Here is a 181,282-nt window from a genome sequence, read left to right as displayed (position 1 = left end):
CGCGTCGGTGCCGCCGCCCTGGGCGACGTCGTCACGCCCACCGCCGCCTCCGCCGAGCACACCGGCGGCGCGCTTCGCGAGCGCACCCGCCTTCGCACCGGCACTGCGCGCAGCCTCGTTCGTGGCGACGACGACGACGGGGCGACCGTTGACGACCGCACCGAGCGCGACGACCGCGGGATCGGAACCCAGCCGGTCGCGCACGCCGTTGACGAGCTCGCGGACATCGTCCGCGGAGGCCACATCGCCCAGCGTCTGCGCCGCCACGCGGAAGTCTCCGACGCGCGTCGCGGCCTCGGCGATGGCGGGAATGCGCCCCGCCCGCTCCTTCGCCTCGAACTGCGCGATGCGCTTCTCCGCGGCCTTGAGGCTTGCGGCGAGATCGGCGATCCGCTCAGGGAGCTGCTCGCGCGGGGTCTTCAGGGAGGCGGTGAGCTGCGACACGAGAGCCCGCTCCGCCGCGAGCTCACGGAACGCATCCGCGCCGACGAGAGCCTCGATCCGGCGGTTGGAAGCGCCGACCGACGACTCCCCCACCACGCTGACCAGGCCGATCTCCGCGCTGGTCGACACGTGCGTGCCGGCGCAGAGCTCGCGCGACCACGGGCCGCCGATGTCGACCATCCGCACGACGTCGCCGTACTTCTCGCCGAAGAGCGCCATGGCGCCGGCTTCCTTGGCCTCGTCGAGCGTCACGATGCGGGTGGTCACCTCGAGGGCGTCCTGCACGGCGCGGTTCGTGATCTCCTCGATCTCCGTGCGGGTGTCCGTCGACAGCGCCTGCGACCAGGCGAAGTCGAATCGCATGTACCCGGCGCGGTTGAGCGACCCGGACTGCGTGGCCGTCGGACCGAGCGTGTCGCGGAGGGCGGCGTGCACGAGGTGGGTGGCGGAATGCGCCTGGCGGGCGGCGCGGCGGTTGGCGGCGTCGACGATCGTCGTCGCGATGTCGTCGACCGCGACCGTGCCGCGGGAGACCTCGACCGTGTGGCTGATCAGCCCGGGGACCGGACGCTGCACGTCGAGCACCTCGAGCTCGTAGCCCGGGCCCACGATGGTGCCCTTGTCGGCGACCTGGCCGCCGGACTCGGCGTACAGCGTCGTCTCGGCGAGCACCACCTCGGCGATCTGGCCCTCGGCGGCGCTGCGCACCGGCGCGCCGTCGACGAGCAGGCCGAGCACACGCGACTCCACCTCGAGGGCCGTGTAGCCGTCGAAGCCCGTCTCGCCCAGCGCGCGCAGGTCGCGGTACACCGAGACATCCGCGAGCTGGCGCTTGCGGTTGCGGGCGTCGTCCTTCGCGCGCTGACGCTGCTCCTGCATGAGGGAGTCGAACGCGGCGCGGTCCACATCCAGCCCGGCCTCTTCGGCGACCTCCAGGGTGAGGTCGATCGGGAAGCCGTAGGTGTCGTGCAGCAGGAACGCCTCGGAACCGCTGAGGGTCTTCCCGCCGCCCTTCTTCGTCTCGTCGAGCGCGAGGTCGAGGATGGTCGATCCCTGCGCCAGGGTGCGCCGGAAGGTCTCCTCCTCGGCGAAGGCCGCCGAGGAGAGCACGGACCAGTCCCGCTCCAGCTCCGGGTACGCCGACTTCATCGCGTCGCGGGAGGCGGCGAACAGCTCGGGGAACGCGGGGTCGTCGACACCGAGGAGCCGCATGGCGCGCACGGTCCGGCGCATGAGGCGCCGCAGGATGTAGCCGCGGCCCTCGTTCGACGGACGCACGCCATCGGAGAGGAGCATGAGCGAGGAGCGCACGTGATCCGCGATCACCCGGAAGCGGACGTCGTCCTCGTGGACCGCCCCATAGCGGCGGCCGGAGAGCTCGACGGCGCGGTCGAGCACCGGACGCACCTGGTCGGTCTCGTACATGTTCTCGACGCCCTGCTTGAGGAACGCGACGCGCTCCAGTCCCATGCCGGTGTCGATGTTCTTCATCGGCAGCTCACCGACGATGTCGAACTCGGTCTTGCCGCGGATGTTCTCGATGAAGTCCTGCATGAACACGAGGTTCCAGATCTCCAGGAACCGCGAGTCGTCGACAGCGGGGCCGCCGTCCTTGCCGTAGGCCGGGCCGCGGTCGAAGAAGATCTCTGAGTCAGGGCCACCGGGACCGGGCTGGCCGGTGTTCCAGTAGTTGTCCGCGCGGCCGAGGCGCTGGATGCGCTCCGGCTTGAGTCCGATGATGTCGCGCCAGATCGCCTCGGCCTCGTCGTCGGTCTCGTAGACGGTGACCCAGAGATCCTTCTCGTCGAAGCCGAGGCCGCCGTCGGCCTCCGAGCTCGTGAGCAGCTCCCAGGCGTAGCGGATCGCGCCTTCCTTGAAGTAGTCGCCGAACGACCAGTTGCCGAGCATCTGGAAGAACGTGCCGTGACGCGCGGTGCGCCCGACCTCCTCGATGTCGTTGGTCCGGATGCACTTCTGCAGGTCGGCGATGCGCGGATGCGGCGCCGGGACCACGCCCGTGAGGTACGGGATCATCGGGACCATGCCGGCGACCGTGAACAGCAGCGAGGGGTCGTCGCTGACCAGGGATGCCGAGGGGACGATGAGGTGGTCGTTCTTCTCGAAGTAGGAGAGGTAGCGCTGCGCGATTTCCGCAGTTTTCATAGGAGTGCCGGATGTCCTTGCGTGAGGGGGCGCGCCGAGGCGCAGATGCGGGGGGTCAGTTCTCGCCCGGCTCGGTCAGCCGAGCCTCCTGCGCGCGATACGCGTCGCTGAGGATCGCGGCGAGGCCGTTGAGGCGGGCGTCGACGTCGGCCAGGATGTCGTGGCCCCGCGGGTCCTTGTTCATGAAGTGAGCCGCGACGAAGCCGCCGATCACGCCGATCAGGAACCACAGCACATTCTTCATGTCGTCATCCTTGCCCTAGAGCCGCGAAGGCGCGGTCTCTCCATCGTAGGCGGAAACGACAGGAGGCGTCGGGAACCCCGACGCCTCCTGCCTGATGCTCTTCCGCTGGATCAGCGGGCCGCGTAGTACTCGACGACGAGCTGCACTTCACAGGTCACGGGGACCTCGGCGCGCTTCGGACGACGGACCAGACGGGCCTGGAGCTTGTCGAGCTCGACCTCGAGGTAACCCGGAACGGCCGGCAGGACCTCGGCGTGACCGCCGGCGGCCGCCACCTGGAAGGGCTCGAGGCCCTCGCTCTTGGGCTTGACGTGGATGAGCTGACCCGGCTTCACGCGGAACGACGGGCGGTCGACGAGCTGGCCGTCGACGAGGATGTGACGGTGCACGACGAGCTGGCGCGCCTGTGCCGTGGTGCGGGCGAAGCCCGAACGCAGGACGAGGGCGTCGAGACGCATCTCGAGGAGCTCGACGAGGTTCTCACCGGTCAGGCCGTCCTGACGACGGGCCTCGTTGAACGCGATGCGCAGCTGCTTCTCGCGGATGCCGTACTGCTCGCGCAGACGCTGCTTCTCACGCAGACGGACGGCGTAGTCGCTGTCGGCCTTGCGCTTGGTGCGGCCGTGCTCACCCGGAGCGTAGGGACGCTTCTCGAGGTAGCGGGCGGCCTTGGGGGTGAGGGCCACGCCGAGGGCGCGGCTGAGACGCACCTTGCGGCGGTCCTGGGACTTCGTGACCACGAAGTTATCCTTCCGATGACGTGGACGTGGATTTCACGTCCGACGGACGTATCACCGCGTTCTGCCTCGGGGCGCACGCCGGGGTGCCGTCGAGGTGGGGTGTGAACGAGGAGATGCCCGAAAACTCGGTTTCGAGCCGCTCAAGTCTAACAGACGGCGGCAGACGCCCGAGGTCGTCGGCTCACCGGTCGCCGAGGATGCGCCGGATGCGCTCCAGCCGTGCGCTGATGTCGCGCTCCGCGCCGAGGTTCTTCGGCTCGTAGTAGTGCCGCCCGTCGAGCTCGTCCGGCAGGTACTGCTGCGGCACGATCCCGAACTCGCTGTCGTGCGCGTAGCGGTAGCCACGGCCGTGCCCGAGGCGCTTCGCCCCGGGGTAGTGCGCGTCGCGGAGGTGAAGGGGCACGCGCCCGAATCCCCCCGCGCGGATGTCGGCGATGGCGGCGTCGATGCCGACGTAGGCCGCGTTCGACTTCGCGGTCGTCGCCAGATACACGGTGGCCTCGGCGAGCGGGATGCGCCCCTCCGGCATCCCGATGAAGGCCACCGCGTCGGCCGCGGCCACGGCGATGCCGAGGGCCTGGGGGTCGGCGAGCCCCACGTCTTCGGAGGCGGAGATGACGAGCCGACGGGCGATGAACCGCGGGTCCTCCCCTGCCTCGATCATGCGGGCGAGGTAGTGCAGCGCGGCGTCCGGGTCGGAACCGCGGATCGACTTGATGAAGGCGCTGATGACGTCGTAGTGCTCGTCGCCCTGGCGGTCGTAACGGAGCAGGGCCTTGTCGACGGCCTGTGCCACGTCGTCGGCGGTGACCTCCGGGACGGCCGTCTCCCGGTCTTCGCCGTCGTCGTCGGCCTCGGAGGCGGCGGCGTGCGAGAGCGCCACGGCAGCGGCGGCCTCCAGTCCGGTGAGGGCACGACGGGCGTCCCCCGACGCGAGGCGGATGAGCGCCGACCGCGCCTCATCGCTGAGCGCGACCGTACCGGAGAGTCCGCGGGCATCCGACACCGCGCGGTCCACGAGCACCCCGATGTCGTCATCGGTGAGCGGCTGCAGCGTGAGCAGCAGCGACCGGGACAGCAGCGGCGAGATCACCGAGAACGAGGGGTTCTCCGTAGTCGCGGCGATGAGGATGACCCACCCGTTCTCCACGCCGGGCAGCAGCGCGTCCTGCTGGGCCTTGGTGAAGCGGTGGATCTCATCGAGGAAGAGGATCGTCGTCTGCCCGTAGAGATCGCGCTGGGTGATCGCCTCCTGCATGACCTCCCGCACATCCTTGACGCCGGCGGTGATGGCCGAGAGCTCGACGAACCGGCGGCCGGACGAGCGGGCGATGGCCTGCGCGAGCGTGGTCTTCCCGGTGCCCGGCGGACCCCAGAGGATGATCGACACCGCGCCGGGCGAGCTGGCCTCCGGGTCGGCGAGAGCCACGATGGGCGACCCGGCCCGCAGCAGGTGGCGCTGCCCCGCGACCTCGTCCAGCGACACCGGGCGCATGCGCACGGCGAGCGGTGTCTGCCCGGAGAGCAGGGCGGAGGGAGAGGACATTCCTCCAGGCTAACGGCGGCCGGGGACACGAGGCGAGGCCGGGCCCCCGGTAGGCTCTCAGGCGACGTCGTGGACCGGCGTCGGACGGGAGAGACAGGGCATGGCCGCACGCGGTTCCAAGAAGGCGCAGGCACGCACCGAGGCGGAGCGCGCTCGGCTGCACACCGCCCGCACCCGCTGGCACCAGGATCAGATCCGCCGTCGCACCCGCGACAACGCCATCGCGATCACGGTCGGCGCCCTCATCGTCGTGGGCGCGATCGTCAGCCAGGTCGTGCATGCGCAGGTGACCGCTCCGGAACCGACGCCCACGCCGTCGCCGACCTCGTCGATCGCTCCCTCCCCGACCCCGAGCGATGCGCCCAGCCCGGTGCCGACGGCTTCCGAGACACCGACGGAGTGAGGCCCTCCGGCGTGGTCAGTCCTCGTCGAGGACGGCGAGCCGGTACCCGCGCTTGACCACGGTCTGCACGAGGTCCCCGTCGCCGAGGGCGTCCCGCAACCGCGCCACCGCGACCTCGACCGCACGGGCGCTGCGTCGACCGCCGGGCAGCACCTGGCCGATCTCCGCCCTGGTGAGCACGCGCCCGTCGGCGATGAACAGGGCCTCGAGGATGCTGACCGCGCCGCGGGAGAGCGGGACGAAGCCTCCGTCGATCAGCGCACCTCCGCTGCGCACCGCCAGGCGCCCCACCGCCGTCCGTCGCTCGAGGGCCCCATACGTGAGCGGGGCGAGAGCGCTCCGGGCGAGGTCGTCCGCGGTGGGCCCGCACGACGTCGATGCGGGCAGGCCGCTCTCCGCCAATCGCGCGGTCGCGGCGGCGTCGGTCGTGGCGAGCAGCAGGCGGGACGTGCGCGACCGTTCGCGGATGGCGTCGAGCATGCCCAGTCGTTCCACGGTGGCGAGCCACCCGGGCAGGGCCTCCGCCACGGGGAACAGCACCGCGTCCACCTGACCGGACGCGATCCGGTACAGCGTCCGCTTGGTGCCGGCCGGGATCGCGTGGTCCGCCCGGGGCGGGGTGATCCGGACGACATCCGAGCCGGTCGCAGCGAGGATCCGCAGAAGAGTGTCGACGTCGACCGGCTCCGGGCGCACCGGCCGCGGCACCTCGACCACCACGACGCGGCAGCCGACGAGCGCCGGAGCAGGACGCGGGGGCGCACTCATGCGGAGCCCTCCGCCGACCTCGCAGTACCGGCGCGTCGCCGTGTCCGTGGCGGGTGCCGGACGACGCCGATCGGGCCTCCGGGCCGCGCGAGGTCCGCCCCGCCGATCAGGGTCTCCGGAACGACGGCGCCGGCGCTCCGCAGGTCCGCGAGTGCGTCCGGTATGTCCTCCGCCCGGAGCCCGCTGACGGCGAGGAGCCCTCGATCGATCCGTACCGTCGCCTTGCGTCGTGCCGCGAGACGACCCACGACGAGGAGCAGCGTCCCGTCGGACTCGGCGCCGACGCGCACCTCCAGGACGGGAGCCGCCGTCGTCCCGCGGAGACGCACCTCGGAGCGAAGGCTTCCGCGGTCGCCGGGCCGTACGCCGACGTTCACCTCGGCGCGCCCCTGCAGCGCGAGCGCGAGACGGCGGAGGCAGGGGCCGCAGCCGCGGCTCTCGACCGCACCGTCCAGAGCCTCCGCGACGGTTCGGATTCCGCGGTCCGCGAGCTCCGCTGTCAGCACCTCCAGCGGCGAGCACCGCAGCCCATGTGCGCAGGCCTCCGCACCGTCCGCGGCCACGGCGGCGGCCAGGAGCGCCCGCGCCGCCCCCTGACCGTCGAGCGACCCGGGCGCGAGACCAGCGAGCGAGGCATCCGCCGACGCGCCGATGACCGTCACGCGATGCACCACGCGGGCATCCTCGGAGAGCACGACCTCCCCGAACACGCGGTCTCCCCCGCTCGGAAGAGGGATGTCGACGGTCGGCCCGTCACCGTCCGGGAGACGCAGGGTCACGACCTCGATACCGCCGGGACTCCCGCGCCATCCGTTTCCCGCGGGGCTCGCGATCCGAGCGCCGAGCAGGGCGGCCGCCGCTCGATCCGCGGACGCCAGGGCCGCCTCCGTGCCGCCGGATGCCGGGTCCGCGGCGACGTCGCCGATCGCGAGGACGCGCGGGTCGGACGTCCGCCCGTCCGCGTCCACGAGGACACCGCCGCCCGGCCGCGTGGGGAGCCCGGCGTTCCGTGCCAGCTCATCCCGTGCCCGCGCACCCGTCGTCAGGATGAGGTCGGTCCGTGCGAACGTGCCGTCCTGGAACTCCACGGCCGTCACCGCGCCCGTCGCGTCGGGGTCGACGCGGGTCACCCGCGTCCGCGTCCGGACCGCGATACCGCGCGCCTCGACGATCCCGCGGAGTGCGCTCGCCCCGGGAACCGTGAGGTGTGCGGGCAGCAGGCGGTCCGCGGTGTCCACGATCGTCGTCTGCACCCCGGCGTCGTGCAGCGCGCATGCGGCGTCCACTCCGCTCTCGTCGCCGCCGACGACGACCGCGCGCAGCGCCCGCGGCATCTCCGTCGCACGGACGGCGAGGAACGCACGCAGCATGTGCGCGTCCTCCATCGTGCGCAGGACGAACGACCCCCGGGCACGGATCCCCGGCACGTCGAGCCGCTGGGCGTGGGTGCCGGTCGCGAGGACGAGCGCGTCGTAGTCGTACCACCGGTGCGACCGCGTCCGCACGCGGTGCCCTCCCCTGTCGATCCGCAGGACCCGGTCGTCGTCGATGAGGCGGACGCGGTCGTCACGGAACGGCGCGCGATCGAGCTCGCCCGCCGGCGCCGGAGTGCCGCCGCCGATGCGCGCCACGACGGAGCGGTCGTAGGGCAGGCGCCCCTCGTCTCCGAACACGGTGATCCGCACGGCACGGTCCGGGTCCTCCAGCATCCGTGCGACGAAGCGGTGCGTCGCAGCCCCCGCCCCCACGACGACGATCTCCGCTGTGCGCGCTGCGTTGTCGTCCATGGAACTCCTGTCGACCTGGGGACTGTCGTGGTCGCGACGATAGGAGCGCCGTGTTACCCGCAGATGACGCGCAGTGTGTCCTGCATCGAACGTTCTGCTCACGAAACGGTAACGTCCCTCCCCGCGAGACCCCGCCTCGTCGCCGAGACCCCGCCTCGTTCGCGCACGAATCGCGGGGTCTCGGCGGGAAGACGGGGTCTCGCGGATCAGAGAGGGCGTACTAGGCTGAGCCTCGTCCTTTCCGCCTCCCGCGGCGTGACCGCGCAAGGAGAATCACCGTGTCTGCCAACGAGCCCGCGAAGCCGACCCCGCCCGTTCCCACCCCGCCCGCCGTGCCGATGCCGCGGAAGACGCCGACTCCGGCCGCCGTCGCCCCGGCCGCCGCGAAGCCGACTCCGGTCTCGTCCGCCGGCGAATGGGGCCGTGTCTCCGAAGACGGCACCGTCGAGGTGCGCGAGGGTGAGTCCTGGCGCGTCGTCGGTCAGTACCCGGACGGCACCCCCGACGAGGCCCTGGCCTACTTCGTCCGCAAGTACGACGACATCGCCTTCAAGGTCGTCGCCCTGGAGCAGCGCCACCAGGCCGGCGGCGCCTCCGCGAGCGACCTGTCGAAGCAGGCCGCGCACCTCATCGACGAGGCCACGGACGCCGCGGCCGTCGGCGACCTCGCCGGTCTCCGTGATCGTCTCACCGCGCTGACCGCGTCGCTGTCCGAGGCCACGGCCCAGGAGGCACAGCAGGCGAAGGAGCTCGTCGAGCAGGCCGTCGCCGAGCGCACCGCCCTCGTCGAGCGTGCCGAGGCCATCGCCGCCCGCGACCTGAGCAAGGTGCAGTGGAAGCAGGTCACCGCCGAGCTCAACGAGCTGTTCGAGGCCTGGCAGGCGCAGCAGCAGAACGGTCCGCGCCTGTCCAAGGGCGTCTCGCAGCAGCTCTGGAAGCGGTTCCGCGACGCCAGGGCCGTCGTCGACAAGCACCGCCGGGCGTTCTACTCCGAGCTCGACGATGCGCACAAGGCCGCGCGCGACGCGAAGTCCCGACTGGTCGAACGGGCCGAGGCCCTGGCGCCGCGCGGCGTCGACGGCATCCCCGCCTACCGCTCCCTCCTCGACGAGTGGAAGACGGCCGGACGCGCCGGACGCAAGGCCGACGACGCCCTCTGGGCACGGTTCAAGGCCGCCGGCGACGCGCTCTACGCCGCCCGCGCCGAGCAGGCCGCCGCCGAGGAGGCCGACTCCGCTCCCAAGATCGAGGCCCGGCAGGCGCTGCTCGAGCAGGCGAAGGCGGTCGCCGACGAGCCGAACATCAAGCGCGCCCGCGCCCTGCTCACGCGCATCCAGCGGGAGTGGGACGAGGTCGGCCGCATCTTCCCGCGCGACAAGGAGCGTGCGCTCGACGACAAGCTCCGCGTCATCGAGCAGGCGCTCAAGGCCCGCGAGGACGTCGACTGGAAGAAGAACAACCCGGAGACCAAGGCGCGAGCGAACGACATGAGCTCGCAGCTGCACGAAGCCATTGAGAAGCTGGAGGCCGAACTGGCCGCCGCCGAGAAGGCCGGTGACAGCAAGGCCGCCAAGGAGGCCGCGGACGCCCTCGAGGCCCGTCGCGCCTGGCTCAACGCCCTCGGCGGCTGAGCTCTCCACAGGTCCGGCCATCTCCGTCTGAGCGGGGTGCGCGACGCCACACTGGCGTCATGCACCCCGCTCTGCTCTATCTCCCCGGTTCGCGCCTCAGCCGGCCGGAACTCTGCGCCGCCCGTCTGGACGGTCATGTCGTCGAGATCGGCGACGCCTACATCCCCGCGGACCTGCCGGAGTCCGCCGACGTGCGGGCGAGCAGCATCGCCACGCTCATCCAGGACGGCGCTGCCGCCTGCGGGCCCAGTGCCGCCTGGATCCACGGCGCCCGCGACGAGCCGCCGGCCGTCCATCACGCGCGGCGCTGCGTCGAGCGGCGGGTGCGTCCGCGCGTGCACGCCAGAGTCGTCTTCCACGACACCAGACTTCCTCGGACGGACGTGCAGCTGCTCGGGGGGATCGCCGTCTCCACGCCCGTCCGGACGATGTGTGACCTGGCCACGAGTCTGCACCGGGACCCGCGGGTCCTCCCGTGGATGCAGGCGCTCGCTCAGGCCCACCCGGAAGCGCTCGACGACGCCATCGGCAGCCTGCGGACCCGGTCGCGCGTTCCGGGCAGCGTCAGCGGCCTCGCCGCACTGGAGCGGCTGGTCAGGAGGAGGTGACGCGGTACACGTCGTAGACCGCGTCGATCCGGCGCACCGCGTTCAGGACGCGGTCCAGGTGCACGGCGTCGCCCATCTCGAACACGAAGCGGCTCAGCGCCAGGCGCTCGTCGGTCGTCGACACGGTCGCCGAGAGGATGTTCACGTGATGCTCGCTGAGAACCCGCGTGACGTCCGAGAGGAGGCCGGAACGATCGAGGGCCTCGACCTGGATCTGCACCCGGAAGACGCTCTTCTTCGTCGGCGCCCAAGAGACCTCGACGAAGCGGTCCTGCTCGCCGCTGAGGGCCTTCACGTTCACGCAGTCCGCCCGGTGCACGGAGACGCCGCTCCCCCGGGTGACGAACCCGACGATGGGGTCGCCGGGGACGGGCGTGCAGCACTTCGCCAGCTTCACCAGGATGTCGTTCGCGCCGCGCACGAGCACGCCCGAGTCGCCACCCCGGGTCTCTCGGGTCTGGACGCTTCCCGGCAGGTCGATCGCCCCGGTGGTGGGCTCGTCGGTGGCGACGAGCGCGGTGACCTTCTCGAGCACCGACTGCGTCGAGACGTGCCCCTCGCCGACGGCGGCGTAGAGACCCGAGACGTCCTCGTAGTGCATCTGGTGGGCGACCTCGGTGAACGAGTCCTGGCTCATCAGACGCTGCAGCGGCAGGTTCTGCCGGCGCATCGCGCGCGCGATCGCCTCCTTGCCCTGCTCGATGGCCTCCTCGCGGCGCTCCTTCGTGAACCAGCCGCGGATCTTGTTCCTGGCTCGCGTGCTCTTGACGAAGCCGAGCCAATCCTGGCTGGGCCCCGCGTCCGGGTTCTTCGAGGTGAAGACCTCGACGACGTCGCCGCTCTTCAGCTCCGACTCCAGCGGCACCAGGCGTCCGTTGACCTTGGCGCCCATGGTGCGGTGCCCGATCTCGGTGTGCACGGCATAGGCGAAGTCGACCGGGGTGGCGCCGGCCGGGAGGCCGATCACCCGCCCCTTCGGCGTGAAGACGTAGACCTCCTTGGCGCCGATCTCGAACCGCAGGGAGTCGAGGAACTCCCCGGGGTCCGCGGTCTCGGCCTGCCAATCGGAGATGTGCGCCAGCCACGCCATGTCGGTGTCGGAGGCGCGGACCTCGGCCTTGCCGCCGCCGTTCATCCGCTCCTTGTACATCCAGTGCGCGGCGACGCCGTACTCCGCCTGGTGATGCATCTCGTGCGTGCGGATCTGGATCTCGACCGTCCGTCCGGCCGGGCCGATCACGGTCGTGTGCAGCGACTGGTAGAGGTTGAACTTCGGGGTGGCGATGTAGTCCTTGAACCGGCCGGGCAGCGGCGTCCAGCGGGCGTGGATGGCGCCGAGCACGGCGTAGCAGTCGCGCACGGAGGACACGAGGACCCGGATGCCGATCAGGTCGTAGATGTCGTCGAACTCGCGGCCGCGGATGACCATCTTCTGGTACACCGAGTACAGCTGCTTGGGCCGGCCGACGACCTTGCCGCGGATGCGCAGGTCGCGGAGGTCCTCGTCGATCTCCTCGATGACCTGGCTCAGGTACTTCTCCCGCTGCGGGGTGCGCTGGGCGATGAGGCTGTGGATCTCGTTGTAGATCTTCGGGTGGAGGACGGCGAAGGAGAGGTCTTCGAGCTCCGACTTGATCGCCTGGATACCGAGGCGATTGGCCAGCGGCGCGTAGATCTCGAGCGTCTCCTTGGCCTTCTTCGCCGCCTTCTCCGGCGGGACGAAGCCCCAGGTGCGGGCGTTGTGCAGCCGGTCGGCGAGCTTGATGAGCAGCACGCGGATGTCCTTCGACATCGCGACGATCATCTTGCGCACGGTCTCGGCCTGTGCGCTCTCGCCGTACTTGACCTTGTCGAGCTTGGTCACGCCGTCCACGAGCATCGCGACCTCGTCGCCGAACTCGGCGGTGAGATCGGTGAGCGCGTAGCCCGTGTCCTCGACGGTGTCGTGCAGCAGGGCGGCCGCGATCGCCCGCGGGCCGAGCCCGAGCTCCGCGAGGATCTGGGCGACGGCGAGCGGATGCGTGATGTACGGCTCGCCGCTCTGCCGCTTCTGTCCCTCGTGCTTCTCCTTCGCCACGGCATAGGCGCGGGAGATGACCGCGAAGTCGCCCTTGGGGTGGTTCGCCCTGACGGTGCGGATCAGGTTGTCGAGATCGTTGATCCGGGACGCACGCGAGAAGATGCGGGGCACCAGCCGTCGCAGACTCGAACCCTGCGATGCCGTCTGCGGCTCCGCCATCCACTCACCTCCGAATCAGACAATCCTACGCGCGCTGAGCGGGGGTCGGCCCCGCGGCGGGGGCGTCAGGCGTCGACAGCCGCTTTGCTCCGTGCCGCGCGGATACGCGCGTCGCGCTCCTTGATCTGCGGCTCGTTCTCGCGGAAGAGCGAGTACAGCGGCGCGGCCACGAAGAGCGTCGAGTACGTCGCCACGAGGATGCCCACGAAGATCGACAGCGAGATGTCGGTCAGCGTCTCCGCCCCGAGCCAGAAGGCGCCGATGAAGAGGATCGCACCGACTGGCAGCGCGGCCACCACGGACGTGTTGATCGAGCGGATGAGGGTCTGGTTCACCGCGAGGTTGACCGATTCCCCGAACAGCCGCGACGTCTTCTCCCCGTCCTCCGTCGTGTTCTCCCTGATCTTGTCGAACACCACGGTGGTGTCGTACAGGGAGTACGCGAGGATCGTCAGGAAGCCGATGACGGCCGCCGGCGAGATCTCGAATCCGGCGAGGGCGTACACGCCGACCGTGATCACGAGCACGTCGAGGAGACCGATGATCGCGGCCGCCGACATCTTCCACGTGCGGAAGTAGATCGCGAGGATCAGGAAGGTCAGTGCGAGGAAGATCGCCAGGCCCCAGAGCGACTGCCGGGTCACGCTCTCGCCCCAGGCCGGGCCGATGAACGAGGAGGCGACGGCGTCCGGCTCGACACCGTAGGCGTCGGCGAGGGCGCGCGCCACCTGCTGCGTCTCGCCCTCGGTCATCTGGTCGGTCTGCACGCGGACGTCCTGGTCGTTGACGATGACGACCTTGGTCGCCGCGCCGGGGACGACCGACTGCACCGCTTCGGTCGCGGTGTCCTGATCCGTGGTGTCCGGTGCGGTCACCGTGAACTGCGAGCCGCCGGTGAACTCGATCGAGAACTGGATCGGGCGGAACAGCGGCACGAGCGCGGAGCCGACGACCAGGGCGATCGCGATGATGAACCAGAGGCGGCGGCGCCCCACGAACGGGAAGGAGGTCTTGCCCGTGTAGAGATTGTTGCCGAACTCATTCATGGAAGGCATCAGTTGTCTCCCTCCCTTCCGGCCGTGGTCTGTCTCTCGGCGGCGAGGGCCTCCGCCCGCTTGCGCTCGGCGATGGTCTGCCGGCGGTCCGCCTCTCCGCGCGAACGCGCGTTCTTCGCCCCTCGCCCCGCGGACGCCGTGGCGACCTCGCGGTATTGCGAGCGGCTCCGGTACACGGCGCCCAGGGCCTCCGGATCCAGACCGGAGAGCTTGTGCCCGCCGCCGAAGAACCGCGTACGAGCGAGCAGCTGCATCACCGGGTGGGTGAAGATCACGAAGATCAGCACGTCGATCACGGTGGTGAGGCCGAGCGTGAACGCGAAGCCCTTCACCGTCGAGTCGGCGAGGATGTACAGCACCACCGCGGCCAGGACGTTGATCGACTTGGAGATGTAGATCGTCCGCTTCGCCCGACCCCAGCCGTCCTCGACGGCACCCGTGATCGACTTGCCGTCGCGCAGCTCATCGCGGATGCGCTCGAAGTAGACGATGAAGGAGTCGGCGGTGAAGCCGATGGACACGATCAGGCCCGCGACGCCGGCGAGCGACAGGCGGAAGCCGATCCGCCACGCCAGGATGCAGATGACGATGTAGGTCAGCACCGCCATCACCGCGATGGACGCGATGATCACCGTCCCGAGCGCCCGGTACGACAGCAGCGAGTACACCGCCACGAGCGCGAGGCCGATGAGGCCCGCGATGAGACCGATCTGGAGCTGCTGAGTGCCGAGGGTCGCGGAGATCGTGTCCGAGCTCTGCACCTCGAAGCTGAGCGGGAGAGCTCCGAACTTGAGCTGATCGGCCAGCGTCGTCGCGCTCTCCTGCGTGAAGCTGCCGGAGATGCTGGGGCGGCCGTCGAGGATGACGCCGTTCATGCGTGGCGCGCTGATGACCTCGCCGTCGAGCACGAAGGCGAACTGGTCGCGCGGCGACAGCCCGTCGATGCGGTTCTGGTTGAGCCGGGTGCTCACCTGGCCGAAGGCGTCCGCGCCGTCGCCGTTCATGGTGAGCTGCACGATCCAGGCGCCCGAGCGCGGGTCGCGTCCCGTCGTCGCGTCGGTGATCGCGCGGCCGTCGAGCTCCGCCGGGCCGAGGATGAACTTCGCGGTGTCGTCGGGCGAGCAGGCGATCACCGGCTCGTCCTTCGGCGCCTTGGACGGGTCGTTGGACGGGTTGGCGCAGTCGTACGCCTGGAACTCCGCCGCGAGCTTGTCCGTGACCCACGACAGGTCGCTGGCGTCGGTGGGCTCGGCCGTGGGCTCGGCGTTCAGCGAGGGGTCAGGGCTCGGGTACGGGGTGGAGTTGCCGTCCTCTCCGACGAACTCCGTGCTCGCGGCCGTGGTGTAGAGCACCGGACGGAACTCGAGCTGGGCGCTGGACTGGATCCGCTGCCGCGTCTGCTCGTCCGCCTCACCGGGGATCTGGACGACGATGTTGCGTCCGCCCTCGGTGGTGATGTCGGCCTCGGCCACACCGGAGGCGTCGACGCGCTGGCGGATGATCGCAGCGGCCTGGTCGAGCTGCTCCTGCGTCGGCGCTGCTCCGTCCTCCGTCTCGGCACTCAGGATGATCTGGGTGCCGCCCTGCAGGTCGAGCGCGAGCTCGGGTGTCCACGAGCTCTGCTTGAAGACGTACACACCCAGCGCGTTGATGCCGAAGAGCACGCCCGTCACGAGGAGCAGGCCGAGGAGGACCCGCCAGGCGTGACGGACAGGAGAGGATGAAGCCACGTGTGTTCAGCTTTCTGGAAGGACGGTGATCCGGGAGGCCGCGACGGCCTTCGTCTTACTTGTCGTCGGCGTCCCGCTCGAGGCGGGCGCGGGTCTCCTCGGGCGTCTCGACCGCGGGGGCGGCGGTCTCGTCGACGCTGTGATCGTCCACGCCGTCGACGGGCGCGTCGACGATGGCGTCCTTGGGCTCCACGATGCGGAGGATCGCCTGGCTGTGCACCTCGATCACGGTGCCGGGCGCGATCTCCACCAGGGCCGGGGAGTCGAGGTCTTCGGCGTCGTACGCGACGATGGTGCCGTAGATGCCGCCCTGCAGCAGGACCTTGGCGCCGGGAACCGTCTTGGTCGCCTTCTCCTCCTGCTCGGCCTTCATCTGCCGGGTGCGCTTGCGCGTGTTGAAGATCATGAAGATCAGCAGGACGGCGAGGAGTCCGAAGAGGACAAATTCCATGGGCATGGGGATGGCGCCTTTCTCAGGTGCACGCACCAGCCTTTGGGCGCACAGCGGTATCGGGGAAGTCTTCAGCGATTATAGGTCATCCAACTTCAGCATCCCGTCCGGGTGCGCCACGCCGAGGTGGGCATACGCCTCCGGCGTCGCGACCCGCCCGCGGGGGGTGCGACCGAGGAAGCCGATCCGCACGAGATAGGGCTCGACCACGCTCTCCACCGTCTCCGGCTCCTCTCCCACCGCCACCGCGAGGGTGCTGAGGCCGACCGGTCCGCCGCGGAAGCGCCGCACCAGGGCGTCCAGCACCGCGCGGTCCAGTCGGTCCAGGCCGATCGCGTCGACGTCGTAGAGGTCCAGCGCGGCCTGGACGCCGCGCAGGGTCGCCGCACCCCCGCCATGGACGAGCGCGTAGTCGCGGACGCGACGCAGCAGGCGGTTGGCGATGCGCGGGGTCCCGCGGGAGCGTCGCGCGATCTCGGAGAGCGAGTCCGTCGGGAGGTCGACGCCGAGCACGGAGGCGGAGCGTCCGATGACCTGCTCCAGCTCGCCCTCGTCGTAGAACTCGAGGTGACCGGTGAAGCCGAAGCGGTCGCGGAGCGGATTGGGCAGCAGTCCGGAACGCGTGGTGGCGCCGACGAGCGTGAACGGGGAGAGCTCCAGCGGGATGCTGGTCGCCCCCGCGCCCTTGCCGACCATGATGTCGATCCGGTAGTCCTCCATCGCGAGGTACAGCATCTCCTCCGCCGACCGGGCCATGCGATGGATCTCGTCGATGAAGAGCACCTCGCCGGGCACGAGGCTCGACAGCAGCGCCGCGAGGTCGCCGGCGTGCTGGATCGCGGGGCCGCTGGACATGCGCAGCGGACGATCGCTCTCGTGGGCGACGATCATCGCCAGCGTGGTCTTGCCCAGGCCGGGGGGACCGGCGAGCAGGATGTGGTCTGCGGGCCGGGACTGGATGCGGGCCGCCTCCAGGAGGAGCTGCAGCTGCCCGCGCACCTTCTGCTGTCCGACGAACTCGCCGAGGCTCGACGGGCGGAGAGCGCCCTCGATGGCGAGTTCGGACTCGTCGGTCGGCTCGGTCGGATCGAGGGCGTCAGCCACGGCCCTGGCCTCCCTGCGCCGGGCCGAGCAGCGCGAGCGTGCGCCGCAGCAGCAGGGCCACGGAGGCTCGCTCGGCATCCGTGGCGTCCGTCGCCGTCTGGGTCGCCGCCTCCGCCGCGACCTTCTCGGACCACCCGAGGCCGACCAGAGCCACCGTCACCTGGGCGACGACATCGTCCCCTCCCGAGGCGGCGGGCGCCGACGGGGCGGCCACGGCCTGGACCTTGCCGGCGAGCTGCACGACGATGAGCTTCGCGGTCTTCGGTCCGATGCCGGAGACCCGCCGGAACGGTGCATCGTCCTCTGCGGTCACGGCCTCCGCGATCTGGTCGGCGGTGAGGTGCGACAGCACCCCGAGCGCCGACTTCGGGCCGACGCCGGTGACGCTGAGCAGCAGGGTGAAGATCTCCAGCTCGCCGCGGTCGGCGAAGCCGAACAGCGAGAGCGAGTCCTCCCGCACGATGAGGCTCGTGTGCAGGAGGAGCTTCTCCCCCACCGTCGCGGTGTGGGCGACATCGGCGGGGACGGCGACCGCGAAGCCCACGCCCCCGACGTCGATGATGACCTGGTCCGGCGTCGTGTGCAGCACGGTGCCGTGCAGAGAGAAGATCATTCCGTCAGTCTAGGAGCCGGCTCGTAGATATGTTCGAGCGACACGCTCCGCGTCGGCCCAGGCACGCTGCGCGGGAGTGAGGCCACCCTCCGTCCGACTCGTCGAGGGAGCGCCGCGGCGCCAGGCGTGACACAGGGCGATCGCCAGGGCGTCTGCCGCGTCCGCGGGCTGCGGAGGCGCGTCCAGCCGCAGGATCCGGGCGATCATCGCCTGGACCTGGCGCTTGTCTGCGGACCCGTACCCGGTCACCGCGGCCTTCACCTCGCTGGGCGTATGGGTCGCCGCCGGCAGGCCGGCCTCGGCCGCGATCAGGAGGGCGACCCCGCTCGCCTGCGCCGTGCCCATCACCGTGTGCGTGTTCTGCTGGGCGAACACCCGCTCGACCGCGACGGCATCGGGCCGGTGCTCGGCGATCGCGGCGCGGATCCCCGCAGCGATGATCGCGAGCCGGTCGCCGATCTCCGCATCCGGGGCGGAGCGGATGACCCCCACGTGCACCAACGTGCCGCGGCGGGCGCGATCGACGTCGACGATGCCGACACCGCACCGGGTGAGTCCGGGGTCGATGCCGAGCACGCGCAACGAAGTGGTCACCTGACCAGGCTAGGCCGCGCGCCGCGTCGCCGGCTCGCGCCGCGCCTACGCGTCGTCGTTCTCGAGCTCTGCCTGGACCTCGGGCGACAGATCGAAGTTGCTGAAGACGTTCTGCACGTCCTCGCTGTCCTCGAGCGCATCGATGAGGCGGAACACCTTGCGGGCGGTCTCGGCGTCGATCTCGACCTTGAGGTTCGGCACGAACTCGACGTCGGCCGACTCGTACTCGATCCCGGCGTCCTGCAGCGCGGAGCGGACGGCCACGAGGTCGCTCGCCTCGGTGATGACCTCGAAGCCCTCGGCGTGCGGCTCGATCTCCTCGGCGCCGGCCTCCAGCGCCGCCATCATGACGTCGTCCTCGGTCGTGCCCTCGGAACCGAGGACTATGACGCCCTTGCGGCTGAAGTTGTACGCCACGCTGCCCGGGTCGGCGAGGGTGCCGCCGTTGCGGCTGAGCGCGGTGCGCACCTCGGCCGCGGCGCGGTTCTTGTTGTCGGTCAGACACTCGATCATGAGGGCGACGCCGTTGGGCCCGTAGCCCTCGTACATGATCGAGGTGTACTCGACGGCCTCACCGCCGATGCCGGCGCCGCGCTTGATGGCGCGATCGATGTTGTCCTTGGGGACCGAGGTCTTCTTCGCCTTGAGCACCGCGTCGAAGAGCGTCGGGTTGCCCTGCAGGTCGGCGCCGCCCAGCTTGGCCGCGACCTCGATGTTCTTGATGAGCTTGGCCCAGGACTTCGCACGGCGCGCGTCGATGACGGCCTTCTTGTGCTTGGTCGTGGCCCACTTGGAATGCCCGGACATAAGTCTCCGCTCGTCGTCTGCGCCCCGGAACGCCGCCCAGGGCGTCGTCCAGTCTATCGAACCGTGCCGCGGCACCGCTGTTGTCCCGCTCGCGCAGGCGTTCGCGCGAGTTCAGGCACCTGCGCGCGGACGCGCCTGATCTCGCGCGCGGGCCTGAACCCACGACACCGTCAGCGGCGGGAGACCCGGTCGAGGAAGCGGCGGTGGAACCGCGTCTCGTTGGTGATCTCCGGGTGGAAGCTGAGTCCGAGCAATCCGTCCTGCTCCACTCCGACCACGCGACCGTCGGGCAGGGTCGCGAGTACCGAGGCCTGCGGCCCGACCGCCTCCACGACGGGTCCGCGGATGAAGGCGGCCGTCACCGGCTCGTCGAACGCGGGCACGGTCAGCTCGGCCTCGAACGATTCGGCCTGACGCCCGAACGCGTTGCGCCGCACGACCGCATCGAGTCCGCCGAAACTCTGCTGTCCGTCGATCGCGTCGACGACCTCATCGGCCAGCAGGATCAGCCCCGCGCAGGTGCCGAGCACCGGCATCCCGTCCGCGATCGCGTCGCGGATCGGCTGCTGCAAACCGAACAGCCGGGCGAGCTTGTCGATCACGGTCGATTCGCCGCCCGGGATCACCAGTCCGTCGACCAGGGCGAGCTCCTCGGGCCGACGGACCAGCGCCACATCGGCGCCGAGCGCCTCGAGGAGCGCGGCATGCTCTCGCACGTCCCCCTGAAGCGCGAGGACGCCGACGCGCGGGCTACCAGCCACGCTCGGCGAGGCGGTGCGGCGCAGGCAGGTCGCTGACGTTGATGCCGACCATCGCCTCGCCCAGGCCGCGCGAGACCTCGGCGATCACCTTCGGGTCGTCGAAGAACGTGGTGGCCTTGACGATGGCCTTCGCCCGCTCCGCGGGGTTGCCGGACTTGAAGATGCCGGAGCCGACGAAGACGCCGTCGGCTCCGAGCTGCATCATCATCGCCGCGTCGGCCGGGGTCGCGACGCCACCGGCGACGAAGAGCACCACGGGGAGCTTCCCGGTCTCGGCGATCTCCGCGACGAGCTCGTACGGTGCCTGCAGCTCCTTCGCGGCGACGAACAGCTCATCCTTCGGCAGCGCGGTCAGCGCGGCGATCTCTCCCCGGATCTTCCGGATGTGCTTCATCGCCTCGGAGACGTCACCCGTGCCGGCCTCACCCTTGGAGCGGATCATCGCGGCGCCCTCGTTGATACGACGCAGCGCCTCCCCCAGGTTCGTGGCTCCGCAGACGAACGGCACGGTGAAGCCGAACTTGTCGATGTGGTTCACGTAGTCGGCGGGCGAGAGCACCTCGGACTCGTCGATGTAGTCGACGCCGAGCTCCTGCAGCACCTGCGCCTCGACGAAGTGCCCGATCCGCGCCTTCGCCATGACGGGGATGGACACCGCGTCGATGATGCTGTCGATCATGTCCGGGTCGCTCATCCGCGAGACCCCGCCCTGCGCACGGATGTCCGCGGGGACACGCTCCAGCGCCATCACGGCGACGGCACCGGCGTCCTCGGCGATCTTCGCCTGCTCGGCGGTGACGACGTCCATGATGACGCCCCCCTTGAGCATCTCGGCGAGACCGCGCTTCACGCGTGCGGATCCGGTGGTGGGCTGCTCGGTCATGGGGGTCTCCTGTCGGATGATCCGAAATCGGTTTTGATCTAGATCAAAGGTAGCACTGTCCGATCCACCTAGAATCTCGGAGGAGGATCATGAGCGAGCAGATCAGGGGAACCACCGCGGCGGAGATAGCGGACAGCGTGCGCGCCCTCCGGGATCGCGGCACGCTCCGTCCCGGCGAGGTCCTCCCTCCCGTGCGCGAGCTCGCGGCGACGCTCGGCGTCAACCGCAACACCGCCGTCGCCGCCTATCGCCAGCTCGCCCAAGCGGGACTCGTGCACTCGCGCGGGCGCGCGGGCACGGTCGTCGCCGGCGTCGACGTCGTGCCGCAGGAAGGCTACGCGCCGGACACCGTGCTCCGCGACATCGGCACCGGCAACCCCGACCCGGCGCGCATCCCCGACCCGTCGCAGGCGCTCGGCACGATCGGTCGTCGTCCCGTGCTCTACGGGGAGCCGGTGATCGACCGCGGTCTCGAAGCGTGGGCGCGGGAGTGGATGGGCGCCGACCTCCCCGGTCACGACTTCCGGGTCACCGTGACCAGCGGTGCGGTGGATGCCGTGGAACGTCTGCTCGCGCAGGCGCTCATGCGTGACGACGCCGTGGCGCTCGAGGACCCCTGCTTCCTCGCGAGCATCCACACCGTGCGGCTGGGCGGATACCGGGCCATCACGGTGCCGGTGGACGAGGAGGGGATGACCGTCGACGGTCTCCGCGCCGCTCTGGACGCGGGCGTCCGCGCCGTCATCTGCACCCCGCGCGCGCAGAATCCGACGGGGGTGAGCCTCTCCCCCGCCCGCGCCGAGGCGCTGCGGGGCGTGCTCGCCGACCACCCCTATGTGCTCGTCATCGAGGACGACCACTTCTCTCTGCTCTCCCAGCGTCCCTACGAATCGCTGATCGGACCCGAGCACCGGCGATTCGCCCTGGTCCGCTCGGTGTCGAAGTTCCTCGGCCCTGACATGTGTCTCGCGCTCGCGGCGACCGACCCGGAGACGGCGGAGCGCCTCGCGATGCGGCTCAGCCCCGGTACCACGTGGGTCAGTCACCTGCTGCAGCGCCTCACGCTCGCCCAGCTCACCGACCCCGACGTCCGCGAGGAGATCGCGGAGGCGGGCCGGCACTACGCCGCGCGGAACGCCGCGTTCGCGGGACGCCTGCGCGCGGAGGGGATCGACGCGCCCGACCCCGACGGCCTGAGCCTGTGGGTCGGATTCGAGAAGCCCGCGCGCACCGTCGCCGACCACCTCATGCGGCGCGGCTGGCTCGCGCGCACCGGTGACGACTTCGCGCTCGACGAGCGCGCCGAGCCCTCGCATCACCTCCGACTCACCGTGCACGACCTCTCCGAGGACGACACGGAGACCCTCATCGCCGACCTCGTCGCCGCCGGACGATGATCACCCGACGCGGGCACCGCCCCGCCCAGAATGAAAGGGACCGGGTATGAAGATCCTGTCCATCCAGTCCGCCGTCGCGTACGGTCACGTCGGCAACTCCGCCGCCGTCTTCCCGCTGCAGCGCATCGGCGTCGAGGTGCTGCCGGTCTACACCGTGACGTTCTCGAACCACACCGGCTACGGCGCCTGGCGCGGCCCGCTGATCGACCCGACCGACGTCGGCGAGGTCATCACCGGCATCGAGGAACGCGGCGTGTTCGGTTCCATCGACGCCGTGCTCAGCGGCTACCAGGGCAGCGAGGGCATCGGCGACGTCATCATCGACGCGGTCTCCCGGGTGAAGGCGGCCAACCCGAATGCGCTGTACGCGTGCGACCCGGTCATGGGCAACGCCAAGTCCGGCTGCTTCGTGGCTCCGGCCATCCCGATCCTGCTCCGCGAACGCGTGGTTCCCGTGGCCGACATCATCACGCCGAACCAGTTCGAGCTCGGCTTCCTCACCGAGACCGAACCGGACACGCTCGAGTCGACCCTCGCCTCGGTCGACCTCGCGCGGGCGATGGGGCCGCGTACGGTGCTCGTCACGAGCGTCGAGCGGCCCGACCGCGAAGAGGGCACCATCGAGATGCTCGCCGTCGACGACGCGGGCGCCTGGCTCGTGCAGACGCCGCACCTGCCGATGAAGGCCAACGGCTCCGGAGACGTGACGGCCGCGCTGTTCACCGCGCACTACGTCGCCACCGGAAGCGCGCAGACCGCTCTGGAGCGCACCGCCTCGAGCGTCTACGACCTGCTTCAGGCCACGCTCGACTCGGGCGAGCGCGAGCTGCAGCTCGTCGAGGCGCAGGAGTTCTACGCGAACCCGCGGATGCAGTTCACCGCCCGCCAGGTGCGCTGACTCCTCCCCGACGCCGAGTCCCTGAGCGGGCCCGCGCTGGGTCCCTGAGCCTGCCGAAGGGCCTGAGCCTGTCGAAGGTGGGTCCCTGAGCCTGTCGAAGGGCCGGGTCACGACGCTTCGACAGGCTCAGCGACCCAGAGGCGGCTCAGCGACGCGACGGCTCAACGATCGGCGGCGGGCCAGGCCTCCGCGACGGCCTCCCGCACCTCACCGAGGAGCTGCGGGAGCGCCTTCGTCTTGGCGATGATCGGGAAGAAGTTCGCGTCCGAGCGCCACCGCGGCACCACGTGCTGATGCAGATGCGCGTCCACGCCCGCTCCGGCCACCGCTCCCTGGTTCATCCCGAGGTTGAAGCCGTCGCAGCCCGAGACCTCGCGGAGCACGCGCATCGCGGTCTGCGTGAGCGCACCGATCTCCGCGACCTCCTCGGGCGTCGCCTGGTCGTAGGTGGCGATGTGCCGGTACGGGCACACGAGCAGGTGCCCCGAGTTGTACGGGAACAGGTTCAGCAGCACGTAGGCGGTCTCCCCACGCGCCACGATGAGCCGCTCGGCATCCGGGTACTTCGGCGCCTCGCAGAACGGGCATTCCTCGCGCAGTGGTTCCGGCCCGGCCTGGATGTACGCCATCCGATGCGGGGTCCACAGCCGCTGGAACTCGTCGGGCACCCCGACGAGACGGGAGGCGTCCTCGAGGTCCGCCTCACCGCCCGTCATGCGAGGTCACCCGCCTTCAACACCAGCGCGTGCGAGGCGATGGCGGCGCTGATACGGCGCACCGCGTCGGCCACCGGCACGCCGTTCTCCTGCGTGCCGTCGCGGAAGCGGAACGACACCGTGCCGGCGGCGCGGTCCTGCTCCCCCACGATGAGGATGACCGGGACCTTCGCCGTGGTGTGATTCCGGATCTTCTTCTGCATGCGGTCGTCGGAGTGGTCGACGTCGGCCCGCACGCCCGCCGCGCGCAGCTGCGCGATGACGTCGTCCAGGTACTCGCCGTACTGCTCGGCCACCGGCACACCCACCACCTGGCTCGGCGCGAGCCAGAGCGGGAAGTCGCCGGCGTAGTGCTCGAGGAGGATCGCGAAGAAGCGCTCGACGGAGCCGAGGAGCGCCCGGTGGATCATCACAGGCCGGTGCTTCTGCCCGTCGGGACCGGTGTACTCCAGCTCGAAGCGGTCGGGCTGGTTGAAGTCGAGCTGGATCGTCGACATCTGCCACGTGCGGCCGATGGCGTCGCGGGCCTGCACCGAGATCTTCGGGCCGTAGAAGGCGGCGCCGCCCGGGTCGGCCACGAGCTCGAGACCGGACTCGATCGCGACCTCGCGCAGCGTGTCGATCGCCGTCGACCACTGCTCGGGCTCGCCGAGGAACTTCGGGTTGCCCTCTTCGTTCGTCGAGAGCTCGAGGTAGAAGTCGTTGAGGCCGTAGTCGCGGAGCAGGTCGAGGACGAGGTTCAGGTTGGTGGTGAGCTCCTCCTTGACCTGCTCCTGGGCGACGTAGATGTGCGCGTCGTCCTGGGTCAGGCCGCGCACCCGGGTCAGCCCCGAGAGCGTTCCGCTCTTCTCGTAGCGGTAGACCGTGCCGAACTCGGCCAGACGCAGCGGCAGCTCCCGGTAGGAGCGCCCGCGCGAACGGAAGATGAGGTTGTGGAACGGGCAGTTCATCGGCTTGAGGTAGTAGTCCTGGCCCTGGCGGGTGACGTTGCCCTCGTCGTCGACGACCTCGTCGAGGTGCATCGGGGGGAACATGCCGTCCGCGTAGGTCTGCAGGTGCCCCGACGTCATGAAGAGATCCTTCTTCGTGATGTGCGGGCTGTTGACGAGGTCGTAGCCGTTGCGCAGCAGGTGCTTGCGCAGGTTCTCCTCGATCTCGTAGCGGATGATGCCGCCCTTGGGATGGAAGACCGCCAGCCCCGAGCCGATCTCGTCCGGGAAGGAGAAGAGGTCCATCTCGGCGCCGAGCTTGCGGTGGTCGCGACGCTCGGCCTCGGCGATGCGCTCCTGGTAGGCGCGCAGCTCGTCCTTCGTCGGCCATGCGGTGCCGTAGATGCGCTGGAGCTGCGGGTTCTTCTCGCTCCCCCGCCAGTATGCGGCGGCGATGCGGGTGAGGTCCCAGCCGTTGCCGATCATGCGCGTGTTGGGCAGGTGCGGACCGCGGCAGAGGTCCTTCCAGACGACCTCGCCGTCACGGGTGGTGTTGTCGTAGATCGTGAGCTCGCCCTCACCCACCTCGACGGAGGCCCCCTCGGCGATCTCGGCAGCACCCTGGGTCCCTGAGCCTGTCGAGGGGCCCTTGAGCCCGATGAGCTCGAGCTTGAACGGCTCGTCCGCGAGCTCCGCACGAGCCTCCTCGTCCGTCACGACACGACGGACGAAGCGCTGGCCCTCGCGGACGATGCGCTGCATCTCCTTGGAGATCGCCCTGATGTCCTCCGGCGTGAACGGGGTGTCGACGCCGAAGTCGTAGTAGAAGCCGTCCGTGATGGGCGGACCGATGCCGAGGTTCGCCTGCGGGTTGATCCGCTGCACCGCCTGGGCGAGGACGTGCGCGGTCGAGTGACGCAGGATGTTCAGGCCGTCGGGGCTGTCGATCGTGACGGGCTCGACGTCGTCGGTCTCGGTGACCGTCGCGGCGAGGTCCTTGAGGACGCCGCCGACGCGCATGGCGACGACGTTTCGGTCAGAGAACAGGGCGAAGCCGTCGGTCGGCTGGGCGTTTTCAGGCACTGATCACTCCATCTGGGTCTGCATCTAGGCTACTCGTCCGCTCGCGGGTCGCCGACCGTCACGCAGCGGTCTCCGACGGCGAATCCGTCGCCGTCGGCGCGAAGATGATGATCGCCGCCCCGGCCAGCGCCACCACGGAGCCGATGACGTCCCACGAGGTGGGGCGGAATCCGTCGACGATGACGCCCCAGGCGAGGGAGCCGGCGATGAAGATCCCGCCGTACGCGGCCAGGACGCGACCGAAGTTCGCATCCGGCTGGAGAGCCGCGATGAATCCGTAGGCACCGAGCGCCATGACCCCGAGGACCGCGAACAACCAGCCTCTCTCCTCCTTCACCGCCTGCCAGATGAGCCAGGCGCCGCCGATCTCGGCGATGGCGGCGAGGAGGAAGAGGACGGTGATGCGCAGCACGGTCATCGCCTCAGTGTGGCAGGCACGGCGTCCGACGGGGACGGTAGCGTGGGCGCATGACACGGACGATCGCCCGCTGGCTCCTCGCTCTCGCCCTCGGCGCGATGGGCGTGCTGCACTTCACGCAGACACGCGGGTTCCGGGTCGTCGTGCCGGACTGGGCGACGCGCCTCACCCGGATGGACAAGGACGCGATCGTCCTGGCGTCCGGTGCGGCCGAGGTCGCGCTCGCGGCGGGGCTGGTGGCGCTGCCCCGCGAGCGCCGACGGGTGGGAGTGGCGACGGCGGGTTTCTTCGCCGCGGTCTTCCCCGGCAACTGGCATCAGTGGCGCACCGGGCGATCGACGCCGGGGCTCGACACGGACCGGCGTCGGTTCGGCCGCCTGTTCCTGCAGCCGCTGCTGGTCGCCTGGGCGCTGTGGGCGACCCGATGACGTCGCCCTCGATCGTCTGGTTCCGCGACGATCTCCGCCTGGCCGACAACCCCGCGCTGCGCGCCGCCGTCGAGCGCGACGAACCGATCATCGCCCTCTTCGTCCTCGACGAGGAGTCCCCCGGCGTCCGTCCGCTGGGCGGCGCGGCGCGCTGGTGGCTGCACCATTCGCTGGCCTCGCTCGCCGAGCGGCTGCAGGAGAAGGGGGCGACGCTGGTGCTACGGCACGGGCCCGCCGACCGGATCGTCCGGGAGCTGGTCGCCGAGTCGGGCGCCGGAGCGGTCTTCTGGAACCGCCGCTACGGGGCGGCCGGGCGCGAGATCGACGCGGGGCTGAAGGCGACGCTGCGCGACGACGGCCTCCAGGTCGCGTCTTTCGCGGGGTCGCTCCTGCACGAGCCGTGGACGGTCACCACCGGGAGCGGCACGCACTATTCCGTCTTCACGCCGTTCTGGCGGGCCTGTCTGGCCCTTCCGGCCCCGCGCGCCCCGCTCCCCGAGCCCCGCGAGCTTCGCCGCGCCGGCCGGCGGCTCCGCTCCGATCCGCTCGACGACTGGGGCCTGCTGCCGACCGCCCCGGACTGGGCGGGCGGACTCCGCGAGACGTGGGAGCCCGGCGAGCCCGCCGCACGCCGCCGGCTGCGGCACTTCCTCGCCGAAGACCTCCGCACGTACGATCGCGCTCGCGACGCCCCGGCCGCCGGTGCCACCTCACGGCTGTCTCCGCGACTGCGCTGGGGCGAGCTCAGCCCCTTCACCGTGTGGCACGAGGCGATCGACGTCGACGGGGCCGGCGGATTCCTCTCGGAGATCGGCTGGCGCGAGTTCGCCTGGCACACGCTGTTCCACTTCCCGGATCTCGCGACGAAGAACCTGCGGCGCGAGTTCGACGCGTTCCCGTGGCCTCCCCTGGACCCCGCGCGGCTGGAACTCTGGCAGCACGGCGAGACCGGAGTCCCCCTCGTCGACGCGGGCATGCGCGAGCTCTGGCACACCGGGTACATGCACAACCGGGTGCGGATGGTCACGGCATCGTTCCTCGTCAAGAACCTCCTCATCGACTGGCGGCTCGGCGAGGAGTGGTTCTGGGACACGCTGGTGGACGCCGACGACGCGAGCAACCCCTTCAACTGGCAGTGGGTCGCGGGTTCCGGCGCGGACGCCGCCCCGTACTTCCGCGTGTTCAACCCGGAGCTGCAGGCCAAGAAGTTCGACGGCGAGGGGCAGTACGTGGGGCGCTGGGCCGCAGACGCCCCCGCCGAGCCGATCGTCGACCTCGGCGAGACCCGCAAGGCAGCGCTCGCGGCCTACGACGTCGTGAAGCGCTCCGGCGCACCGCGGAGCTGACGCCCGGCTCACGCCCGCGGCGACCGCCGCCGCATGGCAGACTGGTGCCCGTGAGCCCGTCCCGCAAGCCCGCCGTCGTGCGGGGCTTCGCGACCTCGTCGCTCGCGATCTTCGTGGCTCTCGCCGGTCACGTGAGCGGCGGCGGAGAGATGCCGGGTCCTCTGGGCATCCTGGTGCCCTGGCTGTTCGCCTTCATGGTCAGCGTGCTCCTCGCCGGGCGGACGCTCTCCCTCACCCGGCTCACCCTCTCGGTGGCCGTGAGCCAGTTCCTCTTCCACGTGCTCTTCGTGCTCGGCACGGTCAGCGCGTCCGGCGTGGCTGTCCGTCACGTGCACGGCGCTCCGCTCGTGCTCCCCGCGGCCGAGGGCACGGCCGTCGTCGCGACCGCCGACGCCTCGATGTGGCTCGGGCACATCCTCGCCGCCCTCCTCACCGTGACGGCGCTCCACCGCGGGGAGCGGCTGCTCCTCACCCTGCGCGCTCTCGCCGTCCGAATGGTCCGCTGGGTGCGTCGGCGTGCGGATGCGACGCTCGCCCCGCGCGCCGCTGCTTCTCCGTTCCGCCTCGCCGGGCTCTTCCTCGTGCCGGCGGGCCGTGGTCTTCGCCTCCTCACTCCGCTTCTCGGGCGCGCCCCGCCCTCTCTCCCCGCGCTCTGATCCGCGCCCGCGGCCTCCCGCCGTGCGGTGCGTCCTCGCGCCGTCCCCGATGACGCGCGCGTCCGAACGCAGGTACCCGCGTCGCTCGGCGACGTCTGAAGAGAGGCTCTTCCATGTCCCCTGTCCGCAGATTCGCGGTCGGGGCGGTGCTGGCGGCTGTCGCGATCCTCGCGACGGCGGCGCCGGCGACCGCCCATGACCAACTCATCGAGAGCAGCCCCGCCGACGGGGAACGGCTCGACACCGCGCCCGTCAGCGTCACGATGACGTTCTCGGGCGAGCTCCTCGTCCTCGACGAGTCGACCGCCGGGGCCGTCGTCCTCGTCGTCGACGCGGAGGGCGAGGACTGGGCGACGGGCGAGGTGGAGGTGCGCGGACGGAACGTCACCGCTGCCCTCCTGCCCGACATGCCGGACGGCGGGTACCAGGTGCGCTGGCAGGTCGTCTCCGAGGACGGGCACCCGATCGCGGGGGTCATCCCCTTCGCCGTCGGAGACGCCGTTCCGCTGGAGTCGACAGGGAACCCGGAGCCGACCGCGTCCGCCACGGGCGGATCGTCGACCGCATCGGATCAGAACGCAGACGAGACGGGCGGCCCGGTCCGGGTCATGCTCGTCGGCGGGGCGGGCGCGGCACTCGCCGTCGCCGCCTTCGCCGTCCTCCTCATCCTCCGCCGCCGTCGCGCGGCCGCCGTGCCGCCGGAATCCGGCGACGACACGGCAGAGAACTCCTGAAAGGCATCATCGTGAACACTCGCACTTCCCTCCCCCGCCTCGGCGCGGCGATCGTCCTCGCGCTCGTCGCGCTCACCGGGTGCACCGCGCCCACGGCAGAGACGCCGACCAGTGCCCCCGCCGGTGACGATCTCCGGATCGACGACGCCTGGGTCAAGGCCGCCGACGACGGCATGTCCGCGGCTTTCGGCGTGCTCGTCAACGAGGGCGAGGAGGACGTGACGGTGACATCGGTCGCCTCCGCCGCCTCGCCGATGATCGAGCTGCACGAGACCGTGGAGAACGAGGCCGGGGAGATGGTCATGCGGGAGATCGCCGGGGGCTTCGTCGTCCCCGCCGGCGGCAGCCTCGCCCTCGAGCCCGGGGGGAATCACATCATGATGATGGACCTCTCCGAGCCTCTGGAAGCCGGTGACGAGGTCGCTTTCACCGTCACCCTGTCGGACGACTCCACGTTCGAGTTCGCCGCGCCGGTGAAGGACTACTCCGGCGCGAACGAGAACTACGACGGCGCCGACGACCACGAGGGCATGGACCACTGATGTCCGCGCGCGTCTCGGGCGCGCGCACCGGCCGCACCGGCTCGACCCGGCGGCAGTTCCTCCTCGGAGGGGCTGTCGCCGGTGTCGGCGCCGCCGTCGCGGTCGGGGCCGACCTCGCCCTCACGCGAGCGGACACGGAGGCTCCCGCGGCCCCCGCTCCGCTCAACGGCTCCCTCACCGTCCCGTTCCACGGTGTCCATCAGGCCGGGATCGACACCCCTGCCCAGGCGCACGGCTCGTTCGTGGCGCTCGACCTCCGGCCGGAGGTCGACCGCGACGGACTCCGCCGGCTCCTGCGTATCCTCACGGACGACGCGGCGCGGCTCACCCAGGGACGATCGGCGCTCGCGGACTCGGAGCCGGAGCTCGCACTCGCCCCGGCCCGGTTGACCGTCACGTTCGGCTTCGGCCCGACTCTCGTGGCACGGGCCGGCGGCAGCAGTCCGTCCTGGCTCGCTCCGCTGCCCGCCTTCCGCGTGGACCGCCTGCAGCCGGAGTTCTCGGATGGGGACCTGCTCCTCCAGCTCGCCGCCGACGACCCTCTGACCGTCGCGCACGCGCAGCGCATGCTCCTGAAGGACGCGCGCGGCTTCGCGACCGTGCGATGGATCCAGCAGGGCTTCCGCCGGGCCCACGGCACCGAGCGCCCGGGCACGACCATGCGCAATCTCTTCGGCCAGGTCGACGGCACGAGCAATCCGCAGCCGGGGACCGACGACTTCGACCGGGTGGTCTGGAGTGGGGACGGCTGGCTGGCCGGCGGCACGGGCATGGTCCTGCGCCGCATCCGCATGGACCTCGACACCTGGGACCGCCTGGATCGCGGAGGCCGCGAGGCCTCGGTGGGGCGGACGCTCCGCGACGGTGCGCCGCTCACGGGGACGTCGGAGTTCGACGAGCCGGACTTCGACGCGACGACGGCCATCGGGTTCCCGGTCATCCCGGCGTTCGCGCACATCCGGCGCGCTCGCGGGGACGGGACGGAGCGCATCTTCCGCCGGGCGTACAACTACGACGAGCGCCCGGCCGGAGACGGCGTCTCCGAATCCGGGCTGCTCTTCGCCGCGTTCCAGGCCGACGTCGCGCGGCAGTTCGTCCCCATGCAGCAACGGCTCGACGAGCTCGACCTGCTCAACGAGTGGACGGTCCCGATCGGATCCGCCGTGTTCGCGATGCCCCCGGGGTGCGCGGAGGGCGGCTACATCGGAGAGACGCTGCTCGACTGAGGTGCGGGGTCAGTGGGGTCCGCGTCGCCGGGCGGCGGCGACCGCGGGCCCCACGCCGTCCAGCACGGGTTCTCCGTGGCACGTCAGGACGACTCGCGCGCTCGTCCGTGCCAGGGTGTCCAGCGACTCCATCGCCTCCGTGGTGTCGGCCGTGGCCGCCCTGGCGACGATCTGAGGCCCCGTCTCGCCGGTGTACGGGTCGAGCGTCACGAGGGCGTCGCCGGCGATGAGCACCCCGGACTCCTCGAACAGGTATGCGCAGTGCCCTTCCGTGTGCCCGGGAGTCCACAGCGCGATCGGGGTCCCAGGGGCGTCGATCGGATGCTCGTGCCTCACGCGCGGCTGCGCCTCGACGCCGCGGACGTTCAGGGCTCCGGCGAGTGCCATCCGGGTGATCGTCGGGATCCCCCGCGGATGGGTGAGCACGTAGGGGACGCGCGGTGAGGCCGGACGGTAGCTGTACGGGTGACGGGCCAGCTGTGCGTCGCGAGGGTGGACGAACACGGAGACCCCCTCCTCGTGCAGCCGGCACGCGACACCGACGTGGTCGAAGTGCCCGTGCGTCAGGACGACCGCATCGATGTCTGTCTCTTTCGCCCCGAGGTGACCGAGCAGGTCGCGCAGCACGCCTCTGCTGCGCGGCAGTCCCGCATCGAACAGCGTCAGCCCGTCCGCGGTCTGCACGAGGTAGCAGTTGACGTCCGCCACGCTGATGCTGAAGAAGCCGGGAACGACCTCCGTCCACTGCCGCCCTCTGCTCATCCCCGGTCCTCCTCGTCGTCGGCGGGTCCGCGCCCGGCATCGAAGTTGCGCTCGTACCGCTCCCTGGCCTCGAGCAGCACGTGTGCGCCGATCACGGCGATCGGCTCCACATCCGTCAGCAGCGGCTCGCAGTCCGGGCCGCGGCCGCAGTGCTCGCCCCGGAGGACCCAGGCGATGCGCTGCGGATCCTGCTCGGCGAGGTGCCGGTACTGGCAGAGTTGGCGCGCCAGCCAGTCCTCCAGGGGACGTGTCCACCACCGCTCGGCGTCGAGAGGATTGACGGAGAGCCCGGGGAGCTCCAGTCCGCTCTCGGTGTCGACGCTGGAGCGGCGGGCGTCCGCGTCCGGTCCCTCGGAGTAGCGGACGTGCAGACCGGGGCATGCGCGGACGACCGCGGCCAGCTGCGCCAGGTGGTCGATGCGTCGCAACCCGATCGCGGCGTCGCGATCGGGAGCCGGGACGGGCCCGCAGGTGCGGTCGAGAGCAGCATCGGTCATGGCCCGAGCGTAAGAAGCGGCCGTGACGACGCCGAGGGGGATTGACAATCCGGGCTTGGAGCTCATCATCGCCGGAGCGGCCGCGGACGCGCGAGAAGTTACCGCGCCGCTTCCGCCGCGTCAATGCCCTCTCAGCCCGCGCCCCGGGGTTCTACCTTCGGGCAACCGCACCCACCTTGGAGGGGATCATGAGCGACACCACCCGCACCACCCGCTACGCCGAGACACCGATCCAGAAGACGGCGCTGACCGTCGGCATCGTCTTCCTCATCGTCGGCATCGCCGGCTTCATCCCGGGCCTGACCCACTCGGCCGAACACCTGCACGGTGCCGGAGCAGCATCGGAGGCCCTGCTCCTCGGCCTCTTCCAGGTCTCGGTCCTGCACAACGTCGTGCACCTGCTGTTCGCCGTCGCGGGCATCGCGCTCGCCGCCTCGCCGCGCGCCTCCCGCCTCTACCTCATCATCGGCGGGCTCGCGTACCTCGTCGTCTGGCTGTACGGCCTCATCGCGGTCGGCAACGAGCAGCTGAACTTCCTGCCGGTGAACAACGCCGACAACTGGCTCCACCTCGGTCTCGCGATCGGCATGGTGCTGCTGGGCATCTTCGTCAGTCGAGAGCCGCGCGTCCCGCGGAACGGCGCAGGCACCGCGCGCGTCTGACCCCCGCACCCCCAGACGGGACGCCTCCTCCTCGCCTCGCGGAGGGGGCGTCCCGTCTGTCGTCGCGCCCTACGCCGCGTCGAGGGTGCCGGTGACCGCGCTGCCTGCCGGCTCCGGCACGAGATACAGGCCGCTCGGCGAGTTTGCCGTGTATGCCAGCGCGTCAACCCAGGCCCGGTTGACCTCCGGCTGGCGGCTGCCCACGTACTTGAACACCATGGAGCTCCCGGCATGGATCCAGACGGTGATCCGTCCGCCCCCGATGCTGGCGTCCTCCTTCCAGGTGTACGGGAAGGGCTCGCCCCGCCGGAGCTTCGCGGTCATCACGAGCTGCAGATGTCGCAGTGCGCGATCCTCGACCTCGATCTTGGCGCTTCCTTCGTAGATGAATCTGCCCATGTCCGCCCTCCTGAGATGATCGCCACGGAATCTCGTCCCACGGAGGTGCGATCGTCGATCGCCGGTGGTGATGTCCGTCCACCCTGTCAGCGGCACCGCCTCGGGCAGACCGAAGACACCGATGTGCGGACGGGAAACGAACAGATCGTGCGAGCGGTGTCCACTCTCGCGGTCACCCCTCCGCCGGCTGCACCGCGTTCCCCCAGACCCAGCAGCGATACGTGCGCTCGCCGGCACGGAACTCGATGCCCGCCGCGAGCGGAGTGGAGCGGACGACCTTGGCCTCCACGCGGATCGCCTCCGGGCCGAATCGCACCCACGCCCGCACCCGCCGCTGGAGCGCGTGCGGATAGACGGTGATGGCGGACTCGCGCAAGGCGAGTTCGCGATCGGACAGGGACTGCAGGGGGCCGCGGCGTGCGGCGGCCTCGATGGCCTGATGCTGCGACCGCATGTCGTTGTACGCGGAGAGCGCGCGACCCGAGTTCCCCACACCGGCTCCTTCCTCCGGCCTCCTCCAGGATACCGATATTCGAACACATCTTCGAACTCGATTCCCGCGGCACCGACACGCAGATCAGCACCGATGTCGCAGAGCTCTGCCGTGAGGCTGCGACCTCGCGCGGATCTGCGACCCCACGCGGGGGAAGGATGACCCGCGGCCAAGAAAAAACCCCCGGCAGAACCGGGGGTTTCAGGTGGTGCGCGATACTGGGATCGAACCAGTGACCTCTTCCGTGTCAGGGAAGCGCGCTACCGCTGCGCCAATCGCGCCCGTTGGGGCTATTCAGTTTTCCCGTGAGGTGGCGACGGGATTCGAACCCGTGTAAACGGCTTTGCAGGCCGGTGCCTAGCCGCTCGGCCACGCCACCGTGTGGATTGACCCCACGTGCCGCCGATCTTCGAGAAGATCTACTGCACTCGAGCGGATGACGAGACTCGAACTCGCGACCCCAACCTTGGCAAGGTTGTGCGCTACCAACTGCGCTACATCCGCATTTCGTTCCCGGTTGTCCCGGGCACTTATGAAACATTAGCCGATGATCCGCGCTCCGCCAAACCCGTGGCGAATCTCGCGCGTGTCTCCCCGACTGGTCATCGAGGCGCTCGCGGGTCGGGTAGTATCGGTTGACGTACCCCGCGGGTATGGGCGATTGGCGCAGTTGGTAGCGCGCTTCCTTCACACGGAAGAGGTCATCGGTTCGAGTCCGGTATCGCCCACAGAATCCCTCCGAAGGCCCCGATCATCCGGGGCCTTCGGTGTTTCCACCGGTCACAGGACCCTGCCGTCCCCCGGTCGCGAGACCCGCAGCCACCGATAGCCGTACGCGGGAAGCTCCAGCTCCACCCCGCCGTCGTCGTCGAGGGGCACGCGCCGCGCGTCGAGGAGGTCGACCAGGGTCGTGCCCGCGGGCTCCTCCCCCAGTCGGAACCGCGTCGTCGCCGGCCGTTCCGCGAAGTTGTGGACGGCGATCGTGCGCCCGACATCCGCCTCCAGGGAGTGCACCAGCAGGGCGTCCTGCGGCTGGTCGATGACGCGGAACATCCCCCACCCGAGCTCGGGCGACACCCGGTAGCGCGCGGTCAGGTCGCGGATGAAGTGCAGCAACGATCCCCGGTCCTCGAGCTGCGCGGCGGCGTTCACGTGCGTGGGCGCGTACCCGTCCGTCGGCACCGGCGCGACCAGCCGGGAGGGGCGCGCGTCGGAGAAGCCGCCGTTGCGATCCGCCGACCACTGCATCGGGGTGCGCACGGCCTGCCGCCCCTCGATGGCGATGTTCTCGCCCATCCCGATCTCCTCGCCGTAGAACAGCACCGGGGTTCCGGGGAGGGTGAAGAGCAGGCTGTAGGCCATCCGGATCCTCCGGGGATCGCCTTCCAGCATCGGCGGGAGGCGCCGGGTGACCCCGCGCCCGAACACCCGCTGCCGCTCGTCCGGAGCGAAGGCCTCGAAGACCTCCTCGCGCTCGGCGTCGCTCAGCTTGTCGAGGGTGAGCTCGTCGTGGTTCCGGAGGAAGTTCGCCCATTGCACCTCGGGCCCGAGGACCGGGCGGGCCGTGAGCGCCTCAACGAGTGGCGCGGGATCGCGGCGGGCGAGCGACAGATAGAGCGCCTGCATCGCCACGAAGTCGAACTGCATGGTCAGCTCATCGCCGTGCGCACCCCCGAAGTACGCCCGCTGCTCCTCGTACGGCAGGTTGACCTCGCCCAGCAGGATCGCCTCACTGGACCGCCGCTGCAGGAAGCGCCGCATGTCGCGCAGCAGCTCGTGCGGGTCGGGGAGGTCGGACGTCTTCGGGACCTCGAGGAGGAACGGCACCGCATCGACCCGGAACCCCGAGATGCCGAGCTGCAGCCAGAACCCGATCACCTTCGCGATCTCATCTCGGACCACGGGGTTGGCGATGTTGAGGTCGGGCTGGTGCTCGTAGAAGCTGTGCTGGTACCACTGCCCCGACTTGTCGTCCTTCGTCCAGATCCCGTCGGCCTGCCCGGGGAACACCGTGTTCTTCTCGCCCTTCGGCGGTGCATCGTCCCGCCACACGTAGTAGTCGCGATAGGGCGAGTCGACGCTGCGGAGCGCCGCGCGGAACCACGGGTGACGGTCGGAGGTGTGGTTGACGACGAGGTCGACGATCACGCGGATGCCGCGGTCGCGGGCGGTGCGGATCACCTCCACGAGGTCGCCGTGGGTGCCCAGACGAGGGTCCACGCCGTAGAAGTCGCTGACGTCGTAGCCGTCGTCGAGGTCGGGCGAGGGATAGAACGGCATGAGCCACAGGCACGTCACACCGAGCTGCGACAGGTAGTCGATCCGCTGCGCGAGGCCGCGGAGGTCGCCGACGCCGTCGCCGTCCGCGTCCAGGAAGGTCTCCACGTCGAGGCAGTAGACGACGGCCGTCTTCCACCAGAGGTCGCTCGTGTCGGTGATCTTCATGTGCGCTCCCTCAGGGCGGGCAGGATCTCGGAGGCGGCCGCCTTCAGGAACCCGGTCTGCTCGCGGCCCACGTGGTGCAGGTAGATCCGGTCGAAGCCGATGCCGACGAGCTCCGCCAGTCGTCCCGCGAGGGAACGGGCGTCATGATCGACGAGGACCGCCTTGCGCAGCCCCGCTTCGTCGACCTCGCCCACCGCGGCGTCGAAGTCCTCCGGCTGCTCGATGTTCCACGCGAGCGGCGGGGTGACCACTCCCTGCCGCCACTGCTCCTTCGCGGTCGCGTACGCCTCGGCATCGTCGGCACCCCAGCTCACGTGCGTCTGCAGGATGCACGGCCCCTGTCCCCCGGCCGAGCGGTAGGCCTCGACCACCCTCCGGAGCGCGGACGGCTCCTGGGCGACGGTCGCGAGCCCGTCCGCCCACCCGGCCGCCCACTCCGCGGTCTCCGCGCTGACCGCGGTGGCGAAGAGGGGTGGCGGCTGCGCCGGCCGGGTCCAGATCCGCGCGCGGTGCACGCGCACGAGACCGTCATGGTCGACCTCCTCTCCGGCCAGCAGCCGGCGGATCACGTCCACGCTCTCGCGCAACCGCGCGTTCCGGACGTCCTTGGCGGGCCAGACGTCGCCGGTCACGTGCTCGTTCATGGCTTCCCCGCTGCCGAGCGCGGCCCAGAATCGTCCGGGGAACATCTCCTCCAGCGTCCCGAAGGCCTGAGCGACGATCGCCGGGTGGTATCGCTGTCCCGGCGCGTTGACCATGCCGATCGGGAAGCGGGTGCGGGCCAGCGCCGCGGCGATCCAGCTGAACGCGAATCCCGACTCCCCCTGCTCGGGCAGCCACGGGGCCAGGTGATCGGAGCACATCGCCCCGTCGAAGCCGGCCCACTCCGCGCTGACGACCGCGTCGAGCAAGGCGCCGGGCGGGATCTGCTCATGGGAGGCGTGGAATCCGATGAAGACCATAGGCCGAGTCTGGCAAGCGACGACGCCCCACGGCAGTGGTTGACAGAAGCGCCGGGTACTGGCAGGTACGGCCGATGTCCGAGGGCGGACGTAGGCTGCACCGGTGCCGAAACCCCGCCTTCTCCCCGGACCCTGCCCGCTCTGCGGCGGTCTCACCGGGCTGCGGACGGACGATGCCTGGCATTGCGCGCTCTGCGGCTGGCGCTATGGGGACTCCCCCGACCCCGACCTGCCGTTCCCGCGGATCGACGTCGTGTACTACCTCCGGTACGACCGCAGGGTGAAGATCGGCACGAGCAGGCAGCCACGGCGCAGACTCGCGAGCATCCGTCATGACGAGCTCCTCGCCTTCGAACGGGGCGACCGGGTGCGCGAACAGCAGCGTCACCGCGAGTTCGCCTCCGCGCGCGAAGGCGGCGAGTGGTTCACCCTGACGCCCGAGATCCGCGCTCACATCGCCCGCTTGCAGCAGGACGGCGACCCCTGGCACCAGTACGCCCGCTGGCTCAGCGCCGCTCTCCGGGGCTGAGCCGCCTATCACCACGCGCCGGATCGCACCAGGGGATCCCGTCCTTCGCGGACGGCAGGCAGACTCGCCGATGAACGGGCGCACCCGGCGCCCCGCGTGAGAGGATCGGACATGAACGGACGAGAGAACATCCCCGCCGACGACGTCAGCGCGCAGGATCCGCTCGCCGGCGACGGGAGCGGCGACCCGAACAGCGACCGCCAGTTCCTGCAGGATCTGCCTCCCGCCCAGGTCGACACCGAGCAGCAGCAGGAGCATCAGGCCGAGGCCGACGACGAGGAGTAGTCCTCGCGACGACGAGGGGCGACCGGATCGGCATCCGGTCGCCCCTCGTCGTGTCCGGCGTCAGGCAGTCGCGGCGCGTCCGCGGGTGCTCTGCGGCTGCGGCTGGGAGAACAGCACGACGACGATGACGGCGGCACCGACGACGACGTGCGGGAGCCAGACGTTCAGCGCCTCGCCCGCGAAGCCGAACAGCCACGGCGACAGGGCGAGGAAGAGGCTCGCGACGATGTCGAAGACGAGGTGCACGGGCATGGGGATCAGACCGAACGGACCCCACTCGTACTTCGTGAAGAGGCTGTAGACGATGAGGCCGACGCCGAGGACGATCGGGATGACGACGGGGGCTCCGCCCATGCCGGCGAAGCCGAAGAGCCAGGGCGCGGCGATCAGAGCGACTCCGACGACGTAGTCGAGAACTCCATGGACCTTGGTGGGGATGAAACGCATGATTCCTCCTTGGGTGCCGCCGGCGGCGACTCACAGGAAGGTTCGGAGCCCTGCCCCCATCGGATGGGAACGCGGCATCCGCCTCAGCTCTGTGCCCACCCGTATCGCCGCTGGAGCGCCGCAGCGACCCGGGCGTACCGGGTACGGTCCAGGGCCGCTGCCTCCCGGCGGAGACCACGCTCGTGGACGCTGTAGAGCTGTTCGATGTCGACCCAGGACTCGCGGCCCTGCCCGTCCCACTCCCCGCTCCCGATCGAGAGGTAGTCGCGGTCGCCGTCGTGCGGCCGGCTGGTCATCCGCACCGCGTACACCCGTTCGGAGGACTGCCGCCCGATCACCAGCACCGGTCGGTCCTTGCCTCGGCCGTCGTTCTCCTCGTACGGCACCCAGGTCCAGACGACCTCGCCCGCATCCGGGGCCCCGTCCCGCTGCGGCGCGTAGGACACGCGGACGGCCGGCATGCGCCCGGCATCGAGCCGCACGGTCTCGGTCCCGCGGGCGCGTCCCGGCTCGACGCCGGCATCCGATGCCGACCGCCGCTCGCGCTCCTCGGCCGTCCGCAGACGCGCGTCCGGGCGCCGCGGACCGGGAGAGGTCCGCGACGCCCGGGGGGAGCCCACTGCTCGGCGCAGGAGATCCGCGAGTGTCTTCAGGATGCCGTTGCTGGTCGTGCCCACACGGTCACCCTAACCGTCGTCACGCGTTCGCGAGAGCGTAGCCCTCCTCGCCGTGGACGACCTGGTCGACACCGGCGATCTCGTCCTCGTTCGTGATGCGGAACCCGATCGTCTTCTGGATCACGAAGCCGATCACCCAGGCGACCACGAAGGAGTAGATCAGCACGCCGGCGGCGGCGATCACCTGGACGGCGAGCTGGCGGGCGTCGCCGCCGACGAACAGGCCGGTGCCGGTCGCGAAGAAGCCGAGGTACACGGTGCCGATGAGACCGCCGACGAGGTGGATGCCGACCACGTCGAGCGAGTCGTCGAAGCCGAGGCGGAACTTCAGCTCCACTGCGAGGGCGCAGACGATGCCGGCGACCGCGCCGAGCAGGAGGGACCACCCGGGAGTGAGGTTGGCGCACGCCGGGGTGATCGCCACGAGACCCGCCACCGCACCGGAGGCGGCTCCGACGGAGGTGGGCTTGCCGTCCTTGATGCGCTCGATGAGGATCCAGCCGAGGATCGCCGCCGCCGTCGCGCCGAGCGTGTTCAGGCCGATGAGGCCGACGCCGCCCATGTCCTCGGCGAGCCACTCCGCACCGGCGTTGAAGCCGAACCAGCCGAACCACAGCAGGGCGGCGCCCAGCAGCGTCAGCGGCACGTTGTGCGGCTTGAGGATGCCCTTCTGGAAGCCGATGCGCTTGCCGAGCACCAGGGCGAGGGCCAGCGCCGCGGCGCCCGCGTTGATGTGCACCGCGGTGCCGCCGGCGTAGTCGATCACGCCGATGCCGCTGTCCTCGCCGAACAGGGTGGTGCCGAGGTTCATGATCCAGCCACCGCCCCAGACCCAGGCGGCGACCGGGAAGTAGCCGACCGTGGCGAAGACGCCCGCGAAGATCAGCCAGCTGCCGAACTTCGCCCGATCGGCGATCGCCCCGGAGATGAGGGCGACGGTGATGATCGCGAAGGTGGCGCCGTACGCGACGCTGAGGAGGGCGACGTTCGACCCCTCACCCGAGGCGAGGCTGGACAGGCCGATGTCCGCGAACGGGTTGCCCGCGAAGGCCGTCGGGCTGTCCACGGCGCTCATCGAGAAGCCGAAGAGAATCCACAGCACGGCGACGAGTCCGATCGAGCCGAAGCTCATCATCATCATGCTGACGACGCTCTTCGCCTTGACGAGACCGCCGTAGAAGAACGCGACGCCGGGCGTCATGAGCAGCACCAGTGCCGTCGCGGTGATCGCCCACGAGATGTTGCCGGGAGCATCCATAGGAAAACCTCACATCCGAAGTAGTTGAGAGCTTCAGTGTGACCACGGGCGATTTCGCCCATGCGTGAGGTTTGTTTCCCCGCGGTTACAGCCCGGCTCCGCGTGTGAACATCGCGTTACGCGGGCCTGCGGGCTTACGCAGAATGCGTGAGCGCGTTGAGCCGGGAGATGGCGCGCAGGTACTTCTTGCGGTAGCCGCCGGCGAGCATCTCGTCGGAGAACACGGCGTCGAGCCCGAGGCCCGTCGCGAGGATCGGGATCTGGGCGTCGTAGACGCGGTCGACGAAGGCGACGAACCGCAGGGCCTCGGACTGGTCGGTGAGCTGGCGCACGCCCCGCAGCCCCACCCGGTGCAGGCCGTCGATGAGCCGGATGTAGCGCGAGGGGTGCACCTGCGCCAGGTGCCGGATGAGGTCGTCGAACGCGTCGTCAGAGACGGCGCCGTCCGCCGCGGCGGCGTCCACGGCGGCGCTGTAGGCGGCATCGTCCAGCGCCACGGCGTGACCGTCGATCGCGCGCTGCCGGAAGTCGACGCCGTCGATGCGCAGGGTCTGGAAGCTGTCCGACATCGCGTGGATCTCGCGGAGGAAGTCCTCCGCGGCGAAGCGCCCCTCGCCGAGCGCGTTCGGCGGCGTGTTGGACGTGGCCGCGAGCCGGGTGCCGGTGGGCACGAGCTCCCCCAGCAGGCGCGTCATGACCATGGTGTCGCCCGGGTCGTCGAGCTCGAACTCGTCGATGCAGAGCAGATCGGCGCCCTTCAGGAGGTCCACGGTGTTCTTGTAGCCGAGGGCACCCACCAGGGCGGTGTACTCGATGAACGAGCCGAAGTACTTCCGTCGCGCCGGCATCGCGTGGTAGATCGAGGCGAGCAGATGGGTCTTGCCCACGCCGAAGCCGCCGTCGAGGTAGACGCCGGGCTTGAGCTCCGGCTCCTTCTTGGCCCGGCTGAACAGACCGCCGCGCTTGACGGGAGCGCCGCGTCCTGCGAAGCGGAGCAGCGTCTGCTTCGCCTCCTCCTGGGACGGGTACGCGGGGTCCGCCCGATAGCTGTCGAACGTGGCGTCGTCGAACTGCGGCGGCGGCACGAGGCTCGCGAGCATCTCGGGTCCGCTGACCGTCGGCGTGCGCTCGGTGAGGTGGACGGTTCCGGTGCGGGTGGTCGGGTCGGTCATCACGGTCCTGAATCAGGCAACGGCCTGGGTCGAAGTCTTACGGATCGGGTCCCGGGGGCGCGCGGAGGATCTATCGTCGAAGGGACGGATCCACACTACGCCGTCCGCACCGCCCGCTCGCCCGCTCACCGCTACGGAGACCCCATGGCCATCGAGTTCGACTCCTCCTCCCCCAAGTTCGCCGAGTACGCCGAGCCCGGCCGCCTGGTGACGACCGAGTGGCTCGCCGCCCACCTGGGAGAGCCCGGCCTCGTGGTCGTCGAGTCGGACGAGGACGTCCTCCTCTACGAGACGGGCCACATTCCCGGAGCGGTGAAGGTGGACTGGCACACCGAGCTGAACGACCCGGTGGTGCGGGACTACGTCGACGGCGAGGGCTTCGCCGAGCTGCTCAGCCGCAAGGGCATCGCCCGCGACGACACGGTCGTGATCTACGGCGACAAGAACAACTGGTGGGCCGCCTACGCGCTCTGGGTGTTCTCCCTCTTCGGCCACGAGGACGTGCGCCTCCTCGACGGCGGTCGTGACCGCTGGATCGCGGAGGGCCGCGAGCTCACCCGCGAGGCGACGAACCGCCCCGCCACGGAGTACCCGGTGGTGGAGCGGGACGACACGGCCATCCGCGCCTACAAGGAGGACGTGCTCGCCCATCTCGGCAACCCGCTCATCGACGTGCGCTCGCCGGAGGAGTACAGCGGCGAGCGGACCACGGCGCCCGCCTATCCGGAGGAGGGGACGCTGCGGGCCGGCCACATCCCCACCGCGCAGAGCGTGCCGTGGGCGAAGGCGGTCGCCGAGGACGGCGGCTTCAAGAGCCGTGCGGAACTCGACGCCATCTACCGGGACGGCGCCGGGCTGCAGGACGGCGACGACGTCGTGGCCTACTGCCGCATCGGGGAGCGCTCGAGCCACACGTGGTTCGTGCTGAAGCACCTCCTCGGCTTCGAGAACGTCCGCAACTACGACGGCTCGTGGACCGAGTGGGGCAGCGCGGTGCGCGTCCCGATCGTCACGGGTACCGAGCCCGGCACCGTCTGAGGTGGGAGAATGGCGGGGATGAACGCCTCCGCCCTGCCCGAGACCCTCGCCGAGATCCGCGACGGATTCCTGGAGACCCCGGAATCGGACCGCCTGCTGCTGCTCCTGGAGTACGCGGACGAGCTGCCCGCCGTCTCCGACGAGGTGGCGGCGCATCCGGAGATGTGCGAGCGCGTCGCGGAGTGCCAGTCGCCGGTCTACATCTACGTCGAAGTCCACGACGACGTCGTGACCATGCACGCCACGGCTCCGGAAGAGGCGCCGACGACCCGGGGCTTCGCGAGCATCCTCGTGCAGGGGCTCACCGGGCTGACGGCGGACAAGGTGCTGGCGATCCCCGAGGACTACCCGCAGTCGATCGGGCTCACCAAGGCCGTGTCACCGCTGCGGATCGGCGGCATGACCGGCATGCTGATGCGCGCCAAGAACCAGGTCAGGCAGAAGCGCTGAGCCCCTGCGCCGCGAGCCACTCCGTGATCGCGGTGGTCCAGCCCTTCTCGTCGTAGTTCCAGAGCTTGGTGTGCCTCGCGACCGTGAAGCGCGGCATGGTGACGAGGTCCGGCCGCGCCTCCTGCAGGGCGTGCGAGGCGTCCGCGGGAACGAAGCCGTCGTCGTCGCTGTGCAGGATGAGGATCGGCGCGTGCAGTTCGTCGGCACGGGCGACCATGTCCAGGCGGTCGAACAGGATGGGTTCGTCCGCACCGCTGAGCTTCGCCGTGAGCGGCAGCTGCAGCGCCCCCATGGCGAGGGCGGGTAGGGGCTCGCGCACTCGGGCGACCCGCGCCTGGAAGCGCAGCACGGTGCGCCAGTCCACGACCGGCGACTCGAGGATGATGCCCGCGATGCGATCGCGATGGCCGGAGTTGACCGCAGCCTGCAGGGACACCGCCCCGCCCATGGACCAGCCCATCAGCACGACCCGCTCGGCGCCGTGACGCAGCGCGTAGGCGATCCCGGCGTCCACGTCGCGCCACTCCGACGCCCCGAGGGCATAGGCGCCCGCTCTGGTGCGCGGGGCCTCGCCGTCGTTGCGGTAGGACACGACGAGAGTGGGCAGCCCCGCCGCGTGCATCACCGGCACGGCACGGAGGCATTCGGCCCTGCTCGTGCCCCGACCGTGCACCTGGATGACCCAGGTCGAGGAGTCCCCGGGGAAGAACCATGCGGGGCACGGCCCGGCCGGAGAGCCGATGAGCACGTTCTCCCAGCGCAGGTGCAGCTCGCTCGGCGACGTGTAGTAGCTGCCGCTGAAGGACGCACCTCGGTCCACCCTGGCGCCGGGTTCGATCTTCGTGAGGAGCTTGCGCCGCACCGTCGTGCCGTCGGCGCTGAGGACGGCACCGAGCTTGACGTAGCCGTAGGTGCCCGTCGTGAACAGGCCGTATCGCCCCGGGAGCTCGGTGTCGAGCGTGCGGCGGAGCTCGATCGTCTGAGCGCCGGTGTCGATCGCGAGGATCTCGGTGTCCTGGATGCGGCTTCGCAACGGGGTGACGACCCGGCGCGCCACCGCGATCACGAGGACCCCGACGGCGGCGCCCACAGCGAGGAGCGCGGGGACAACGATCGCAACGGCGTGCCTGAGACTCTTCATCGCCTTCCGACTCTAGCCTGTTGCCGTGACCGCACACCCCGAGGCCGGGACGCCCTTCGACGCCGCCGTCGCCGAACTGCGCGCGACCGCGTTCCGCGACGACATCGCGGTCCGTGAGATCCCCACGCCCCAGAATCTGGCCCCCTTCGCGATCGCCCTGTCCGCCGACGTCCGCCCGGGCGAGGACGGCGACTCCGTGTACGGGACCGGACGGTTCATCCTGCTGCACGATCCGGACGAGCCGGATGCCTGGGGCGGCGCCTGGCGCATCGTGATCTTCGCCCAGGCGCCACTCGAGACCGAGATCGGCACCGACCCCCTGCTCGCCGACGTCACCTGGTCGTGGCTCGTGGACGCGCTGGATTCCCGGGACGCGATCTACCACTCCCCGTCCGGCACGTCGACGAAGACGCTGTCGAAGGGATTCGGGGGCCTCGCCGACGAGGGCGACGGCGCACAGATAGAATTGCGGGCGTCCTGGACTCCGGAGGGCCCGTTCCGACCGCACGTCGAAGCATGGGCCGAGCTGGTCGGAATGCTGGCGGGGCTTCCGCCGGGTTCCGAGGGCATCGCCGTGATCGGCGCGCGAAAGGCTGTACGTGACTGAATACTCCGTGATCTCCGAAACCGAGGAGTTCCGTGCCGCCTGCGCTGCGCTCGCCGCAGGCACCGGGCCGGTCGCCGTCGATGTCGAGCGGGCGTCCGGCTTCCGCTACTCGCAGCGGGCCTATCTGGTCCAGGTGTTCCGGCGCGAGGCCGGGGTGTTCCTGTTCGACCCGCCCGCGATCGGCGACTTCGCTCCCCTGCAGGAGGCCATCGGCGACGTCGAGTGGGTGCTCCACGCGGCCAGCCAGGACCTCCCGTCGCTGCGCGAGCTGCACTTGGAGCCGAAGGAGATCTTCGACACCGAGCTGGCGTCCCGTCTGCTCGGTCACGACCGGGTGGGTCTGGCCGCCGTCGTCGAGGACACGCTCGGCATCACCCTGAAGAAGGAGCACTCGGCGGCCGACTGGTCCACCCGTCCGCTGCCCGACTCTTGGCTGGACTATGCCGCGCTCGACGTGCTGCACCTCGTCGACGTCCGCGACGCCCTCGTCGCCGAGCTCGAGGAACAGGGCAAGACCGCGTTCGCCGCGCAGGAGTTCGCCGCCACCCTGGCGCGCGCCCCGAAGGCCCCGCGCGAAGACCCCTGGCGGCGGCTGAGCGGGCTCCACCAGGTGCGCGGCGCCCGCAACCTCGCCGTCGCCCGCGCCCTGTGGGAGGCGCGCGAGATGTACGCGCAGCAGCAGGACATCTCGCCCGGGCGCCTCGTTCCCGACCGCTCCCTCGTCGCCGCGGTCCTCGCCAACCCCGCCTCCAAGCAGGCTCTCGCGGGAGTCAAGGAGTTCCAGGGTCGCGCGAGCCGCACCCAGCTCGACCGGTGGTGGCAGGCGATCGTCGACGGCCGTGCCGCCGAGACGCTGCCGCGTGAGCGTGTGCCCAGCGACGCACTCCCGCCGCCCCGCGCCTGGGGCGACCGCAACCCGGAGGCGGACGCCCGCCTGAAGGCCGCCCGTCCCGCCGTCGAGGCCGTCGCGGAGGAGCTGGGCATGCCCACCGAGAACCTCCTCACGCCCGAGTACCTGCGCCGGGTCGCGTGGGACGGCCCTGGGACGACGGCGGAGGAGATCGGCGCCGCGCTCTCCGCGCTCGGAGCCCGCCCCTGGCAGGTTGAACAGACTGCACAGAAGATCGCCGACGCCTTTGTAGAGGCGGCGCAATCGCCGGACACCACGTCCGCGACCGCTTCGTAGGTTCGATCCAACCGATTCCTCCCGGTTTCCGGCCGTTCATAGACTGAGGCCACCGCACTAACTTGGAGGCAGAGTGGCCGAGATCTCGGACGTCTTCTTCGTCGATGGAGTGCGCACCCCCTTCGGGCGCGCCGGCGAAAAGGGCATGTACTGGAACACCCGCGCGGATGACCTCGCCGTGAAGGCGACCATCGGCCTGATGGAGCGCAACGCGGCCGTACCGGCGGACCGCATCGACGATGTCGCCATCGCCGCGACGAGCCAGACCGGCGACCAGGGGCTCACCCTCGGGCGGTCGGTGGCGATCCTCGCCGGACTCCCCCAGACCGTCCCCGGACTCGCGGTGGAGCGCATGTGCGCCGGCGCGATGACGAGCGTGACGACCATGGGCGCCTCGATCGGCGTGGGCATGTACGACCTCGCCCTGGCGGGCGGTGTCGAGCACATGGGGCACCACCCGATCGGCGCGAACGCCGACCCCAACCCGCGTTTCGTGGCGGAGAAGATGGTCGACCCCGGAGCCCTCAACATGGGCGTCACCGCGGAGCGCATCTTCGACCGCTTCCCGCACCTCACCAAGGAGCGCTCCGACCGCTACGGCATGCGCAGCCAGCAGAAGGTGCAGGCCGCCTATGACGCCGGCAAGATCCAGCCGGATCTCGTGCCGGTCGCGATCAAGGGCGCCGACGGCGCCTGGGGCCTGGCCACCGAGGACGAGGGCCGCCGTCCGCAGACCACGATGGAGGACCTCGCCGGCCTCAAGACGCCGTTCCGTCCGCACGGCCGCGTCACCGCCGGAACGTCTTCGCCGCTCACCGACGGCGCGACGATGTCGCTGCTCGCCGGCGGCAGCGCCGTCAAGGAGCTCGGCCTCGCGCCGAAGATGCGGATGATCTCGTTCGCCTTCGCCGGCGTGCAGCCGGAGATCATGGGCATCGGCCCGATCCCGTCGACCGAGAAGGCGCTCAAGAAGGCCGGCCTCGACATCTCCGACATCGGTCTGTTCGAGCTCAACGAGGCGTTCGCCATCCAGGTCATCTCCCTCCTCGATCACTTCGGCATCGACGACGACGACCCCCGGGTGAATCCGTGGGGCGGCGCGATCGCGGTCGGCCACCCGCTGGCCGCTTCCGGCGTCCGGCTCATGATCCAGCTCGCGGCGCAGTTCGCGGAGCGCCCCGACGTGCGCTACGGCCTGACGGCGATGTGCGTCGGTCTCGGCCAGGGTGGCTCGGTCATCTGGGAGAACCCGCACTACGACGGAAAGAAGAAGAAGTGAGCTACGACGACGTCGACTTCTCGCCCATCCAGGCGCTCACCGAGGGAGAGGTCGTCACGCACTCCCCCGTGCGCGACATCCGCCTCGCATCGGGCAAGGTCCTCGCCCTGATCACGCTGGACAACGGTCGTGACCACACCCGTCCGAACACCCTGGGTCCGGCCACCCTCACCGAACTCGGCGCGACGCTGGACGGCCTCAGTGCCCGCGCGGCGGCCGGCGAGATCCAGGCGGTCGGCATCACCGGCAAGCAGTACATCATGGCCGCCGGCGCCGACCTCTCCGACATCAGCAAGGTCGGTTCGCGTGACAACGCGCGGCTGATCGCCCAGCTCGGCCACAAGGTGCTCGGGAAGCTGAGCGAGCTCGGCGTGCCGTCGTTCGCGTTCGTGAACGGCCTGGCGCTCGGCGGCGGGCTGGAGATCGCCCTGAACTCCACGTACCGCACGGTCGACGCCTCGGCCGCGGCCGTGGCACTGCCCGAGGTCTTCCTCGGCATCATCCCCGGGTGGGGCGGCGCCTACCTCCTGCCGAACCTCATCGGCATCGAGAACGCCCTCGAGGTGGTCATCTCCAACCCGCTCAAGCAGAACCGCATGCTGAAGCCGCAGCAGGCCTTCGACCTGGGCATCTTCGACGCCATCTTCCCCGCGGCGAACTACCTCGAGAACTCGCTCGCCTGGGCGGACGCGGTCCTCGGCGGCACGAAGGTCGTGCGCAAGAACGAGCCGGGCAAGATCGAGCGCCTCACCAAGTGGCCGATCGCCATCAAGATGGCGCGGGGCATGCTGGAGTCCAAGATCGGCACCGTGCCGAAGTCGCCGTACGCGGCTCTCGAGCTGCTCGACAAGGCGAAGAGCGGCACCAAGGCGGAGGGCTTCGCCCGCGAAGACGAGGCCCTGGCGGAACTGGTGACCGGCGATCAGTTCGCCGCGTCGATGTACGCATTCGACCTCGTGCAGAAGCGCGCGAAGCGCCCGGTCGGCGCCCCTGACAAGGAGCTCGCGAAGAAGGTCACCAAGGTCGGCATCATCGGTGCGGGTCTCATGGCCAGCCAGTTCGCGCTGCTGTTCGTGCGCAAGCTCCAGGTGCCCGTGCTGATCACCGACCTCGACCAGGCGCGCGTCGACAAGGGCGTCGCCTACATCCACGAGGAGATCGGCAAGCTGGAGGCCAAGGGCCGCGTGGACGCGGACACCGCGAACAAGCTGCGCGGTCTCGTCACGGGCACGACCGACAAGACCCTCTACGCGGACTGCGACTTCGTCATCGAGGCGGTCTTCGAAGAGGTCGGCGTCAAGCAGCAGGTCTTCGGCGAGATCGAGAAGATCATCGCGGAGGACGCGGTGCTCGCCACGAACACCTCGTCGCTCTCGGTCGAGGAGATCGGCGCGAAGCTCTCCCACCCGGAGCGGCTCGTCGGCTTCCACTTCTTCAACCCGGTCGCGGTCATGCCGCTGATCGAGATCGTGAAGACGCCGGCGACCGCCGACACCGCCCTGTCGACGGCGTTCGTCGTCGCCAAGAACCTCGGCAAGAACGCGGTCCTCACCGCCGACGCCCCGGGCTTCGTGGTGAACCGTCTGCTCGCGAAGGTCATGGGCGAGGCGGCGCGCGCCGTCTACGAGGGCACCCCCATCGCCGACGTCGAGAAGGCGTTCGCGCCGCTCGGCCTGCCGATGGGCCCCTTCCAGCTCATCGACCTCGTCGGCTGGAAGGTCGCCGCGCACGTGCAGGACACGATGGTGCGCGCGTTCCCGGACCGCTTCTACGCGAACGAGAACTTCCACGCCCTGGCCGAGCTCGACCAGGTCGTCGAGAAGGACAAGGGCGGCCGTGTGGTCGGCTGGACGAAGCAGGCCGAGAAGGTCCTGGCGCCCGCCGTCGGCAAGAGCCCGGCGTCGGCGGCCACGATCCTGCAGCGCGTGCAGGACGGTCTCGCGACCGAGATCAAGCTGATGCTCGACGAGGGCGTGGTGCCGGAGGTCGAGGACATCGACCTGTGCCTCATCCTCGGCGCCGGCTGGCCGTTCATCGATGGTGGGGCGTCGCCGTACCTCGACCGCGAGGGGGCCTCCGAGCGCGCATTCGGCGGCTCGTTCCACACCCCGCAGATCCGCGGCATCCAGAACCGCTGATCAGCTCTCCGCAGGGGGTCGCGCCGTGGGCGTGGCCCCCTGTGTCGTCCGCGGCGTCGGACGGGTATCCGGCTCGCCGTTGCGCGGCCAGTGCGACAGCGCGTGCTCCGCGAGGGCGGTGATGGTCAGGGACGGGTTCACCCCCGGATTCGCGGGCACAGCGGCGCCGTCGACGACGTGCAGCCCGGGGTGCCCCCAGACGCGCTGATACTCGTCCACGACACCCTCCTCCGGCGCACCGGAGATCACCGCTCCCCCGAGGAAGTGCGCGGTGAGCGGGATCCCGAAGACCTCGGGCCAGGAGCCGCGCGCCGCCGTGGGCACCCCGCCCTCACGCTGCAGACGCGCGGCGATGGCTCGGGCGGCGCGATGCGCCTCGGGCAGGTGGCTGGGGTTCGGCGCGCCATGCCCCTGGGCACTCGTGAGCCGCGTCCGCCCGAGGCGACGCCGCAGGGACAGGGTGAGCGAGTTGTCGGCGGTCTGCATGACGAGCGCGATGATCCCCCGTTCGCTCCAGCGCCGGAGGGAGGCGAGGCGGAGGGCCTGCACGGGTCGGCGCAGCACCTGCCCCGCGAGTGCGGCGAGGCGGCCCGGCAGGGCGCGGTCGCCGGGGACCAGCACGGTGGCGAGAGCGCCCATGAGGTTGGATCCCGGACCGTAGCGGACGTTCTCGACATGGGTGCGGTCGTCCACGTGGAAAGAGGTGGTGATCGCCACGCCCCGCGCCAGCTCCACCCGCTCCGGCACCCGGACGGCGACGGCGCCGTCCAAGGCCTCCGAGTTCGTCCGGGTGAGCCGGCCCACGGCGTCGGAGATCCGCGGAAGCGCGCCCGACGCCTTCATCCGATGGAGGAGCTGCTGGGTGCCCCAGGTCCCCGCCGCCAGCACGACCTCTCGCGCGGTGACGGTCTGCTCACGCCGCCGGAACCAGGCACCACTGCGTCGTGTCCTGACGGAGAAGCCGCCGCCCGGCAGCTCGCGCACCTCGGTGACGGTGCGCAGCGGCTCGATGACCGCCCCGCGGCGCTCGGCCAGGGCGAGGTAGTTCTTCACGAGGGTGTTCTTCGCGCCGACGCGGCAGCCGACCATGCAGTTCCCGCAGAGCGTGCAGCCCGTGCGCTCGGGCCCCTCGCCGCCGAAGAACGGATCGGCGACCCGCTTCCCCGGTTCCCCGAACCACACGCCCACGGGTGCGCGGCGGAACGTCGCGCCCACCCCGAGGTCCTCGGCGGCTCCGGCCATGATCCGCTCGACCGGTCCGTCGTGCGGATAGCGGTCCACCACGCCGAGCATGCGCCGGGCTGTGGCATAGTGCGGGGCGAGCGCGGTGCGCCAGTCCCGGATCGATGCCCACTGCGGGTCGGCGAAGAACGCCGCGCCCGGTTCGTACAGCGTGTTGGCGTAGTTGAGCGACCCCCCGCCCACTCCCGCACCGGCGAGGATCATGACGTGCGGCAGCCGATGGATGCGCTGCACCCCGAAGCACCCGAGCGCCGGGGCCCAGAGGTAGCGACGCACGTCCCAGCTGGTCTTCGCGAAGTCCTCGTCGGCGAATCGCCGCCCGGCCTCGAACACGCGGACCCGGTAGCCCTTCTCCGTGAGCCGGAGGGCCGCGACGGAGCCGCCGAAGCCCGAACCGACGATGACGACGTCCTCATCGAACATGCGCGTCCTTCCGCTCCGCCCGGGTCATGACGATCAGTGCCCCCGCGCGGATCGAGATCGTGCAGGTCTCCTCGCCGACACGCTCGCCGTCCGCGTAGGCCACGAGTCCCGGGGCGGCGACGGTGACCGTGCGGGCCCGGACGTGCCGCACCTCCCGGCGCGCCAGGTGCGTCCCGCGCAGGAGGAGCGGGAACAGTCGCACCAGGCGGAGGCGGCCGAGCGGACCCACGGCGACGATGTCGAGGGCGCCGTCGTCCGGGGCGGCGCCGATGCACACCGGCATCCCCCCGCCGTAGCTCGCGGTGTTCCCGACCGCGACGAGCGTGCCGGGGGCCGCCGTCTCCGGGCCGTCATCGACGCGGATCGTGAAGTCGAACGGACGCAGCCGGATGAGCTCGATCAGCAGTGCGAGGTAATACCGCAGCGCGCCGGAGGGCCAGCGGAGGCGGTTGGTGCGGTCGCTCACTCGCGCATCGAAGCCCAGCGCCGCGACGGTGAGGAAGAGGGAGGTGCCCGTCGCGGTCCGCACCTCGCCGATGTCGATGGCACGGGGCACGCCGGTCAGCGCGAGCTCCACGGCCTCCGACACGTCCGCGCGCGGCAGCCCGAGGGCGCGCGCCAGGTCGTTCCCGGTCCCGGCGGGAACCACCGTCACCGGGACACCCGCCGCACACACGACCTCGAGGATGCCCGAGAGGGTGCCGTCGCCGCCCACGACGACGAGTCCGTCCGGTCCCGCGTCCAGGGCCACTGCGGCCAGCCGCCTCGTGTCGGCAGCCGAACGCCCGGCGTACACGCGCACGTCCGCCCCGCGCCGTCGGAGGTGAGCGAGCGCGTCGTCCGCGACCCGCTGCCCGCGGCCCTTGCCGGACAGCGGGTTCGACAGCACCGCGATGTGCCCCATCTCAGACGGTCGTCCCGGTCGGGACATCGGCGAGGACGGCGCCCGGGTTCATGATGCCGCGGGGATCGAGCTCCCGCTTCACGGCGGTGAGGATCCGCATGCCGGTGTCCCCGATCTCCTCCGCGAGCCACGGGGCGTGATCGCGACCCACGGCGTGATGGTGGCTGATGGTCCCGCCGTTCGCGAGGATCGCGTCGTTCACTTTCCCCTTCACGAGCGCCCACGCGCCGAGGGGGTCCCGTCGCAACCCGGCGAGGACCGTGAAGTAGAGGGAGGCGCCCGTCGGATACACGTGGGAGACATGACACATGATGTATGAGCGGGCATCCGCGGCGTCGAAGCCGTCCCGCAGGGCCGCCTCGACCGCTTCCTTCAGAGTGCGCAGGTTCGACCAGGTCGTCGCGGTCTCCAGCGTCTCGCAGAACACCCCGGCGTCGAGCAGAGCGTCGCGCAGGTACGGACCGTCGAATCGTCCCGCCGCCCACTCCTCCGCGTCGCCGGTGCCGGCACTGCGGCCGCCTGCCGCAGCGAGGATCGCGGCGGTCCGGTCCCGGCGGCCGGAGGCGTCCTCGCCCTCGAACACCGTCACGACGCCGGCTCCCTTCGCGAGAGCCTTCCCGATCCGGCCGACCTGGGCGAGGCTCACCGCGGTCTCGGCTTCGTCGGAGAGGCGGATGACCGTGGGACCCGCACCGTGCTGCACCACCCGCCGGAGCGCATCGGCGCCGCGGTCGAAGTCCGGGAAGGTCCACGACTCGAAGATCCGGTCCGTCGGCACCGGATGCACCCGGACCCGGACCTCGGTGATCACGCCGAAGATCCCCTCAGAGCCCAGGAAGAGGCGGACGAGGTCGGGGCCGGCAGCCGATCCCGGTGCGCGGCCGAGGTCGAGGTCCCCCGTGGGCGTCGCGACCCGGATCCCCGTCACCATCGCATCGAAACGCCCGTTGCCCGCGGAGTTCTGTCCGGAGGATCGGGCAGCGGCGAAACCGCCGATCGTGGCGTACCGGAAGCTCTGCGGGAAGTGCCCGAGCTCGAACCCCTGGGCGCCGAGCAGCGCTTCGGCCTCCGGTCCCGTCGTGCCCGCCGCGAGAGTCGCCTGACCACTGAGCGGGTCGAGGTGGAGCAGCCCGGAGAGTCGACGCAGGTCCAGGCTGACGACGGCACGATGCCGGCCGGTCTCCGGATCCAGCGCACCGACCACGCTCGTTCCTCCGCCGAACGGGATGACGGCGATCCCGCGCTCCCCCGCCAGAGCGAGGCAGGCGCGCACGGCGTCGTGGTCCGCAGGGAACGCCACGGCGTCGGGCGCATCCTGCTCGGGATGCCGTCGTCGCAGAAGGTCGGGGGTGGAGCGTCCTCCGGCGTGCCGGAGGCGCACCGACGTCGTGACGTCCACCGCATCGGGGCCGACCACCGCCGCCAGCGCGTCGCGATCATCCGCGGTCAGTCGCGAGGGCCGCACCCGCACGTCATCCAGCGCCGGCGCACGGGGCGGACGGGGAACACGACCCAGCAGCAGGGGCAGCAGGCCGCGCACCGCGAGCGGAAGGTCTTTCGCCCGGTCCGGATCGCCCCAGCCGTTCCAGCGCATCTCGGGCCTGTCGGCCCCTCTGCCGTTCGCCTGCTCCATGGGTTACAGTGTGACACATCATGGAAGAACGTCAACCGCTCGCCGTGCGCTCGGAGATCCTCGCGCCGACCTGGGACGCCACGCAACGCCGGGTGCTCGACGCCGCCGACGAGCTGCTCGTCCGCGCCGGCGTCCACGGGGTGACGATCGCCGCCCTCGCGCGTCGTTCCGGTCTCAGCCGGCCCACCATCTACCGGACGTGGCGGGATGCCGACGACGTCGTCCGATCCGCGCTCCTCCGGCGGGTCGCCGACCTCCTCAGCCGGTTCCCCGCGACGACCGGCTCCCGGGACGCGCTCGTCGCGGACGTGCTGCGGTTCACCTCCCTGTTCCGGGCCGACCCCGTGTACGGCCACCTCCTCGACGAGGAACCCGAGGCGTTCACGCGCTACACCCTGCACCGGGTGGGGTCCAGCCAGCGGCTCATCCTCCAGTGGCTCGCCGACGCGATCGCGGCGGCGCAGGCCCAGGGCTCGGTTCGCGCGGGTGACCCCGGCGAGATCGCCGTCATGCTGCTCCTGATCGCCCAGTCCGCCGTGCTGTCGCACGGCACGGTGGCCGACCTCATCGACGAGAAGGCGTGGGAACGCGAGCTCCGCGCCGCGCTGGACGGCCACCTCCGGCCATGACCCCCGCCCCGACCGCCCTCCACGCGGCCCGCCGCCGAAGCGATCTCGCCGCGGCGGCAGACGGCACCTGCGACGTCCTCGTGGTCGGCGGCGGGATCACCGGGACGGGCGTTGCCCTGGACGCCGCGTCGCGCGGTCTCCGGGTGACCCTCATCGAGGCGGAGGACCTCGCCTTCGGGACGAGCCGGTTCAGCTCGAAGCTCGTCCACGGCGGCCTGCGGTACCTCGCGACGGGCGACGTGGCGACGGCGCGCGAGAGTGCGCGGGAGCGGCATCTCCTGATGTCGGTGATCGCGCCCCACCTCATCCGTCCGCTCGGACAGCTGCTCCCGTTCGCCCCCGGCGTGAGCGGCCGCCAGCGGGGGGCCGGGGCGGCGGGGATGGCCATGGGCGACCTCCTCCGGCTGCAGGCGCGCACGAGCGCGAAGACCCTCCCCGGGCCGCATCCCGTCGGGACCGCGAGGGCACTGCGCCTGTTCCCCGCCCTGAACCCCCGCGGACTGCGCGGCGGCATGGTCACGTACGACGGCCAGCTGTCCGATGACGCCGCCCTCGTCGTCGCGGTCGCGCGTACGGCGGCCGGTCTCGGCGCGCGGATCCTCACCAGGGTCCGCGCCGAGCGGCTGCACGCGGACGGCGCTGCAGCGACGGACACGCTCACCGGGGAACGCATCGATATCCGGGCGCGGACGGTCATCAACGCCACCGGGGTGTGGGCGGCGACCCTCGACGACGGCCTCACCCTGCGCCCGAGCCGCGGCACCCACATCGTCCTGGACGCCGCGGATCTCGGCGATCCGGCCGCGGCGCTGACCATCCCGCTGGAAGGTTCTGTCAGCCGCTACGTGTTCGCCCTGCCACAGCGCGGCGGGCGTGTCCTCGTCGGTCTCACCGATGTCGACGCGCCGGGTCCCATCCCCTCCGTCGCCGAGCCCACCGAGGCCGAGATCGGCTTCCTCCTGGAGACACTGAACCGCCTGCTCGCGGTGCCGGTGGCGCGGGACCGCGTCCGCGGAGCCTTCGCCGGCCTCCGTCCGCTCGTCGACACCGGAGCGGCCGAGACCGCAGACGTCTCCCGTCGGCATCTCGTGCGCGCCTCCGCCTCGGGGGTGATCTCCGTTCTCGGCGGCAAGCTGACGACCTACCGGCGGATGGCCGAGGACGCCGTGGACCTGGCGGTGCGGCAGTACGGCCTCCGTGCCGGCCCCAGTGGCACCGCGACCCTGCGCCTGATCGACGATTCCGCACCGGGCGATGTCGTCGAGGGCGGCGCACTCTCCCGCGCCGCCGTCGAGCACGCTGTGCGTTCGCAAGGCGCGATGACCGCAGCCGATGTGCTCGACCGCCGCACGCGGATCGGGCTCGTCTCCGACGACCGCGCCCGAGCCATTCCGGCGGTGGAGCGGATCGTCGCCGAGACCCTCGCCGACCTGCCCTGACGGGCAGCGGACGCCGGGGGATCCTCCGTCAGTGACGCTCGTGGAGCGGGAGCTCGATCGCGCCGGTCTCACCGGCGTGGCGGGCCTTCGGGATGCGGGTGCCCAGCACCTGCGCCACGACGTCCTGGGCGATCTTCGAGGCGGTGAGACCGGCGTCGGCGAGGATCTGATCGCGCGACGCGTGATCGATGAACTCGTCGGGAAGGCCCAGCTCGTCCACCGCCGTGTCGATCCCCGCCTCGCGGAGCACCTGCCGCACGCGGGTGCCGATGCCACCCACGCGGATGCCGTCCTCCAGCGTGATCACCAGGCGATGCCGCGCCGCCAGCTCGACCACCGAGGGCTGCACCGGGATCGCCCACCGCGGGTCGATCACGGTGGCGCCGATGCCCTGGGCGCGCAGCCGGTCGGCCACGTCGAGAGCCAGAGCGGCGAACGGGCCGATGGCGACGATGAGGACGTCTTCGCCCTCGCCGCGCGCCAGCACGTCCACGCCGTCCGCGAGGCGCTCGAGCGCCGGCAGATCGGCCGAGACGTCGCCCTTCGGGAAGCGGATGACGGTCGGAGCGTCCTCGACGGCGACCGCTTCGTCCAGCGCCTCGGTCAGACGCGCACCGTCACGGGGCGCCGCGATGCGGATGTGCGGGACGATCTGCAGCATGGCCAGATCCCACATGCCGTGGTGACTCGGGCCGTCGGGACCCGTGACGCCGGCCCGATCGAGCACGAAGGTCACGCCCGCGCGGTGCAGCGCGACGTCCATGAGCACCTGGTCGAACGCCCGTCCCATGAACGTGGCGTACACGGCGACGACCGGGTGCAGGCCGCCGTACGCGAGTCCGGCGGCCGAGGCCACCGCGTGCTGCTCGGCGATGCCGACGTCGTAGACACGGTCGGGGAAGCGCTCCGCGAAGGGGGCGAGGCCGGTGGGCCGGAGCATCGCCGCGGTGATGGCGATCACGTCCGAGCGGCGCTCGCCGACCTTCACGAGGGCGTCGGAGAAGACGTCGGTCCACCCGCGGCCGCCCGAGGACAGCGTCTCCCCCGTCGTCGGGTCGATCTTGCCGACCGCGTGGAACTGGTCGGCCTCATCGTCGCGGGCCGGCTGATACCCGCGGCCCTTCTCGGTGATCGCGTGCACGATGACGGGTGCGCCGTAGGACTTCGCCAGCTCCAGGGTCTCCAGCAGCGCCGGAAGATCGTGGCCGTCGACGGGACCGAGGTACTTGATGTCGAGGTTGGAGTACAGGGCCTCGTTGTTGGTGAACCGCGAGAGGAATCCGTGGGTGCCGCCGCGCACTCCGCGGAACACCGCTCGACCCACCGGCCCGAACGCGCGGAAGAGGCGATCGGACTTGTGGTGGAGGTCCTTGTACGCCGCCGCAGTGCGGACCCGGTTCAGGAAGCGGGACATGCCGCCGATGGTCGGCGCGTAGGAGCGGCCGTTGTCGTTGACGACGATCACGAGGTTGCGGTCGTTGTCGTCGGAGATGTTGTTCAGCGCCTCCCACGTCATGCCGCCGGTCAGCGCGCCGTCGCCGACGACCGCGACGACGTGTCGGTCCGCGCGGCCGGTCGCGGTGAGTGCTCGGGATACGCCGTCGGCCCAGCTCAGCGAGCTGGAGGCGTGAGAGGACTCGACGACGTCGTGCGGGCTCTCCGCACGCTGCGGGTAGCCCGCGAGCCCCTCCCGGACGCGCAGCTTCGAGAAGTCCTGGCGGCCGGTGAGTATCTTGTGGACATAGGACTGGTGGCCGGTGTCGAAGATGAAGGGGTCGTCCGGCGAGGAGAACACACGGTGCAGGGCGATCGTGAGCTCCACGACACCGAGGTTGGGACCGAGGTGCCCACCCGTCTGCGAGACGTTCTCGACGAGGAAAGCCCGGATCTCCGCAGCGAGTTCTTCCAGTTGCTCCGGCGAGAGCCGATCAAGATCGCGCGGTCCAGAGATGCTCGGAAGAATGGGCATCTGCGCCTCCTCACAGGCCTCGGCAGAGCGTCCGAACGGGTGCGGACGTCTTCCCGATCCTACCGCTCGGAGCCGGGAATCCCCCGAGGGCGGGAGACCCTTGACACGCCGAAGGGGCCCGTGTCCGTGGACACGAGCCCCTTCGTCGTCGCGGCTCAGACGAGCGAGCGCAGCACGTACTGCAGGATGCCGCCGTTGCGGTAGTAGTCCGCCTCACCGGGGGTGTCGATGCGGACGACCGCGTCGAACTCGACGGTCTGCTTGCCCTCGGGCGAGTGCTCGCTCGGGGTGGCGGTGACCTTGACCGTCTTCGGGGTGACGCCGTTGTTGAGCTCCTCGAGTCCCGTGATCGAGACGATCTCGGTGCCGTCGAGACCCAGCGACTCCCAGCTCTCGCCGGCGGGGAACTGCAGCGGGACGACGCCCATGCCGATGAGGTTGGAGCGGTGGATGCGCTCGAAGCTCTCCGTGATCACGGCCTTGACGCCCAGGAGGCTCGTGCCCTTGGCCGCCCAGTCGCGGGACGAGCCGGAGCCGTACTCCTTGCCGCCGAAGACGACGAGCGGGGTGCCCTGCTCGGCGTAGTTCATGCACGCGTCGTAGATGTACGACTGCGGGCCGCCCGGCTGCGTGAAGTCGCGGGTGTAGCCACCCTCGACGACCTGTCCGTCGTTCACGGCCGAGACCATGAGGTTCTTCAGGCGGATGTTCGCGAAGGTACCGCGGATCATGACCTCGTGGTTGCCGCGGCGCGAGCCGAAGGAGTTGAAGTCCTTGCGGTCGACGCCGTGCTCCGTGAGGTACTGGGCCGCGGGGGTACCCGGCTTGATGTTGCCGGCCGGCGAGATGTGGTCGGTGGTGACCGAGTCGCCGAGCGTCGCCATGACGCGCGCACCTTCGATGTCCTTCACCGGGGTGAGCTCCATCGTCATGCCGTCGAAGTACGGGGCCTTGCGCACGTACGTCGAGTTCTCGTCCCACTGGAACGTGTCGTCGTCCGGCGTCGGCAGGTTGCGCCAGCGCTCGTCACCGTCGAACACGGTGGCGTACTGCTTGATGAACTGGTCGCGCGAGATCGACGAGTCGACGATCTCCTGGACCTCGTCCGGCGAGGGCCAGATGTCCTTGAGGAACACGTCGTTGCCGTCCGCGTCCTTGCCGAGCGCGTCGGTCTCGAAGTCGAAATGCATCGAGCCGGCGAGGGCGTACGCGATGACCAGCGGCGGGCTGGCCAGGTAGTTCATCTTCACGTCCGGGCTGATGCGGCCCTCGAAGTTGCGGTTGCCCGAGAGGACGGCCGTGACCGCGAGGTCGTGCGAGTTGATCGCCTCGGAGACCTCTTCGATGAGCGGTCCCGAGTTTCCGATGCAGATGGTGCAGCCGTAGCCGACCGTGTAGAAGCCGAGGCCCTCGAGGTCCTTGTCCAGACCCGACTTCTCGTAGTAGTCGGTGACGACCTTCGAGCCGGGGCCGAGCGTGGTCTTCACCCACGGCTTCTGCTTGAGGCCCTTCTCCCGCGCCTTGCGGGCGAGGAGGCCGGCGGCGATCATCACCGACGGGTTGGACGTGTTGGTGCACGACGTGATGGCTGCCAGGGTGACGGCGCCGTTGTCGAGGATGTACTTCTCGCCCTCGGGAGTCGTGACCGGGATCGGGTTCGACACGTTGGCCGGCGCACCGCTGCTGATGTGCACGGGACGCGTGGTCGGCTCCTCCTCGCCGGGGACCTGACCGGGGTCGGACGCCGGGAAGGAGTGCTTGGACTCGAGGTCGACGATGTCGTCGCTGGTCGAGGCCGTGGCGTAGTTCAGGATGTCCTGCTCGAACTGCGTCTTCGCCTCGGAGAGGAGGATGCGGTCCTGCGGGCGCTTCGGGCCGGCGATGGACGGGACGACCGTGCCGAGGTCGAGCTCCATGTACTCGCTGAAGACCGGCTCGTGGGAGGCGTCGTGCCAGAGCTTCTGCTCCTTGGCGTAGGCCTCGACGAGCGCGACGGCCTCCTCGCTGCGCCCGGTGAGGCGCAGGTAGTCGAGGGTGACGTCGTCGATCGGGAAGATCGCGGCGGTCGAGCCGAACTCGGGCGACATGTTGCCGATCGTCGCGCGGTTGGCCAGCGGCACCGAGGCGACGCCCTCGCCGTAGAACTCGACGAACTTGCCGACGACGCCGTGCTTGCGCAGCATGTCGGTGATGGTCAGCACCACGTCGGTCGCGGTCACGCCGGCGGGGATCTCACCCGAGAGCTTGAAGCCGACGACGCGCGGGATGAGCATCGACACGGGCTGGCCGAGCATCGCGGCCTCGGCCTCGATGCCGCCGACGCCCCAGCCGAGCACGCCCAGTCCGTTGACCATCGTGGTGTGCGAGTCGGTGCCGACACAGGTGTCGGGGTAGGCCTGGAGGACGCCGCCGTTGGTGCGGTCGTAGATGACCTTCGCCAGGTGCTCGATGTTCACCTGGTGGACGATGCCGGTGCCGGGGGGCACGACCTTGAAGTCCTGGAACGCGGTCTGGCCCCAGCGGAGGAACTGGTACCGCTCGCCGTTGCGCTCGTACTCGATCTCGACGTTGCGCTCGAGGGCGTTCTCGGTGCCGAAGAGGTCGGCGATGACGGAGTGGTCGATGACCATCTCGGCCGGCGAGAGCGGGTTGATCTTGTTCGGGTCGCCGCCGAGCGCCGTGACGGCCTCACGCATCGTGGCGAGGTCGACGATGCAGGGCACGCCGGTGAAGTCCTGCATGACCACGCGCGCCGGCGTGAACTGGATCTCCGTGTTGGGCTCCGCGTTGGCGTCCCACGACCCGAGCGCCTCGATCTGCGCCTTCGTGACGTTCGCGCCGTCCTCGGTGCGAAGCAGGTTCTCCAGGAGGACCTTGAGGCTGAAGGGGAGCTTGTCGAAACCGGGCACCGTGTCGATGCGGAAGATCTCGTAGTCGGTGCTGCCGACCGTCAGGGTGCTCTTGGCACCGAAGCTGTTCACCGTGGACACGAATCCGTCTCCTTCTATTCGGATGGGAGCGACAGGCGCCTCCATCTTGCTCGCCGGTGCGGCCGCGCGGCTAGCAAGGGGGACCTAACCAGTCTGCTCCGCGCTGGTCACCGGCGAAAGCCCGTGATTTATCTTGATGTCGAGATAAATCTATCACGCCGCCGCGGGGTCGTCGTGCGACGACGCGCGGGGATAGAGCGCACGGACGACCAGCCAGGTCACCGCGATCAGGGGCGCGAACAACGGCAGTCCCATCACGAGCTTGAGGGTCCCGAGAGCGGTGACGTCGCCGGCCAGGTACAGCGGGAACTGCACGATCAGTCGGGCGAAGAACAGCGCGGCCCAGGCGATGCCCAACCAGAAGAAGGCCCGCCGCTTGCGACGGTCCGCACGCCAGGCGGTTCCCTCCCCCATGAGGAAGCCGACCGCGAGACCGATGACGGACCAGCCGATGAGCGCCGAGACGAGGATCGCCGACCCGTAGACCGCGTTCGTGATGAGGCCGGGGACGAAGTTGTCCTCGCCGCGGCCCGTCCACAGGGCCAGACCGGCGGCGGCCACGGCCGCGATCAGTCCGCCGAGGGCGGCCGACGGCGGAGACTTCTGCACCAGCCGGACGACGGTGAACACGGCGGCCAGACCGACGGACACTCCGAGGGGCAGCAGCAAGGGCTCAGGCCGAAGGGTGAACAGGATCACGAACGCGAGGCTCGGGAGCACCGACTCGAGGATCCCGCGCCAGCCGCCCATGGCCGACCAGACGACCTTGTGCGTGCTCGCGCTCTCGGACGGGTCGAGCCCGGCCTTGCGCGCGGCGCCGCCGAGTGCTGCTCCGAGGATCTCCGACGCGCTCTGCGTGCGCGGCTCCTCGGCGTCCGGCGTGGTCACGCGGAGCCCGGCGTCGCCGGCATCTTCAGCGGGATGAGGTCGCGCGGCGGCATGGGCGTTCCCCCGCGGACGACGACGATCGAGCGGAAGAGGTCCTCGACCTTCGCCGCCGCCTCCGGGTCGGACGCCGCCGCGCCGCCGATCACACCACGCAGGAACCAGCGGGGCCCGTCGATGCCGATGAAGCGCGCGAGGCGCAGGCCGGAGCCTTCACTGGCGGTCGCGGGCACCTCCGCGAGCAGCTCCTTGCCGAGCGGCCCCTCCCGCTCCTCGACGCGACCGCCCTGCGCCTTGACCTGGTCGCGCAGCTGGACGCGCGTCTCGTCCCACAGACCGCCGCTGCGCGGAGCCGCGAACGGCTGCACCTGGAGCGACGACTCGGCGTAGTCGAGCCCGACCGCCACGATGCGCTTGCTCTGCTCCTCCACCTCGAGCCGCAGGTTCAGTCCCTCGCGCGGCAGAATCTTGATCCCGCCGAGGTCGATGTACGGGCGGACGGGGTTCGCCTCGGAGTCGTCGAACGGGCCCTCGGTGGCGCGGTTCTCCGGCGCCGACTTGGAAGGAGTCTCGTTGCTGTCGGTCATTTCGCCTGTCCTGCTTCGTTCTCGGGGGTCTGTGCCTGGTAGCCGGTCGAGCCGAATCCGCCGGCGCCGCGAACGCTGTCCGGCAGCTCGTCGACCGGGAGGAACCGGGCACGGGCGACGGGCATCACGATGAGCTGTGCGATGCGATCGCCGACGGCGACATCGTACGCGCTGTGGATGTCCGTGTTGATCAGACTGACCTTGATCTCGCCCCGGTAGCCGGCGTCGACGGTGCCGGGAGAGTTCACGATCGAGATGCCGTGCTTCGCCGCGAGACCGCTGCGGGGCACCACGAAGGCCGCATAGCCGTCCGGCAGCGCGATGCGCACGCCCGTGGGGACGAGAGCGCGCTCCCCCGGCTCCAGCCGCACGGCCTCGGCGGCGACGAGATCGGCTCCGGCGTCACCCGGATGCGCATAGCCGGGGACCGCTGCGGCGATAATGGGGACATCAACGGAATCGGTCACCCCATGAGGCTAATGCAGAACCCCGCAACGGACGCACGTCCCCGCTACCACGAACGCCTGGCCCCCAGCCTGTGGCTGCTGGTCACGATCGCCCTGGCGGGACCGATGGTGTCCCTGATCTTCGTGCCGGTCGGCTCGACCTTCGCGCTGCTGCTCGGCGGAGCGGTGTCCGCGCTGCTCGTGGTGGCGGCCATCGCCCTGGCTCCGGTCGTCTCGGTGCAGGACGGCGTGCTCCGCGCCGGACCCGCCCACATCGACGTGCGCCACCTCGGCGAGCCGGTGGCGCTGACCGGCGACGAGGCACGGGCCGCACGAGGACCGGAGCTCCCGGCTCGCGGGTGGCACCTCATCCGCGGCGGCATCGACGGTGTCGTCGTGGTGCCGAACATCGACGAGGCAGACCCCGTCATCGCGTGGACGATCTCGACCAGGACGCCCGATCGGCTCGCCGCGGCCATCCGCGCGGCGCAGGGCTGACCGCCCTCCGGAGAAACGACAGCGCGCCCCTGACCGGATGGTCGGGGGCGCGTGAGGCGTCGCGCAGAGGGCTGCTCAGGCAGCGCACTCCTTGCAGATGGGGCCATCGGGTCCCTCGTGGTCGAGCTGCGAGCGGTGCTTCACGAGGAAGCAGCTCATGCAGGTGAACTCGTCCTGCTGCGCGGGCAGCACGACGACATCCAGCTCGAGATCGGAGAGGTCCGCGCCCGGGAGATCGAAGTTCGACGGGTTGTCGGAGTCCTCGTCTCCGGTCGTGCCGGACAGCTTGTCCGGCACACGCTCCTTGAGGGCTTCGATCGACTCGGAGTCGTCTTCACTCTTTCGGGGAGCGTCGTAATCGGTTGCCATGCGGTGAATCTCCACTTTCATGGTGCGAGTGGGCGGGTGCGCCGTCGGGTAATCGGCGGCCATAGTTTGCATGACCGGCGGGCGTTTCGCAAATGCCCTCCCATGCGACAGGGCAAACTCACGGCACGCCCGCCGTATTCCCTCTCCCGACGCGTCTCCCGTGACACCATGAACGCACACCCATCAGAGGGGCATTCGCATGGAAAACGTCACCATCGTCGGCACAGAAGCAGGAGTGCTCGTCCTCGCGACCGAGGCGGGCGAGCGGTTCGCGCTGCCCATCGACGCCGTGCTGCAGCGGGAGATCCGCCGCGCGACCCGCCAGGCCGAGCCGGCGGCGCAGAAGCTCGCCGCGAGTCCGCGGGACATCCAGGCCCAGATCCGCGCCGGTCTCACCGCCGCAGAGGTCGCGGAGCTCCTCGGGATCAGCGTCGACGACGTCGCGCGCTTCGAGGGTCCCGTCCTCGCCGAGCGGGAGCACATCATCGGGCAGGCGCTCGCCGTCCCCGTCCTCATCGGCAGCGAGGTCGAGCCCGACGCGCAGCCGACGTTCGGCGCCGCGGTGCGCGCCAAGCTGGCCGAGGTGGGCGCGTCGTCCGAGCGCTGGGCGAGCTGGAAGGAGGAGTCCGGCTGGATCATCAAGCTGGAGTTCTCCGCCAACGACGTCGAGCACGACGCGCGTTGGAGCTTCGACCCTCGGCGGAGCGCCCTCTCGCCGCTGAACGCCGACGCCACGCAGCTCTCGCGACAGGGGTCCCTGCCGGAGGGCCTGATCCCGCGTCTGCGAGCCGTGGAGGCCGACCGCGCCGCCTCGCCCTACAAGGACGACAGCCGCTTCGACTCCGGCGCCTTCGGACCGCGCCTCGTCCCGGCTCCCGCGGCCGAGGCAGAGGAGCCGGCGCAGCCCGAGCGCTCGGCGCCGGCGGTCCAGGACGCCGCGATCAACCGCGCCCCCGACGCCGCCTCGACGAGCCCCGAGACCGCCGATCTCCTCGAGGCCCTGCGCCGTCGCCGCGGCCAGCGCGAGGCGGCGCCGATCGAGCACGAGATCGAGGACGTTCAGGACGACACCGATCCGATCGCCCTCTTCGCCGCATTGGAGGAGCCGGACGACGAGCCCGCGGCCCCGGAGCCCACGCCTCGTCAGCCGTCCTCGAACGACGCCGGCGACAGCGGCGGCCGTCGGCGGCGCCGCAACGCCATGCCGTCGTGGGACGAGATCGTCTTCGGAGCACGCACCGACGAATGACCGCGGTCGCTCGCGTCAGGAGGCGAAGGCGCCGAGCCGCAGGAACGGCACCCTGGTCTCCTCCGGGGTGAGTGCGCCGTGCTGCCCGATCATGCCGCGGTTGCGCTGGTCCTCGGCCGTGCCGTCGTAGAGAGCGCGCACACCCGTGGCGGCGATCAGCACGTCACCGATCCGGGACCGGGCGTCGTCGCTGACGACGGGGCCGAAGAGACCGGCCCGCAGCGCCTCCTCCCGGGTGGCGACCTCGGCCACCCCCTCCAGATCGCGGCGCAGACGCGTAGCCAGCACCGCGGTGTCGGAGTCCGGCTCCCGGTACAGGTGCAGCATGCGGGGCTCGCCCCCGACGTGCCGGATGCCGACGAGATGCTCCTCCTCGAGCACGACCTGCCGATGGGACGGTACGTCGACCATGCCGTGATCCGAGGTCACCACCACGCCCACGCGCGGCGGGACGCGGACCGAGAGCGCGCCGTCGATCCGCTCCAGCGCGGTGACCCATTCCGCGGAGGCCACCCCGTGCTTGTGCCCCGCCTTGTCGACCTCGGGCAGGTAGCAGTAGACGAGGGAGCCCGGGTTCTCCGCGGCCAGCGCGTAGGAGGCCTCGACCCGTTCCTCCGGCGTCGCCGCGGGGACGAATGTCGCGCCGCGGAGGGTCGCACGTGTGAAGCCGCTGTGCGCGTACGCCGCCAGCCCCACGGCGAAGGCCGGCCGGCCCGTCGCCGCCATGCGCTCGAACACCGTGGGGGCGGCCTGCCAGGTGAGCGGGTCCAGACCGTCCGTCTCCCACCCGCTGAGCTGATTCACGAGGACATCCCGCTCCGGATCCCGGACGCGATAGCCGACGAGACCGTGCTGCCCCGGCCAGACCCCGGTGGTGAGACTCGTGAGGGCGGCCGCCGTCGTCGTCGGGAAGACCGTCTGCGCGATGTCCTTCTTCGTCATCGTCGCGGTGAGCGAGCGGGCGTGACCGGCGTGCCCGCGGAGGCTGATCGCCCCGAGGCCGTCGATCACCACGAGCAGGGTCGAATCGACGCGCGGCAGCGTGGCGGATTCGCCGCGGAGAGCGGCGCACAGGTCGTCCGCCACCCCGACGACGCTCCGGGCGCCCGGCGGCGCGGACGGTAGCATGAAGGACATCCGAGCCAGTCTGACACAGGCTCCCGTACGCCCTCAGGAAGTCCATGCCGAAAACCCCGCCGCCCGAGCCTGTCGAGGAACGCATCCAGGACATCGATCTCTCTCACGAGATGCAGGGCTCCTTTCTGGAGTACGCGTACTCCGTCATCTATTCGCGGGCACTCCCGGACGCCAGAGACGGCCTCAAGCCGGTGCAGCGCCGCATCCTGTTCCAGATGGCCGAGATGGGCCTGCGCCCGGACCGCGGCCATGTGAAGAGCGCCCGGGTCGTCGGCGAGGTCATGGGAAAACTGCACCCCCATGGCGACTCGGCGATCTATGACGCGCTCGTCCGCCTCGCGCAGGAGTGGGCCCTCCGGGTGCCGCTCGTCGACGGTCACGGCAACTTCGGATCCCTGGACGACGGCCCCGCCGCCGCGCGGTACACCGAGGCGCGTCTCGCCGCCCCCGCGCTCTCGCTCACCGAGAACCTCGACGAGGACGTCGTCGACTTCATCCCGAACTACGACGGCCAGTTCCAGCAGCCGGCCGTGCTGCCCGCGGCGTTCCCCAACCTGCTCGTCAACGGTGCCAGCGGCATCGCGGTGGGCATGGCGACCAACATGGCGCCGCACAACCTCATCGAGGTCGTCGCCGCGGCGACCCACCTGCTCGAGAACCCGGACGCCACCACCGAGGACCTCATGGAGTACGTCCCCGGTCCCGACTTCCCGTCGGGCGGGATCCTCATGGGGCTCGACGGCGTCAAGGACGCCTACACGACCGGGCGCGGTGCCCTCAAGGTCCGCGGGCGGACGTCGATCGAGCCGCTGGGCCCCCGGCGCACGGGCATCATCGTGTCGGAGCTGCCCTACATGGTCGGTCCGGAGCGTCTCATCGAGAAGATCCGCGACGCGGTGCAGGCGAAGAAGCTGCAGGGCATCAGCGACGTCACCGATCTCACCGACCGCAACCACGGCCTCCGCGTCGCCATCGGGATCAAGACCGGTTTCGATCCGAACGCCGTGCTGGAGCAGCTCTACCGGCTCACCCCGCTGGAGGACTCCTTCAGCATCAACAACGTCGCCCTCGTCGACGGCCAGCCCCGCACCCTCGGGCTCAAGGAGATGCTCAGCGTCTACGTCGGCCACCGCATCGAGGTCATCACCCGCCGCAGCCGGTACCGTCTCGCCCGCCGGGAGGAGCGCCTGCACCTGGTGGAGGGTCTGCTCATCGCGATCCTCGACATCGACGAGGTCATCCAGGTCATCCGGTCGTCGGACGACACCGAGCAGGCCCGCACCCGGCTCCGGTCCGTGTTCGACCTCAGCGAGCCGCAGGCCGAGTACATCCTCGAGCTGCGGCTGCGACGTCTGACCAAGTTCTCGCGCATCGAGCTCGAGGCGGAACGCGACGCCCTCCTCGCGGAGATCGCGTCGCTGCGCGAGCTGCTCGCCAGCCCGGCCCTGCTGCGCGCGGCCGTCGCCCGGGAGCTGGACGCCGTGGCCGAGGCGTACGGGACGCCGCGGCGCACCCTGCTGATGAACGCGGCCCCGCCGAAGCCCCGTGCGACGAAGGGCGCCGTCGACCTGCAGATCGCCGACGCGCCGACCACCGTCGTCCTCTCGACGACGGGCCGCGCCGTGCGCGTGGACCTCGGCGAAGGACAGGACTTGACGGCTCCGGCCCGGCGGAGCAAGCACGATGCCATCCTCGCGACGGTCGAGACGACGGTCCGCGGCGAGGTCGGGGCGCTCACCAGCACGGGACGCGTCGTCCGCTTCTCCCCCGTGGACCTGCCCTCGGTGCCGGGCACCTCGGTGCAGCTCGCCGCGGGGACTCCGCTGCGCGACTACCTGGGGATCACGACCAAGAGTGAGCGCATCCTCGGGTTCGTCCGTTTCGACAGTGAGACCCCCGTCGCGCTCGGCACCGCCCAGGGCATCGTGAAGCGCATCGTGCCGTCGACCCTGCCCGTGCGGCCCGACCTGGAGGTCATCGGCCTCAAGACCGGAGACTCCGTGGTCGGTGTGGCCGACGCGGCGGATGACGCCGACCTCGTGTTCCTGACGACGGATGCGCAGCTGCTGCGGTTCTCGGCCTCGACGGTCCGCCCCCAGGGCGCGCCGGCCGGCGGCATGGCGGGCATCAAGCTCGGCTCGGGCGCCTCCGTCCTCTTCTTCGGCGCCGTCCGCCCGGACACCGATGCCGTCGTCGCCACGGTGTCGGGCGCGGAGAGCATCCTGCCCGGCACCGATCCCGGCCGCGCGAAGGTCTCGGCCTTCACGGAATACCCGTCGAAGGGCCGCGCGACCGGCGGCGTCCGCGCCCACGCCTTCCTGAAGGGCGAGGACCGCCTCACCGTCGCCTGGGTCGGCCCGAACCCGGCTCTGGCCGTCGACCCCACCGGCGCGGTGCGCAAGCTGCCGGACGTGGGGGCACGACGCGACGCCTCCGGCCAGCCGATCGACGGGGTCATCGGCAGCATCGGCCGCACGCTCGTCTGATCCGTTCCACGAAAGAAGGGGACCCGGCCTCGCCGGGTCCCCTTCGTCGTTGCGTCTTCCGTCAGGCGTCGATGGACTCGCGCGAGAGCTGGTCGGCGGAGTCGATGATGAACTCCCGCCGAGGGGCGACCTCGTTGCCCATGAGCAGTTCGAAGACACGGCCCGCCGCCTCCGCGTCCTCCATCCGGACACGGCGGAGCAGCCGACCGGAGCGGTCCATCGTCGTGTTCGCGAGCTGCTCGGCATCCATCTCGCCGAGACCCTTGTAGCGCTGAATCGGCTCATGCCAGCGCTTGCCGGCCTTGCGGAGCTTGGCGAGCAGCGCGTGCAGCTCCTGCTCGCTGTACGTGTAGATGGTCTCGTTCGGCTTGGATCCCGGGTTGATGACGATGATCCGGTGCAGCGGCGGCACAGCCGCGAAGACCCGCCCGTGCTCGATGAGCGGCCGCATGTAGCGGAAGAAGAGCGTGAGCAGCAGGGTGCGGATGTGCGCGCCGTCGACGTCGGCGTCGCTCATGAGGATGATCTTCCCGTAGCGCGCGGCATCGATGTCGAAGGTCCGGCCGGAGCCGGCCCCGATCACCTGGATGATCGACGCGCACTCGGCGTTGGACAGCATGTCGCCGACCGACGCCTTCTGCACGTTGAGGATCTTCCCGCGGATCGGCAGCAGCGCCTGGAACTCGCTGTTGCGCGCGTTCTTCGCCGTGCCGAGGGCCGAGTCGCCCTCGACGATGAAGAGCTCGCTGCGCTCCACGTCGTTCGTCCGGCAGTCGACGAGCTTGGTCGGCAGGGTGGACGACTCGAGCGCGTTCTTCCGGCGCTGCGTCTCCTTGTGTGCCCGTGCCGACACGCGGGCCTTCATCTCGGAGACGATCTTGTCGAGCAGCTGCGTGGCCTGGCTCTTGTCGTCGCGTTTGGTGGAGGTGAACCGCTGCTGGAGGTCCTTCCGCATCACCTGGGCCACGATCTGGCGCACGGCGGGCGTGCCGAGCACCTCCTTCGTCTGCCCCTCGAACTGCGGCTCCGGCACGTTGACCGTGAGGACCGCGGTGAGGCCGGCGAGGACGTCGTCCTTCTCGAGCTTGTCGTTGCCGACCTTGAGTCGGCGGGCGTTCTGCTCGACCTGGCTGCGGAGCACCTTCAACAACTCCTGCTCGAAACCCTGCTGATGCGTGCCGCCCTTCGGGGTGGAGATGATGTTCACGAAGGAGCGGATGCGGGTGTCGTAGCCGGTGCCCCAGCGCAGGGCGATGTCGACGGCGCAGACGCGCTCGACCTCGGTCGCCACCATGTGCCCGTCCGGCTGCAGGACCGGGACGGTCTCGGTGAACGTGCCCTCCCCCTGGATGCGCCAGGTGTCGGTCACCGGCGGGTCGACCGCGAGGTAGTCCACGAACTCGGAGATGCCGCCCTCGTAGAGGTACGACGTCTCCACGGGGCCGGTCGGCGCACCGTCCTCCCCCACCCCGGCGCTCGCGGGGCGCTCGTCGCGCACCACGATCTCGAGCCCGGGGACCAGGAAGGCCGTCTGACGCGCCCGCGTCTCGAGCTCGGCGAGCTGGAACGCGGCGTCCTTGGTGAAGATCTGGCGGTCGGCCCAGTACCGCACCCGGGTGCCGGTGACGCCGCGCGGCGCCTTGCCGACGACGCGCAGCTCGCTGTTCTCCTCGAACGGGGTGAACGGCGCATCGGGCCGCTTCTCCCCCGAGTCCTGGAAGATGCCGGGCTCACCGCGGTGGAAGGACATCGCGTAGGTCTTGCCGCCGCGGTCGACCTCGACGTCGAGGCGCTCGGAGAGGGCGTTCACGACCGAGGCGCCGACGCCGTGCAGGCCTCCCGATGCCGCATAGGAGCCACCGCCGAACTTCCCTCCGGCGTGCAGCTTCGTGTAGACGACCTCGACGCCGGTCAGACCGGTTCGCGGCTCGACGTCGACGGGGATGCCGCGACCGCGGTCGTGCACCTCGACGCTGCCGTCGTCGTGGAGGATGACGTCGATACGCGAGCCGTTGCCGGCCACCGCCTCGTCGACGGAGTTGTCGATGATCTCCCAGAGGCAGTGCATGAGCCCGGGCGAACCGTTCGAGCCGATGTACATGCCGGGGCGCTTGCGGACCGCTTCGAGTCCTTCGAGCACCTGGAGATGATGGGCGGAGTACTCGGCATTCACAATCTCCGAGTCTATTCGCGGGACGGAGCCGCCCCTCGCAGACACTCCCCGGGTCGCCGCGTTCGCGGGTGCGCGCGTACGCGCTGAGCGAAACACGCCGTCGACCGGGCATGCCCCCAGGTGCAGCGTGGTTGTATTGAGCACGACCAACAAGGACGCCGACACCCGAGGAGGCCCCGAGATGAATGCAACGACCGAACGTGAGACCTCCGCTGTCGAGTACCGCCTGACCGCGATGGACCGCTGCGACTCGTGTGGAGCGCAGGCCTACATCGCCGCCGAGGTCAACGGTTCCGAGCTGCTCTTCTGCGCCCACCACGGCCGCAAGTACGAAGAGAAGCTGCGCAGCGTGGCCACGAGCTGGCACGACGAGACCGCTCGTCTCATCGAGACGGTCTGATCAGCACCTGAGCCGGCCGAACCGGTTCAGTCCACGACCCTCCGCCGAATCCGCGGACCGAGGCGGGTGAGGATCTCCTCGCCCACCGTATCGATCCGCTCGGCGAGGGTCGTTGCTGTCTCCTCCCCCTGTGCGCCGGGGCCGAAGATCGTCACCTCGTCGCCGACCGCCATCCCCGGCCAGCCGTCGACCGTCATCGTGGCGACATCGATGGTCGAGACCGCACGCGAGCCGGCGGGGGTGCCCACCGTCATCCCGGTCAGCGTGGAGGGGACGCCGTCCAGGCTCCCGACGGCGACGATCGCGCTCTCGCCCTCCACCCGCACGACCGGCGCGACGAGACGCGCCGCGGGACGGACCCCGTCGAGGTCCGGACCGTCCGCCGAGCGGATGCCGTAGCAGAACGCGCCGATCCGCGACACGGTCCCGCGCAACTCGGGTCGCCACCAGGACGCGGCCGAGGCCGTGAGGTGTACAGACCCCGGCTGCGGCCCGGTCAGGCCGACCTGCCGGACGGCGTCGAGGAACACGGCCTGCGCCTCGTCGTCCTCGGCATCGCTCGCCTCGGCGATGTGGCTCCAGACGCCGACGAGGGCGAGTGCGCCGGAGCGCTCGGCGTCTCGGGCTTCGGCGACCGCGGCCGCCCAGTCCTCCGGGCGCACGCCGTTGCGATGCAGCCCGGTGTCGATCTTGAGGTGGATCCGTGCGCGCACGCCGAGGACCTCCGCCCGCGCGGCGATGCGCCGGAGATACTCGACCGTGCCGACGCCGAGCTCGATGTCCTGCAGGAGCGCCTCGTCGATCTCCTCATCGGTCGAGGTCGCCCAGGCGAACACCGTCACCTCTCCGCCCGCGATGCGCCGGACCTCGACGCCTCCGCGCACGTCATAGCTGCCGAACGAGGTCACCCCGGCCTCGAGGGCCGTCTCGACCGCCCAGCGGAGCCCGTGGCCGTAGGCGTCGTCCTTGAGGACCAGCATCAGCGTGGAGTCGCCGAGGCGGTCACGGACCGCCGCGATGTTCGCGCGGAAGACGGCACTGTCCAGACGCAGTTCGGGGCGCATCGGGCCTCCCATCATGCCTCCCATCCGCGCACGGCGTGCGCTCCCGGGACCGCGACGAGCTCGGCCGGGGTCATCCGGGTCAGCTCCGCCCAGCGCGCGATAGCGCCGGAGGCGGGTCCGGTCCCTCCGAAATAGGTCACCGCGTCGCCCACCTCCGCGAGAGCGCCCTGGAGGTCGATGACGCAGACGTCCATCGCGACACGCCCGACGATAGGGTGCAGTGCGCCGTCGATCTCCACGTCCGCGTGGTTGCCCAGGGCCCGGACGACGCCCTGAGCGTAGCCGCCCGTCACGAGCGCGACCGTGGTGTCCGCCGCCGCCCGGAAGGTGTAGCCGTACGAGACGGCCTCTCCCGCCCGCAGGCGCTTGGTGGACATGACACGGCCAACCAGACGCATGACCGGAGGCGTCGTCGGGAGGCCCTCCGCGGATGGCAGCCCATAGAGGAGACGGGGATCGAGGTCCGGCTCTCCAGTGGTCGTGGCGGTGATGCCTTCGAGACGGAGCGCCTCGACCTCTCCGGGAGAGTCCACGATGACCTCCTCCGCTCCCGCCGCGGTCACCGCCTGGGCGACGGCGAGCAGACCGTGACCCCACGCATCGCGCCGGAGGTCGGCCCGGCGACCCCCCGCCCGGATCGCCGCGGACGCGCCGGCAGCGAGGGCCGAACGCGAGATCATCGCCTGCGGAAGCGCACTCGAACTCGTCTCACACACGTGCTCCAGCCTAGCTTCCGCGCTCCCAGGAGCCTGGGGGCTCCCCGCGTAGACTGGGACGTCGATCCCTAGACCCGGAGCTTCATGTCTCGTCTTTCTCTCGCGCCCCGCATCCGCTACCTCCTCGGCCGTGCCCGCCGCATCGACGTCGGTTCCGTCTTCGAACGTGCCAAGGAGGCCTCGGCCCAGCATCACCGGCCCGTGCCCACGATCGTCGCCGACATGCTCTGGTCGGCGGCCCGTCACAACGTCGGCTTCCAGGACTACATCGACTACGACTTCGCGATGCTGAACCGCGCCGAGCGCGAGACGTACATGACGCACCCCGTGTCCAACCAGCTCTCGCAGAAGTACGACCACCCCGACTTCCGCTGGATCTTCCAGGACAAGATCGAGTTCAACCGCAAGTTCTCCGCGCACCTGCACCGCGAGTGGATGGTGGTCGAGGAGGGGAACGCCGACGAGGTCCGCGCCCTCACGGAGCGCCTCGGCACGATCGTCACGAAGGAGCCGGTCGGTCAGGCCGGCACCGGTGTGCACCGGTATCACGCGGCCGACATCACGGACTGGACCGAGTTCCACCGCGGCCTCCTCGATCGCGGCGAACTGCTGATCGAAGAGGTCATCCGCCAGCACGACGACCTGGCGGCCGTGTGCCCCGGGACCGTGAACACCACGCGCATCACCGCGTTCTTCGACGGCGAGAAGGCGCACATCCTCGCGATGGCCCAGAAGTTCGGCCGCGGCGCGGTGAGCGATCAGATGACCTTCGGCGGCTTCTACACGATGCTCGACGAGAACGGGCACGCGGTGGGCGCCGGCTACGACTCGCACGGCCACGTCCACGAGACGCACCCCGACTCCGGGTTCCGCATCGCCGACTTCCAGCTGCCGTACATCGACGAGGTGCGCGCGTTCATCGATCAGGTTGCCCGCGTCGTGCCGCAGGTGCAGTACGTCGGCTGGGACGTCGTCGTGACCCCGGACGGCCCCGTGCTCGTCGAGGGCAACTGGGGCGCAGGCGTGTACGAGAACAAGCCCAGCGTCACCGGGATCCGGACCGGGCACAAGCCGCGCTACCGCGAGGTCATCGGCTTCTGACCCTGTCGAAGCGTCGACCCGGCCCCTTACGCGCAAACCGGCCCCTTGCGTTCGCATGCAAGGGGCCGGTTCGTTCGTAAAGGGGTGGGTCGACCTGCTCAGACCGCGCGGACGATGCCGAGCGGGGTGGACTCGAGGCCCTGGCCGAGCGGGTTGTCACCCAGGATCTTCACCAGCCGCAGCTCCCCCGCCTTGTCCAGCGTGGAGCCGAGGATGTTGCCGCCGAGATCGTTGATGTCGACCACTGCTACCTCGGCCCGGCCGCCGATCAGCGTCTTCAGGTGCGCGGCGACGCCATCCGGATCCTTGGGGCCGAGCACGACCGCCTCGTTGTACGGCGGGATGGTGTGCTTCGTCGGGCCGTCGATCGCGCGCGCCTTGTCCCCCGCGATGCGGTAGAAGTCGCCCTTGCGCCCGAAGGCCTTGGTGACCGCCGAGACGGCCGCCGCGAAGAGGATGCGCGGTGTACCGCACTCGCGCAGCGCCATCTCCATCGTCTCCGGCATGCCGAGACCGATGCCGTACGGCGTGCGGGTGACGTACTTCGACAGGAACAGCGCGAGCTTGCGCGGCTTGATCTCGTCCAGGCGGTAGGACCGCCCCTGCGTGATCGCGACGATCTTCTCGGTCACGAAGAGGAGGTCGCCCGGCTGGACGGCATCCTTGGCGTACTCCGTGATGATGGCGTCGAGATCGTCGTCCGGCATCACGACACGGGTGCGCAGCGGAATCCGCGCGTAGCTCTTTCCGTCGACGCTCGTCTCGAGCGCCTTGCCCTCGTTCGCCTGCATCACTCGAGGTAGTCCCGCAGCGACTGCGAGCGGCTCGGGTGGCGCAGCTTGGCCATCGTCTTGGACTCGATCTGGCGGATGCGCTCACGCGTCACCCCGAACGTGTCACCGATCTGGTCGAGCGTCTTCGGCTGACCGTCGCCCAGGCCGAAGCGCATTCGGATCACGCCAGCCTCGCGCTCCGAGAGCGAGTCGAGGAGCTGCTCGAGCTGACGCTGCAGCATCGTGAAGCCCACGGCATCGGCGGGGACCACGGCCTCGGTGTCCTCGATGAGGTCACCGAACTCGCTGTCGCCGTCTTCGCCGAGCGGCGTGTGCAGGGAGATCGGCTCGCGACCGTACTTCTGCACCTCCACGACCTTCTCCGGAGTCATGTCGAGCTCGCGGCTCAGCTCTTCCGGAGTGGGTTCGCGACCGAGGTCCTGCAGCATCTGGCGCTGCACGCGGGCGAGCTTGTTGATGACTTCGACCATGTGCACCGGGATGCGGATCGTGCGGGCCTGGTCGGCCATGGCGCGGGTGATGGCCTGACGGATCCACCAGGTGGCGTAGGTCGAGAACTTGAAGCCCTTGGTGTAGTCGAACTTCTCGACCGCGCGGATGAGACCGAGGTTGCCCTCCTGGATCAGATCCAGGAACTGCATGCCGCGACCGGTGTAGCGCTTGGCGAGGGAGACGACGAGACGGAGGTTCGCGCCGAGGAGGTGGCTCTTCGCGCGCTGACCGTCACGGGCGACCCACTGCAGGTCGAGTCCGAGCTGGCTCGTCTTCTCGGCGGGAGACATCGCGGAGAGCTTCTCCTCCGCGAACAGACCCGCCTCGATGCGCATCGCGAGCTCGACCTCTTCGGCCGCGTTCAGCAGCGCGACCTTTCCGATCTGCTTCAGGTAGTCCTTGACCGGGTCGGCGGTCGCGCCGGTGATCTGGGTCGAGTAGACCGGGACCTCTTCGTCGTCCTTGGAGGAGATGACGATCGCACCGGTCGGCAGCGGCTCGGTGAAGGCCGGCTTCGCGTCGTCCTCCTCCTCGTCGCCCGCGGCGTCTTCGGAGCCCTCGGCCGCAGCGGCGTCGTCTTCCTCGACGACGTCGTCCGACTTCTTCTTCTTCACGGGGGCGCGCTTGGCCGCGGCGCGCTTGGGCGCGGGAGCCGCTTCGGTCGCTTCGACGTCCTCGACCTCGGGATCCGCGGTGATCTGATCGGCCTTCTTCGTCCGCGTGTTCTTCGTCGTGGCAGGAGTCACGTTTCGCCTTTCACGGGGCCGCTGGGAGACCCCGGGACATTTCGGACACTAGTAAGACCCTTGTCAAGTCCAGCGCTCGAAAACACTGATTGACAACGGGTCGGACTCCTAGTATCGCACACGTATGGCGATGAGGACGCATTCGCGCCCGATCCGCACGGACGGATTCAGCCGCGGCCCGGCTTGTCGTCGTCGCCCGACGGACGGGTGGCGAGGTAGCGCTCGAGCTCGGCCGCGAGCTCATCGGCGCTGGGCAGGTCGCGTTCGCTGAATCCGCCTTCGTCGTACGAGTCGTCCTCGGGGTCACGGCCGGCCATGTAGGCGTCGTAGCGACGTTCCAGGTTGTGCACCATCTGCTGCAGCTCGTCGTTCGCCGCGACCTGCTCGTCGACCCGGGCGATGTAGTCCGCGCGCCGCTCCTGCACGGCGTCCAGCATGAGCACGAGACCGGTCGACGCCATGAGCTTCTCCGCCGCCGCGCTGACCGCCTCGGGGTTCTCGGTCTCGGCGAGGTAGTGCGGCACGAGGAGGACGAAGCCGACGACGCGTTCCCCGCGCTCCGCGAACCGGTACTCGAGCAGGTGACCGGCAGTGGCGGGCACCTGCGTGCGCGGACGCCACACGGAGTGCGACACGACGAGGTCGCGCCGGTTCCCGCTCACCGTCGTCCCGATGGGACGCGTGTGCGGCACGGGCATGGCGATGGAGTGCACCCAGTGCAGTCCCGACGCCTCGAACTCCGCTGCGAGGTCCAGCACCGTCTCCGCGAAGGCGTTCCAGGCGAAGTCGGGCTCGTAGCCCGTGAGGAGGAGGAACGGACGACCGAGCGCGTCCGTGGCGAGGGAGAGCTCGAGTCGGGGCGGGCGGAACTCGGCGAGGTGGTCCTGGTCGAACGAGATCACGGGGCGACGCGCGCGGTAGTCGAGGAGCACGTCGTTGTCGAAGATCGCGAGCGGCTGCGGCGACGTCGTCTCCCTCATGTGATCGATGAGCCCCGACACCGCACTGCCCGCGTCGGTGAATCCGGTGAGCAGCATCACGAGAGGCAGGCCGTGGGGCACCGTGGGAGCGTTCGCGACGCGTTCGTGGATCTCTCCGGAGAAGGGCATGTCTCCATGCTACGAGCCGCACCCGGACCCGGGCTCTGACCTGTCTCGCTGAGAGCGAACACACCCCGCCGGGCGGGCCGACGACCCCGGGGCGGAGATCCTAGGATGGAGACCATGACGCTTCCCGCGCTCTCGCACACCACCGATCAGTTCCCCGGAAGCGCTGCCGATGCCGCAGTGCTCGTCGTCCCCGATCTCTCCGAGTCGGCCGAGCCCCTGGCGGCTCACCCCGGTCTCGCCGACGTCCTCGCGGGCATCGGCTTCACCGGCGCCGCCGGAGCGTTCGCGCGGGTCTACGCCCCCGAGGTGACGACGCTCCCCTTCGCGGTCGTCGGCGTCGGCTCCACCATCGACGACGCGTCCGTGCGCAGCGCTGCCGGAACGGCTCTCCGCTCCTTCACCGGCTTCGACACCGTCTCGCTCGGCCTCGCCTCCGGACTCGAGGCGCACGCGGCCGCGGCGGCGGAAGGCGCCGTCCTCGGCGGCTACCGCTTCGACGACTATCGCGCCGAGAACGGCAGGAAGAAGCGGGCGACGGCGGTCGTCGTCCACGCCCCGCTCGACGACGCGACGATCGCCCGTGCCCACGCGACGGGCGAGGCCGTCGCCCTCATCAAGGACCTCGTGAACGTGCCCGCCGAGTGGCAGAGCCCTGCGCAGCTCGCGCAGAGCGCCGCCGACAGCGTCGCCGACCTCGACGTCACCGTGCAGATCCTCGACGAAACCGCTCTCGCGGAACAGGGCTTCGGCGGCATCCTCGGCGTCGGCCAGGGCTCCGACCGGCCGCCGCGTCTCGTCCGCCTCGACTACGCGCCGGCGGACGCGCAGCGCCACATCGCCCTCGTCGGCAAGGGCATCACCTTCGACACCGGCGGCCTGTCGCTGAAGCCCGCGGCCTCGATGGTCGGCATGAAGTTCGACATGGCCGGTGCCGCGACCTCCCTCGCCGCCCTCCGCGCCATCGCCGCCCTCCGCCTCCCCGTGCACGTGACCGCCTGGCTCTGCATCACCGACAACATGCCGTCCGGCCGCGCCCTCCGCCCCGGCGACGTCATCCGCATCCTCGACGGCACCACCGTCGAGGTGCTGAACACCGACGCGGAAGGGCGCCTCGTCCTCGCCGACGGTCTGGTCGCCGCGAGCCGCGAGAACCCCGACGTCATCATCGACGTCGCGACGCTGACCGGCGCGATCGTCGCGGCCCTCGGCCACCGTCACACCGGCGTCTTCGGCGACGACGAGACGGTCGCGGAGTTCCTCGCCGCCGCCGCGCGCACGGGGGAGCCGGCGTGGCACATGCCTCTGCCCGCCTACATGGAGGAGACGCTCGACTCCCCCATCGCCGACATGATCAACGCCAACATGGGAGATCGGATGGGCGGCGCGTCCTTCGCCGGCCTCTTCCTGCGGCGCTTCGTCGGCCGCACCTCGGACGCGGACGACGCGCCGCGCATCCCCTGGGTGCACCTGGACATCGCGGGCTCCGGTGAACACGCCGGCGCCCCCTACGGCTTCACCGAGAAGGGCCCCACGGGGGCGATGGTCCGATCGATCATCGCCTTCGCCGAAGCAGCATCCCACCCGGAGGCATGACACCCATGACAACCCACACCTTCGACATCGTCGTCCTGGGCGGCGGCAGCGGCGGGTACGCCGCGGCACTGCGAGCGAGCGAGCTCGGCAAGTCCGTCGCACTGATCGAGAAGGACAAGGTGGGAGGCACATGCCTCCACCGCGGGTGCATCCCCACGAAGGCGCTGCTGCACGCCGCCGAGGTGGCGGACCACGTGCGTGACGCCTCCTCCGTGGGAGTCACGGCCTCGTTCGGCGGGATCGACGTCGCCGGGGTGCGCGCCTATCGCGAGGGCATCGTCGCCAAGAAGTACAAGGGTCTCGAGGGGCTCGTGAAGGCGCGCGGGATCACGACGGTCACCGGGCTCGGTCGCCTGAACGCGGACCGGAGCGTGAGCGTCGGCGACGACGTCTACGTCGGCACGGACGTGATCCTCGCCACGGGCTCCTACAGCCGCTCGCTGCCGGGGCTCGAGATCGGCGGCCGGATCCTGACCAGCGAGCAGGCCCTCGCCCTGGACGTCATCCCCGAGCGCGTGCTCATCCTGGGCGGCGGCGTGATCGGCGTCGAGTTCGCGAGCGTGTGGCGCTCCTTCGGCGCCGAGGTGACGATCGTGGAGGCCCTGCCCCACCTCGTCCCGAACGAAGACATCGCGATGAGCAAGGGACTCGAGCGCGCGTTCCGCCGCCGCGGCATCCAGTACTCCCTCGGCGTGCGCTTCCAGAGCGCCACGCAGGACGACTCGTCCGTGACCGTCACGCTGGAGGACGGCACGGAGTTCACCGCCGACTACCTCCTCGTCGCCGTCGGCCGCGGCCCCGCCACCGCCGACCTGGGCTTCGAGGAAGCCGGCGTGCGTCTGGACCGCGGGTTCGTGACCGTGGACGGCGACCTCCGCACCGATGTCCCCGGCGTGTGGGCGGTCGGCGACATCGTCCCGGGTCTCCAGCTCGCCCACCGCGGGTTCCAGCAGGGCATCGCGGTCGCCGAGCGCATCGCGGGTCTCTCCCCCGTGAACGTGCCCGACGTGCAGATCCCGAAGGTCACCTACTCCAGCCCCGAGGTCGCCTCGGTCGGTCTGACGGAGGAGGCGGCGGTCGCCGCGCACGGTCCCGACGCCGTCCACTCCTACGAGTACAACCTCGCGGGGAACGGGAAGAGCGAGATCATCGGCACGGGTGGCCTCGTCAAGGTCGTCCGCCTCAAGGACGGACCCGTCCTCGGTGTGCACCTCCTCGGCGACCGCGTCGGGGAGCTCATCACCGAAGGGCAGCTCGCGGTCGCGTGGGAAGCCCACCCGGAGGACATCGCGCCGCTCATCCACGCCCACCCGACCCAGAGCGAGGCCCTCGGCGAAGCCTTCCTCGCACTGGCCGGAAAGCCCCTGCACGCCCTCTGAGCACCAACCGGTGCCCGAGTCACTAAGCTAGACAAGCGTCATACAACTTCTGAAGGAGACTCAGTCATGAGCACATCCGTGGTCCTCCCCGCTCTCGGTGAGAGCGTCACAGAGGGTACGGTCACCCGCTGGCTCAAGCAGGTGGGAGACACCGTCCAGGCGGACGAGGGCCTGCTCGAGATCTCGACCGACAAGGTCGACACCGAGATCCCCTCCCCCGTCACCGGCGTGATCGAGGAGATCCTCGTGGCCGAGGACGAGACCGTCGAGGTCGGCGCCGTGCTGGCACGTGTCGGTTCCGGTGCTGCTCCCGCGGCTCAGCCCGAGGCTCCTGCCGCTCCGCAGGCCGAGGCTCCCGCCGCGCCGGCCCCGCAGGCCGAGACTCCGGCTGCACAGCCCGAGACTCCGGCTGCTCCCGCTCCGCAGGCCGAGGCCCCCGCCGCGCCGGCCCAGCCCGCTGCTCCCGCACAGCCCGCTGCTCCGGCACAGCCCGCGCAGACCGAGGCTCCCAAGCTGTCGCTGCCGACCGAGAGCGACAACCTCTACGTGACCCCGCTCGTCCGCCGTCTGGCTGCGCAGCAGGGCGTGGATCTGGCCACGGTCAAGGGCACCGGCGTCGGAGGCCGTATCCGCAAGGAGGATGTCCTCAAGGCGGCCGAGACGGCGACCGCCGCACCGGCCGCCGCCGCGGCACCGGCTCCGGCACCGCTCGAGGTGTCGCCGCTGCGCGGAACCACTCAGCCGATGTCGCGCCTGCGCAAGGTCCTCGCCAAGCGCGCGGTCGAGTCGATGCAGCAGACCGCTCAGCTCACCACCGTGGTCGAGGTCGACGTCACCGCTCTCGCCGAGTACCGCGACAGCGTCAAGGCGTCCTTCCTCGAGAAGACGGGCGACAAGCTCTCCTTCCTCCCTTTCTTCGCGCTGGCGGCGGCGGAGGCCCTGCAGGCCTTCCCGATCATCAACGCGACGGTCGACGGCGAGCAGATCGTCTACCCGGCCTCCGAGAACGTCTCGATCGCGGTCGACACCGAGCGCGGTCTGCTCACGCCGGTGCTCCGCGACGCGGCCTCGAAGAACATCGCCGAGATCGCCCATGAGATCGCCGACCTCGCGGCGCGCACGCGCGACAACAAGCTGAAGCCGGACGAGCTCGCCGGCGGCACGTTCACGCTGACCAACACCGGTTCGCGCGGCGCGCTGTTCGACACCCCCGTGGTGTTCCTGCCGCAGTCGGCGATCCTCGGCACCGGCACGGTCGTCAAGCGCCCGGGTCTGGTCAAGGTCGGCGGCACCGACGCGATCGCGGTCCGCTCCTACGTGTACCTGGCTCTGTCGTACGACCACCGCATCATCGACGGTGCCGACGCGGCCCGCTTCCTCGGTGCGGTGAAGGCCCGCCTCGAGGCTGCGCAGTTCAGCGGTCAGCTCGGAGCCTGATCCGGCGGCTTCGCCCTCACCTCGGCTGGTCCGCGACGCGATACGCGTCGCGGACCAGCCATTTCTCGTCCGCCCACACCAGTACGACGATCATCGCCCCCGCGCCTGAGCCCTCTCGACCCGCGGACGACGACACCAGCTCCAGCACGGCGATGTCTCCGTAGCGATCCACCAGCACGGGGTCCTCACCGCCGATGAGCTCTGCCGCGACCGCCCTGATCGCCGGCGCTCCCCCCGCGATCGCCGTCGCGCACACCGGATCCTCTCGCGACTCGCACTCCGCGATCCGCGTCATCACGTCCGGCAGGGCGGCCAGCGGATCATCGACCGCCGGTGGCGTGGCGCCCGCGGTGAGCGACGGCATCGGCGACCGCGCGGGTTCCCGCGAGGTCTCGTCCGCGGGATCCGACGTCGACGGACGCGCGGTCGTCGCCGTACCCGCATCGGGGCTTCCGGCCGCAGACCCCTCTCCTCCGCTGGGCCATAACGACCCGGCGACGAGCACAGCCGCCGCGCAGACTCCGGCGACGACGAAGATCCGCCCCCGGCGGGGCCGTGTGCTCCGCCGCTCCGTCCCTCTGGGCGCTTCGACCTCGCTCGGGCGGACGAGGGCGCGCGCTCGGCCGGCGAGGTGGTCGAGGAAGGCGCGAAGGGCGGCGGCGACCGTCGCTCGCTCGCGCACGCGGGGACGGTCCCGCGGCAGGCCGGTCTCCCGCTCCCGAGTGCGCGTGGCGGAGTCGGCTCGGAGGCGCCGGAGCGCCGTGGCGGCGCCGACGGAGGCACCCACCTGATCCTCGGTCGCGGACTCCAGCGGCCGCGGCGCCGCGATCTCCAGCAGCTCCCGCTCCCCTTCTTCGAGCAGCCGTCGCGGTACACGGCGTTGCGCGGCAGCCGTGCGGAGATGCTCCCGGAGGCGATCGAGGACGCGGATCAGCGCCTTGTCCGTGCAGTCCGCGTGCAGGCGATCCAGGACTGCCAGGACCGCCGACGCCGCGTCCTGGCCCGCTCCCAGCACGAAGACAGGACGGCCGCGTTCGGTGAGCCACCAGGCCCCCGGCACCTCGGCGGCCGGCATCGGCCCCAGCTCGCTCAGCCCGCGCAGCATGCTCACGACGACCGTGCTGATCTCCCCCGAGGACAGCCCTCCCCGCGCTCGACCGGCCCGCTCCAGGAAGACGTGCAGAGTCTCCGTGCACCACGGAAGCAGCACGTCGTGTCCGCGCGCGCGACGGACGACGTCGAGAGGGGCGGCGACGTGCTGCGACCCCGCGTACCGCCACCCCGCCCATCCGGTGAGGCCCTCCGCATCGCGGCGCACGACCGGACCATCCGGCGAGGCGACGAGAGCGCCCTCCAGGGGTCCCTCCCCAGGATCCAGGAGCCGGATCGTGCGATGAGCCTGCGGCAGTACGGCCTGGTCGAAGGGCGGATTCTCACGCTCATCTGTCATGCGACCCATCCCAACCGATCGCCACGGTCCCGTCCGCGCATTCATCCGCTCCGGGACGGGATCCGGAACCGGGCCGGACTGTGCAGAAGAGATCAGGCGCCCTCCTCTCCGCTGCACGCGAACGGCGGCATCGCAAGGCTCTCGGACTCGGTAGGCTGGTCTCCATGGCAAAGCGTGCTCCCGAACCCGAGAAGCGTCCTGGGTTCTTCTCCCAGATCAAGTCCCTCTTCCGGTTCACGCGCGAGGCCTACCCCTGGCTCCCCTGGGCGCAGGCCGCGATCCTCATCGGCGGTGTGCTCCTCGGTCTCCTGGCCGGCTACCTGATCCCGCCGTTCCAGGTGTGGACCCTCGTCCTGTGGGCCATCACCGGCCTCATGCTCGGCGTCCTCGGCGCCCTCTTCCTCATGACCAGGCTCTCGACCTCGGCCATGTACACGAAGATCGACGGCATGCCCGGTGCGACGGGTCACGTGCTCAGCACCAGCCTGGGTCGTCAGTGGCAGGCCTCCGAGACACCGGTGGGCATCAACCCGAAGACGCAGGAGGCCGTGTACCGGACGGTCGGCCGCGGCGGCATCGTCGTCGTCGGCGAGGGCGCCCGCGGACGCCTCACGCGACTGGTGAACGAGGAGCGCAGCCGGGCGCAGCGCGTCGCCCACGGCGTGCCGATCACGGTGCTCTACGTCGGGCACGGCGAGGACGAGGTGCCGATCGCCGACCTCGCGAAGACCATCAAGAAGCTTCCGAAGGCCATCGACAAGGCCACCATGGCGGCCGTCATCCGCCGCATCGACTCGGTGTCGCAGTCGCTGTCGTCGCTTCCCATCCCGAAGGGGATCGACCCGACGAAGGTGCGGGCGCAGCGTCCGCGCTGACCCGCTCCCCGGAACCGCGAAGCGCGGCCGTCCTCATCGAGGGCGGCCGCGCTTCTCTCATTCCGAGAGCGGCTGCTTGGGGAGGCGGCGCACCTTCGCCCGCCGGCGACGACGCTCGGGAATCATCGAGCGCATCTCATCGAGCTTGCCGAAGCAGAACAGGCGGTCGTCGGCCTCGAGGACCACGTGCTTGCGCGGGTTCGGGATGACGCTGACCCCGCGGTGCAGCGTGAGCACCGTGATGTCGCGTTCCCACAGGCCCGCCTCCCCCAGCGTCTTGCCGACGAGGTCCGCGGCGCCGTGGACCATGAGCTCGGCGACGCCGTAGCCCGTGGAGACCGTGAGGCGCTGCCGCACGTCGATCTCCGGGAAGGCGACCTGACCGGCGATGTAGTCGATGATCGCTCCCGCGACGTCGAGCTTGGTCGCGGTCTCGATGCCCTGCAGGCCCGGGGAGGAGTTGACCTCCATCACCAGGGGTCCCTCGTCCCCCTCCAGCATGTCCACGCCGGCGACACGGAGGCCCATGATCTGGGCCGAGCGCACCGCGGCCCGCTCGTAGACGGGGTCGAGCTCGATCGCCTCGACCGAGCCGCCACGATGCACGTTGGAGCGGAACTCGTCTCCGGCCGCCGAGCGGCGCATGGCCGCGACCACGCGGTCCCCGACGACGAGCGCGCGGATGTCCCGCCCCCGGCTCTCAGCGATGAACTTCTGGATGAGCACGTTCTGCTTGGTGGAGTGGAGCGTCTCGATGATGGCCTCGGCCACCTTCACCTGAGGCGCGAGGATGACGCCGATGCCCTGGGTGCCCTCGAGCAGCTTGATCACCACGGGAGCGCCGCCGACGCGCTCGATCGCCGGTCGCACGTCGGCGCGGTTGCGCACGAAGGCGGTCGGCGGCATCGCGATGTTGTGCCGGGAAAGGATCTGGTTCGCCCGCAGCTTGTCGCGCGCGCTCGAGATGCCGTTCGCCGTGTTGGGGGTGTAGACGTCCATCTGCTCGAACTGCCGCACCACGGCGGTGCCGAAGTACGTGATCGAGTTGCCGATGCGGGGCAGGATCGCGTCGTAGTCGCTGAGCTGCCGGCCCCGGTAGTGCAGGTCGGGCTCATCGGAGGTGAGGTCGATCGCGAAGCGCAGCGTGTTGAGCACCTTCACGTTGTGGCCCCGCTGCAGTGCGGCCGCGCGGAGGCGTTGGGTGGAGTACGCCTGCGGCGCACGGGACAGCACTGCGATCTTCACGGGGGATTTCCTGCCAGGATGTATCAGGTGAGTAGGTCTACCCATTCAAACACCCTTACGGGGTGGCGCGAGTGGGTGAGCCTGCCCGATCTCGGCGTCGACTGGATCAAAGCCAAGATCGACACCGGCGCCCGCACCTCCTCCCTGCACGCGTTCGACATCCAGGAGTTCGAGCGCGACGGCGAGGCCTGGGTGCGTTTCCGAGTGAAGCCCTGGCAGGACAGCCAGGAGGACGCCGTCGTCGTGGAGTCCCCCATCCACGATCGCCGGGCCGTCCGGAGTTCGTCCGGGCACGCGCAGGAGCGTCTCGTCGTGCAGTTGATGATCCGGCTCGTCGACCGCGAGGTGATGGCCGAGGTCACGTTGAGCAACCGGGACGAGATGGGATTCCGCATGCTGATCGGCCGCGAAGCGCTGCGCCGCGGCTACGTCGTCGATCCGGCGCGTTCCTTCCTCGGCGGCCGCGCACCCCGTGAGGCACGCCGGCGCAACCGCGGCCGCGCCTGAGCGTCAGGCGCGGATGAGGACCGTTCCCACGGCCTTGTCGTGCAGACCGCGCTGGTCCGGGTCCCACACCACGGCCGGGATCACGATCAGGAGCAGCAGCGTGCGCGCGATCGGGCGCCACAGACCGACCCATCCGCCGTCGAGACGGACGACACGCATACCGAGGATGCGGTGCCCGGGGCTGCCGCCCGCGGTCGGGATGAAGAGGATCTGCACGACCCCGAAGATGAGCAGCGTGGCGAACGGGTCGTACTGGAAGAACGCAACGGAGAGGATGACAGCTGCCGTCCAGTCGATCGCGAGGGCCCCGATCCGACGTCCGGGGCGACCGATGCTCCCCGGCCCGGACTCCGGGAGTCCGAGTCGCTCACCGGGGTACGTGTTCACAGCATCCGTCACCCCTCCAGCCTACCGAGGCTGTGGATGCCCTCTGATCCTGCTCACGCTGTAACACGGACGAAACAAAGCGGATACCGTGGAGAAATCCCCCGTCCGTACTGTGCAGAGTGGCCCCGAAGCCATCGATCCGCATCACAGGAGTCGTACATGTTCAAAGATTCGTCCGAGGTACTGGCCTACATCAAGGAGAACGACGTCAAATTCCTTGACATCCGTTTCACCGACCTCCCTGGTGTGCAGCAGCACTTCAACATCCCTGCGGCGACGGTCGACGAGGCCTTCTTCACGGACGGACAGCTGTTCGACGGCTCGTCCATCCGCGGCTTCGCCAGCATCCACGAGTCGGACATGCAGCTCATCCCGGATGTGACGACGGCGTACATCGACCCCTTCCGCGAGGCGAGCACCCTCGTGATGATCTTCGACATCTACAACCCGCGCACCGGCGAGATCTACTCGAAGGACCCGCGTCAGGTCGCGAAGAAGGCGGAGAAGTACCTCACCTCCACCGGCATCGCCGACACCGCGTTCTTCGCCCCCGAGGCCGAGTTCTACATCTTCGACGACGTGCGCTACTCCGTGACCGCCGGCGAGAGCTTCTACAAGGTCGACTCCGAGGAGGCCGCGTGGAACACCGGCCGCGAGGAGGAGGGCGGAAACCTCGCCAACAAGACCCCCTACAAGGGCGGCTACTTCCCCGTCAGCCCGGTCGACAAGACGGCCGACCTGCGCGACGACATCACCCTCAAGCTCATCGATGCGGGCTTCATCCTCGAGCGCTCCCACCACGAGGTGGGAACGGCCGGCCAGCAGGAGATCAACTACCGCTTCGACACCATGGTGCACGCGGCGGACGACATCCTGAAGTTCAAGTACATCGTCAAGAACACCGCCGAGGAGTGGGGCAAGGTCGCCACCTTCATGCCGAAGCCGCTGTACGGCGACAACGGCTCGGGTATGCACACCCACCAGTCGCTGTGGAACGACGGCAAGCCGCTGTTCTACGACGAGGCCGGCTACGGTCAGCTCAGCGACATCGCGCGGTGGTACATCGGCGGCATCCTGGCGCACGCGCCGGCACTGCTCGCCTTCACCAACCCGACGCTGAACAGCTACCACCGTCTGGTTAAGGGCTTCGAGGCTCCGGTCAACCTGGTCTACTCGGCCGGCAACCGCTCCGCCGCGATCCGCATCCCGATCACGGGCTCGAACCCGAAGGCCAAGCGCATCGAGTTCCGCGCCCCCGACGCCTCGGGCAACCCGTACCTCGCCTTCGCCGCGCAGCTCATGGCGGGCCTCGACGGCATCAAGAACCGCATCGAGCCGCACGAGCCCGTCGACAAGGACCTCTACGAGCTTCCGCCCGAGGAGGCCAAGAACATCCCGCAGGTGCCGAACTCCCTGCTGGACTCCCTCGAGGCGCTCCGCGCCGACCACCAGTTCCTCCTCGAGGGCGGCGTGTTCACCGAGGAGCTCATCGAGACCTGGATCTCCTACAAGTACGAGAACGAGATCCTGCCGATCGCTCAGCGCCCGCACCCGTTCGAGTACGAGCTGTACTTCGGCGTCTGAGCCGACCGCGGATCGCGAGAGAGCCCGTCCCCATCTGGGGGCGGGCTCTTTCGCCGTCCGGGGGCCGGGAGATGACGGCAGTCCTACCCCTCCGTACTCATTCGAGGTTATTTCATTCACGTATCCAGACATATCGCTGTCTTCTGACTCCGTCTTCGCCCATGCTCGATCCCGCAGCCGGGGGGCTCGCAGGAAGAGGGCGGCATGTCGCAGGACTATGAGGTCGACACGGACGTGTTGCGGACGATGGCGGCGAAGACGCGGCGCATCGTCGCAGACATCGGGGCGACCGACCTCACCCCGCCGACGAGCGCCGGCCACGAGTGGGTGGTCGCAGCCTCTGAGCGGTTCGCCGAAGCCTGGTCTGCGGGCCTCGCAGCCCGGGTGACGGACTCCGACGAGTTCACCGAGCGTTTGGCGACGACGGCCCGGGTCTTCGACGAGGGGACGGATGCCGCGAAGGCCGAGGTCGACGCGATGATCTGGGAAGAATGATGGAGCTCGGGCAGAACCGCTCCGCCACCGCCCTCATCCCCGGCTCCCCCGGCGAGGTCAGGGCGACGGCCGAGGCATGGAAGGCACACGGCGTGGCTGCGGCACGGGTGCACGACCAGCTCGCGACGCTCGACGATGAGGGCACCTGGACGGGCGAGGCCTACGACGCCTACCTGACGCGCTTCGATCGTCAGCTGTTGCATTGGTCGAACGCCGGCGACGGGCTCCGCGAGGGCGCTCACGCCCTGTTCACCTGGGCGGATGCGCTGGAGTGGGCGCAGGAGGAAGCCGCGCGCGCCATCACCCTGTGGGACGAGGCCGAGCAGCAGGCCGCCACGGCACTGGCCGCGCACCGCGCATACGTCCGTGAGCTTCGGGTCGGGCAGGGCCTACGGCACCCGGAGGTGAAGGTGCCGTTCGTCGACCCGTCCGGTCCGGCGCATGAGCAGGCCAGAGAGGTACTGTTCAACGCCCGGGCGACACTGGAGGTCTTCGCCCGGGACTGCGCAGTCCGGTTGGACCAGGCTGCAGAGGCCGCGCGCATGCCGCTCACCGCGGCTGAGGCCGCGACCGCAGCCCAGCATGCCGTCACCGAGGCGGTGTTCACCCTTGCTGTCGTGCAGCCGTTCCAGGCCACGATGGACATGCTCGCCGTCTCCGCGCAGACGCTCTGGGAGCACCCGGACATCATCCTCGAACTCCTCGGCGGGGCTGCGACCTTCATCGGAGGCGCCGCACTCGCTGTCGGCGGCGCAGGCCTGACGGTGACCGGCGTCGGTGCCCTCGCCGGCGCTCCCGCCATCGCCGCAGCAGGCATCGGCGTCGCCGGCGTCGGTGCAGGACTCATCGGCGATGCAACCGGGCGGTCGTTCCGCGAAACCGACCGAGCCTCCGACTCCCGCAAGGGTGTCGATCGCGGGGATGGGCGCGACACCGGTGGGCGCTATGCGAATGGCCAGGAGATCAGGCCCTGGGTCGACAAGGAGAAAGTCGGACTCGACGAGTATGCCTCTGAGGCAGGGGTCGACGTGATTCGAAGGAAAGTTCACGTCACCTATGAGGGCGCCCCGCAAGCGAGCCGCTCGTACGACGGGTTGGTCAAGAATAATGACGGGTCGAACACCTATACCGGAATCGAGGTCAAGTCCGGCTCGGCTATCGATGAGTATGGCAGGGCATCGAGCACCCAGCGCCAGTTCGACGATGCCGTAAACGCAGGTACGCCCGCGCGCGGCAAACTAGACGGTGATGACATCATCATCACGCGAGTAGAGAGCAGGGATGTCCCATGAGAGCGCCATTTACGCATGGCGAAGAAACACCCAGCGGGCAGCGCGGCTGGATCACGGACAGCTTCCGCCCCATTCCCGCGCATCTGAGGCTCATGCTGGGCCACCTGGACGGCGAGCGAAAGCTGACCTACATAATCTGGCCCGGATCCGATCCCTCCAGCACCGTGGGCTTCCGCGAGCCTGCCGGGGATACCTTCATGCAGGCGGCAGGCTCTGCCGACGCAATGACGGTGGAGGTGAAACTGCCTGGACCTGACGGTGAGAGCCACTTGTATACGGTCGGGCGTGCCGAGCCCGTCGACGGGACGACGACGCTGATCCCGATCAGTCAGACCCGTGCGGTGCGCGTGTTCTCGAACGAGGTGTTCACAGCCGACGAAGCCGCGGTCATCTTCTACACGTACTACCTCACCGACGCCGTCGCTCAGCCGTACGTCCTCCGCGAGCTCGACCTCAGCCAGGAGCTGTCGGAGGAACGATGAGAGTCGCGGTCCGCCACGACGCCATTAGCGACACGGTCGCGCGTCTCGCTCTCACCGTCCGGCGATTCGAAGACGCGCTCGATGGCCTCGACGCGGAGGCCACCCTGCTGCGATCCTCATGGTCCGGTGAGGCCCATGCCGCATACGACCGCGCCCACCACGACTGGGACACCGCCATCCGCGGCATGAAGGCCGCCCTCGCCGAAGCCAATCGACGACTCATCACCGCCAACGCCATCTCCATGGAGACCGCCAGCACCGCCGCCCGCCTCTGAAAGTGACGCTCATACGGTTCGGGATGGAACCCCCGCCCGCGCCAAACCGGACGGCGAAGACATCGTCGTCACACGAGTAGAAACGCAGGTTGTGCCTTGACGTTCAAGCCCACCCACGCCTCGGCCTCTCCCTCGGGACTCTACGGATTCGTCACGGACGCGTACCGTCCCATCCCTGACGAGCTCTGCTTCATGTTGGGACGCCTCGACGGGGAAACGAAGTTCACGTGCAGCATCTGGCGAGCCGAGAACCCTGAGAAGGGATTCGTCACGCCGGAAGACCTGACCGGCTCCTTCATCCAGGCGGCGGGATCAGCCGATGGCATTACTGTCGAAGTCCGACTTCTTGGACCTGACGGCAAGAGCCACCTCTATACGATCGGGCGCCCTGAGCCCGTCGACGGGACGACGACGCTGATCCCGATCAGTCAGACCCGTGCGGTGCGTGTATTCCCGAACGAGGTGTTCACAGCAGACGAAGCCGCGGTCATCTTCTACACGTACTACCTCACGGACACCGTCGCTCAGCCGTACGTCCTCCGCGAGCTCGACCTCAGCCAAGAGCTGTCGGAGCAACGATGAGAGTCTTGGAGACCGCCAGCACGCCGCCCGCCTCTGGCGGTAACGGCGCTCCGGGCAGGGCCCGCGTCAGCGCTCCTCGGCGACGATCTCGGCCTTGAAGCCCGCGGAGTTCTCCAGCCATCCGGCGTAGTGATCCGGCCCACCGGCGTGCGGGTAGCGCTCCGCGTACAAAGGCCGCCAGCCGTGCTCGGGCGCCGCCGCCATGATCGCGTCCACTCGGTCCCGCGGGCCCGCAGCGAAGGCGAGATGGTTCACGCCCGGGGCACGACGATCGTGTTCACTGCCGCTGAGGTTCGGGGATGTCGTGAGGGTGACATACGCGCCACCCGCCTCCCAGGACTCGCCCTCGGGCCACGCGCTGGCGCGGACGAAACCCACCGCACCGAGCAGCCACCCCCACTCCGCTCGCGACGACACGAGGTCGGCGACCCAGACCTCCACGTGGTGAATCCCTGCCATCCGTCCAGTCTCTCAGCTCCCCGTGGATCCTCCATGGCAGGTGTCGGGCTCTACGTCAACCCCAACGCGTCGCTTTTTTTGCGCGGATACGGTGAAGACATCGTCGGGATACCCGGTCCCGCCAGTGGAGGACGCCGTGATCACCCAGGAAGCCCCGCCCACCGCCGCGCTTCTGGACGGCCGCTACCGCCTGGCGGAGGCCGTCGGCATGGGCGGGATGGCGACCGTGTACCGCGCGGAGGACATCGCGCTCGAACGCACCGTCGCGGTGAAGATGTTCCGCGAGTCCGACGATGCCGTACTGTCCGTGGAGCGGGTGCATTCGGAGAAGGCGCTCCTCGCGGGCCTCAACCACCCGGGCCTGGTCACACTCCTCGACGCGCACCTCGAGCCCGGACGACCGAAGTACCTCGTGATGGAGTACGTGCCGGGACCGACGCTGAGCAAGCGCATGGCCCGCGCGACGGTCCCACCGCGGGAGATCGCCACGATCGGTGCGGACATCGCCTCCGCCCTCCACGCCGTGCACAGCGCCGGCATCGTGCATCGCGACATCAAGCCCTCGAACGTCCTGCTCACCCCACCTCTCGACACGAACGGCCGCTGGAGCGCGAAGCTGGCCGACTTCGGGATCGCCTGCGCCATCGACATGTCCCGCGTCACCACTCCCGGCATCGTCCTCGGGACGCTGACCTACATGGCGCCCGAGCAGCTGCGGAACGGCGATATCCGTCCCGCGGTCGACATCTACGCGCTCGGTCTCGTCCTGTTGGAGGCCCTCACCGGCAAGCCCGGCTTCGCCCCCACCCTCAGCGTCGAATCCGCCCTCGCCCGTCTCCACATCGCGCCGGAGATCCCGGCGGAACTGGGTTCGGAGTGGGCCGCACTGCTCAGCGCGATGACGGCGATCGACCCCGACGCACGACCGCACGCTCTGGAGGTCGAGAGCGAACTGCGCCGGCTGATCGATCTCCCCGGCACCGAAGAGGTGGCAACAGACGTCACCGTGCCGCTTCCCGCGCCGACCGCAAGCACCCTCCCCCGGACGCGCGCCGAGGCTCGCGCCCGCCGTCGCGCCGCCTCGGCGCACCCCGCGGCGTCCCCGGCACGGCGTACGCGCCGTCGTCGCGAGTCTCTCCTCATCGCCGCGGTGGTCGTGCTCGGCGCGGTGACCACCGGCTCCGCGGCACTGCTCGGACACGGCGAGCAGGCTCTCGCCAGCTCGGGCGCCGTCTCCGATGGCGCGTCGAGGATCGTCGAGGGCGTCGAGGACCTCGTGCCGGTCGAGCCGGCTCCCGCGGACACCCTCGTCGACTCGGAGCCGACAGAGACCGTCGCCGTCGAGCCGGTGGCCGCGACCCCGGTGGCACCGACCGCATCGGTCACCGAGTCGGTCGCCGAGGAGAGCCTGCCCGAGAACGCCGCACCGCAGGCGCAGGAGAACCGAGGCAAGAGCCCCGGCCGCGACGGCAACAACGGCAAGGGCAAAAGCGCCGGTAACAGCGGCAAGGGCAACAGCAGCCACTGATCCGACGCTCCCGACGCCCGCCGAGCCGGCGGGTGTCGCTGAGCAGCGCGCGGGACCGGGTGGAGGATGATCGAGTGTCGAGTATCGACAGAGGGAGGGGACCATGCGTCGCAGGAAGTTGATCGCACCGCCGGATCAGGCACCCAGCGTGTCCGCGCAGCGACGGTCGCCGTCGAGCGTGGTCGCTGGCGCCAGGGCGAACCCGTTCATGTTCGGTCTCCTCGGTGCCCTCGGGGTTCTCGTCGCGCTCATGATCGGCGGCATCGTCGGCCAGCTCGCCACCGTGCTGGTCTACATCGGCGTCGCGCTCTTCCTGGCGCTCGGCCTCGATCCGATCGTGCGGTTCATCGAGCGCAAGCTCCCCCGTCCGGCGGCGGTCGCCGTAGTCGTGATCGGGGTTCTCCTCGCCTTCGCCGGGATCATCCTCGCCATCGTCCCCACCCTCGCGGAGCAGATCGGGAACCTGATCAAAGACGGTCCGAAGATGATCGAGGACTTCACGAACAGCGCCTGGTTCCAGGACGTCAGCGGACAGTTCGGCGGCACGATCAAGGACGCCGTCGACGGCGTGGTCGGCTTCGTGCAGAACCCGGACAACTTCCTCGACATCGGCGGCGGTGTCTTCGCCGTCGGCGCCGGAATCGCCGGCGGCCTGACGGGCATCACGATCGTGGTCATCCTCACGCTCTACTTCATGGCGTCGCTGCGCAGCATGAAGCGGGTGGCTGCCCGGTTCGTCCCGGCGTACCAGCGCGACACGTTCAGCGAGCTCCTGGAGGACGTCTCCAGTGCCGTCGGGCGCTACGTCATCGGTCAGGCGAGCCTCGCGCTCACCAACGGCATCCTGAGCCTCATCTTCCTGACCATCATCGGAGCGCCGGTGCCGGCGCTGCTCGCACTGATCGCCTTCATCGGCTCGATGATCCCGCTCGTCGGAACCCTCTCGGCGTCGATCATCATCTCGCTCATCTGCCTGTTCGTCTCGCCGACGACCGCGCTGATCGCGATCATCTACTACCTGATCTACATGCAGATCGAGGCGTACGTGCTCTCTCCGCGGATCATGAACAAGGCCGTCGACGTCCCGGGCGCACTGGTCGTCATCGCCGCAGTGGCCGGTGGCGCGCTCGGCGGGATCCTGGGTGCGCTCGTCGCGATCCCGGTGGCCGCGAGCATCATCATCATCGTGCAGAAGGTCGTCTTCCCCAACCAGGACAGGAAGAAGACGCCGCCCGCGGTGACCGTCGCCTGATCAGCGGACGAGGACGGCGCCCGGCTGCACGCGCACGGTGAAGGCGTCGATCTCGCCGACCTCCTCGCCGTCGATCTCGAACATCTGCGGCGTGGCGAGCTGCACGCGGATCCGCTCCGCCGACACGTGGGTGGTGGAGTCCGTGCTGACCGCCTGATCGACGTTCCCGATCATGCGACGGATGCCGTTGTCCCAGACGACCGAGCGGACGGTGTCGAGCCACTGCAGCGCGCCGTCGGAGCTGATGAGCAGCATGTCGAGGAGGCCGTCGTCGAGGACGGCGTCCGGAAGCAGGCGGATGCCGCCCTGGAGCATGCCGCAGTTGCCGACGAGCAGCGTGTGCCCGCGCACCCCCTCCGGCTCGTGGTCGTCGAGCTGCAGCGTGATGTCCGTCATCTCGGTGCCGGCCAGTGCGCGCCCCATCGCCTCGACGTAGGCGAGCCAGCCGGCGCGATCCTTGAGGTCGTCGTTGGTCTCCACGAGCATCTGCGCGTCGACCCCGAAGCCGACCATGACGGAGAAGGCATGCTCCTCACCGTCGAACTCCACCCAGCCGAGGTCGATGCGGTGCGGCTCGGAGTCGCGGATGTGCTCGAGTGCCGGCAGCACGCCCTCCAGCGGCACACCGAGGTTGCGCGCGAGCAGATTGCCCGTGCCCTGCGGCACGATCCCGAGAGCGACATCGGTGCCGACCAGAGCTTCCGCGACGGCGCGGATCGTGCCGTCGCCGCCGACCGCGATGACGAGAGCGCAGCCCTCCTCCACGGCCTTCGCCGCGACGCCGCGACCGGGGTCGTCCGGGGTGGTCTCCCCCCAGCGCACATCGGCTTCCTCGCCGAACACGAGGGTCACCGCTTCCCCGAGGACATCCCGGTCGGACTTCGTCGGGTTCCAGATCACGCCGATGCGAGGAGAGGTCATACGCTCACTCTGAGCGACGGAGGACGATCGTGCAACTCGACCGGCCGTCTAGCCGTAGAAGAGCTGCTCGAAGGTCCGCCGGGCGCGCCGCGTGACCGCCAGGTAGTCCTCCTCGAGTGGTGTCGCCGACCGGGGCGGATAGCCCAGCAGACGGGCCAGGGCATCCAGCTGACGGCGGTCGGCAGGCAGGACGTCGCTCGTCTGCCCCGTGAGCAGGGTGATGCCCGAACGGAGCCGGCTCGACAGCAGCCAGGCCGCCCGCAAGCGCTCGGCGTCGTCCTCCTCGACGAGCCCGGCTGCGACCGCGGCGTCGAGCGCGTGCAGCGTGGACGTGGTGCGGAGACCCGGGACGTCGGTCGCATGCTGCAGCTGGAGGAGCTGCACGAGCCACTCCACGTCGCTGAGAGTCCCCGGCCCGAGCTTGAGGTGACGACGGGGGTCGGTGCCCTGCGGCAGCCGCTCCCCCTCGACGCGCGCCTTGATCCGCTTGATCTCCCTGAGGCCCTGGAGGTCGACCGTCTCCGGGTACCGGATGCTGTCCGCGAGCTCCATGAACCGCCCGATGAGCTTGGTGCTCCCGGCGACACCGCGCGCCCGCAGGAGCGCTTGCGCCTCCCAGGACAGCGACCAGCGGCGGTAGTAGGCCGCGTAGGCGTCGAGGGACCGCACGATCGGACCGTTGCGCCCCTCGGGCCGCAGACCCGCGTCGAGGTCAAGGGGCAGGCGATGATCCGTCAGATGCTCGCGGAGCCCGGCCACGATCCGCGTCGCGAGCTTCTCTGCTCGGCCCGGGTCGACGCCGTTCGCGTCGTACACGTACAGGACGTCGGCATCGGAGCCGAAGCCGAGCTCGGCACCGCCGAACCTCCCCATGCCGATGACCGCGAAGTCGAGCGCCGCGTCCTCGGGAGGCACGACCTCGCGGAGGACGGCGCGGAGGCCCGCCTGGATCGTCGCGTCCGTGATGTCGGTGAGCGCGGTGGCCACCTCCTCGATGGTGACGACGTCGAGGACGGCCGCCATCGCCGTGCGCAGGAGCTCGCGACGCCGCAGGGCCCGGACGGCCCGCAACGCGTCGGCGACCGTCTCATGGCGCGTCTGGATCGCTCGGGCCTCGTCGTCGAGCGCCTGCGCGCTCCGCGGACGCAGTCGCTCGGCGCTGTCCAGCCACGCCACCGACTCCGGGATCCACTCCAGCAGCTCGCCGATGTACCGCGAGGACGACAGCAGTCGGGTGAGGCTCTCCGCCGCGCCGGAGGAGTCCCGCAGCATGCGCAGGAACCACGAGGTATCCCCCAGCCGCTCGCTGATGCGGCGGAACGCGAGGAGGCCGTAGTCGGGGTCGCTGCCGTCCGCGAACCAGCGCACCATGACGGGCATGAGGTGCCGCTGGATCGTCGCCTTGCGGCTGAGTCCGCGTGTCAGCGCGCCGATGTGGCGCAGCGCTCCCGCCGGGTCGCGGAACCCGATCGCGGCGAGCCGGTCGTGAGCCTGCTCCGCGGAGAGGGTGCGCTCCTCCTCGGGCAGTCCGGCCACGGCGCTCAGCAGCGGCCGGTAGAAGAGGCGGGTGTGGATGTCGCGCACCTCGCGGCGGACGCTCTCCCAGCGCGCCCAGACGCCCTCCCCCGTCTCAGCCAGCCTCGTGCTGCGCGCCAGGATGCGCAGGCCGGCCGGCGTCTTGGGCATGAGGTGGGTGCGGCTGAGGTCGCGCAACTGCAGACGGTGCTCCATGAGCCGCAGCACCCGATAGTCGTCCGCGAAGGTGCCCGCATCCGCCCGGCCGATGTAGCCGCCGGCGACCAGGGCGTCCAGGCTCTCCAGCGTGCCACGCGTGCGCAGCGACTCGTCGGTGAGACCGTGTACGAGCTGCAGGAGCTGCACCGTGAACTCGATGTCGCGCAGCCCGCCCGCGCCGAGCTTGAGCTGGTACGGGGCGTCCTCCGGGTCGATGTGCTCCATGACCCGCTCGCGCATGCGCTGGACGCTCTCGACGAACTCCTCCCTGGCGGCACTCGACCACACGCGCGGCTGCACCGCGTCGATGTAGGCAGCGCCCAGGTCGGGGTCGCCGGCCAGCGGACGAGCCTTCAGCAGAGCCTGGAACTCCCAGCTCTTCGCCCACCGGTCGTAGTACGCGACGTGCGACGCGAGGGAGCGCACGAGGGCGCCCTGCTTGCCCTCCGGGCGCAGCGCCGCGTCGACCTCCCAGAGCGGCGGCTCGACCTCGATGGCGCTGAGGTTGCGCATGGTGTCCCTGGCCAGGCGCGTGGCGATGTCGATCGCCTGCGGCTCGGAAAGCGCCTCTTCATCCGCCGTGCCGCCGACGAAGATGACGTCGACGTCGCTGACGTAGTTGAGCTCCCTCGCGCCGGCCTTCCCCATGCCGATCACGGCCAGCTGAGTGGCAGCGACGGCGTCCCGACCGGCGGACGGCGCCTGGTGGGTGCGGGCGATCGCGAGCGAGGCCTCGAGGGCGGCGCCGGCGAGATCCGCAAGGGAAGCGGCGACCGCGGCGACGACCTCTTCGGGGCGCGAGTGACCGAGATCGAAGGCGGCGATCTCCGCGAGGTTCCGCCGATACGCGACGCGGAGCGCCACGACCGTCCCGTCGTCCGCCGCGTCGGCGAACCCGTCCTCCGCCCCGACGGCGGCGAGGAGGCGATCGCGCCACACGTCCGCCGTGGGGAGCACGTCGATCGGTGCGGCCAGCACGTCCAGCTCGTCGGGATGCCGCAGGAAGAACTCCGCCAGTCCTACAGAGGCACCGAAGACGCGCCAGACGCGCCGGCGCGTCTCCTCGTCGTCCGCGAGCGCCCGCAGCGGGGCAGGGTCTCGTCGAGCGACCCGCAGCATCCCGCGAACCGCCGCATCCGGGTCCGCCGCGACGGCCGCCTCGAGCAGCATCGCGCGCGGCACGCCGAGCAGGCTCTCGAGCTCCGCCAGCGACGCCGCGGCCTCGCTCAGCTCAGCGAACCCGAGCCGGGCGAGGGCCGAGAGCGAGACGGAGGCGTCGGGGCGAGCCATGCCGCGCTCAGAGGAGCTCGAGGTTGTTCTTCAGCTCCAGCGGCGTGACCTGGCCGCGGTACGCCTCCCACTCCTTGCGCTTGTTGAGCAGCACGTAGTTGAACACCTGCTCCCCCAGCGTCTCCGCGACGAGCTCGGAGGCCTCCATGTACTCCAGGGCGTGGTCGAGGCTGGCGGGCAGGGCGGAGTAGCCCAGCGCCCGGCGCTCGGCGTCGCTCAGCGCCCAGACGTTGTCCTCCGCCTCCGGCGGAAGCTCGTACTCCTCCTCGATGCCCTTGAGACCGGCGGCGAGCATGAGCGCGTACGCGAGATACGGGTTCGCCGCGGAATCGAGCGCGCGGTACTCGACGCGCGAGGACTGCCCCTTGTTCGGCTTGTACATCGGGACGCGGACGAGAGCGGACCGGTTGTTGTGGCCCCACGTGATGAAGCTCGGGGCCTCGTCGCCGCCCCAGAGCCTCTTGTACGAGTTGACGAACTGATTCGTCACGGCGGAGATCTCGTTGGCGTGCTTGAGCAGGCCCGCGATGAAGTGACGGCCCGTCTTGGAGAGCTGGTACTTCGCGCCCTCCTCGTAGAACGCGTTCTGATCGCCCTCGAACAGCGACATGTGCGTGTGCATGCCGCTGCCGGGCTGGCCGCTGAGCGGCTTCGGCATGAACGTGGCGTACACGCCCTGCTCGATCGCGACCTCCTTGATGACCGTGCGGAAGGTCATCACGTTGTCTGCGGTGGTGAGGGCGTCGGCGTAGCGGAGGTCGATCTCGTTCTGGCCGGGGCCGCCCTCGTGATGGCTGAACTCCACGGAGATGCCGAGGTCTTCCAGCATGCGGACCGAACGACGACGGAAGTCGTGCGCCGTGCCCCCGGGGACGTTGTCGAAGTAGCCGGCGGAGTCGACGGGGACGGGCCCCTCAGGACCGAACGACGACGACTTGAGCAGGTAGAACTCGATCTCCGGGTGCGTGTAGAACGTGAAGCCCGCATCGGCGGCCTTCGCGAGCGTCCGCTTCAGCACGTGACGGGGATCCGCCACCGCGGGCTGTCCGTCGGGCGTGGTGAGGTCGCAGAACATGCGCGCGGTCGGGTCGATCTCCCCGCGCCACGGCAGCGTCTGGAAGGTCGTCGGGTCGGGCTGGGCGAGCAGATCGGACTCGTACGTGCGGGTCAGCCCCTCGATCGCGGAGCCGTCGAACCCGATGCCCTCGGCGAAGGCGCCCTCGACCTCGGCCGGCGCGATGGCGACGGACTTGAGCGTGCCGATCACGTCGGTGAACCACAGGCGCACGAACTTGACGCCGCGCTCCTCGATCGTCCGGAGGACGAAGTCCCTCTGCTTGTCCATGGCTACTCTGCGCCCTGGCCCTTCTCCGCACCGAAGCCGCTGGACGGCTTCGCGTCCCAGCCCTGCTCCGCGGCCTCTTCCTCGGCCCAGGCACGCGACCGCTCCTTGAGCACCTCGGGGGCGCGACGCGCCTCGGCCTCGGTGTCGAACGGGCCGATGCGGTCGATGGACGGCGACAGCATGCCGAACTCGACCTCGCCCGTGACGGAGTTGTACCAGTACTTGTGATCGCCGTCGGTCATGGCTGCTCCTTCTTCCCGCGAGCGGTTGGGGTGATGTCATCGATCCTACTGGCGTGCACCGTGGTCGCTAAGCTATCGGCCATGGCAAAAGCGATCGGCGTCGACATCGGCGGCACGGGCATCAAAGCGGGAATCGTCGACCTCGAACACGGCACCATGGCCTCGGATCGGGTGCGCGTGCCCACCCCGGCCGGCGCGGCACCGGAAGACGTCCTCGTCGCGGTGCAGACGGTCCTGAAGACGCTCGACGTCCACGAGTCGACCCTGCCGCTCGGCGTGGCGTTCCCCGCGATCGTCAAGCGCGGCAAGACCCTGTCCGCGGCGAACGTCTCGAAGGAGTGGATCGACTTCGACGCCGAGCGCTTCTTCCGCGACGGCCTCGGCCGCAACATCGTCTTCGTGAACGACGCCGACGCCGCCGGTGTCGCGGAGGCCCGCCACGGAGCCGCCCGCGACGTGCTCGGCTTCACGCTGCTGACCACGCTCGGCACCGGGATCGGCTCCGCGTTCCTGTACGACGGCGTGCTGCTTCCGAACACGGAGCTCGGCCACCTGAACTTCCGCGAGTACGAGTCCGTCGAGACCTATGCGGCCACCTCGGCGCGCGAGCGCGAGGGCCTGAGCTGGGAGGAGTGGGCCGAGCGCCTGCAGGCGTTCTACTCCCACATCGAGTTCCTGTTCAGCCCCGACCTGTTCGTGGTCGGCGGCGGCGTGTCGAAGAACGCGGGCGATTTCCTGCCCCTGCTCGACCTGAAGACGCCGATCGTCCCCGCAATCCACCGCAACAACTCGGGCATCATCGGCGCGGCCTCGCTCGCCGGCGACTGACCCTTCGACAGGCTCAGGGCCCTTCGACAGGCTCAGGGACCCAAACGAGGGAGGCCCCGATGACGGGAGTCATCGGGGCCTTCGGCGTTCGAGGCGAATGGGCCGACCTGTACGCCGGGTTCTGTTCCGGGGTTCTTCGCCCCTTCGACGGCCATCTCTCTCGGCGACACGTTGCCGTGCCGCTCCAGCGGTCTACCCGAGGACTCGGCGGGCCGCGTCATCATCCTCTGTCTGACCTTGCTCCGGGCGAGGTTTACCTGGCGGGCCGTGTCACCACGGCCCCCGGTGGTCTCTTACACCACCCTTTCACCCTTACCCCTCGCGGGGCGGTCTGCTCTCTGTGGCACTGTCTCGCGGATCACTCCGGGTGGGTGTTACCCACCGCCCTGCCCTGTGGAGCCCGGACGTTCCTCGGTGCGGTTGCCCGCCACGCGACCGTCCAGTCGACCCATTCGCCCCTCCAGTCTACGGGGCCTCACTTCTCGGCGGAGTCCGCGATGCGCAGGTCGAGCGGAACGTCGATCGGAAAGGTACCGAACAGGCGGGTGGTGGCGACGGCAGCGGCCTCGCGGACGGCGTCGGCCGCGGCCTCCGCGTGCTCCTGCGGCGTTTGCAGGATGACCTCGTCGTGCAGGAAGAACGCCAAGTGCGGCTCCCGGGCGAACGGCCCCGATGCCTCGGCCGCGCCGAAGACCTCGGGAAGCTGTGCCAGGCGGTGACGGATCTCGGCGAGCCAGATGAGCGACCACTCCGCCGCGGTGCCCTGGACGACGAAATTCCGGGTGAAGCGCCCCCACTCCCGTGCGCGGCGGCGGGCGAGGGCAACCACGGCGGCGTCAGCATCGGCGCCCGTGGCATCGGCCTGCAGTCGCATCCACTCCGTGGACGGACGCGGCGAGGAGCGACCGAGCCAGGTCGAGACGATGCCGCCGTCCTCCCCGACCCGCGCCGCGTCGTCGACGAGCGCCATGGCGCGGGGATAGACCTTCCGCAGCCGGGGAACGAGTCGCCCGCTGTCGCCGCTGGTGGCGCCGTACATCGCACCAAGCACCGCGTACTTCGCCTCCTCGCGGGTCGCGACGGCACCCGACGCGACGACCCCCGCGTAGAGATCGCCGCCACGCGCCGCGGCCGCCATCGCCTCGTCGGCCGCCATGGCCGCGAGCATCCGCGGCTCGAGCTGGGCGACGTCCGCGACGACGAGAGCCCAGCCCGGATCCGCACGTACCGCGGGGCGGAGGTTGCGCGGCAGTTGCAGCGCGCCGCCGCCGGCCGATGCCCACCGTCCGGTCACGACGCCCCCGGGGATGTACACCGGGCGGAAGCGGCCGTCCTGCACCCATTCCGACAGCCAGGTCCAGCCGTTCGCGCTGAGCAGTCGAGACAGCTTCTTGTAGGCGAGGAGCGGCTCGATCACGGGGTGATCGTGCGCGGACAGCTCCCACTTGCTCGTGGACTCCACCGACACGCCCACGCGGTGCAGCGCCCGCAGCAGCTTCGGCTGGCTGTCCAGGTGCAGCGTGGGGTCGTCGAGCAGGGCCCGCACCTCGTCGCCGCGCTCCACCATCCGTCGGGGCAGCCCGCCCGCGGCCGGACGAGCCCCCAAGGTCTCGGTGAGGATCGCGTCGTGCACCCCGGCGTCCCACGGGAGCCCCGCGACGCGCATCTCCTCGGCGATCAGCCCGCCGGCCGACTCTGCGGCGCACAGCAGCGTCAGGCGTCCATCGGCCGCCTCCGCCATCACGGTCCGCTGCGCGCGGTACTGCTCGAGTGCCGCGGCGATCGCGTCCTCGCCGGACTCCTCGTCGAGGACGTCGAACAGGGAGGGGGTGGTGTCGACCGGGTCGCGGCGCTCCCACGCCGCGGCGGGTGCCAGCGGCGTGGACACCATGGCCGTGTCGCGCAGGATCGCGTGACAGAGGACGAGGTCGTGGCTGCGCGTGATTCTGACGCCTTCGCTCAGGAGCAGCGCGTAGATCTCGGCCGCGCTGCGGATGATCCACCGCGGGGCGTCGGCGGCTTCGACCGCGGCCACCCATCCCGCGAGTTCCGCCGCGGGCAGGAGCGTGCGCTGCTGCTCCTCGTCGTGCTCGTCCAGCTCGATCGCGGCGTACTCCCCCGCACCGAGGCCGACCAGCGCGAGGCGTCGCTCCGGGCCCGACGCCGGCGCCGTCACGGGCGGTGCAGGCCGGATGCGCTCATGACGAGAGTCCCGACTCCTCGGTGCGCACGAGGATGCAGCCGCACTCGGGGCAGGAGACGACCTCGTCCTCGGGCGCGCGACGGATCTCGTTGAGATCGGTGCCGGGCAGCATCATGCGGCAGCCTTCGCAGGTTCCGCGGGTGAGGAGCGCGGCTCCGGCGCTGTTCGCGGCGCGGCGATCGTACTCCGCGAGAAGCGGCGCGGGAACGGTGGCGGCGACCGCCTCCCGGTCGCGGGCGAGCTGGGCGCCGAGCTCAGTCGCCGCGGCGACGTCGGCCTTGCCCTGCGCGGTGAGGGCACTCCCCTCCGCGGTCGTCGCGTCCAGCAGCGCCTGCTGGGCGGCCACGGCGGCGTCGGCTTCCTCGACTCGGCCCATGACGTCGAGCTCCGCGTCCTCCAGGTCGTTCAGACGCTTGGCGAGGCTGGCGAGCTCGTGCTCCAGAGCCTGCGCCTCCTTCGGGTTGGTTGCCGCCGCGAGGCGCTGGGCGTCGCGGTCGCGCCGCTGCTCGGCCAGCGCGACGTCCGACTCCAGCCGCGAGAGCTCGGTGCGGGCGTCGTCCCTGGCGCCGGTCAGGACCGTGAGCTCGCGGAGCTGCTCCTGACGGATGGCGACGAGCTCAGCGATCCGGCCCGCCTGGCTCGGCTGCGTGCGGGCGCGCTCCGCCTGCGCGATGCGCCGGTCGAGGTCCGCGATGTCGAGCAGGGTGCGCTGGTTCTCCGGGGTGGCGTTCACGCTCTCAAATCTACTCGCTGCCGGGCCGAGGGCCGCATCACCGGATGTCGCCGTCCACGTAGAACCACGTCCGGTTCACACGGACGAAGCGACTGCGCTCGTGCAGCGATCCGCGCGTGCCGCCCTGCCGCCAGAACGCCTCGAACTCGACCACGCCCTCCGTGTCGAACGGGCCGCCCGCCACGCGGTCCACGATCAGCAGACGCCGCCACTCCAGGTCCGCCTCGAAGGTGATCGTCTCCGGTCGCGTCTCCGGGTGCCAGGTGCGGAGCAGGTACGCCCCGTCCTCCCGCACGAAAGCGGTGTACCGGGAGCGCATCAGCCGCTCGGCGGTCGGGGCAGGAGCGCCGTCGAGGAGGGGGCCGCAGCACGCGGCGACGGTGTCCCCCGAAGCGCAGGGGCAGCGGGTGGGCTCCGTCATGAGAGCGCGACGATCAGGGTCATGCCTGCCAGCATCGCGCGGAGGACCGTGTCGCGCCAACTCGCCCTACGCTGGAGGCACGCCAACGCCAGGAGCACCGATGACCACTGTCCCCACCTTCCGCGCCCACAACGGCTTCGCCCTGCCGGCACTCGGCCTCGGCACGTATCGGCTGAACGGCGACGCCGGAGCCGACGCGGTCGCCCAGGCCCTCCGTGCGGGATACCGCCTCGTGGACTCCGCGTTCAATTACGAGAACGAAGGCTCCGTCGGGCGCGGCGTCGCGGCCTCCGGCGTCCCCCGCTCCGAGGTCATCGTGACGACGAAGCTCCCCGGACGGCACCATGCCCGCGCGACGGCGACCGCCAGCATCGAGGAGAGCCGTTCCCGCCTCGGCCTCGACGCGACCGACCTGCACCTCATCCACTGGCCGAACCCGAGCCAGGACGAGTACGTCGAGGCGTGGGAGGCGCTCGTGGACGCCCAGGCGCGGGGCGTCGTTCGCCAGATCGGCGTCTCGAACTTCCTCCCCGAGCATCTCGAGCGCATCGAACGGGAGACCGGGGTCCGGCCGGTCGTGAACCAGATCGAGGTGCACCCGTACTTCCCGCAGGAGGAGCAGCTGGCCTACCACCGGGAGCACGGCATCCTCACCGAGGCCTGGAGCCCGCTGGGGCGTGCGCAGGCCCTCCTCGACGAGGACGTCGTCCGCGAGGTGGCCGCCGCTCACGACATCACGCCCGCGCAGACCGTCCTCGCCTGGCACGTGGCCAGGGAGACGGTCGCGATCCCGAAGGCGTCGTCCGCGGAGCACCAGGCCGCGAACCTCGCCGCCGCCGCCGTCGTGCTCGACGACGCGGAGGTCGCCGCGATCACCGCACTCGGACGCGCGGACGGGCGCCTGTTCGACGGCGATCCCGCGGTGCACGAGGAGTCCTGAGCGGGGAGGGCTCAGACGCTCTGCGTGCCGAGCACGCGCAGGAACTCCAGCTTCCCGGCCGCCTCGCTCCCCGGCTGCGCCGTCAGGACGATGAGCGCCTGCGACTCGTCCTCGGTGAACAGCGCCTGGCAGTCCACCTCGATCTCCCCGAGCTCCGGATGCACGATCACCTTGTGCTGCTCGAAGCGACGGGCGACCTCGTGGGCCGCCCAGAGCCGCACGAACTCGGGACTCCGTTCCGACAGATCCGCCACGATCTCCCCCGCCCGCGACCGCGCGCCCATGGTGCCGTACGCCGCGCGCAACGCCGCCACCAGCGCCCGTGACTGCCGGGGGTGATCGACCTCCCGGTACCGACGCCGTTCCTCCTCCGGTCGCGCGAACCAGCGATGGATGCCGCTCCGGTCGAGCCCGGTCAGACCGCTCGCGTCTCCGATCAGCGCGCGTGAGGCGTCGTTCTGCACCAGCACCTCGTCGAGAGCCGAGACCACGAACGCCGGGGTGTCGTGCAGACGGTCGAGCACGCGGAGGATGCCGGGACGGACGTAGTCGGTGATCACCGCGCGATCGGGAGCGCTGAGCCCGCTGAGCCGGTAGAGGTAGTCGCGCTCGTCCGAGGACAGCCGCAGCGCACGGGCGAGGGCGGCGAGGATCTGCGCGCTCGGCTGCGGGCCGCGACGCTGCTCGAGACGCGTGTAGTAGTCCGTCGACATGGTCGCGAGCTGTGCGACCTCCTCGCGGCGCAGTCCGGCCGTCCGTCGCCGAGTCCCCTCGGGCAGGCCCACGTCGGCAGGACGCAGCGCCTCCCGACGGCGCAGGAGGAAGTCGGCCAGGGCGTCACGATCCATCCGTGCAGTATCCCCCGGACGCGTGAGGGGATCCAGGGACCGCCGATCCCCCGATCAGCCGTCTCTGGAACGGCGCGGGCGCAGCGCCGAGGCTGGGGCCATGGACATCACCGGAAACACCATCTTCATCCCCGGCGCGACGAGCGGGATCGGTCTGGCGCTGGCCCTCCGGCTGCAGGCGCGCGGCAACACCGTGATCGTCGGGGGACGCCGAGAGGACCGGCTGGTCGCGATCGCTGCCGCGCATCCCGAACTCCACACGATCCGCATCGACACGGCCGACCCGGCGAGCATCGACGAGGCCGCGGCCGCGGTGCTCGCCGCGCATCCGACGCTGAACGTGCTGGTCACGATGGCCGGCATCATGCGGGCGGAGGACTGGACCGCGCCGGCCGGCTTCCTGTCCACCGCCGAGGAGACCGTCACGACGAACATCCTCGGCCCGATCCGCCTCATCGCGGCCTTCATCGAGCACCTGCAGGCCCAGCCCTCGGCGACCATCATGACCGTCTCCTCCGGTCTCGCCTTCGCACCCCTGAAGGTCACGCCCACGTACAACGCGAGCAAGGCGGCGATCCACATGCTCAGCGAGTCGCTGCGGCTGCAGCTCGCGGGCACGACTGTCGCGGTGCAGGAGCTCGAGCCGCCCGCCGTGCGCACGGACCTCATGCCCGGGCATGCGGAGAACGAGGCCGCACTGCCCCTCGACGCGTTCATCGACGAGGTCATGACGCTCATCGAGACCCAGCCCGACGCGACCGAGATCCAGGTCGAGCGGGTGAAGTTCCTCCGCTACGGCGAGGCGCGGGGCGACTACGACGAGGTCGTGGCGGTGCTCAACCGCACGGATCCGCACGGCCGGTGAACCCCGGTGGGGCGGTCCGCCGCCCCACCCGCCGTCACTCCTGCAGGGACTCCGCGACCGCGGTGAGCGCCTCGGCGGACTGCCGCAGCAGGTCGAGCTCGCGATCCGAGAACGCCGTCGTGCGGATCGGGAGGGCCCCGGCGGCGCTGACGATCGACGGCACGGACAGGGCGACGCCGTCGATCCCGTGGAAGTCGCGGAGAACCGTGCTCACGGGCATCACCGCATGCTCGTCCCGGAGGATCGCCTCCACGATGCGCGCGCTGGAGAGCCCGATCGCGTAGTTCGTGGCGCCCTTGCCCTGGATCACCTTGTAGGCGGCGTCGCGGACGTCGACGGCGATCTCGTCCAGCTCCTCCAGAGTGAAGCGCGGGTGCCCCGGGGTCTCCCAGTCGAGGATCGGGACCGTGCCGATCGTCGCCCGCGACCAGAGCGGGAACTCGGTGTCGCCGTGCTCTCCGATGATGTGGGCGTGCACGCTGGCCGTGGACACGCCCGCCCGCTCCCCCAGCTTCCAGCGCAGCCGAGACGTGTCGAGCACGGTTCCCGAGGCGAAGATGCGCTCCGGCGGCAGTCCTGTCTCCTGCTGCGCGATGACCGTCAGCACATCGCACGGGTTCGTGACGATGACGTAGACCGCATTGGGCGCGACCGACAGCAGCTCCGGCATCATGCGCCGGATGATGCCGGCGTTCACCCCGGCGAGCTCGGTGCGGGTCTGTCCCGGATTCTGCTTCGCTCCCGCCGTGATGACCACGACATGGGACCCGGCCGCCACCGAGATGTCGCTGCCGCCGATGATGTCGCTGCTACCGGTGAACTGCGTGCCGTGCGCGAGGTCGAGCACCTCCGCCTCGACCTTCTCCGTCGCGATGTCGTACAGGGCGACGTGGCGGGCCGAACCGCGGATCAGAGCCGCATAGGCCACGCTCGATCCGACGCTTCCGGCGCCGACGACGGTGAGCTTCGAGTTCTCGATGATCTCCATGCGCCCATCCTGACAGCGCGGGCGCCGCGACGGCAGGGGTCTCGCCGGGAGAATCGCGTCGTCGTCAGACCGCCGCGGCCACCGCATCCGCAGCGGTGCGATGGGTGAAGCGGAAGCCGGACTGCTGCAGAGCCTCAGGCCGCACGTCCGCATCCGGAAGCAGCAACGATTCGGCGGCGTCGCCGAGAGCGAGGCGTAGGGCCCACCGGGGAGCGGGCACCCAGAACGGCCGACGCATCTGCTGCGCGAGCGCGCGACCGATGTCGTTCGCGGACGCTCGGGTGGGCCCGGTGAGGTTGACCGGCCCCGCGAGCTTCTCGTCGAGGACATGGCGGATGCCGCGCACCTCGTCGTCCAGGGAGATCCACGGCCAGATCTGCGTGCCCGGCCCCAGCGGGCCGGCGAGGCCGAGCTTCGTCAGCGTGATCATGGGGCGGAGCACACCCCGGCGGTGGATCACCGGTGCCGTCCGCAGCAGGGCGACCCGCGTGTGGTCCTCCGCTCGTCGCGCGGCCGTCTCCCAGCGCACGGTGAGGTCGGCGAGGAAGGTGCTCCCGGGGCCGGAGTGCTCGGTGAGCACCTCGCCGGGCGCCGATCCGTAGTAGCCCACAGCGGAGGCGGAGAGGAAGCCGGGCGCGTCGGTGCGCAGAGCGCGCAGCGCCGTGGTCAGGGTGTTCGTCGCGTCGAGCCGCGACTCGACGAGCTGACGGCGATATCCGCGGGTCCACGGGAGCCGGCCGACGCTCGCGCCTCCGAGGGCGACGACGGCCTCCGCTCCCGCGAGCGCATCCGGGTCGAGCGCGGTGTCCCCCGGCGACCATTCGATCTCGCCCTCCGCCTGCGGAGGACGTCGCACGAGGGTGCTCACCTCGATGCCGTCCGCCCGCAGGGAGGCGGCGAGGGCGGAACCGATGAGGCCTGATGCCCCGCTGATGACGATGCGTCGCGCCATTGCCGCTCCCCGCTGCAATCGATACGGGTGGGCCCTGCCGGGATCGAACCGACGACATCCACGGTGTAAACGTGGCGCTCTACCAGCTGAGCTAAAGGCCCTGGTGCGCTCAGTCTATCCGGGCGCGGATGCGCACCCGTGTCGTGGAAGAGGGATAGGCTGAGGTCGGCGCGCGTTGTGCACGGCCGACAAGGCTGCCCGTGTCGCTTCCCGTTTCCTTGGCATGACCTGCCAGCTTGACGAAAGGTTCCCCCGTGACCGTCCACGACCAGGATCCGTACTCTCAGGGCCCCCTCGACAGCGATCCGGAAGAGACCGGTGAGTGGCAGCAGTCGCTCGACGAGCTGGTGGACGCCAAGGGCCACGGCCGCGGGCGCGAGATCATGCTCAGCCTGCTCAAGCGCTCCAAGGAACTGCACCTGAACGTGCCGATGGTTCCGACCACCGACTACATCAACACCATCGCCCCGGAGAACGAGCCTGAGTTCCCCGGCGACGAGGAGATCGAGCGGCGCTACCGCGCCTGGATCCGCTGGAACGCCGCCATCACGGTGCACCGCGCCCAGCGCCCCGGCATCGGCGTCGGCGGCCACATCTCCACCTACGCGTCCTCGGCGGCGCTGTACGAGGTGGGCTTCAACCACTTCTTCAAGGGCGCGGACCACCCCGGTGGCGCCGACCAGATCTTCATTCAGGGCCACGCCTCCCCCGGCACCTACGCCCGCTCCTTCCTCGAGGGTCGCCTCAGCGAGGACCAGCTCGACGGCTTCCGCCAGGAGAAGTCGCACGCGCCGAACGGCATCCCGTCGTACCCGCACCCGCGCCTGATGCCGGAGTACTGGCAGTTCCCGACCGTGTCGATGGGTCTCGGCCCGATCAACGCGATCTACCAGGCGATGTCGAACAAGTATCTCGAGAACCGCGGCATCAAGGACACCTCGCAGTCGCACGTCTGGGCCTTCCTCGGCGACGGCGAGATGGACGAGGTTGAGAGCCGCGGTCAGCTGCAGGTCGCCGCCAACGAGGGCCTCGACAACCTCACCTTCGTCGTCAACTGCAACCTGCAGCGTCTCGACGGCCCGGTGCGCGGCAACGGCAAGATCGTCCAGGAGCTCGAGTCGTTCTTCCGCGGCGCGGGCTGGAACGTCATCAAGGTGATCTGGGGCCGCGAGTGGGACGACCTGCTCGCCCGCGACACCGAGGGCGCACTGCTCAACCTCATGAACGTCACCCCCGACGGCGACTACCAGACGTACAAGGCGGAGTCCGGCGCGTACATCCGGGAGCACTTCTTCGGTCGCGACGAGCGCGCCGCCGCGCTGGTCAAGGACTACTCCGACGACGACATCTGGAACCTCAAGCGCGGTGGCCACGACTACCGCAAGGTCTACGCCGCTTTCAAGGCCGCGATCGAGCACAAGGGCAAGCCGACGGTCATCCTCGCGAAGACCGTCAAGGGCTACGGGCTGGGCCCGCAGTTCGAGGGCCGCAACGCGACCCACCAGATGAAGAAGATGACGCTGGACAACCTCAAGACGTTCCGCGACGCGATGCACATCCCGATCACGGACGCGCAGCTCGAGGAGAACCCGTATCTGCCCCCGTACTACAACCCGGGACCGCAGGACGAGACGATCCAGTACATGCTCGAGCGCCGCAAGGCCCTCGGCGGCTTCCTCCCGGAGCGCCGCTCGACGCACGTCGGCCTGTCCCTTCCCGAGGAGAACGCCTACGCGCTCCCGAAGAAGGGCTCCGGCACGCAGGAGATCGCCACGACCATGGCGTTCGTCCGTCTGCTGAAGGACCTGCTGCGCTCGAAGGAGTTCGGCCACCGCATCGTGCCGATCATCCCCGACGAGGCGCGCACGTTCGGCATGGACGCGTACTTCCCGACCGCGAAGATCTACAACCCCAACGGCCAGCACTACACGTCGGTCGACCGGGAGCTGCTGCTCGCCTACAAGGAGAGCCCGCAGGGACAGATCGTCCACGTCGGCATCAACGAGGCCGGTGCTCTCGCGGCGTTCACCGCCGCGGGCACGTCGTACGCGACGCACGGCGAGCCGCTGATCCCGATCTACATCTTCTACTCGATGTTCGGCTTCCAGCGCACCGGTGACGCCCAGTGGGCCGCCGGCGACCAGATGGCCCGCGGCTTCATCATCGGCGCCACCGCCGGACGCACCACCCTCACGGGTGAGGGCCTCCAGCACGCCGACGGACACTCGCACCTGCTCGCCTCGACCAACCCGGCGACGGTCTCCTACGATCCCGCGTACGGCTACGAGATCGCGCACATCATGCGTTCCGGTCTCGAGCGGATGTACGGCGGGCAGCACGAAGACCCGAACGTCATGTACTACCTCACGGTGTACAACGAGCCGATGGTCCAGCCCGCGGAGCCGGCCGACGTGGATGTGGACGGCATCGTCCGCGGCATCCACCGCGTCTCCGTCGGCGAGGGCGACGGCCCCCGTGCCCAGCTCTTCGCCTCCGGCGTCGGCCTGCCGTGGGCGCTCGAGGCCCAGGAGCTGCTGAAGAAGGACTGGGGTGTCGTCGCCGACGTGTGGTCGGTCACCTCGTGGACCGAGCTGCGCCGCGACGGCCTCGCCGCCGACGAGCACAACTTCCTCCACCCGGACCAGGAGCCGCGCACCGCCTACCTCACGCAGAAGCTCCAGGGCGCCGAGGGTCCCGTCGTCGCGGTCAGCGACTTCATGCACGCCGTGCAGGACCAGATCCGCCCGTGGGTCCCGAACCGCTTCGCCACGCTCGGCGCCGACGGCTTCGGCTTCTCGGACACCCGTGCCGCGGCCCGCCGCTTCTTCAAGATCGACGGACCGTCGATCGTCGTGCGCACGCTGCAGGCGCTGGCCGAGGAGGGCAAGGTCGACCGCGGCCTCTCCGCCCAGGCCATCGAGAAGTACCGCCTGCACGACGTGAACGCCGGCACGAGCGGCAACGCAGGCGGCGAAAGCTGAGCCCTCGGTGACAGCTGCCTCCGCCGCCGGCATGGACAAGGCCGCCACGCTCACCTGGCTGCGCCGGATCTCCGGCGACATCGCCACGGTGACGATCAAGCGGCTGGAGGACACCCTCCCCTGGTACGCCGACATGCCACCGGCCCGCCGCTCCGCGGTCGGGCTGGTGGCGCAGGCGGGCATCACCTCGTTCATCCAGTGGTACGACGACCCGACGTCCACCCCGTGGATCGCCGCGGACATCTTCGCCGCCGCTCCCCGTGAGCTGCTGCGGAGCGTGAGTCTGCAGCAGACCCTCCAGCTCATCCGCGTCACGGTCGAGGTGACCGAGGAACGGGTGGCGGGCAAGGGCGAGCACCTTCGCGAGGCCATCCTGCTCTACTCGCGGGACGTGGCGTTCGCCGCCGCCGACGTTTACGCGCGCGCCGCCGAGGCCCGCGGCCTCTGGGACGCGCGGCTCGAGGCGCTCGTCGTCGACTCGATCCTCACGGGCGAGGCCGACGAGGAGCTGCCCAGCCGGATCGCCGCTCTCGGGTGGCACGGCCACGGAGAGGTCGCGGTCCTCGTGGGCACCACGCCTCCGCAGTTCGACGTCGACCTCGTGCGTCGCACGGCGCGGAAGCTCGCGGTCGACGTCCTCATCGGCGTGCAGGGCTCGCGCCTCGTGCTCGTGCTCGGACGCGCGCGCGTCGAGGGCCAGGAGGGCGAGGACGAGGAGCTCGGGTTCCAGGAGATCGCGGCTCGTCTGGAGCCGTCGTTCGGCCCGGGGTTCGTCGTGCTGGGGCCGGCTGTCGCTGCCCTCGTCGACGCCAGCCAGAGCGCGCGTGCGGCGCTGGCCGGATTCGCGGTGGCTCGCGCCTGGCGGAGCGCACCGCGGCCCGTCGAAGCCGACGATCTGCTCCCGGAGCGCGCCCTCGCCGGCGACCCTCTCGCGAAGCAGACCCTGATCGAGCGCATCTACCGCCCGCTGCAGGCGCACTCGACCGACCTCGTCACGACGCTCTGGAGCTATCTCGACAACGGCCGTTCCCTCGAGGCGACGGCCCGCGAGCTCTTCGTGCATCCGAACACCGTCCGCTACCGCCTGAAGCGGGTGAGCGAGGTCATCGGGTGGGACGCGACCGGGCCCCGCGAGGCGCTCATCCTGCAGACGGCGCTCATCCTCGGCTCCATCGGGGCCGCGGAGCAGGTACGCCGCCGTCCGCCGCTGCGCCGCCCTCCGCGCTGACCCACCCGGTGCATTCTGTGCGCCACACACAAGGGTTCCGCGCAATCTTGTGATGGATCATCCACCGTTCTGCCGCGATCGTTGGCAGACTGGGTGGGTGATTGTCGTCGTCTGCCCTGGACAGGGCTCGCAGACCCCCGGATTCCTCGCCCCCTGGCTCGAGCTCGACGGAGTGGAGGAGCGTCTCGCCACCTACTCCGAGGCCGCGCAGGTCGATCTCCGCACGCACGGCACCGAGTCGGACGCGGACACCATCCGCGACACCCGGGTCGCCCAGCCGCTGATCGTGGCCGCCTCCCTCGTCGCCGGTGATGCTCTCGTGGCCGCCGCCGGTCGCCGCGCGGACGGCATCGCCGGGCACTCCGTCGGGGAGATCGCGGCGCTCGTCGGCAGCGGCGTGCTGGACGCCGCGACGGGCATGCGCCTCGTCGGCATCCGGGGGCGGGCGATGGCCGATGCCGCCGCCCAGACCCCGACGGGGATGAGCGCGGTCCTCGGCGGCGATGAGGAGACGCTCCTCGCCCGCCTCGCCGAGCTCGGCCTCGCGCCGGCGAACTTCAACGGCGGCGGGCAGATCGTCGTCGCCGGTCCTCTCCCGGCCCTGGCAGCTCTCGCCGAGGAGCCGGTCAAGGGCACCCGCGTGGTGCCGCTCCAGGTCGCCGGAGCGTTCCACACCGACTACATGGCCTCCGCCGTCTCGGCGCTCCGCGACGCGGTCGCCGACGTGCAGCCGTCCGACCCCGAGATCACGCTCTGGACCAACCGCGACGGCTCGGTCGTGACCGACGGAGCGACGGCGCTCGACTACCTCGTCGATCAGGTCTCCTCCCCCGTTCGGTGGGACCTCTGCATGACCTCCTTCGCCGACGCCGGGGTGACCGGCGTCATCGAGCTCGCCCCCGCGGGCGCCCTCGTCGGTCTCGCCAAGCGCGGCCTGCGCGGCGTGCCGACGGTCGCCGTGAAGACCCCCGAAGACCTCGAAGCCGCCGTCGCGCTGCTGAACGGAGAAGCCGCATGACCGCCTCCCTCGCCCAGATCGCCGGGCCCGCCTACACCCGCATCTACGCGTTCGGCGCGGCTCGCGGCGAGAACGCGGTGCCCAACGAAGACCTCATCGGGCCGATCGACTCCAGCGACGAGTGGATCCGTCAGCGCACCGGCATCGTCACGCGCGTCCGGGCGGACAAGGAGACGGACGCCATCGACCTCGCGACCGCGGCGGCAGCCGAGGCCATCGAGAAGTCGGGTGTCCCCGCCGACCAGGTCGATCTCGTCATCGTCGCGACCATCAGCAACCCGAAGCAGACGCCGTCGGTCTCGGCCATCGTCGCCGACCGCGTCGGGGCCAACCCGGCCGCGGCGTATGACATCAACGCGGCCTGCGCCGGCTACGCCTATGCGGTCGCGCAGGCGGACGCGCTCATCAAGGCCGGAGCCGCCCGCCACGCCCTCGTGATCGGCACGGAGAAGCTCTCCGACGTCGTCGACCCGACCGACCGCAGCATCTCGTTCCTCCTCGGCGACGGCGCCGGCGCCGCGCTCATCGGCCCCAGCGACACGCCGGGCATCGCCCCCGCGGTCTGGGGCAGCGACGGTTCCAAGGCCGACGCCGTCGGTATGAACGGCACCCTCACCGACTTCCGCGACGGCGTGGTGCCGTGGCCGACACTCCGCCAGGAGGGCCCGACGGTCTTCCGCTGGGCCGTGTGGGAGATGGCCAAGGTCGCCCGGGAGGCGCTGGACAAGGCCGGGATCGAGGCCTCCGACCTCGCCGCCTTCATCCCGCACCAGGCCAACATGCGCATCATCGACGAGTTCGCCAAGCAGCTCGGTCTGCCGGAGACCACCGTCATCGCCCGCGACATCGAGACCACCGGCAACACGTCGGCCGCCTCGATCCCGCTCGCCAGCCACCGCCTCATGGCCGAGCACCCGGAGCTCTCCGGCGGCCTCGCCCTGCAGATCGGCTTCGGCGCCGGCCTCGTCTTCGCAGCCCAGGTCGTCGTCCTCCCCTGAAGACGCGTCGACCTTCCCTAGACTGTTCCACGGTTCCGAATACAACCCGCAAGAAAGAGGAAGACCACCATGGCTTTCACCAACGATGAGGTCCTCGCCGGCCTCGCAGAGCTGATCACCGACGAGACCGGCATCAACGCCAGCGAGGTCGCCCTGGAGAAGTCGTTCACGGACGACCTCGACATCGACTCGATCTCGATGATGACGATCGTCGTCAACGCCGAGGAGAAGTTCGGCGTCACCATCCCGGACGACGAGGTCAAGAACCTGAAGACCGTCGGCGACGCCGTCAACTTCATCGTCGCGGGCCAGGAGTAATCCCGGCAGGATGCCACCCTCGCCCCGCGCGGGGCGTGGCATCCTCCGGCCCTGCCCATCCCCCGCACGAACTCGTTTCGACAAGGAACCACACCTCATGACCAAGCGCATCGTCGTCACCGGCATCGGCGCCACCTCCGCCATCGGCGGGACGGCCCCGGAGAACTGGGACAACCTTCTCGCCGGTGCCTCCGGCGCCCGCACGATCGAGCACGACTGGGTGCAGGAGTACGACCTGCCCGTCACGTTCGCCGCCTCCGCGAGCGTCCGCCCGGAAGAGGTGCTGCCCCGCCACGAGGCGAAGCGTCTCGACCCCTCTTCGCAGTTCGCGCTCATCGCGGCGCGCGAGGCCTGGGAGGACGCGGGCTCGCCCGAGGTCGCTCCCGAGCGCCTCGGCGTCGACTTCGCGACCGGGATCGGCGGCCTCTGGACGCTGCTCGACGCCTGGGACACGCTGCGCGAGAAGGGCCCCCGCCGGGTCATGCCGCTGACCGTGCCGATGCTGATGCCGAACGCGGCCGCCGGCAACCTGTCGCTGCAGTTCGAGGCCCGCGCCTATGCGCAGACCGTCGTCAGCGCGTGCGCCTCCAGCACCGAGTCGATCATCCACGCCTTCCACCACCTGCAGGAGGGGCTGGCCGACGTCGTCATCGCCGGCGGCACCGAGTCGGCGATCCACCCGATCACGATGGCCGCGTTCGCGTCCGCGCAGGCGCTGTCGCGCCGCAACGACGACCCGGCCCACGCCTCCCGACCCGGCGCGATCGACCGCGACGGCTTCGTGATGGGCGAGGGCGCCGCGGCCCTCATCCTCGAGACCGAGGAGCACGCCAAGGCCCGCGGCGCGAAGATCTACGGCTACGTCCTCGGCGGTGGCGTGACCGCCGATGCGTACCACATCACCGGCAACGACCCGGAGGGCAAGGGGGCGGCGCGTGCCGTGATCCAGGCACTCGAGGAGGCCGGCATCACGCCCGACCAGGTGACGCACATCAACGCCCACGCGACCTCGACCCCGGTCGGCGACCCCAACGAGTACGTCGCGCTGAAGAACGTCTTCGGCGACCGGATCGACGAGATCCCGGTGTCGGCCACCAAGGCGTCGACCGGGCACCTCCTGGGCGGGACCGGCGCGCTGGAGGCGATCTTCTCCCTCCTCGCGCTGCGGGACCGCGTGGCTCCGCCGACGATCAACATGACCGAGCCGGACCCGGAGGTGCCGTTCCGTCTGTCCGGAGAGGCGGCTCCGCTCGGCGACGGCCCGCAGATCGCCATCAGCAACTCGTTCGGCTTCGGCGGACACAACGCCGTGCTCGTGCTGGGCGGCGTCGACTGACCGTTTCCGCGTCCACGATGAAGGCCCCCGGGATGTGATCCCGGGGGCCTTCATCATGCGCGGTCCGCTCTGCCCCTTCGACGGGCTCAAGGGCCCAGGGGCGCGCTGGCCCCGACGGCGAGGCGCTGCGAACGCTCCCGGCGGCGGCGCTCGATCCGCGGGAGGAACCAGCCGATCAACGGGCCGACGCCGAAGGCGAACAGCACGGTGCCGACGCCCACCGGACCGCCGAGCAGGAAGCCGATCAGCAGCACGGACCCCTCGATGACCGTCCGCGCCAGCCAGACCGGCCATCGGGTCACCCGGACGAGCCCCGTCATGAGTCCGTCGCGCGGTCCGGGGCCGAAGTCCGCCGCGATGTAGAGCCCGGTCGCGAACGCCAGCAGCACGAGTCCGAAGACGAACATGGGCGCCCCCACCCACACGGAGGGCGGAGCCGGCAGCACGAGGAGGGTGAGGTCGGCGAACGGGCCGATGAGCAGCGCGTTGAGCAGGGTGCCGAGACCCACCCGTTGACGGAGCGGGATCCACAGCAGCAGGACGACGATCGAGATCAGCACCGTGACGACCCCGTACCCGAGTCCCGTCCAGCGTGCGACACCCAGCGAGAGCACGTCCCAGGGCGCGACGCCGATCCCGCCGCGCACCATGAAGCCGAGCGCGACGCCGTAGAGGAAGAGCCCGCCCACGAGCTGCGCCAGCCGCTCGGCCAGGTCTCGGCGGCTGGTCGCGGTGAAGGGCAGGAAGACGGCACGGAAGAGCATCTCTCCATCGTGGCCCGCACGAAGGAGGGACGAGGCCGACCACTGAGCGAAAAGTGGTCTGCACATGGAAGGCCACTTTGCGGCAGGCTGGAGGCATGGCCTCCCGTCTCGTCACCCAGCTCGGCACCCAGGACATCGACGACGCCTCAGCGTCGGGCCTGGCCGACCGCATCAGGGCCCTCATCCTCGACGGACGCCTCACGGTCGGCGAGCGACTGCCGAGCGAGCGCGCCCTCGCGCTCGAGCTGCGGCGGTCACGCTCGACCATCACCCGCGCCTACGGCGTTCTCGAGGCCGGTGGCTACGTGTCCCGGCATCATGGCGGAAGCACCAGAGTGACCCTCCCGCACGGCCCGGCGGCCGCCGCCCCCGACGCGGACGACGCGGCGATCGACCTGTCGATCGCCTCGATGGACTCGACCCCCGGCCTGTACGACGCGACCGTGCGCTCCCTCCCCCGGCTGGCGGCCCTGCGCGGGACGAGCGGCTACTCGCTGCAGGGCCTTCCCGACCTCCGAGAAGCCGTGGCCCGCCGATTCACCGAACGCGGCGCGGCGACCTCGGCCGACGAGATCATGATCACCTCGGGCGCCCTGAACGCCGTCAACCTCATCCTCACGGCGATCGGCCGCCGCGGCGAACGCGCCCTCGTGGAGCAGCCGACCTTCCCGCATGCGCTCGAGGCTCTGCACCGGCACGGCTACCGTCTGGTGCCGACGCCGGTCGACACCGATGGCTGGGACGCCCGCCACCTCACCGACACCCTGCGGACAGCGCGCCCGCACGTCGCGTACCTCATCCCGGACTTCCACAACCCCACCGGAGCGACGCTGCCGCAGGAGGAGCGGTCCCGGATCGCGACGACGGCCCGCAACACCGGCACGCACCTGATCGTCGACGAGACGACGGCGGAGCTGGACATCGACCGGGGATGGGCCCCGACGCCGATGGCAGCCGAGGGCCCGAACGTGATCACGGTGGGATCGATGTCGAAGATCGCGTGGGGAGGCATGCGCATCGGCTGGATCCGCGCCGACCGCTCGGTCATCGCCCGGCTGCTGGCCGTCCGCCCCTCGTTCGAGCTCGGCACGGCCCTCCTCGAGCAGTGCATCGCCGTGGAGCTGCTCGACGACGTCCCGGCACTGACCCAGCACGTCCGGCGACGCCTCACGGCCGGACGGGAGGCCGTGACCGCGGGAATCGCCGGGATCCCGGGGATGCGGATGCCGGAGACGCCCGGCGGCCTCTCCGCCTGGATCGATCTCGGCGCTCCCCTGTCGACGACCCTCTCCCTCGCTGCCCGCGAACGGGGACTCATCCTGCCGCCCGGACCGCGCTTCACGACCGGCGGCGTGCTGGAGCGGCGACTCCGGATCCCGATCACGCTCCCGCCCGAGCGTGCGACGGAGGCGATGACGCGCCTGGCGCAGGCCTGGGCGGACGTGCGCGGCGGTGGAGTGAACACCGTCGACGACCTCGCGCACGCGGCCGTGATCTGACCGGCGCAGACGAAGACCCCGCCCGGTCTCCCGGGGCGGGGTCTTCGTCGAGCGGAGCGCGGATTCGTCTTCTCAGCGTCCGGGATCACTCACCGGAATCCGATACTCACGCCTCCGCGCTCCCGGTATCGACGGTCGGTCAGCCGACCTTGTGGAGCCAGACGACGCGCGCGTCGTCGCTGGCGTGACGGAAGGGCTCCAGCTCCTCGTCCCAGGCGGAGCCCAGGGCGATGTCGAGCTCGCGCTGCAGCTCGACGGCGTTGCCCGCGGCGATCTCCATCGCGTAGCGGATGCGGTCCTCGCCGATGACGATGTTGCCGGCGGCATCGGTCTGGGCGTAGTGGATGCCGAGGTCCGGCGTGTGCAGCCACCGACCGCCGTCACTGCGCGGCGTCGGGTCTTCCGTCACCTCGAATCGGAGGTGCTCCCAGCCCCGGATCGCGGTCGCGAGGGCAGCACCGGTACCGACGGGACCGTCCCAGTAGAACTCGGCGCGGCGCGCGCCGGTCAGCACGGGCTGCTCGGTCCAGTCGAAGTTCACCGCACGCCCGATAGCGCGACCCACCGCCCATTCCAGGTGCGGGCAGAGCGCGCGAGGCGCCGAGTGGATGAACACCACTCCGCGTGCGTAAGCCGTCGCCATGATCTCTCCGTTTCATCAGGTGCGTCTTCCCCTACGACCTGAACCACGAAGTGGCGAGAGTATGCGGTTGTGCGCCCATTCTCGCCGAGTTCCCGCGAAATCACAAGCGTGTGATTCGACGACGAAGGCCCCGGTCCGTGGACCGGGGCCTTCGGGCGCTTCGACGAGCTCAGCGACCCAGCTCAGGCCTCGCTCATGGCCTGCTTGACCTGCTGGCCCTTCGCGGCGTAGTAGGCCGCGCGAGCGGCGTCCTTGCGGGCCTGCTCGGCGTAGCCGAACTCGAGCACGTCCTGCGGGACCTCGACGTTCGGGACGTCGTCGGTGCCGTGGTACTTCTCGATGTAGGCGTCGAGCTCGGGACCGGAGGTCCACGAGGTGATGAGGCAGTAGCGCGGGTCGGTGCCGTTGTGCGTGGCCGCGTGCCACAGGCGCTGGGTGTCGACGATGAGCTGCGCACCCGCCGGGAGGGCGATGCGGTACTCGATCCTGGGGTCCGTGCGGTTCTCACGCAGGACGAAGTAGCTGTCCTTGTCGTCCGTCAGGTTGAAGAACCCGCGGACGACCCAGCCGGTGCCGTCCGGGTTCAGGCGGTTGTTGTCGTCCTGGTGGAGGTTGTAGAGGCAGTCGCCGTACGGGGTCGGCTGCAGCTCGATGACGCGGCAGCGACCGACGTTCGCACCGGGCTCCTGCGCACGACGGGTGAGGTTCGGGGCCTTGGCGGTCTGCTCGTCGATCCAGACGCCGTCCTTGTCGGTGCGCGGCGGCTTGTGGTTCCAGAAGCCGTTGCACTCGATGTCGCCGAAGGCGCTGGCGAGGGGCGCGAACCGGGTGTCACCCGAGGACTTCCAGTCGACGTACTCGATGTCGAGCCATTCCTTGGGGTCGGCCTCCTGGTCGTAGCTGTCGAGGACGACGAAGCCCTTCTCCTCCAGCGCTGCGGACTTGATGTATCCCATGATCGAGTCATGTTCCTTTCATCGGGGGCCAGCACGTTTTAACAGGCCCTGATAAGGCAAGGCTAACAGCGAGACCTGGCCCTCCCCCGGAGGGTCGCCGTGGATAAGCGAATAGACTGGGCGGGGCACCCGGCGCGTCCGTGGCGCCTGTCGCTACGGGAGGACGAGACACCAGCATGAGCACCGCGACCAACGTCGAGGCGACGGCAGTCAACACGATCGAATGGCTCGCGGCGGGACGCACGACCATCGTCGTCCCGGTCTACCAGCGGCAGTACCGCTGGGACATCGGCGGCTGCGAGCGGCTCCTCTCCGACGTCAGGGCGGTGGCGGCGGAAGACGACGCGCATCGCCATTTCATCGGTTCGATCCTCTCCGCCGAGGACGGCTCCGGTCCGGACGCCGACCTCATCCTCATCGACGGGCAGCAGCGCCTCACGACGCTCATGCTCCTCGTCGCCGCGCTGCATCACTCGGTGCGCGACCGCGATCCGGAGCTCGCCGCCGACCTCGCCCGCGTGCTGGTCCGCCCCGACGATCCCGAGCGCACGAAGCTCCGTCCGCACGACGCCTGGGCCGATCTCTACGAGTCGGTCGTGCTCGACCGCCGGGATGACGTCGACCGCGAATCGCGCTTCGACGACAACTACGCGTTCTTCCGCAGCCAGATCCATGCCGACGAGGTGCCGTTCATCTGGCAGGGGCTGCAGCGACTCGAGCACGTCTCGATCACGCTCGGCGCCCAGGCCAACGCGCAGCAGATCTTCGAGAGCCTGAACTCCACCGGCGAGCCGCTGCGGGATCACGAGCTGATCCACAACTACATCCTCATGGGGCTGAACCACGCCGAGCAGATGGATGTGGAAGCGCGGTTCTGGCTGCCGATCGAGCAGCACACGGGCGAGGCGATCGGCGCGTTCTGGCGCCACTACCTCGTGCTCGTGACGGGGCGTGAGGTGGCGGCGAACGGCGAGCACGGCGTGTACAGCGCCTTCCGCCAGTCGTTCCCGCGCGTCGACGTCGCCCACCTCCAGGCCGACGCCGAGACGTGGCGGCACTATGCGGAGATTTACGGCATCCTCCTCGATCCGACGAAGGAGCAGGACCCGGAGATCGCGCGGCAGCTGAAGTACGTGAACACGTTCGGACGCTCCTCCTCCCCGCTGGTCATGAGCGCCTACAGCGATCACGCGCGTGGCCTCATCGACCGGAGTCAGCTCCTCGAGACGCTCGAGTGGCTGCAGGCGATGTTCCTCCGCCGCGCGCTCGTCAACCTTCCCGCCGAACGCCTGATCGCCCGGCTCTGCCGTGCCCGCCGCGACGGACACGACGCCCTCGCCCGCGCCATCGCGCGCATCACCCCGTCGGACGAGCGGGTCAGCGCCGTGCTCAAATACAGCGAGCTGCCGTATCCGGCCTACGTGCTCGGCCGGCTCGAGGGCGTCGACGACGTGGACGGCTTCGACGTCGAGCACATCGTGCCCGCCGTGCCCGGCGACGCCTGGTCCGGCGACGGCGTGCGTCCCTGGAGCGAGTACTCCGAGGACGAGCAGAACAGCCACCGCGCCCTCGCACCGACCCTCGGCAACCTCACGCTGCTGGAACAGGGGCTAACGGAGCGGGTGTTCGGCGCTTCCTTCCCCGCCAAACGCGATGAGGCCTACGCCCGCAGCGCGGTACCGGCCACCCGCGCCCTCGCCGCGGAGGAATCCTGGGGCACGGCGGCCATCACCGCACGAACAGTGGCGCTGACGGCCGACCTCGTCCGCGTGTGGGCACGGCCCGCGCTGCCCGAGATCGACGACGACGGCCTCACCCCGATCCTCGACGCCGTGCGCCGCCGCGGCTGGCCCGCGGGGTGGGAGCGCGAGTTCGACTACGTGGAGTACCGCGGCGAGCGGTGGGAGGTCTACGACGTCAAGCACCTGTTCAACCGTGTGTTCCGTCGCGCCTGGACCGACACGACCGAGGCCGCTCTGGCGTACTGCGCGACCCACGGCGGCCCGATCTACCGCGACAAGGCGTGGAAGGGGCAGTGGGACGACCTCGATGACACGCACTTCCTCTACATGGGCTGGGACTCGAACTACATGATGACGGCCGTCCAGGGCGTCCTCGACGAGTCCGGCATCGCCGCCGAGGTCTTCGTGAAGTACTCCTACATCGGGAATGTGATGTGACCATGACCACTGTCATCCGCCGCCGCCTGCTCGACCTTGCGATCGAGGACCACACGCTCACGGTCCCCCTCGTGTGGGACGACCCGGCAGACACCCGCACGATCGACGTGTTCGCCCGCGTCGTCGCACGGGAGGGCGGCGAGGCGCTCCCCTACCTGGTCTTCCTGCAGGGCGGGCCGGGCCACGAGGCGCCGCGCCCCTTCCACTCCTCCACGGCGCCGGCCTGGCTGGATCAGGCCCTCGCGCACTATCGGCTCGTGCTCCTGGACCAGCGCGGCACCGGCCTCTCCTCCCCCGTCGGCGACGGCGACCTCGCGCAGGGCGCCGAAGCCGTCGCCGAGTACCTGACGCACCTGCGTGCCGATGCCATCGTGCGCGACTGCGAGGCACTACGGGAGCATCTGGGGGCATCGACCTGGAGCGTCCTCGGGCAGTCGTTCGGCGGGTTCACGACGCTGGCGTACCTGTCGACCCACGCGGATTCCCTCGACGACGTCTTCATCACCGGCGGTCTCAGCACGGTCGAGCGCGATCCGGACGAGGTGTACGCGCTCTGCTACGACAAGATGCGCACGGCCTCCGAGCGGTACTACCGGCGCTTCCCGGAGCACCGCGACGTCATGCGACGCCTGATCGATCTCGCGGACGCCGGTGAGCTCATCATCCCCGACGGCGAGGTCGTATCGCGTTCCCGCCTCCGCTCCGTCGGCTCCGCTCTCGGCACCGACGACGGCTGGCAGACGGTCTGGTCGCTGCTGGAGCGGGATCCCGCGTCCAACGCCTTCCGGCACGACCTCCAGCACGCCATGCCCTTCGGCGGCCGCAACCCGCTGTACTACGCCTTCCATGAGTCGAGCTATGCGAACGGACACACCACGCGGTGGTCCGCCGAGCGCGTCGAACCGACCGATTTCCGCGACGATCCGACGCTCTTCACGGGCGAGCACATCCGCCGCGAGTGGGCCGACACCGTCCCGGCGCTGCAGCCCTGGCGGGAGGTGACGTCGATCCTGGCGGAGCACCCCTGGCCGCGGATCTACGACACCGCCGCCCTCGCCGCCTCCGGGGCGACGGGCGCGGCCGCCGTGTACGTGAACGACGTGTATGTGCCCGTGGAGTTCTCGCTGGAGACCGCCCGTCTCCTCCCCGGTGTGACACCCTGGGTGACGAGCGAGCACGAGCACAACGGCCTGCGGACGGGGCCCGTGCTGGAGCGGCTGATCGACCTCGCCCACGGACGCCGCCTCCGCTGACCTCCGCCCCGCGACGGGTGCCACCGCCGCGCTCCGCGATCTATCCTGGGGCCATGGAGCATCTGCTCGGGTGGACCACGATCGTCCTCGTGCTCGGCACGGGGCCGGTGCTGTTCTTCGTGGGCATCCGGCATTCCCTCTCCCGTCGTCCGGTCGAGGAGAAGTACGAGCAGGCCGGCTCGGGAGGGCTCGTCGGCGTCTTCGACGCGGTGTGGTCCCCCACCGCGCACGAGGCCGGCCAGGAGCGGGACCGGCAGACCCGGCGCACGGCCCCGGCGCCGACCCCCGGAGATCCGCCGGGCCGCATCGAGCGCGGACGCATCGTCATCGACGTCTGAGCGACTCGTCCACCCCGGACATGACGAAGGCCCCGCACTCCGAGGAGTACGGGGCCCTCGTGGGCGGTCTTACTTGGAGGAGCCGCCGAAGCCCTTGAAGCGCTGGTTGAACTTCTCGACGCGGCCGGCCGAGTCCATGATGCGCTGCTTGCCCGTGTAGAAGGGGTGCGAGGCCGAGGAGATCTCGACGTCGATCACCGGGTACTCCACGCCGTCCAGCTCGATCGTCTTGTCGCTCGTGACGGTGGAGCGGGTGAGGAAGGTCTCGCCCGAACCCAGGTCGCGGAACACGACAGCCTTGTACTCGGGGTGAATGTCAGTCTTCATGGGATTCCTTTGTTGCTGCCCTGGATTGTGCCAGGGACGAGGGAAGTCTGTGGTGCCGAACGCACCAAGGATCGATTCTACCAGTACTTCGACAAGCTCAGTAACCCATCGGGACCGAGCTCAGTAACCCATCGGGACCGAGCTCAGTAACCCATCGGGACCGAGCTCAGCGACCCACGGGGACCGAGGTCAGGAGGCGGCGCGGGCGGAGTAGCGCCCGTCCTCGCTGCTGAGCGCGATCGGCATGCCGAAGGTCTCGCCGAGGGCGTCCGCGGTGAGCGTCTCCGCGATCGGGCCCGCGGCGACCACGGCGCCGTCGCGGATCAGCAGCACGTGCGTGAATCCGACGGGGATCTCCTCGACGTGGTGGGTGACCATGAGCATCGCGGGCGTCGTCGGCGCCGACGCATAGCCGCCGAGCAGAGCCAGCAGCTCCTCGCGCGACCCGAGGTCGAGCGAGGCCGTCGGCTCGTCGAGCAGCAGGAGCTCCGGGTCCGTCATGACCGCCCGGGCGATCTGCACGCGCTTCTGCTCGCCGTCGCTCAGCGTGCCGAAGGTGCGGTCGGCGAGGTGCGCGAGACGCCAGTCGCCCAGCACGCGCAGCGCACGCCGCTCATCGATGTCCTCGTAGCTCTCGTTCCAGCGCCCGAGCACGGAGTACGCCGCCGTGAGGACGGTGTTGAGCACCGTCTCGTCACGCGGGATGCGCTTGGCCATGGCGGACGATGCGAACCCGATCCGCGGACGGATCTCGAAGACGTCGGCGCGTCCGAGTGTCTCGCCGAGGACGGTGACCGTGCCCGAGGTGGGGTGCATCAGCGTGTCGGCGAGCTGCAGCAGGGTCGTCTTCCCCGCACCGTTCGGCCCGAGGATCACCCATCGCTGATCGTCAGAGACCTGCCAGGTCACGTGATCGATGATGTTGCGCCCCTCTCGGCGCACGACGACGTCGGTGAACTCCAGAGCGATCGGCATATCGAAAGCCTATCGGCTCAGGCGGACAGCTCTGCGTAGAGCGCGCGGGTCTCGTCGGCGATCGCGCCCCAGCTGAACTGCGTGCGGGCCCGCTCCCGACCGGCCTCGCCGTACTCCCGCGCCCGCGCCGGATTCGTGGCGACCTCGGTGAGGACTGCCGCGAGATCGGCGACGAAGCGGTCGGGGTCGGTCGGTGTGCCCGTGCCGTCCTGCACCTGCTCGATGGGGACCAGCCGGCCCGTCACGCCGTCGTCGACGACCTCGGGGATGCCGCCGGTCGCCGTTCCCACGACGGCCGCTCCGCACGCCATGGCCTCGAGGTTCACGATCCCGAGCGGCTCGTAGACGGAGGGGCAGACGAAGGTGGTCGCCGCGGCCAGGATCGCCGACAGCTCGTCCCGCGGCAGCATCCGCTCGATCCACACCACGCCCTCTCGGGTCTGCTGCAGCAGCCGCACCCCCTCCTGGACCTCCGCCATGATCTCCGGCGTGTCCGGAGCACCGGCGCAGAGGATGAGCTGGACCTCGGGCGGCAGCAGCCGTGCCGCCTGCAGAAGGTAGGGCAGCCCCTTCTGCCGTGTGATGCGTCCGACGAAGACGACCGAGGGGCGGTCAGGATCCATGCCGATCGAGGAGAGGAAGGCCGGATCCTGCACCGGACGCCAGCGCTCCACATCGATCCCGTTGTGGATCACCCGGACCCGCGCGGGGTCGACCTGCGGATAGCTGCGGAGGATGTCCGCGCGCATACCGGCGCTCACGGCGATCACCGCGGCGGCGTTCTCGTAGGCGAGCTTCTCGATGCCGCTCGACACGGCGTAGCCGCCCCCGAGCTGCTCGGCCTTCCACGGCCGCAGCGGCTCGAGGCTGTGCGCCGTGAGCACGTGCGGGATCCCATGGAGCTGGGAGGCGAGGTGTCCGGCGAAGTTGGCGTACCAGGTATGGCTGTGCACGACGTCGGCGCCCGCGATGGCCGACACGATCTCCAGGTCCGTTCCGAGCGTCTGCAGCGCCGGGTTGGCGGCGGAGAGGCTCTCGGGAGCGCGGTAGGCGAAGGTGCCCTCCTCGTCGCGCGGCGCGCCGAACGCTCGCACCGTCACATCGATGTCCCGACGCAGTGCGGAGACGAGTTCGGCGACGTGCACACCCGCGCCTCCGTAGATCTCCGGCGGATACTCCTTGGTGATCATCTCGACTCGCATGCCTAGACGCTATCGAGCGGGTTGTCCAGATGCTAGTTCCCCGCGCCGAACGGGATCTATGGTGGACCCATGTCCGCTCCAAAGAAGGTCTTCGGGATCATCCTCGCCGGCGGCGAGGGCAAGCGACTCATGCCGCTGACGGCCGACCGCGCAAAACCGGCCGTCCCGTTCGGCGGCCAGTACCGCCTGATCGACTTCGCCATCTCGAACCTCATCAACTCCGGGCTGAGACAGATCGTCGTCCTGACCCAGTACAAGTCGCACAGCCTCGACCGGCACATCTCGCAGACGTGGCGGATGTCGGCGCTGCTCGACTCGTACGTCGCCTCTGTCCCGGCCCAGCAGCGGCTCGGCAAGCGGTGGTTCTCCGGATCCGCCGACGCGATCCTGCAGAGCATGAACCTGATCAACGACGAGAAGCCCGACATCGTCGTCGTGATCGGCGCCGACCACGTCTATCGGATGGACTTCCGCCAGATGCTCGAGGCGCACATCGAGTCCGGGGCGAAGGCGACGGTCGCGGGCATCCGTCAGCCGCTCGCCCTGGCGTCCCAGTTCGGGGTCATCGACGCCGATCCGGAGTCCGGGCGCATCCGGCAGTTCCTCGAGAAGCCCACCGACGCCACGGGTCTGGCGGACTCCCCGCACGAAGTGCTGGCCTCCATGGGCAACTACATCTTCGACACGGACGCCCTCATCGCGGCGGTCGAGGCCGACGGCGAGCTGCCGACGTCGAGTCATGACATGGGCGGCGACATCGTCCCGTACTTCGTCGACCGCGGCGAGGCCGGCTACTACGACATGAAGCAGAACGAGGTCCCGGGGTCTTCCCCGCGCGACCGCTCGTACTGGCGCGACGTGGGGACGATCGACTCGTTCTTCGACGCGCACCGGGACCTGATCTCGACGCTTCCGATCTTCAACCTCTACAACATGGAGTGGCCGATCCACTCGCAGGCGGTCAACTCCCCGCCGGCGAAGTTCGTCCGCGACTCCGTGGGGCGGATCGGCAACGCGATCGACTCGATCGTCTCGCTGGGGTCGGTGCTCTCCGGCACGCACCTCGAACGCAGCGTCGTGGGGCCGTGGACCCTGGCCGGCGGCGGCTCGACCATCACGGACTCCGTGGTGTTCGATCATGTCCACGTCGGTCAGGGCGCCCGCGTGCACCGCGCGATCCTCGACAAGAACGTCGTGCTCGCCGACGGCGCCACGGTCGGCGTCGACCGCGAACGCGATCTCGCCCGCGGGTTCACGGTCACGGAGTCGGGGATCACGGTCGTGGGCAAGGGCGTGTTCATCGAACGCTGACGTGTCATGCGGCGTGGGCTCCGGTCCCCCGGTCGCTAGGCTCGGGGGGTGACCACCGCGCGATTCCTCGTCGTCCTCGATGCCGATTCCACGCTCATCCGGAACGAGGTGATCGAGCTCCTCGCCGAGGAGGCCGGCCGTCGCGCCGAGGTGCAGGCGGCCACGGAGGCCGCGATGCGCGGGGAGATCGACTTCGCGACCAGCCTCCGCTCCCGGGTGGCTGCCCTCGCGGGCGTTCCCGTCGAGGCGTTCGCCCGCGTTCGCGCCCGCGTCGAGCCGACTCCGGGCGTCCGCGGCCTCACCGCCGCCGTGCACGCACGGGACGGCGTCGTCGGCGTCGTCTCCGGCGGATTCCACGAGATCCTCGACGACGTCGCGCCGGGACTCGGTGTGGACCGGTGGCGCGCGAACCGCCTCGAGGTCGCCGACGGCGCACTCACGGGGCGGGTGGACGGTGACATCGTCGACGGCGCGGCCAAGGCCTTCTGGCTGCGCACCTGGGCCGAGGAGCTCGGCGTGGCGCCGCACGCGACCATCGCGATCGGCGACGGCGCCAACGACCTCCCGATGATGGCGGTCGCCGGCCTGGGGCTCGCCTTCAACGCCAAGCCCGCCGTCCGCGAGTCCGCGAGCCTGGTCATCGGCCCCGTCGACCTCGGAACGGTCATCCCGCTCCTCCCCTGACGCTGGCCGATGTCCGTGGCCGGGTCTACGGTCGGGTCATGGACATCATCCTCATTCCCGGCCTCTGGCTCGACGCCTCCAGCTGGGACGACGTCGTGCCTGCCCTCGAGCGCGCCGGCCACCGCCCTCGTCCGCTGACCATGCCCGGGCTCGACGCGTCTGCGGAGACGGCGGCGGGTGTCGGGATCGACGACTGGGTCGCCGCCGCGGTCGCCGCCGTCGATGCCGCGGAGGGCGACGTGGTGGTCGTCGGACACAGCGGCGGAGGCAACGTCGCCTGGGGCGTCGCCGACGCGCGACCGGACCGCGTGACCCGGGTCGTCTTCGTCGACACCGTGCCGCCGCCCCCGGGCTCGGGCATCAGCGAGTTCCCGGTGCAGGACGGCGTCGTCCCGTTCCCGGGCTGGAATTTCTTCCCCGACGAGGACGTGCACGATCTGGACGACGCGACCCGTGCGAGGACGACCCCGCTCACGCACAGCGTCCCCGCGCGGGTGCCGACGGACGAGCTCGCTCTGCACGCCCCGGCACGGTATCGCATCCCGGTCACCCTGCTGATGGGAGGGCTGGACCAGGACGCCTTCGACGCGGTGATCAGCCAGTGGGGTCCGTACGCCGAGGAGTATCGGGCGATCGGCGACGCCGAGGTCGTCCGGATCGGCTCCGGACACTGGCCGCAGTTCTCGGCGCCCGAGCGTCTCGCGGAGCTCCTCGTGCGCGCGATCGATCGCTGAGGAGGACTGCTGGGGTCAGTGCCCCATGCCGAGACCACCGTCGACCGGGATGACGGCGCCCGAGATGTAACCGGCGTCGTCGCTCGCCAACCAGGTCACGACGCCCGCGACCTCATCCGGCGTCGCGAACCGCCCCGCGGGGATGTTCGCCTTGTACTGCTTCTGCGTCTCCTCGGGGAGCTCCGCGGTCATGTCGGTCTCGATGAAGCCGGGTGCCACGACGTTGGCCGTGATGCCGCGTCCGCCGAGCTCACGCGTGAGCGAGCGGGCGAAACCGACCAGCGCGCTCTTGGAGGCGGCGTAGTTCGTCTGCCCGGCGGAGCCGTACAGGCCCACGACGCTGGAGATGAGGATGACCCGTCCGAACCGTGCCCGCAGCATCCCCTTCGACGCACGCTTGACGACGCGGAAGGTGCCGCCGAGGTTCGTGGCCACGACGCTGTCGAAGTCGTCCTCGCTCATGCGCATGAGCAGGGTGTCCTTGGTGATGCCGGCGTTGGCGACGACGATCTCCACCGGACCCAGCTGCTGCTCCACCTCGGTGAAGGCCGCGTCGAGAGCGGCGGCGTCCGTGACGTCGGCGCGCACCGTCAGGGTGCCTTCCGGACCCTCTCCGCTGCGAGCGGTCACCGCCACCCGGTAGCCCTCCCGCACGAAGCGCTCGGCGATAGCGCGGCCGATGCCGCGGTTGCCTCCGGTGACGAGGACGACGCGCTCCGCGCTCATGGGACACTCCTGGGTCTGGGGTCGAGGGCCGGGGTTCCGGGCCGTGATCGATCCTAGCGACGTTGCCGTGCCGCCTTCACGACGACGGTTTGACAGACCGGGAGCCTCCTGGGACTCTGAGGGCGACGAAAGGCACCAGCGTGAGCGATCCCCGTATCTCCGGTTCGTCCGGCGAGCAGCCCCCGGCCTTCCCCCCGGCTCCCGGTTCCGCCCCGGCGTACCCGGGGTTCCCGCCGGCACCGCAGGCGAACGCCGCCACGCAGCCGTCCTCGGCGCCTCAGCAGTACTCGACGCCTCAGCAGTACGGGGCCCCGCAGCAGTACGCGGCCCCGCAACCGTATGGAGCCGCGCCTGCGCGGCCGTCCAGCGGACTCGCGATCACCTCCCTCGTCTGCGGCATCGCCGGTGTCGTGCTGTTCTGGGCGATCGTGCCGATGCTCGCCTCGATCGCGGCCGTGATCACCGGTCACATGGCGCTCGGACAGATCCGTCGCACTCCCGGTCTCGGCGGCCGCGGCATGGCGATCGCCGGGCTCATCCTCGGCTACGTCATGATCGGCGTGCTGGTCTTCACAATCGTCTCGACGATCATCGGCCTCGTCGTCTTCGGCGCCTTCACCCTGCCGTTCGTCTTCGCGAGCTGACGCCTCGCCCGGGCATGCCGATGTCGCCACGGCGGCGTAGGCTGGAACCATCGTGAAGAACGCACGTCGAGTCCCGGCCGTCACCTCACTGCCGCAGTCCCCGCGGGATGAGGGAGACCATCGTGTGCGCCGATATGCCCTGACGATGACGATCCGCATCGTCTGCTTCGGGCTGATGTTCTTCGTGCAGCCGTTCGGCTGGTGGACCTGGGTGTTCGCGCTGGCCGCCGCCGTGCTCCCGTACATCGCCGTCGTCTTCGCGAACGCCGGCAGCGACAGCACAGAGACCGCCGCCGAGTCGCCGATGCGCGAGATCGATGCGCCGCCCGCACCGTCGCTCGCTCCGGAGACCGCCCCCGACGTCATCACCATCCGCGAAGGCCGCACCGACCGATGAGCGCGCTCATCTGCTCGCGCGCCGGCTGCCGGAGCGCGGCCACGAGGCAGGTCGTCTGGCGCAACCCGCGTATCCACTCCGCCGATCGCGAGAAGATCTGGCTGGCGTGCGAGGAGCACGTCGGCTTCCTCCACGACTACCTCGCCGCGCGGGACTTCCCGGTGACGGTGCGAGACGGGGTGCCTTCATGAGCAACCGCCTGACCCGCTGGGGCGTGTACGTCCTCATCGCCATCGGCTTCGCGATCGCCTGCGTCTTCCTCTCCAACTGGCAGTTCGAGAGGAACGAATCCCGCGCTGAGCAGATCGCGCTGGTGGAGCAGAACTACGACGCCCCGGCCGTCCCCCTCGCCGACGTGGTCGCCGACGACGAGCTCGACCCCGCAGACGAATGGCGCCCCGTCACGCTGCAGGGCGAGTACCTCGCCGACGAGCAGCTCCTGGTCCGCAACCGTCCCCACGGCGGAACGAGCGCGTTCGAGGTGCTGGTCCCCTTCCGCGATGCCGACGGTCGTGTGCTCATCGTCGACCGCGGCTGGGTGGCCCCGGGCGAGGGCGAGCTCCCGGACGCGGTCCCCTCTCCGCCGTCCGGCGAGGTCACGGTGACCGTCCGCCTGCGTCCCGGCGAGCCGCTTCCCGGGTCCGGACGCGGGGCTCCGGAGGGCCAGGTGCCCACGATCCACCTCCCGTCCATCGCCGACCTCGTCGGCGACGAGGTGATCACCGGTACGTACGGACGCCTGGTCGAGGAGCAGCCCGCCGCCGAGACGGCGCTGGGTGGCTTCGAGTCCCCCACCGACGACCCGGGTCCGCACCTGTCCTATGCGATCCAGTGGATCCTGTTCGCCATCATGGGCTTCATCTTCATCGGGTACATCATCCGCACGGAGATCGTGAAGCACCGCGAAGAGGTCGAGGGGAAGCCGGCACCGGTGAAGGCACCGAAACGCCGCGACCGCGACGCGGACGCCGAGGACGAACTGCTCGACGCCCGGTGACCGGGCCGGGGAGCGTCACGCGAACGCGAGAACACGCCGGACGCTGCGCTGCCCGGCACCCTTTCGATCCCGGACGGCCCGCCCTGCCGACGCAGGATGGGAAACGGGCCTCTTGGACCGTCGGCACGCACCATTTCGATCCCCGCCTGCGGGGCGCCTCCGGTCGTTCTCGATGTCTAGCGCTCGCGAGCAGAGCCCGTGACGGCATGCCGCCATACGCGGCCGACGACGTCATAGACGATCCGGGTGTGGTTCCGGTCGGACGCCCCCCTGCCAGAACTCGACCTGCGTCGGAACCACCCGCCACAGCACCCAGTCCCCCGGTCGGAGACCCGCGCGGGCGCTCTCGGAGCGGGCCGCGAGGTCGGCGTCGCTCTCGGCCGCCGACGCCTCCTCCACGGTTCCTCGGACCCGGATCGCGCGCCGCTGCGGCTGCCACCAGAGGTTCAGTGCCGCAGCCGGACGCGCACCGAGCTGCGCGGCCTTCCGGGAGGACCGGGCCCCGGCGAACGCCCAGCCGCGCGCGTCGACGTCCTTGAGGATCAGGGTGCGCGCGTCCGGGATGCCGTCCGCGTCCACCGTCGCCAGCGTCGCCGCATGCGGTTCGGGGACGCCGGCCGCGGCCGCCGCGCGGAGCCACTCCCGGAAGAGCAGCACCGGATCGTCGGGAAGGTCGTCGAGGTGCAGCGGCGGCGCCGTCCCGGTGAGGGTGGGCTGCGCACGCAACCACGCCGCGAGTTCCGAGGGAGGAAGGATCGGGTGCGCCGCCATCCTCCGACTATGCCACGACCCGCTACGCGAGCTCGATGAGGTCCTGGTACTCCTGGCTCCAGATGTCCTCGACGCCGTCGGGCAGGATGAGGACACGCTCGGGGTTCAGCGACTGCACCGCGCCGGGGTCGTGCGACACGAGCACCACCGCGCCCTCGTAGTGGGCCAGCGCCCCGAGGATCTCCTCGCGGGAGGCCGGATCGAGGTTGTTCGTGGGCTCATCGAGCAGGAGGAGGTTCGCGGACGACACGACGAGCGTCGCCAGCGACAGCCGGGTCTTCTCGCCTCCGGACAGCACACCCGCCGGCTTGAGGACGTCGTCGCCGGTGAACAGGAAGGAGCCGAGGACCTTGCGGGCCTCCGTCTCCGTGATGTGCGGAGCGGCCGACACCATGTTCTCGAGGACCGAGCGGCTGACGTCGAGGTTCTCGTGCTCCTGCGCGTAGTACCCGACCTTGAGACCGTGTCCGGGCTCGAGTTGCCCGGTGTCCGGCTTGTCGACACCTGCCAGCATGCGCAGCAGCGTCGTCTTCCCCGCACCGTTGAGACCGAGCACGACGACCTTGGAACCGCGGTCGATCGCGAGGTCGACGTCGGTGAAGATCTCCAGTGAGCCGTACGACTTCGACAGCCCGGAGGCCATGAGCGGGGTCTTGCCACAGGGGGCGGGCTTCGGGAACCGCAGCTTCGCGACGCGGTCCTCCTGACGCACGTCCTCCAACCCGGAGAGGAGCTTCTCGGCGCGCGCGAGCATCTGGTGCGCTGCTGCCGCCTTCGACGCCTTCGCCCCGAAGCGCGCCGCCTGCTGCTGCAGGGTCGTCGCCTTCTTCTCGGCGTTGGCCCGCTCCTTCTTGCGACGCTCCTCGTCCGCAGCGCGCTGCCGCAGATAGTTCTTCCAGTTCATGTTGTAGATGTCGATGACCTGGCGGTTGGCGTCGAGGTAGAACACCCGGTTGACGGTCTCGCCCACGAGCTCGACATCGTGGCTGATGACGATCAGCCCGCCCTTGTAGTTCTTGAGGAACTCGCGCAGCCACACCACGCTGTCCGCGTCGAGGTGGTTGGTCGGCTCATCGAGGATCATCGTCTGCGCGTCGGAGAAGAGGATGCGCGCGAGCTCGATGCGACGACGCTGGCCTCCGGAGAGGGTCGACAGCGGCTGGTCGAGGATGCGGTCCGGCAGCGAGAGGTTGTGCGCGATCGACGCGGCCTCGGCCTCGGCCGCGTAGCCGCCCTGCGCCTCGAACTTCTCGGTGAGCGCGGCGTAGCGCTTCATCGCCTTGGCAGCGACCGCGGGGTCGTCGGACCCCATCGCGAGCGAGGCCTCCGTCATGCCGAGGTTGAGCTGACCGAGGCCGCGGGCGTCGAGGATCCGGGTACGAGCGAGGTCTTCCGGATTGCCCGAACGGGGGTCCTGCGGCAGGTAGCCGAGTTCGCCGGACCGGGTGACGGTGCCACCCGAGGGCAGCACGTCGCCGGCGAGCACCTTGGTGAGCGTGGTCTTGCCCGCACCGTTGCGTCCGACGAGGCCGATCTTGTCGCCGTCGGACACACGGAACGAGACGTTCTCCATCAGCAGGCGCGCGCCAACGCGGATCTCGAGGTCGTGCACGGCAAGCACAGCGGACGTCCGTTCGTTCGGGAGGAGGGTGATGGCCGAGCGGCCAGCCAACCAGTATATGCCGCCGCGCCTGTGGCGACGCCCGCCACGGATATCCCTCTCCAGGGTGACCGAGGCAATACCCCGGAGTGATGTCCCTCTCCCCACCCGCTGCTTACGGTGCCGGAGTGGACATCCTCAACGATCTCATCCTGCAGGCGATCGCCTCCCCCTGGCTGTACGCCGTGCTGTTCGCGGTGACCGTGATCGACGGGTTCTTCCCGCCGGTCCCGAGCGAGACGGTCCTCGTCGCCGCGGCGGCGGTGGCCGCGTCCACCGGTGACGGCGACATCGTGCTGCTGGGTGTCGTCGCCGCCCTGGGCGCCGCGATCGGCGACAACATCGCGTTCCTCATCGGCCGCCGACTGGGCACGACGAGATTCGCCTGGATGCGGCGCCCCCGCGTCGCCGCCGCCTTCGCCTTCGCGCAGCACGCCCTCGACCGCCGCAGTGCCACGCTGATCCTCGGCGCCCGCTACATCCCGATCGGACGCGTCGCGGTGAACATGTCCGCCGGAGCGCTCGGGTTCCCCTGGCGGCGGTTCCTCCCGCTGAGCCTCATCGCCGGTGTGAGCTGGAGCGTGTTCAGCCTCGCGATCGGGCTGCTCGCCGGCGCCTGGCTGCACGACCAGCCCGTGCTCAGCGCCGCAATCGGCATCGTCGTCGCGTTGCTCGTCGGTGTGATCATCGACCGGATCGCGGCGCTCCGCCGACGCCGTACGCCGGTCGCGCACCTGGCAGGATGAGACGCATGGCACGCCGCCGAGAGCGCACCCCGCGCCCGCCACGGATGAGCCGTCGCACCGGCGCCCTCGTGGCGCTGACTGCGGCGGTCGTCGTGCTGTATGCGCTCCTCGTCTCCCTGCAGACGGTGCTCTCCGGCACGCCGCTGCCCCTGTCCTTCCTGCTCGGCGCCGCCGTGTGCGGCGCTCCCCTCCTCGTCCCCTCCCGGCCGCGGACGGCGATCGTCGTCTTCACCGCCGGCGCCTTCCTGCTGCCGCTCCTCGTCGAGCCGGCGCGCGCGATCCACTCCCCCTGGCCCTGGTCGGTACCGGCGCTCCTGGCCTTCGTCCTCCTCGTGGGCGTGATGTCCTTCGTGCAGGGAGCCCGCCTCGGAGGCCTCACCCTCGTGATCGGCGCACTGACCTCGCTGACGGCGCCGCTGCTGCGCCCGGACATGGTCGCGACGCCGGCGAGCTCCGGCAGCGCCACCGCCAATCTCATCGTGACGACCTCGGTCGCTGCCGCGATGCTGCTCATCGCCGTCCTCGCCGCCGGTCGCGTGCGTGTCGCGGCGGAGCTCACGAGGGAGAAGGAGCACAGCGCGCTGGAGGAATCCCGGCGCGCTCTCGTGGAGGAGCGCACCCGGATCGCCAGGGAGCTGCACGACGTCGTGGCGCACAGCATGTCGGTGATCCAGGTGCAGGCGTCGACCGCGCGCTACCGGATCACAGGCCTCGATGCCGAGGCCGCCGCCGAGTTCGACGACATCGCCGCCACAGCGCGCACGTCGCTCACCGAGATGCGGCGCATGCTGGGAGTGCTCCGCACCGAGGACCAGCACGCCGAGCTCGCACCGCAGCAGGGATTGGACGACGTCCCGGCCCTCGTCGACACGATCCGCCGGGCAGGGGTGGAGGTCGGCCTCGTGCTGGAGGGGATGGAAGCGGCCTCCGCGGCGGGACCCGGTGTGCAGATCGCCGCCTTCCGCATCGTGCAGGAGGCGCTGAGCAACGCCGTCCGCCACGCGCCCGGTGCCCGCGTCACCGTCCGGCTCCATGCCGACGCCGATGCCCTGCACATCCGTGTGCACAACGCCGCACCGCCGCAGGCGACCGAGAGCCCCTCCGGCGGCTACGGCCTCCGGGGAATGCGCGAGCGCGCCGAACTGCTCGGCGGAAGCCTCGCCGCCGGGCCCTCCGACGACGGCGGCTGGACCGTCGAGGCCGCCCTGCCGCTGTCTGCAACGGCCGCACCGCCCACCCCGACCGCCTCGGCGGAAGACAAGGAGAACCCGTGACGATCAGCGTGCTCATCGCCGACGACCAGGCGATGGTCCGCGCCGGTTTCGCCGCCCTGCTGGACGCGCACGAGGGGATCCGCGTGGTGGGCCAGGCGGCCGACGGTGCGGAGGCCGTGACACTCGCCGCGCGGCTCGATCCCGACGTCATCCTCATGGACGTCCGCATGCCGGAGCTCGACGGCATCGAGGCCACCCGCCGCATCCTCGGTCCGTCGTACCCGGCCGCGCACGTGCCGCGGATCCTCGTGCTCACCACGTTCGACATCGACGACTACGTCTACGACGCCCTCGCCGCCGGGGCCAGTGGCTTCCTCCTCAAAGACGCTCTGCCGGAGGAGCTCGTCCATGCGGTCCGCGTGGTGGCCGGCGGCGATGCGCTCCTCGCCCCCAGCGTGACCCGGCGCATGATCGAGCAGTTCGCCGGACGGCGGCCGGCCTCGCGGCGGTCGGCGACGGCCCTCGCCGAGCTCACCGACCGCGAGCGGGAGGTCCTCGTCCTCATCGGCAAGGGCCGGTCGAACACCGAGATCGCGGGCGACCTGTTCATCGCCGAGCAGACCGTGAAGACCCATGTCGGCAAGGTGCTCGCGAAGCTCGGTCTCCGCGACCGTGTGCACGCCGTCATCCTCGCGTACGACACCGGCCTGGTCGAGCCGTCGGCCTGAGTCACCCCTGCGTAGGGGGTAGGACGGCACCACGGAGTGATGTCCCGTCCACCACCGCCTCCATAGCCTCCGAGGACACCGTTCCCAGGAGGACTCATGGTCATCGCCGCGGCTCCACGCCTCAGCACCCCCGCCCCCGCTTCATCCGTCCACGCGGGTCACCGTGACACCGGCATCGACGTCGTGCGCGCCCTCTGCGTGCTCGGCGTCGTCCTGCTGCACGCCGTCATGGTCGGGGTCACGGTGTCCGAGACCGGACCGGTGTTCGAGAATGCGAGCGACGGGACGAGCTGGATCGCCCCGCTGAGCTGGCTGCTGCAGGTGATGCCGCTCTTCTTCGTGATCGGGGGATTCTCCGGGCTCCTCGCGTACCGCCGCCTCCGCGCCCGCGGCGGGAGCGCGACCGCCTTCGTGGCCGGTCGGGTGCACCGGCTCCTGCGTCCGGCCCTGTTCACGGTCGGCGCGGTCGGGGTCGCGCTCGCGGTGCTCACCGTCCTCGGAGTCGCGCCGGATCTCATCGCGGTCGCCGGCTTCCGATACGGACAGCCGCTGTGGTTCCTGGGGGTCTTCCTGCTGTGTCAGGCGCTGCTCCCCGCGCTCGTCGCCCTGCACGAGCGCGCGCCCCTGCGCACGATCGCCGTCCTCGCCACCGGGGCCGTGACGGTCGATGTTCTGCGGGCCGTGACCGGGACGGACGCCGTGGGCTTCCTCAACCTCGCTTTCGTGTGGTTGACGATGCAGCAGCTCGGATTCCTCCTCGCCGACGGCCGCGTGGACGCCCTTCGTCGCCGGACCCGCGTCACGTTCGGCATCGGCGCCCTCGGGGTGCTCGTCGTCCTGTTCCTCATCGGCGCGTACTCCCCCGACCTCATCGCCAACATCAACCCGCCCACGTGCGCCCTGCTGCTGGTCGGGCTGATCCACACGATCCTGTTCTCCCTGTACCGGGCGCACATCGGGCGCCTCAGTCTTCGCCGTCCGGTGGCCGCGTTCACCGCCTTCGTCACCCGGCGGACGATGACGATCTACCTCTGGCACATGCCGGTGCTGCTGGCGATGGCCGGGGCGACGGCCCTGGTCGCCCTCCTCGGCGGATTCACTCTGCCCACGCTCGACAGCGCGGAGTGGTGGGCCGCCCGCCCGCTGTGGCTCCTGACGGCTGTCGTCCTCACCGCGCTGGTCGCGGTCCGTGTCGACCGGTTCGAGAATCACCCCTCGCCGCAGGCCACGTCCTCGCGGCGCCGCCTGGCCGTGGGAACCGTCCTCGGCCTCACCGGAGTGGTGCTGCTGCTCGTCCTCGGCACGACCGTCTCCACCGCCGCCCTCGCGGTGCTGCTCCTGGTCGCGGCGCTGCGGCTTGCTGGTCGCACCGGACGCCCCGTCCTGGCGTGACCGTCAGCCGACTCCGCGGGCCGCGAGGGCATCGCCGACCTGATCCGCGTGGCGCAGCGTCAGCAGGAGCAGCGGCACCACGCTGCGCACGCCCAGGCGGACTCCTCGTGCGCGCTCCGCGTCCCGCACCCGCTGCGCGAGTCCGGCCACGACGGGAACCATGGTCAGCGTGAGCGACACCGCCATCGACACCGCCTCCGGATCGACCCCGACGCGCCGCAGCGGGCGCAGGAGGCGCTGCAGCACGGCCAGGAGATCGGCCATGCGCGTGGTCAGGGTGAGGAGGGCGGCGAGCAGCAGCAGCACGGCGACCCGCCCGGTGCTCACCCAGGCGGCGACGGGAGACACGAAGACGGCGAGGGCGATCGCGAGCACGAGCAGGACCGCACGCAGCCGCCACAGCTCCGTCACCGCGGCGGAGAGCGGCACCCCCGCGATCGGGTAGAGCGCGAGCACGGTCGCGAGGCAGGCCGCGATGCTGAGCGGCCCGTGCGGGAACAGCGTCAACGCGAGCGCCGCGACGGCGAGCCCGGCGAGCTTCGGACCGGCCGGCACCCGATGCAGCAGTCCCGCACCGACCGGGGACGGCAGGATCATGCGCACAGCCGCCGGTAGCGTGCGATGACCCTCTCGGGCTCTCCCTGTTCGACGACGCACCCGCCGTCGAACAGGACGGCGGTGTCGCAGCGGGCCGCGAGCTCGAGATCGTGGGTGACGATCAGCACCTGCGCCTCCTGCGACAGAAGGAGGTCTCCGATCCGCCGCGCGTTGCGCAGGTCGAGGAGCGTCGTCGGCTCGTCCGCCACGATCAGCGCCGGCTCGGCGAGGAGCACCGCGGCGAGGGCCAGCATCTGCTTCTGTCCTCCCGAGAGCGACGACGCCGGGATGTCGGCGTGGGCACCGAGACCGTGGCGCTCCAGGGTCTCCTGAACGCGGGCGGCGATCTCGTCACGGGGCCGCCCTCGGAGCGACAGCGCGAGATCCTCGGCCGGAGTCGGCATCAGGATCTGGGCATCCGGATCGGTGAAGACGAAGCCCACCCGGCGGCGCACGGCGGTCCGCTCCCGGAGCGCGTCGAGGCCGTGGACGGTGACCGTTCCCGTGGTCGGCGTCATGAGGCCGTTCAGCAGCCGGGCGAACGTCGACTTCCCCGAGCCGTTCGCTCCGATCACGGCGATGCGCGGTGCGGTGAGCTCCAGCGTCACGTCGTCGAGGAGCACGCGGTCGTCGACGGTCACGCCCACGCCGTCGAGACGCAGCGTCCCCGGCTCCGCGATCGTCGTCGCGTCCCGCTCCCGCCAGCGCATGCATCCTCCTGAACACCGTTCACCTGAACGCCGTTCACTATAGTGGGGGCATGAGTCCCGAGACGAATCCCGCCCGTCACGATCGGGAGAGCGTCGCACGGACCGCCCTCGCCCTTCTCGACGAGGTGGGGCTGGCCGATCTCTCCATGCGCCGCATCGCGGCCCGGCTCGACGTGCAGCCGAGCGCCCTCTACTGGCACGTCGCGAACAAGCAGGAGCTCCTCGCCGACCTCGCCGATCGGATCACGGCGACCGTCCCAGACGGAGCGGAGGGCGTCCTCGCGACCGCCCGCGCGCTCCGCGACGCCCTCTTCGCCTACCGGGACGGCGCCGAGCTCGTCCTCAGCACGTACGCGCTCCAGCTCGGCTCCGCGCATGCCCGCGACGCCCTGGTCGCCGCCCTCCACGCCGAGGGCGCCACTCACGCCGAGGATCGCGGGGCGGCGATCCTGCACTTCGTGCTCGGCCATGCCACCCTCGTCCAGCAGCGGATGCACGCCGACAGCCATGGCGCACTCCCGGCCTCCGGCGAGGTCGACGTCACCGCGGGCCTGGACCGAGTGTTCGACCTCGGCGTCCTCGCCCTGGCCGGCGAGCTCAGCGCACGGATGACTCCGCGGCGTGCCCGAGCCTGAGCCCGGGGATCACCGCGAGCAGCACCAGCCCGACACCGAGGACGAACACGACGGCGAACGCGTCTGCGCCGCCGCCGAGGGTGGCGACGGCGAGCCCCGCCAGCGCGATGGCCACCGCCGAACCCGTGGCATCCGAGATCGACAGCGCCGAGGAGTTGAATCCCTGGTTCGTCTCGTCCGAGTAGGCCAGCGTCAGCACGGTGAGCCGCGGATACAGCAGCCCCATGCCGCCCCCGGCGAACGCCCACCCGACGATCACGAAGACCGGGGAGGCATCGAACGCCGCTGCGGCCAGGACGCAGAGCATCGCCACGAGCAGTGCGCCGAGGCTGAGCGCCGTGATGCGGTGATTGCCCAGCCGCTCACCGTAGCGGCCCTGCGCAGCCGACGCCCCGGCCCAGGCGAAGGCCGCGAGCATCAAGGCGACTCCGGCCCAGGTCGCGGAGAAGTCGAACTTCCGCATCAGCAGGTACGGGATGTAGGCCTCGGCGGCGAAGAACGCCCCGGCCGCCACGCCACGCATGAGCACGACGCTGGGAAGCCCGGCACCGGCTCGGAGGGTCCGTCGTGGCAGGAGCGGGAGCACGACGACGCCGATCGCGAGCACGGCCCCCAGTGCCACCGGCCACCCGATCGCCGGATCGAGCTCGGCGGACAGTCCGATCACCACCGCGAGCACCGCCACGACGACGGCCAGCAGCAGCCGGGTGAGCAGCGCCCGGCGGTCCTGCGGCTCCCCGCGGCCGAGATCGACACCCCGCAGACGGATCGCGATCATCGAGAACGCGATCGCGGTCAGGACCGCCACGCCGAGGAACGCCCAGCGCCAATCGAGGTACTCCGCCACCGCTCCCGCGAGGAAGGGCCCGATCATCGACGGGACCACCCAGGCGGCGGCGAACGCCGCGAACACCCGGCCGTGCAGGTGCGGCGGATACAGCCGCGCGACCACGACGTACAGGGCCACCGTCTGCCCACCCGCGCCCAGCCCCTGCACCAGTCGTCCGATCAGGAACTGGGGCATCGTCGTCGCGAACCCGGAGATCAGCAGCCCCAGGATGAAGAGGGCGACGGCGGCGTACAGCGCGCCGCGCGGACCACGCGTGTCCGACCAGGACCCCGCCGCGACCATCCCGATCACGCTGGTCGCGAGCGTGCCGGCGAAGGCGACCGCATACAGCGACTCCCCGTCCAAGGCGTCGCTGACGATCGGCATGACCGTGGTCACCGCCAGGGCCTCGATCGCGGCGAGGAAGATCAGGGCGACGGCACCCAGGGTCACCCAGAACCGGCTGCGGTCCCAGATCGTGGCGGTGGGATCCGCCGCCGTCATCGCTCGACGAGCGCGGCGATGCGCTCGATCGCCTCGGTGAGGACCTCCGGGCTCGTGCCGAAGTTGAGTCGCACGTGTCCGGCCCCTTCCTCGCCGAAGGCCGGGCCGAAGTGCAGCGCCACCTTCGCCTCGCGGAGGATCTTCCGGGCGGGGTTGTCTCCCCAGCCGAGGGCGGAGAGGTCGATCCACGCGAGGTATCCCGCGTCCGGAAGGCGATAGCGGGCGGCGGGGAGGTGACGGGCGAGCAGGTCCTCCAGCAGGACACGGTTCTCGTCGAGCGTGCGCAGGAGGCCGTCGAGCCACGCGTCGCTCTCCTCCGAGAACGCGGCGACGGCGGCGAGCAGACCGAACTGCCCCGTCCGCCACTCCACCTCGACCGGCAGGTCGCGCACGACCGCGGACGTCTCCTCCGCGGCGGTGACCATGAGCGCGCACTTCAGCCCCGCGAGGTTGAACGCCTTGCTCGCACTGACGACCGCATAGCCGATGCGGGCCGCCGCGTCGCTCACGGCGAGGAACGGCGTGAATCCCGTGCCCGGCTGGACGAGCGGCGCATGGATCTCGTCGGAGACGATCGTCGCGCCGTACTCCTCGGCCAGTTCGGCCAGCGCGGACAGCGTCTCCCGATCGTGCACGGTGCCGGTCGGGTTGTGCGGGTTGCAGAGGAGCATGGCCGTCGCGCCGTCCTCGAAGGCGGCGCGGATCCCGTCGAGGTCGAGCTCCCAGCCGGTCCCCGTGTCGCGCAGCGGGACGCGCTGCACCTCGGCACCGGCCTCGGCGACGAGGTCGTAGAAGGGCGGGTAGACCGGCGGCGTGACGACGACGCGCTCCCCCGGCTGCGTGACGCGACGGAGGATCTCGACGATGCCCATGCTCACGTCCGCCGTGCTGCGCATCCGCGCCGGGTCGGGGCGCCAGCCGAAGCGACGCTCCGCGAAACCCGCATACGCCTCCGCCAGCGGTGTCCGCGAGGCGATGTACCCGGTGTCCCCGAGATCCAGCGCCCGCTGCAGTGCGGCGGTGATCGCCGGGGCGAGCGGGAAGTCCATCTCCGCGACGAAGAGGGGCAGCACGTCCTCGGGATACTCCCGCCACTTCTCGCTGGTGCGCTCGCGCAGCTCCGACAGCGGCAGGGCCTTCACCGACAGCATTCGTCCTCCGATTCTCCCCGCGTCGATGCGGAGACGTCGAAGCGGGCGTGCCCGGCACGCCCGCTTCGTCTGGTGGTCAGGTGACCGGAACGCTCAGATCGCGAAACCGAGCGCACGCATCATGTCGCGCCCGTCGTCCGTGATCCGCTCGGGTCCCCACGGCGGCATCCACACCCAGTTGATGCGGAAGCGGTCCACGACGTTGTCGAGGGCCTGCGCCGTCTGGTCTTCGAGGACATCCGTGAGCGGGCAGCCCGCGCTGGTCAGCGTCATGTGGATGACGAGAGCGTCGTTCTCGTCATCCCAGGCGAGGTCGTAGATGAGTCCGAGGTCGACGACGTTGATCCCGAGCTCAGGATCCATCACGTCCTTGAGAGCCTCGGTGACCGCGTCGTACTTCTCGTCCGTCAGGGTCGCTGTCATGCGATCAGCCTACGCCTCGATGGGAGCGGAGGGGTCGAGGAATCGGTCGTAGCCCTCGTTCTCCAGACGGTCGGCGAGCTCGGGGCCGCCCTCCTCGACGATCTTGCCCGCGACGACCACGTGCACGTAGTCGGGGCGGATGTAGCGGAGGATCCGGGTGTAGTGCGTGATGAGCAGCACACCGAGGCCGGTGGACTCCTTCGCGCGGTTGACACCCTCGGAGACGATCTTCAGCGCGTCCACGTCGAGGCCGGAGTCGGTCTCGTCGAGCACGGCGAACTTCGGCTTGAGCACCTCGAGCTGGAGGATCTCGTGGCGCTTCTTCTCGCCGCCCGAGAAGCCCTCGTTGACGTTGCGCTGCGCGAACTTCGGGTCCATGCGGAGGTTGGCCATGGACTCCTTGACGTCCTTGGTCCACTGCCGGATCGAGGGCGCCTCGCCGTCGAGCGCGGTCTTCGCGGTGCGCAGGAAGTTCGTCACGGTCACGCCGGGGATCTCGACCGGGTACTGCATGGCGAGGAACAGACCGGCGCGGGCGCGCTCGTCGACGCTCATCGCCAGGACGTCCTCACCGTCGAAGGTGATGGAGCCGGAGGTGACCGTGTACTTCGGGTGGCCGGCGATGGTGTAGGCCAGGGTGGACTTGCCGGAGCCGTTGGGGCCCATGATGGCGTGGGTCTCACCGGTGTTCATGGTGAGGGTGATTCCGTTGAGGATCGGGGTGGTCCCCGCCTCGGTCTCGACCGTCACATGCAGGTCGCGGATCTCGAGAACAGACATTCTTCAGACTTCCTTCGTCACAGCGGGATCGATGAGCACGTCGTCGCCGTCGATCTCGACGACGTAGACCGGGACGGGCTCATATGCGGGGAGATTCTGGGGCTTGCCGGTGATCAGGGAGAAGGCCGAGCCATGGGCCCAGCACTCCACCGTGTCACCTTCCACGAAGCCCTCGGACAGCGAGATGTCGCCGTGGGTGCAGGTGTCGCCGATGGCGTGGATGACGCCCTCGCCGTCCTTGATGACCGTGATCGGCACACCGTCCGGCTCGACGCGCAGCGGCGTGTCCTGCTCCAGCTCGGAGACGCCGCAGACGCGCTGCGCGGTCACGCGTCCACCTCGGCGAGCTCGGCCTCGATGGCGGCCAGCAGCTCCGACTCCAGGTCGGGGATGCCGAGGCGCACCACGATGTCGGTGAGGAAGCCGAGCACCACCAGTCGGCGGGCCTCGTCCTCCGGGATGCCGCGGGCCTGGAGATAGAAGAGCTGCTCGTCGTCGAAGCGGCCGGTGGCACTCGCGTGCCCGGCGCCGACGATGTCGCCCGTCTCGATCTCGAGGTTCGGGATGGAGTCGGCGCGTGCGCCCTCCGTGAGCACCAGGTTGCGGTTGGCCTCGTAGGAGTCGGTGCCGGTGGCCTCCGCCCCGATCAGCACGTCGCCGATCCACACGCTGTGGGCGCTCTCGCCCTGCAGCGCGCCCTTGTAGAGCACGTCGCCGGTCGTGTGCGGGCCCTTGTGGTGCAGGTACACCTGGCTCTCCAGGTGCTGACCGGAGTCGGCGTAGGAAAGCCCGTAGAGGTAGCCCTCGGAGCCGGCGCCGGCGAGCTCGACGCTCGGGTTCACGCGCACCACGCCGCCGCCGAAGCTCACGACGAAGTGCTTGAGGGTGGCGTCGGCCGCGACCCGCGCCTGGTGGGCGGCCGCGTGCACGGCGTCGTCGTCCCACTGCTGCACGGAGACGACGGTGAGCTTCGCCCCGTCGCGGACGATGATCTCGACGTTCTGGGCGTACTGCGCCGAGCCCTTGTGCTGCAGCACCACCGTGGCGGCGCTGTGCTCGAGGGCCTCGATCACGATGTGGGCGTCCGCCCGGCGGTCGGCACCGGCGCCCGTGAGCGACAGGAAGATCGGCGCCGCGACCTCCTCCTCGCGCGGGATGCGGATGTGCAGGGCCTCGGAGGCGCCCTGCCACGCGACGGCGGCGGTGATGTCCTCGGCGAGGAAGACCTCACCGCGCGGAGCGGTGCCCGCCGTGAGCGGTGCGGCCACGTACTGCTCGCCGGACGTGAAGGAGTACTGCACGCCGTCCTCGCCCTCCGCAGTGCGGAACAGCGGCGTGAGCGCGGCCACCGGCGTGTGCTTCCAGTTCACCTCGCGACCGGTCGGCGTGCCGAAGTCGTCCGGGTCGAACGAGTGCGGACGCTCGGAGCGGGTCTGCACCGGGACGAATCCGGCGTCCGCCACCTGGGCGGCCGGGTCGATGTGCGCGTTCGTGTGCTGCGCCTCGCTGGGCGCTGTCGTCGAGGCCGCCATTTAGCCGACCGATCCTTCCATGCCCATCTCGATGAGCTTGTTCAGTTCCATCGCGTACTCCATCGGCAGCTCGCGCGCGATCGGCTCGATGAAGCCGCGCACGATCATCGCCATCGCCTCGTCCTCGGGCATGCCGCGGGACTGCAGGTAGAAGAGCTGCTCCTCGCTGACCTTGGAGACCGTGGCCTCGTGGCCGAGCTGCACGTCGTCGACACGGATGTCGATCGCCGGGTAGGTGTCGGACCGGGACTTGGTGTCGACGAGCAGCGCGTCGCAGCGGACGGTGTTCGCCGAGTGATGGGCGGCGGCGTCGACACGGACCTCGCCGCGGTAGCCGGCACGGCCACCGCCGCGGGCGATCGACTTCGAGACGATCGACGACTGCGTGTACGGCGCCATGTGGATCATCTTCGCGCCGGCGTCCTGGTGCTGGCCGGGGCCGGCGAAGGCGACGGAGAGGGTCTCGCCCTTGGCGTGCTCACCCATCAGGTAGATCGACGGGTACTTCATCGTCACCTTGGAGCCGATGTTGCCGTCGACCCACTCCATGGTCGCGCCCTCGTGCGCCACGGCGCGCTTGGTGACCAGGTTGTAGACGTTGTTCGACCAGTTCTGGATCGTCGTGTAGCGCACGCGGGCGTTCTTCTTCACGATGATCTCGACGACGGCCGAGTGCAGGGAGTCCGACTTGTAGATCGGGGCCGTGCAGCCCTCGATGTAGTGGACGTAGCTGTCCTCGTCGGCGATGATCAGGGTCCGCTCGAACTGGCCCATGTTCTCGGTGTTGATCCGGAAGTAGGCCTGCAGCGGGATCTCGACGTGCACGCCCTTGGGGACGTAGACGAACGAGCCGCCCGACCAGACGGCGGTGTTCAGCGCGGCGAATTTGTTGTCGCCCGCGGGGATGACCGTGCCGAAGTACTCCTCGAAGAACTCGGGGTGCTCGCGCAGGGCGGTGTCGGTGTCCATGAAGATGACGCCCTGGGCCTCCAGGTCCTCGCGGATCTGGTGGTACACGACCTCGGACTCGTACTGCGCGGCGACGCCGGCGACGAGACGCTGACGCTCGGCCTCGGGGATGCCCAGGCGCTCGTACGTCTCGCGGATCTCCTCGGGGAGGTCTTCCCAGCTCTGCGCCTGCTTCTCGGTGGAGCGGACGAAGTACTTGATGTTGTCGAAGTCGATGTCGCTGAGGTCGGCGCCCCAGGTCGGCATCGGCTTGCGGCCGAAGAGCTGATAGCCCTTGAGACGGGTCTTCAGCATCCATTCCGGCTCGTTCTTGAGGGCCGAGATCCCGCGGACGACCTCTTCCGAGATCCCGCGTTTCGCGACGGCACCCGCGGCATCCTCATCGTGCCAGCCGAATTCGTACACCCCCAGACCATCGAGCTCCGGGCGGTCGATCAGCACATCCGACATGCAACACTCTCCTCACAGGTCCCAAACGGTGTCATCCGCCCCGACACACCTGATCCCCGTCGAGTCTGCGGGAGCGGGTGCCGTTGGTGGGGCCCTCATCACGGGCGCTTCCATCGCGCCTAAACTGTTGACGATGCTTCAGCGCTGTCAGCGCTCATCGCAACAATCCGATTCTACAGGTTCCGCCTGACGGACGGGCCGTGCGCCACGTCTTCGACGGGCCGGAGGACTTATGCCCGAGACGACCATCCCCGCCCCCTCGACGACCGGGGCGACCGCCTCCCCCCGCTCCGCGGTGTGGGGTCGTGCGCTCACCGTCTTCGCGTGGCTGTCGTTCCTCAGCGAGACGATCATCATCGGCACCGGCGGCGCCGTGCGGCTGACCGGATCCGGCCTCGGCTGCACCGAGTGGCCGCTGTGCACGCCCGAGTCGCTCGTCCCGATCGTCGAGGTGCAGGGCATCCACGGGATGATCGAGTTCGGCAACCGGCTGATGACCGGCGTCGTCGGGATCATCGCGATCGCCGTCGTCCTGCTCGTCCTGCACACCATCAGCGGCCGCCGGGCGCTCATCGACGCCCTGTGGTTCGCCGTCGGCGGTCTCGCCGGCGCGGCCGTCGCCTTCGCCCTGGTCTCGCTCACCGACTTCCCGGCGTTCCCCGTCGCGTCCGCCGTCCTCCTGGTCGCGGTGATCGCGGCGGCGGTCCACTCGGTGCGCACGACGCCCGCCCGGCGGGATCTCGTCCTCCTCGCCTGGCTCGTGCTGATCGGCGTCGTCGCACAGGCCCTGGCCGGCGGCATCACCGTGCTCACCGGCCTGAACCCCTTCATCGTCGGGTTCCACTACACGTCGTCGCTCCTGCTCGTCTGCATCACCGCCGCGTTCCTCGTGCGGCTGGCGACTCCGGAAGGACCGCGCGAGCGGGCCGTCCCCACCTGGTTCGCGATCGTGACGCACGTCACCGGCCTCGCCCTCGCCGTGACCATCCTGTTCGGCGTGCTGACGACCGGATCGGGCCCGCACTCGGGCGACGCCGACGTGCTGCGCCGCGGCTTCGACGCCACGGTCCTCGCCCACGTCCACTCCTGGCCGGGCTACATCCTGGCCGCCCTCGTGCTCTTCCTGACGGTGTCCGCCTGGGTCCTGCGCCTCGAGCCCCGCCGGTGGCTGCTCGTGCTCGTCATCGCGATCCTCGTGCAGGTGGCCGTCGGCGTCTGGCAGGCGCGGGAGGGGCTGCCGCCCGTGCTCGTGGGCATCCACATGGTCCTTGCATCGCTGTCGGCCGCGACCTACACGGTCGTCGTGCTGCACCTCAAGCGCACCGCGTCCGTCGTACCCGCCCCCGTCGACTGACCTGCCGCACAGACGATCCATAGCGCGCGCACCGGGCGCTCATCACCGCATCGACCATCGTGGTCGACATGAACAAGACACTCACCCGCAGCGCCGGGTTCTGGCTCCTCATCGTCGTCTCCCTCGCCGCGGTCGGGGTCGGCGGCTGGATGATCGCCGGACAGGTCGGCACGATGACCACGACCCTGATGGACGGCACCGCCACCGGTGTCGAGGTGTACGTCGGTCAGTCGCTCGTCGTCGTCGGCGCGGTCGTCCTCGGCGCGGGCCTGGTGGGCCTGCTCCTGTCGCTCGGCCTCGTCGCCGCGCGCACGCTCGTCGCCACCCCCGTCACCGCCGCGCCGGTCGTCGAGCACGAGGCGCCGAGCATCCAGGACGAGACGATCGAGACGGTCTCAGTCCCGCGCGACGAGCCCGCTCTCCGGACCGCCGATGCCGAGCCGCAGGTCGATGCGGAGCCTCAGGCTGACGAGCCCCAGGCCGACGAGGATCAGAAGGGCAGCAGCGGGTCGATCGCCACGGCGACGAACAGCAGCGTCAGGTAAGTGATCGAGGCGTGGAAGACTCGCATCGGCCGCGCCTCGGTCCCCCGCACTGCCTGGTTGTACAGGCGGTGCGACTCATAGATGAACCAGCCGCCGAACACCAGGGCGGAGACGGTGTAGACGAGGCCCATGCCGGCGATCGGCACGAGCAGCAGCGAGCAGGCGACCGTGGCCCACGCGTACAGGATGACCTGCAGGCCGACCTGCGACGCGTTGCGGGTGACGCCGAGCATGGGCACGTCGACATCGTCGTAGTCGTCCTTGTACTTCATGGACAGCGGCCAGTAGTGCGGCGGCGTCCAGAGGAAGACGAGCAGGAAGAGGATGAAGGCCGGCCAGTCGAGCGAACCGGTGACGGCGGACCAGCCGATGAGGACCGGGAAGCACCCCGCGATTCCGCCCCAGATGATGTTCTGCTCGGTGCGGCGCTTGAGGATCATCGTGTAGATCACGACGTAGAAGAAGATCGCGGAGGCCGACAGGATCGCCGTGAGCGGGTTCGTGGTGAACCAGAGCCACACGGTCGACACGATCGCGAGCGTCCACGAGAAGATCAGGGCGCCACGCGGGCTGACCTCGCCGGTCACGAGCGGCCGGTTCTCCGTGCGGTGCATGTGCGCGTCGATGTCGCGGTCGAGGTACATGTTGAACGCGCCCGCCGAACCGGCGCTCATCGATCCGCCGATGACCGTCGCGAGGACCAGCCAGAGATCGGGCAGTCCGCCCTGCGCGAGGAACATGACCGGAACGGTCGAGACGAGGAGGAGTTCGAGGACCCGGGGCTTCGTCAGAGTGACGTAGGCGCTCACCGTGCGACCGATGGACGACTTCCGTACGGTCTGATCAGACATCGTCGAGATCTCGATCGCCTCCTCCGCGCGCGTTACCGGACAACCTCTCCAGTGTATGACACGCCGTGACGCGTTCCGCGCCTTCCACCCCTCAGTCGCCGGGACCGTCCCCGCTATGCTGAGAGCACTCGCGCGCCCGGTGCTGCGCACAACCCCGCCCGTCTCCCGGACGATGCGGGATGCGCCAGGGAAGTTGCGGATGCGCCAGGGAATACCGGCGCCCTCGAAACTGTCGGAAAGGGCATGAACGTGTCGGAATTGCAGTGGGACGAGATCGATCGACGCGCGGTGGACACCGCCCGGATCCTGGCGGCCGATGCGGTCGAGAAGGTCGGCAACGGTCATCCCGGCACCGCGATGAGTCTGGCTCCCGCCGCCTATCTGCTCTACCAGCGGGTGCTGCGGCATGACCCGACCGACACCGACTGGCTCGGCCGCGACCGCTTCATCCTGTCGGTCGGCCACTCGTCGCTGACGCAGTACGTGCAGCTCTACCTGGGCGGTTTCGGGCTCGAGCTCGACGACCTCAAGGCACTCCGCACCTGGGGCTCGAAGACCCCCGGCCACCCCGAGTACGGCCACACCAAGGGCGTCGAGATCACCACGGGCCCGCTGGGCCAGGGCCTCGCCTCGGCGGTCGGCTTCGCGTACGCCGCCCGGTACGAGCGCGGCCTCTTCGACCCCGAGGCCGCAGCGGGCACGAGCCCGTTCGACCACTTCGTCTACGTGATCGCGGGCGACGGCGACCTGCAGGAGGGCGTCACCAGCGAGGCCTCCTCGCTCGCCGGCCACCAGCAGCTCGGCAACCTCATCGCGATCTACGACTCGAACCAGATCTCCATCGAGGACGACACGAACGTCGCCTTCACCGAGGACGTCGCCGCTCGCTACGAGGCCTACGGCTGGCATGTGCAGACCGTGGACTGGAAGAAGACCGGCGAGTACGTGGAGGACGTCGCCGAGCTCCACGCCGCGATCGAGGCGGCCAAGGGCGAGACCGACAAGCCGTCGCTCATCATCCTCAAGACCATCATCGGCTGGCCGGCTCCCGGCAAGCAGAACACCGGGAAGATCCACGGATCGGCGCTCGGAGCCGACGAGCTCGCCGCCACCAAGAAGGTCCTCGGGTTCGACCCGGAGCAGACCTTCGTCGTCGCCGACGAGGTGCTGGAGCGCACGCGCGGCCTCGCGGAGCGCGCCGCCGAGGCCCGCGCCGCCTGGCAGGAGTCGTTCGATGCCTGGGCGGCCGCCAACCCCGAGCGCAAGGCCCTGCTCGACCGTGTCGAGGCCCACGAGCTCCCCGCCGACATCGCCGACGCGCTCCCCGTCTTCGAGGCCGGCAAGGACGTCTCGACCCGCGCCGCGTCCGGCCAGGTCATCAACGCGCTGGCCGCGCAGCTCCCCGAGCTCTGGGGCGGCTCCGCCGACCTCGCCGAGTCGAACCTCACGACGATCAAGGACGCGCCGTCGTTCATCCCCGCCGAGTGGTCGACCCACGAGTGGTCGGGCACCCCGTACGGCCGGGTGCTGCACTTCGGCATCCGTGAGCACGCCATGGGCGCGATCGTCAACGGCATCGTGCTGCACGGGCCCACGCGCGCCTTCGGGGGCACGTTCCTCATCTTCAGCGACTACATGCGTCCGGCCGTGCGCCTGGCCGCGCTGATGAACGTGCCGAGCGTCTTCGTCTGGACGCACGACTCCGTCGCCCTCGGCGAGGACGGCCCGACGCACCAGCCGATCGAGCAGCTCGCGACGCTGCGCGCGATCCCGAACCTGGCCGTCGTCCGTCCGGCGGACGCCAACGAGACCGCCGCTGTGTGGCTCGAGATCCTCCGGCGCCACGAGGGCCCGGCCGGCATCGCGCTGACCCGCCAGAACATCCCGGTGTTCCCGCGCGGCGAGGGCGAGGCTTCGGGCGACACCTTCGCCTCCGCCGCCCAGGCCGCCAAGGGCGCCTACGTCCTGGCCGAGGCGCCGGGCGGCACGCCGGACGTCATCATCGTGGCCACCGGCTCCGAGGTGCAGCTCGCGGTGAACGCCCGCGAGGTGCTCGCCGGCGAGGGCGTGAACGTCCGCGTCGTCTCCGCCCCCTCGCTGGAGTGGTTCGCGGAGCAGGACGAGGCCTACCGCGAGAGCGTGCTGCCGTCGTCCGTCACCGCCCGCGTCTCGGTCGAGGCCGGTTCCGTGCTCACGTGGCGCGGCATCGTCGGCGACCGCGGCCGGTCGGTCGGCATCGATCACTTCGGCGCCTCCGCCGACTACAAGACCCTCTTCGAGAAGTTCGGCATCACCACCGAGGCCGTCGTCGCGGCCGCCCGCGAGACCATCAAGGAGAACGCATGAGCACCCCCACCGCCCAGCTCGCCGCCGCCGGCGTCAGCATCTGGCTCGACGACCTCTCGCGCACCCGCATCTCCTCCGGCAACCTCGCCGAGCTGATCGCGTCGCGCAACGTCGTGGGCGTCACCACGAACCCGACCATCTTCGCGAACGCGATCACGGACAAGAACGACACGTCCTACGACGCGCAGGTCACCGAGCTCGCCGCGTCCGGAGCCTCGGCCGAGGACGCGGTGTTCGCCGCGACGACCCAGGACGTCCGTGCCGCGCTCGACGTCTTCCGCCCGGTGTGGGAGGAGTCCGGCCACGTCGACGGACGCGTGTCGATCGAGGTCTCCCCCGACCTCGCCCACGACACCGACGGCACCGTGGCGCAGGCCAAGGAGCTCTGGGACCGGATCGACCGGCCCAACCTCCTCGTGAAGATCCCGGCGACCAAGGCCGGCCTCCCGGCCATCACCGAGGCGATCGCGAACGGCATCAGCGTCAACGTGACCCTCATCTTCAGCCTGGAGCGCTACGCCGAGGTCATCGAGGCGTACCTCACGGGACTCGAGCGCGCCAAGGAGGCGGGCATCGATCTGTCCACCATCCACTCCGTGGCCTCGTTCTTCGTCTCCCGGGTCGACACGGAGACGGACAAGCGCCTGAGCGCGATCGGTACGGACGCGGCCGCCGCGCTGAAGAGCAAGGCGGGCCTGGCGAACGCCCGACTCGCCTACGAGCTCTTCGAGAAGACGTTCGCCGAGAAGCGCGCGCAGGATCTCCTCGCCGCCGGCGCCAACGTCCAGCGCCCGCTGTGGGCGTCCACCGGCGTCAAGGACCCGAACCTCCCCGACACGCTGTACGTGACCGAACTGGTCGCCGACGGCGTCGTGAACACGATGCCGGAGAAGACCCTCGAGGCGACGTTCGACCACGCCGTCGTCACCGGAGACACCATCACCGGCGGCTACGAGGAGGCCCGCGAGGTCTTCGCCGGACTCGCCGAGGTGGGCGTCGACTTCGACGCCGTCACCGAGGTGCTCGAGGAGGAGGGGGTCGCGAAGTTCATCGACTCCTGGCACGACCTGCTGGCGCAGGTCACCGAGGCTCTGGAGGCACAGCGATGACCTTCGCCATCCACGCATCGGGCGCGGCGCGTGTCGCCATCGAGGAGACCGTGCCGGCCCTGGTCCACGACCTCGTCGCCTCCCGCATCACCGGTGGCGACGCCACGCTCTGGGGTCCGGCCGCCGAGGCCGAGGCGTCGGTCCGGCTCGGCTGGGTCCAGGCCGTCTCGGTCTCCCGCCCGCTGGTCGCGGAGATCGTCGCACTGCGCGAGGAGCTCGCGGCGAAGGGCGTCACCCGCGTGGTCCTCGCGGGGATGGGCGGCTCCTCGCTCGCTCCCGAGGTTATCGCGCAGACGTCCGGCGTCCCGCTCACGATCCTCGACTCCACCGCCCCGGGACAGGTGCTCGCCGCGCTCGACGAGGGGCTCGCCGAGACGGTCCTCGTCGTGTCCTCGAAGTCGGGCTCCACGGTCGAGACCGACTCGCAGCGCCGCACCTTCGAGGCCGCCTTCCGCGACCTCGGCATCGACCCCACCGAGCGGATCGTCGTGGTCACCGATCCCGGTTCGCCGCTCGACGCCTCCGCGCGCGAGGCCGGCTACCGGGTCTTCAACGCCGACCCGAACGTGGGCGGCCGCTACTCGGCGCTGACCGCCTTCGGCCTCGTGCCGTCGGGACTCGCCGGCGTCGACATCGACGAGCTCCTGGACGAGGCCGAGGCCTCCCTGCTCGAGGTGGCCGTGGACTCCGCCGACAACCCCGCGCTCCGTCTCGGGGCCGCGATCGCCGCCACCAGCCCCCGCCGCGACAAGCTGGGCCTGATCACCGACGGCACGCACATCAAGGGGCTGCCGGACTGGATCGAGCAGCTGATCGCCGAGTCCACGGGCAAGGAGGGCACCGGCATCCTCCCGGTCGTCCTGCTCCCGGTCTCGCCGGAGCTCGACCCGGTCCCCGCCGACCTCCAGATCGTGCGCCTCGTCGACGACGCCAACGAGTTCCACCTGCACGAGCGGCACGAGGGCGAGATCCTCGTCAGCGGCACGCTCGGCGCGCAGTTCATCGTCTGGGAGTACGCGACGGCCATCGCCGGGCACCTCCTCGGCATCAACCCGTTCGACCAGCCCGACGTCGAGTCGGCCAAGGTCGCCGCCCGGGGCCTGCTCGACGCCCGCCCGGAGCCGACGGCGCCCGCGTTCGTCGAGAACGGCGTCGAGGTGCGGGTCTCCGATCCCGCCCTCGCCGTCTCGGGCACGGTCGAAGGCGTGCTGGACGCCCTCTGGGCCCAGCTCCCCGCCGACGGCTACGTGTCCATCCAGGCCTACGTCAACCGCCTCGAGGTGCCGCAGCTCCAGGGCCTGCGCGAGCTGGTCGCCGCCGACTCGGGGCGTCCGACCACGTTCGGATGGGGACCGCGCTTCCTGCACTCCACGGGCCAGTACCACAAGGGCGGGCCCGCGCAGGGCGTGTTCCTGCAGATCCTGGAGCGCACGGACGTGGATCTCGAGATCCCCGACCGCCCGTTCACGTTCGGGCAGCTCATCCAGGCGCAGGCGGCCGGTGACGCGGGTGTGCTCGCGGAGCACGGACGGCCCGTCGTCTCGCTGACGATCACCGAGTCCTCGGATGACGTGCTCGCCCTCTTCGAAGCCGCACAGAAGTAACCGCAGGAGAGCCCCCACCGATGTCTGTACCCATCTCGCGCGGGCACAACCCGCTGCGCGACCCCGACGATCGTCGTCTCAACAGGATCGCGGGGCCCAGCGCCCTCGTGATCTTCGGCGTGACGGGTGATCTGTCCCGCAAGAAGCTCATGCCGGCGGTCTACGACCTCGCGAACCGGGGGCTCCTGCCTCCGGGGTTCGCGCTCGTGGGCTTCGCCCGCCGCGACTGGGAGGACCAGGACTTCGCCCAGGTCGTCTACGACGCGGTGAAGCAGCATGCCCGCACGCCGTTCCGCGAGGAGACCTGGACACAGCTGCTCCAGGGCATCCGGTTCGTCTCCGGCGAGTTCGACAACCCCGACTCCTTCCGCAAGCTGCGGGAGACCGTCGAGAAGCTCGACGTGGAACGCGGGACCATGGGCAACCACGCCTACTACCTCTCGATCCCACCGAAGGACTTCCCGCTCGTCGCGAAGCAGCTCAAGGACTCGGGGCTCGTGGGCGAGGACGCGGACGACGACGAGCGCTGGCGGCGCGTCGTGATCGAGAAGCCCTTCGGGCACGACCTCGAGTCGGCGCGCGCTCTCAACGCGGCCCTCGAAGTGGCGTTCCCCGCCGACTCGATCTTCCGCATCGACCACTACCTCGGCAAGGAGACGGTGCAGAACATCCTCGCGCTGCGCTTCGCGAACGAGCTGTACGAGCCGATCTGGAATCGCAACTACGTCGACCACGTGCAGATCACGATGGCCGAGGACATCGGCGTCGGCGGTCGTGCCGGATACTACGACGGGATCGGCGCCGCACGCGACGTCATCCAGAACCACCTGCTCCAGCTCCTCGCGCTCACGGCTATGGAGGAGCCCATCAGCCTCTCCGCCGAGCATCTGCGGGCCGAGAAGGAGAAGGTCCTCGCGGCGGTGCACGTGCCGGAGGATCTCTCCCTCGCCACGGCGCGCGGACAGTACGCCGGGGGCTGGCAGGGCGGCGAGAAGGTCACCGGCTTCCTCGACGAGGACGGGATGAACCCCGAGTCGACGACGGAGACCTACGCGGCCATCAAGCTGGAGATCGACACCCGTCGCTGGGCGGGCGTGCCGTTCTACCTGCGGACGGGCAAGCGCCTCGGCCGTCGCGTGACGGAGATCGCGGTGGTGTTCAACCGTGCGCCGCAGCACCTGTTCGGCCGCGGCAACGCCTCGGAGCTCGGGCAGAACGCCCTCGTGATCCGCGTCCAGCCCGACGAGGGCGTCACGATCCGCTTCGGCTCGAAGGTGCCGGGCAACGGGACGAACGTCCGCGACGTGACGATGGACTTCGGCTACGGCCACGCGTTCACCGAGGCGAGCCCGGAGGCGTACGAGCGTCTGATCCTCGACGTCCTCCTGGGCGACCCGCCGCTGTTCCCGCGGCATGAGGAGGTCGAGCTCTCCTGGAAGATCCTCGACCCGGTGGAGAAGTACTGGGCCGCCCAGGGCGGTCCGGTGGAGCAGTACGCGCCCGGCTCATGGGGACCGGCCTCGGCCGACGACCTGCTGGCCCGCGACGGACGAGTCTGGAGACGCCCGTGATCATCGACCTTCCCGACACGACCGTCAGCCAGGTCGCCAAGCAGCTCGTCAAGGTGCGCGAGGAGGGCGGCGCCGTCGCCCTCGGCCGCGTCCTCACCCTGGTCATCGCCGCGCGCAAGGGCGTCGCGGAGGCCGCGATCGACGCCGCGAACGATGCGTCGCGCGAGCACCCGATGCGCGTGATCGTGCTGACCACCGGCGACGGCGAGTCCCGTCTCGACGCGCAGATCCGCGTGGGCGGAGACGCCGGAGCCAGCGAGGTCGTCGTGCTGCACGCGCACGGCGACGCCGCGAGCAACGAGGAGAGCCTGCTGACCGGCCTGCTCCTCCCCGACGCCCCGGTCGTGGCCTGGTGGCCGGACGAGGCCCCCACCTCTCCCGCGACCTCCCCGCTCGGCCGCATCGCCCAGCGCCGGATCACCGATGCCGCCACCTCGCCCGACGTCCGCGACCGGCTCGCCCTCCTCGGACGCACGCACGCCCCTGGTGACACCGATCTCGCCTGGACGCGCCTGACGCACTGGCGCGAGCAGCTCGCCGCGGTGCTGGACCAGCCGCCGTACGAGACCATCACCGCCGTCGAGGTCCGGGGCGGGAGCGCCTCGCCCTCCACCGCGCTGCTCGCCGCGTGGCTGCAGATGGCACTGGACGTCCCGGTGCGGTGGTCGTACGAGGACCCGGAGCACTGGCAGGAGGGCATCAAGTCGGTGCGCCTCACCCGGGAGTCCGGCGACATCCTCCTCGAGCGCCCCTCGCCCGGCGTCGCCGTGCTCACCCAGCCGAACCAGCCCGACCATGACCTGCACCTGCCGCGGCGGACGCTGCGCGAGTGCCTCGCGGAGGAGCTGCGCCGGCTCGACCCCGACGTCCTGTACGGTCGAGTGATCACGGAGGGCTGGGAGAAGCTCGGTCCGCCCGAGACAGGAGAGTGATCTCGATGCCGGGATCGTCCGCAGAGAAGCGGGTCGTGGTCGAGGCCACCCCGACCGCCCTCGCCCTCCGGGTCGCCGATCGCTTCCTCACCCGCGTCCGCGCGCGCACGCGCAACGGGCGGTTGGCCCACGTCGCGCTGACGGGCGGGTCGATGGGCGGTGCCGTCCTGCGCGCCGTCCGGGACAACCCGCGGTCCGCCGAGATCGACTGGTCCCTCGTGCACTTCTGGTGGGGGGACGAGCGGTACGTGCCGCGGAACGACGCGGACCGCAACGCCCTCCAGTCCCGGGAGGCACTGCTTGACCACATCGACGTCCCCGCGGAGAACGTGCACGAGATCGCCGGCTCCGACAGCGGTCTCGAGCTCGATGAGGCCGCCGCCGCGTACGCCGCCGAGCTCGCCCGTTTCGGCACTGACGACCACCCCTGGCCGTCCTTCGCCGTGTGCTTCCTCGGCGTCGGACCGGACGGCCACATCGCCTCGCTCTTCCCGGACCGCGAGGAGGTCACCGTGACCGATGCCGCGGCGCTCCCGGTGCGGGACTCCCCCAAGCCCCCGCCCGAGCGGGTGACCCTCACCCGCCCGGTGCTGAACGCCTCCAAGCGGGTCTGGCTCGTGCTCACGGGCGCCGACAAGGCGTCGGCGCTGGGCCTCGCCCTCGCCGGTGCCAGCTACACGAGCGTTCCCGCGGCCGGCGCCAAGGGGCGCAAGCGGACGGTCTTCTTCGTCGACGAGGCCGCGGCATCCGAGGTCTCCCCCGACCTCATCGACCAGGCCTACTGAGCGTCGGGGTCGCGCCTCTCGGGCGTGTCCGGGTGCTCCGGCGCGCTCGGCGCCGGCGAGGTCGGAGGGGCCACCGGGTCGCTGCCCCGGGTGATCCCGAGGTCCTGGCTCTCGCTGAGGACCTGCGGATGGAAGCGGGCGAGTCCGACCACACCCCAGACCGCGATGCCGCCGGCGACGCCGAAGATGATGAAGACCCACCAGGGCGCCGCGGCGGCCTCACCGAGCACGAGCATGCCGATGAGAACGGCCACCATGGGGTCGACCACCGTCAGGCCCGCGATGACGAGGTCGGGCGGACCGGAGCTGTAGGCGGTCTGCACGAAGTACGCGCCGACGGCACCCGCCGAGAGCAGCGCGAGCAGGCAGACCGCGGTGATCCACTCGAACTGGCCGGCCTCGATGCGCTTGATGATGACCTTCGCGAGGGTGGCGACGAAGCCGTAGAGGATGCCGGCGCCGATGATGTAGAACAGCGCGCGCATCCGATGCCGGAGGATGAGCCAGCACGCCCCGAGCACGATGATCACGACGAGCAGGATCGCGAGGATGACGAACAGCTCGCGGTCCGTGACCTCCTTCTCCGTGGCGTAGATCGCAGCGAAGAACACGAAGAGGAAGATGCCGCCGACGCAGGCGATGATCGCGGTGAGGGACTGCCTCGTGGGGGCGTGACCGGAGATGCGGGCGTTGAGGAGCGTCGTGATGACCAGGGCGATGGCGCCGAGCGGCTGCACCACGATCAGCGGCGCCTTGACGAGCGCTGCGAGCTGGCAGACGATCGCGAGGCCCAGCATGAGCGTCCCGATCACCCAGGACGGTCGCGTGAACAGGCGCTTGAGCTGATCGAGGCTGAGACCGGCGGCGCCGTCGGAGCCGCTGAGCCGCTCGACCTTCTCCACGCCCCGGTGCTGGTACTGCGCGCCGAGCGACATGAACACCGCACCGGCGAGGGCCAGCGGGATCCCCAGGAGGAGGCCGGGGTTCTGGAACGCTCCGACCAGCTGGTCGCCGACGTCCTCGACCGTCCCCATCCACACCCCTGCGCTCACAGTACGACCCTACCCGGAGAGTGCCGCCGACTAGGGTTGTGACGTGGCTGTCCTTCCGATTCGCATCATGGGCGATCCCGTCCTGCACTCCCCCGCCTCCCCCGTCGAGGCGATCACCGACGAGATCCGCACCCTCGTCGCCGACATGTTCGAGACCATGGACGCCGCGCCCGGCGTCGGCCTCGCCGCCCCTCAGGTCGGCGTGCCGCTGCGGATCTACACGTACTCCTACGTCGACGACGACGACCAGCCCTGGCGCGGTGTGCTCATCAATCCGGAGCTGTGGATGACGCCCCCGGAGCCGGGCGCGCCCGACCCCGAGCTGGAGTCGGAGGGCTGCCTGTCCTTCCCGGGCGAACGGTTCCCGCTGCGTCGTTCCGATCGCGTCCGCGTGACGGCGACCGATCTGGACGGCGGCCCGGTCACGCTGGAGGTGGACGGCTGGCGCGCTCGCATCATGCAGCACGAGTTCGACCACCTCGACGGCGTGCTCTACATCGATCGCCTCTCGGACTCCGACTGGAAGACCACGCAGAAGATCGCCCGCAAGCGGGGCTGGGGGCGCCCCGGGGCCAGCTGGCTGCCCGGCGTCGACGACCTCGAAGGCTGATCGCGTTCAGCCGGCGCACAGCATCCTTCAAGTTGCGTCATAGACTCCGGGCACTATAGCGTGTTCGCGGCGGGGATATTCAGCATGCCCCGCGTCACGCTCTGAAGGGGAAATTCCATGATGAAGTCGCGCACCCGTCGCGCACTCGTGCTCACCGGTTCGGCTGTCGCCGTCTCGCTCGCTCTCACCGGTTGCAGCGCGATCAACAGCATCCTCGGCGGCGGTCGCGCCGATGCCGACCGCGACGAGGAGACCGGCCAGGTCACCGAGAGCGCGAACATCGACGTCTTCTCCGTGAAGCTCGGCGACTGCATGCTCGAGACCGGCTCCGGGATGCTCACCGACGCGAACGTCGTGCCGTGCTCCGAGCCGCACGACGAAGAGGTCTTCTACGAGATCAAGATGGACGACGGCGAGTACTCGGAGGACGCCATCAGCGCCGCGTCCGAGGAGTGCATCGGCGACGCGTACACGTCCTTCGTCGGCGTCTCGTACCAGGACTCCGCTCTGGACGTGACCACGCTCACCCCCAGCCAGGACTCGTGGGAGCAGGCCAACGACCGCGTGATCCAGTGCATCATCGTCGACCCGGCCGGCCAGGTCGAGGGATCGCTCAAGGGCGCCGCGCGCTGATCCGACCGCGTCTCCACGAAGGGCTCCGCCACAAGGCGGGGCCCTTCGTCGTCCCGGTGGCTCGTCAGCCGTCGGAGGCGCGGAGGGCGAGCCACGCGGCGACGCGGTCGTCCGGATCGGAAAGGGAGAGCCCGGTGAGATCCTCGATCCGTCGGACGCGGGTCGTCAGCGTCTGTCGGTGGATGCGCAGCCGCGCCGCGCTCTCGCTCCACGCCCCGTTACACGCGAGGAACACCCGGAGAGTGTCGAGGAGCTCGGCCGGCCGCTCGGCCGCACGCAAGGGATCGAGCAGACGCGCGAGGCGAGCGGTCTGATCCGGGTCCAGCGCCCCGAGCACGAACGACACCGTCGGAATGGCCTCGTAGCGGACCACGCGTTCGCCGCCGGTGCGCGCGGCCTCGCAGGCGTGCCGCGCCTCGTCGATGCTGCGGGCGAGGGCATCCGTGCCCGCCGGTCGGCCGAGACCGAGATAGAGCGTCGATGCGAACGCCCGGGCGCGATGCGCGATCTGCTCGGCGTGGTCTTCGCGAACGACACCCTGGACGATTCCCCGTTGCGACGTGAAGACGTGCTCCGCACCGAGCTCGTCGAGCCAGAGGCCGAGCAGATGCTCGACGTCGACACCGCTGGTGCGGGAGGCGAGGGCGAAGCCCACCAGCACGCGCTCGTGCACGCCCCAGCGGCGGAGCAGACGAGCGGCCTCCTCCCCTCCCTCGCGCACGGTCTCGAACATCATGGAGCGGCCGAGGCGCTCCAGCTGACTGCTGTCCCGGGTGCGCATCAGGAGATCGAGCAGCGCCGCGGCCTGCGAGCTCAGTTCCCGACCACGGCCGGAGCTGTCGTTGCGCGGAGCGGTCACGAGCTGCGCGGTGATGTCCTGGCCCGGACCGACCGGGTGCACCTGCAGAGCGCGATGCCGCACCCGCACCGGGCGGCCGACGGCGACGGCGATCGCGTCGTCGATGTGCAGGCTCCCTGCTCCTGCGGTGGTGATGACCTCGCCGTGCCGATCCAGGAGCACCGCCCACCCGTCGATGCGGTGCGCCAGCTCCGCGATGACGCCGGTGATGCCGCTGCGCCGCGCCGCCAGGGTGAGCACCCTCATCGCCGAGGTGATCGCGCGGGCCTCCGCCGCCTGATCGACCGCGAGGAGCGAGGTCAGCGTCGGGACGAGCAGCGACGGCGGCATCGGCGCCCCGACGATCGCCGTGATCCCCGCGTCCCGCACGGCTTCGCGAAGGCGGGGGCTGTCGGCGCTCGTGACCACCACGGTCTCGCCCAGCGCGGCACGGCGGTCGCCGGCGACGCCGAGGAGCGCGGCCTCCTCGGCCACGACGAGCGTCGCATGGAGCGGATCCACCGGCGGACCGAAGTCGTCGAGGGGAAGGACCGCGTTGACCGGCCGCGCTCCGGGGACAGCGCCCGGCAGCAGTTCCGCACGGAGATACCTGGCCACGGAGGCGACGTCACGAGCCACCTTCCGATCATACAGATTGTCGAAGAGCGCTCACTCTGTTCACCCTTCTGTCGGATGCCGAGGGCTTCCGCTCTCTCCTAGCATCGTGCGCATCCCCACTTCCCGAAGGATGTCATGAAAGCTGTTGTCTTCCGCGACCCCCAGTCGCCCATCGAGTTCGTCGACGTCGACCTCGCTCCGCCCCGCGCCGGTGAGGTGCGCGTGCGCATCGCCGCCGCCGGTGTCTGCCACTCCGACCTGCACGTCAAGCGCGGCGAGTGGGATGCCGCCGCTCCCCTGGTCATGGGCCACGAGGGCTCCGGCGTCGTCACCGAGCTGGGCGAGGGCGTCACCACGCTGGCTGTCGGCGACCACGTCGTGCTGAGCTGGGTGCCGCCGTGCGGCGAGTGCCGCTACTGTCGCGCCGGTCACGAGGCGCGCTGTCAGAAGGTCGCCACCGTGGTCGCTCCCCTCGGCGTGCTCTTCGACGGCACATCCCGGCTGAGCCGCGACGGCGAGCAGCTGCACCACTACCTGGGCGTCTCGTCCTTCGCGGAGGAGGTCGTCGTCCCCGCATCCGGAGCCGTGAAGGTCCGCGACGACGCGCCCCTCGACGTCATCGCCGTGGTCGGCTGCGCGGTCGCGACCGGTGTCGGCGCCGTCCTGAACACCGCCGCCGTGGAACCGGGGTCGACGGTCGCCGTCATCGGCTGCGGTGGCGTGGGCCTCAACGTCGTCCAGGGCGCACGGCTCGCCGGTGCCGAGCGCATCGTCGCGATCGACGTGCGGCCGGAGAAGACGCAGATGGCCCTGCAGTTCGGGGCCACGGACCGCATCGACGCCTCCCAGGGCGATGCCGTGGCCCAGCTGCGCGAACTCATCCCGGACGGCGTCGACTATGCCTTCGACGCGATCGGACGCACCTCCACGACCGAGCAGTCCATCCAGATGCTCGGACTCGGCGGCGCCGCCGTCATCGTCGGGCTGCCGCCCACGGGAGCCCGTGCCTCGTTCGAGCCGCTCGTCCTCGCCGAGGCCGACCAGCGCATCCTCGGCTCGAACTACGGCTCGGTGCGGCCGTCGATCGACGTCCCCGCGCTCGTGGACCGCTACATGGACGGGCAGCTGAAGATCGATCCGCTGATCTCCGGTCGCCGTCCGCTCTCCGAGGCCGCCGCCGCCCTGGACGACCTCGACGGCGGCTCGGCACTGCGCACCCTCCTCATCCCTTGACCGCCACGCGCGGCCCCCATCCCTGAAACCCGAATCCAGGAGAACCATGTCAGACACCGTCGTCGCCCCGCCCGGCGCCCCGCAGGATGCCGGGCTCCGCACCGGCGTCATGAGCGGACCCGAGCTCGCCGCCCAGGCCATCGCCAACATCGCCCCCAGCGCCGTCATCGCCTTCACGGCCGCCGCCATCTTCCTCGGCGCCGGGAACGGCACCATCTACGCCTTCACACTGGCCACCATCGTGATCCTGTGCGTCGGCTACTGCGTGGTGGTGTTCGCCCGCAAGCACGCCTCCGCAGGCTCGCTGTACACCTACGTGTCGAAGGGCCTCGGCCCGTTCGGCGCCTTCCTCGCCGGCGTGACGCTGCTGATCGGCTGCTTCGGCATCGCGGCGGCCTCCCTCAGCGGCTCGGTCAGCTACATGGGGCAGTTCCTGAGCATGCTGGGCTTCCCCGCCCAGGGACTCGGCTGGGACATCGGCCTGGCGATCGTGCTCGGCGGGCTGGCGACGCTGTTCACCATCCGCGGCATCCGGCTCTCCGCCCGGGTCTCGCTCGTCCTCGAGCTGCTCTCCGTCGGCATCATCCTCGTGCTCCTCATCGCGGCGCTCGCGTGGGCGGGCCCCTCCGCCTGGGACCCCGCGCAGGTGCTCGCGACCGGCTCGTCGTTCCAGGGCATCGCGTCCGGCATGGTCCTGGGCATCCTGGGCTTCGTCGGCTTCTCCTCTGCGGACGCCCTCGGGCGCGAGGCCAAGGAGCCGTACAAGGCGATCCCCCGCGCCATCATGTGGAGCGCCCTCGGCGTCGGCGTGCTCTACGTCTTCGCCGCCTACACGCAGATCGCGGTCCTCGGCGACGACCTCGCCACCGCCGCGAGCCCGCTGGAGAGCATGTCCGCCCTCATCGGCATGCCGGGCTGGTTCGCGGCCGTGCTCACGTTCGGTGTCTCGGCGTCGTTCTTCGCGGTCGTCGTCGCCCCGCTCAACGTGATCGGCCGCATCGTCTACGTGATGGGCAAGGAAGGCGTCGTCGCGGAGCGCTTCGGCCGCACGCACGAGCAGCACCTCACGCCGCACCGCGTGCTCATCCTCGCGGGCGCCGCGGCGATCACCGTCGACATCGTGCTGCTGGTGGCGGGGGCGGCGACGGGCGACATCCTCGTCTGGGTCAACACCTGGGGCACCTACGGCTACATGGTCGCCTACGCCCTCGTCGCCATCGCCTGCGTGGTCTACACGCAGCGGGCGAAGATGCGGAACGGCCTCGTGAAGGTGTGCGCCACGGTCGCGGTCGTGACGATGGCGTACGTCTTCTTCGCGAACGTGTGGCCCGTGCCTGCCTTCCCCTACAACGTGATCCCGTACGTGTTCCTCGTGACCGTCGCTCTCGCGCTCACCCGGTACGCCTACCTCGCCCGTCGTCGCCCTGACGTCATCGCCCGGATCGGCAACACCGAGACGAGCGCCATGGAGGGCGTCGGCTGAACCGTCCTCCCCGCCAGGAAGAGCCCCTCCGCGAGGAGGGGCTCTTCCTGTGTCCCGCGGCGCAGACGAGCGGTTCGGGAACGAGAGAAGCCCCCTCCGTGGAGGGGGCTTCTCTCGTTGGCTCCCCGGCTTGGACTCGAACCAAGAACCTGCCGGTTAACAGCCGGCTGCTCTGCCAATTGAGCTACCGAGGAATGTGCGCCGCGGTGCGGGCAACTCGTCAAGCTTAGCAAACTCGAGACGCTGTTCGTGACACCGGGGCGCCTTCCGCGACCCTCGGGCGTGTCGCGCTCAGCGGCGGGAATCCGACTCCGCATTCGGCACCCAGAGCAGGTCCTTGCCGACGCCCCGCGCGACGACGTGACCCCCGCGCAGCATGAGCGTCTCCGCGTTCAGCTCGCGGATGAAGTCCGCGTCGTTGGTGACGAGGAGAGCCGCCATCCCCTCCTCCTTGCGGCGCCGGGTGATGGCGTCGAAGACGACAGGTCGAACCTCCAGATCGAGGTTCGCGAGGATCTCGTCGGCGATGAGCACCCGCGGCTCCAGCACGAAGGAACGGGCGATCGCGACGCGCTGTCGCATGCCCGCGCTGAGCTCGTAGGGGAACTTCGCGGCGGTCCCGAGCGGCAGGTGGAGCTCGTCGAGGAGCGTCGCCACCCGGATGGAGAGCGCCCGGGTGTTGACGCGCTTCTCCCGGATGAGGATCGGCTCGGCGATGACCTCGTTGACCGTCAGCTGCGGCGGCAGGTCCGCCCCGGCACCCTGCGGCACGAAGCCCGTGCGGTAGGTGAGGATGCGGTGCTTGCGACCCGGACGACGGATGTCGATGCCGCAGACCTGCGCCCGGCCGCCGACGACCCGCACCGAGGGATCGGTGGAACCCGCGAGCGCGGCGACGAGGGTCGACTTGCCCGAGCCGGTCGGCCCCGCGACGCAGATGAGCCCGCCGGGGGCGAGCGAGAACGTCACGCCGTCGACCGCGCGATTGGGCGTGCCGTGGCCGATCCGGTCGATGACCAGATCGGAGCACTCGATCGCATTCGAGGATTCGGGCGTGCGGGGCATATGTCCATCCTGCCGTCTCGTCCGGGACCGTTCCGGTTACGACTCGGCGAAGAACCGCTGCCGCTCCATGTCGATGTCCCGCAGCCGTACCCGCAGCGCGCGCCCGCCATCGGAGTCGGCAGGGACGCGCTGGACCGCGCCCAGCAGCTCCTGCTTCTCGTGCTCGAGCTGCCGCACCACCAGTCGTCGGGCGAGATCCGTCGCCGACGCCACCGCGCCGGCCTCGTCTCGTGCCGGGAACGGCGTCATCAGCAGCTCGCCCGCGAGCGAGCGGTACGGCTCGCGCACGCTGTTCACCGCGTCCGTCACCCAGCCGGGACGGCTGCGATCGGGGGCGGCGGCGACCGCCTCGCGCACGGCATCGAGGCCGGGGGTGCGGAACGGCTCCGCGAGCGCTCGCGTCAGCAGCGCCGCATCGATCTGGTGACCGTACTGCAGGGCGCCCATGAGCGCATCGCGCTCCACGGCGACGTCGGGTGAACGGGGCAGGCTGGCGAGCGTCACGGCCGCGACGACCGGCCCGCCCGTGGCGGGATCGACCCGCGGCGCGGCTTCCCGACGCGCCTGAGGAGCGGCCGCCTGCGCACCGCGCGCGGCGCGCTCGACCTCCCCATGCACCTCGGTCGGGTCCATGCCGAGTCGGCGTGCGAGTACCCGCTCGTAGCCGGGGCGCAGCAGGCGGTCGCGGATCTCCGCCACGATCGGGGCCGCGGCACGGAGGGCGCCGACCCGGCCCTCGACCGTGGAGAGGTCGAAACCCGCGAGCTTGCGGTCGATGGCGAACTCGAACATCGGCTGCTTCGCGTCCATGAGGCCGCGCACCGCCGCGTCCCCGCGCTGCAGCCGGAGGTCGCACGGGTCGAGGCCGTCCGGGGCGACCGCGACGAAGGTCTGCGCGTTGAACCGGTCGTCCTCCGTGAACGCCCGCAGCGCGGCCTTCTGTCCCGCCTCGTCGCCGTCGAAGGTGAACACCACCTCACCGGACGCGTTGTCGTCGCCCATGACCCGGCGGAGCACCTTGATGTGCTCGGCGCCGAACGCGGTGCCGCAGGTCGCGACCGCGGTCGTGAGCCCGGCGAGGTGGCAGGCCATCACATCGGTGTAGCCCTCGACGACCACGACCCGGCGCGGGTCGCCGCGGGCGATGTCGCGCTTGGCGAGGTCGAGCCCGTAGAGCACCTGGGCCTTCTTGTAGATCGGGGTCTCGGGGGTGTTGAGGTACTTGGGCCCCTGGTCGTCATCGAACAGCTTGCGGGCGCCGAAGCCGATGGTCTGCCCCGACACGTCGCGGATCGGCCAGACGAGGCGGCCGCGGAACCGGTCGTACACACCGCGCTGTCCCGTGGAGACGAGTCCTGCGGTGCTCAGCTCCTCGCGCGTGAAGCCCTGGGTGGACAGCGCCTTGAGCATGCCGTCCCATCCCCGAGGGGCGAAGCCGACGCCGAAGTGCGCCGCCGCCCCGGCGTCGAAGCCGCGCTCCCCGAGGAACCGGCGGGCCGCCTCCGCATCCGGCGACAGGAGCTGGGACCGGAAGAACTCCGCCGCGGCCGTGTTCGCCGCGTACAGCCGGCTGCGGCCACTGGTCTCCGGCGCCGCCCCTCCGTCCTCGTAATGCAGGGTGTAGCCGATGCGGCCCGCGAGCCGCTCGACCGCCTCCGTGAAGCTCACGTGGTCCATCGCGCGGAGGAAGGAGTACACGTCGCCCGACTCCCCGCAGCCGAAGCAGTGGTAGTAGCCGACCTGCTGACGCACGTGGAAGCTGGGGCTCTTCTCGTCGTGGAACGGGCACAGTCCTTTGAGGGACCCCACCCCCGCCGACTTGAGGGCGACGCGCTCCCCCACGATGTCCGCGATGTTGGTGCGGGCCTTGACCTCGTCGACGTCGGCCTGCCGGATGCGGGGCATCAGCGGGCGCCTTCTGCGACGGGCCGCCTCTCGACAGGCGTGCGCGCGCCGGGGCGCGCATGACGCGGCGTCCAGATGCCGACCTCCGCCGGGTCGATCTCCCCGACCAGGCGGTTGTGCCAGTCGATCGCACTCTGATCGGTCAAGCTCGCGATCTGATCCACGACGACCCGCGCCCGCTCCGCGTCGCTCTCGGCGGCGACGAAGTCGGCGGCGAACGCGGGCTCCAGCACGTCGGCGCCGGCCGACCACAGGGTGTCGGTCGACCACAGGGCGTCGGCCAGCCGCTTGAGGACCCTCCGCTGCTCCTTGTAGACGCCCTTCCGGGCATCGATCGTGACGATCGCCTGACCCATGATCCCCTTGAGAACCGCGATCTCGACCTCGACGACGCGGGGCACGATCACGTGCGCGTTGTAGCGGACCAGGCGCGTGCCCCCGAAGGCCTCCCGGGTGGCCGAGACCGCCGCGCGCGCGAACCGGCCGATGAGGTCGCTGGTGAGGTTCTTGAGCCGGGCGAGATCCTGTCGGGAACGGTCGAAGGACGCCAGCCACATCGGCTGCGAGGCGAGCCGGTAGAGGGCGTCGGCGAGTTCGTCGCGCGTGAAGTCGTAGCCGACCCACTGCTGGATCCGGCTGAGCAGGGCCTCGTGCGCCGCCGGGTCGGCGAGCTGCGCGACGTCGACGTAGCCGTTGACGATCGCGTCCTCGAAGTCGTGCACCGAGTAGGCGATGTCGTCGGAGAGGTCCATGATCTCGGCCTCGATGCAGCGCAGCCGCCCCGGTGCCCCGTCGCGCATCCAGCGGAACACGGCCTCGTCCTCCGGGTACACGCCGAACTTGAGCCGACCCCCCGGGTCGGGGACGGGGCTGTCGACGGTCCACGGATACTTGCAGGTCGCGTCGAGACTGGCCCGCGTGAGGTTCAGGCCGACGGAGGAGCCGTCGGCGTCGAGCACCTTCGCCTCCAGCCGGGTGAGGATGCGCAGCGACTGGGCGTTGCCCTCGAAGCCGCCGATGGCCGCCGCCCACTCGTTCAGCGCCCGCTCGCCGTTGTGGCCGAACGGCGGGTGGCCGAGGTCATGGCTCAGACACGCGGTGTCCACCACGTCCGCGGAGACCCCGAGCGCCGCGGCGAGCTCCCGGCCGACCTGCGCGACCTCGAGCGAGTGGGTCAGACGGTTGCGGGCGAAGTCGGCCGTGCTGGCGGGGCTGAGCACCTGCGTCTTCGCGGCGAGCCGCCGCAGAGCCGCCGAGTGCAGCACGCGCGCGCGGTCGCGGGCGAAGTCGTCCCGCTCGGAACGATGGGTCTCCGCGATGAAGCGCTCCGCGTCGCGCGGGTCATAGCCGTCGGCGCGCGCGCCGACCCGGGGGTCATCCGCCACTGTTCTCGATCTCCGCTCCACGCATCATCTCCGACGCCGACGAGGCGAGCTCGCGCGACTCCAGCCACTTCTCCGGAAGGGCCGTCTTCTTCGGGTGTCCCGCGCGACCGCGCTGCCCTTCGGCGTCCGCGCCGGGGTACGGAGCCGCACGGTCGAGTCGGCCCAGGAGGTCGTCGATCTCCTGCAGGCTCGACGCGGTGGCGAGGCCCGTGCGGATGTCGCCGCCCACCGGGTAGCCCTTGAAGTACCAGGACACGTGCTTGCGGATGTCGCGGCAGCCGCGATCCTCGTCCTCGAAGAAATCGACGAGCAGCTCCGCGTGTCGGCGGAAGGCGTCGGCGACGAAACCGAGGGTCGCGTCGACCGTCTTGCCCTCTCCCCCGAAGGCGAGAGCCAGCTGTCCGAACAGCCACGGACGGCCCAGGCACCCGCGGCCGACGACGACGCCGTCGCAGTCGGTCTCCGCCATCATGCGCACGGCGTCATCCGCCGACCAGATGTCGCCGTTGCCCAGCACGGGAATGCTGGTCACGGCCTGCTTGAGCTCGCCGATCGCACTCCAGTCGGCGTGACCGGAGTAGAACTCGCTCGCGGTCCGGGCGTGCAGCGCCACGGCGGCGGCCCCGGCATCCTCCGCGGCACGTCCGGCGTCAAGGAAGGTGAGGTGGTCCCGGTCGATGCCCTTGCGCATCTTGACGGTGAGCGGGATGTCACCGGCGGCCTTGACGGCCTGATCGACGATGTCGGCGAAGAGCTTCGACTTCCACGGCAGCGCCGCGCCGCCGCCCTTGCGCGTGACCTTGGGGACCGGGCAGCCGAAGTTGAGGTCGATGTGATCGGCGTGGTCTTCCGCGACGATGATGCGGACGGCCTCGGCGATGGTCTTCGGATCGACGCCGTAGAGCTGGATGGAGCGCGGCGTCTCGGACTCATGGTGCCGGATGAGACGCATCGTGGTCTCGTTGCGTTCGACCAGCGCGCGCGAGGTGATCATCTCGCTCACGTAGAGGCCGGCCCCGTACTCCCGGCACAGGCGTCGGAAAGCCGTGTTCGTGATCCCGGCCATCGGCGCGAGGACGACCGGCACGTCGAGGTCGATCGGGCCGATGCGGAGGGGGCGGGCGGTGGCGGTGGCGAGAGTCATGGCGTGTCCATTCTCCCAGACCCGGAGCCGGTGGGGATGCGGCGACCTAAGCTGTGCATATGACCGATCCCGCCCTCCGTTCCATCCCCTTCACCGACGCCCAGGGCCAGCAGAAGACTCTGGACGATCTCGGCGCCGACGTGGTGCTGGTGGTGAACGTCGCCTCGAAGTGCGGGCTCACCCCGCAGTACGAGCAGCTGGAGGAGCTGCAGCGGCGCTTCGGCGACCGCGGCTTCACCGTTGTCGGCTTCCCCTGCAACCAGTTCTTCGGTCAGGAGCCCGGTTCGGTCGACGAGATCCTCGAGTTCTGCTCCACGACGTACGGCGTCTCCTTCCCGGTGAACGACAAGGTCAAGGTCAACGGCAAGAACGCCGCCGAGCTGTACAAGGCTCTCAAGGAGACGCCGGATGCCGGCGGCAAGGCCGGCCGCGTCGAGTGGAACTTCGAGAAGTTCCTGGTGCTCCCGGACGGGGATGTGCTGCGCTTCCGCCCGAAGCAGAAGCCCGATGCGCCGGAGATCGTCCAGGCGATCGAGGCCGCGCTCCCCCGCTGAGCGTCGTTCACCTCCGCGTCACGCGCGCACCGCGTTCCGGCGCTCGACGAGGCCGCCCTCGTTCACCGTCCGGTCTCTCCGCGGACATCTGGCGTCCCTAGTCTCACCGCGGCGACACGCGCCGAAGACGAAGGAGACCACGAATGCCCGACCGACTGCCCCTCAGCCGGCGAACTGTCCTCACGGCCGGAGCGCTCGGCGCGCTCGGCACCGCCCTCCCCCTCGGAGCCGCTCCCGCCGCCGCGGTGACCGTCCCGGCATCGCCCGGCGCGGCCCAGGCGCGCACCCTGCGCTTCCGCGCGGACGGCACCTTCAAGGTCGTGCAGTTCAACGACACGCAGGACGACGAGCTCACCGACCGCCGCACCGTCGAGCTGATGGAGAAGGTGCTCGACCAGGAGAAGCCGGACTTCGTGGTCATCAACGGCGATGTGATCACGGGCGGGTGCGAGACGCGGCTGGCGGTGAAGCAGGCGATCAACAACGTCGTCATGCCGATGGAGTCCCGTCGCATCCCGTGGGCGGTCACCTACGGCAACCACGACGAGGACTCGCTGCCGCAGTCCGGCGTCGATGAGGCGGGGATGCTGCAGATCTACCGGTCGTACGAGTACAACGTGAACGCCGAGAACACGCGCGGCGTGACGGGCACGAGCAACACGATCGTGACGATCGGCTCCGCCGCGAAGAAGAACCGGGAGGCCTTCGCGCTCTGGCTGATGGACTCGGGCCGCTACGCGCCGGACGCCATCGACGGCCAGGACTTCGCCGGCTACCCGGCATGGGATTGGCTGCGCATGGACCAGGTCGCCTGGTACCGCGACCAGTCGCAGCGGCTGGAGCAGCGCCGAGGGCGCAAGGTCCCGGGCCTGATGTTCCTCCACATCGCCCTGTGGGAGCACCGCTTCATGTGGTGGGGCGGTGTGGACACCCGCACGGCGGCCGACGCCGCCCGCGGCAGGGCCCGCCACGGCATCGTCGGGGAGCGCAACGAGGACGAGTGCCCCGGGCCGTTCAACTCGGGGATGTTCAACGCGATCCTCGAGCGCGGCGACGTGAAGGGCGTGTTCGTCGGCCACGACCATGTCAACGACTACATGGGCGACTACTACGGCGTGATGCTCGGATACGCTCCCGGCACCGGCTTCGGCGCCTACGGTCTGGCCGGCGCGGAGCGCAATCGCCTCCGGGGCGGCCGGGTGTTCGAGCTGGCGGAGGCCGGCGAGGAGGTCACGATCGCCACGCGCGTCGTCTATGCGCGGGACCTCGGCATCGACCTGACGGCGAACGATCAGCCGATGGAGCCGCTCCCCCTCGGGCCGCGCCAGCAGCGCCTCTGAGCCCGGGCAGCAGAACGGCGGGGACCCCCGACCCGGGGTCCCCGCCGTCGTCTGTCGATGCGGGTCAGGCCTCGACGGCCGCGCTGCGCTGCGCCCAGAGGTCGCGGATCACGTTCTCGAACGCCGCCGGCGGCTGCGCGCCACTGATGCCGTACTGACCGTCGACCACGAAGAACGGCACCCCCTGGATCCCGTAGGCGCGAGCCTGCGCCTGGTCCTGGCGGACGTCGGCGAGGTACTGCTCGCTCTCGAGTGCGGCGCGGGCGCGATCGGCATCGAGGCCCACCTCGGCGGCGAGGGCGACGAGGTCGTCGATGCGTCCGACGTGCTTGCCCTCGGTGAAGTAGGCGGACATGAGCCGCTCCTCCATCTCGTGCTGGCGGCCCTCGGCCTTCGCGAAGTGCAGCAGCTCGTGCGCCTTCACGGTGTTCGTGTGCTGCAGCAGGTCGAACCGGTACTGCAGGCCTGCGTTCGCGGCGACGTTCGTGACGTTGGCCAGCATCTGCTCGACCTGCGTCCGCGGCATCCCCTTGTGCCCGGAGAGGAAGTCGATCTCGTCACCGTCGAAGTCGACCGGGGTGTCCGGGGAGAGCTCGAAGGAGTGGAAGGTGACCGTGACCTGCGGAGCGTCCTCGTCGGCGGAGACCGCCTCCAGCCCCTTCTCGAGGTTGCGCTTGCCGATGTAGCACCAGGGGCAGGCGATGTCGGACCAGATGTCGATGGCGATGGGTTCAGTCACACCGTGCTCAACCGTCCGCGCGTCCGACGTATTCCGTCAGTAGAATCCTCGGATGCTCGCCGCCGACGATCCCCTGCCCTTCCGTCCCGCACGGGTGCTCGTCGCCGGCGTCACCGGGTCGGGGAAGACGACTCTGTCCCGACGGCTCGCCGCCCTCTGGGACCTCCGTCACGTGGAGATCGACGGCCTGTTCCACGGGCCGGACTGGACCCCGCGGGCGGAGTTCCTCGACGACGTGCGCGCCTTCGCCGCGGAGGAGCGCTGGGTGACCGAGTGGCAGTACACGAGCAAGGGCACCGACGAGATCCTGACCCCGAGAGCGCAGCTCGCGCTCTGGCTCGACTACCCGTACCGCGTGGTGCGGTCGCGTCTGCTCCGGCGCACCCTCAGCCGCAGCATCCTCCGCACCCGGATGTGGAACGGCAACGTCGAGAAGCCGATCTGGCGGATGCTGGGGGCCCCGCCGGAGGAGAGCATCCTGGCCTGGCAGACGAAGACGCTGCGAACCTGGTCCGAGCGCTTTCCCGCGGTGCAGGAGCGCTTCCCCCACCTCACGATCGTGCGGCTGACGCATCCGCGCGAGACGGAGCGCTGGCTGCGGGCTCAGGCCGAGGTCGGGGTGTCCACGGCGCCGCCGAAGCGTCGGTCACGGGAGAGGTAGACCCCGATCGCGCGCCAGAGCTCCTCGCGCGAGAAGTCCGGCCACAGCGTGTCGAGGAACACCATCTCGGCGTAGGCCGACTGCCACAGCAGGAAGTTGGAGGTGCGCTGCTCCCCCGAGCTGCGCAGGAACAGGTCCACGTCCGGCATGTCGGGGACGTAGAGGTGACGACGGATCGTCTTCTCGCTGATCGCGTTGGGCTTCACCCGCCCGGCCGCGACATCGGCCGCGATGGCCCGCATCGCGTCGACGAGTTCGACCCGACCGCCGTAGTTGACGCACATGGTGAGGGTGAGCACGTCGTTGTCGCGGGTGAGCTGCTCGGCGTACTGCAGCTCCTTGATGACGCTCCCCCACAGGCGCGGCTTGCGCCCCGCCCACCGCACACGCACACCCCACTCGTTGAGCTGATCACGGCGGCGGTGCAGCACATCGCGGTTGTACCCCATGAGGAAGCGGACCTCCTCGGGGGAACGGGCCCAGTTCTCGGTGGAGAACGCATAGACGGAGAGGTGCTTAACGCCGGCCTGGATCGCGCCGGCGACGACGTCGAGCAGCACCTCCTCCCCGGCCTTGTGGCCCTCGATGCGGTTGAGGCCCCGGCGGTTCGCCCAGCGCCCGTTGCCGTCCATGACGATGGCGACGTGCTCCGGGACGGCCGGGAACGCGGGCGGGTACACGCCGGTCCAGTCGATCGGCCGATACGGCACGGCGTCCTTGTGCGTGTAGGGCTTCGGGCTCACCGTGCTCCTTCTCCGGGGGTGGACGACACGTGCGCGAGCGAGCGGATGCCCCGCTCCAGGTGCCACTGGGCGTACGCCGCGACGAGACCCGAGGCGGCGGCGGTGTCAGCGTGCGGCGCCGCGTCGATGAGGTCCCAGTCGCCGCGGATCAACGCGCGCAGCAGTGTCAGGGTCTTCTCGGCGATCCGCGGGCTCCCGGCGGGTGCATCGGCGTGGCAGACCAGGCCGCCCAGCTGCGCGACGAAGACGGAGTGCGGCCCCGGAGCCCCGCAGCGCGCGCAGTCCTCGAGGGACGGTGCCCACCCCGAGAGGGACATGACCCGCAGCAGGTACGAATCGAGGATGCTGCGCGGAGCGTGCTCGCCGCGGGACAGCGCCCGCAGCCCGCCGACGAGCAGGAGGTACTGCTCCGGGGTGGCCTCGGCGTCGCTGAGCCGATCCGCCGTCTCGACCATGGCGTTCGCGGCGGTGAACCGGTCGTAATGCGCGGCGATGTCCGTGCCGTAGGCTCCGAGCGACTCGGCCTGCTGCACGATGTCGAGCGAGCGGCCTTCGTAGAGCTGCACGTCGGCGACCATGAACGGCTCGAGGCGGGAGCCGAACTTCGACGAGGTGCGCCGCACGCCCTTGGCCACCGCGCGCACCTTGCCGTGCCGCCGGGACAGCATCGTGACGATGCGATCCGCCTCGCCCAGCTTGTGGGTGCGCAGGATCACCGCTTCGTCTCGGTAGGTGGGCACCCTTCGATTATCCTCCGTGCGCGACAATGGACGCGTGACCGAACCGCTCTTCACCATTCCGCTGTGGGCGGACCTCCTCGGCGTCGGCCTCGGCGGAGTGCAGGGCGCGATGTTCGCCGCCGGATTCCAGGGCCAGCGCCGGCTCGACTGGCTGGGCGTCGCGATCATCGGGATCATGATCGGCATGGGCGGCGGTCTCATCCGCGACATCCTGCTCGGACAGACGCCCGCCACCCTGCAGAACCAGTGGTACCTGGTCACGGCCGCGGGTGCCGCCCTGCTCGGCATGCTGCTGGCCGGACTCTTCACGCGGCTCAACACCGCGATCGTGGTGCTGGACGCCGTCGTGATCGGCATGTTCGGCGCCTTCGGGACGAGCAAGGCGCTCGCCTTCGGCATCCCGGAAGTGCCCGCGGTGTTCATCGGGGTCTGCGCCGCGGTCGGCGGGAGTGTGCTCCGCGACATGCTGATGGGCCTGCCGACGGCGATCATGCACGTCGGCTCGCTGTATGCCGTGGCCGCGGCCGCCGGATGCACGTTCATCGTCGTGGCGAACGCCGTCGGGATGCCCATCCCCCTCGCGGCCGTCATCGGCATCGTCGTGACCGCCGTGATCCGGATCCTCGCCGTGACGTTCGATGTTTCGCTTCCCGAGCAGCGCCGTCTCTACCGCCGCAAGGTCGCCGCCGAGACCGGTGCCATCCCGATCGTGAAGCCCCAGGACTGACTTCGAATCGCCCGATTGGCTCCATCCCGCCGCTGAATACGACCAATCGCGCGATTCGAACGACGATCAGGTGGCGGCGAGCCCATCGATCACGCGCGCGAGGCCGAACTCCCACGCCGTTCGAGCGTCGTAGGGCGCGCCCATGGCTTCGCCGGCAGCCTGGCCCACCGACCGGGCGAGCGGCAGGTCGTCGCCCAGGTAGGCCGCCAGACGCGGTGCCGCCTCCGCCCAGGAAGCCGCGAACGACTCGGCACTCTGCTGCTCCCGCATGCGGGCCGCCGCGGAGAGGGTGAAGTCCAGCACGAAGCTCAACGCCGCGTCGCGCTCCACGGCGCCGAGGCCGAGGCCGTCGAAGGCGTGGAGCTCCCGGTCGTACTTGGCGATGGTGCCGGGGCCGAGTGCGACCCGCGGATCCCGGACATCGATGAGCCACGGGTGGGTGCGGAAGAGGCGCAGGTTGTCCTCGGCGATCGCCCGAACCGCCGCACGCCATCCGGAGGCCTGCGCAGGCGCGACCAGCATCCTGGCGTGCATCGCGTCCGCCATCAGGACGAGCAGGTCGGCGCGGCTGTTGACGTGCGTGTAGATCGACATCGGCGTCAGGTCGAGGCTCTGCGCGAGAGACCGGATGGTCACCGCGCCGAGCCCGTCGGCGTCAGCCAACACGACAGCGCGGTCGACCACGTCATCCGTCGAATGACGCGCCTTCGGTCCGCGCTGTGGGGTCGCGGGAGCCACGGGGCTGTGCCGCCAGAGCAGATCGACGAGGTTCTTGGTCATCGGGAATAGCCTAGACCGCTCGCGCCGTAACACTGTACGCTGTACAGACTTTCGATAAGGAGAACCGTGAACATCACGCAGACCGCCCTCTCGCTCAACGTCCCCGACGTTGCCGCCTCCGCCGCCTTCGCCATGACGCACTTCGGGTTCGAGGAGGCGATGTCCGCGGAGGGCTTCGTCTCGTTGCAGCACCCGGGGCCGGTGCCGAACGTCATCTTCCTCGAGACGGGGCTGTCGACGTTCCGCCCGGAGGAGATCGCCGGATCCGCCGGTCAGGGAACTCTGATCGTCTTCGTCGTCGACGAGATCGACCAGGAGTTCGCCCGGATCGCCGCCGCGGGCGCTCGCGTGGTCACCCCTCCCGAGACCGAACCCTGGGGCGAGCGGTACTGCCAGTTCGCCGACCCCAACGGCCTCATCTGGCAGCTGGTGCAGTGGGTGGACTGATCCCCCGCTTCGAATCGCGCGATTGGCTCCATCCGGCGGCCGGAGACGACCAATCGCGCGATTCGAACGAGGCTCAGACGGCGGCCAGCTCCTGCTGACGGCTGCGGATCGAACGGTTCACACCCGAGACGATCGCCTTGAGCGATGCGGTGGAGATGTCGCCGTCGATGCCGACGCCCCACAGGCGCTGGTCGCCCACCTGCAGCTCGACGTAGGCCGCGGCCTGCGCGTCCCCGCCGGCACTGAGAGCGTGCTCCACGTAGTCGTAGACCGTGATGTCGAAGCCCTGACCACGCAGCACCTCGACGAACGCGGCGACCGGACCGTTGCCGTTGCCCGACACGGAGACCTCCTGGTCGTCGTCCCGCAGCACGACGTCGAGCACGACGTCGCCGGACATGTCGCTCCGGGTCTGCGTGGCGAGCAACTCGAACCGGCCCCACTTCGCCTCGGTGTCCACGGCGGGCAGGTACTCGTCGGTGAAGATCGACCAGATCTGCTCGCTGGTGACCTCGCCGCCCTCGGCATCCGTCTTGGCCTGCACGACCCCGGAGAACTCGATCTGGAGCTTGCGCGGCAGGTCGATCGCGTGGTCGGACTTGAGCAGGTACGCGACGCCGCCCTTGCCCGACTGGGAGTTCACGCGGATGACGGCCTCGTAGGAGCGACCGAGGTCCTTCGGGTCGACGGGCAGATACGGCACGGCCCATTCGATCTCGTCGACCGTCACGCCCTGCGCCTCGGCCCTGGCGGCCATGGCCTCGAAGCCCTTCTTGATGGCGTCCTGGTGCGAGCCGCTGAACGCCGTGAAGACGAGGTCACCGGCCCACGGGCTGCGCTCGGGCACCGGCAGCTGGTTGCAGTACTCGACCGTGCGCTTGACCTGGTCGATGTCGCTGAAGTCGATCTGCGGATCGATGCCTTGCGTGAACATGTTGATGCCGAGCGCGACGAGGTCGACGTTGCCCGTGCGCTCTCCGTTGCCGAACAGGCACCCCTCGATGCGGTCGGCTCCGGCCATGTACCCCAGCTCGGCCGCGGCGATCGCGGTACCGCGGTCGTTGTGCGGGTGCAGCGACAGGATCACGTTCTCCCGGTGGTTCAGGTGACGGCTCATCCACTCGATCGAGTCGGCGTAGACGTTCGGCGTCGCCATCTCCACCGTCGCGGGGAGGTTGATGATGACCTTGCGGTCCGGCGTGGGTTCGAAGATCTCGATGACCTGGTTGCAGACGTCGACCGCGAACTCCAGCTCGGTGCCGGTGTAGCTCTCCGGGGAGTACTCGTAGTACACCTGCGTGTCCGGGATCGTCTTCTCGAACCGGCGGCACAGCCGGGCGCCCTCGAGCGCGATGTCGATGATGCCCTGCTTGTCGGTGCGGAAGACGACCTCGCGCTGCAGAACGCTCGTGGAGTTGTACAGGTGCACGATGGCCTGCTTCGCACCGGCGATGGCCTCGTAGGTGCGGGCGATCAGGTGCTCGCGCGCCTGCGTCAGGACCTGGATCGTGACGTCATCCGGGATGAGGTTCTCCTCGATCAACTGACGCACGAAGTCGAAGTCGGTCTGGCTCGCCGAGGGGAAGCCGACCTCGATCTCCTTGTAGCCCATGCCGACGAGCAGCTCGAACATGACGCGCTTGCGCTCGGGCGACATGGGGTCGATGAGAGCCTGGTTGCCGTCGCGGAGATCGACCGCGCACCAGCGGGGCGCCTCGGTGATGCGGGCGTCGGGCCAGGTGCGGTCAGGCAGGTGGACGGCGATCTGCTCGTGGAACGGCCGGTACTTGTGGATCGGCATCGCGGACGGGCGCTGGGTGTTCTGCATGATGGGGCTTCTTCTCTTCGTCACAATGAACGGGCCAACACAAGCGCCGCGACGAGGAAGGCCCTAGCTCTAGGACTCGTCGCGGCAGCTAAGAAGAAGCAGACCGCCGAAAGGCATGTGGTCATGCTAGCACCTGAGACGATCCGTGCACGCGCGACACTGGTCGGTATGAGGTCCTTCCGCGATCGCTCTCCCCTCGCCGTCGGCGCCGCGACGGCTCTGCTGCTCCTGACCGGCTGCACCACCGCGCCGGGAGCGTCCGCACCGCCGACCAGCACGACGGTGCCGTCAGACACGCGCTGGGAGGAGGCGGAGCACGCGCCACCGACAGGACCCGTGGTCGGCACCGGAACCGTTCTCGACGAGTCCGGGGATGTCCGGCTGTGCCTCGGCGCGATCCGCGAGTCGTATCCCCCGCAGTGCGACGGTGTGCCGCTCGACGGGTGGAGCTGGGACGGCGTGGACGGCCGCGAGACGTCCGGAGAGACGCAGTGGGGGGCCTATGCGGTCACCGGTGCCTGGGACGGCGAGCGGTTCACGGTGACCGAGCCGCCTGCTCTCCTCGCGCTCTACGATCCGATGGCGCCGGAGGACCCCACCGGCGGCGTGGACGGCACCAGCACGGCGGAGGAGCTCGACCGCGTGCAGAACGACATCGCCGGCCGCCTCGGCGCGGAGGCTCTCGCACTGTCCATCGATCGCGGCTACGTCTGGCTCCAGGTCGTCTGGGATGACGGTTCCATGCAGAACGTCGCGGATGAGGAGTACGGCGAGGGCGTCGTCATCGTGACCTCGGCACTGCAGGAGATCGGCTAGCCCTCGGGGATCAGCGCGAGCTTGCCGCCCGGGTGCCCGGTGGCGAGGAGGCGATGGGCCTCCGGCGCCTCGGCCATCGGGAAGGTCCGTGCCACAGGGACCACGAGGTCGCCGTTCTGCGCCAGAGCGAGGAGTTCGCTGCGCACCTCGTCGCGGAACCGGGCGCTGTCCGGCATCGACCCGGCGATCGCGAGGAAACCCTCGGCGGACGCCCGTGACGGGTTCGCGATCGTGACGATCCTCCGGCGGTCCGCCACCAGGCTCAGGGAGACGTCGACGGCTTCGTCGGTCCCCACCGCATCGAGAGCCGCGGCGACCGGACCGTCCGCCAGCGCGCGCACCCGCTCCGCGAGCCCGGCACCGTAGGCCACGGGGATGCCGCCGAACCGCCGCACCTCGTCGAAGCGCTCAGGGCTCGCCGTACCGATCACCCGGACGTCCCGCAGCCGGGCCTGCTGCAGCACGCTGACCCCCACCGCACCGGACGCTCCGTGCAACAGGATCGTCTCCCCCGGGGCCGCACCGGTGACGGCGAGCATCTCGGCAGCGGTCGTGCCGACGAGCAGGAGGTTCGCCGCCTCGGGGTGCGCGAGCGTCGTCGGCTTCGCGAAGACCGTGGCAGCCGGCACCGTGAGCTCCGTCGCGTACCCGCCCCGGACGCGGAAGGCCACGACCTCGTCGCCGACCCCGGCGTCGCCCGAGCCGATGCGGGTCCCGGGGCCGATCGCCACGAGCTCACCCGAGACCTCGTACCCGATGGCGACCGGGAACTCGAGCCCCGGCCGAGCGGCCGCCACATGCTTCGCGTCGGCCGGATTCACCCCGGCGGCGCGCACCCGGATCGTGACCTCGCCCTGGCGCGGCGGCGCGGGCACGTACTCCTCGAAAGCCCACGACTCGGGAGGCCCGGCCGTCGTCGCCACCCAGTGCTTCGCCATGCCCTCGCCCCTCATCGTCTCCTGTACCGGCCCGCCCCGGCTCTCAGAGGAAGCAGCGGATGTTGGTCGCGGAACCCGAGACGTTGCCCCAGGCATTGGCGTTGACGGTCGCGAGCACCGAGGCCCCGTTACGCACCTGCATGTACCCCGAGGTCCGCGCGTTCGCCGCGGAACGTGTGGCGAACGACGACGGGATGGTGATGGTGGTGCAGCTCCCCCAGCTCAGCATGCCACCGCCGAGGTTGGAGGCGTTGTACGCGCAGATCCGCCCGGTCGCGCAGGAGCCGACGGAGCGCGCCGCGACCCGCGACGACGCCGGGGCCGGTCGGTACTCCATGTCGAGTTTCGGCCAGACGGCGCTGCCGCCGTCGGTCACCACACCGCCGGGAACCTCTTCGAGCAACTGGGAGAGCTGGGGATCGACGGGCTCCTCGGCTGCCGCGACGGTGGGGCCGCCGGTCACGACGAGAGCCAGGGCCACGAGAACCGCGGTCAGCGGGCGCGAGTGCTTCATTGCACGACCTCCTCAGGGATGTCCCACATCCGGTAGTCCACGACCGCACCGGCCGGGAAGACGCCGTCGTCCTTCAGGACGGTTCGCTCGATGCCGACGATGCGGCCGGTGTCGAGGGACACCAGAAGGTCGTCGCTCACGATGCCGTCCGCGGACAGCACGCGGATACCGGCGACAGGACGCCCGAGGCGGTCGGTGGACTCGCCGAGCGCCTGCGCTCCTCCGGAGGCCTCGATGAGCGTCAACACCTCGGCGTGCTGCGCGTTGGTGAGCGTCCACTGACCGAAGACCGAGGTGAGGGCGGTCACCACCTCGAAGGCCGTCGGGTCGTCCGGCATGTCGAACGCCTCCAGGAGCGCCCGCACGTCGGCGGCGGACTCCCCCGGCGCGGCGACGACCGGGGTCTCGAACTCGCCGGGGGCGAAGGTCACGCGCGAGGCCACCTCGCCGCTGCTCACGATCTCGGAGTCGCCGTTCGCGACCGCGTCCTCGGGATCGTAGGGGACGCCGTTGATGGCGAGGGCTTCCCCGGAGAGGTCTTCCCGCCAGGTGAACGTCGAGAACTGCGGCATGACCTCGGTGCGCCCCGTGTCCATCTCCGCGTTGAACGACCAGGACGCGGTCCGCACCGAGCGCTCCGGGTCGGCGGGCGGCGCGAACACCGTCAGCTCGGTCTCCGCGTCGGCCACGATGTCGCTCAGCGAGCCGGTGCTCTCGAAGACCAGCGGCGACGGAGCACCCGCGACGGCGGACTGCGGCGGAGTGAGGGCCGCGAAGGCGATGGCGACCGCCGCGGCGGCGGCGGTCA

The 181,282-nt window shown here is 70.4% G+C and carries 176 protein-coding genes, 6 tRNA genes and 1 other RNA gene; 84 read left to right on the top strand and 99 right to left on the bottom strand.

Annotated elements, in window-relative coordinates; all coding sequences use genetic code 11:
* The 4 genes from alaS to D8M34_RS03375 all read right to left on the bottom strand — a co-directional run.
* On the bottom strand, window positions 1-2,607 hold a 2,607-nt coding region (gene alaS / locus D8M34_RS03390; protein ID WP_126893154.1), incomplete at its 3' end, for an alanine--tRNA ligase.
* 55 nt (window positions 2,608-2,662) lie between these two features.
* Window positions 2,663-2,851 (bottom strand): hypothetical protein, encoded by a 189-nt coding sequence (locus D8M34_RS03385; protein ID WP_025103513.1) that lies wholly within the window; start codon window positions 2,849-2,851, stop codon window positions 2,663-2,665.
* Window positions 2,852-2,961: 110 nt separating this feature from the next.
* Window positions 2,962-3,591, bottom strand: coding sequence for a 30S ribosomal protein S4 (gene rpsD / locus D8M34_RS03380; RefSeq protein ID WP_025103514.1), 630 nt, complete (start codon window positions 3,589-3,591; stop codon window positions 2,962-2,964).
* 181 nt (window positions 3,592-3,772) lie between these two features.
* Complete coding sequence (locus tag D8M34_RS03375) at window positions 3,773-5,137, bottom strand: replication-associated recombination protein A (RefSeq protein ID WP_085607570.1); 1,365 nt, start codon at window positions 5,135-5,137, stop codon at window positions 3,773-3,775.
* Window positions 5,138-5,237: 100 nt separating this feature from the next.
* Between D8M34_RS03375 and D8M34_RS03370 the strand changes: the two genes are divergently transcribed.
* A complete protein-coding gene (locus tag D8M34_RS03370) occupies window positions 5,238-5,540 on the top strand; it encodes a hypothetical protein (protein WP_085607572.1) in 303 nt (100 codons plus the stop codon).
* Between the two features lie 15 nt (window positions 5,541-5,555).
* On the opposite strand, the gene D8M34_RS03365 is transcribed toward D8M34_RS03370, so the two are convergent.
* Together D8M34_RS03365 and D8M34_RS03360 are read right to left on the bottom strand one after the other, a co-directional pair.
* Window positions 5,556-6,308 carry a winged helix-turn-helix domain-containing protein gene (locus D8M34_RS03365; RefSeq protein WP_126893153.1) on the bottom strand — a complete coding sequence of 251 codons (753 nt, stop codon included), beginning with the start codon at window positions 6,306-6,308 and terminating at the stop codon, window positions 5,556-5,558.
* On the bottom strand, window positions 6,305-8,095 hold the full coding sequence (locus tag D8M34_RS03360; protein ID WP_126893152.1) for an NAD(P)/FAD-dependent oxidoreductase: 1,791 nt from the start codon (window positions 8,093-8,095) through the stop codon (window positions 6,305-6,307). Before D8M34_RS03360 ends, D8M34_RS03365 begins: the two co-directional genes overlap by 4 nt.
* 278 nt (window positions 8,096-8,373) lie before the next feature.
* On the opposite strand from D8M34_RS03360, the gene D8M34_RS03355 reads away from it, so the two are divergent.
* The gene (locus tag D8M34_RS03355) at window positions 8,374-9,726 is read left to right on the top strand and encodes a DUF349 domain-containing protein (RefSeq protein WP_025103519.1); all 1,353 of its coding nucleotides are present in this window, start codon (window positions 8,374-8,376) and stop codon (window positions 9,724-9,726) included.
* A 59-nt stretch (window positions 9,727-9,785) separates the two neighbouring features.
* Entirely contained in the window at window positions 9,786-10,334 is a 549-nt protein-coding gene (locus D8M34_RS03350) for a hypothetical protein (RefSeq protein ID WP_126893151.1), read from the top strand.
* Here D8M34_RS03350 and D8M34_RS03345 read toward each other — a convergent pair.
* The 10 genes from D8M34_RS03345 to pdxS all read right to left on the bottom strand — a co-directional run bounded on the left by D8M34_RS03345 (window position 10,321) and on the right by pdxS (window position 20,571).
* Entirely contained in the window at window positions 10,321-12,573 is a 2,253-nt protein-coding gene (locus tag D8M34_RS03345; RefSeq protein WP_025103521.1) for a RelA/SpoT family protein, read from the bottom strand. The genes D8M34_RS03350 and D8M34_RS03345 overlap by 14 nt on opposite strands.
* Before the next feature lie 65 nt (window positions 12,574-12,638).
* Window positions 12,639-13,628 (bottom strand): protein translocase subunit SecF, encoded by a 990-nt coding sequence (secF, locus tag D8M34_RS03340; RefSeq protein WP_025103522.1) that lies wholly within the window; start codon window positions 13,626-13,628, stop codon window positions 12,639-12,641.
* A complete protein-coding gene (gene secD / locus D8M34_RS03335; RefSeq protein ID WP_126893150.1) occupies window positions 13,628-15,358 on the bottom strand; it encodes a protein translocase subunit SecD in 1,731 nt (576 codons plus the stop codon). Before secD ends, secF begins: the two co-directional genes overlap by 1 nt.
* Before the next feature lie 55 nt (window positions 15,359-15,413).
* Window positions 15,414-15,815: a preprotein translocase subunit YajC gene (locus D8M34_RS03330; protein WP_308195758.1), complete on the bottom strand. Its 402-nt coding sequence runs from the start codon at window positions 15,813-15,815 to the stop codon at window positions 15,414-15,416.
* Window positions 15,816-15,887: 72 nt separating this feature from the next.
* Window positions 15,888-16,913, bottom strand: coding sequence for a Holliday junction branch migration DNA helicase RuvB (gene ruvB / locus D8M34_RS03325; RefSeq protein ID WP_025103525.1), 1,026 nt, complete (start codon window positions 16,911-16,913; stop codon window positions 15,888-15,890).
* A complete protein-coding gene (gene ruvA, locus D8M34_RS03320) occupies window positions 16,906-17,526 on the bottom strand; it encodes a Holliday junction branch migration protein RuvA (protein WP_126893149.1) in 621 nt (206 codons plus the stop codon). The genes ruvB and ruvA overlap by 8 nt, the downstream gene beginning before the upstream one ends.
* Window positions 17,527-17,535: 9 nt before the next feature.
* The gene (gene ruvC / locus D8M34_RS03315; protein WP_126893148.1) at window positions 17,536-18,120 is read right to left on the bottom strand and encodes a crossover junction endodeoxyribonuclease RuvC; all 585 of its coding nucleotides are present in this window, start codon (window positions 18,118-18,120) and stop codon (window positions 17,536-17,538) included.
* A 45-nt stretch (window positions 18,121-18,165) separates the two neighbouring features.
* Entirely contained in the window at window positions 18,166-18,927 is a 762-nt protein-coding gene (locus D8M34_RS03310) for a YebC/PmpR family DNA-binding transcriptional regulator (protein WP_126893147.1), read from the bottom strand.
* Between the two features lie 170 nt (window positions 18,928-19,097).
* Complete coding sequence (pdxT, locus tag D8M34_RS03305) at window positions 19,098-19,688, bottom strand: pyridoxal 5'-phosphate synthase glutaminase subunit PdxT (protein ID WP_126893146.1); 591 nt, start codon at window positions 19,686-19,688, stop codon at window positions 19,098-19,100.
* The gene (gene pdxS, locus D8M34_RS03300; protein WP_025103530.1) at window positions 19,678-20,571 is read right to left on the bottom strand and encodes a pyridoxal 5'-phosphate synthase lyase subunit PdxS; all 894 of its coding nucleotides are present in this window, start codon (window positions 20,569-20,571) and stop codon (window positions 19,678-19,680) included. The genes pdxT and pdxS overlap by 11 nt, the downstream gene beginning before the upstream one ends.
* 89 nt (window positions 20,572-20,660) lie before the next feature.
* On the opposite strand from pdxS, the gene D8M34_RS03295 reads away from it, so the two are divergent.
* Together D8M34_RS03295 and pdxY are read left to right on the top strand one after the other, a co-directional pair.
* On the top strand, window positions 20,661-21,968 hold the full coding sequence (locus tag D8M34_RS03295; protein ID WP_025103531.1) for an aminotransferase class I/II-fold pyridoxal phosphate-dependent enzyme: 1,308 nt from the start codon (window positions 20,661-20,663) through the stop codon (window positions 21,966-21,968).
* A gap of 46 nt (window positions 21,969-22,014) precedes the next feature.
* Window positions 22,015-22,866 carry a pyridoxal kinase PdxY gene (gene pdxY / locus D8M34_RS03290; protein WP_062634460.1) on the top strand — a complete coding sequence of 284 codons (852 nt, stop codon included), beginning with the start codon at window positions 22,015-22,017 and terminating at the stop codon, window positions 22,864-22,866.
* Window positions 22,867-23,027: 161 nt separating this feature from the next.
* Here the strand turns inward: pdxY and D8M34_RS03285 are convergent, their stop codons facing one another.
* The 3 genes from D8M34_RS03285 to D8M34_RS03275 form a co-directional block, all read right to left on the bottom strand.
* Window positions 23,028-23,582, bottom strand: coding sequence for an HIT family protein (locus D8M34_RS03285; RefSeq protein WP_025103533.1), 555 nt, complete (start codon window positions 23,580-23,582; stop codon window positions 23,028-23,030).
* Window positions 23,579-25,531 carry a threonine--tRNA ligase gene (gene thrS / locus D8M34_RS03280; protein ID WP_238695587.1) on the bottom strand — a complete coding sequence of 651 codons (1,953 nt, stop codon included), beginning with the start codon at window positions 25,529-25,531 and terminating at the stop codon, window positions 23,579-23,581. The genes D8M34_RS03285 and thrS overlap by 4 nt, the downstream gene beginning before the upstream one ends.
* 121 nt (window positions 25,532-25,652) lie before the next feature.
* On the bottom strand, window positions 25,653-26,012 hold the full coding sequence (locus D8M34_RS03275; protein WP_062634455.1) for a YnfA family protein: 360 nt from the start codon (window positions 26,010-26,012) through the stop codon (window positions 25,653-25,655).
* Window positions 26,013-26,062: 50 nt separating this feature from the next.
* Here D8M34_RS03275 and D8M34_RS03270 point away from each other — a divergent pair, with 50 nt between their 5' ends.
* From D8M34_RS03270 to D8M34_RS03245, 6 genes are all read left to right on the top strand, one after another.
* Window positions 26,063-26,440 (top strand): DoxX family protein, encoded by a 378-nt coding sequence (locus D8M34_RS03270; protein ID WP_126893144.1) that lies wholly within the window; start codon window positions 26,063-26,065, stop codon window positions 26,438-26,440.
* Window positions 26,437-27,786 carry a cryptochrome/photolyase family protein gene (locus tag D8M34_RS03265; RefSeq protein WP_126893143.1) on the top strand — a complete coding sequence of 450 codons (1,350 nt, stop codon included), beginning with the start codon at window positions 26,437-26,439 and terminating at the stop codon, window positions 27,784-27,786. Before D8M34_RS03270 ends, D8M34_RS03265 begins: the two co-directional genes overlap by 4 nt.
* A 50-nt stretch (window positions 27,787-27,836) precedes the next feature.
* The gene (locus D8M34_RS03260; RefSeq protein ID WP_126893142.1) at window positions 27,837-28,442 is read left to right on the top strand and encodes a hypothetical protein; all 606 of its coding nucleotides are present in this window, start codon (window positions 27,837-27,839) and stop codon (window positions 28,440-28,442) included.
* A gap of 113 nt (window positions 28,443-28,555) precedes the next feature.
* Window positions 28,556-29,176: a copper resistance CopC family protein gene (locus tag D8M34_RS03255; protein WP_164498157.1), complete on the top strand. Its 621-nt coding sequence runs from the start codon at window positions 28,556-28,558 to the stop codon at window positions 29,174-29,176.
* Between the two features lie 11 nt (window positions 29,177-29,187).
* Window positions 29,188-29,718 carry a copper chaperone PCu(A)C gene (locus D8M34_RS03250; RefSeq protein WP_126893141.1) on the top strand — a complete coding sequence of 177 codons (531 nt, stop codon included), beginning with the start codon at window positions 29,188-29,190 and terminating at the stop codon, window positions 29,716-29,718.
* Window positions 29,718-30,944 (top strand): Dyp-type peroxidase, encoded by a 1,227-nt coding sequence (locus tag D8M34_RS03245; RefSeq protein WP_126893140.1) that lies wholly within the window; start codon window positions 29,718-29,720, stop codon window positions 30,942-30,944. Before D8M34_RS03250 ends, D8M34_RS03245 begins: the two co-directional genes overlap by 1 nt.
* A gap of 9 nt (window positions 30,945-30,953) precedes the next feature.
* Here D8M34_RS03245 and D8M34_RS03240 read toward each other — a convergent pair whose 3' ends face one another.
* Both D8M34_RS03240 and D8M34_RS03235 read right to left on the bottom strand, forming a co-directional pair.
* Window positions 30,954-31,706 (bottom strand): MBL fold metallo-hydrolase, encoded by a 753-nt coding sequence (locus D8M34_RS03240; RefSeq protein WP_126893139.1) that lies wholly within the window; start codon window positions 31,704-31,706, stop codon window positions 30,954-30,956.
* Window positions 31,703-32,203 (bottom strand): DUF6098 family protein, encoded by a 501-nt coding sequence (locus tag D8M34_RS03235; protein ID WP_238695586.1) that lies wholly within the window; start codon window positions 32,201-32,203, stop codon window positions 31,703-31,705. Before D8M34_RS03235 ends, D8M34_RS03240 begins: the two co-directional genes overlap by 4 nt.
* Window positions 32,204-32,391: 188 nt before the next feature.
* Between D8M34_RS03235 and D8M34_RS03230 the strand changes: the two genes are divergently transcribed.
* Window positions 32,392-32,865 carry a DUF4383 domain-containing protein gene (locus tag D8M34_RS03230; protein ID WP_126893138.1) on the top strand — a complete coding sequence of 158 codons (474 nt, stop codon included), beginning with the start codon at window positions 32,392-32,394 and terminating at the stop codon, window positions 32,863-32,865.
* Between the two features lie 69 nt (window positions 32,866-32,934).
* On the opposite strand, the gene D8M34_RS03225 is transcribed toward D8M34_RS03230, so the two are convergent.
* From D8M34_RS03225 to D8M34_RS03205, 5 genes are all read right to left on the bottom strand, one after another.
* Entirely contained in the window at window positions 32,935-33,264 is a 330-nt protein-coding gene (locus D8M34_RS03225) for a DUF7882 family protein (protein WP_126893137.1), read from the bottom strand.
* Between the two features lie 172 nt (window positions 33,265-33,436).
* Complete coding sequence (locus D8M34_RS03220; RefSeq protein ID WP_238695585.1) at window positions 33,437-33,757, bottom strand: hypothetical protein; 321 nt, start codon at window positions 33,755-33,757, stop codon at window positions 33,437-33,439.
* Between the two features lie 206 nt (window positions 33,758-33,963).
* Window positions 33,964-34,038: transfer RNA gene (locus tag D8M34_RS03215), tRNA-Val, on the bottom strand.
* 27 nt (window positions 34,039-34,065) lie between these two features.
* Window positions 34,066-34,136, bottom strand: a tRNA-Cys gene (locus tag D8M34_RS03210).
* A 52-nt stretch (window positions 34,137-34,188) separates the two neighbouring features.
* Window positions 34,189-34,261, bottom strand: a tRNA-Gly gene (locus tag D8M34_RS03205).
* 151 nt (window positions 34,262-34,412) lie between these two features.
* On the opposite strand from D8M34_RS03205, the gene D8M34_RS03200 reads away from it, so the two are divergent.
* Window positions 34,413-34,485 (top strand) — tRNA-Val (locus D8M34_RS03200).
* Between the two features lie 52 nt (window positions 34,486-34,537).
* Here D8M34_RS03200 and D8M34_RS03195 read toward each other — a convergent pair.
* Together D8M34_RS03195 and D8M34_RS03190 are read right to left on the bottom strand one after the other, a co-directional pair.
* Window positions 34,538-36,202: an alpha-amylase family protein gene (locus tag D8M34_RS03195; RefSeq protein ID WP_126893136.1), complete on the bottom strand. Its 1,665-nt coding sequence runs from the start codon at window positions 36,200-36,202 to the stop codon at window positions 34,538-34,540.
* Window positions 36,199-37,164 carry a TIGR03885 family FMN-dependent LLM class oxidoreductase gene (locus D8M34_RS03190; RefSeq protein ID WP_126893135.1) on the bottom strand — a complete coding sequence of 322 codons (966 nt, stop codon included), beginning with the start codon at window positions 37,162-37,164 and terminating at the stop codon, window positions 36,199-36,201. Before D8M34_RS03190 ends, D8M34_RS03195 begins: the two co-directional genes overlap by 4 nt.
* Before the next feature lie 103 nt (window positions 37,165-37,267).
* Between D8M34_RS03190 and D8M34_RS03185 the strand changes: the two genes are divergently transcribed.
* Both D8M34_RS03185 and D8M34_RS18745 read left to right on the top strand, forming a co-directional pair.
* Entirely contained in the window at window positions 37,268-37,693 is a 426-nt protein-coding gene (locus D8M34_RS03185; RefSeq protein ID WP_126893134.1) for a GIY-YIG nuclease family protein, read from the top strand.
* Window positions 37,694-37,804: 111 nt separating this feature from the next.
* Window positions 37,805-37,978 carry a hypothetical protein gene (locus D8M34_RS18745; protein WP_153244978.1) on the top strand — a complete coding sequence of 58 codons (174 nt, stop codon included), beginning with the start codon at window positions 37,805-37,807 and terminating at the stop codon, window positions 37,976-37,978.
* Window positions 37,979-38,038: 60 nt separating this feature from the next.
* On the opposite strand, the gene D8M34_RS03180 is transcribed toward D8M34_RS18745, so the two are convergent.
* The 4 genes from D8M34_RS03180 to zapE form a co-directional block, all read right to left on the bottom strand.
* Window positions 38,039-38,425: an SPW repeat domain-containing protein gene (locus D8M34_RS03180; RefSeq protein WP_126893133.1), complete on the bottom strand. Its 387-nt coding sequence runs from the start codon at window positions 38,423-38,425 to the stop codon at window positions 38,039-38,041.
* An 83-nt stretch (window positions 38,426-38,508) separates the two neighbouring features.
* Entirely contained in the window at window positions 38,509-39,102 is a 594-nt protein-coding gene (locus D8M34_RS19410; protein ID WP_025103551.1) for a type II toxin-antitoxin system PemK/MazF family toxin, read from the bottom strand.
* A 19-nt stretch (window positions 39,103-39,121) separates the two neighbouring features.
* Window positions 39,122-40,360 carry an ammonium transporter gene (locus D8M34_RS03170; protein ID WP_025103552.1) on the bottom strand — a complete coding sequence of 413 codons (1,239 nt, stop codon included), beginning with the start codon at window positions 40,358-40,360 and terminating at the stop codon, window positions 39,122-39,124.
* 134 nt (window positions 40,361-40,494) lie between these two features.
* Complete coding sequence (gene zapE / locus D8M34_RS03165) at window positions 40,495-41,532, bottom strand: cell division protein ZapE (protein WP_126893132.1); 1,038 nt, start codon at window positions 41,530-41,532, stop codon at window positions 40,495-40,497.
* A gap of 144 nt (window positions 41,533-41,676) precedes the next feature.
* Here zapE and D8M34_RS03160 point away from each other — a divergent pair, with 144 nt between their 5' ends.
* Window positions 41,677-42,570 carry a sulfurtransferase gene (locus tag D8M34_RS03160; protein ID WP_025103554.1) on the top strand — a complete coding sequence of 298 codons (894 nt, stop codon included), beginning with the start codon at window positions 41,677-41,679 and terminating at the stop codon, window positions 42,568-42,570.
* 18 nt (window positions 42,571-42,588) lie between these two features.
* A complete protein-coding gene (locus D8M34_RS03155) occupies window positions 42,589-43,020 on the top strand; it encodes a SufE family protein (protein ID WP_126893131.1) in 432 nt (143 codons plus the stop codon).
* Here the strand turns inward: D8M34_RS03155 and D8M34_RS03150 are convergent.
* Window positions 43,004-44,161, bottom strand: coding sequence for an alpha/beta hydrolase family protein (locus D8M34_RS03150; RefSeq protein WP_126893130.1), 1,158 nt, complete (start codon window positions 44,159-44,161; stop codon window positions 43,004-43,006). The genes D8M34_RS03155 and D8M34_RS03150 overlap by 17 nt on opposite strands.
* Before the next feature lie 25 nt (window positions 44,162-44,186).
* Here D8M34_RS03150 and D8M34_RS03145 point away from each other — a divergent pair, with 25 nt between their 5' ends.
* The 4 genes from D8M34_RS03145 (at window position 44,187) to D8M34_RS03130 (ending at window position 49,371) form a co-directional block, all read left to right on the top strand.
* Complete coding sequence (locus D8M34_RS03145) at window positions 44,187-44,768, top strand: DUF3000 domain-containing protein (RefSeq protein ID WP_025103557.1); 582 nt, start codon at window positions 44,187-44,189, stop codon at window positions 44,766-44,768.
* Window positions 44,761-45,954 (top strand): ribonuclease D, encoded by a 1,194-nt coding sequence (locus tag D8M34_RS03140; protein ID WP_126893129.1) that lies wholly within the window; start codon window positions 44,761-44,763, stop codon window positions 45,952-45,954. Before D8M34_RS03145 ends, D8M34_RS03140 begins: the two co-directional genes overlap by 8 nt.
* A 73-nt stretch (window positions 45,955-46,027) precedes the next feature.
* Complete coding sequence (locus tag D8M34_RS03135; protein ID WP_126893128.1) at window positions 46,028-47,233, top strand: thiolase family protein; 1,206 nt, start codon at window positions 46,028-46,030, stop codon at window positions 47,231-47,233.
* Complete coding sequence (locus D8M34_RS03130; RefSeq protein ID WP_126893127.1) at window positions 47,230-49,371, top strand: 3-hydroxyacyl-CoA dehydrogenase NAD-binding domain-containing protein; 2,142 nt, start codon at window positions 47,230-47,232, stop codon at window positions 49,369-49,371. Before D8M34_RS03135 ends, D8M34_RS03130 begins: the two co-directional genes overlap by 4 nt.
* On the opposite strand, the gene D8M34_RS03125 is transcribed toward D8M34_RS03130, so the two are convergent.
* From D8M34_RS03125 to D8M34_RS03115, 3 genes are read right to left on the bottom strand one after another with little or no spacing between them, the layout of a single operon-like run.
* Window positions 49,372-51,036 (bottom strand): GMC oxidoreductase, encoded by a 1,665-nt coding sequence (locus D8M34_RS03125; protein WP_126893126.1) that lies wholly within the window; start codon window positions 51,034-51,036, stop codon window positions 49,372-49,374. It abuts the gene before it with no gap.
* Window positions 51,026-51,940 (bottom strand): YegS/Rv2252/BmrU family lipid kinase, encoded by a 915-nt coding sequence (locus tag D8M34_RS03120; RefSeq protein WP_126893125.1) that lies wholly within the window; start codon window positions 51,938-51,940, stop codon window positions 51,026-51,028. The genes D8M34_RS03125 and D8M34_RS03120 overlap by 11 nt, the downstream gene beginning before the upstream one ends.
* Window position 51,941: 1 nt before the next feature.
* Window positions 51,942-53,573 (bottom strand): FAD-binding oxidoreductase, encoded by a 1,632-nt coding sequence (locus D8M34_RS03115; RefSeq protein WP_238695584.1) that lies wholly within the window; start codon window positions 53,571-53,573, stop codon window positions 51,942-51,944.
* A 20-nt stretch (window positions 53,574-53,593) separates the two neighbouring features.
* Here D8M34_RS03115 and D8M34_RS03110 point away from each other — a divergent pair, with 20 nt between their 5' ends.
* A complete protein-coding gene (locus D8M34_RS03110) occupies window positions 53,594-54,202 on the top strand; it encodes a TetR/AcrR family transcriptional regulator (protein ID WP_025103564.1) in 609 nt (202 codons plus the stop codon).
* The gene (locus tag D8M34_RS03105; RefSeq protein ID WP_126893124.1) at window positions 54,199-55,641 is read left to right on the top strand and encodes a glycerol-3-phosphate dehydrogenase/oxidase; all 1,443 of its coding nucleotides are present in this window, start codon (window positions 54,199-54,201) and stop codon (window positions 55,639-55,641) included. The genes D8M34_RS03110 and D8M34_RS03105 overlap by 4 nt, the downstream gene beginning before the upstream one ends.
* 28 nt (window positions 55,642-55,669) lie before the next feature.
* Here D8M34_RS03105 and dxs read toward each other — a convergent pair whose 3' ends face one another.
* From dxs to dut, 5 genes are all read right to left on the bottom strand, one after another.
* Window positions 55,670-57,610, bottom strand: a complete 1,941-nt coding sequence (dxs, locus tag D8M34_RS03100) for a 1-deoxy-D-xylulose-5-phosphate synthase (RefSeq protein WP_025103566.1) — start codon at window positions 57,608-57,610, stop codon at window positions 55,670-55,672.
* A gap of 155 nt (window positions 57,611-57,765) precedes the next feature.
* Window positions 57,766-60,645: an aconitate hydratase gene (locus tag D8M34_RS03095; protein ID WP_174235368.1), complete on the bottom strand. Its 2,880-nt coding sequence runs from the start codon at window positions 60,643-60,645 to the stop codon at window positions 57,766-57,768.
* Window positions 60,646-60,753: 108 nt separating this feature from the next.
* Window positions 60,754-61,488 carry a DUF3159 domain-containing protein gene (locus D8M34_RS03090; protein WP_025103568.1) on the bottom strand — a complete coding sequence of 245 codons (735 nt, stop codon included), beginning with the start codon at window positions 61,486-61,488 and terminating at the stop codon, window positions 60,754-60,756.
* Window positions 61,485-62,072 carry a DUF3710 domain-containing protein gene (locus D8M34_RS03085; protein WP_126893122.1) on the bottom strand — a complete coding sequence of 196 codons (588 nt, stop codon included), beginning with the start codon at window positions 62,070-62,072 and terminating at the stop codon, window positions 61,485-61,487. Before D8M34_RS03085 ends, D8M34_RS03090 begins: the two co-directional genes overlap by 4 nt.
* Window positions 62,069-62,539 (bottom strand): dUTP diphosphatase, encoded by a 471-nt coding sequence (gene dut / locus D8M34_RS03080; RefSeq protein WP_126893121.1) that lies wholly within the window; start codon window positions 62,537-62,539, stop codon window positions 62,069-62,071. The genes D8M34_RS03085 and dut overlap by 4 nt, the downstream gene beginning before the upstream one ends.
* Before the next feature lie 12 nt (window positions 62,540-62,551).
* On the opposite strand from dut, the gene D8M34_RS03075 reads away from it, so the two are divergent.
* A complete protein-coding gene (locus tag D8M34_RS03075) occupies window positions 62,552-63,016 on the top strand; it encodes a DUF3093 domain-containing protein (protein ID WP_126893120.1) in 465 nt (154 codons plus the stop codon).
* A 75-nt stretch (window positions 63,017-63,091) separates the two neighbouring features.
* Here D8M34_RS03075 and D8M34_RS03070 read toward each other — a convergent pair whose 3' ends face one another.
* Window positions 63,092-63,385, bottom strand: coding sequence for a DUF4193 domain-containing protein (locus D8M34_RS03070; protein WP_025103572.1), 294 nt, complete (start codon window positions 63,383-63,385; stop codon window positions 63,092-63,094).
* Between the two features lie 199 nt (window positions 63,386-63,584).
* Here D8M34_RS03070 and sepH point away from each other — a divergent pair, with 199 nt between their 5' ends.
* Window positions 63,585-64,634, top strand: a complete 1,050-nt coding sequence (gene sepH, locus D8M34_RS03065; protein ID WP_025103573.1) for a septation protein SepH — start codon at window positions 63,585-63,587, stop codon at window positions 64,632-64,634.
* 15 nt (window positions 64,635-64,649) lie between these two features.
* On the opposite strand, the gene D8M34_RS03060 is transcribed toward sepH, so the two are convergent.
* Window positions 64,650-65,771, bottom strand: a complete 1,122-nt coding sequence (locus D8M34_RS03060; protein WP_126893119.1) for an alkaline phosphatase family protein — start codon at window positions 65,769-65,771, stop codon at window positions 64,650-64,652.
* Window positions 65,772-65,815: 44 nt separating this feature from the next.
* On the opposite strand from D8M34_RS03060, the gene D8M34_RS03055 reads away from it, so the two are divergent.
* Window positions 65,816-68,257 (top strand): DNA gyrase/topoisomerase IV subunit A, encoded by a 2,442-nt coding sequence (locus D8M34_RS03055; protein WP_126893118.1) that lies wholly within the window; start codon window positions 65,816-65,818, stop codon window positions 68,255-68,257.
* Window positions 68,258-68,318: 61 nt separating this feature from the next.
* Here D8M34_RS03055 and D8M34_RS03050 read toward each other — a convergent pair whose 3' ends face one another.
* Window positions 68,319-70,430, bottom strand: coding sequence for a DNA gyrase/topoisomerase IV subunit B (locus D8M34_RS03050; RefSeq protein WP_374460736.1), 2,112 nt, complete (start codon window positions 70,428-70,430; stop codon window positions 68,319-68,321).
* Window positions 70,431-70,611: 181 nt separating this feature from the next.
* On the opposite strand from D8M34_RS03050, the gene D8M34_RS03045 reads away from it, so the two are divergent.
* Entirely contained in the window at window positions 70,612-70,830 is a 219-nt protein-coding gene (locus D8M34_RS03045; protein ID WP_025103577.1) for a DUF7455 domain-containing protein, read from the top strand.
* 26 nt (window positions 70,831-70,856) lie between these two features.
* On the opposite strand, the gene D8M34_RS03040 is transcribed toward D8M34_RS03045, so the two are convergent.
* Window positions 70,857-71,894, bottom strand: a complete 1,038-nt coding sequence (locus D8M34_RS03040; protein ID WP_126893117.1) for an alanine racemase — start codon at window positions 71,892-71,894, stop codon at window positions 70,857-70,859.
* An 11-nt stretch (window positions 71,895-71,905) separates the two neighbouring features.
* On the bottom strand, window positions 71,906-72,610 hold the full coding sequence (locus tag D8M34_RS03035) for an alanine racemase (RefSeq protein ID WP_238695583.1): 705 nt from the start codon (window positions 72,608-72,610) through the stop codon (window positions 71,906-71,908).
* Window positions 72,611-72,694: 84 nt separating this feature from the next.
* Here D8M34_RS03035 and D8M34_RS03030 point away from each other — a divergent pair, with 84 nt between their 5' ends.
* Window positions 72,695-73,711 carry a sugar-transfer associated ATP-grasp domain-containing protein gene (locus tag D8M34_RS03030; RefSeq protein ID WP_126893116.1) on the top strand — a complete coding sequence of 339 codons (1,017 nt, stop codon included), beginning with the start codon at window positions 72,695-72,697 and terminating at the stop codon, window positions 73,709-73,711.
* Between the two features lie 98 nt (window positions 73,712-73,809).
* Here D8M34_RS03030 and D8M34_RS03025 read toward each other — a convergent pair whose 3' ends face one another.
* The 3 genes from D8M34_RS03025 to D8M34_RS03015 all read right to left on the bottom strand — a co-directional run bounded on the left by D8M34_RS03025 (window position 73,810) and on the right by D8M34_RS03015 (window position 76,852).
* Window positions 73,810-74,502 (bottom strand): coenzyme F420-0:L-glutamate ligase, encoded by a 693-nt coding sequence (locus tag D8M34_RS03025; RefSeq protein WP_174235367.1) that lies wholly within the window; start codon window positions 74,500-74,502, stop codon window positions 73,810-73,812.
* Window positions 74,502-75,695, bottom strand: a complete 1,194-nt coding sequence (locus tag D8M34_RS03020; RefSeq protein ID WP_374460779.1) for an RNA polymerase sigma factor — start codon at window positions 75,693-75,695, stop codon at window positions 74,502-74,504. The genes D8M34_RS03025 and D8M34_RS03020 overlap by 1 nt, the downstream gene beginning before the upstream one ends.
* Window positions 75,696-75,910: 215 nt before the next feature.
* On the bottom strand, window positions 75,911-76,852 hold the full coding sequence (locus tag D8M34_RS03015) for a proteasome assembly chaperone family protein (RefSeq protein ID WP_126893113.1): 942 nt from the start codon (window positions 76,850-76,852) through the stop codon (window positions 75,911-75,913).
* A 114-nt stretch (window positions 76,853-76,966) separates the two neighbouring features.
* On the opposite strand from D8M34_RS03015, the gene D8M34_RS03010 reads away from it, so the two are divergent.
* The 3 genes from D8M34_RS03010 (at window position 76,967) to sucB (ending at window position 81,261) form a co-directional block, all read left to right on the top strand.
* On the top strand, window positions 76,967-78,445 hold the full coding sequence (locus D8M34_RS03010; protein WP_126893112.1) for a leucyl aminopeptidase: 1,479 nt from the start codon (window positions 76,967-76,969) through the stop codon (window positions 78,443-78,445).
* Between the two features lie 5 nt (window positions 78,446-78,450).
* Window positions 78,451-79,824, top strand: coding sequence for a dihydrolipoyl dehydrogenase (lpdA, locus tag D8M34_RS03005; protein ID WP_126893111.1), 1,374 nt, complete (start codon window positions 78,451-78,453; stop codon window positions 79,822-79,824).
* Between the two features lie 66 nt (window positions 79,825-79,890).
* Complete coding sequence (gene sucB / locus D8M34_RS03000; protein ID WP_126893110.1) at window positions 79,891-81,261, top strand: 2-oxoglutarate dehydrogenase, E2 component, dihydrolipoamide succinyltransferase; 1,371 nt, start codon at window positions 79,891-79,893, stop codon at window positions 81,259-81,261.
* Window positions 81,262-81,277: 16 nt separating this feature from the next.
* Here the strand turns inward: sucB and D8M34_RS02995 are convergent, their stop codons facing one another.
* On the bottom strand, window positions 81,278-82,711 hold the full coding sequence (locus D8M34_RS02995; protein ID WP_126893109.1) for a hypothetical protein: 1,434 nt from the start codon (window positions 82,709-82,711) through the stop codon (window positions 81,278-81,280).
* Between the two features lie 164 nt (window positions 82,712-82,875).
* Here D8M34_RS02995 and D8M34_RS02990 point away from each other — a divergent pair, with 164 nt between their 5' ends.
* A complete protein-coding gene (locus D8M34_RS02990; protein ID WP_025103588.1) occupies window positions 82,876-83,586 on the top strand; it encodes a DUF4191 family protein in 711 nt (236 codons plus the stop codon).
* Between the two features lie 57 nt (window positions 83,587-83,643).
* On the opposite strand, the gene D8M34_RS02985 is transcribed toward D8M34_RS02990, so the two are convergent.
* Complete coding sequence (locus tag D8M34_RS02985) at window positions 83,644-84,831, bottom strand: RimK family alpha-L-glutamate ligase (protein ID WP_025103589.1); 1,188 nt, start codon at window positions 84,829-84,831, stop codon at window positions 83,644-83,646.
* Window positions 84,832-84,849: 18 nt separating this feature from the next.
* Between D8M34_RS02985 and D8M34_RS02980 the strand changes: the two genes are divergently transcribed.
* A complete protein-coding gene (locus D8M34_RS02980) occupies window positions 84,850-85,338 on the top strand; it encodes an ATP-dependent zinc protease family protein (RefSeq protein ID WP_036292426.1) in 489 nt (162 codons plus the stop codon).
* Between the two features lie 3 nt (window positions 85,339-85,341).
* Here the strand turns inward: D8M34_RS02980 and D8M34_RS02975 are convergent, their stop codons facing one another.
* Window positions 85,342-85,737, bottom strand: a complete 396-nt coding sequence (locus tag D8M34_RS02975; RefSeq protein ID WP_238695582.1) for an RDD family protein — start codon at window positions 85,735-85,737, stop codon at window positions 85,342-85,344.
* A gap of 147 nt (window positions 85,738-85,884) precedes the next feature.
* On the opposite strand from D8M34_RS02975, the gene glnA (D8M34_RS02970) reads away from it, so the two are divergent.
* The 6 genes from glnA (D8M34_RS02970) (at window position 85,885) to D8M34_RS02945 (ending at window position 90,435) form a co-directional block, all read left to right on the top strand.
* The gene (gene glnA / locus D8M34_RS02970) at window positions 85,885-87,309 is read left to right on the top strand and encodes a type I glutamate--ammonia ligase (RefSeq protein WP_025103592.1); all 1,425 of its coding nucleotides are present in this window, start codon (window positions 85,885-85,887) and stop codon (window positions 87,307-87,309) included.
* A gap of 204 nt (window positions 87,310-87,513) precedes the next feature.
* On the top strand, window positions 87,514-87,804 hold the full coding sequence (locus D8M34_RS02965) for a hypothetical protein (protein WP_085607639.1): 291 nt from the start codon (window positions 87,514-87,516) through the stop codon (window positions 87,802-87,804).
* Window positions 87,801-89,096, top strand: a complete 1,296-nt coding sequence (locus D8M34_RS02960; RefSeq protein WP_342343177.1) for a putative T7SS-secreted protein — start codon at window positions 87,801-87,803, stop codon at window positions 89,094-89,096. The genes D8M34_RS02965 and D8M34_RS02960 overlap by 4 nt, the downstream gene beginning before the upstream one ends.
* A gap of 92 nt (window positions 89,097-89,188) precedes the next feature.
* Window positions 89,189-89,578: a hypothetical protein gene (locus D8M34_RS02955; RefSeq protein WP_025103595.1), complete on the top strand. Its 390-nt coding sequence runs from the start codon at window positions 89,189-89,191 to the stop codon at window positions 89,576-89,578.
* Complete coding sequence (locus D8M34_RS02950) at window positions 89,575-89,853, top strand: WXG100 family type VII secretion target (RefSeq protein ID WP_126893107.1); 279 nt, start codon at window positions 89,575-89,577, stop codon at window positions 89,851-89,853. Before D8M34_RS02955 ends, D8M34_RS02950 begins: the two co-directional genes overlap by 4 nt.
* Window positions 89,854-89,949: 96 nt before the next feature.
* On the top strand, window positions 89,950-90,435 hold the full coding sequence (locus D8M34_RS02945; protein ID WP_126893106.1) for a hypothetical protein: 486 nt from the start codon (window positions 89,950-89,952) through the stop codon (window positions 90,433-90,435).
* Window positions 90,436-90,501: 66 nt separating this feature from the next.
* Here D8M34_RS02945 and D8M34_RS02940 read toward each other — a convergent pair whose 3' ends face one another.
* Complete coding sequence (locus D8M34_RS02940; protein WP_025103598.1) at window positions 90,502-90,894, bottom strand: VOC family protein; 393 nt, start codon at window positions 90,892-90,894, stop codon at window positions 90,502-90,504.
* Between the two features lie 136 nt (window positions 90,895-91,030).
* On the opposite strand from D8M34_RS02940, the gene D8M34_RS02935 reads away from it, so the two are divergent.
* Both D8M34_RS02935 and D8M34_RS02930 read left to right on the top strand, forming a co-directional pair.
* The gene (locus D8M34_RS02935; protein ID WP_126893105.1) at window positions 91,031-92,422 is read left to right on the top strand and encodes a serine/threonine-protein kinase; all 1,392 of its coding nucleotides are present in this window, start codon (window positions 91,031-91,033) and stop codon (window positions 92,420-92,422) included.
* 148 nt (window positions 92,423-92,570) lie between these two features.
* Window positions 92,571-93,674: an AI-2E family transporter gene (locus tag D8M34_RS02930; protein ID WP_374460143.1), complete on the top strand. Its 1,104-nt coding sequence runs from the start codon at window positions 92,571-92,573 to the stop codon at window positions 93,672-93,674.
* Here D8M34_RS02930 and D8M34_RS02925 read toward each other — a convergent pair whose 3' ends face one another.
* From D8M34_RS02925 to D8M34_RS02910, 4 genes are read right to left on the bottom strand one after another with little or no spacing between them, the layout of a single operon-like run.
* Window positions 93,675-94,595: a diacylglycerol/lipid kinase family protein gene (locus tag D8M34_RS02925; RefSeq protein ID WP_126893104.1), complete on the bottom strand. Its 921-nt coding sequence runs from the start codon at window positions 94,593-94,595 to the stop codon at window positions 93,675-93,677. It abuts the gene before it with no gap.
* Window positions 94,596-94,643: 48 nt separating this feature from the next.
* The gene (locus tag D8M34_RS02920) at window positions 94,644-97,619 is read right to left on the bottom strand and encodes a bifunctional [glutamine synthetase] adenylyltransferase/[glutamine synthetase]-adenylyl-L-tyrosine phosphorylase (RefSeq protein WP_126893103.1); all 2,976 of its coding nucleotides are present in this window, start codon (window positions 97,617-97,619) and stop codon (window positions 94,644-94,646) included.
* A 7-nt stretch (window positions 97,620-97,626) separates the two neighbouring features.
* On the bottom strand, window positions 97,627-98,964 hold the full coding sequence (glnA, locus tag D8M34_RS02915; protein WP_025103603.1) for a type I glutamate--ammonia ligase: 1,338 nt from the start codon (window positions 98,962-98,964) through the stop codon (window positions 97,627-97,629).
* A 2-nt stretch (window positions 98,965-98,966) separates the two neighbouring features.
* Complete coding sequence (locus tag D8M34_RS02910; protein WP_025103604.1) at window positions 98,967-99,206, bottom strand: hypothetical protein; 240 nt, start codon at window positions 99,204-99,206, stop codon at window positions 98,967-98,969.
* Window positions 99,207-99,287: 81 nt separating this feature from the next.
* On the opposite strand from D8M34_RS02910, the gene ppgK reads away from it, so the two are divergent.
* A complete protein-coding gene (ppgK, locus tag D8M34_RS02905; protein ID WP_025103605.1) occupies window positions 99,288-100,034 on the top strand; it encodes a polyphosphate--glucose phosphotransferase in 747 nt (248 codons plus the stop codon).
* Between the two features lie 94 nt (window positions 100,035-100,128).
* Here the strand turns inward: ppgK and rnpB are convergent.
* The 4 genes from rnpB to D8M34_RS02885 form a co-directional block, all read right to left on the bottom strand.
* Window positions 100,129-100,485, bottom strand: an RNA gene (gene rnpB / locus D8M34_RS02900) — RNase P RNA component class A.
* A 24-nt stretch (window positions 100,486-100,509) separates the two neighbouring features.
* Window positions 100,510-102,210, bottom strand: a complete 1,701-nt coding sequence (locus D8M34_RS02895; RefSeq protein WP_126893102.1) for a bifunctional 3'-5' exonuclease/DNA polymerase — start codon at window positions 102,208-102,210, stop codon at window positions 100,510-100,512.
* Between the two features lie 22 nt (window positions 102,211-102,232).
* Complete coding sequence (locus tag D8M34_RS02890) at window positions 102,233-102,970, bottom strand: zinc ribbon domain-containing protein (RefSeq protein ID WP_126893101.1); 738 nt, start codon at window positions 102,968-102,970, stop codon at window positions 102,233-102,235.
* Window positions 102,971-103,007: 37 nt separating this feature from the next.
* Complete coding sequence (locus D8M34_RS02885; RefSeq protein WP_126893100.1) at window positions 103,008-103,391, bottom strand: YchJ family protein; 384 nt, start codon at window positions 103,389-103,391, stop codon at window positions 103,008-103,010.
* Between the two features lie 100 nt (window positions 103,392-103,491).
* Here D8M34_RS02885 and D8M34_RS02880 point away from each other — a divergent pair, with 100 nt between their 5' ends.
* Complete coding sequence (locus tag D8M34_RS02880; protein WP_025103609.1) at window positions 103,492-104,331, top strand: aldo/keto reductase; 840 nt, start codon at window positions 103,492-103,494, stop codon at window positions 104,329-104,331.
* Window positions 104,332-104,342: 11 nt separating this feature from the next.
* Here the strand turns inward: D8M34_RS02880 and D8M34_RS02875 are convergent, their stop codons facing one another.
* Window positions 104,343-105,179 carry a helix-turn-helix transcriptional regulator gene (locus tag D8M34_RS02875; RefSeq protein WP_025103610.1) on the bottom strand — a complete coding sequence of 279 codons (837 nt, stop codon included), beginning with the start codon at window positions 105,177-105,179 and terminating at the stop codon, window positions 104,343-104,345.
* A gap of 100 nt (window positions 105,180-105,279) precedes the next feature.
* Here D8M34_RS02875 and D8M34_RS02870 point away from each other — a divergent pair, with 100 nt between their 5' ends.
* Complete coding sequence (locus D8M34_RS02870) at window positions 105,280-106,044, top strand: SDR family oxidoreductase (protein WP_025103611.1); 765 nt, start codon at window positions 105,280-105,282, stop codon at window positions 106,042-106,044.
* Between the two features lie 34 nt (window positions 106,045-106,078).
* Here the strand turns inward: D8M34_RS02870 and D8M34_RS02865 are convergent, their stop codons facing one another.
* The 3 genes from D8M34_RS02865 to D8M34_RS02855 form a co-directional block, all read right to left on the bottom strand.
* Window positions 106,079-107,032, bottom strand: a complete 954-nt coding sequence (locus tag D8M34_RS02865) for an L-lactate dehydrogenase (RefSeq protein ID WP_126893099.1) — start codon at window positions 107,030-107,032, stop codon at window positions 106,079-106,081.
* 64 nt (window positions 107,033-107,096) lie between these two features.
* Window positions 107,097-107,984, bottom strand: a complete 888-nt coding sequence (locus tag D8M34_RS02860; protein WP_126893098.1) for a TIGR01777 family oxidoreductase — start codon at window positions 107,982-107,984, stop codon at window positions 107,097-107,099.
* A gap of 28 nt (window positions 107,985-108,012) precedes the next feature.
* Window positions 108,013-108,085 (bottom strand) — tRNA-Val (locus D8M34_RS02855).
* A 153-nt stretch (window positions 108,086-108,238) separates the two neighbouring features.
* On the opposite strand from D8M34_RS02855, the gene aceE reads away from it, so the two are divergent.
* The 6 genes from aceE (at window position 108,239) to D8M34_RS02825 (ending at window position 115,863) form a co-directional block, all read left to right on the top strand.
* Window positions 108,239-110,965 (top strand): pyruvate dehydrogenase (acetyl-transferring), homodimeric type, encoded by a 2,727-nt coding sequence (gene aceE, locus D8M34_RS02850; RefSeq protein WP_126893097.1) that lies wholly within the window; start codon window positions 108,239-108,241, stop codon window positions 110,963-110,965.
* 31 nt (window positions 110,966-110,996) lie between these two features.
* Window positions 110,997-112,193, top strand: a complete 1,197-nt coding sequence (locus D8M34_RS02845) for a PucR family transcriptional regulator (protein ID WP_025103615.1) — start codon at window positions 110,997-110,999, stop codon at window positions 112,191-112,193.
* A 97-nt stretch (window positions 112,194-112,290) separates the two neighbouring features.
* On the top strand, window positions 112,291-113,211 hold the full coding sequence (locus D8M34_RS02840) for an ACP S-malonyltransferase (RefSeq protein ID WP_025103616.1): 921 nt from the start codon (window positions 112,291-112,293) through the stop codon (window positions 113,209-113,211).
* Window positions 113,208-114,209 carry a beta-ketoacyl-ACP synthase III gene (locus D8M34_RS02835; RefSeq protein ID WP_126893096.1) on the top strand — a complete coding sequence of 334 codons (1,002 nt, stop codon included), beginning with the start codon at window positions 113,208-113,210 and terminating at the stop codon, window positions 114,207-114,209. Before D8M34_RS02840 ends, D8M34_RS02835 begins: the two co-directional genes overlap by 4 nt.
* Window positions 114,210-114,278: 69 nt before the next feature.
* A complete protein-coding gene (locus tag D8M34_RS02830) occupies window positions 114,279-114,527 on the top strand; it encodes an acyl carrier protein (RefSeq protein WP_017202249.1) in 249 nt (82 codons plus the stop codon).
* 97 nt (window positions 114,528-114,624) lie between these two features.
* Window positions 114,625-115,863 (top strand): beta-ketoacyl-[acyl-carrier-protein] synthase family protein, encoded by a 1,239-nt coding sequence (locus D8M34_RS02825; protein ID WP_025103618.1) that lies wholly within the window; start codon window positions 114,625-114,627, stop codon window positions 115,861-115,863.
* Window positions 115,864-115,949: 86 nt separating this feature from the next.
* On the opposite strand, the gene yczE is transcribed toward D8M34_RS02825, so the two are convergent.
* The gene (gene yczE, locus D8M34_RS02820; protein WP_126893095.1) at window positions 115,950-116,627 is read right to left on the bottom strand and encodes a membrane protein YczE; all 678 of its coding nucleotides are present in this window, start codon (window positions 116,625-116,627) and stop codon (window positions 115,950-115,952) included.
* Window positions 116,628-116,722: 95 nt separating this feature from the next.
* Between yczE and yczR the strand changes: the two genes are divergently transcribed.
* Complete coding sequence (yczR, locus tag D8M34_RS02815) at window positions 116,723-118,126, top strand: MocR-like transcription factor YczR (RefSeq protein ID WP_126893094.1); 1,404 nt, start codon at window positions 116,723-116,725, stop codon at window positions 118,124-118,126.
* Window positions 118,127-118,265: 139 nt separating this feature from the next.
* On the opposite strand, the gene D8M34_RS02810 is transcribed toward yczR, so the two are convergent.
* Both D8M34_RS02810 and D8M34_RS02805 read right to left on the bottom strand, forming a co-directional pair.
* Window positions 118,266-118,769: a DUF3145 domain-containing protein gene (locus D8M34_RS02810; protein ID WP_025103621.1), complete on the bottom strand. Its 504-nt coding sequence runs from the start codon at window positions 118,767-118,769 to the stop codon at window positions 118,266-118,268.
* Between the two features lie 182 nt (window positions 118,770-118,951).
* Window positions 118,952-119,725, bottom strand: coding sequence for a hypothetical protein (locus tag D8M34_RS02805; protein WP_126893093.1), 774 nt, complete (start codon window positions 119,723-119,725; stop codon window positions 118,952-118,954).
* A 176-nt stretch (window positions 119,726-119,901) separates the two neighbouring features.
* Here D8M34_RS02805 and D8M34_RS02800 point away from each other — a divergent pair, with 176 nt between their 5' ends.
* Genes D8M34_RS02800 through D8M34_RS02790 form a run of 3 tightly spaced genes read left to right on the top strand, consistent with a single transcriptional unit; the run spans window position 119,902 to window position 123,496 of the window.
* Window positions 119,902-121,905 (top strand): DUF262 domain-containing protein, encoded by a 2,004-nt coding sequence (locus D8M34_RS02800; RefSeq protein ID WP_126893092.1) that lies wholly within the window; start codon window positions 119,902-119,904, stop codon window positions 121,903-121,905.
* A complete protein-coding gene (locus D8M34_RS02795) occupies window positions 121,902-123,158 on the top strand; it encodes an alpha/beta fold hydrolase (protein ID WP_202976248.1) in 1,257 nt (418 codons plus the stop codon). Before D8M34_RS02800 ends, D8M34_RS02795 begins: the two co-directional genes overlap by 4 nt.
* A gap of 53 nt (window positions 123,159-123,211) precedes the next feature.
* Window positions 123,212-123,496 carry a hypothetical protein gene (locus tag D8M34_RS02790; protein ID WP_126893090.1) on the top strand — a complete coding sequence of 95 codons (285 nt, stop codon included), beginning with the start codon at window positions 123,212-123,214 and terminating at the stop codon, window positions 123,494-123,496.
* A gap of 69 nt (window positions 123,497-123,565) precedes the next feature.
* Here D8M34_RS02790 and D8M34_RS02785 read toward each other — a convergent pair whose 3' ends face one another.
* The 3 genes from D8M34_RS02785 to glgA all read right to left on the bottom strand — a co-directional run bounded on the left by D8M34_RS02785 (window position 123,566) and on the right by glgA (window position 126,000).
* Window positions 123,566-123,823: a type B 50S ribosomal protein L31 gene (locus tag D8M34_RS02785; RefSeq protein ID WP_025103626.1), complete on the bottom strand. Its 258-nt coding sequence runs from the start codon at window positions 123,821-123,823 to the stop codon at window positions 123,566-123,568.
* Between the two features lie 189 nt (window positions 123,824-124,012).
* On the bottom strand, window positions 124,013-124,798 hold the full coding sequence (locus D8M34_RS02780; RefSeq protein WP_025103627.1) for an ABC transporter ATP-binding protein: 786 nt from the start codon (window positions 124,796-124,798) through the stop codon (window positions 124,013-124,015).
* Window positions 124,799-124,815: 17 nt separating this feature from the next.
* Window positions 124,816-126,000 (bottom strand): glycogen synthase, encoded by a 1,185-nt coding sequence (gene glgA / locus D8M34_RS02775; protein ID WP_126893089.1) that lies wholly within the window; start codon window positions 125,998-126,000, stop codon window positions 124,816-124,818.
* 69 nt (window positions 126,001-126,069) lie between these two features.
* On the opposite strand from glgA, the gene D8M34_RS02770 reads away from it, so the two are divergent.
* Genes D8M34_RS02770 through D8M34_RS02760 form a run of 3 tightly spaced genes read left to right on the top strand, consistent with a single transcriptional unit; the run spans window position 126,070 to window position 128,729 of the window.
* Window positions 126,070-127,311: a glucose-1-phosphate adenylyltransferase gene (locus tag D8M34_RS02770; protein WP_062634342.1), complete on the top strand. Its 1,242-nt coding sequence runs from the start codon at window positions 126,070-126,072 to the stop codon at window positions 127,309-127,311.
* Window positions 127,312-127,359: 48 nt separating this feature from the next.
* A complete protein-coding gene (gene serB, locus D8M34_RS02765; RefSeq protein ID WP_126893088.1) occupies window positions 127,360-127,995 on the top strand; it encodes a phosphoserine phosphatase SerB in 636 nt (211 codons plus the stop codon).
* A 38-nt stretch (window positions 127,996-128,033) separates the two neighbouring features.
* Complete coding sequence (locus D8M34_RS02760) at window positions 128,034-128,729, top strand: alpha/beta fold hydrolase (protein ID WP_126893087.1); 696 nt, start codon at window positions 128,034-128,036, stop codon at window positions 128,727-128,729.
* Between the two features lie 15 nt (window positions 128,730-128,744).
* On the opposite strand, the gene D8M34_RS02755 is transcribed toward D8M34_RS02760, so the two are convergent.
* Window positions 128,745-129,455: a beta-ketoacyl-ACP reductase gene (locus tag D8M34_RS02755; RefSeq protein ID WP_060921849.1), complete on the bottom strand. Its 711-nt coding sequence runs from the start codon at window positions 129,453-129,455 to the stop codon at window positions 128,745-128,747.
* A 140-nt stretch (window positions 129,456-129,595) separates the two neighbouring features.
* Here D8M34_RS02755 and D8M34_RS02750 point away from each other — a divergent pair, with 140 nt between their 5' ends.
* Genes D8M34_RS02750 through D8M34_RS02735 form a run of 4 tightly spaced genes read left to right on the top strand, consistent with a single transcriptional unit; the run spans window position 129,596 to window position 131,493 of the window.
* Window positions 129,596-130,099, top strand: a complete 504-nt coding sequence (locus D8M34_RS02750; RefSeq protein ID WP_202976247.1) for a DUF4190 domain-containing protein — start codon at window positions 129,596-129,598, stop codon at window positions 130,097-130,099.
* 52 nt (window positions 130,100-130,151) lie between these two features.
* Window positions 130,152-130,496, top strand: coding sequence for a DUF3099 domain-containing protein (locus D8M34_RS02745; protein WP_025103634.1), 345 nt, complete (start codon window positions 130,152-130,154; stop codon window positions 130,494-130,496).
* A complete protein-coding gene (locus tag D8M34_RS02740) occupies window positions 130,493-130,687 on the top strand; it encodes a hypothetical protein (protein WP_025103635.1) in 195 nt (64 codons plus the stop codon). The genes D8M34_RS02745 and D8M34_RS02740 overlap by 4 nt, the downstream gene beginning before the upstream one ends.
* On the top strand, window positions 130,684-131,493 hold the full coding sequence (locus D8M34_RS02735; protein ID WP_126893086.1) for an SURF1 family cytochrome oxidase biogenesis protein: 810 nt from the start codon (window positions 130,684-130,686) through the stop codon (window positions 131,491-131,493). The genes D8M34_RS02740 and D8M34_RS02735 overlap by 4 nt, the downstream gene beginning before the upstream one ends.
* Window positions 131,494-131,724: 231 nt before the next feature.
* Here D8M34_RS02735 and D8M34_RS02730 read toward each other — a convergent pair whose 3' ends face one another.
* A complete protein-coding gene (locus D8M34_RS02730) occupies window positions 131,725-132,264 on the bottom strand; it encodes a pyridoxine/pyridoxamine 5'-phosphate oxidase (RefSeq protein ID WP_342343176.1) in 540 nt (179 codons plus the stop codon).
* Window positions 132,265-132,286: 22 nt separating this feature from the next.
* Window positions 132,287-133,885 (bottom strand): ABC-F family ATP-binding cassette domain-containing protein, encoded by a 1,599-nt coding sequence (locus tag D8M34_RS02725; protein ID WP_025103638.1) that lies wholly within the window; start codon window positions 133,883-133,885, stop codon window positions 132,287-132,289.
* Window positions 133,886-134,052: 167 nt separating this feature from the next.
* Between D8M34_RS02725 and D8M34_RS02720 the strand changes: the two genes are divergently transcribed.
* From D8M34_RS02720 to D8M34_RS02705, 4 genes are all read left to right on the top strand, one after another.
* Window positions 134,053-134,670, top strand: a complete 618-nt coding sequence (locus tag D8M34_RS02720) for a DedA family protein (protein WP_126893085.1) — start codon at window positions 134,053-134,055, stop codon at window positions 134,668-134,670.
* A 5-nt stretch (window positions 134,671-134,675) separates the two neighbouring features.
* The gene (locus tag D8M34_RS02715) at window positions 134,676-135,944 is read left to right on the top strand and encodes a sensor histidine kinase (protein WP_126893084.1); all 1,269 of its coding nucleotides are present in this window, start codon (window positions 134,676-134,678) and stop codon (window positions 135,942-135,944) included.
* Window positions 135,941-136,612: a response regulator gene (locus tag D8M34_RS02710; protein ID WP_126893083.1), complete on the top strand. Its 672-nt coding sequence runs from the start codon at window positions 135,941-135,943 to the stop codon at window positions 136,610-136,612. Before D8M34_RS02715 ends, D8M34_RS02710 begins: the two co-directional genes overlap by 4 nt.
* Before the next feature lie 96 nt (window positions 136,613-136,708).
* Complete coding sequence (locus D8M34_RS02705) at window positions 136,709-138,004, top strand: acyltransferase family protein (RefSeq protein WP_126893082.1); 1,296 nt, start codon at window positions 136,709-136,711, stop codon at window positions 138,002-138,004.
* Window positions 138,005-138,007: 3 nt separating this feature from the next.
* On the opposite strand, the gene D8M34_RS02700 is transcribed toward D8M34_RS02705, so the two are convergent.
* Window positions 138,008-138,601, bottom strand: a complete 594-nt coding sequence (locus D8M34_RS02700; RefSeq protein WP_126893081.1) for a CbiQ family ECF transporter T component — start codon at window positions 138,599-138,601, stop codon at window positions 138,008-138,010.
* The gene (locus D8M34_RS02695; RefSeq protein ID WP_126893080.1) at window positions 138,598-139,311 is read right to left on the bottom strand and encodes an energy-coupling factor ABC transporter ATP-binding protein; all 714 of its coding nucleotides are present in this window, start codon (window positions 139,309-139,311) and stop codon (window positions 138,598-138,600) included. The genes D8M34_RS02700 and D8M34_RS02695 overlap by 4 nt, the downstream gene beginning before the upstream one ends.
* Window positions 139,312-139,361: 50 nt before the next feature.
* Between D8M34_RS02695 and D8M34_RS02690 the strand changes: the two genes are divergently transcribed.
* Window positions 139,362-139,946 (top strand): TetR family transcriptional regulator, encoded by a 585-nt coding sequence (locus D8M34_RS02690; RefSeq protein WP_126893079.1) that lies wholly within the window; start codon window positions 139,362-139,364, stop codon window positions 139,944-139,946.
* Here D8M34_RS02690 and D8M34_RS02685 read toward each other — a convergent pair.
* The 7 genes from D8M34_RS02685 to sufB form a co-directional block, all read right to left on the bottom strand.
* Window positions 139,909-141,279 (bottom strand): MFS transporter, encoded by a 1,371-nt coding sequence (locus tag D8M34_RS02685; protein ID WP_085607703.1) that lies wholly within the window; start codon window positions 141,277-141,279, stop codon window positions 139,909-139,911. The two genes, D8M34_RS02690 and D8M34_RS02685, sit on opposite strands and share 38 nt — an antisense overlap.
* Window positions 141,276-142,430 (bottom strand): MalY/PatB family protein, encoded by a 1,155-nt coding sequence (locus D8M34_RS02680; protein WP_126893078.1) that lies wholly within the window; start codon window positions 142,428-142,430, stop codon window positions 141,276-141,278. Before D8M34_RS02680 ends, D8M34_RS02685 begins: the two co-directional genes overlap by 4 nt.
* A 93-nt stretch (window positions 142,431-142,523) precedes the next feature.
* Window positions 142,524-142,853 (bottom strand): metal-sulfur cluster assembly factor, encoded by a 330-nt coding sequence (locus D8M34_RS02675; RefSeq protein ID WP_017202280.1) that lies wholly within the window; start codon window positions 142,851-142,853, stop codon window positions 142,524-142,526.
* 9 nt (window positions 142,854-142,862) lie between these two features.
* Window positions 142,863-143,633, bottom strand: a complete 771-nt coding sequence (sufC, locus tag D8M34_RS02670; RefSeq protein WP_025103648.1) for a Fe-S cluster assembly ATPase SufC — start codon at window positions 143,631-143,633, stop codon at window positions 142,863-142,865.
* Window positions 143,634-143,636: 3 nt separating this feature from the next.
* Complete coding sequence (locus D8M34_RS02665; RefSeq protein ID WP_025103649.1) at window positions 143,637-143,963, bottom strand: non-heme iron oxygenase ferredoxin subunit; 327 nt, start codon at window positions 143,961-143,963, stop codon at window positions 143,637-143,639.
* The gene (gene sufD, locus D8M34_RS02660; RefSeq protein ID WP_126893077.1) at window positions 143,960-145,165 is read right to left on the bottom strand and encodes a Fe-S cluster assembly protein SufD; all 1,206 of its coding nucleotides are present in this window, start codon (window positions 145,163-145,165) and stop codon (window positions 143,960-143,962) included. The genes D8M34_RS02665 and sufD overlap by 4 nt, the downstream gene beginning before the upstream one ends.
* Complete coding sequence (gene sufB / locus D8M34_RS02655) at window positions 145,166-146,584, bottom strand: Fe-S cluster assembly protein SufB (RefSeq protein ID WP_025103651.1); 1,419 nt, start codon at window positions 146,582-146,584, stop codon at window positions 145,166-145,168.
* Window positions 146,585-146,816: 232 nt separating this feature from the next.
* Between sufB and D8M34_RS02650 the strand changes: the two genes are divergently transcribed.
* Both D8M34_RS02650 and D8M34_RS19500 read left to right on the top strand, forming a co-directional pair.
* Window positions 146,817-147,938, top strand: coding sequence for a COX15/CtaA family protein (locus tag D8M34_RS02650; RefSeq protein ID WP_126893076.1), 1,122 nt, complete (start codon window positions 146,817-146,819; stop codon window positions 147,936-147,938).
* 68 nt (window positions 147,939-148,006) lie between these two features.
* The gene (locus D8M34_RS19500; protein WP_238695581.1) at window positions 148,007-148,483 is read left to right on the top strand and encodes a hypothetical protein; all 477 of its coding nucleotides are present in this window, start codon (window positions 148,007-148,009) and stop codon (window positions 148,481-148,483) included.
* On the opposite strand, the gene D8M34_RS02640 is transcribed toward D8M34_RS19500, so the two are convergent.
* On the bottom strand, window positions 148,429-149,334 hold the full coding sequence (locus D8M34_RS02640; protein WP_029989291.1) for a heme o synthase: 906 nt from the start codon (window positions 149,332-149,334) through the stop codon (window positions 148,429-148,431). The genes D8M34_RS19500 and D8M34_RS02640 overlap by 55 nt on opposite strands.
* 249 nt (window positions 149,335-149,583) lie before the next feature.
* Here D8M34_RS02640 and tkt point away from each other — a divergent pair, with 249 nt between their 5' ends.
* From tkt to pgl, 6 genes are read left to right on the top strand one after another with little or no spacing between them, the layout of a single operon-like run.
* Complete coding sequence (tkt, locus tag D8M34_RS02635) at window positions 149,584-151,680, top strand: transketolase (RefSeq protein ID WP_126893156.1); 2,097 nt, start codon at window positions 149,584-149,586, stop codon at window positions 151,678-151,680.
* Window positions 151,677-152,789 carry a transaldolase gene (gene tal, locus D8M34_RS02630; protein WP_062634304.1) on the top strand — a complete coding sequence of 371 codons (1,113 nt, stop codon included), beginning with the start codon at window positions 151,677-151,679 and terminating at the stop codon, window positions 152,787-152,789. The genes tkt and tal overlap by 4 nt, the downstream gene beginning before the upstream one ends.
* Window positions 152,786-154,393 (top strand): hypothetical protein, encoded by a 1,608-nt coding sequence (locus D8M34_RS02625; RefSeq protein ID WP_025103657.1) that lies wholly within the window; start codon window positions 152,786-152,788, stop codon window positions 154,391-154,393. The genes tal and D8M34_RS02625 overlap by 4 nt, the downstream gene beginning before the upstream one ends.
* A 20-nt stretch (window positions 154,394-154,413) precedes the next feature.
* Entirely contained in the window at window positions 154,414-155,964 is a 1,551-nt protein-coding gene (gene zwf, locus D8M34_RS02620) for a glucose-6-phosphate dehydrogenase (protein ID WP_126893075.1), read from the top strand.
* Window positions 155,961-156,896 (top strand): glucose-6-phosphate dehydrogenase assembly protein OpcA, encoded by a 936-nt coding sequence (locus tag D8M34_RS02615; RefSeq protein WP_025103659.1) that lies wholly within the window; start codon window positions 155,961-155,963, stop codon window positions 156,894-156,896. The genes zwf and D8M34_RS02615 overlap by 4 nt, the downstream gene beginning before the upstream one ends.
* A 5-nt stretch (window positions 156,897-156,901) precedes the next feature.
* Window positions 156,902-157,681 (top strand): 6-phosphogluconolactonase, encoded by a 780-nt coding sequence (pgl, locus tag D8M34_RS02610; RefSeq protein ID WP_174235366.1) that lies wholly within the window; start codon window positions 156,902-156,904, stop codon window positions 157,679-157,681.
* On the opposite strand, the gene D8M34_RS02605 is transcribed toward pgl, so the two are convergent.
* Window positions 157,675-158,715 carry a DMT family transporter gene (locus tag D8M34_RS02605; RefSeq protein ID WP_051582195.1) on the bottom strand — a complete coding sequence of 347 codons (1,041 nt, stop codon included), beginning with the start codon at window positions 158,713-158,715 and terminating at the stop codon, window positions 157,675-157,677. The genes pgl and D8M34_RS02605 overlap by 7 nt on opposite strands.
* Window positions 158,716-158,776: 61 nt before the next feature.
* On the opposite strand from D8M34_RS02605, the gene def reads away from it, so the two are divergent.
* On the top strand, window positions 158,777-159,343 hold the full coding sequence (gene def, locus D8M34_RS02600; protein ID WP_025103662.1) for a peptide deformylase: 567 nt from the start codon (window positions 158,777-158,779) through the stop codon (window positions 159,341-159,343).
* Between the two features lie 117 nt (window positions 159,344-159,460).
* Window positions 159,461-159,976 carry a septum formation family protein gene (locus D8M34_RS02595; RefSeq protein ID WP_025103663.1) on the top strand — a complete coding sequence of 172 codons (516 nt, stop codon included), beginning with the start codon at window positions 159,461-159,463 and terminating at the stop codon, window positions 159,974-159,976.
* Window positions 159,977-160,040: 64 nt separating this feature from the next.
* Here D8M34_RS02595 and D8M34_RS02590 read toward each other — a convergent pair whose 3' ends face one another.
* Entirely contained in the window at window positions 160,041-161,453 is a 1,413-nt protein-coding gene (locus D8M34_RS02590) for a PucR family transcriptional regulator (RefSeq protein ID WP_126893073.1), read from the bottom strand.
* Window positions 161,454-161,567: 114 nt separating this feature from the next.
* Between D8M34_RS02590 and D8M34_RS02585 the strand changes: the two genes are divergently transcribed.
* Window positions 161,568-162,665, top strand: coding sequence for an alcohol dehydrogenase catalytic domain-containing protein (locus D8M34_RS02585; RefSeq protein WP_025103665.1), 1,098 nt, complete (start codon window positions 161,568-161,570; stop codon window positions 162,663-162,665).
* A 46-nt stretch (window positions 162,666-162,711) separates the two neighbouring features.
* Window positions 162,712-164,148, top strand: coding sequence for an APC family permease (locus D8M34_RS02580; RefSeq protein WP_126893072.1), 1,437 nt, complete (start codon window positions 162,712-162,714; stop codon window positions 164,146-164,148).
* Between the two features lie 118 nt (window positions 164,149-164,266).
* Here the strand turns inward: D8M34_RS02580 and D8M34_RS02575 are convergent.
* The 5 genes from D8M34_RS02575 to dusB form a co-directional block, all read right to left on the bottom strand.
* Window positions 164,267-164,342: transfer RNA gene (locus D8M34_RS02575), tRNA-Asn, on the bottom strand.
* 97 nt (window positions 164,343-164,439) lie between these two features.
* Window positions 164,440-165,213: an ATP-binding cassette domain-containing protein gene (locus tag D8M34_RS02570; protein ID WP_025103667.1), complete on the bottom strand. Its 774-nt coding sequence runs from the start codon at window positions 165,211-165,213 to the stop codon at window positions 164,440-164,442.
* A gap of 36 nt (window positions 165,214-165,249) precedes the next feature.
* A complete protein-coding gene (gene dnaG / locus D8M34_RS02565) occupies window positions 165,250-167,118 on the bottom strand; it encodes a DNA primase (protein ID WP_126893071.1) in 1,869 nt (622 codons plus the stop codon).
* Entirely contained in the window at window positions 167,118-168,503 is a 1,386-nt protein-coding gene (locus D8M34_RS02560; RefSeq protein WP_126893070.1) for a deoxyguanosinetriphosphate triphosphohydrolase, read from the bottom strand. The genes dnaG and D8M34_RS02560 overlap by 1 nt, the downstream gene beginning before the upstream one ends.
* Window positions 168,493-169,647 (bottom strand): tRNA dihydrouridine synthase DusB, encoded by a 1,155-nt coding sequence (dusB, locus tag D8M34_RS02555; protein ID WP_126893069.1) that lies wholly within the window; start codon window positions 169,645-169,647, stop codon window positions 168,493-168,495. The genes D8M34_RS02560 and dusB overlap by 11 nt, the downstream gene beginning before the upstream one ends.
* Before the next feature lie 59 nt (window positions 169,648-169,706).
* On the opposite strand from dusB, the gene D8M34_RS02550 reads away from it, so the two are divergent.
* Together D8M34_RS02550 and D8M34_RS02545 are read left to right on the top strand one after the other, a co-directional pair.
* On the top strand, window positions 169,707-170,201 hold the full coding sequence (locus D8M34_RS02550; RefSeq protein WP_025103671.1) for a glutathione peroxidase: 495 nt from the start codon (window positions 169,707-169,709) through the stop codon (window positions 170,199-170,201).
* Between the two features lie 143 nt (window positions 170,202-170,344).
* Window positions 170,345-171,541 carry a metallophosphoesterase family protein gene (locus tag D8M34_RS02545; RefSeq protein ID WP_164498156.1) on the top strand — a complete coding sequence of 399 codons (1,197 nt, stop codon included), beginning with the start codon at window positions 170,345-170,347 and terminating at the stop codon, window positions 171,539-171,541.
* Window positions 171,542-171,605: 64 nt separating this feature from the next.
* Here D8M34_RS02545 and D8M34_RS02540 read toward each other — a convergent pair whose 3' ends face one another.
* Window positions 171,606-172,280: a DsbA family oxidoreductase gene (locus tag D8M34_RS02540; protein ID WP_126893068.1), complete on the bottom strand. Its 675-nt coding sequence runs from the start codon at window positions 172,278-172,280 to the stop codon at window positions 171,606-171,608.
* Between the two features lie 52 nt (window positions 172,281-172,332).
* Between D8M34_RS02540 and D8M34_RS02535 the strand changes: the two genes are divergently transcribed.
* Entirely contained in the window at window positions 172,333-172,941 is a 609-nt protein-coding gene (locus tag D8M34_RS02535; protein ID WP_126893067.1) for an AAA family ATPase, read from the top strand.
* Here the strand turns inward: D8M34_RS02535 and D8M34_RS02530 are convergent.
* Both D8M34_RS02530 and recO read right to left on the bottom strand, forming a co-directional pair.
* A complete protein-coding gene (locus D8M34_RS02530) occupies window positions 172,884-173,684 on the bottom strand; it encodes an isoprenyl transferase (RefSeq protein WP_062634275.1) in 801 nt (266 codons plus the stop codon). The two genes, D8M34_RS02535 and D8M34_RS02530, sit on opposite strands and share 58 nt — an antisense overlap.
* Entirely contained in the window at window positions 173,681-174,424 is a 744-nt protein-coding gene (gene recO, locus D8M34_RS02525; protein WP_025103676.1) for a DNA repair protein RecO, read from the bottom strand. Before recO ends, D8M34_RS02530 begins: the two co-directional genes overlap by 4 nt.
* A 34-nt stretch (window positions 174,425-174,458) precedes the next feature.
* On the opposite strand from recO, the gene D8M34_RS02520 reads away from it, so the two are divergent.
* Window positions 174,459-175,151 (top strand): trimeric intracellular cation channel family protein, encoded by a 693-nt coding sequence (locus D8M34_RS02520; protein WP_025103677.1) that lies wholly within the window; start codon window positions 174,459-174,461, stop codon window positions 175,149-175,151.
* A 66-nt stretch (window positions 175,152-175,217) separates the two neighbouring features.
* Here D8M34_RS02520 and D8M34_RS02515 read toward each other — a convergent pair whose 3' ends face one another.
* Complete coding sequence (locus D8M34_RS02515) at window positions 175,218-175,931, bottom strand: TetR/AcrR family transcriptional regulator C-terminal domain-containing protein (RefSeq protein ID WP_126893066.1); 714 nt, start codon at window positions 175,929-175,931, stop codon at window positions 175,218-175,220.
* A gap of 66 nt (window positions 175,932-175,997) precedes the next feature.
* On the opposite strand from D8M34_RS02515, the gene D8M34_RS02510 reads away from it, so the two are divergent.
* The gene (locus D8M34_RS02510) at window positions 175,998-176,378 is read left to right on the top strand and encodes a VOC family protein (protein WP_126893065.1); all 381 of its coding nucleotides are present in this window, start codon (window positions 175,998-176,000) and stop codon (window positions 176,376-176,378) included.
* Window positions 176,379-176,451: 73 nt separating this feature from the next.
* On the opposite strand, the gene leuA is transcribed toward D8M34_RS02510, so the two are convergent.
* Entirely contained in the window at window positions 176,452-178,206 is a 1,755-nt protein-coding gene (gene leuA / locus D8M34_RS02505) for a 2-isopropylmalate synthase (RefSeq protein ID WP_025103680.1), read from the bottom strand.
* Window positions 178,207-178,374: 168 nt separating this feature from the next.
* Here leuA and D8M34_RS02500 point away from each other — a divergent pair, with 168 nt between their 5' ends.
* A complete protein-coding gene (locus tag D8M34_RS02500; protein ID WP_126893064.1) occupies window positions 178,375-179,022 on the top strand; it encodes a hypothetical protein in 648 nt (215 codons plus the stop codon).
* Here the strand turns inward: D8M34_RS02500 and D8M34_RS02495 are convergent.
* From D8M34_RS02495 to D8M34_RS18945, 3 genes are all read right to left on the bottom strand, one after another.
* Complete coding sequence (locus D8M34_RS02495) at window positions 179,019-179,960, bottom strand: quinone oxidoreductase family protein (protein ID WP_126893063.1); 942 nt, start codon at window positions 179,958-179,960, stop codon at window positions 179,019-179,021. The two genes, D8M34_RS02500 and D8M34_RS02495, sit on opposite strands and share 4 nt — an antisense overlap.
* Window positions 179,961-180,003: 43 nt before the next feature.
* Window positions 180,004-180,474: a hypothetical protein gene (locus tag D8M34_RS02490; RefSeq protein ID WP_085607737.1), complete on the bottom strand. Its 471-nt coding sequence runs from the start codon at window positions 180,472-180,474 to the stop codon at window positions 180,004-180,006.
* Window positions 180,471-181,282: hypothetical protein (locus D8M34_RS18945; RefSeq protein WP_126893062.1), on the bottom strand; the 812-nt coding region annotated here is incomplete at its 5' end. The genes D8M34_RS02490 and D8M34_RS18945, both read right to left, overlap by 4 nt.

Source organism: Microbacterium sp. HSID17254 (assembly GCF_003989315.1).
GTDB lineage: Bacteria > Actinomycetota > Actinomycetes > Actinomycetales > Microbacteriaceae > Microbacterium.
The sequence above is the reverse complement of the archived record's forward strand: the minus strand, read 5'-3'. Positions and strand labels throughout refer to the sequence as shown.

Excerpts from the sequence above, each read along its gene's own strand:
- D8M34_RS03385 (WP_025103513.1), bottom strand. The coding sequence starts at position 2,851 with ATGAAGAATGTGCTGTGGTTCCTGATCGGCGTGATCGGCGGCTTCGTC.
- D8M34_RS03375 (WP_085607570.1), bottom strand. The coding sequence starts at position 5,137 with ATGTCCTCTCCCTCCGCCCTGCTCTCCGGGCAGACACCGCTCGCCGTG.
- D8M34_RS03370 (WP_085607572.1), top strand. The coding sequence starts at position 5,238 with ATGGCCGCACGCGGTTCCAAGAAGGCGCAGGCACGCACCGAGGCGGAG.
- D8M34_RS03365 (WP_126893153.1), bottom strand. The coding sequence starts at position 6,308 with ATGAGTGCGCCCCCGCGTCCTGCTCCGGCGCTCGTCGGCTGCCGCGTC.
- D8M34_RS03360 (WP_126893152.1), bottom strand. The coding sequence starts at position 8,095 with ATGGACGACAACGCAGCGCGCACAGCGGAGATCGTCGTCGTGGGGGCG.
- D8M34_RS03350 (WP_126893151.1), top strand. The coding sequence starts at position 9,786 with ATGCACCCCGCTCTGCTCTATCTCCCCGGTTCGCGCCTCAGCCGGCCG.
- D8M34_RS03345 (WP_025103521.1), bottom strand. The coding sequence starts at position 12,573 with ATGGCGGAGCCGCAGACGGCATCGCAGGGTTCGAGTCTGCGACGGCTG.
- secF (WP_025103522.1), bottom strand. The coding sequence starts at position 13,628 with ATGCCTTCCATGAATGAGTTCGGCAACAATCTCTACACGGGCAAGACC.
- D8M34_RS03330 (WP_308195758.1), bottom strand. The coding sequence starts at position 15,815 with ATGCCCATGGAATTTGTCCTCTTCGGACTCCTCGCCGTCCTGCTGATC.
- ruvA (WP_126893149.1), bottom strand. The coding sequence starts at position 17,526 with ATGATCTTCTCTCTGCACGGCACCGTGCTGCACACGACGCCGGACCAG.
- D8M34_RS03310 (WP_126893147.1), bottom strand. The coding sequence starts at position 18,927 with ATGTCCGGGCATTCCAAGTGGGCCACGACCAAGCACAAGAAGGCCGTC.
- pdxS (WP_025103530.1), bottom strand. The coding sequence starts at position 20,571 with ATGACCGAGCAGCCCACCACCGGATCCGCACGCGTGAAGCGCGGTCTC.
- D8M34_RS03295 (WP_025103531.1), top strand. The coding sequence starts at position 20,661 with ATGAGCGAGCAGATCAGGGGAACCACCGCGGCGGAGATAGCGGACAGC.
- pdxY (WP_062634460.1), top strand. The coding sequence starts at position 22,015 with ATGAAGATCCTGTCCATCCAGTCCGCCGTCGCGTACGGTCACGTCGGC.
- D8M34_RS03285 (WP_025103533.1), bottom strand. The coding sequence starts at position 23,582 with ATGACGGGCGGTGAGGCGGACCTCGAGGACGCCTCCCGTCTCGTCGGG.
- thrS (WP_238695587.1), bottom strand. The coding sequence starts at position 25,531 with ATGCGCGTCGGCGGCGTCCTCAAGGACCTCGCCGCGACGGTCACCGAG.
- D8M34_RS03275 (WP_062634455.1), bottom strand. The coding sequence starts at position 26,012 with ATGACCGTGCTGCGCATCACCGTCCTCTTCCTCCTCGCCGCCATCGCC.
- D8M34_RS03270 (WP_126893144.1), top strand. The coding sequence starts at position 26,063 with ATGACACGGACGATCGCCCGCTGGCTCCTCGCTCTCGCCCTCGGCGCG.
- D8M34_RS03265 (WP_126893143.1), top strand. The coding sequence starts at position 26,437 with ATGACGTCGCCCTCGATCGTCTGGTTCCGCGACGATCTCCGCCTGGCC.
- D8M34_RS03255 (WP_164498157.1), top strand. The coding sequence starts at position 28,556 with ATGTCCCCTGTCCGCAGATTCGCGGTCGGGGCGGTGCTGGCGGCTGTC.
- D8M34_RS03245 (WP_126893140.1), top strand. The coding sequence starts at position 29,718 with ATGTCCGCGCGCGTCTCGGGCGCGCGCACCGGCCGCACCGGCTCGACC.
- D8M34_RS03240 (WP_126893139.1), bottom strand. The coding sequence starts at position 31,706 with ATGAGCAGAGGGCGGCAGTGGACGGAGGTCGTTCCCGGCTTCTTCAGC.
- D8M34_RS03235 (WP_238695586.1), bottom strand. The coding sequence starts at position 32,203 with ATGACCGATGCTGCTCTCGACCGCACCTGCGGGCCCGTCCCGGCTCCC.
- D8M34_RS03230 (WP_126893138.1), top strand. The coding sequence starts at position 32,392 with ATGAGCGACACCACCCGCACCACCCGCTACGCCGAGACACCGATCCAG.
- D8M34_RS03225 (WP_126893137.1), bottom strand. The coding sequence starts at position 33,264 with ATGGGCAGATTCATCTACGAAGGAAGCGCCAAGATCGAGGTCGAGGAT.
- D8M34_RS03195 (WP_126893136.1), bottom strand. The coding sequence starts at position 36,202 with ATGAAGATCACCGACACGAGCGACCTCTGGTGGAAGACGGCCGTCGTC.
- D8M34_RS03190 (WP_126893135.1), bottom strand. The coding sequence starts at position 37,164 with ATGGTCTTCATCGGATTCCACGCCTCCCATGAGCAGATCCCGCCCGGC.
- D8M34_RS18745 (WP_153244978.1), top strand. The coding sequence starts at position 37,805 with ATGAACGGACGAGAGAACATCCCCGCCGACGACGTCAGCGCGCAGGAT.
- D8M34_RS03180 (WP_126893133.1), bottom strand. The coding sequence starts at position 38,425 with ATGCGTTTCATCCCCACCAAGGTCCATGGAGTTCTCGACTACGTCGTC.
- D8M34_RS03170 (WP_025103552.1), bottom strand. The coding sequence starts at position 40,360 with ATGGATGCTCCCGGCAACATCTCGTGGGCGATCACCGCGACGGCACTG.
- zapE (WP_126893132.1), bottom strand. The coding sequence starts at position 41,532 with ATGACCGACCCGACCACCCGCACCGGAACCGTCCACCTCACCGAGCGC.
- D8M34_RS03160 (WP_025103554.1), top strand. The coding sequence starts at position 41,677 with ATGGCCATCGAGTTCGACTCCTCCTCCCCCAAGTTCGCCGAGTACGCC.
- D8M34_RS03155 (WP_126893131.1), top strand. The coding sequence starts at position 42,589 with ATGAACGCCTCCGCCCTGCCCGAGACCCTCGCCGAGATCCGCGACGGA.
- D8M34_RS03150 (WP_126893130.1), bottom strand. The coding sequence starts at position 44,161 with ATGAAGAGTCTCAGGCACGCCGTTGCGATCGTTGTCCCCGCGCTCCTC.
- D8M34_RS03125 (WP_126893126.1), bottom strand. The coding sequence starts at position 51,036 with ATGTTCGATGAGGACGTCGTCATCGTCGGTTCGGGCTTCGGCGGCTCC.
- D8M34_RS03120 (WP_126893125.1), bottom strand. The coding sequence starts at position 51,940 with ATGGGGCACATCGCGGTGCTGTCGAACCCGCTGTCCGGCAAGGGCCGC.
- D8M34_RS03115 (WP_238695584.1), bottom strand. The coding sequence starts at position 53,573 with ATGGAGCAGGCGAACGGCAGAGGGGCCGACAGGCCCGAGATGCGCTGG.
- D8M34_RS03110 (WP_025103564.1), top strand. The coding sequence starts at position 53,594 with ATGGAAGAACGTCAACCGCTCGCCGTGCGCTCGGAGATCCTCGCGCCG.
- D8M34_RS03105 (WP_126893124.1), top strand. The coding sequence starts at position 54,199 with ATGACCCCCGCCCCGACCGCCCTCCACGCGGCCCGCCGCCGAAGCGAT.
- dxs (WP_025103566.1), bottom strand. The coding sequence starts at position 57,610 with ATGCCCATTCTTCCGAGCATCTCTGGACCGCGCGATCTTGATCGGCTC.
- D8M34_RS03095 (WP_174235368.1), bottom strand. The coding sequence starts at position 60,645 with ATGGAGGCGCCTGTCGCTCCCATCCGAATAGAAGGAGACGGATTCGTG.
- D8M34_RS03085 (WP_126893122.1), bottom strand. The coding sequence starts at position 62,072 with ATGACCGACAGCAACGAGACTCCTTCCAAGTCGGCGCCGGAGAACCGC.
- D8M34_RS03075 (WP_126893120.1), top strand. The coding sequence starts at position 62,552 with ATGCAGAACCCCGCAACGGACGCACGTCCCCGCTACCACGAACGCCTG.
- D8M34_RS03070 (WP_025103572.1), bottom strand. The coding sequence starts at position 63,385 with ATGGCAACCGATTACGACGCTCCCCGAAAGAGTGAAGACGACTCCGAG.
- sepH (WP_025103573.1), top strand. The coding sequence starts at position 63,585 with ATGGAAAACGTCACCATCGTCGGCACAGAAGCAGGAGTGCTCGTCCTC.
- D8M34_RS03060 (WP_126893119.1), bottom strand. The coding sequence starts at position 65,771 with ATGTCCTTCATGCTACCGTCCGCGCCGCCGGGCGCCCGGAGCGTCGTC.
- D8M34_RS03055 (WP_126893118.1), top strand. The coding sequence starts at position 65,816 with ATGCCGAAAACCCCGCCGCCCGAGCCTGTCGAGGAACGCATCCAGGAC.
- D8M34_RS03045 (WP_025103577.1), top strand. The coding sequence starts at position 70,612 with ATGAATGCAACGACCGAACGTGAGACCTCCGCTGTCGAGTACCGCCTG.
- D8M34_RS03040 (WP_126893117.1), bottom strand. The coding sequence starts at position 71,894 with ATGCGCCCCGAACTGCGTCTGGACAGTGCCGTCTTCCGCGCGAACATC.
- D8M34_RS03030 (WP_126893116.1), top strand. The coding sequence starts at position 72,695 with ATGTCTCGTCTTTCTCTCGCGCCCCGCATCCGCTACCTCCTCGGCCGT.
- D8M34_RS03025 (WP_174235367.1), bottom strand. The coding sequence starts at position 74,502 with ATGCAGGCGAACGAGGGCAAGGCGCTCGAGACGAGCGTCGACGGAAAG.
- D8M34_RS03015 (WP_126893113.1), bottom strand. The coding sequence starts at position 76,852 with ATGCCCTTCTCCGGAGAGATCCACGAACGCGTCGCGAACGCTCCCACG.
- D8M34_RS03010 (WP_126893112.1), top strand. The coding sequence starts at position 76,967 with ATGACGCTTCCCGCGCTCTCGCACACCACCGATCAGTTCCCCGGAAGC.
- lpdA (WP_126893111.1), top strand. The coding sequence starts at position 78,451 with ATGACAACCCACACCTTCGACATCGTCGTCCTGGGCGGCGGCAGCGGC.
- sucB (WP_126893110.1), top strand. The coding sequence starts at position 79,891 with ATGAGCACATCCGTGGTCCTCCCCGCTCTCGGTGAGAGCGTCACAGAG.
- D8M34_RS02995 (WP_126893109.1), bottom strand. The coding sequence starts at position 82,711 with ATGACAGATGAGCGTGAGAATCCGCCCTTCGACCAGGCCGTACTGCCG.
- D8M34_RS02990 (WP_025103588.1), top strand. The coding sequence starts at position 82,876 with ATGGCAAAGCGTGCTCCCGAACCCGAGAAGCGTCCTGGGTTCTTCTCC.
- D8M34_RS02980 (WP_036292426.1), top strand. The coding sequence starts at position 84,850 with ATGTATCAGGTGAGTAGGTCTACCCATTCAAACACCCTTACGGGGTGG.
- glnA (WP_025103592.1), top strand. The coding sequence starts at position 85,885 with ATGTTCAAAGATTCGTCCGAGGTACTGGCCTACATCAAGGAGAACGAC.
- D8M34_RS02965 (WP_085607639.1), top strand. The coding sequence starts at position 87,514 with ATGTCGCAGGACTATGAGGTCGACACGGACGTGTTGCGGACGATGGCG.
- D8M34_RS02960 (WP_342343177.1), top strand. The coding sequence starts at position 87,801 with ATGATGGAGCTCGGGCAGAACCGCTCCGCCACCGCCCTCATCCCCGGC.
- D8M34_RS02955 (WP_025103595.1), top strand. The coding sequence starts at position 89,189 with ATGCTGGGCCACCTGGACGGCGAGCGAAAGCTGACCTACATAATCTGG.
- D8M34_RS02950 (WP_126893107.1), top strand. The coding sequence starts at position 89,575 with ATGAGAGTCGCGGTCCGCCACGACGCCATTAGCGACACGGTCGCGCGT.
- D8M34_RS02940 (WP_025103598.1), bottom strand. The coding sequence starts at position 90,894 with ATGGCAGGGATTCACCACGTGGAGGTCTGGGTCGCCGACCTCGTGTCG.
- D8M34_RS02925 (WP_126893104.1), bottom strand. The coding sequence starts at position 94,595 with ATGACCTCTCCTCGCATCGGCGTGATCTGGAACCCGACGAAGTCCGAC.
- D8M34_RS02920 (WP_126893103.1), bottom strand. The coding sequence starts at position 97,619 with ATGGCTCGCCCCGACGCCTCCGTCTCGCTCTCGGCCCTCGCCCGGCTC.
- glnA (WP_025103603.1), bottom strand. The coding sequence starts at position 98,964 with ATGGACAAGCAGAGGGACTTCGTCCTCCGGACGATCGAGGAGCGCGGC.
- D8M34_RS02910 (WP_025103604.1), bottom strand. The coding sequence starts at position 99,206 with ATGACCGACGGCGATCACAAGTACTGGTACAACTCCGTCACGGGCGAG.
- ppgK (WP_025103605.1), top strand. The coding sequence starts at position 99,288 with ATGGCAAAAGCGATCGGCGTCGACATCGGCGGCACGGGCATCAAAGCG.
- D8M34_RS02885 (WP_126893100.1), bottom strand. The coding sequence starts at position 103,391 with ATGACGGAGCCCACCCGCTGCCCCTGCGCTTCGGGGGACACCGTCGCC.
- D8M34_RS02880 (WP_025103609.1), top strand. The coding sequence starts at position 103,492 with ATGACCACTGTCCCCACCTTCCGCGCCCACAACGGCTTCGCCCTGCCG.
- D8M34_RS02875 (WP_025103610.1), bottom strand. The coding sequence starts at position 105,179 with ATGGATCGTGACGCCCTGGCCGACTTCCTCCTGCGCCGTCGGGAGGCG.
- D8M34_RS02870 (WP_025103611.1), top strand. The coding sequence starts at position 105,280 with ATGGACATCACCGGAAACACCATCTTCATCCCCGGCGCGACGAGCGGG.
- D8M34_RS02865 (WP_126893099.1), bottom strand. The coding sequence starts at position 107,032 with ATGGAGATCATCGAGAACTCGAAGCTCACCGTCGTCGGCGCCGGAAGC.
- D8M34_RS02860 (WP_126893098.1), bottom strand. The coding sequence starts at position 107,984 with ATGGCGCGACGCATCGTCATCAGCGGGGCATCAGGCCTCATCGGTTCC.
- D8M34_RS02845 (WP_025103615.1), top strand. The coding sequence starts at position 110,997 with ATGGACAAGGCCGCCACGCTCACCTGGCTGCGCCGGATCTCCGGCGAC.
- D8M34_RS02835 (WP_126893096.1), top strand. The coding sequence starts at position 113,208 with ATGACCGCCTCCCTCGCCCAGATCGCCGGGCCCGCCTACACCCGCATC.
- D8M34_RS02830 (WP_017202249.1), top strand. The coding sequence starts at position 114,279 with ATGGCTTTCACCAACGATGAGGTCCTCGCCGGCCTCGCAGAGCTGATC.
- D8M34_RS02825 (WP_025103618.1), top strand. The coding sequence starts at position 114,625 with ATGACCAAGCGCATCGTCGTCACCGGCATCGGCGCCACCTCCGCCATC.
- yczE (WP_126893095.1), bottom strand. The coding sequence starts at position 116,627 with ATGCTCTTCCGTGCCGTCTTCCTGCCCTTCACCGCGACCAGCCGCCGA.
- yczR (WP_126893094.1), top strand. The coding sequence starts at position 116,723 with ATGGCCTCCCGTCTCGTCACCCAGCTCGGCACCCAGGACATCGACGAC.
- D8M34_RS02810 (WP_025103621.1), bottom strand. The coding sequence starts at position 118,769 with ATGGCGACGGCTTACGCACGCGGAGTGGTGTTCATCCACTCGGCGCCT.
- D8M34_RS02805 (WP_126893093.1), bottom strand. The coding sequence starts at position 119,725 with ATGGGATACATCAAGTCCGCAGCGCTGGAGGAGAAGGGCTTCGTCGTC.
- D8M34_RS02800 (WP_126893092.1), top strand. The coding sequence starts at position 119,902 with ATGAGCACCGCGACCAACGTCGAGGCGACGGCAGTCAACACGATCGAA.
- D8M34_RS02790 (WP_126893090.1), top strand. The coding sequence starts at position 123,212 with ATGGAGCATCTGCTCGGGTGGACCACGATCGTCCTCGTGCTCGGCACG.
- D8M34_RS02785 (WP_025103626.1), bottom strand. The coding sequence starts at position 123,823 with ATGAAGACTGACATTCACCCCGAGTACAAGGCTGTCGTGTTCCGCGAC.
- D8M34_RS02780 (WP_025103627.1), bottom strand. The coding sequence starts at position 124,798 with ATGCCGATCGCTCTGGAGTTCACCGACGTCGTCGTGCGCCGAGAGGGG.
- glgA (WP_126893089.1), bottom strand. The coding sequence starts at position 126,000 with ATGCGAGTCGAGATGATCACCAAGGAGTATCCGCCGGAGATCTACGGA.
- D8M34_RS02770 (WP_062634342.1), top strand. The coding sequence starts at position 126,070 with ATGTCCGCTCCAAAGAAGGTCTTCGGGATCATCCTCGCCGGCGGCGAG.
- D8M34_RS02760 (WP_126893087.1), top strand. The coding sequence starts at position 128,034 with ATGGACATCATCCTCATTCCCGGCCTCTGGCTCGACGCCTCCAGCTGG.
- D8M34_RS02755 (WP_060921849.1), bottom strand. The coding sequence starts at position 129,455 with ATGAGCGCGGAGCGCGTCGTCCTCGTCACCGGAGGCAACCGCGGCATC.
- D8M34_RS02740 (WP_025103635.1), top strand. The coding sequence starts at position 130,493 with ATGAGCGCGCTCATCTGCTCGCGCGCCGGCTGCCGGAGCGCGGCCACG.
- D8M34_RS02735 (WP_126893086.1), top strand. The coding sequence starts at position 130,684 with ATGAGCAACCGCCTGACCCGCTGGGGCGTGTACGTCCTCATCGCCATC.
- D8M34_RS02730 (WP_342343176.1), bottom strand. The coding sequence starts at position 132,264 with ATGGCGGCGCACCCGATCCTTCCTCCCTCGGAACTCGCGGCGTGGTTG.
- D8M34_RS02715 (WP_126893084.1), top strand. The coding sequence starts at position 134,676 with ATGGCACGCCGCCGAGAGCGCACCCCGCGCCCGCCACGGATGAGCCGT.
- D8M34_RS02705 (WP_126893082.1), top strand. The coding sequence starts at position 136,709 with ATGGTCATCGCCGCGGCTCCACGCCTCAGCACCCCCGCCCCCGCTTCA.
- D8M34_RS02700 (WP_126893081.1), bottom strand. The coding sequence starts at position 138,601 with ATGATCCTGCCGTCCCCGGTCGGTGCGGGACTGCTGCATCGGGTGCCG.
- D8M34_RS02695 (WP_126893080.1), bottom strand. The coding sequence starts at position 139,311 with ATGCGCTGGCGGGAGCGGGACGCGACGACGATCGCGGAGCCGGGGACG.
- D8M34_RS02690 (WP_126893079.1), top strand. The coding sequence starts at position 139,362 with ATGAGTCCCGAGACGAATCCCGCCCGTCACGATCGGGAGAGCGTCGCA.
- D8M34_RS02685 (WP_085607703.1), bottom strand. The coding sequence starts at position 141,279 with ATGACGGCGGCGGATCCCACCGCCACGATCTGGGACCGCAGCCGGTTC.
- D8M34_RS02680 (WP_126893078.1), bottom strand. The coding sequence starts at position 142,430 with ATGCTGTCGGTGAAGGCCCTGCCGCTGTCGGAGCTGCGCGAGCGCACC.
- D8M34_RS02675 (WP_017202280.1), bottom strand. The coding sequence starts at position 142,853 with ATGACAGCGACCCTGACGGACGAGAAGTACGACGCGGTCACCGAGGCT.
- sufC (WP_025103648.1), bottom strand. The coding sequence starts at position 143,633 with ATGTCTGTTCTCGAGATCCGCGACCTGCATGTGACGGTCGAGACCGAG.
- sufD (WP_126893077.1), bottom strand. The coding sequence starts at position 145,165 with ATGGCGGCCTCGACGACAGCGCCCAGCGAGGCGCAGCACACGAACGCG.
- sufB (WP_025103651.1), bottom strand. The coding sequence starts at position 146,584 with ATGTCGGATGTGCTGATCGACCGCCCGGAGCTCGATGGTCTGGGGGTG.
- D8M34_RS02650 (WP_126893076.1), top strand. The coding sequence starts at position 146,817 with ATGCCCGAGACGACCATCCCCGCCCCCTCGACGACCGGGGCGACCGCC.
- D8M34_RS19500 (WP_238695581.1), top strand. The coding sequence starts at position 148,007 with ATGAACAAGACACTCACCCGCAGCGCCGGGTTCTGGCTCCTCATCGTC.
- D8M34_RS02640 (WP_029989291.1), bottom strand. The coding sequence starts at position 149,334 with ATGTCTGATCAGACCGTACGGAAGTCGTCCATCGGTCGCACGGTGAGC.
- tal (WP_062634304.1), top strand. The coding sequence starts at position 151,677 with ATGAGCACCCCCACCGCCCAGCTCGCCGCCGCCGGCGTCAGCATCTGG.
- D8M34_RS02625 (WP_025103657.1), top strand. The coding sequence starts at position 152,786 with ATGACCTTCGCCATCCACGCATCGGGCGCGGCGCGTGTCGCCATCGAG.
- zwf (WP_126893075.1), top strand. The coding sequence starts at position 154,414 with ATGTCTGTACCCATCTCGCGCGGGCACAACCCGCTGCGCGACCCCGAC.
- pgl (WP_174235366.1), top strand. The coding sequence starts at position 156,902 with ATGCCGGGATCGTCCGCAGAGAAGCGGGTCGTGGTCGAGGCCACCCCG.
- D8M34_RS02605 (WP_051582195.1), bottom strand. The coding sequence starts at position 158,715 with ATGGGGACGGTCGAGGACGTCGGCGACCAGCTGGTCGGAGCGTTCCAG.
- D8M34_RS02595 (WP_025103663.1), top strand. The coding sequence starts at position 159,461 with ATGATGAAGTCGCGCACCCGTCGCGCACTCGTGCTCACCGGTTCGGCT.
- D8M34_RS02585 (WP_025103665.1), top strand. The coding sequence starts at position 161,568 with ATGAAAGCTGTTGTCTTCCGCGACCCCCAGTCGCCCATCGAGTTCGTC.
- D8M34_RS02580 (WP_126893072.1), top strand. The coding sequence starts at position 162,712 with ATGTCAGACACCGTCGTCGCCCCGCCCGGCGCCCCGCAGGATGCCGGG.
- D8M34_RS02570 (WP_025103667.1), bottom strand. The coding sequence starts at position 165,213 with ATGCCCCGCACGCCCGAATCCTCGAATGCGATCGAGTGCTCCGATCTG.
- dnaG (WP_126893071.1), bottom strand. The coding sequence starts at position 167,118 with ATGCCCCGCATCCGGCAGGCCGACGTCGACGAGGTCAAGGCCCGCACC.
- dusB (WP_126893069.1), bottom strand. The coding sequence starts at position 169,647 with ATGACTCTCGCCACCGCCACCGCCCGCCCCCTCCGCATCGGCCCGATC.
- D8M34_RS02550 (WP_025103671.1), top strand. The coding sequence starts at position 169,707 with ATGACCGATCCCGCCCTCCGTTCCATCCCCTTCACCGACGCCCAGGGC.
- D8M34_RS02545 (WP_164498156.1), top strand. The coding sequence starts at position 170,345 with ATGCCCGACCGACTGCCCCTCAGCCGGCGAACTGTCCTCACGGCCGGA.
- D8M34_RS02535 (WP_126893067.1), top strand. The coding sequence starts at position 172,333 with ATGCTCGCCGCCGACGATCCCCTGCCCTTCCGTCCCGCACGGGTGCTC.
- D8M34_RS02515 (WP_126893066.1), bottom strand. The coding sequence starts at position 175,931 with ATGACCAAGAACCTCGTCGATCTGCTCTGGCGGCACAGCCCCGTGGCT.
- leuA (WP_025103680.1), bottom strand. The coding sequence starts at position 178,206 with ATGCAGAACACCCAGCGCCCGTCCGCGATGCCGATCCACAAGTACCGG.
- D8M34_RS02500 (WP_126893064.1), top strand. The coding sequence starts at position 178,375 with ATGAGGTCCTTCCGCGATCGCTCTCCCCTCGCCGTCGGCGCCGCGACG.
- D8M34_RS02495 (WP_126893063.1), bottom strand. The coding sequence starts at position 179,960 with ATGGCGAAGCACTGGGTGGCGACGACGGCCGGGCCTCCCGAGTCGTGG.
- D8M34_RS02490 (WP_085607737.1), bottom strand. The coding sequence starts at position 180,474 with ATGAAGCACTCGCGCCCGCTGACCGCGGTTCTCGTGGCCCTGGCTCTC.